Genomic DNA, 183,974 nt, shown 5'->3' with positions numbered 1-183,974 from the left:
GACGGCCAGTGCCGGAGGTGCCTTCATTGCCGATCGACTCGTCGCCGGTGTACACGCCGTTTTCCGCCCGGTAGGGGTCGTCTTCGAATCGAAGCGGGGACTCTTCAGAGGTACCTGATGGCAGGGTGGTGGTGGACACCGGGGCACCACCTACGGTTGGCTCAGCAAAGAGGTCATCGGTTCCGGCGGCGTAGACGGTCTCCTGGTGCAGCGGCGCTACCGGCGGTGACTGCACGGCGCGGTGCTGGCCGGAACCCTGCTGGCCCGAGGCCGCGATCTGGCCCTGCGATTCGGGGGCGCCTGCGGTGAGGCCGCGGGTGAGGCGGCCGGCCAGGACGCCGGCGCCGGCGGCGAGGAGCAGGAACGTTCCGGGGCGGTTGCGGGCGAACCGCTGAACCTCGGTCAGGAGGTCACCCGGCTCCCGGTTCTCCAGCCAGGACGCCACTGAGGACGTCCGCTCGGCTGCCTGCCGGATCAGGTCGCTGGCCACACCCTGCTGGTCCGGCGCGCTGGCCATGCTGTGCAGCTGGCTGGAAATGGTCCGGATGCCTTCGGCGGCCTTCTGCTGCTGCGTTCCGGCCTGGCTGGTCAGGCCCGACTTCGCCTGGTGCAGCAGGTCCTGGGCATTCGCCTTGGCCTCCTGGGCCACGTTCGCGGCCTCGCTCTTGGCCGTCTGGGCCACATTCTGCGCGGCAGACGCAGCTTCACCGGCAACGTTGGAAGCTTCCTCCTTGGCCGCCTGGGTCTTGGAGGTATCGGCTGAATCCCCGGCGTAGGAGGCCTGGCCGGGGACCACCTCGGTTGCGCCGTACGGATCGACGACAGCCGGGTCGGCTGTGGTGCGCGGGGTTTGGGGCCATTGGTTCTCTGTCATCATCACTCTCTTTCAGAAAGGGTTGGCTGGCGATCAAGAACCAGCAACGCTGGCAACTTAGTAAGCAGGGTTACTAATTAGATACTAAGCACACTTTCCATTTCGATTGCAAGAGCTGATGCTCTCCAGTTTGAAGCCGCGGCCGCCTGATGCATGGGCGGCCATGAAGGCGGATAGTAAGCCTACTTGCGAATAGGTTGCTAAGCATGCTTATTGTAGGGGTGTAGCGACGCAGGGTGACCAGCACTTCGCCACCTACAGGAAGGCCGCGGCCGATGACCAGCAATCTCGATCCGGACGCCCGGAGCAGCTACCGCCTCATCACTTTGGCGGCACGGCTGATCCAGCGGCGCCAGGACGATGCACTGGCCCCCCTTGGCCTCACCCGTGCCGCTGTTATTGCACTGGAAGGCCTGACGGGGGGCCCACTGAACCAGGAACAGCTCGCCGACGCCATCAGGGTCCAAAGCCAGACGCTGGGCCGCGTCCTGACGCGGCTTGAAGCTGCGGGACTCATTACCAGGATGCGCCACGCTTCGGACAGAAGGCAGCTGAAAGTGGAGCTGACCGATGCTGGCGTTGCCGCCCTCGAAGCTGCACGGCAGGCCGAGGTCAACGCCTATCCTGACGATCCGGATATCGCCTGGAAGGCGCTCCGCGAGGAGCTCACAAAGTTTGTCCGCGCAGTCCCGCCCGGCCGTGATTCCGGCGTTGTTCCGTTTGCCCCGCCCGAACACAGGGCGGGGCATGGGCACAGGCCGCCGGCCGGGCGGGCAGGCGGCCTGCGGGGATGGGACCAGCCCCGCCAGAACTGACAGCTTCGCCAAAACCGCCAGGACTGGGAAGAACAGTGGCCGGACCTTTCGGACCGGCCACTGTTCTGTTAACCCTTGTCTTCCTGTTCGTCCTCCAGCAGCCCCCGCTGGGCCAGGTCGGCTGCATCGGTTGCTTCCGGGGGCAGCGGGTCCGTCGCCGGGGGAACGTCGCTCGGAGCATAATCGGCGAGCCCCGCCGCAACACGCTCCTGTTCGACGGCCCGCTGGTAATCGTCGTCGTCAACATCCTCCGGCATCTTGCCGTGGCCGGTGCGGGTCGGGTTCGGCAGCGCATCCTCCTCCGGGACTATCACGGTGTCGAGGACGTTATCCTGGTTTTCATCTGCAGTGCTCATGGTCACCTTCCACTCGTTGGGTTCCTGTACGAACGGGGCTGTACGGCTTATGACGACGACGGGACATCCGGTCCCGAGGACCAGCGCAGCAGTGCCGCCACATCGACGCCCTCCGGCAGGACCGGCCCGGGAACCAGGAGGACACGGGCGTCCGTCAGGGCCGCCGCCCGCAGCAGGGCGGCAGGAGCCGGAACTTCGCCGAGGATTCCTGCCGCCAGGGCTTCCTCCTTGGCTGTCGCGATCCACGGCTCGGCATCCAGTGCAAGCATGGTCCGCTGGGACAAGGCCGCGTCATCAAGGATCAGGACGTCCACCTGTGCCTGCTGGAGTGCATGGACCACAGCTCCAACACCATGGGCCGCTTCCGGATTTGCCTGTCCCTCCTGGACCGCCAGCCTGTCCATGACCGCCTGCTGCTCCTCAGCCCACACCTCGGCCACCCGCTGGTTGACCTGGTCCTCCAGGTTGCTGCTGTCCGCCCCGGCGGTGTGCGTATGGGAATCGACGATTGACACCAGCGCCTGGGCGGCTTTGGAGAGCTGCTCCTGGACCAGTCCGCGGGCATGGATGTCGCCTGCGAGGACAATCAACCGGGCGCCGTTGTTGGCCACCAGCTTGTCGATTTCGCCTGCCACTTCATCTGCATTCCGGCGCCAGACGTCCTCGGTGTGGTGCTGGAACCGCAGGTGCGACCAGCCTCCGCCCTGGAACTTCTTTATGTGCTCGGACTCACCCTCCACCTCCTGAACGCTGGTGGGGGCACCGGCGCCGGCGCGGTACAACCGGATTTCGCCGTGCTCGCGGCTCACCTCAGCGACGATGTAGGGAAACTCCTCCGGCTGGTGTTTCAGCAGCGGGAGCAGATCCGGGACGGGTTCAACAGCCAGCCGTTCCGGCAGGACGAGTTCACCCGGGAGAACCTCGTTGAGTTCAGCTTTTCCGCCTTGGACCAGGACAAACCTGGACACGGGGGAGGGCACCCCCGTTGCCGGTTTGAGGGCCTGCTCCATGGCGTCGATGTCAGCCGGGGTTACGCCCTGCGCTTCGAGCTGGGCGCGTGTGTTTCCGGGCCGGACGTCGCCGGCTTCCAGGCTGTCCACCGTCCCGGTTCCGGCATCCACGTAGGCTGTGCACCAGGGGCCGGGGAGGCGGTACAGGTCTGCGTATTTTTGCAGGCTGGTCGTCACTGTTCCCCCTCCTCATCGTCGAGAGGTTCCGGTGCTGCCACAGGGTTCAAGGCTTCCTGCACCTCGACCGGGTCTGTTTCCTCGGGGAAGGGCTCTGTTTCGCGCCATTCCTCCGCATGGGGAGGTTGGTTTCCTTGCACCACCCCCTGGGTTTCATGCTTCATCTGGTCGTCCAGATTTTGGCCGTGGGTGGTGTTGCCGCGTTCTGCCATGACGATCTCCTTCGCGCGTGAATTAGTATCACAGGCTTACTAGTTCGTCACTTCACCGTAGCACCAAGACGGGGGCGGCTGAAGGGGTTGCGAAAGGCTTTCCCGTCAGTGTTGGCAGGCGTCCTTCAAGGCCCGGACGGAGTCTGTTGGCACCTGGTCTCCGGCCTCCGCAATCTGGCCCAACGGCGTCGTAATTTCCGCCGGAACCCCTGCCGTCCGTGCCGCTGAAACGAGCCCTGCCAGCGCCTGGCGGTCTTCCACGCTGACCAGGCCGTCCTGGACTACTGCGCAGATTTGCCGGTTGACTTCCTGGGCGGCGGCGGAGGCAACCTTGGAGGCGGCATCGCTGGCCGCGTTGCCGGCGGCCTCTTCCACGGCTCCACATCCGCTCAGCAGCAAGAGGGCGGTGGGCAGGGAAGCGGCGGTAACGACGGCGGCGCGAAAGGTCATGCCGCCAGCGTACCGGCGGTGCCTACCGGCGGGCCGGGACCCCCAGGATGCTGTCCAGGAGCCCGTTCCGGAACTTCCCTTCCGGATCGTGACCGGCGGCAAAGGAACGGAAGTCGGCGAAACGCGGGTACAGCTTCTCCCAGTCATGACCCTCCGGCGTGAACAGCTTGCCCCAGTGCGGGCGGGCCGCGAACGGCCGCAGGGCCTCTTCGAGGACCGGGAGGACGGCTTCGACTTCCGGCTGCAGCGGTTTCCAGGTGAAGTGCAGGGCGACACTCTGCTGACGGTAGAAGGGGCTGAGCCAGAACTCGTCGGCGGCGCCGGTGCGGATCTCCGAAACGAAGAGCAGGGGTGCCAGTTGTCCCGCCAGGCCCCGCACTGCCTGGAGGGCGGCGGGGGCGTGCTCCAGGGGAAGGATGAACTCACTTTGCAGTTCGTCCCCGTTGCTGGGCGTGAATTCGTGCCGGAAGTGCGGCAGCCGGTCCAGCCACAGCCCGGGTTCGTCCAGTTGTGCCGTGCAGTTCTCCGCGGACATGTCCGGCAGCGGGTGCCGGGGCTTGAGGGCGGCGGTGGCGCCGAACAGGTTGCTGAGTGGCTGCTCCCCATCCAGTGCCTTGAGCCAGACCTGGTTGATCCTGTCGCCGGCGTAGTCCGTAAACAGGCTCACGCTGTAGGCGCTGGAGACGATGGTGCTGAAATCCGCCAAGGCGTTGTCCCAGGGGAGATCCTCCAGGACGCGCTGGCGCATCCTGTAGCTGGGACGCACCGCAAGTTCCAGTCCGGTGACGATGCCCAGGGCCCCGATGCCCACCACGCTGGCCAGGAACTCGTCCCCGTCCGCCCGGGTCAGCGTGACCTGCTCTCCCGAGGCCCGGACCAGGTCAATGGATTCCACGGCGCCGGCGAGTGAAGGGTTGTCCACCCCGGAGCCATGCGTGCCGGTCTGCACCGCCCCGGCCACCGAGATGTGCGGCAGCGAGGCCAGGTTGTGGATGGCAACCCCGGACTCCTCCAACGTCCGGCACAGTGCCCCGTAGCTCACCCCGCCACTGACGCGCACGGTTCCGCGGCCGGCATCCAGTTCCACCTGCTGCGGCAGGGCGTCGAGGAGGACGTGCACACCGTCGGTGTCACCCACCCGGTTAAAGGAGTGCCGGGAGCCCAGTGCCTTGACCCGTGGCGAGGCCGCCACGACGTCTGCCAGCTCCGCTACGGATTCCGGCCGCCGGACATCCGCGGAGGAGTATTCGAGGTTTCCTGCCCAGTTCTTCATCGGGTGGCTTTCGCTTGGGGTCGGTTTCCTTCAACTGTCAGCGCTAACAATCTTCTCTGTCAAGGCGCTTCCAGGGGGCGGTCGGGTGTTGCAGGGCCGGCAGCCAGCCAGTGCCCGGGCCGGTCAAGACCGGCGGGGAGCCGCGTGGACGCGCTGCCCCGGGCGGCGGTAATTTGTGCCTGGGTGAGGAAGAGCGCACCGGTGAGGTCGGCGTCGTCGAACCTTGCATCCCGCAGGTCGGCGCCCAGGAGGTCCGCCGCCGTCAGGTCCGCGCCCCGGAGGTCAGCCGCGATCAGGCATGCGCCGCGAAGGTCGGCACCGCACAGCGGCAGGCCGCGCAGGTTCGCTCCGGCCAGGTCGGCACCGGGTGCCAGGCCGGCAAGGCGCTGGTCGTTGCCGAAGTAGCCCGCGCGGACCTCTTCGCTGACACTGCGGAGAGCATCGCCCACCTGAAGGTGCAGGGATCCGACGCCGGCCGCGAGGACCTCCTGAAGGGGACTCTCGGCAACTTCCCGGACCTTGGCCTGCAGGTGGCGAACATCCTCGGCGGTATCCGGGCCGTAGGCCCTTGCCTCGGCCTGGGCAAGGAGCCACAGCATTTCGTGCAGTTGGCGCAGGACTTTGAAGGCGGCGAACATATCCGGCGCCGATGCCGGGTCCTGCCGCCAGCTGATGCCCCCGAACAGCCGCTGGCTGACTGCCTGGCCTGCGCCGAAGCAGTCAAAAACGGTGCAGCCCGCAAAGCCGCGGGGCCGGAGCCGGTCATGGATGGTGCAGGAGAAGTCTCCGGCCAGGTTGGGACATGCGGTGGCCGGTGGCTTGTCGATGGCGAAGTCGGCCGAGCGGGTGAACCCGAAGGCCGTGCAGCACAGGGCAAAGCACTGCGAACAGTCAGGCCGCAGGGCGTCCGGGCCGGGGAAGGTGGCAGCGGAAGGAGGGGTGGTGGGTTTCATGATGGCTCCCGAGGATGGTTCCGGTATGGGTGCGGGAGGGAGGGGAACCCATGGCTGGGTTCCCCTCCGGGGCACGCGGAATCACCGTTCCTGATCGGAACGACGGGAAGTGCGGACGGCTGGACGTCAAAGGCAATGAAAGAGAGTCACTGCGTCCAGAATATCCGCTGCGGCCGGCACCGTCAGTCGCTTTTCGTATCTTCTGTGGGCGTGGTGCGCGGCGGCGGAACCCGCCGGCGGCCGGTGGCTTCAAAGGCCGCCGCCAACTGGAGCAGGTGCGTGTCACTGTAGGCCCTGCCGGCGATGGTGAGGCCAACAGGCATCCCGATATCGGAAGCGATGCCCATGGGAACCGTAACGGTGGGGATGCCGAGGTGGCGGGGGACCAGGTTCCCGTTGGCCACCCAGACACCGTTGCGCCAGGCGATGTCCGCCGAGCGCTCATTGGTATCCGCGTCTGCGGGTGCCACATCAGCGGCTGCCGGGAACACCACGGCATCCAGCCCCAGCCGGTCCATCCACTCCTCCAGGTCCACCCGGCGGGTTTCCTCGAGCCCCGCCAGGCCTTCGGGCAGGTGCGGAATATCGGACAGGACGGGAACCCCGTTTTCACGGATCCAGGCCGGGTAGTCCGCGATGTCGTCGTCGAATCCGTCGTAGCGGTCCGGCAGTGCACCCTTGGGGGCGGGGAAGATGGCGGAGCCGTCGACGTCGGCAAGGCGGTTCAGTCCCGGGTCGCCGTTGGCATCGAGGAAGTCATTCCACGCCCAGGCCGACAGGTCAACGATTTCCCGGCGCAGGTACTCCGGCGGCACCAGTCCGCGCGTGGCGATGGTAGGCGCACCGGGCCGGTCGCCCTCATAGTTGGACACCACCGGGAAGTCCACCTCGAGCACTTCCGCGCCGGCGGCTTCCAGGTCGCGGCGCGCCGCCTTCCACAGCTCCAGGATGGAAGCGCGCGTTTCGATCCGTTGCCCGGTGGGCCCGCCGATGCCAGGTGCCGCCGCCGTCCCGGCCTCCGGATCGGCGTTGATGTACATCCGGGGAATGCCGAACCGTTTTCCCGCAAGCACGCCGGCGGCCGCCGAAGCGTCCCGGACGGCGAGGCCGGCATACGAAGACGGGCGGACAGCGGATGCCTTGGGCACCGGGATCCAGGGCTGGACGCGCCAGAAATCCCCGCGCACCTCGGCGTCGTCCGCCACCACCACGTCCAGGACTTCAAGCAGGTCGGCCATGGTGCGGGTGTGCGGAACCACCACGTCCATGGTGGGAACCAGCGGCCAGTTGCCCCGCACAGAGATGACGCCGCGTGATGGGGTGTAGGCGCACAGGGCATTGTTCGACGCCGGCGCCCGCCCTGAAGACCAGGTTTCCTCGGCGAGGCCGAATGCAGCGAAGCTGGCGGCGGTGGCGGTACCGGAGCCATTGGAGGACCCGGAAGCGAAGGCGGCGGTGAGGTACCCGGCGTTGTAGGGACTTTCCGCCCTGCCATATACCCCGCGCTGCATACCTCCGTTGGCCATGGGCGGCATGTTGGTGAGCCCGATCAGGACCGCCCCGCCGGCCCGCAGCCGTTCGATGGTGAAGGCGTCCCGCTGCGCCACCAGGTCCTTGAAGGCCGGGGAACCGGCAGCCACCGTAAGCCCCTGTACCTGGTAGCTGTCCTTGGCCGTGTACGGAATGCCGTCGAGCGGGCCGAGCGTGAAGCCGGCAGCCCGGCGCCGGTCCGAGGCCTGCGCCTCCGCGATGGCTTCCGGGTTCATCACGACGAGCGCGTTGAGGCGTATGCCCGAAGAGTCATACTTCTCGATGCGCGCAAGGTAGAGACGGACCAGCTCTTCGCTGGTCACGTGGCCGGCTTCGAGGGCGGCACGCAGCTGCGCAATCCCGGCCTCCACCACGTCGAACGTTTCCGCGGGTGGCAGCGGAGCCTGCGTTTCGGCGAGCTTCACAGTGCGCCTCCGACCTTGGCGGCCGGCTGCTGCTGGGTGATGCAGTGGATGCCGCCGCCAAAGGCGAAGATGTCCCTGGCATCCACCAGTTCTACGGTCCTGCCCGGATAGGCACGTTCCAGGATTCCTGCCGCGATGGCGTCGTTGGGGTCGTTGAAGCTGCAAAGCGCCACCACATCGTTGCCGACGTAGTGGTTGATGTAGGACCAGTCCACCCAGCCGTCGGCATCCTGCAGCACTGTGGGTGCTGGAACGTCGATGATCCGCAGCGGGCGGCCCTGGGCGTCCAGTTGGCCGGCGAGGACTGTTTTGAGCTGCAGGTAGACGGCGTGGTCGGGGTGGGCGGGATCGTCCTGGCGGTGCAGCAGGATGGTGCCGGCGCCGGCGAAGGTTGCCACGATGTCCACGTGGCCGCGGGTGCCGAACTCGTCGTAGTCCCGGGTCAGGCCGCGCGGAAGCCAGATGGCTTTGGTGGTGCCCAGGGCGGCGTGCACTTCTGCTTCAACTGATTCCTTGGTGGCGCCGGGATTGCGGGCCGGATCCAGCTGGACTGTCTCGGTCAACAGGACGGTGCCTTGACCGTCCACATGGAACCCGCCGCCCTCGTTCACCAGTGTGCTTGGCCGGACGGGGATCCCGGTGCCTTGTGCCACGTTCCGGGCCACGTCCTGGTCCTTGGCCCAGGCCGCCCACTCCTGCGCGCCCCAGCCGTTGAAGGTCCAGTCGACGGCGGCCAGTGAGCCGTCCGGCTGGTGCACGAAGGTGGGGCCACTGTCCCGCAGCCAGGCGTCGTCGAGCGGGACCTCCATGACGTCGATGCCACCACCGAGCCATTCCCTTGCAGCGGTCGCGTCCCTGGGGTCGGCCACCACTGTGACGGGCTCGTACCGGGCAATGGTTTGGGCCACCCTGGTCCAGGCAGCCCGTGCGCGGTCCAGCGTGGGGCTTCCCACGGAACCGAAAGTGTCGTTGGGCGGAGGAAACGCCATCCAGGTCCGCTGGTGCGCCTCCCACTCTGCGGGCATGTGGACGGCGGTGCCTGTGGGAACGTCGGCAGGGGCCTCGCTGCCCCGGACGGAGGAATAAATGAATGCCATTCATTTATTATGGGTACCGTAGTGCCCGGGCGCAAGAGTATTTCGTTTTAGTCCTTGCCCGTGCGGTCCACTGCTGCCAGGATGGCGCGGGCCAGTTGGTCCGGCTTGGTGAACTGCGGCCAGTGCCCCGTGGGCAGGTCAACATATTCCACGTCCCGCACCTTTGCCAGTTCTGCCACGAAGGGATGTCCGGCGGCGATCCACTCCCGAAGCGTGGCGGACGGAAATTCGCACGCGATCACGGTGGCCGGTACGTCGTAGCGGTGTTCGTCATGCAAGTGCTGCCTGCCGTAGGCCACACCGCGGGGCTCAGGAACCGCGCGGGCCCGGAATGTCCGGCGGAGCCTGTCGTTAAGGTCCGCCAGGTCGGCGTCGTCAAAATGTTCCCAGGCCGGCAGCGGCACATCGTCCCCCTCGGCAGGCAACTCGTCGTTGATGACGCCGCCTTCCCCCAGCGGCCCGCTGTCCACATAGACGGCGCGTTCCACCCTGTCCGGCCGCGCGTCCACTACACCGTGAATAATTGCCCCGCCGCCGGAATGGCCCACCAGGACCGCCTTGCCCGGCATCCCATCCAGGACCTCCACCACCGCATCGATGTGGTCCTGCAGGCTGATGCCCGCACGGCTGGCATCCACCGACTCCTTGCCGGGAAGTGTTAGGGGGTGGGGGCGGTGTCCGGCTGCTTCCAGGCCGGGTGTCACCTCCTCCCATGACGAGGCGTCCAACCAGAAACCGGGTACCAGGATGATGTCCATGACCGAACCCTACTCCCCACCCCCGAGACGGAAGACGGGTTCTCCTACCGCTTCCGCTTCCGGTCCTTGCCTCCGGTCCGGCTGCCGCGTTCGGAGGCCTCGCGCTCCGCCCAGCGCTGCGATTTTCCCGCCGAGACCACCTTTTGGTGCCACTCCCGGTGATACGCGCGCTCGGCAGCGATATCGGAGCGGCGCGCCAGCGCCGCCAGTTCCCGCTGCATCTTGAGGTAAGAGGTCCAGCGGCGCTCGGGCAGGGCACCGTTGTCGATGGCTTCACGGACCGCGCAGCCTGGCTCACTGCCGTGGGTGCAGTCAGCGAACCGGCAGCCGGCGGCCAGTTCCTCGACGTCGCCGAACATCCCGTCCAACCCTTCGCCGGCGTCGAACAGCCCAAACCCACGCACGCCAGGCGTGTCCATCAGAACCGTCCCGTTGGACAGCGGCACCAGCTCCCGGGCGGTGGTGGTGTGCTTGCCTTTGAAGTCGCTGGACCGGACCTCCCCGGTCTGCTGGACGTCACGGCCCGCCAGGGCGTTGATCAATGTGGATTTGCCGGCACCGGACGGGCCCAGGAGCACGATGGTTCCGCCCGGTGGAATCCGCGCCATCAGTTCGTTGATGCCGTCGCCGTTTTCGGCGGATGTGGTGACCACCTCCACGCCTGCCGCCTGCCGGATGACTTTTCCGACGACGTCGTCCGCTATTTCTGCCAGGTCCGCCTTGGTGATGATCACCAGCGGGGTGGCGCCGGAATCCCATGCGGCGACGAGGGTGCGTTCCAGCCGGTTGTGCGTGAGGGGCCGGTCCACGGGCACCACCACGCCCACCGTGTCCATGTTTGCGGCCAGGATCTGTGCGGCGGAGGAGTCCTCAAAGGCCCGTTTGCGGCTGAGCTCGGAGCGGCGGGGGAGGACGGACACGATCTGCCGCTCGCCCGCCCGGTTGGGACCAATCCAGACCCAGTCACCGGTGACGGCCGGACCGCCGGACAGCGGATACGGCAGGTGCAGGAGCCCATCGTCCACGGCAACCAGCAGCAGGCTTCGGTCCACCCGGACCACCCGGCCAGGTGCAGTTGCCCCGGGGCAGGGGTGCTGATCGAAATAGTGGGCGACGGCGGGCGTATAGCCGTAAGCGGACGGGCCCCTGCCCGGCAAGGGATGGGTTCCCGGGGTGCTGTCTGTGTCCTTGTTGTTGGTGGTGTCCTGGGCGCTGCCTGAAGAAGTATGCACTGTGGTTTCCTTGGAAAGTCCCCGGTGCACTGGCAGGTGAACCCGCCGCGTCAGGAAACGCGCATGCAGCCGGGAGGGATGGTTGATGTGGTGGATGCGGGGCGCCCAGGGCGCACGGCAACTGCTGTCATCAAAACCACCTCCATTCCCTCGTCCGGTTCCCGTCCTCTGCCGGGAGCGGCAGGGCTGGACCGCGTCCCACTTTAGCGGCCGTCGGCGTGGGGATCCAGGGGCTAGCCCCGAAGTTCCAGCGCGCGCTTCTGCCGTCCGGTGATGGAGGAGACATAGCCGCAGTTGGTGCATGTGATCCGGAACTTCCGCGACACCGTGAGCACGGGGATGAAGAACAGCGTGAATTTGGTGCTCTGCTCATCCAGTCGGTGGTGGACGAAGGCGCCGCAGTGCTGGCAGGTTCCCGCCCGCCCCGGGAGGGCCTTGTAGACGGTCCTGAAACCGAAGAGAAGGAGCATGGCGTGCCTTTCGTGGTCCCGATGGTTACTTGCCACCCTAGGCGAGTTTGAAGTATCCCGGCGGGGGTAGGGATCCTTCTGCACCGTGTGGGTGGATGTAATACTTGCGTGAGCAAAATCGGGGCTTCTGGGGGGACTACTGGCACATGGTTCTGGACACGGTGACCCTCCGCATTGCATTTGGCCTCATGGCCCTCGTCCTGGTGGTTCTCTTCTACTTTTCCGCCTACCGGTTGACGCGCTCGCCCTACAGCGCCTGGTGGTGCGGCGCCCTGCTGTTCTTCCTCTCCGGGTCAGGCTCCTTCCTCCTGGACGGCACAGTCCATCAGGTGTGGGCCAACCCGGTGGGGAACACCCTGCTGGTACACGGCGGCGTGGCAGTGTGGGCGGGAGCGCGCTCGCTGCGGACCGTGCGGCCGCCCAAGTGGGCCTTTACCGGGATTCCGCTGGTCACCCTGGTGGCCTCCCTGCTGGACCATCCGGCCACCAACACCTGGTCGGGCGGGCCCGTGTTCCTTGCCGCCATGAGCCTGACCGTTGGGTTGGCGTCCCGTGAGCTCTGGCGCCTTGAGCCGGGCTATTCACGGGTCCGGATCCCCATGGCGGTGGCTGCCGGAGGGCTCAGTGTTTTCTACTTCTTCCGCTGGGTGGCATTCCTGGTGGAGGGCCCCAACGGTCCGGTTTTCGTCACCGTCTTTGGATCCGCCGTAACCACCCTGGTGACCATGGTGCTGCTGGTAGTGGTGTCCTTCAGCATGGCGGCGTTGAGCACCGAACAGCAGACCCGTGCGCTGCGCGTGGTGGCCAGCCGTGACGACCTCACGGGGCTCCTGAACCGCAAGGCCTTCCTGGACCTGGCCGCGGAGCAACTGGCCGACCGCACCATTACCGGCGGCTCCGGAGCCCTGATCCTGGCTGATCTTGACCACTTCAAGGCCGTCAACGATACCTACGGCCATGCCGCGGGCGACCAGGCGCTGCAGGCCTTCGCTGACGCCTGCACTGCCACCGTGCGCTCCACCGACCTGACCGGGAGGTACGGCGGGGAGGAGTTCGTCATCCTGGTGCCGGGGGCAAGTGCAGAACGCGCCGAGACGATTGCCGAGGAGATCAGCAGGCGCATGGCCGGGGCGGATGCGCCCGCGGGCATGGAGATGCCCACCGCGAGTTACGGCATTTCCACCTATGACGGCGGGTCCTCTGATGTTGATGGGCTCATTGCCGCGGCGGACGCAGCCCTGTACAGGGCGAAGTCCTTGGGCAGGAACCGCGCCGCCCGCAGCGATGGAGTGCATTAGCTCCACTGCGACGGGCGGCGCGGTTCCGGATGGCTAGTTGGCCTGCAGGGCGTCTGCCTGTTCGGCCAGGACGGTCAGCGCCACGCTTTCCGGCCGCTCAACGGTGCTCTGGATGCTCACCATCATGCCGCTGTGCGCGGCCTTCAGGACAGATTCCATGACCTCCAGGACATGGTAGGCAAGGGCGCCGCCCGCGCGGGGTTCCTTGCCCTGCGGGGTTGCGGCCAGGTCCGCGATGCCGAACCCCCGGCCGGAGTCGACGTACCCGGCGGACGTGGGAAGGGTTTCCCAGTCCTCCGCGCCCAGGGAGAACAGCTGGACGTCGCCGTCAAAGTGGTTGGGATCCGGCACCACCAGGGATCCGCGCTCGCCGTGGATCTCGATGTTGGGTGACTTGGACTTCACGGCGTCGAAGCTCATGAACAGGGTGGAGAGCGCGCCGGAGGCGTGGACCAGGACACCCGTGACGTGGGAGTCGATGGTGACAGGTACCTTCTCACCCTGCCTCGGCCCGGATCCGATGGTCCGCTCGTTGCGGGTATGGCTTGCTGCGCCCAGCACCGACACAACGGGACCCAGCAGCGTCACCAGGGCGGTGACGTAGTAAGGCCCCATGTCCAAAAGGGGACCGCCGCCGGGCTGGTAGTAGAAGTCCGGGTTCGGGTGCCAGCGCTCGTGGCCTGGAGTCACCATGGTGGCCGATGCGGAGATGGGGGCGCCGATGAGGCCATCGTCAATGGCTTTGCGGGCGGTCTGGATGCCGGTGCCCAGCACGGTGTCAGGGGCACAGCCGACGACGACGCCTGCCTGGCGTGCCGCGTCCAGCACCTGGCGTGCCTCCGCGGTTGTGGCGGCGAGGGGCTTCTCGCCGTAGACGCTTTTGCCCGCGGCGATGGCCTTCAGCGCCACGTCCGCGTGTGCGGCGGGGATGGTGAGGTTCAGGACCAGGTCGACGTCGTCCGCCGTGAGGAGTTCATCCACGGAGACCGCGCGGACGCCCTCGTACTGCTCGGCCACCGCTTTTGCGCGTACGGGATCAAGGTCCGCGACCGCTACAAGTTCGAGGTCCTGGAGCTTGCGGAAGTTGGCGAGGTACTGCGCGATGATGGCACCGCAGCCAATGATTCCGACTTTCAACGGCTTGCCCACAGCAGGCCCCTTTCGATGATGGTGCGGACGTTGGTGTCCTGGAGGATTTCGACGCGGTGGCCGGGGGTGGCGACGAAGATGCGGCCTTTGCCCCATTGGCGGGTCCAGATGGCGGGGGAGGTCACTTCACGGTTCCAGGGGTCCCATTCGCGGACTTTTTGGGTGGTGGTGGCCAGGACGTCGATGTAGTCGTCGGAGAGGACCCAGTACTGCTCGGTGACGAGGTCGAAGTCCTTGATGCCTTGGGTGATGGGGTGTTCGGCGGCCGCGGGCAGCATGGTGACGGTGTAGGGGACGTAGTTGTCGGACTGCTCGCCGATGCACTCGTCCGGGTGTTTGCCGGGGTGGCAGGCGAACTGGCCGCCGATCAGGTGCAGGTAGTCGGAGGTGTTGCGGTAGGAATCGGCGATTCCGCCGTGCCAGCCGGCCAGGCCGGTGCCGTTTTCCACGGCTGTCCGGAGTCCGGCGAACTCGTCTTTTTCGATGGTGGTCATGGTCATGCACTGCATGATCAGGTCCACGCCGGCCATGTAGGCGGTGTCGGCGTAGACCTTGGGGGATTCCTCTACCCGGACGTCGTAGCCGTTGTTTTTGAGGTAGGGGATGAAGAGTTCGGTGGCCTCGTAGGGCTGGTGGCCGTCCCAGCCGCCCCGGACCACCAGGGCGTTCTTGCGTTCGGTCATTTGAAGTTTCCTTTGGTTGGCTGCCGGCCTGCTGGCCGGAAAGAGCAGGGGGTCAGTGGCTGGCGAAGGCGGCGTCGAAGGCGGCTGCGGGCGGGGCGATCCGGGCGAGTTCCTGGACCATGGCCAGCGCCTGCGGGGCGCCGGTGAGGCGGTCCATGCCGGCGTCCTCCCATTCGATGCTGGTGGGGCCGTCGTAGCCGATGGCGTTCAGGGTCCGGAAGATCCGGTTCCACTGCACGTCCCCGTGTCCTGCGGTGACGAAGTCCCAGCCCCGGCGTGGATCTGCCCAGGGGAGGTGGGAGCCCAGGCGGCCGTTGCGGCCATCGAGTTGGCGGACGGATTCCTTGACATGGACGTGGAAGATTTTGTCCGCGAAGTCCTGCAGGAACATCACGGGGTCCAGGTCCTGCCAGATGAAGTGGGAGGGGTCGAAGTTCAGCCCGAAGCTTTCCCGGTGTCCGATGGCTTCCAGGGTGCGTTTGGTGGTCCAGTAGTCGTAGGCGATTTCGGAGGGGTGGACCTCGAGGGCGAACCGGACATCCTCCTGTTCGAAGACGTCGAGGATGGGGTTCCAGCGGTCCGCGAAGTCCTGGTAGCCGGCGTCGATCATTGCCTGGGAGGCCGGGGGGAACATGGCGACGGCCTTCCAGATGGAGGACCCGGTGAACCCGGTGACGGTCTTGACGCCAAGCCGGGCGGCGGCCCGTGCGGTGTCTTTCATCGATTCCGCGGCGCGGCGGCGTACGCCTTCAGGTTCGCCGTTGCCCCAGATTTCTGCGGACAGGATGCCCTGGTGGCGTTCGTCGATGGGGTCGTCGCAGACGGCCTGGCCGGTGAGGTGGTTGGCGATGGCGTACACCTGCAGGTTGTTCTTCTCCAGGATGTCCAGCCGGCCCTGGAGGTAGTTGTCGTCCTCCGCGGCGCGGCGCGGGTCCAGGTGGTCGCCCCAGCAGGCGATCTCCAGCCCGTCAAAGCCCCACTCGCCGGCAAGCCGCGCCACTTCCTCAAAGGGCAGGTCGGCCCACTGGCCCGTGAACAGCGTAATTGGTCGTGTCATGTGTGTTCCTTAATTGCTTGAAGCTTGATGCCGCTCAGACTTTTTGCCATTGGCTGGCATTTGCGGCGCTGGATTCCACTGCTGCGAGGACCCGCTGCACCTGCAGGGCGTCGGCGAAGGAGGGTTTCGGCTGACGGCCTTCCCCGATGGCCGTGACGAGGTCCACCACCTGGTGGGTGAAACCGTGCTCGTACCCGAGCCCGTGGCCTGTGGGCCACCAGTTTCCGACGTACGGGTGCCCAGGCTCGGTGACGAAGATGCGGCGGAAGCCGGCGTCAGGCTCTTCGGCGGCGTCGTAGAAGGACAGGACGTTCATGTCCTCGAAGTCAAAGGCCAGGGAGCCTTTGGTGCCGTTGACCTCCAGCCGCATGGCGTTCTTCCTGCCCAGGGCGTACCGCGTTGCCTCGAAGACGCCGATGGCTCCTGCGGAGGCGCCGCCGTCGAACGTTGTGTCTTCAAAGCGGGCGCTGAAGATGGCAGCATCATCAACGGTGACCGTTCCGCGCGGGGCGTCCTTGCTGAGGTCGCCGTGGCCGCCGAGGCCCACCAGGTCGCCGGCCAGCGGCCGCTCCCGGACGAATGTTTCCAGCATGGCCGAGACACCGGTGATGTTCTGGCCAATGACCCACTGGGCGGCGTCGATGCTGTGGGCTCCGATGTCACCAAGGGACCCGGAGCCGGACTTGCTCTTGTCCAGCCGCCAGGTCATGGGGGCGTTGGCGTCCGAGAGCCAGTCCTGCAGGTACTGGGCCCGGACGTGCCGGATCTCGCCGAGCCTGCCCTGGTCCACGAACCGCTTGGCCAGCGCCAGGGCCGGGGTGCGGCGGTAGCTGAAACCGCACATCGAGAAGATGCCGTTCTTCATGGCGGTCTCCGCCGCCAGTGTCATCTGCTCGGCTTCCTCCACGGAGTTGGCCAGCGGCTTTTCGCACAGGACGTGCTTGCCGGCTTCAAGGGCGGCCATGGCAATTTCGGCATGGGTGTTGCCGGGCGTGCAGATATCGATGAGGTCGATGTCGTCGCGCTCGATCAGGCGGCGCCAGTCAGTCTCGACAGACTCCCAGCCCAGCTTGTCCGCAGCGGCACGGACGCTGTCGGAGTTTCTGCCGGCAACCGCGGTGAGCTGTGGCTGCAGTGGCAGGTTGAAGAACCGGGGCGCGGTGCGCCAGGCGTGGGAGTGGGCGGCACCCATGAAGGCGTAGCCCACCATGCCGACCCGCAGGGGTTTGGCGGTGGTCATGTGAAGGTCCTTTCTACTTGCTGAAGCCGGCCGTCAGGCCTGCCAGCAGCTGGCGCCGGCCGATGACATAAAGCACCAGGATGGGCAGGGTGCTGAGCACCACCGAGGCGAGCACGGCCGGGATGTTGACGCTGAACTCACCCTGGAAGGTCCACAGGCCCAGGGGCAGGACCCGAAGGCCGGGGCTCTGGGTGAGGACCAGCGGAAGCAGGAACCCGTTCCAGACATGCAGGCCGTTGTAGATGGCGACGGTCACGATGGCGGGGCGGGTTAGGGGCAGGGCGAGCCGCCACATGGTCTGCCATTCGCTGCAGCCGTCCAGCCGCATGGACTCGAACAGTTCGTTCGGGACATCACGGATGAAGTTGGACAGGATCAGCACTGTCAGAGGGATGGCAAAGGCGATGGACGGCAGCATCAGCGCCAGCAGGCTGTCGTAAAGGTTGAGCCGGATGATCATCAGGTAGATCGGGATGATCGTCGCCTGCAGCGGGATGGCCAGGCCCATGAGGAACACGCCGTTGACCAGTTTCAGGAACCTGCCGCTGCCGCGGACGATCGCGAACGAGGCCATGAACGAAACCAGCACGGTGGGAATCACGGAGCCGAGCGTGACGATGGCGCTGTTCATGAAATACGTGGCGAAATCGGCCGCGAGAACCAGCTGGTAATTCTCCAGGGTGGGCGAGGTGGGAAGGGCCAGGGGATTCTGGCCGAAGTATCCCGCCTGCGTCTTTAGGCTGGTGATTACCACGTAGTAGATGGGCAGGATAATGATCGCCAGCCAGATCCATCCGCCGAGGCCGCCGGGGATGTTCAGCCGCCTCAAACGGGGACCGAGTCCCCGCTTGGCGGCTTCTGAACCGCCGATGGTTCCGGTCCGGGCCTCCTGCGCATTGCTTTTCAGGACGGTACTCACCCTACAAACCTTCCAATTGGCTGCCCTGCTTGTCCTTGCCGCCAAGACGCTGGAGGAACAAGGCAAGACCGAGGCCGATGATGACGAGAATGACGGCGATGACGCTGGCCGGGCCCATGAGGTTGGCCCGGAAGCCCCGCAGGTACATGTCCAGCGCCAGGATCCGGGTGGAGTTTCCGGGGCCGCCGCCGGTGAGGACGAAGATCAGGTCGAAGTAGGTCAGTGAACCCACCACCATCAGCGTGGACGAGGTGATGATGGTGTACTTCAACTGGGGCAGGGTGATGTGGAAGAACTGCTTAATGGTCCCCGCGCCATCGATCTGGGCTGCCTCGTAGAGGGACTTCGGGATCTGCCGCACCCCGCCTTGGTAGATAAGGGTGTGGAACGGCACGAACTGCCAGGCGATGACGAAGATCACCAGGCCGAGGGCCAGTTGCGGGACCCCCAGCCAGTCCTGCGCCAGGAACGGCAGTCCCAGGCCGGTTGCCAGGCCGAAGTTGGGATCCAGCAGGGCCTTGAAGGCAATGGCGACGGCGGCGGAGGACAGGAGCAGGGGCAGGAAGTACAGTACGGCCAGTGCGGCACGGTACCGCTGGCTTCCCGCCGTGAAGACTCCCAGCAGGAGGCTGATGGGGGTCTGGACCAGCCACGAGACGATCATGATCAGGAAGGTCAGGCCCAGGGCGTTGTACAGTCCCGGGTCCGCGAGTACGGAGAACCAGTTGTCCAGGCCCGCCGCTCCGATGGCACCGATTCCGTCCCAGCTGGCGAAGCTCAGGATGAGCACACCGGCCAGCGGGATGACGGCGAACACCAGGAAGAAGAACAGTGCCGGCAGTGTCAGCCACGCGAGGGCGGCCTTGCGCTTTTCGGTTTGCCTGGAATCCTTGATGCCGACGGCGGTCCCCGGGGCGGTGGAAATAGCGTTACTCATTTGCCCAGGGTGGCGTTCATGTTCTCGGCGAACTGCTGCGGGGTGATCGACTTCAGGAACAGCTGGTCGATGTTGTTCAGCAGGGCCTCGGCTGCGGTGGGGCTCAGCGCCTGGTCCCAGGACTGCTGGAAGTTGGGCGCATTCTTGGCCATGCCGTAGACGTAGTTGAGGAACTCCTTGTCAGGGGAAGTGTTCAGCTTGTCCTCAATGCCATTGACAATGGGAACCGAGCCGGAGTTGATGTAGGCCTCGATCACCGTGTCGGTGAGGATGCCGTCCTTAAAGAACTTCTTGGCGGATTCCTTTTCCTTGTCGCTGGCCTTGGACGAAATGGACATGTACTGGGCCGGGTTTCCGACACCGTTCTTCGGATCACCCTTGCCGCCGGCAACAGTTGGGAACGGGACAAATCCGAGCTTTCCGTCCTGGACGAAGTTCTGGCCCGCCTTCTTCATGGCGCCGTAGGTCCAGGAACCGTGCAGCATCATGGCTGCCTTGCCGGAGAACAGGAGGGCCTGGTCTGCCTGGGAGTCCGCGGTGATGGAGGAGAAGCCCTTGATGAAGCCTTCGGCAGAGACCAGTTCCTGGATCTTGGTGCCGGTCTCGATCACTGCGGGGTCCATCCAGGCGTTGGGCTTGCCTTCAAAGATCGCCTTGAAGACGTCGGGGCCGCCAATGCGGTCCAGCAGATATTCGAGCCACATCATGGAGGTCCAGCGCGACTGGCCGCCCAGGGAGAACGGGGCCACGCCCATGCCATTAAAGGTCTTGACCAAGGACATGATGTCGTCCCAGGTCTTGGGCGGCTGGACGCCAGCCTTTTGGAAGAGTTCCTTGTTGTAGAACAGCACGATCGGGGCGACGTACTGGTTGGGCAGGGCATAGATCTTGCCGTTGACGGTAGCTGCACCGAATACGGACGGGAAGAACTTCTTCTTCAAGTCCGGGTTCTGCTCGAACCAGCTGGTCAGATCCTCCACCTGGTTGGCCTCGGCGTAGGTCTTCAGGCCGCCGCCGCCCCACCCGTAGATGATGGTGGGTGCCTGGTTGGCGCCGATTGCGGTCTTGATCTTGGTCTTGTACGCGTCGTTCTGGAAATAGGTGACCGTGATCTTGTCGGCGGAGTTTGCCGAATTGAAGGCATCCACGGCCTTCTGCATGGTGGTCTGGTTTGGCTCGCCGGTCAGGTACCACATGCTGGCGCCCCCGCCGCCGCTGGAGGCGCCCGGGCCGGACGTTCCGCAGGCGCTGGTTGCGGCAACGGCAAAGGGAGTAAGGGCAGCGAGGGCGAGGAAAGAGCGCCGGGAGGTCTGGGGTTGCTTCATTGCTTCTCCATTGTGAATTTGCTGTCGAGGTGCGGGGCGTCAGCTCCGACGATTGTTCGAAACATTTCGAACCGTGATATAAGTCACGGTCTAAACTAAAGCGGGAAAAAGTCGCGGGGTCAAGGGGATCGTAGAGGATCTTTTTCGATGAAGACGGAGTTGCTGCTGCATCTTGACGGGGGAAACTTCCAGTCTGTAGCTTGAAAACGTTTCCCCACCTTCGAAAGATTGCGAACCGATGACGACTAAATTGCCGGAGCGGACCAAACCCACGCTCGCTACCGTCGCCAGGCAGGCAGGGGTTTCGGCGCCGACCGTTTCCAAGGTGGTGAACGGGCGTGACGATGTGGCCCCCGAAACCAGGGCCCGGATTCTTGCCGCACTGGAGCAGGCGGGGTACCAGTCTCCGGTACAGCGGCGGGCGGCCGCGGACAGCGGGACCGTGGTGGAAGTAGTGATCGACGTCCTCGATTCCGCCTACACCATCGAGGTCCTGAACGGCATCCTGCAGTTCGCTGCCGCTGCCGACGTCGAGATCCTGGTCAGCGTAACCGGCCAGTCCACCCCCGGCCGCCACACGCCCGAGCGCCGGGCGCAGCGGATGCTGGAAGAAGGCAGGTTGGGGATGATCGTGGTGACCTCGGCCTTCAGTGAAGCGCAACTGCATGCGTTCAGGCGCAGGCAAATTCCCGTCGTCGTCATCGACCCGCTCAACCCGCCCTCAGCCGACGTTGTTAGCGTGGGGGCCACCAACTGGGCCGGCGGTAAAGCGGCTACCGAGCACCTGCTGGAACTGGGACACCGCCGCATCGCCTACATTGGCGGCATAGAGGGCGCGGAATGCAATCAGGCGCGGCTGCACGGATACATGGCCGCCCTCATGGCTCAGGGCATCAAGGTTGACCCCAGCTACATTGTTTCCGGCGGCCGGTTCCGGACCGAGAGCGGGGTCAGCGGGTTTAAGGAGCTGCTGAAGCTCGACTCCCTCCCCACGGCCATCTTTGCCGCCAGCGACGCCATTGCCTTGGGTGTCCTGAGCGAAGCGCGGCACCATGGGATCAGGGTTCCCGAAGACATCAGCCTCATCGGTTTCGACGGCACCAACCAGGGTGAGCAGTCCGTGCCATCGTTGAGCTCCGTGGCCCAGCCCCTGGAGGAGATGGGACGGGCGGCCCTGAGGTCACTCCTGCGCCAGGTGCACGGCGAGGTCCTGGATTCCCACCGCGTGGAGCTGGCCACCCAGGTAATCGTGCGTGAATCCACTGCCCCTCCCGCGTGCTGAAAGGCATCCCATGAAAATCACCAACCTCGACACCGTGGTCGTGGACTTCTACCGAACGAATCTCATCTTCGTCCGGCTCGCTACTGATGAGGGTCTCACCGGCGTCGCCGAGGCAACCCTTGAGGGGCAGGAGCACGCGGTCCGCGGCGCTGTGGCAGTCCTTGCTGAAGCCGTCCGGGGCAAGGACCCCACGCGGATCAGCCAGACCATTTATGAACTCAACCGGGATGCTTATTGGCGTGGCGGCCCGGTGTCCATGACGGCCCTGAGCGCGCTTGAGATGGCGGTGTGGGATGTTTCGGCGCGCGCACTGGGTGTCCCGGTCCACCGGATGCTGGGCGGCCAGGTCCGCGACCGGGTCCGTGCGTACGCCAACGGCTGGTTTTCCGGCGCCACAACTCCAGAGGACTTCGCAGCTGCCGCTGTCCGGACAGTTGGCCAGGGCTTCCGCGGCCTGAAATGGGACCCGTTCGAGGCTGCGGATCTCTCCCTCCAACCGCGGGACCTGCGGCGCATGCTTGAGTCCGTTGCCGCTGTCCGCGAGGCCGTCGGTGATGATGTTGAGCTCTTCATCGAAGGGCACGGCCGGTTCGACGTCCCGACGGCCATCAGGGTGGCCCGCGAAATCGAGCAGTTCCAGCCGGTGTTTTTCGAGGAACCCTGCCCGCCGGACGGAATCGATGCGCTCATCGAGGTGCGTACCAAGTCCCCCGTCCCCATCGCGGCAGGGGAGCGGTGGATGGGACGGAACACCTTCATCCCCGCCCTGGCACGCCACGCCGTGGATTTCATCCAGCCGGACGCCACCCACGCCGGCGGCCTGCTGGAACTCTCATTCATCTCCACGCTCGCCGCAGCTCACTACATTCCCTTCGCACCCCACAACCCCAGCGGTCCGCTCAGTACCGCGGCAACCTTGCAGCTCGGTGCAGCGCTGCCGAATTTCCGGTATCTGGAGATCATGGCCACGGATGTGCCGTGGCGCAGTGACATCTCCAATGAGCGCCTCCAGCTGACGGCCGAGGGCGACGTCATGATCCCCGAAGGCGTTGGCCTGGGCATCGACCTCGACTTCGAGGCCATCGCAGAGCACCCGTACACGCCGCATCCCATGCGGATCTTCAGCGACGCCGTCGCCGATATCCGGCCGCCGGACGCCCGCTCCTACTTCAACCTGCAAGGGGCAGGCGTCAGCTGACGCGTGGTTAACGCCAAAGCGGCGGCGTCCGCCCGGTCCACCTGACCGGACAGACGCCGCCGCTGCTGCAGGCTCTAGCGCTTGACGGCCTCGAGCTTGAGCATCTTGGCGATGACGCCGTCGAGTTCGGAGTCGTCGAAGATCTTCTTCCAGTCGTCCTTGATGATGGTGTCCCTGCCGTACTGAATCGCGATTTCGCAGGCTTCGGAGAACGGGTTGGAACCGCGCAGGGCGTTGGTCAGTGCGATCTGGACGTGGCCGAACAGCATGGCTTTCGCGGCTTCTTCGGGGACGCCGGCGGTGTGCACGGTCTCGTGCAGCGCTTCGTTCAGCAGGGTGCCGATCATGCAGGCAACTGTTTCCACCAGGGTGGGCTCGAGGACGGCGAGCTGCTTGACCGTGACCCAATGGACGTCGATGACCGGGGCGTAAATGGTGCGGATCACGGCTTCAGCCGAATCGCGGGTGCCCGCCGGGGCGTCGTCGTCGATGGCGGCAACAACGTTCTGCGGGGCACCTTCGCCGCCGAAGGTGTCGGCCCATTCTTCCTTCGTGGTGCGCTCCAGGAACACCGACGGGTGGCAGGGGTGTGCGACTGCCTGGACAACGTCGTCGCGCTTTGCCAGCAGGCCGGCGTAGGCTGCGGCGGGGTCCAGGGTGAGGAGGATGGCGCCGGACTTCATCTGCGGCACCACGCCTTCGGAGACGACGCCCAGGACGGTGTCCGGGACGGCCAGGATCACCACGTCGGCGCCCTTGACCGCGTCATCGGTGGCGGTGATGTCGCGGCCTTCAGCGCGGACGCGTTCCTGGCCCGCGGGGGAGTTCTCGCTGTAGAAGACGGTGTGGGCGGACTTCTGGAGGTTGCGCGAAACGCGCATCCCCATCTTGCCTCCGGCTCCGATGACGGCGACGGTCAAAGTTTCTGCTGACATTTCACTTGCTCCTTAGGAATTCGATGCTTTGCCGGGTCCACTGGTTTTCGAGCCGGATGGTTTCCGCCTCGGAGTCCTGCCAGGGCAGCCAGTGTTCGACGATCTGGTTGATGTTTCTTTCATGCGGCCGGATTTTTCCGGCCATGTACCCGTAGTCGAGCAGGCCTTCGCCGAGCGGGGCGCCGGAGTAGGTGAAGCCCACCCACCCGTCCTCGCGGCTGAAGGCAAAGTCCTTGATGTGCATGTTCAGGACATAGGGCGCGACGGCGTCAATCACCTCACGCGGCATCTCCAGCGCCGCGACGGTGTTGGCAGGATCGCTGCAGATCCCCAGGTACGGGCTGTCCACGCCGCGGACCACGTCCAGGATGCGGGAGGTGGGGACCTGTTCGTAGGTTTCCACCGCGATCTTCACCCCTGCTGCCTCGAACTCGGGCAGCAGCTCCTTGAAGATGGCCACCGCTTCCTCGGTGGTGGGAGTGTGCCCGGGAACGTTGAACATGGTCCGCAGCAGCGGCGAGCCAAGGATTCCGGCGATGTGCAGGAACCTGCGAAGGTGCTCCGGGCGGATGCCCTTGGTACCCAGCTCAAGGGAGATTCCCAGCCTGTCCGCCGTGTCCCGCACGGCCTGCAGTTCCGCGTCCGGCATGGCCTCCAGCGGGGCGTAGTCGCAGACCTGGAACAGGTCCACGCCCAGTTCCGCCGTCCGCTGGAGCGCATCGTGGATGCTCAGGGGCTGGGAGACCTTGTCCGAGAGCTGCCAGAAGAACGCGTAACTGCTGAGGCCTATCCGTGAGCTCATGCTGCCACCGCCGCGGATTCCAGCCGGGCTGCCGTCTCGTCCAGGATGGTTGCCAGCGCCTTCGGGTCATGCGCGAAGCGGCCCAGGAACAGGCCGGCGACGGCGGGACCGAGCTGTGTGATCAGGCCCGGCCCGGCGCTGCCGCCATAGATCACGCGGCTGTCTTCCTGTCCGGGCAGGCTGCGCAGGTGCGCATCCAGCCCGGTGATGACGGCGCTGATGTAGCCGGGGGTGGCCGGTTCCGGCGCTCCGATGGCCCACTGGGGTTCGTACGCCACGATGGTCCGGGCGGCCGGTGCCAGGGACGAAGCCCGGTTGAGGGCGGCGTCGATCTCCGCCGAACACCGGGCAACGGCTTCCTCCACGGAACCGGGCTGCAGTTCGCCGACGCACAGCACGGGGGTCAGGCCGTTGCGGTAGGCGGCTGCGGTCTTCAGGCCAATGATGCGGTCATCTTCGCCGAAGATGCGGCGGCGTTCTGCGTGCCCGATTTCTGAATAGCGGCCGCCGAGTTCTGCGATGGCCTTTCCGCCCACCTCGCCGGTGTACGCGCCCTCGTCCTCCCAGAAGATGTCCTGCGCTCCGGTGGCGGCGCCGGCGGGGCCCAGGATCCGGGCGGCCTCCGGCAGTGCCGGGAGCATGGGCAGGACGAACAGCTCGATGTCGCCGCTTTGCACGGCCGGGTGGGCGAACGCGATTGAGGCCACGTCGCGGCAGTAGTCCACGGACCGGGCGTAGCCAAAGTACATCTTCAGGCTGACGCCGATGACGGCTTTGGGTTTCTTAGCAGGAAGTGACACCCTCGTAGTCCTTAATCAGGGCGACCTTATCCGCGGAGGCGGAGGTTTCGTCGAAGGTGTAGGTGAGCCATTCCCGGGCCAGGCGGCGGGCAAGTTCCAGGCCGATGACGCGCTGGCCGAAGGTGAGGACCTGGGCGTTGTTGCTCAGGATGGCGCGCTCCACCGAGAAACTGTCGTGGGCGGTGACGGCGCGCACCCCGGGTACCTTGTTCGCGGCGATGGCCACGCCGAGGCCGGTGCCGCAGACCAGCAGGGCGCGGTCGGCCTTGCCTTCCGCGATCAGTTCGGCGGCGGCGATGGCCACCGACGGGTACGGGGTGTGGCTGGTGGCGTCCACCCCCACGTCCGTGACGGATTCGACCAGGGGGGAGGCTTCCAGGTCGGCCTTGAGGGCTTCTTTGTAGTCGAAACCGGCGTCGTCGGCTCCGATGACCAGGCGCAGCTTGGTGCTCATGCGTTCTCCTTGATGGTGTTGTACGCGGCGTTGTTGTCTTGGCTGAGGGTGTTGTGGATGGCCCGCACGATCAGGGCCATGGAGACAGCGCCGGCGTCGGGGGTGCCCAGGCTCTTCTCGGCGTGTGGACGGGCGCGGCCCATGAGCGGCAGCAGGTTGGCGGTGTCCTCGGCTGCCTGCTGGGCGGCGGTGGCGGCAGCGTCCCAGGCAGCTGCCAGGGACTTTCCGCCGTCCACCCCGGCACGAAGCGCGTCCCGGAACGGGACCAGGACGTCCACCAGCGTCTTGTCGCCCACCTTGGCTTTGCCGAACTCCATGATCGCGGCGGCGGCACCGGCCACTCCGGTGGCGACAGCACCGGCGTCGGGCGCTGTGCTGTCCCCAACAGCGTCACCGACCGCGCGCAGGGCCATGCCCCACAGGGCGCCGGACGTGCCGCCGGCCTTGTCCGCCCAGGCGTCCGCTGCAAAGTACAGGGTGGTGGCGGCGCCGGCCCCACGGGCGACGGCGTCTGCCGCGGCTTCCACGGCGGCGCGGACACCGCGCTCCATGCCGATGCCGTGGTCGCCGTCGCCGGCAATCGCATCGATCCTGCCAAGCTCCGCGGCGTTGGCGTCCACCACGTCCTTTGCGGCGCCGAGGGCTGCGAGGACGCGGACGGCACCGGCGCGGGACTCCGCGGTTGCGTCCGGGATGGAAAGTTCGACGGCGGCCGGCTCGCCCGCGGTCTCCTCCAGCGCTTGGGCGCTGACGGCGCCGCGGCGGAAGGCGGGTGCGTCGGCGGGTGCGTTCCAGAGGGTTTCAAGTTCATCGTCGAGCCAGAAGAGGGTCAGGGAAGTGCCGGCCATGTCGAAGCTGGTGACCAGTTCGCCGACCTGCGGGTCCACTGCCTGGAGTCCTGCTTCGGCCAGGAGTTGGGCCACGCGGCGGTAGACCACGAAGAGCTCCTCGTACTTCACGCTGCCCAGGCCGTTGAGGATGGGGACCACCCGTGCACCCCTGGCTTCCAGGCCCTCCGGCACCTCGGTGAGGAGCTTGGCCACGAGCAGTTCGGCGAGGCCATCCGCCGTCGGAATGTCCGTTTCCCCGATGCCCGGCTCGCCGTGGATGCCCATGCCCACGGCCATGCGGCCCTCGGGGACGGAGAACAGCGGCTGGTCGGCTCCCGGGAGGGTGCAGCCGGTGAAGGCGACGCTGAACGAACGGGTGCGGTGGTTGGCACGTTCGGCGATCTCCACCACCTGGTGCATGCCGTAGCCTGCCTCGGCAGCCGCGGCCGCAACCTTGAACACCGTCAGGTCCCCGGCGATGCCGCGGCGCTTGGTGTGCTCTTCGACCGGGGCCGAGGAGACGTCATCCGTGACCGCGATGCTGCGGCAGTCGATGCCTTCCCGGCGCAGCTTTTCCTGGGCCTGGGTGAAGTGCAGGACGTCGCCGGCATAGTTGCCGTAGCCCAGCAGCACGCCGGCGCCGTTGTGGGCGGCCTTGGCCACGTTGTAGACCTGCTGCGCCGACGGGGACGCAAACAGGTTGCCCATCGCCGCGCCGTGCGCCAGGCCCTGGCCCACCAGGCCGGCGAAGGCAGGATAGTGGCCGGAGCCGCCACCGATCACCAGTGCCACCGTGTCCGGGGTGCTCCTGGTGCTGCGGACAACACCGCCGGAAACGCGTTTGACCCAGCGTCCATGGGAGGCGGCGAAGCCTTCGATCATTTCGTCAGCGAAGGCTGCGGGTTCATTGAACAGGCGGGTCATGGGAAAAGCTCCTGGGCCTAGCTGGGGGAGGGTCTGGGGCGGCGGTTGGTGCGGGGCTTGGTGCGGGGCCTGGTGCGGGGACGCCCACGGATGAGGAGGGCGTCCCGGGTCTTGGTGGCCCGCCGGCGTTAAGGCTCGGCGTGCTGCCCGGCGCCCGCCGGGTCCAGCGCCTCGGCGCGGATTCCCTCGGAGACGCGCCCGGAGCGGCTAAGGACAACCATCAGGACGGCGGACAGGAGCATGAAGCCGCCCACCACGAACATCGGCACGTTGTAATCGCCGGTCCAGTCCTTGAGCCAGCCGGTGATGTAGCCCGCACTGAAGCCTGCCAGGTTGCCCACAGTGTTGATCAAGGCGATGCCCGCTGCTGCTGCCGCACCCGTCAGGAACTGCGTGGGGACCGTCCAGAAGTTGGGCAGCGCCGCGAAGATTGCCATTGCCGTGATGGTGATGACGGCGATCGTGGCAGCGGGGCTTCCAGCGAAAAGTGCCAGCGGGATGCTCAGGCCGCCCACCAGGGCGGGAACGGCGATGTGCCAGGTCTTGACGCCGCGCTTGGTGGCGTCCTTGGACCAGAAGTACAGGGCGACTGCCGCCGGCAGGTACGGAATGGCGGTGATCAGGCCCTTCTGGAAGACGTCGAACTTGGTGCCGTAAATGCCTTCGAAGCCGGAGATGATGGTCGGCAGGAAGAAGCCGAGCGCGTACAGGCCATAAATGAAGCCGAAGTAGATCAGGGAGAGCATCCAGACGCGGCCGTTGCCGAACACGGTGCGGACGCTGGCGTGCTTGTTGCCGGCCGTGGTTTCCTTCTTTTCCTTTTCCAGGGCGCCGGTCAGCCAGGATTTCTCCTCGGCCGTGAGCCACTTGGCCTTGGCAGGGGAGTCAGCCAGGTAGAACCAGGAAATAATGCCGATGATGATGGCGGGGACAGCAACGCCGAGGAACATGACGCGCCAGCCTTCGAGTCCGAAGAGGCCGTGCTGCTGGATCAGGATGCCGGCCAGGGGCGCACCGATGACGGTGGTCAGCGGCTGGGCCAGGTAGAACAGGGCCAAAATCTTGCTGCGGTGCCGGGCGGGAACCCAGAGGCTCAGGAAGAGGATGGCGCCGGGGAAGAAGCCGGCCTCGGCCACGCCCAGGATAAAGCGCAGGATGTACAGCTGCTCCACGTTGGCCACCCAGGTGAACAGCAGCGAGACGATGCCCCAGCTGACCATGATGCGGGCCAGCCACCGGCGGGCACCGAACTTGTGCAGCGCCAGGTTGGAGGGGATCTCAAGCAGGATGTAGCCGATGAAGAAAACGCCGGACGCGAAGCCGAACTGGGCGGCGTTCAGGGCCAGGTCCTTGTTCATGCCATTGGGGCCGGCAAAAGAGATGGCGGTGCGGTCGAGGTAGTTGATGAAGAACATCAGCGCGACGAACGGGACAAGCCGGACCGCCACTTTCCTGATTGCGGATTTTTCGACCACCGATTGTGTGGTGTCCACATTGACTCCTTGATGTTTATGTCCCGGTCGCGTCCGTCGCTGGAGGCGGGTGGGGCTGTCTCATATGCACGCGGCTTGGGGTACCGCGGGATGAAGCTGTGAGTTCCACCATAGGGCCGAACAGTAAATTGGTCAACCGGTTGACTTGTTGTTTCGTTTCCCTGTTTTCGTGGCCGGGTTCCGGGGGCGGCAGGAGGTGGTCCGCCAGTTGTTACGCTTGGGAGGTGTCCGTAGAATCCGCCGCCTCGACGGCCAAGATCAGTGCCGCCCTGGGTTCCGTGGGGCAGGGGTCGGTGGTGTCGGAAGTGGCAGAGCGGCTGCTCGCCTTCTTCACCAGCGGGGATATCGCGCCGGGCACCCGGCTCCCCGCCGAGCGGACGCTCGCCGCCTCCCTGGGGGTTGGCCGCTCAGCGGTGCGTGAGGCTCTTGCGGCGCTGGAAATCCTGGGCATCGTGGTGGTCCGTCCCGGATCCGGGACATACCTCCGGGACGGCATCTCGGAGCTCCTGCCCCGGACCCTCAGCTGGGGCCTGATGCTGGGTGCGCCGCGCACGCGTGAACTCGTAGAGCTCCGCAGCGGCCTGGAAGTCCAGGCGGTGCAGCTGGCAGCCGAACGCATCACGGGGGAGGCGCTCGACCGGATGCGAGGGAACCTGGACACAATGGCCGGCACGCTGGATGATCTGGTGGCCTTCGTCGAGGCCGATGCGGCTTTCCACCGCGAGATCGCGGCAGCTTCCGGAAACCAGGTCCTGCAGGAACTCCTGCAGAGTATCCGCTCGCTCCTCCGGATCTGGGTGGACCGTGCCCTGACCGACGAAGGGCACGCCGCAGCTGCGCTGAAGGAGCACACGAGGATTTATGAGGCGTTGGTTGCCCGCGACGGGGAGGCTGTCACGGCAACCATGCGCTCGCACATGCACACCGCGTCCCGGCGCCTGTTGGCAGGCTTCGACGCTTCGCAATAAGTTCGACGCGTATCAGTTGAGCGTGGCCGCCAGCTCGTCCTGCCGCGGATCCTCTTCCGCCCGGCGCGGACCCACCGAGCCGCGGCGCACCAGGGTGGCCGTGAACTGTGCCGGAGCGGCAGGGGGCAGCCCTTCCATCTGCCGGATGAGGGCTTTGGCTGCCGCCACGCCCATGTTGTAGACCGGCTGGGCGATGACCGTCAGGGGCGGCGTGGTGAGCCGGGTCCAGGCGAAGTCGTCGTACATCAGGAATGAAACGTCGGCCGGAATGGACAGGCCCAGTTCCTGGATCGCTTCCACCACGCCCAGGGCAATCAGGCCGTCCGAAGCAACCACGGCGGTGGCCTGGTCCGGGCCCCGGAGCACCTCGCGCGTGACGCTGCGGATCGAGTCGGCATCGCCGGCATTCAACCTGACCAGGTCCTCCGGAAAGGGCAGCTCCGCTTCAAGGAAGGCCTGTCGCATCCCTTCGATGCGGTCCGCGATCTGGGAGGAGTCCAAGGTCATGCCCGGGCTGTAGGGGGCGTCCGTGCGCAAGGTGGAAATGAAGGCAATGCGGCGGTGCCCGGCCCCGAGCAGATACTGCGTGGCCTCCCGGGAAATCCTTGCCATGTCCACGGCCATGGTCTCCACCTTGAGGTCCCCGGCGGTGCGGTCGATGAAGACCAGGGGGCGTCCGGACTGGTGCACTTCCTGCAAGTGTTCAGTGTCCACCGATGATGCCGGGGCGACGATCAGTCCGTCCACCCGCTTGTCCAGCAGGACCCGCACCGCATCCACCTCCGCCGCCCGGTCCTCGTCTGTGTTCACCAGGATGACGTTGTAGCCGGCTTTCTTGGCAGTGTCCGTGATGCCGCGCGTGGCAAGGCCGAAATGCGGGTTTTCGATGTCACCCACCACCACCCCGATAGTGTGCGACTTCCCGGTATTCATGCTGCGGGCCAGCTCATTGGGCCGGTAGGAAAGTGCTTCCGCAGCAGCGAGGACGCGCTCGCGGACGTCATCACTGACGGCGCCGTAGTTGCCCAGCGCACGGGCGGCCTGCGCCTTGGAAACCTGGGCAGCCTTTGCGACGTCGGCAACGGTTACGTCCCGCCGTCGTGCTCCATCACCGTTCATCTTCACCTTTCGACGGGGTTGTTGACGCCCCGTGTGACTTCGGCTACATTTCTATCCATCGATGTGAGTCCGGTCTCAATCCTAGGGTGTGAGACCGGACTCAACAAGAGCATCGACGATTTTCTTCGGCGGCCCTGACAGCACCGCCTCCCCACCAACGATTGGACAACGCTGTGAAGAAAAAGAATTTCCGACCTGCCGGCATTGCCGCGGCAGCCCTGGCCGCGGTCCTGGCCCTCTCCGGCTGCAGCTCCACCTCCGCCGCCTCCACCACCGAAAACAACCCTTATGGCCTGATCCAGCCCGGCACCATCCGGGTGGCAAGCCTGGGTGACTCCAAGCCGTACACCTTCGCCGACGCCTCCGGAAACTTCACCGGCTTCGACGTTGAACTCTTCAAGGACGTGGCCCACCGGGCCGGTGTGGACAATGTGGTCTTCACCGGGCAGGACTTCTCGGGCCTCCTTGCCGCAGTTGCCAACGGGCAGTTCGACGCCGGTGTTGCAGCGATCGGCATCACGGACAAGCGCAAGGAAACGGTGGACTTCTCCGACGGCTACCTGGCCGGCTACCTGACGGTCATCACCACCAAGGGCTCCGGCATCACTGGCGCGGATGGGCTGGCAGGCAAACGCCTGGGCGTGGTCCAGGGAACGCTGCAGGAAGCCTACGCGGTCAAGAACTTCACCTCGGCCAACCTGGTGCGCTTCCCGGACAACAACACCGCCATCGCCGCGGTGAACAGCGGAACCGTGGACGCCCACTTCCTGGATTACGAGGCCGCCAAGGCCTACGAGGAGCAGCACGGACTGGTCAGTGCAGCAGACATTCCCTCCTTCGACGCACCGGCAGGTTTCGCGGTGGCAAAGGGCAAGACCGCCTTCAAGGAAGCCCTGAACAAGGGCCTGGCTGCAGCCATGGAGGACGGCACCTGGAAGAAGCTCTACCAGAAGTGGTTCCCGGGCTCGCCGATGCCCGAGCAGTACCTGCCCAAGGCCGAGCAGACCGCCTCGCCCGCGCCCAGCAAATAGTCGCCGGGCACGCAAGCGCCGGGCCAACAGGCCTTCTGGCCACCTGACCGGGCGGGCCGCCGTAACGCGGCCTGCCCGGCACCTCCCCATCATCTACGTCTGAGAGCAACCATGGACTGGCTCAACACCATCATCCGTACCTTCTTCGACTTCGGCGCTATGGCCGAGGTCCTGCCCCAACTCCTGGCGGTCGGCCTGCTGAATACGCTGATCATTTCCATTGCCGCCACCGTCCTTGGCACGGTGCTGGGAATGGTGGTGGCCGTCATGGGCATCTCACCGTCCAAGTGGCTGCGGGTTCCGGCCAGGATCTACACGGACCTTTTCCGGGGCCTGCCCGCCATCCTCACCATCCTGCTGATCGGCCAGGGTTTTGCCCGGCTGAGCCAATCGATCTTCGGCCCGTCGCCCTACCCGCTGGGCATCATCGCGCTGAGCCTGATCGCCAGCGCCTACATCGGGGAGATCTTCCGCGCCGGGATCCTCAGCGTGGACAAGGGCCAGGGCGAGGCCTGCCGTGCCCTCGGCATGAGCTACGCCAAGTCCATGGCGCTGGTGGTGGTGCCCCAGGGCGTCCGCCGCGTCCTGCCGGCCCTGGTGAACCAGTTCATCGCCATCGTCAAGGACTCCTCGCTGGTCTACTTCCTGGGCCTGCTGGTCACCGAACGCGAACTCTTCCGCGTGGGCCAGGACGCCGCCGTTCTGTCCGGGAATCTTTCACCCCTGGTGGCCGCCGGCCTCCTCTACCTGGTAATCACCGTCCCGCTGACGCACCTGGTGAATTACTTCGACAACAAGTTCCGCACCGGCCGCCGTCGCGCCGCACCGCCCACCAGCGGCCTGAAGGAAGTCAAGGAACTCGATGCGGCCTCGCCGCTCACAGCCGGGAGCAACACATGAACACCCCAACCCCCACCACCCTGAACACCGCCGCCCCTGAAGCCAAGTCCTTCCACGGTTCAAGCCTGGAACTGCGCAACCTCACCATGGCCTACGGCGACATCGAGGTCCTGCGCAACGTCAGCCTCACCGTGGCCCCGGGCACCACCACCTGCATCATCGGCCCTTCCGGATCCGGCAAATCCACGCTGCTGCGCGGCGTCAACCGCCTCCACGAACCCAAGAGCGGGAACGTGCTGCTCGCCGGCGACAGTACCCTGAAGGTGAACCCGGACACCCTGCGCACCCGCATCGGCATGGTCTTCCAGCACTTCAACCTCTTCCCGGACCACACCGCCGAAGAAAATGTGGCCCTTGCCCTCTGGAGCGTCAAGGGCATGCCCAAGGCCCAGGCCATGGATCTTGCCCGCCAACGGCTCGCCGAGGTTGGACTCGCCGAGCGCGCGGACCACCGGCCCCGCGACCTCTCCGGCGGCCAGCAGCAGCGCGTCGCCATCGCCCGCGCCCTGGCCATGGAACCCGAAGTCATGCTTTTCGACGAGGCCACCAGCGCCCTGGACCCTGAACTCGTCAAGGGCGTCCTGAACCTCATGGCCGGCCTGGGCCGGCGCGGCATGACCATGCTGGTGGTCACCCACGAAATGGGCTTCGCCCGCAAGGTCGCCGACCAGGTGGTCTTCATGGACGAAGGTGAAGTTGTCGAGGCAGGCACCCCCGGCCAACTCTTCGACAACCCCCGCAGCGAACGGCTCCAGCGCTTCCTCTCGGAGGTGCTCTAAATGGGCAGGAATGCCGCGGGGCCCATCCGGACCGCCGTTGTCGGCTTTGGCATCTCCGGCAAGGTCTTCCACGCGCCGCTGATCGCAGCCGACCCCAACTTTTCACTGGACGTGATCGTCACGGCCCAGCCTGAACGCGCCGCGGGGGCGGCGCGCCTCTACCCCCGGGCACGGATCGTTGGGACGCCGGAGGAGCTTTTCGCCCTGTCCTCGGACCTGGATTTGGTCATCCTGGGCACTCCGCCGCACACACACTTCGGGCTGGCCGCCACGGCCATCGCCCACGGCCTGCACGTGGTGGTGGACAAGCCTTTCGTGCCCACGTCCGCCCAGGGTGAGGAACTGATCAGCAGGGCAGCCGACGGCGGGGTGCAGCTGACGGTGTTCCAGAACCGCCGGTGGGATGCCGACTTCCTGACGCTCAAGAAGGTGCTGGCTTCCGGAGCGCTGGGCGAGGTCAGCAGCTTCGAATCACGCTTTGAATGGTGGCGTCCCGAAGGCTTCGGGAACTGGCGGGACACGGTGTCGCTGGCTGAGGGCGGCGGCATCCTGCACGACCTCGGTGCACACCTGATCGACCAGGCCATCCAGCTGTTCGGCCCGGTGGAAAGGAGCCACGGCGAGACGGCCAACCGTGGCCACCACCCGGACGCGGCCGATACCGAGGCTTTCGTGTCGCTGTTGCATACGTCCGGGGTCCGCACACGGCTTTGGATGAACGGGATGGCGGCACAGGCCGGCGCCCGCTTCCATGTCCTGGGCTCCCGGGCCGGCTACACCAAGTGGGGCCTTGACGGCCAGGAACCTGCCCTCGCGGCCGGGATGCCGCCGTTGGACCCTGCTTACGGCGTGGACCCCCAGGAGCGTTGCGGGCTCCTGGGGGTGGACGGGGCAACCACTCCCGTCCCTGCCGAGCGCGGCGCGTACCCGCAGTTCTATGCCCAGCTGGCCGCCGCCCTGCGCGGGAACGGGCCGCTGCCCGTCGATCCCGCCGAACCGCTTGAGGTGCTGAAGGTCATCGAAGGCATCCACGCCCTGGCCTGACGCCTCAAATCCCAAAGCCTTTCCCTTCGACGCACCGACCGCGTCCGCCACAACTACGAATTCCACAGAAAGGGACACCAATGTCCTCTGTTGCAGCCACCAAGCGCGTCGCCATCATCGGCGGCGGCATCCTGGGCGTCTCCACCGCCGTGCACCTGCTCCGCGAAGGAGCTTCCGTCATCCTGCTGACCGAGCGCGGCCTGGCCAGCGAAGCCAGCGGCCGCTCGCTGTCCTGGCTCAACTCCGCCGGCGAACGGTCCACCCCGTACCACCAGTTGCGCGTGGCCGGCGTGGACCGCTACCGCACCCTCTTCGCCTCGGACCCCAGCCGGGAATGGCTGCAGTTCGGCGGCGGCCTGATGTGGAATGTCGCGGGGCAGCGGAAGGCGACCGAGGACCGGCACGCCTACGAAAAGTCCATTGGCTACGACTCCAAGCTGGTTGCCCCGGAAGATATTGCGTCCGTTACCCCGGGAATCGATGCGGACGCCGTGCCGGAGACTGCCATCTTCAACCCTGGCGAAGGCTGGGTCAGCCTGCCTGACCTGATCGACTTCCTGATGGAGGAATTCCACTCCCGCGGCGGCGAACTGGTCCTCAACGCCGGCAAGGCCTCCGTTATGGTGGAGGGCGGCCGGACCACGGGCGTGGAGACCGCGGCGGGTGGGACCTACCCGGCCGACGCCGTCCTGGTGGCGTGCGGCGCCGCCACGCCCGCCGTCGTCGAACCCCTCGGTGTGCACATCCCCAACGGCTCTCCTGTCTCCATGCTGGTGGTGACCAAGCAGGTCCAGCACGACGTGGCCGCGGTGATGAACACCCCGCGCGCAGCCCTGCGGCCCAACCCGGGCGGCACGTTCGCCCTGGACCACGACTGGTACGAAGAACACATCACCGAACACGCCGATGGATCATTCAGCATCCCCGATGAGGTGGTTCAGGAACTGGCCGACGAGGCGTCCAAGCTGGTCGCAGGCAACCCGGAACTCAAGCCCGCCTCCTGGAAGATGGGCTACAAGCCGATTCCCGGTGACGGCGAACCGGTGCTGGGCGAACTCGGCCAGGTGCCCGGATGCTTCGTTGCCTTCACGCACTCCGGCGCAACCCTGGGACTGATCGCCGGTGAACTCCTTGCCGGCGAGATCATGAGCGGCAGGAAGCACCCCATGCTGGCCACCTTCCGGCCGGGGCGTTTCTCCTAGCCTGCAGCGGACGGGGCGGGGCCGCACTGTTGCGCGTCCCCGCCCCTTCGCCTGGTGGCCTATGGCCCGTCAGGCGCCCAAATGCCCGGTGAGCCTGCGGTGGAATCCGGTGCTGCGCTCATCGAGGCCTTCGATGGCTACGCTGGCCCCATGGCCGGCGTATTTCGTTTCGATGGAGTCGAGGGCGGCGACAGTCGAAGCGTCCCAGATCTGGGCACGGCTAAGGTCGATGATCACCTGCCCGGGATCGTCGGCGTAGGCGAACTGCTCCACGAGGTCATTGCTGCTGCCGAAGAACAGCGGCCCCACCACGTCGTAGCGCACGCTCTGCCCGTCGCCGGCCAGGGTCCGCTTAACGGTGATGACGTGGGCCACCCGGCGGGCGAACAGCACCATCGCCAGGACGACACCGACCAGGACGCCGTAGGCCAGGTTGCCCGACAGGACCACGACGGCGACCGTGACGGCCATGACCAGCGTCTCCGGGACGGGCATCCTCTTGAGGGTGGACGGTTTAACGCTGTGCCAGTCGACCGTGGTGACAGCGACGACCATCATGACCGCGGCAAGGGCCACCATGGGGATCTGCCCCATGATCGTGCTCAGGCCGGTCACCAGCGCCAGCAGGAACAGCCCGGCCACGAACGTCGAAATGCGGGTGCGGGCCTGGCCGGTCTTCACGTTGAGGACGGTCTGGCCGATCATGGCGCAGCCCGCGATGCCGCCGTAGAAACCGGCGAGGATGTTCGACACGCCCAGGCCCCAGGACTCGCGGCCCTTGTGTGAGGGAGTGTCCGTGATGTCATCGACCAGTTTTGCCGTGAGGAGCGTTTCCATGAGGCCGACGAACGCCACGCTCAGCGCAGTGGGCAGAACCAGCTGGAACGTCTCCAGGTTCACCGGGACAAGGAACGGGGTGATCCCCGGGAGCTTGCCCGTGAGGGGACCTTCGCCAGAGACGTTCGGCACGGCGAGGCCGGCGATGATGACGATCGCCGTGACGACGACGATGGCAACCAGCGGCGACGGGACCACCTTGGTGAAGCGCGGGAGGATGAAGATGATCGCGAACGTCAGGGCGAACAGGACGTAGGCGGGCCAGGGGACATTGAGCACGTGGGGTACCTGCGCCATGAAGATCAGCACGCCCAGGGCATTGACGAAGCCGATCATCACCGACCGCGGGATGAACCGCATCAGCCGCGCAAGGCCGGCCAGGCCAAAGACCACCTGGATCACACCGGCGAGGAGCACGGCGGGCAGGACGTACTGGACGCCGTGTTCGTGCACGAGCGGGGCGATCACCAGGGCGACGGAACCGGCTGCGGCGGTAACGACGCCGGGCCGGCCGCCAAGGACCGACATCGACAGGGCCAGCACGATGGAGGCGACAAGGCTCACCATCGGATCCACCCCGGCCACGATCGAGAACGAGATGACTTCCGGGACCAGGGCCAGGGTGGTGACCATGCCGGCCAGGACCTCGCGGGACAGCTGCCGCGGAGAGCGCAGCGCGGTGAGGACGGTGATCGGTTGCCGGAGAGGGCGGGTGCTGTGGGCGACGGCCAAGGAACGGCTCCAGGGGACTCGGCTCTCCTGCGAGAGCGGGTGTACAACGTTTCTGCGCGCCACAATGCGCACGGCTCCAGCCCAGCGATGGAAGACAATGGGGTGGGAAGGGAATGCACCGGTGACTTTCGGCTGCGCATGCAACACTACCGTCAAACCGTCCGGCCGCACCGGCGGCGGATTTCGCCTGTACCAAACTGTGGGGTTTCCGTCAGGGCGGTGCCCGGGGCGGCAATAAGCATGGCTGATAAAATGGCCGGGTTGCAGGGCGGCCTTTTTGAAGCTGGGGCGAGCAGTGCCGTAACAAGGTAGGGGACCACGATCATGACGGCAGGCGGGCCACACCTCAGGACGCCGGAGAGCAGGCCGGGCACACCGGCCGGGGATTCCGCGCCCGCCAAGGGCCGTGCCTACCTGGCAACCCTCGAGGGTTTCATCGGCGCCCTCATGATGTTCGTCGGCTCCATCGGGACTGGTTGGATCGCCAATGGTTCGCCCATGATCCGCCAGCCCGTGGTTATCGCACTCCGCACCGAAGGGTGGGGCGTGGCGGTGTCCACCGTGCTGCTGACAGCCGGTGCCATGCTCCTGATGCGCTCGTGGCTCCGCCTGGGGCAGCGGCTGGGGGACTGGGGACAGTCGTCGCTGCGGTCCGTGGTGGTGGCCATTTCCGCCTGGTCCCTGCCGCTGCTGTTCTGCGTCCCGGTCTTCTCCCGTGACGTCTACGCCTACACCGGCCAGGGCCGCCTGGTCCAGGAGGGCCAAAACCCCTATGAGGTGGGCATTTCCACCCTCAACAACTGGTTCTCCCTGGGCGCCGACCCTGCCTGGGCGGAAAACCGCACCCCCTACGGCCCGTATTTCCTGTGGCTGGCGCGCGCGGTGGTGGGGCTGACCGGAGCCCAGCCGGACGCGTCCGTCCTGCTTTTCCGCCTCCTGGCAGGCGTCGGCGTGCTGCTCTGCGTCATCTACGTGCCCAGGCTCGCCGAACTGCACGGCATCAACGGTGCGCGCGCACTGTGGATCTCGGTGGCCAACCCGCTGTTCCTCATCAGCTTCATCGCCAGCGCCCACAACGACGCCCTGATGGTGGGGCTCGCCGTCGCCGGTGTCTACCTGGCCGCCACCCGCCGCTACCTCCTGGGTGTCCTCCTGGTCACCGCCTCGATCGGCATCAAGCCCATCACGGTGCTGCTGCTGCCGTTCATTGGCGTCATGTGGGCCGGTCCAGGGGCCTCCTGGCCGCGCAAATTCCTGATGTGGGGCGCGACGGCAGGCATCAGCTTCGGCGTCCTCGCCCTCAGCGGCATCCCCTACAACCTCGGGATCGGCTGGACCTGGGCCATCATGGACCCCACGCCCGGCTATACGGGCTACTCGCCGTCGGGCTTCCTTGGCCAGCAGGTGGAGATGCTCGCCAATGCCCTGGGACTGCCCGGCGGAACGCTGGCCACCTGGCTGCGGACCGGCATGAAGTGGGCGGCGATCGGACTGGTCCTGCTGCTGATGTTCCGGGGCGACTACTCGCGGGCGGTGCGCCGGATGGCCCTGGCGTTCACCGCCGTCGTAATGCTCTCACCCATCATCCAGCCCTGGTACATCCTGTGGTTCCTGCCGTTCCTGGCCGTCACCGGGATCCGGGACGACTGGCAGATCCGGTCACTGTACGTGGGGGTGACGTTCTTTGTGGTGTTCGGCGCCCAGGACCAGCTCTCGGTCTGGTCCTTCGTGGAACTGCCCATCGACGCCTCGTCCCTGGCGTTCTTCACGGCCCTGGCGTTCACGTTCTACCTGCTGGTCCTGGACGTCCACACGCGCAAACTGCTCATCGAGGGCAAGCCGCTGGACCTTGCCCGGCGGGGCTGGCGGTGGGCGGTGGAGCGCCGCGCCGCTCGCCGCGCTGATGACCGGGCCGCCGTCGAACGCCGCGAAACCCCCTAGGCTCCCGCCGGCACCTGCGCCGGCGTCTTCCGGCCCAACTCCGCCGTGCGCTTCACCGACCACCACAACAGGACCACCAGGAGCACGTTACGGGTGGTGAGGATGGCTGCCATGACCGGGTGGGCGTGGATGAGCGGGGTGTAAAAGAGCGGGTAGATCACGAACGTCGTCACCGCAATGCCCATCAGCAGGGCCGCCGGGACCTTCCAGCGCTCCCAGTCGTGCGCCAGGCCGGCGATGATCACCGGCGCCAGCCAGATGATGAACTGCGGCGAGCCCACCTTGTTGAAGACGATGAACGCGGTGACCATCATGAGCGCGCCTTCGAGGAACAGTTCCTCGCGTTCGGCGCCGCGCCGCAGCGCCCGGACCAGCAGGATGGCAGCGGTGAGGGCCGCCAGGACAAGCAGCGGCTGCATCAGGAACGCGGCGGTGCCGGCGCCAGGGCCGTAGACCTCAGTGGAGTTGATGGCGGTGTTGTCCGCCATCTTCGACCCGGCGATCTGGAACACGCTCAGCCACACCCAGGGCGTGGAGAAGGTGGCCTCAAGCTGCATGCCTCGCTCGCCCTGGTTCAGGAGGAAGTCCATGATGTGCGGCAGGCCGCCGGTCAGCCAGGTGCCCAGGCCCACCACCGCGGTGACGGCGGCGCCGGCGAGGACCACCTGGATCCGCTTATGGCTGGCAATCACGATGGGAACCAGGACGGCGGCGGGCCAGACCTTGATCCAGGTGGCGATGCTGAGCATGATCCCTGCCACCACGGGCCGTTCGGCGGCGTACAGCAGTGCGATCAGTACGATCGGCGCCGTGATGCCCTCCACGCGGGCGAAGCTCAGGTAGCCCATGAAGACGGTGAAGAACAGCCACCACCAGGCCGCGGCAATGCCGGTAACCTTCCGCCGGCCGCGGGTGAGGTAGGCCAGGCCGACGGCGTTGAGCGCCGTGATGATCAGGAACCAGACCAGCAGGTAGAGGCTGGGCCCGGCGATGTTGGCCAGGAAGATGGGGATCTGCGCAAGCACCGGGTAGACCCAGGGGCTGATCTTGCCGCTCAGGTCCGGCGGGTTGTAGCCGTCCATGGCCCACTGCCGGTACTGCTCGGTGTCACTGAACGTATCGCCGTTCAGGAAAAAGGATGCCATCCAGCCCAGGAAGTACAGATGGACGACGGCGAAGCCCCACCAGACGCTGGAGGGGCGGGCAAACCAGTCCACTACTTTTGCCGGGAGCAGTTTGGTGCGGACGGTCACCAGGCGGTCAAAGAACCTCGTGGAAATCTTAGGTCTCCTTGAGCGCGGGGGCGGGTGCGGCGGTCTTTTTGCCCAGCGTGTAGAGGCGCCGGACGCTCCACAGGAACAGGACCACCAGCAGGACGTTGCGGATGGTCAGGACCAGGGCCATCCAGGGGTTGTTGTGGCTGAGGGCGTCGTAGAAGAGGGGGTAGATGAAGTAGGTTGCCACGGCAATGGCGATCAGCATTGCTGCCGGAACCCGCCATTCGCGCCAGCTGTGCGCCAGGCCGACCGCCACGGCGGGGCCCAGCCACACCATGAACTGCGGCGAACCCACTTTGTTGAAGACCACGAACGCGGTGGCCAGGGTCAGGGCGCCGGCCAGGAGCAGTTCAGTTCGGTCCACGCCGCCGGCCACCTTGTGCTGCTTTCCGTTGTGGAGCGCCCAGAACGTCAGCCCGGCGACCAGCAGGGCGGCCAGGACCAGGAGGGGCTGCATCAGCACGGACATGGCGGCGGTGCCCGGGCCGTCCACCTGCATGGAGTTGATGTCCGTGTTCATGTACATCCGGGAGCCGCCGATGTTCAGGACGGAGAGCCAGAGCCAGGGAGTGGTGAAGGTGGCCTCGAGCTGCATGCCGCGGTCGCCCTGCTGCGTGAGGAAGTTCAGGAGCTTGGGGACGCTGCCCAGGGCTGCTGCCAGCGCAACTACCCCGGCCGTCGTCGCGATTCCTGCCAGGACCACCAACAGGCGGTTCTTCACGACGGCGAAGAGGGCCAGCATGATGGCCGCGGGCCAGACCTTCGCCCAGGTGCCGATGGCCAGAAGGATCGACGCGATGAACGGGCGCTTGACGCCGTAGGCCAGGGCCACGAGGACCAGCGGGGCGGTGAGGCCGTCCACGCGGGCGAAGCCCAGCCAGCCCATCAGGAACGTGAAGGCCAGCCACCACCAGCCGGCGGGGATGGCACTGGTGTTGCGGCCCCGCTCTGTCAGTTTCAGCAGCGCCCAGCCGTTCAGGAGCGTGGTCATGAGGACCCATAGGAAGAAGAACGGTCCGGGTCCTGCCAGGCCTGCGATGGCCATGGGGATGAGCGCCAGGATGGGGTACACCCATGGGCTGGGACCGCCCCGAAGGTTCGCGTCGTTGAATCCGGCCATGGCCCAGTCACGGTAGATGAAGGTATCGCTGAACGCCTCGCCGCGAAGGGAGAGGGAGGCGGCGAAGACCAGGAAGACAAGGTGCACCACGATGAAACCGCCCAGGAGGCCGCGCCCGGTGTTCAACGGGTTCCGCACCGGGGTGGGAAGGATGACGTTGCGGATCCTGGTCAGATTGCCGAAGAGAGCGTCGGTGGAAATGGCGGATCCTTGTCAGGTCGTGGCACACGTGTGGTGTGGTGCTGGTGGCTGGGTTCTGCCGCAGGGCTGGTTCAGGGGCATCGAAGCCGTCCGGAAACAGCTTCCACTCCTGTCCAACTCTAATTCACGGTGCTTTGGCGCCCGTAATTGCTGAGTTGGGCCCGCACCGTCACGCTTTTGACCTGCGGCGACTTATTACTTGATTTTTCAAGTTGCTGGTGATCCATTACTCGGGCATCATGAACTGGGCACAAAGGTGCCCAACTTCGTCTGCAGCCTTGGGGAGCGCAGGTGTTGGACATGACCCCCTACCCCCAACCCACTAAGGCTAGACCCATGAACTTCCCGCTGACCCTCACCGTGTCCGACCGCCAGAGCATGGACAGCGAGCTCGACGCCGCCGTCGCAGCCGCCAAGGCCCACGCACTGGACGGCAAGAGCCACGGCATCCTGGTTACCCGGCACGGCGTGGACACGTTCACCGTTGCCCTCAGCGACACGGTTCCCTTCGGCCTCACCCGCGAACACCAGGCCTGGTAGGTCCTCTGCGACGCCGGCTTAGCTGCCGGCGCTGTTGTCCCCTTCTCCGGAAACACGGTTGCTGCGCTGCTGCAGCCGGTCGATGTGGTTTGACGCCTCCGCCTTGCTCAGGTCTGCGGGAAGTTCTTCCCCCGCCTCGCGTGCCAGAGTATCGAGGTAGCTGCGCTGCGCCGCGGTCATGGGTTCATCCCCGGTTACCCAGTCCTCCGGGTCCCTGTTGAGGCCTGCGTTGGGCTCCGGTTCCGGGCTGCCGATTGTTTCCTGGTTGCTGTCGCTCATGGTTACGAGTCTAGGGCGGCGCGCCGACATTCGGCACGGACTGATCCGTTTCGCCGTACTGTCCTGGTGGCACCCGCATCGCCTGGTTTGGTTCCCGCCGGGCCTGGGTACCTGCCGTTCACGTCTGCACTGAAACAGACTGGATCAGGAGATCGACACAGATGGGTACCAAGCTCAATGTGGCTGTGCTGGGGACGGGAATCATGGGAGCGGCCATGGCGCGGAACCTCCTGCGGGCCGGCCATGAGGTTTCAGTGTGGAACCGGGACGCGGCCAAAACGGAACCGCTGGCCGCCGAAGGTGCCCGGAGCGCCGGTACCCCTGCCGGCGCTGTCGAGGCAGCCGATGTGGTCCTGACCATGCTCTACGACGCTGCCGCGGTGGAACAGGTCATCCGGAGCGCAGCGCCCGGTGTCCGGCCCGGCACAGCCTGGGTCCAGTCCACCACCGTGGGGGTGCAGGACGTCCCCGCTTTGGCCGCCCTGGCCGCCGAGCTTGGCCTGGACCTGGTGGAGGCGCCTGTTTCGGGAACGCGCGCCCCGGCCGAAGCCGGCCAGCTGCTGGTTCTTGCCGCCGGTCCCGAGTCGGTGCGGCAACGCGTGGCACCGGTCCTCGATGCAGTTGGTGCCCGGACCATCTGGACGGGCGACGACCCGTCCACAGGCTCGGCCGCCCGCCTGAAGCTCGTGGTCAACAGCTGGGTCATCGCAGCCTCCAACGCCGCCGGTGAAGTGGTTGCCCTTGCCCAGGCGCTGGGCGTGGATCCCCAGCAGTTCCTCGGCGTGCTCGACGGCGGCCCGCTTGACCTGCCGTACCTGCGGATGAAGATCGACCTCATCCTGAACGACCACCTCGAGCCTGCCTCCTTCGCCGTGGACACCGCGCGCAAGGACGCCCACCTCATCGTCGAGGCCGCCGCCGGGCACAGCCTGTTGCTCGACGGCGCTGCGGCGTACGCCGCCCGGCTTGACCGCGTGGCCGGCCAGGGCCGCACCAAGCAGGACATGGCGGCAGCCTTTTACGCCAGCCGGCAGTAGCGCCTGGCCCACCCTGCCCCGGCCTCCACGCCCGCCGGGATAGCGCTTGCCGTTGACGTAATACACGTCACCTTCTATAGTTGGTGAATCGATTCAATGAGCTGACGCCCAGTTCCGGTAAGGCTTCCGCCGGCACGGACTGTTCCGGGCGCAGACACACCAGCGAACGACGGCTGAATCCCGGCGGTTCCGGTTCCTTGCCAATGAAGACGAAGGACATAAGCACATGAGCACCACCCCAACCCGCGTGGCCCTCCCCAGCCAAGGTGCTGGAACAGGCTCGCGGGACCCGAGGAAAGCGGCGCTGAGCGGCTGGATCGGAAGCGCCCTGGAGTACTACGACTTCGCGCTGTACTCGCTGGCTGCAACCCTGATCTTCCCCACCATCTTCTTCCCGTCGGAGAACCCCACCGTCGGGATCATCGCCTCCCTGGCGACGTATGCCGTGGGCTACGTCTCCCGTCCGGTAGGCGCCGTCGTCCTTGGGGCGTACGGTGACCGGCACGGACGCAAGAAGGTCCTCGTCTTCGCGATGCTGCTCATGGGCTTTGCCACCTTCGCTGTCGGGCTCCTGCCCACCTACGGGCAGGTGGGCCTCCTCGCCCCCGCCCTCCTGGTGCTCCTCCGCCTGATCCAGGGCTTTGCCGTGGCCGGCGAGCTCGGCGGTGCCAGCGCGATGATCGTTGAACACTCACCCGACGCCAAGCGCGGATTCTTTGCAAGCTTCAGCCTCCAGGGCACCCAGGTGGGCTCGATCCTGGCCACCGCCGTCCTGCTCCCGCTCGCGGCCGTCCTCCCGGCTGACCAGTTCGGCTCCTGGGGCTGGCGCATCCCGTTCCTGCTCAGCGCCGTCGTGATCCTGGCCGGCTACTTCATCCGCCGCCGGGTGCAGGAACCGCCCGCGTACGCCGCGCAGTCCGGCACGCCTGAAACCAGGCGCTTCCCGCTCGTTGAACTCCTGCGCACCCGGCCGGGCGCCCTGGTCCGCTGCATCGCGATGACCTTCAGCAATGTCATCGGCATGGCCACCCTCATTTTCGGCGTCTCGTACGCCACCCAGAAGGGCTACGGCAACGGCTTCTCCAGCAGCGAGTTCCTGTGGGTGACCCTCGTGGCCAACATCGCAGCCGTCGCCACCATCCCGCTGTTCGGCGCACTGTCCGACAGGATTGGCCGGCGGAGCCTCATGGCCGCCGGCGGCGTGGTTGGCGGCCTCCTCGTGGGCGGATACCTCTGGGCGATCGAACAGGGAAGCCTGCCGCTGGTTTTCGTGTGCGTCGTCATTGTGCAGGGCATCTTCTTCCAGATGTGGAATGCCACCTTTGCCACGTTCTTCCAGGAGCAGTTCCCCATGCGGATCCGCGTGACCGGGTTCGCCGTCTCGCAGAACATCGGACTCATGATCGCGTCGTTCTTCCCGAGCATCTTCACCGCGATTGCACCTCCGGGCTCCACCAATGTCCCGTTCACCATCGGATTGACCACGCTGGGCATCTGCCTCGTCTCCGCCGTGGCCACCCTGATGTCCCAGGACACCAAGGGCAAGTCACTCGAGGACCTTGAGGTGCAGAAAGTCCACCCTGCCGCGAACGCTGGCGCATAGCCGAGCGAACGCATACGACTGCTGCAAAGGAGGGGGCAGCGGACGCTGCCCCCTCCTTTGTGCTTCCCCGGCACGGCATTGCTCCTCTGGCAAGGCGATCTGTATAGATGTATACAAGTATGATTTCCGGTGGAGGTACGCCATGCCAGATTCACCTGCCCGGAACACCGGCGCCCACTTTGTCTACGCCGAGCTGAAGCGGCGGATCCTGAACCTCGAGCTGAAGCCGGGGGAACGCATCTACGAGCCGGCGATGGCGTCGGCCCTGCAGGTGAGCCGCACGCCGCTCCGCGAGGCCATCAGGCGGCTCATTTCGGAGAGCCTGCTGGAACAGCAGCCCACCGGGGGAGTCCTGGTGCCCACGCTGGACGAAGCCGCCATTTCGGAACTGTACGAGGTCCGCGCGGCCATGGAATCCCTCATGGCACGCAATGCCTGCCTGAAGGCGACACCTGCGGACATCGAGGCCCTCCAGGGCATCCTTGAACGTAATGCGGCCTTGGTGAAGTTCGCCGATGACGCGATGCAGCAGGGCATGGCCCTGCACGCAAGGATCGCGGGCATCGCCGGGAACTCCTGGGCCCGTCGTTTCCACAACCAGATTTCCAGCCAGATGGAACGGTACCGGCATTTCACCAACAGCACGCAGGACCGCCGGGACCAGGCGCTGGCCCAGCACCGCGCCCTGGTCGAGGCCTTGGCCGGCGGGGACCCGGAGAAGGCGGCCAAGGTCGCGTTCGACCACGTCATGGGCGCCCGTGACGCCGCGGTCCGCGCCATGTCCGGCAACAGTGCCCCCGGCTCATGATCGGTGAGCTGGGACGCCGTTCGGCCATCGCCCTCCTGGTCCACTCGGCGCTGATCCAGGCCGTCACCTTCCTGGTCCGGCCGGCAGCCACCTACCGCGCACTGGAACTCGACGTCCCGGACTTCGCCCTGGGCCTGCTCGCGGCCAGTTACGCGGTCTTTCCCTTGATGCTCGCCGTCCCCACGGGCAGCCTGGTGGACCGCCTTGGTGAGCGGCGGCTCATGGCGATCGGGTCCGGCGTCGTCCTTTCCTGCTCTGCCTTTTTGCTGCTGTGGGGCTCGTCGATCGTGGCCCTCGTGGCCGGAACCGCGCTGCTTGGCGCCGGGCAGCTGGCCTGCGTGGTGGGGCAACAGGCCGTGGTGGCCAACAATGCTGCCTCGTCGCGGATGGACTCCGCGTTCGGATACCTGACGTTCGCCGCATCCCTGGGGCAGGCCCTCGGTCCGCTGGCGATTTCGCTGGTGGGCGGCGCCTCGGTCCGGCCCGACACCCAGGCGATCTTCCTGCTCTCGGTCGTCATGAGCCTGGTGCTGTTTCTGACGACCTTCGCCGTCCCGGCGCACGTCAGCATCCGGAGGAAAAAGGGGGTGTCGGCCGGCAGCAACGGCAGTGCGGTCGCACTGCTGAAGACCCCCGGCGTCGCCCGGGCGCTGGCAACCAGCGCCACCGTCCTTGCCGTGGTGGACCTGACCATGGTGTACCTGCCCGCGCTCGGCTCCGACCGCGGACTCACCGCGGCAACCGTGGGTGCCATGCTGACCGTGCGGGCCGCGTTCTCCATGGTTTCCCGGCTCCTGCTGGGCCGGGTGTCCCGGCGGATCGGGCGCATGCGGCTGCTGGTGGTGAGCCTGGCCCTGTCCACGTTTGCTTTGGCCGTAGTGGCAATCCCCATGCCCGTGTGGCTGCTGTTTGCCGTCATGTCAGTGCTCGGCCTGGGGCTCGGCATCGGCCAGCCCCTGACCATGTCCTGGCTCTCCGCGCAGGCCCCCGAAGGGCAGCGTGGCAGGGCGCTGGCGCTGCGGCTCGCCGGAAATCGGGTGGGCCAGGTGGTCCTGCCGAGTGCCATTGGCGGCGTCGCGGCCGGGCTTGGCGCGGGCGGGGTCTTCCTTGCCTCGGCCGTTGTGGTGGGCGGGACGCTTCTGCTGTTGAGGGGCGTGGAGCTGGACTGACCGGGGCAGCCCGCGTCACGGGGGGCATGCTTTCGGGGAACACCCGACGGCGCCGCCCCGGCTTTCCGGGGCACGGCCAGCTCCGGCGGGCCGAAAGCGTGCCGTGCGTGACGCCGTCGTACGTCTTCCGCCGCTGTTCCCCGGGCGGGTCTGTCAGTAGACGGAGCCCTCAAGCAGTTCCGCCAACCTGGCAGCTGCCCGCTTCAGCTCCGGAACCGCCACCCTCAGGGTGTCCTCGCCGGCGGCCTCCACGGGGCTGGTCAGGGAAATTGATTCGGTGGGCTGCCCGGACCTGTGCGGTATGGCGACGGCCACGGACAGCACGCCCGTGGCCCGCTCGTCGGCTGAATAAGCGTGATCGGCGTCCGCCGCGGGCAACCGTGACCGCAGCTCCTCGAGCGTGAAAGTCTTGCCTTCATGGCCTGCTCCGATCGCGGCCTCTACAGCCTCCTGCAGTTCCTCCGGAGAGGCCGGGGCAAGCAGGATCTTGCCGGCGGCGCCGGACGTCAGGGGCAGCCGTTTGCCCAGCGGGAGGTCATACCGGAGCGGTGCGTCACCATCCACCCGGGCTACCAGGATTCTTTCGTAGCCCAGGCGCGTGTAGAGCGACGCGGTGAGGCCGGTTTGCGTAGCCAGTTGCTGGAGGATGGGCCGGGAAGACACCACCAGGGGGTCGTTCTCGAGATAGCTCCTGGCGGCAGGGAGGACGGCAGGACCAATCCGGTAGGACTTGTCCGTCTGGCTCACCATTCCGAAATCCTGCAGGACGCGAAGGATCCTCAGCGTGGTGGGCAGGCTCATGCCGCATGCCCTGGCCAGGTCGCTGAGCCGCTGGGGGCGCTCCGCCCGCTGGAGCTCAGCAAAAACCTCCAGGGCCCGCGAAAGGGACCTCATGTTGGACGCCTTGGGCGCCTCTTCGCTTGCTGCCGCTCTCCCCGCAGGGCCCGTCATGGTCATTCTTTCATTCTATGTAACTCACTTGCGGTTGACAGCGTGCTGTGTCTCCTGTCACTATTTCTCTGCACGTAATGTTCTTTCATCTTATGGAAGACAATAACAACAGAGGAAACCGATGACAACGGAGTCACTCATCACGAAATCCCGGAATGCCAGCCGGATTGCTCCATCCGTCCTGACCGGTATCGGCGCGTTTGCCGCAGTGGGGATTTATGTCCTGGTCAGCTCCCTGGAACTGGGGCTTTGGACGTCACTCGGCCCCAGCGCAGGGCTTTTTCCCTTCGCCATGGGAGCTGTGCTGGTCGCCATGTCCATCATCTGGCTCCTGCAGGAACTGCGGCGGCCAAGCGCAAAGGCAGAAGGGATCGACAGGGGAGTCGTCATCTCCGTCGTGGTCAGCCTGATGGTCCTGGCCTCAGCGATGGACCTGCTGGGCTTTCAGCTGAGCATGTTCCTGTTCCTGCTGTACCACCTGAAAATACGGGGCAGCAGGACCTGGGCATCCTCGCTGGTCATTGCCCTGCTCGGCAGCGTCGGCGCGTTCTACGCCTTCAACTACGGCCTGAACGTCGCGCTTCCCGTCTCGGCGCTTGCTCCGCTAAACCTGATCGGATTCTGAAAATGGAGACCATTAACGAACTCCTGGGCGGCTTTGCCACCGCCATGACCTGGCAAAATCTGATCTTTGCCTTCCTCGGGTGCCTCCTGGGCACCATCATCGGCGTGCTGCCGGGCGTCGGACCCGTGGCGGGCGTGGCCCTGCTGATCCCGATCACACTCAATCTCGACCCGGCCGGATCGATCATCATGCTGTGCGCGATCTTCTACGGCACCCAATACGGCGGCACCATCACCAGTGTCCTCTTGAACACCCCGGGCGAAGCATCGTCGGCCATCACCACCATCGACGGCTACGCCATGACAAAGCTCGGCAGGGCCGGGGCCGCGCTGACGCTCGCCGCCGTAGGGTCCTTCATCGGCGGGACCATCGCCACCATCGGCTTGGTCGCGGCCGCCAAGCCGCTGGGGGAACTCGGCCTGCTGGTGGGTCCGCCGGAATTCTTCGCCTTGATGGTGGTGGGCATCTCCCTCCTCGTAGCACTCGCCGGAAAATCCATGGTCAAAGCCCTGATCTCCGGCGCCCTGGGACTACTGATCTCCATGGTCGGCATCGACCCGGTCGCCGGCGCACCGCGCTTCACCTTCGGCATGGACCGCCTCCTGGACGGGGTGAGCTTCGTGGCCGTCATCGTCGGCGTCTTCGGGCTCTCCGAAATCCTCTCTTACCGCAAAACCGACGAGGCCACACAGGTCCACGCCCCCGGCTTCCGTTCGCTGTTTCCCTCACGCAGTGAATGGCGCCGGAGCGCCCCCGCCATGGCAAGGGGCACGGGCGTCGGCTTCGGGCTGGGCCTCATCCCCGGCATGACCGGATCCGTGTCATCCCTGCTGTCCTACGCGGCCGAGAAGAAGTTCTCCCGCTTCCGGCACGAGCTCGGCAAGGGCGCCGTCGAAGGTGTTGCCGGCCCCGAGACGGCAAACAATGCCCACGCGAACGCGGCGCTCATCCCGCTGTTTACCCTCGGCATCCCGGCGTCACCAACCATCGCCGTCCTGATGGGTGCCTTCCTCCAGCAGGGCCTGACACCCGGACCCAGCCTGTTCACTGAACACTCCGACATCGCCTGGGCCATCATCGCGAGCCTCTTCATCGGGAACATCCTGCTCCTGCTGCTCAACGTCCCCCTGGTCGGGCTCTGGACCTCGATCCTTCGGGTCCCCACCCCTATCCTTACCGCACTGATTCTGCTGTTCATGGTCATCGGCGCCTACACCATCAACTTCAGCGTCTTCGATGTCTTCGTCATGATCGGCTTCGGGCTCCTCGGCCTGGCACTGAGGAACCTGGACATCCCCCTGGCACCGATGGTCCTCACGCTCGTATTGGGCCCGCTGATGGAACGCTCGCTGCGCGAATCGCTGGAGATCTCCCAGGGCGACTTCACGGTCTTCCTGAACCGGCCCATCTCAGCAGTCCTGATTGTCCTGGGCGTGCTGATCATCTGCAGTCCACTGCTGAAATTCCGCAAGCCCAAGGCCCTCACCGAAGACCCCGAAGCATAAACCTGCAACCCAAGTTCCACCCATCACTTCAAAGGAGAAGACCCTTGTCACGCAAAAAGATCATCGCAGCCTTCGCTGCTGCATCCCTGATCGCACTCACCGGCTGCAGCGCCAGCGCAGGAGCCACGAACTCTGCCGCCGGCGACTTCCCGAAGAAGGGCAAATCCATCGACCTCATCGTCGCCTTCGGTTCAGGCGGGGCCGTTGATACCGCCGCACGGTTGATCCAGCCGGTCCTGGAAAAGGAACTAGGAACCAACATCGAGGTCATCAACAAGCCCGGCGCTGGGGGCCAGATCGGCTACACCGCCCTGACCAGTGCCAAGCCGGACGGCTACACCATTGGCGCCACCGGCTCCCCGTCCGTCGTCGTATCCCCGCTGGATCCTTCCCGCGGAGCCAAATACGCCCGCGAAAGCTTCCAGCCCCTCGGCCGCCAGGTCATCGACCCCACCGTCATCGCCGTCCAGCCGGACAGCCCCTACCAAACGCTGAAGGACCTCCTGGACGCGGTAAAAGCGGCGCCGAAATCATTGACGGCAAGCACCACCGGCATCCAGACCGGCGAACACTTCGCCCTGGCTCAAATCCAGCAGTCCACCGGTTCCGAGTTCGCACCTGTCCATTTCTCAGAGGGCGCATCGCAGGCAACCACCGCCTTCCTGGGCAAGCACGTGGACGTCCTGGTGGCCAACGTCAGCGACGTCAACGACCTCACCAAGCAGAACAAGGCACGCGTCCTGGGCGTCATGTCCTCCGAACGCGCACCTTCACTGCCTGACGTCCCCACGTTCAAGGAATCCGGGTACGACCTGACCGCGGGAACCGCACGGGGCTACTCCGCCCCGGCGGGACTTCCCGCGGACGTGGCCAAGAAGCTCGAAGCCGCCCTCGAAAAGGCCATCGAAGACCCCACCGTCGTGCAGAAGATGAAGGACCTGGGCCTGGAAACCAGCTACCTCAACGGCGGCGACTACCAGAAGTTCTGGGCCGGACAGGAAGACGACTTCAAAAAGGCGCTTCCGCTGGTCCAGAAAAAAGACTGACCCCCTCACCCTAAGGAAAGATCCATCATGACAACCCCAGCCCTTGACACTGCCGACGCCGACTTCGCCCGCCCGGACCGGGACGTCGTCGAACGCCTCGCCAAGCTGCCCGCCGCGAACATCGGCGACGCCATGGACCGGCTCGGCGTTGCAGACTCCGCCATCCAGGCCGTCTGGCCGGGTGCAAAGCTCGCCGGCCCGGCGTTTACGGTGTGGACCCGTCCCGGAGACAACAAGGGCATTCACGCCGCGCTGCAGCTGGCCCGTCCAGGCGATGTCATTGTCGTGGCGGGCGGCGGCGATGAATCCCGCGCACTCCTGGGCGAACTGATCGGGGAGCGGGCCATCAACCTCGGCGTCGCGGGATTCGCGCTGGACGGAGCAGCCCGCGACGCCGAGGCGCTCGGTGAGATCGGGATGCCCGTCTTTGCGAGGGCTACTTCGCCGGCCGGTCCCTACAAGGACGGCCCCTTCCGGCTGGGAACCGCGCTCGCCTTCGGCGGCGTCCCCGTCCTGCCGGGCGACGTCATCATCGGTGACTCCGACGGCGTGGTGGTCATCCCCCGCGAACAGGCAACCGCGGTAGCCCAGGCAGCGGAGGCCGTCTTCGCCGACGAAACCGACCGCCGGCAGGCCATCGTCGCCGCTCGCCACTAAGCCAGAAAGGCACAAAACCCCATGACAGCATGCACCGTCATAGGCCTCGGCGAAGCCGGAGCCACCTACGCCGCAGCACTCACCGCTGCCGGCCACAAGGTCACCGGCTTTGATCCGGTAGCACCCGCCACACCCGCCGGTGTCACCAGGGCGGCAACCGCGGCAGAGGCGTGCGAAGCCGCAGACATGGTCCTGGTCATGACCGGGGCCGCGGCAGCGCGAAGCGTGGCGCAGGAATGCCTGCCAGTCCTCCCGGCCGGCAGCACCTACGCAGACTTCACCTCTTCGTCCCCGGGGGTGATGCGCGAACTGGGCCGGCTTCCCAGCAACGCCAGTTTCGCAGACGTCGCCATACTCGGACCGGTGTCGGCACTGGGCGAAAAGACGCCGCTGATGGTCAGCGGCCCCGGCGCGCAGGCGGTCGCAGACCTGCTGCGCCCGCTCGGCGTCGACGTTGAAATCGCCGAAGGTGAGCCAGGTGCTGCGATGGCGCACAAGCTGCTCCGCAGCGTCCTCATGAAGGGACTGGCAGCCGTCGTTGTCGAAGCCGTGAACGCCGGAAGGGCCGCCGGGCTCGAGGAATGGATCCGGGGGCAGATCGCGAACCAGCTCGCCGGGGACGGCCAGGCCGTGATCGACCGGTTCCTGGCCGGTACCGTCAAGCATGCCCTGCGCCGGTCGAAGGAAATGCAGGACACGGCCAGCTACCTCACCGAGCTCGGGGTGCCGGCGGAAATGACGGCAGCTTCTGCTGCTGCACATGCCCGCCTGGCTGCGCTTAACGCCGCACCTGTGTTGCGCTGAGATTGTGGTCGGACAGAATCAATGAAGAGGACTGTTTTGGCTAACCCCGCCAAGCGCAGCATTGCAACGTCAGGAGCAGGGAAATGATCGGCATCTGGGCCCTGGGTGCCTACCTGGCCGTCATCCTGCTGTGGACCACCCTGGTCAAGCGCAGCGTGGGGGAAGCCATGATCCTGGGATTCCTGGTGGTACTGCCGTTCACCGGTGCCCTTGCGGTTCAGGTGGGCTGGTCGGCACTCTATTCGGCTGCGACAGACGAGATTGTCTACGCCACCATGGCGTTCGTTTTCATGGGGTACCTCTTGGACAAGGGCGGCGTCCTGGACCGCCTGATCGACCTCCTCAATTCCCTGATCGGCGGCGTCAAGGGCGGCCCGGCCTGGGTGTCGACGGTGGCCTCGGCAGGCCTGGGTGGAGTGGTCCACAACCAGGCCGCCATCGCCGCAACCGTTGGCTCGGTCACCATTCCCTGGATGGAAAAATCCCGGCTCGACAAGCCTGCCGCCGCCACTCTCGTGGCAGGCAATGCCGGAATGGGCATCACGTTTCCCTTCAGTGCCTCCATGTTCGTCCTGGTCGGGTCAGCCACAGTCGGGCCCCTTCTGAACGTCAACGCCCTCGTCCTGCCGCTGCTGTTCGGAGGCCTCTGGTGTTTCCTGCACCGGCTCATCGTCACGTGGCTGCTGATCAGGAAGAGTGGGATGTCCCCGCTCGATGCGGCCCACCGCCTGTCCGTCCGGGCCGCGTTTCACCAGGGCTGGGCCACGCTGCTCCTGTTCGTCGTCGTCGCCATCCCGCTCATCATCACCTCCGGATTCATCGCCACGGTCCTCTCGGACTGGACGGGCGGGGATGTCAGCAAATCGGTCAGCGTGATCGTCTGGATCCCGGTGGTCCTGCTCATCACGGGTGCACTGCTGGGGCGGAAGCAGCTGCCGCGGAGCACCCGCGCATGGGCCGAACTGCTGCACAGCTCGGCCCCGCGTTTCGGAATCGTTGGGGTGACGGTGCTCTTCGCCTTCGCCGGAGCCAACGCCCTCGCAGCCACCGGCCTTCCCAAGCAGATGACGGCACTGCTGAACGGCATGAACCTTCCACTCTGGCTGCTCGCCATCCTGATCGGGCTGATCGTCATTGCCGTTGCTGCCCCGCTCTCCGCCACCGCCACGATGGCCGCAGTCGGGACCGTTGGCGTCGCGGCCCTCGTCGCGGCCGGCGTGCCCGCCACCACCGCGGCCGTGGCCGTCCTGGTCTTCTCCTCCTGCGAGGCCGCGGTCCCACCCGGCGGTGCGCCGCTCTATGTCGCCTGCGGCATCGCGGACGTCAATCCCATCAAGACCTTCGCCCGCCTGCTCACCCACTACGCCCTGCCCCTGCTGGTCATCGGCGTGCTGATCATTCTCGGCGTCCTGCCGGTCTAAGGAACCACCATGGATACATCCCGCAGATTCATTGGAACCGTCTTCGTGCTTACCCTCGGAGCGCTTCTCCTCGGTGGCGTCCTGTTTGTCGCCGGACAAGCCGTCGGACTGGTGGGTGGGCACAACGAATGGCTCGAGTTCTTCAATGCCTACGTCAAGCCCGCCATCTGCGTTGCCGCCTCCGTGTGCGCCGTGGCCGGGTTCCTGCTCAGCTATCAGCGCCCGCAAAAGCAGGCACAGCAGCAACAGGAAGCAACTACCCGATGACTGACGCCGGAACGTTTCCCTGCTTCGCCGATCTCCTCGAAAGGGAGGGCGTACTGTCGGGTACCTCCTGGGGACTGTTTCCGGAACCGGAGCGGGGAACGCCATCCTTCATCACCCCGGACACTGTCCTCGAAGCCAAGGACAGCATCCGTACCGGGACTGTCTTCGGTTTGGACTACCCGGCTGACGCGTTCGACCCCGGCATGTCGCTCAAACGCAGCGCGCCCCGGCATACGATCTACTCCTCGCACCCGGCACACCGGGACGACTTCCTTGACGGGTATTACCTGCAGGGATCTTCCCAGATTGACGGTCTGAGGCACCGCCGGGCCGACGATGCCGGTTTCTACAACGGCACAGCGGATGACCGGATCGCTGAGGGCACCCCGGACCTTGGCATCCAGGGATGGGCCGAACACCCGATCACCGGCAGGGGCGTGCTGGTGGACCTGGAGGGATACCGGGCCGAAGCGGGGGAGCCCATTGACCATGCGGGCGGCGAACCCCTGACCCTTGGCCTGGTCCGGGCGGCCATGGCGGCCCAGTCACTGCGTACCCGCCCCGGTGACGTCCTCATGCTCCACACCGGATGGTGCGAGTGGTTTCTTGCCCTGTCCCCGGAGGAGAAGCAACGCGTCCGCGACAGCCGCAAGGCATCAGGCGTGGCCCAGTCCCAGGAGTTCGTCGCATGGGCGTGGGACAGCCGGTTGGCGGTTGTAGCCGCCGACAACTTTGCCTTTGAATGCCTGCCCGCCCTCCCCACAAGTCCCTACCGGCAATCGGCCGCGAACGACGACGGCATGATGCACCAGCAGCTCCTGGCCAAACTCGGCCTGCCACTCGGGGAACTCTGGAAACTCGGACCGCTTGCCCGGCATATGCGGGCCACCGGCAGATGGGATGCCTTCATCACCATCAAGCCGCTGAACATCACCGGGGGTACGGGCTCGCCAGCGAACGCCACCGCCATCACGTGACCTGATGAGGGGCCGTCGTACCTTGCTAGGGCAGCCGCGACGGCCGCAGCAGGCTTGCCTCCCCGGCCCGTGCCCGCTCCAGCGGCACCGGGCTGACCAGTACGGCCGGGCCCCGGCGCAGGACTCCGTTGGAAAGGGCCCGGCAGCGGATGCCGCCGCGGCCCCGCATGGCCGGGTGCGCGCCCGGGGCCAGCACCTCGTTCATCCACGCACACGGCTGGGCGTGCCGGCCGCCATGCAGCGAAACCGGGGATCCTGCCGACTCCAGCGTGAAGTCGTGCCCCAGCAGTGGCGCCAGCTGCGCGCCGCGGAGCACCACGTTCCGCCGGGTCAGCAGGGGATCGAACGGCCCGGCGTCCAGCTCCGCGGCGATGGCCTCAAGTGACTCGACGGCGAACAGGGTCACCGCGGCGTCCATGTGGGCGGCCTTGCCGAAGAACCGGTCGCCCACGATGCCCTTGCCGGCCACCACCTCCGCCCGGTCGGCATCAATGGTGGGAACGGCCGCGGCCCCGTCCCGGGCACGTCCGAAATAGGCGTGCGCGGGGGACACCAGCAGGTGCAGGATCTCGACGTCGTACTGGAAGTTTTCGGCCATACAGCCAGCGTACGCGCGGGCTCAGGCCCCCACGTACGCCGCCAGGTGCTTCGCGGTGAGCGTCGCCCGCCCGGCCACCAGCTCAGCCGGGGTGCCCTCGAAAACAATACTGCCGCCGTCGTGCCCTGCTCCCGGACCGATGTCGATGATCCAGTCCGCGTGCGCCATCACCGCCTGGTGGTGCTCGATCACGATGACCGATTTCCCGGAATCCACCAGCCGGTCCAGCAGGCCCAGCAGCTGTTGGACGTCGGCCAGGTGCAGGCCCACGGTTGGCTCATCCAGGATGTAGACGTCCCCGGACTCCGCCATCTGCGTGGCCAGCTTGAGCCGCTGGCGCTCGCCGCCGGACAGGGTGGTCAGCGGCTGGCCGAGCGTGATGTAGCCCAGGCCGACGTCCGCCAGGCGTTCAAGGACTTTGTGCGCGGCAGGGGTTTTGGCCTCGCCGCCGGCAAAATAGGCCAACGCCGCGTCCACGGACATGGCCAGCACGTCGGCGATGTTCTGCCCGCCCAGCGTGTACTCCAAAACGGCGGGCTGGAAGCGGCGCCCCTCGCAGTCCTCGCAGGTGGACTCGACGGTGGCCATGACGCCGAGTTCGGTGAAGATCACGCCCGCGCCGTTGCAGGTGGGGCAGGCGCCCTCGGAGTTGGAGCTGAAGAGCGCCGGCTTCACGCCGTTGGCCTTGGCGAAGGCCTTGCGGACGGGCTCCAGCAGGCCGGTATAGGTGGCCGGGTTGCTGCGCCGGGACCCCTTGATGGCACCCTGGTCAATCACCACCACACCCTCGCGCATGGCGAGTGAGCCGTGGATCAGCGAACTCTTGCCGGACCCGGCCACCCCTGTCACCACGCACAGCATGCCGAGGGGGACGTCCACGTCCACGTTTCGCAGGTTATTGGTCGAGGCGCCACGGACCTCCAGGGCACCCGTCCGCTGCCGGAAAGACTCCTTCAGCCGGGCCCGGTCGTCCAGGTGCCGTCCGGTGATGGTGCCGCTGGAACGCAGCCCGTCGACGTCGCCCTCGTAGACAATCTCGCCGCCGCCGGTGCCGGCCTTGGGGCCGAGGTCGACGACGTGATCGGCGATGGCGATCATCTCCGGCTTGTGCTCCACCACCAGGACGGTGTTGCCTTTGTCCCGCAGTTGCAGCAGGAGGGTGTTCATCCGTTCGATGTCGTGCGGATGGAGCCCGATGCTGGGTTCGTCGAAGACATAGGTGACGTCGGTCAGGGAGGAGCCCAGGTGGCGGATCATCTTGGTGCGCTGCGCCTCGCCGCCGGAGAGGGTGCCGGCCGGGCGGTCCAGTGAGAGGTAGCCCAGGCCGATTTCGGTGAAGGAATCGAGGAGGTCCCGCAGCCCGACGAGCAGGGGACGGACGGCGGGCTCGTCCAGGTCGCGGATCCATTGCGCCAGGTCGCTGATCTGCATGGTGCAGAGGTCGGCGATGTTCTTGCCGTTGATGCGAGCGTTCAACACCTCGGGTGTGAGCCGCGTTCCGCCGCAGTCGGGGCAGGTGGCGAACGTGACGGCGCGTTCCACGAACCGCTTCACGTGTGGCTGCATGGCCTCCACGTCCTTGGAGAGCATGGACTTCTGGATTTTGGGGATGATGCCCTCGAACGTGAGGTTGACGCCCTCCACCTTGATCTTGGTGGGCTCGGCGTACAGCATGGTGTCCAGCTGCTTCTTCGTGAACGTGGCGATGGGCTTGTCCATGGGCAGGCCCATGCCTTCGAACAGCCGGCCGTACCAGCCGTCCATGGAGTAGCCGGGGACGGTGAGCGCGCCTTCGGCGAGGGACTTCGACTCGTCGTAGAGGGCGGTCCGGTCAATGTCGCTGATGTTGCCCATGCCCTCGCAGCGCGGGCACATGCCGCCGAGGTAGGTGACCTGGCGGACCACGTTCTTTTCCACCCGGCCGCCCTTTTCGGTGCTCATGATGCCGCTGGCCTTGCGGGTGGGCACGTTGAAGGAGAAGGCCGTGGGCGGACCCACATAGGGCTTGCCGAGGCGGCTGAACAGGATCCGCAGCATGGCGTTGGCGTCGGTTGCGGTGCCGACGGTGGAGCGCGGGTTGGCGCCCATCCGTTCCTGGTCCACGATGATCGCGGTGGTCAGGCCTTCCAGCCGGTCCACGTCGGGGCGGGCCAGGTTGGGCATGAAGCCCTGCACGAACGCACTGTAGGTCTCGTTGATCATCCGCTGCGACTCGGCGGCAATGGTGGCGAACACCAGGGAGCTCTTGCCCGAGCCGGACACGCCCGTGAACGCGGTGAGCCGCCGCTTGGGCAGCTCAAGGCTGATGTCCTTGAGGTTGTTCTCGCGTGCTCCCTGGACACGGATGAGGTCGTGGGTGTCGGCGGTATGGGTTCCGGTCTGACCGGCTTCCACGCCCGCGTCCGTGGTGATGTCCGTGCTCAAGGTGTCCCCCTCTTCCTGGAGCGGCGCTGAGGGAGGCTGCGCTGGCAGCCTCCCGGTCGGCGTCGTCCGTTATATACGTGACTGGTTATATGCCTACGGGTTGATCGGCTGCTGGTTGATCCTGACCGTGTTTCCGGCGGGGTCGCGGAAGGCACAGTCGCGGATTCCGTACGGCTGGTCGATGGGTTCCTGGACGACGTCGGCGCCGCTCGCCTCCACCTTGGCGAACGCGGCGTCCACGTCTGGAGAGGAGAGGACGATGGTGGCGTAGGTGCCTTTGGCCATCATCTCGGCGATGGTGCGGCGTTCGTCGTCGGTGATTCCGGGATCCACCGCCGGCGGGTGCAGGACGATGGAGACGTCCTTTTGGCCTGCGGGGCCAACGGTGATCCAGCGCATGGTGCCACGGCCCACGTCGTTGCGGATTTCGAAGCCCAGGGCGTCGCGGTAGAACGCCAGGGAGGCGTCCGGATCGGTAGCGGGAAGGAAGGTTGAGGAAATGTTGATGTCCATGGCAGTCATGCTAGTAACGGTTCGGGGAGGGGCGCTTCTCGATTCCTGACCGGTCTGGTGACCTGCTTGGCCACGCAGGCGGGAATTCCCGACGTCGCGCTTTGGGCCTCCTGTTTGAACACGCTGGGCGGCATGCCCACCAGCTCGCTGAAGCGGGTGCTGAAGGTCCCCAGCGAGGAACAACCGACGGCGAAGCACACGTCCGTGACGCTGAGGTCACCGATGCGGAGCAGCGCCATGGCCCGTTCGATGCGGCGGGTCATGAGGTAGCTGTAGGGGGATTCGCCGTAGGCCAGCTTGAAGCGGCGGCTGAAATGGCCGGCGGACATATGGACGTCCCTGGCGAGTGATTCGACATCGAGCGGCTGCGCATACTCCCGGTCCATCCGGTCCTTGACGCGCCTCAGCTGGGTGAGTTCGCGGAGATAGGGATCGGAAGCGGGGCTGGTGGTCACAGCTCTGATCGTGCTACGCGGCAGGGGTCTTGTCCACCCTTCGGGCGGTGGGGAATTGTGCGTCAAACGCGCTGTCCGATGCGGGGTATGATTGTGCCGCCGCCAGCGTATGAGGTCCTCGCCCGAACAGGGCTCGAGGCAACGCAGAGCTGGGTGGTGCAGGTTCTTCCAGGACGGCATCCGGCGAAACCAAATCCAGAATCACTATCTTCAGTCCTGCCCGGATACTGCGCAGGCACCACCTTGGAAGGACGCCATGGAACTGCTGTGGGAAATTGCCGGCTGGGCAGGCGCGGTGGCGATATTGAGTGCGTATCTGGCCGTCTCCATGGGTTGGCTGAAAGCCGGCAAGGGTTTCCAGACGGCGAATCTGTTCGGCTCTGTCGCCTTCATCATCAACGGCACCCTGCATGGGGCATGGCCCTCTGTGGTCACCAACGTGGCCTGGTTCCTGATCTCGGCTGTTGCGCTGGTCCGCATGCGTTCCGAAAGCCCCGCTGCTGCTGCGGAGCCGGCGGAGGTCCAGTATCCCGGGATTCCTGACACCACCGGTCAGATGGCTGTTGTGGAGGCGCTGACCGGTTCCATTCCCGTTGTGGCTTCCAGGCCTGCTGTAAGCACCGGGCCTGTTGGTGCAGACGGGCCGCGCCTGGCGATGTAGGGTTCGACGGGCGGTCCACGCCTGGGTGCGCGGGCCTGGGTGCGCGACGGCTACAGCAAGGGCTGGTCCTTCGTGTCGCCGTCTTGAGCGGTTGCCCGCTCCACGATTTCCTGGGCAATGGCGTGGACTTTGCGGTTCGTATCCTGGCTCAGTTGGCTGATGAGTTCAAAGGCCTGCTCAGCGTTGACTCCCGTGCGCCCCATCAGGATGCCCTTTGCCTGTTCGATGACGGCCCGGTTGACGGCTGAGGCGGCGACGGCCTCGGTGGCGAGTTGGTGGCGGTCAGTATGGATTGACTGCGTCAGGTCCACCACCACGCCCCAGACGCCAACAGCAGTGTCCCCCTCAAGGATGAAGTCCGCAGAGTACAGCAGTTTGTGCTGTCGGTCCTTGCGGTCCCGGATGGACACGTAGATGGACGACGGCCCGCCGGCTGATGAGACGCGCTCCCAATAGGCCTGGACCCTGGGCCGGTCTGCTGGCTCGATGTGGGCCATGGCCATGTCCATGGAGGGGACAACCTCGCCGCGCTCATACCCGTACATACGGTACAAGCTGTCCGACCAGCGGAAGATGCCGTCCGCGAAGTAGTATTCCACGAGCCCCGTGGGACACTCGAGAAAATCGTCGTGCGGGATATTGGCTGACACAAATCCGGGAAGTTCGCTGCTGGAAATCATTGGAGGGCCGTTCGACGGGCTGTGTCCTGGCCACCTCCTGGACCGGGATTCAAAGGAACAGAATATCGCAGGGACGTGCATCTTGTGGGGCCGCGTTAGGTGCTCCGGCTTAGTGGTGCCCGGCCCAATGGATCCCGCACGCATGAGTGCGGGATCCATTGGGGCGTGAGCGCGGTGGAGTGTTGTTTACCTTGCGTCCTCTACGACCACCAGGTCGCGGCCATTCGTTTCCGGGGTGAAGAACGTGGTGACGAACGAGATTGCTGCCAGGACCAGCGAGTAGAGCGCCGGGACCAGCCAGGAGTGGTTGGTCACCGCCAGCAGTGCCACGCCGATCATCGGGGCGAAGCCTCCGGCAAGGACGGCGGACAGTTCACGGCTGAGTGCCACGCCGGTGAAGCGGTGCTGGGAGCCGAAGAGCTCTGGCAGCAGGGCGCACTGCGGGCCAAGCATGGCCTGCACGCCCAGGGCGATGCCCATCACCATCACGATCCACACCAGGGTGACATTGCCCAGCGTGACCAGGTAAAAGGCCGGCAGGGCGATGACGGCCTGGAAAAGTGCGCCGTAGCGGTAGACGGGAACCCTGCCGAAACGGTCGGACAAGGCGCCGAAGGCAACAACCATCACCGCCGCGAAGCCCGCGGCGATCAGCAGGCCCGTGGGGCCGATGAACTTGTCGCCAGCGAAGACACCTGCCGGCATGCTGATGAAGGACACCAGGAGTGCCGAGTAGATGGACGAGTTTCCGTTTTCCCCCATCCGCAGGCCAATGCCTATCAGCACGTTTTTCTTGGAGTGCTTCCAGATCTGGGTAACGGGGTTTTTGGCTACGGCCTTGTGCTTCTCGAGTTCCTGGAAGACCGGGGTCTCTTTGAGCCGGAGCCTGATGAAGACGGCAATCGCGATCAGGATGACGCTTGCCAGGAACGGTATGCGCCACAGCCAGGCGTGCAGGAGTTGCTTGTCGGCCAGCGCCATCAGGGCAAAGGTCCCCGCACCCAGGAGGGTGCCCAGCTGGATGCCGACGAACGGCAGGGAGGCGAAGAACCCACGACGACGGCGCGGGGCCACCTCTGAGATGAGGGTGGTGGCGCCTGCCTGCTCGGCACCGGCGCCAAGGCCCTGCAGGATGCGCAGGGTCACCAGGAGCACCGCACCCAGCATTCCCGCCTGTTCAAAGGTGGGCAGGAGGCCAATGGCGCAGCTGGACAGGCCCATCAGGCCGATGGTCAGGATCAGCACCATCTTCCGGCCGAAGCGGTCGCCAATGTAGCCGAACACTACGCCGCCGAAGGGCCGGGCGGCGAAGCCGACGCCGTAGGTGGCGAAGGAGGCAATGACTGCTCCGCTCTCACCCAGCGGCGCGAAGAAGAGCGGGCCGAAGATCAGGGCTGAGGCAAGGCCGTAGATGTAGAAGTCGTAGTACTCCAGGGCGGAGCCCACGGAGCTGGCAAGAGTTGCCCTTCGCAGCTGGTCCGGATCGACGACGGCGCCGTCCGCGGTGGCCTGCGGTGTTTTAGTACGAGTTGTCACGAGAACTCCCTCTAATGCACTCCAGGCCCCCGTTGGCCTGGTGGGATAGCGGCAACACCCATCGTGTCGGTCACTATGCTGAACACAATACAGCATCCTGAACAACTGGCAACAGTTTCTGGCTGTTTCTACCCGGGAAGGCACGGGGCCCCTTCACGCCTACCCCATCGGGTTGCCCAGCGAGTGGGCCAGTTCCTGCAGTTCCTTGACCATCTGGGAGCCCTGTTCCGGCGTGTAGGTGGCTTTGAGGGCCGTTACGGACAGGCCCAGGCTGGGACCGTGCGCCCCACGCGTGGGGACGGCAACGGCCAGGCAGACCACGCCGGTGGTGGATTCTTCATCCTCGAAGGCAAAGCCCTGCTCGCGGATTTCCCGCAGCTGGACCTTCAGCTCCGCGCCCGTCCGCAGGGATTTTGGTGTGAGGACGGGCAATTCTGCGTCATCGGGGAACATCTCCTCAATGTCGTGCACGTTCAGCCGGGCGATCAGCGCCTTCCCCACTGCGCAGAGGGAGACGGGCATCTTGTCTCCGATGTTGGAGGTGAGCCGGACTGCGGGGTGGCCCTCGTACCGGGCAAGGTAAATGACGTTGGTTCCGTCCAGCATGGCGATCCGGACGGTCTCGCGGGAAAGGACGGAGGCCTGTTCGCAGTAACGGTAGAACTCCTGGACCTCATCCATGCGGCCCAGGTAGGCGGCACCCAGTTCCACCAGCTTGCGGCCAAGGGTGAACTCCGCGCCCTGCCTGCTGATCAGGCGCGACTCCTCCAGGGCCAGCAGGAGGTTGGAGGTGGATGACTTGGGGATTCCCACTTCACGCGAGAGGTCGCTCAGCGTCAGCCGCCCGGTTGCCGAGGCGGCCAGGGCATCCAGGACGGCGGCGGCCCGTGTGACCGCGGGTGCGGGAGAAGCGGCTCCCGATTTCTCAGATGAAGCGGGAGTGCGGGAATCGGCCATGATTCTCCTTAGGTTGCCGGGGCGGGCTTCGCTCTTGTTCAGCCAACTGAACGTTATCCATCTTAAGGTGCCGCGGCGCCCCTAATACTCGCTGCTCAGGCCACCGCGTTGCTCAGCGTTCCGATTCCCTCCACTACAACGTCCACCCGGTCACCGGGCTTCACGGGTACGGCGGTGCCGGGAGCACCAGTCATCACCAGGTCTCCCGGTTCAAGGGTCAGCCAGGATGTGACGTACACGAGGCATTCGGCCACGCTGGATGGCAGGTTGAACGTGCCGGAGTTGGCCATGGATGTTCCGTTCACATAGACGTCGATGCCCGTACGCTCCGGGTCGGGGAGTTCGGTCTCGATCCAAGGGCCCAGTGGCGTGTAGTTGACGCCGGCCTTACCTTGGAAGTTCCTTTCGTCCACGGCGTTTTGGTCGACGTTGGTGACGTCGTTGACGCAGGTGTAGCCCAGGACGTGGTCCAGGGCCTCTTCTGCCGTCAGGTTTGCGGCTGTCTTGCCAATCACCACGGCGAGTTCACCTTCGGCATTGACATTGCCGCGGTTGCGGGCGGCCGTTACCGTGTCCCCGGGGTTGGCGATGGTGTGAACGGATTTGTGCCAGGCCTGGATTGGCAGCGGATGGTCATTCAGGGTCAGGTTGTGGCCAATGCCGAGCACCACCTTGGGTGCGGCGGGAGCGAGGAATACCGCGTCCCTATGGGTGGTGGTGCCGCCCGTGTAGCGGAGTGTTGTCTCAAACGGGTCCATGACGTGGTCCCAAGTTCCGTCGCGTTCAACTGCGTACTGGGGACCTGCGGGTGTGTTGAGTCTGGCGATGCGCATGGATTCTCCCTGCCCCCGGCCTAGTAGAAATGCACCGTGTCTACGAGGTGGGGGAGATCCCCGCCGTCGAGGAAGGTGCGCAGGTTGCTGCAGAAGCGCTCGGTGATGAGCCGGTTCTCGGCCACGCTGAGGGCCGAGGTGTGGGGCGAGACCATGACCCGGGGATGGTTCCACAACGGGCTGTCCTGCGGCAGGGGCTCCACGGCGAAGACGTCCAGGGACGCGTAGCCCACCTGCCCGTTGTCCAGTGCCTCCAGCAGGGCGTCCTCGTCCACGACAGTGCCGCGGCCAACGTTGACGAACGTTGTGCCGGGTTTCATGGCGGCGAACAGTTCGCGGTTGAACAGCTTCTCCGTGTACTCGGTGCCGGGCAGGGTGTTGACGACGGCGTCTGCCGTGGCCAGGAGGGCAGGGAGGCCCGCGTTGTCCACAACCTGGTCAATTCCATCAATGGGTTCCACGGACCGTTTGGTGCCGCTGACGTTCATGCCGAGCGCGCGGGCGATCCGGGCCGTTTCCAGGCCGATTTCCCCCAGGCCGCTGACTACCAGGTTGGACCCGTTGACGAGTCGCGTGGGGACCCGAAGGGTGGGCCAGACCTTTGCCGCCTGGTCCTGGGCAAGGTCAGAAGTCCGCTTGAAGCCGTTCAGGATCCCCAGCGCAGCGAACTCCGCAAGGGGCAGGGCGTGTACTCCGGCGGAGGTGGTGATCTTGAATTTCTGCAGGACGGCCTGGCTAAGGCCGGACGCCTTCACCGCTCCGCCCGCTCCCGCCGCCATGGCATGGACCCATTGCAGTCCGGGGTTTTCGCGGGCGATTCGGGCAAGCCCGGCAGGGCTTTCGTTGGGGAATCCGTAGAGCACCTCGGCGCTTTTGAGCATTGCCCAGTAGCGTTCCTCCTGCTCATCGGTGCGCTTGAAAGCGGGATCGCCGGCATGGTCGGCCCGATAGCGTTCCGGCGGCAGGAGGTCAGGCTGGTAAAGGACCGTGACTGATGGATCAACGGCACGGATCTTGTCCACAAGTTCGGCTTCGAGCGGGACGGCGATGGCTACGGTCTTACGGGAAGTCATCTGTTCATCATAGTGGATCATGTGCCATATGCTGAACGACTATTTTATGAGAAGCGTGAGTCTCATGTTGGGCGAAACGTCGGGAAGAGAAAATTAAAGTTTGACCCAGCGCCTCTTGGGCGCGAAGTTGAAGTTATGGCTAATTCGTCGACCGGGGAGTCTGTAATCGCGAGGATTGCCCGAATCCTGGAAGCTTTTGATGATGAGCACCCGTCATTATCCCTAACTTCGTTGGCAGGGCGGGCAGGTCTTCCGTTATCGACTGCACAGCGCCTGGTGGCGGACTTGCTTACGAACCGTTTTCTTGAAAAGGACGCAAAGGGTTGCCTCCGCATCGGGCTGTTGATCCTCAACGCCGGCGGCTCGAATGCACCCGCCGATATGTTCCTCCGTTTGCGAAACGCCGCTGTGCCTCTCATGGAGTCAGTACACGCGGTGCTGAAGCAGCAAATTACACTTGCCGTTTTGGATAAAGATGAGGTGCTCTACCTTGAACGGGTGTCACCAGGGTCCACGGCTGTAAACGTCACGCAGAAGTTCGCCCGCCTTCCCGTCTTGAAAACTCCCTCCGGTCTTGTCTTGCTTGCCCACCATCCAGTCAGCTTCCAGGACAAGGTTCTCGCGTCGGCCTCTGACCCTGAGGGACTGCGGGCTACTTTGGCTGGAGCCCGCAGGGAGGGCTACGTGACCCGGCCGAGCATTATGACGAAGGCGAGCATCGCGGTATCGGTTCCCGTCGTGGGTGACGGCGCTGGGCTTCCCGCGGCCCTTACCGCCGTGATCCCTCGTGCTGATGCACAGATTAATCTAACGGTGGCTGTGCTTCGAGCAGCCTCGTTTGCAATCTCGAAGGCTCTCGCAGCCGACCAACCGTACGGCCTGGAATCCCGCCGTCTCTGACTGATCTCCCGTTGAACGGGAAAGGTCGTTCTCGCCGTCCCGACATCTGGGCAAGATATTCCTGCAGCGATTGCCGCCGTACCGGATCAACCCCCCAAGGACCCGGCACGGAGTCGGCGGGCCCCCAGAGTTAGGCAGACAGCTAGGGGCCCGCTGACTCGCACGCAACGGTATGCAGTGTTACACCCGGAGTCGGCCCCTGTCAGGCGCGGTTACCCGAGCCGTCCGTTGACCGCATCCGGGGACAACACTTGATTCACTAAGAGCGGGGACATTCCACGGATGCCATCGTGTTTCCGGCTTACTCGGCCCAGGATGTGGTCATTCCAGCAGTAAACCTCCGGAGCGGGGTGCCAGGACGTGGTCAAGGACGATGCAGGCGGCTCCCACTGCGGTGATGTCCTCGCCGAGAACGGATCCCAGGAGTTCGACTTGGTGGATCATGCCGATGGCCAGGCGATTGGCAAGTGCGGTGTGGAGGACCTCAAGGTAGCGGGTTCCGACGGGGGGCCAGGACGGTCCCCCGAAAACGATGCCATCGACGTCGAGCAGGTTTGCGATGTCCTCTACGGCGCGGGCAAGGCGGGCTGCTGCTTCCTCGAGGAGGGCAGATGCACTTTCGTCTCCGGCATCCGCCAAAGCTGCCAACTTGTGGAAGTGGTCGGTGACTTGGCGCAGATCTGAATTGTCGACAGGGCCGGGCAGGATTCCCTGGCTGACGCCGTCATTGACCAGCTCGACCGGCATGATCGATATGCCCAAGCAGCCCTTGCGTCCGCAGCCGCACAGCCGGCCTCCCTCGCCCGTGGAAAAATGCCCTATTTCGCCCACATTGTTCGAGGATCCCCTCACTACTTCGCCATTCATGACCACTGCTGCGCCGACGCCGCTGCCGAGGTAGACAAAGGCAAAATTCTGGTCTGATCTCTTGTCCCGCACCCACAGCTCCGCGTGTGCTGCCGCGGCTGAATCCTTGTCGAGGAAGACGGGAAGTCCCGTGGCTTTCCCGAGCGATTCCCGCAATTCCACGCGTTCCCACCCGGTAAGCATTGGCGGCCCAACCACGGCGCCCTGATCGAATTCGATGGGTCCCGGTGCGGCGATGCCTACTCCCAGGACGCGTGATCGCTCTATATCCGTTTCGCTGATCAGATCTTCGATGGCGTCCGCAATTCGCGCCACTGTTTCATTCGGTCCGGCAACAGCCACTACGGCGAGGTGTTTGCGGTGCACAACCGTACCTGCCAGGTCCAGCAGTACAAAGGTGAGCATGGACGGATCCAAGTGCGCCCCCACAGCATATTTGCTCTTGGGATCGATGATAAGCGTCGTTCGAGGTTTGCCTTGGGGAACGTGAACTTTTCCGCTCTCCAGGATCAGTCCCAGGTCCAGCAGTCGGCGTGCGATGTTGGACACCGTCTGCGTGGATAACCCCGTCGCGCCGATGAGTTCCACCCTGCTCATTCCGGATTCGGACCGGCGGACGAGGTCCAGTACAACGGCCTGGTTGAAGGCGCTGACGCGCTCCAAATTCGATCCGCGCGGCATCCAAACTCCCTAACTCAATTTATTTGACTAAGCCCGATCCTAGACTATAGTGGCCTGTATCACAGGCTGTCTGTTAGTTCGGACACTCCAATCATTAGCTTCGCAGAGGCGGAGCTCTGTCTCCCAAAGGGATCCCCTGATATGACTAGGACGAGATTTTTTGCGGCTGCAGCAGGTCTGCTCGCGGGCACTGTTGCCCTGAGCGCCTGCGGCAGCTCATCTGCGCCATCCCAGGCAACCAACCAGAATGCGGACGCCAAAGAGGTGACGCTGACCATCACTGCCAACGCTGTCTCGGGCGGGAAGAACGCCGTCGGTGCTGACTGGATCACCAACTACGTGATCCCAAAGTTTGAGGAGGCGCAAAAGGCGAAAGGCGTCACCGCCAAGGTGAATTTCCAGCCCAACGGGGTGGATGACCAGGCCTATAAGACCAAAATCTCCCTTGACCTCTCCACGGGCCAAGGAGCGGACGTCGCGTCCATTGACGGCATTTGGCTCGGGGAGTTCGCGGACGCCGGATACATCAGTCCGCTTGAGGACGTGGTCGGCAAGGACAAGGTCCAGGCCTGGGACGGCTGGAAGCAGATCAAGCCCGCCGTTCAGCAGCTCACCACTTATGAGGGCAAGCTGTACGGTGTTCCGGACGGGACGGATGGCCGCGTCATCTACTTCAACAAGACCCTGTTCTCCCAGGCTGGCCTGCCGGCTGACTGGCAGCCCAAGAGTTGGGACGACATCCTGGATGCCGCGCGCAAGCTCAAGAAGCTTCCGGACGTGACTCCGCTGCAGATTAATGCGGGCAAGGCGATGGGTGAGGCAGCAACGATGCAGGGGTTCCTGCCGTTGCTCCAGGGTACCGGCCAGCCGATCAACAAGGACGGCAAGTGGCAGGGCAACAGCCAGGGCGTCCAGGACGTGCTGAACTTCTACTCGACGGTTTATGGAACGGAGAAGCTGGGCGACCCCTTGCTCCAGCAGGATGCCAAGGGCCGTGACAAGTCCTTCCAGGAATTCTCGCAGAACAAGTTGGGCATCCTGATCGAAAGTGACTACCTTTGGCGCTCGGTGATCAACCCTGCAAAAGGTGTTTCCCCGATGGCGAACCGGGACAGCGCAGTGGGATGGGCGAAAATCCCCGCGCAGAAAGCCGGCAAGGGCCCTAACGGCTCGGATTTCGTCAGCATGTCCGGCGGTTCCGGCGAAGTGATCAACCCCAAAACGAAGTACCCGCAGCAGGCGTGGGAACTGCTCCAGTTCATGTCCTCGGCCGACGCGATCAAGGCCCGCATCGGGTCAACTCCCCAGATCTCAGCCCGGGACGACGTCAATGGAGCGATCCTCAAAGCTGACCCGTTGCTGAACTTCATCTCTTCCGAGGTCCTGCCGGTTACGGCGTACCGTCCCGGACTTGCGGACTACACGCAGGTTTCGGCTGCACTGCAGGACGCCAGCGGGATGGTGGCCTCGGGCAAGTCCGCCGCGGACGCAGGCAGCGCGTACCAGAAGGCGTTGGAGGGAATCGTCGGTGGTAACGACAAAACCTTCAAGTAACCCAAAAGTGGAGGCACCGGTGGCCGCTCCAGCAGCGGCCGCCGGGCCCTCCCGGGCAGTCGCAGACGACGGTGACGTAGCCGGCCTGGGCAAGGCGAGGGCCATGGCCTTCCTGGCACCGGCCCTGCTCCTGATCTCGCTGTTCCTCGTCTTCCCTGCACTGTGGACGCTTTACCTGGGCCTGACGAACTACCGCCTCAGTGGTTCAGCTGCCAAGAACCCGCAGTTCGTCGGCGTGGACAACTACATCAATGCGCTGACCGACGACAGGTTCTTCAATTCCCTGGGGCTCACGCTTATTTTCGTGTTCGGGTCCGCCGTCATAGGGCAGTCCGCACTGGGGTTCGCCATTGCCTGGACCATGACCAGGGTCAGGAAATCGGTGCGGGCCGTCGTCGAATTCTTCGTGCTGCTGGCCTGGATTATTCCCAGTTCCGTCACCACCTTCCTTTGGTACGCACTGCTGGACCGAAGCGATGGAACGCTGAACGCGATGCTCTCCACGGGCAATACTGCCTGGCTCCTTGATTACCCCCTGCAGAGCATCATTGTTTTCAACACCTGGGTGGGCACAGCCTTCTCGATGCTCCTGTTCAGTTCCGCCCTCGCCTCCGTGCCGCCGTCTCAGCTGGAGAGCGCCCGCATGGTGGGCGCCGGGGCATGGGCACAGTTCCGCGACGTGGTGTTCCCGCACATTCGTGGACATGTACTGACCAATACGCTGCTCATCACGCTCTGGACTTTCAACACCTTCACTCCCTACCTGCTAACGGCGGGCGGACCCGACGACCGCTCCAACATCCTGCCGATCTTCATTTACCGGTTGGCCTTGAACGACGGCGCACTCGGGCAGGGCTCGGCGATCTCACTGATCATGATCATCATCAACCTGGTCATCGCCACCGTTTACCTGCGTCTGCTGAAGGAGAGAAAATCATGACCGCCGTGACTGGCTCCAAGGGAACCGCCCAAGGTGAGAGCCGCCAGATGCTCGGGCACTTCCTTGGGCTGATGGGCAAGAGCGTCTTCACCGCTTTGGTCCTGGCGTTCTTCGTCATACCCGTGCTGTGGCTTGTCTTCGCACCGTTTGACGCTCACCCCGGTTTGAACGTGAAGCTGCCGGAGTTTACCTTCAACAATTTCAAGATCCTGTTCGAAAATCCGACCGCCATCGCTTCCCTTGGCAATTCCCTGATCCTGGCCCTCGGTTCGATGGTGGTGGTGCTGGTCCTCGGGTCGCTGGCGTCGTACTCGCTGTCACGGGTGAAGATACCCGGCCGTGACCTGCTGCTCTACACGCTGCTGCTGCTCTCGTCCATCATTACGGGCACAGCGGCGATGGTGCCCACGTTCCTGTTGATGGTGAAATTGGGGCTCATTGACTCCCAGTTCGGCGTCATCCTTGTCCTCAGCGGCGGGATCCTCCCAACAGTGATCTTCATCCTCAAGGACTTCATGGACTCGACCCCCAAGTCTTACGAGGAATCGGCCCGCCTTTACGGCGCCAAGCCTTTGCGGATCCTCTGGGACGTCGTCATTCCGCTGGCCCGGCCCGGGCTCGCCACCATAGCCGTGTGGGCTGTTGTGCAGGTTTGGGGCAACTTCCTGGTCCCGTACATCCTGCTGCGGTCACCATCCAAGTCGCCCGCGTCCGTGGTCATGTACACCTTCTACACCGAAGGCGGCCAACCAAATCTCGCCCTGATTTCCGCCTTCTCACTGCTCTTCTCAATCCCCGTCGTCGCAATGTACTTCTTCGTCAACCGGCGTTACGGGTTCCGCTTCCATGGAGGTATCAAAAGCTAATGGCCAGCATCACTACCCGCTCCCTGATCAAGGAGTATCCCGGCGGTGTCCGCGGCGTGGACGAAATGGACGTCACGATCCACGACGGCGAGTTCTTCGCCCTGCTGGGTCCCTCCGGCTGCGGCAAGACCACTTTGCTTCGCACTATCGCAGGTCTGGAAAAATCCACGTCCGGCAGCATCAAAATCGGTGATCGGGAAGTCACCAACATGGAACCGGGACAGCGCCGCGTAGCCATGGTGTTTCAGGACTACGCGCTGTTTCCGCACATGTCCATTGCCGACAACATCGCCTACCCGCTGAAGATCCAGAAGGTCGCCAAGACCGAACGCCACTCCAGGGCCGAAGAAGTAGGTGACAAACTGTCCCTCCAAGGCTTGCTGGAGCGCCGGCCCGGGCAGCTTTCGGGCGGGCAGCAGCAACGCGTCGCCCTGGCCAGGGCAGTGACCAGCCGGCCCGACGTCTTCCTGTTTGACGAACCCCTGTCCAACCTGGACGCCCGCCTCCGCCTTGAGGCCCGTACATTCCTGAAAAAGCTCCAGCTGGACCTCGGCGTCACCACTGTCTTCGTCACGCACGACCAGGCAGAAGCCCTCGCCCTCGCCGACAGGATCGCGATCATGCGCTCCGGCAAGATGCAGCAGCTCGGAACCCCCCGGGAAGTGTTCCAGCGCCCGGCCAACACATTCGTCGCTTCGTTCGTTGGTTCCACCTCCATGAACCTGCTCAAGGGCACCGTTAACCACGACACGGTGATGATCGGCCGTCAGCGCGTGCCCCTGCCCACAGATGCCGTTGGCAGGGTGGCCGATGGCCAGGAAGTCACATGGGGAGCCCGGCCGGAATATCTGGGCATATCCCTGGATGCAGCCCCCGGCAGCCTCGAAGGAGCGGTCACCGTATCTGAGAACCTGGGCGCTTCCGCCCTGATAACGGTGGAACTGGCGGAGAGCGGGGAACCGGTCCAGGTTGTGGTCAGCGAGGACCATGAGCCCGGAATCGGAACACGCGTATGGGTCACGTTTGAGCCCCGGCGGACTCTGTTGTTCGACGCTGAAGGTCTGCGGATCGGAGACTGACGGTGCGAATCAGCCGGACACTGACCCCGGAAGACCGGGTAGCGAGCCTCTACTTCGACGTTCCTTTCGAGATAGGGCGCTGCGAATCCTTGGAAGTGCTCCTGGGCTACGACAGGTCCCGGGCGGTCATTGATCTGGGCTGTATGGGTCCTGACGGATGGCGGGGTTGGTCGGGCGGAGCCAAAAAGCGCTTTGTGATCAGCAGGACTGCGGCGTCCACGGGATATTGCCCGGGTGAACTTGAAGCCGGCGTGTGGAGCGTGGTGCTGGGCCTTCACCAGATTCCGGCTGAGGGTGTCACGGTCGAGCTGACCATCAATACTCCGGCAACAGGGGGCGTGGAAGGCGAGCCTTCCGCCCCCGCACCGGTCAGCACTGTCCCGGCCAGCCGCCGTCGTAATCTGCCTGCTGCGGCCGGGATGCGGTGGCTTGCCGGGGATTGCCATGCACACAGCCTCCACTCCGACGGCAGCCTTTCCCTCCGGCAATTGGCGGGAGAGGCTGCACGGAACGGGCTGGACTTCCTGGCCGTAACGGACCACAACACGGTCAGCCATCATCCGCACCTGCAGGGCGTGGGCCGGGAATATGGCATCGCGCTGCTGCCCGGACAGGAAGTCACCACCGTCCGCGGGCATGCAAACGCCTACGGCCGCATCAATTGGGTGGATTTCCGGCGCCACCCGGATGCTTGGCTTGAGCAGGTTGAAGGAGAAGGCGGATTTCTGTCCATCAACCACCCGGTAGCAACCGATTGCTCGTGGCAGTGGCAACTGTCCCGGAAGCCTTCCCACGCCGAGATCATGCATGAAACCTGGCTGCCGAACCGGCGCGATACCAGCATCTGGGCTTGGTTGAGTGCTTGGGGCGTGCCCGTCATTCCGCTCGGAGGCGGGGATTTCCACCGCTTGGAGGACGGGCATCCCACCGGCTTGCCCACCACGTGGGTGCAGTCCGCGGACCCTGGCGAAGAGGCACTCCTGGCTGCGCTCAAGTCCGGGCCGACGGCCCTCAGCATGGGGATCGACGCACCGCTGCTGCTGCGCGTCGACGGCGAACTGGTCGCCATCGATGCTGAAGGGACCATCCTGGTGGACTTCGAAGGCCGCCGGCAACTCATCCGCGACCCCTATGCAGCCATCGATGCCCAAGGGGCCGGACCATACCGGCTCGAAACGTCGGATCGCCGGATCCTCGCCCTCACCACGTAGGCATCCGGCGTGTGGGGCGCAGGACGTCCCCACTCCTGGATGCAGATACGCCCCGCTTCTGGTGAAGCGGGGCGTATCTGCATTGTGATCACTTGCGGGGAGTGAGGCGCAGTGTTCGTATTTCCCATGGCGCAAGCTCGAACTTGTACTCACCGTCAGCCTGTTCCGATGCCAGGGTCCTGCCCGTCAGGTCAACAGTGGACACTTCGCTGAAGGAGCCGGTGATGACGCCGCCGGTGGTCTGTTCGGCCAGCAGCACAACACGGATTTCGACGTCGTTGCCTACCTGGCGCATGCTGCTCATCCGGATGCCCTCACCCCTGAGCCGCAGTCCTTCCGAGGGTTCCGGAACCGACGGGGCTTGGATGCCCCGGCCGCGTACGGCCAGGCCGGGAGCGTTGAAGTGGTCCGCGAGCCGGACCGCGTCCGTGTCGCGGTAACCCTGGGCGGAGGCCATGACCGCGTATTCCACGTCCACCAGGGTTCCTGCTTCTTCGGCGCCCGGGATGGGGATCTCTGAGGCAGCCGGTTCATCACGCAGCGGGTGCACGTTGACGCTGATCGATCCCACGGCGCGCAGCAGCGTGAGCGCCAGTTCCTTTCCATCCACCACCTCATACTCGGTGGCGTCGTGCAGGAGCACGGTGGCGGGCCCTGCGGACACGAAGGTGTAGGCGGGGAACGTCGGAAGCGGGAATTCGCCGCCGCCCCCCTCAGCGGTGAGTGAGCGGTTGGTGATGGAGAACTGTCCTTCCGACGCGGAAGACTCGACGGCGCGCGGGAGCGGGATGTGCAGCCGCAGGCGGTGGTCTGCCGCTTCGTTTGTGAACTGGATGCGAAGACGGATAAACGGTTCACCGCGGCGCAGCTCCACGAACATGTGCACGGGAACGTCCACGTGGACGCCGTCCCGGCTCCCCGTGCTGCGGTCGAGGGAACGCGGCCACGAATAGTCCCTGGTCACCTTGACTACTGCGCGGACCGGTCCGCGCTCAACAACCTCCACTTCCACGCGGGAAGGTTCCGTGATGATGTTGTCCATGGCTGGAGGGCCGTAGTTGTAGCTGTCACCGCAGTCCCCGCCGTCAACCAGCCTGCCGATGCCGTGGAGGATGGTGCCGTCCACCCCGGTCAGAGTGATTTCTCCATCCGGGCCGATGCCCGCCGAGATGAGTCCGTTGTCCAAGATGCCGTCATCGCACGTGATGTGATCCGCTTCAGGAGCTTCTGCTTGGAAAACCTTGAAAGGGGTGACACCCATGGCCGCGACCGGGACATCGACCAGTACCCGGCGCCTGGGTTGGGCGACGATGCGAACCTTCCAGTCGCCCGGGTGTGCCTCGACGGCAGCTGCCAGTTCGGCCTTGAACGCGACGATGTCGAACACCGGGGATGAGGGCACCTCCGCCACATCGAACTCGAGTGCGTACGGTGCCACCCGGTACTGCTCAATGAGCTGGCCGAACAATTCGCGTCCGTGGATGCGGTTCATCATGCGCTCGACCAGGAGGGAGGCGTCCATGGTTTCATCACCAAGCATGGTGGGTGCGTGGCCTGTTTCCTGCACCGGCAGCAAGGTGCCACCACCGGTCATGGCGGCCACGGGCATTCCCTCTGCCGGGGCAGGAACGTCTAGTTCGACCACGACGCTGCGGTCCGAGGGCAACGTGTTGAGCGCGACGAACGCATCGCTGGGAATGCTTCCGGCAACCGAAAGGGCCACTTCGTCGCGGGCGGCGCGGGCAATCTGGGCTGCTTCATGCAGCCGGGCCTCTACCTGGTCAACGGTTTCATCGGTGCCGGAGCCCACCACGGAGTCGTGCGCGGTGGATTCGATAATGCGACGCCAGGACATGCTGATGAATGGTTCAAAGTCGACTCCCATGTGGGCTGCTGCCAGCCGTTCGGCGTCCAGGACCATGCGCTCGGCAGCGGCCATGGCGATCTTAAGGTTGCGGCGGATCGAGAAGACGCCTGGAAGGATGTTGCCCCGGGCGTGGGAGCGAAGTTCCCCGCGCACCGCCTCGAGGCGTTCGTCCGCCGGGTCGAAGGCCGACACATACTCTTCCAGCGTGCCGACCCGTATGGGGAAAGCGGGCGAATCGTAGGTGTCCACGTGGCGCATCAGTGCCGTGTCGGGTGGCATATGGTCGGTGCCAACCATTCCGAGGATGGCGTCTCCACGGTACCGATCTGCGGTTTGTTGCCTGTATTCCCTCAATGCGTGCGGGATATGTTCGGGGATGGCGAGGAGGTCCAGGGCGCTGCCGTATCCGTCGAAGAGGTATTCCACCCGGACGGATGATCCGTCCGGTGCTTCCCACCTGAACGAATGCCCGGAAACTTTGGCGGGCACCCCGCGCCAGAGACAGGCGTGTCCGATGCCGGCCAGGCTCAGGATTTGCGGCATTTGGGCGACGTGGCCGAACATGTCGGGAAGGTAGCCGACGTTCATGTACCCGCCCAGCCGTTGGGCGCCCGCCATGCCCATTTGAAGGTTGCGGATGATCGTCTCGCCCGAGCACAGGAATTCGTCGAGCAGGATCTGCCACGGACCCAGCGCCAGTTGGCCGCTGGCCACTACTGCGCGGACCCGCTCTTCGTTTTCCGGCCGGATCTCCAGGTAGTCCTCGATTGCTGCCGTCTGGCCGTCAAGGGTGAACCGGAACCTCGGGTCTTCCTCAGCCATGTCCAGGACGGTGTCGAACATCTGGACAAGCTTGAAGCGAAACACCTGGAAGGGTTCGTACCACTCCCTGTCCCAGTGTGTGTGGGGCACCAGGACGATCCCGGTCTCCTCCCCCCGGGTCATGCTGAGGCCGCCTCTCCGCCAATGGAGACCTGCAGGGAATCGGCCAGGGCTACGGCGATCATCTGGGCAACCTGGACATCCGCCTCGCCTTCGGCGATCCCGGTGGGAGGTTTCTCCTGACCGTCCACCATGCGGTGGAACGCGACGAGTTCCTGCTCGAATGCTTCGGTCACGTCCTGGAACAGGCAGTCGGATACCCCGGTGCCGGTCTTTTCCGTGAGCTGCAGCTTAGTGGGAGCGTTGAGGAGATAGGGGACGGTGAATTCCAGTTTTCCGCTGCCCGTGGTGTGGTGGACGGTCACGGTTTCGCGGTACACGGGGTAGTCGGCCAGGAAATGCCAGTTGAAGTGCACGCGGACCCCGTCGGCGGCTGTTGCAGCTATTTCGATGGACCCCGGGTCATCCTGTTCTGCCCAGTAATGGACTGCATCAACGGCCTGCAACGGGCCAACGAGCGCCCGGACCAAAGCGATGTCGTGAATCAGGCTGCCGAGGATGACGCTGGAGTAGAGCCGCCGCAGCAGGCCGGGGCTGTCTTTGCCCAAGGCTGCATCCAGCTTTTGTTCATCGGCTTCCACCAGCCCTAGCAGCACGTCTGCGGGAACGTCCCGGGCGCCCGGATGGAGGTTCGCGAAGGCCAGTTGCGCGGACCCGGCGGGGTGGAGCACCTCCACGTTGACGAACCGCGTGTCTTTCAGGGCGGGCAACCGCTCTTTCAGGGTTAGAACGGCGGGGTCGTACTCCTTCATGTAGCCGAGCAGGAGCATCGGCCTGCCCTGGCCCTGCTCCGCTTTGCGCAGGAGTTCGATCTCCCCGAGGGAGAACGCCAGCGGCTTCTCGCAGAGCACCGCGACCCCTGCTTCAATGCACTGCAGCGCCGGCTGGCCGTGGGATCCGGAGGTCAACAACACGACGGCGTCCAGGTCCTCACCGTCCAGCATGTCGGTCAGGTTTTGGTATCGGTGCTCAGCGGGGATACCGTACTGGGCGCCTACCCGGCCAAGCAGAGCGGGGGAGAGGTCTGCCACGGCTCCAAGGTCGAACAGATCCCATCGCCTTGTAATCAGGGGCAGGTGCACGGACTGGGCAACGGCGCCCAGTCCCACAACTCCGATTCGAAGCAAAGTCATTAGGGGATCCACTTTCTGAGTACGTTCCGGTTGATGGCATGGTGTTTGTCTGCAAGATCGGGATCGTCGTCAGGCTGGGGTATGGAGTCCTGTTCCACCACTAGCCATCCGTCGTAGCCTGTCCGCACGAGGCCGTCCATGAACCCCTCCACATCCAGGTCGCCGTCGCCCAAGGGCACGAATGCCTTCCCGGCCCAGACGTCTCGCATGTCGCCTTTGTCCCTGACCACGGAGCGAAGGACGTCTGCCCGGGCGTCCTTGATATGGACGTGGTTGACCCGTTTACTCCACAGTCCGAGGCTCTCCACCGGATCCCCGCCGCCAAGAATTAGGTGGCCGGTGTCCAGCGTGAGGCCGACGTCCGTAAGATCAAGGAATCTTTCGATCTCCTCCGGCGTCTCCACGTGGGTGCAGGCGTGGTGGTGGAACGTTGGTTCAAAGCCGCGGTCCCTGGCAAGGCGAGCCGCGGTGGCGACGTTCCGGGCCAACGTGGCCCAACCGTCGGCGTCGAGGGCCACGTCCGCGCCTCCTCCCGGGTTTGCCCGCCGGCGGTCGGAACCGCTGTCCGCCAGCGTCGGCAGCGGCGGGTGTTTCTGCGTCCCATCAGAGACTTCTGCAAAGACGTCGAGGGTTGCCGAAAGGGAGGGGATGGCTGCAGCGAAGGCGTCGTCGTCAGTGAACGGAAGATCGATCCAGCCGCCGGCAAGGGATAGGCCGTGCTGCTTCAACCGGCCGCGGAGTTCGCCTTCCCGTCCCAGAAACCCGACCGGTCCCAAATCGATCCCCGTATACCGGTGCTTACTCAAAACCGCACACACCTCGTCCGGCCCGGGCAAACGGCCTCCTGCTGTTGCGCCTAAGTCAAAGACGCCAAAACTCACGGGTGCACCCGCAACTCCGATCAAGGGAAACTCCTCGCAACGCAAAAGGGAAAGTCGTGCGGTCCCGGTGAGCCGGCAGCTTGGGCGGCCAGGAGGGACCAAGCCTGGACAAAAGTAATCTAGCCCACACCGGGCACTAAATCAATTTAGTTGAGTAAGATGTGGAGAGTGCCCTCACACTGGGGGGCCTAGGGTGCAGGCGCGACAGGCTAAGCCCCGCCAGGGCGCAAATGACTATCTTTTTCTCCCCCCGCACGCCTGCCCGACGCATCGCATCCGGGGCTCAGCCCCGCCGAGCAACAGAACGGATACGGATTGAAACCCGAGTACCACTACCTCCTGAACGTCGCGGTGGCGCTCGTGCTTTCGATGGTGATTGGCCTTGAGCGCGAGTTTCATCAGAAGTCTGCAGGACTACGTACCCACACGCTGGTGGGGCTGGGCGCTGCTCTCTTCATGGTTGTCTCCAAATATGGTTTCGCCGATCTTGCCGCGGAGCCAGGGTTCTCCTTGGACGGCTCAAGAGTGGCAGCCCAGGTGGCATCCGGAGTAGGTTTCCTGGGGGCAGGCCTAATATTCGTTCGTCGCGACACCGTACGTGGATTGACCACGGCGGCAAGCATCTGGCTCGTGGCCGCGGTTGGCATAGCGGCTGGCGCCGGGATGTTCGTGGTTGCTCCGGGTGTCGTGTTTGCTTACCTGCTCGTAGCCGCTGGAATTGCGCCGTTGTCCCGGCATATGCCGCACTCCAAAGCGACTCGTCGTGCATTGAGGATCCGTTACGTTGACGGAAAAGGAGTGCTGCGCCACATCATCATGACGGTCGCGGAACACGGGCTGAAAGTCAGCGACCTGGACATGCACGCGGATCTGTTTGGCCCCTCAAACAACACGGGAATCAATGACGGCGGATCGCTGCCGAGGCATCAGGACATTCTGCTCAAGCTGACAGGGTCTGCACGCGCCGTCGAAAACTCGGTCGTATCCCTGAACGCAGTGGAGGGAGTTGAAAGGATCAGCCTTACCAGCATCGACGACCCCGGGAGATGACAGCAGGTTCGCGAGATATCCCTTCATGTTCTCGTCGTGATGGGCCGATCAAGGAAATGGCGGGTGGGGGTTGCTTGGCCAGGGCAATCCCCTTCTTCTGGCGTTCCCGTCACGAACGGGTGCCGAGGTAGTGCAGAATCGCCCGGGCCGTTTCCTCCGGAGCGCTGAGGTGGGGGCAGTGCCCGGTGGCCTGAAGCCTCACCAGGGTGCTGTGCTCCAGATTCCTGTGCAGGTAGGCGCCCACTTCCGGCGGTGCAAGCCGATCGTCGGAGCACTGCAGAATCAGGCAGTTGGTGTGCAACTTTTTCAGTTGTGGACGGGTGTCGGAGAAAAAGGTAACCCCGGCGAAGTGCCGTGCGATGGCCGGATTTGTTCTGCAGAAGCTGACCCGCAGGTCCTCCGCTAATTCCGGGTCCTGCGGGTTGCCCATTATCATCGGCGCCAATGCCGCGGCCCAGGCGAAATAGTTGCTGTCCAGGGATGCCAACAGACCCTCAATGTCTTCCCGCGAAAACCCGCCCACGTAGCCGTCGTACGGGTCATCCGTATGACGGGGTGAAGGAGCAAGCAGGACAAGGTGGGAGAAACGGTTGGGGTCCTGCACTGCGGCGATCACGGCGATCATCGTGCTGACGCTGTGGCCCACCAGGATGACGTCCTCAAGTTCAAGGGCGGCGCAAATCTCCAGCAGGTCCGCCGCGTACCCGTCCAGGGACCCGTACTTCTCCCAGTCATAGGCGCTGATGTCGGAGTGTCCTGCGCCAACATGATCAAAAAGCACCAGCCGGTAATCATCAACGAAATAGGGCAGCAGCTTCCGCCACATCGCCTGGTCGCAGCCAAAACCGTGGGCAAACATCATGACAGGCCCATCATCCCGGCCGAATACGGTGACATTGTTCCGGCCGATTACTGCAGCAGCTGCTTCGATCACTTTCTCACTGCCCTCGCATTGGGTGTGTCCTGCCCAAGACTATCCACTGGAAATGGAGCATCCCAGGGATCCTCCCACTATGACCTTCCCGGTGGCGTCGATCCAGCCCAGTACTGCCGAAGATTCCGTCAACCTGATTGGGCTCGGACAAGCTGGCGGTGGTGACTCTATACCGTCCACAGTTGGGGTCAATTAGGGTTATCCACAGCTGGAAGAGGGCCCCGTCAGTTGGTGGTGCCGCGCAGTACCAGGGAACCTTCAAGCTCGAACCGCTGGTCGGTGCTCGCGCCAGGCCTTCCGGCTGATCGGAGGATGGTGACCGCGCTGCGGGCGGCGGATGCCAGATCCAGGGAGATACTCGAAAGCGGGGGATGGGTTGTTATGGCCAGCGTGTCATCGCAGCCGAGAACGTTGATATCCTCCGGGACGCGCAGGCCGTGTGCCCGGAATCCGGACATAAGCCCGTGGGCGACGACGTCATCGAAGGCGATTACCGCCGTCGCTCCTGCGGCTTCCACTTCGCCGCTGACTTCCAGGGCATCGGCGTAGTTTCCGGACTTGGCCTGGAAGAAATATGGTTCCAGGCCGAGGTTTTCCAGCGTTGACTGCACGCAGCCATGACGCTGGGCATCGGACCAGGATCTCGCCGGCCCGCCGACGTAGGCAATGCGGGTGTGGCCGGTTTCGACCAGGTGATGGAGCCCCTCCGCCAGGGCCTTGGAAGTGCTGATCAGGACACGCGGGACGCCCGCCACGTCACGGTTGATCAACACGGTTGGTTGGCGGTCCGCAATGGTCTGAAGCACCCGGTCCGAAAGCCGCGAGGACGCAATGATCAGTCCCTCCACCTGCGGCGAAAGCCGCTCGATCATCTGCAGTTCCCGCTTAGTGTCCTCAGCAGTGTCGGCAACGAAGACGGCGAGACCGTAATCCTCTGCCGCCAGCTGCGCGTAACGGATCAGCGGCGGAAAGAACGGGTTGGCAACGTCAGGCAGCACCAGCCCAATGGCGCCGGAGCGGCCGGTGATCAGAGCACGGGCGTGATGGTTGGGGACATAACCGATTTCTGCGGCCGCATCCATAACGCGCTGGACGGTCTCCGGCTTCAGCTTCCCCGGATCCGTGAATGCACGGGAAACAGTGGAGGGCGCCACGCCAATACGCTTCGCGACTTGGACAATAGTGGACTTGCTCTTCACAACAAGCCCCGCCCCAGTTCAACCGCAGTGTCCACCAGTTGCTCGGCGCTGCCCCGCTTAAACGGGGCTGGCATGCCGTAGTAGCGGTGGGCATCAATTACCTCGTATCCGCCGTGGTCGTACTCATCAGCGGTCGGAAAGTACCCAGGGCACCCGTTGCTGTAAGCGGCTACGAGAACGGGACAGTCGAAGGCTTCCTGGATGCGCTCGGCGCACTCGAGGAAGGGTTCTCCCGGCAGTGCCACCACCAGCAAACTGCCCAGCCGCAGAACCGTCACCGTCCCTCTCCATTTCATGTCCCTCAGCAGTTGGTCCCGGGCTGCCCAGTCAATCCAGGTCTTTAGCAACGCGCGCTGACCGGGTGCAGCGCCCGCCATGAGCTTAGTCCAGTGCGCCATTGACTCGGCAGGGCTTCGGGCGTCAAGTACCTCAAAGCAAAGCTCCACGGGAGCCGAGGCGGCCCGGGTGAGGGTGCCCAGCCATTGCGCTGATGTCCGTGCCTGGGCAGCAGCATTGCCCAGAAGCTCTCCTATCCGTTCGGCCTCAGCGAACGTTCGGCGCTGGGCGGATGACTGGGAATAGGAACTTTCAGCAGAATGTCCCGTGTTCACGTCACCGGCGGCCCCCGTCAGGAAGACTGCAGTGGATCCAGGGGCCTCGCGCTCGAGGTGGCTGCGGACGAAGGCCGGGTAGTCTCCAGAGATCAGCCGGTTGTCAGCGCCAAGCACCACTGGATGGCACGGATATTGCACCAGCCAGGCCCTGACGGTCCCGTCGTCCCGCTTGAAGACCACAACCTGCAGTGATGGATCTGTTGCCCGCTCAGGGTGCCGCCGGTTCTTGGCGATGCCAAGGCCTTGGAAGGATTCGTAATAAACCCGGCACGGTTCCCTGGAGTTGGAAGCATCCTTGACGGCAACTGCTGCAGCTTCGCTGATGGCTTCGATGATTCCCGGGTCGCATTCCCCTAGGCCGCCAGGAGTTGCACAGGGGCCCGCGTGGGTGTGGGTGGCGCTGATCACCGAGTGGCCGCCCCGGAACGGGATCCGGTCCGCTATGGTCCGGCAAGTGGGACCGCCAAGGCCGCACACATCCACCGTCACCCAGCAGAAGTTTCCGATAACAAGTGCACGCACAGTCAGGGGGTCATGGACCCCGGCGCTCGGCTCCACGCGGGCAGCAAATCCGGACATGCCGGTGCCTGGCGGTACGGGGACCTCCACGGCGGCGGCGCCCACCCACAGGTGGTTACTGCCGCCGTCGTCAGTCGTCATGGGTGGGACGCTCATGGGCGTATGTTCTCCATCCCCGCCGAGGACCTGATGACTTCCAGCACGGCTCCGGAATCGGAGACGAGGACCATGTCCGCAGGCGCCCCGGGCTGCAGCGTTCCCAGCCCCGGACGGGCTCCCGGGAGTGTCCGTGCTGGATTTTCCGTGACGAGTTTTAGCGCCTGCCCGAGGCTCACGCTGGTTGACCTCACCACGTTGCGCAGACCGTCGGGAAGGCTGGCCGCGGCACCGGCCAGCAGCTCCGTCCCCACATAGGAGAGCCGTCCGTGCTCATCGAGGTCCACACTTCCACCGACGGGAGTCTGGTACCGCCCAGGCGGGTTGCCGGCAATCGCCGTCGTATCGGAAACGAGGAATGCTCCCCGGGGTCCTTTCGCCCGGAGCATGACCTCGATGGTTTCCGGGGGCAAATGATGGCCGTCCGCTATAAGGCCGCAAGTCAGGCGGTCGTCGGCCAGCTGTGTCCAGAGGGCGTTTGGATGGCGCGGGATCATCGCGGCAATGCCGTTGCCCAGGTGGGTGGACAGGGTTGCTCCGGCGTCGATGGCACTGAGTACCTCGGCCGGGCCTGCATGGGTGTGCCCGATGGAAACCCGGATTCCCATTGAACAGATCTCTTTGATTGCCCTCGGTGTATCGGGCCAGTGCGGGGACACAGTCACCACGCCTATCCGGGTGATCGCGGCCCAGCGGCGCACCTCCTCGGGATCGATGGCCCGGACCTGGCTGGCGTCGTGGACTCCACGTGCTCCGTCCTGGTCCGAAATAAAAGGGCCTTCAACGTGGACGCAGGGGATGGCGTCCCGCACCCGGGCATCTGCGTTCCGGGCCCTTTCCACACACATGAGCGCGTGGCTGATCGCTTCTTCGCTGGCGGTGATGACAGTCGGCACCCAAGTGGTGACTCCGATTCGCGCCAGCTCCTCGGTGATTCCCTGGATAACTGTACTGTCGGCGTCGGGCGCATTGACGTCCATGCCCATGTAGCCGTTAACCTGGGCATCGATGAAACCGGGTGCAAGCAGCGGCAAGTCCGAGGCGTTCGCATCATGCCGGCGTTCAACGGCGACGATATAGCCACTGTCGTAATGGACAGTGAGAACGTCCCCGCGGCCGGCATCACGGCCCACGATGGACTGCGTTGTCATAGGGAATGCACCCTGCCCTTGAACCGGTCCAGGAACTTCCTGTTTGCTTCGTCGCCGCCGGGGGCGTTGCCGGACCGCCAGATCGGCGGCTCGATGTTTCGCTCCCGCAGTTCCCTGATGGTGCACTGCACGAGCCAATTCAGGGAGTAGGCGTTGGCGAAGGTGGACACGGCGCCGACTTTTTCACTGACGCCGGGCAGTTCCACGACAGCGTCGCCGATCGGTACTTTCGAGTCAATGTGAAGGTCGACGACGTCGTGCAGGTTGGAGCCCGAAGGGTGCCTCGCGGGATGGTCGGCCGACGTCCTTTCGGCGTGCTCCCTTGAGGAAATGCCGATAGTTCTGACATCCAGCGTGCTGGCCGTCAGCGCGGCGTCGATCAGGGCGGTATTGATCCCGTACGCGTTCACCAGGATCAGCACGTCACCCGGCACAAGGCCCGCGTTTTCGATCACGATGCGACCATAGCCGGGCGTCCGTTCCATTGCCATTGAGCGAAGTGCCCCGCCGGCGAGCATGGTCCCCTCATCGAGGATCGCCGAGATGTGCATTAGGCCTCCCGCGCGGAAGAACACTTCCTGGCTGGCGAGGTTGGAATGGCCGCCGGGTCCGTAGATGTGGATGAGTCGGTCCGCGGCTATCTGTTCGGCAAGGACCGACGCCGCCTTGGCGATGGAAGCCTGCTCCTCGGCCTGGATGCGTTCCAGGAGCGAAGTGATGCGGGCCAGGTAGCCGGCACCCAGATCTGCTGCGTCAGTCATCGCGGGTCAGACTCCTTGTCAAGGTAGAGGGACGCAGCGGGGTGGGTGCGAAGGATGGTGCCGGGGTGTTCTCCGGTGATGGGCTTGCCGAGGGTATCCGCGACTGCCTGCCTTTTGGCCTGCCCCGGCACGGAGGCAATGATCACTGCCGCGTTGAGCAAACGTGGGATGGTCACGGTGACGGCCCGCGTGGGCACGTCTTCCAGCCCTTCGAAATGGCCCTCGTCCACCTGCTGCTGCCGTGAGACGTCATCCAACGCAATCACGCGGGCTGCTTTCCGGTCATGGAAGTCCGCCGGCGGGTCGTTGAAGGCCAGATGGCCGTTGACCCCGAGGCCACACAGCACAAGATCGAACGGCGCGGAGCCCATGATGCGCTCGTAGTCCTCCGCTCCCTGGGCTGCGTCGCCCGCTGTATTGATGCGGTGGAAGTCTTTGGGACTGACCGAATCAAAGACCAACCGCTGCAGCCAGTTGCCGAAGCCCTGGGGTGCGTCGGGGTGAAGCCCCACGTAGTCGTCCATGTGGAAGCACTCCACGCGTGACCAGTCGATGCCGGGTTCGGCGATGAGCGTGGCCAGGGTGGCCTCCTGGCTGGGCGCGGCGGCGAACATGACCCTGGCCGCGCCGTTGACGGCTATGGCGTCAGCGATGACGTGAGCGGCGTGTTCCCCGGCCGCTTTGCCGAGTTCTTCTTTTGTTGCGTAGGCGCGGACCGCGAGTGTCCCGTGTTGTGCCGGACTGACGTCGAGGTCACTGTGCTGCATGTGGATCATCCTTTTCGAGTCGATTGAGAAATACCAGTGTCCGTGCGATGTGGAACGGATCCTTGACCGGGAGTGCCACAACCTTGTCGAGCGGCGCTCCCTGCCGGTCCCGGATCTGTGTCCATTCATTCCCGTCCGGATCCGGGAAGGTTGCAAGGGTGTAGTCGGTGAGCTTCGAATTCCAGTCTTCGAAGCCGTAACTGCCGTAGTGCCGGGCGAGCAGTTTCGTGGCATACATGGCCTCCGCATGGACCCACCACAGCTTGGTGTCCCAGGTGGATTGAACGAGGTCCTCATAGGGGTCGCCGCCGAAAAGGGACCCCGATGGCACACCGCCGTCTCTGTCTACGTATCGGAACAGCCCTCCGTAATCTTGATCCCAGCCGAGTTCCAGGGCTCGCAGGGCAAGCCCTGGAAGCGACTTGGGCAGGGCTGACAGGGATCCGCCCATCACCTCCTGGCTATGGATCAGCATCCACAGGCACTCCAAGAGGTGTCCCGGCGTCCGGTGCCTGGCCAGCAGAGAGTCGGTGTCCCGAGGGGAGTCCGGCCTGAACTCCCACCACTGGGTTTCCTGCAGCATCGGTTCCCTGCCCTGCCCCTCCAGCAACTGGCCGAGCGCGTAGGACACCGCGCTGCGCGCGGCTGCCGATCCTGTTGACCGGAAGAGTTCGGACCCGGCGTGGAGCAGGGTCATGGGAGCGGCGAGGTCGCTGAAGCCTGAACGGACAGGATAGGGGGCAGTCATGGCCTTCCGTGACTTTATTCTGGCCAGCGCGCTGGCCAGAATTTTGTCAGCGGCGGCAGCTGTCTCTGACTTTTCCGCCTCCGGATATCCGGGGACTTTCACTGCGCCTGCAAACCCAAGGACTGCGAACAGGTCGGCAAAGACGCTTGTTGCGGCTTCCCCGTTGGGCCCCGATGGCAGGGCGATGCCGGACCGGTCTGTGCGGAAGGCGGTGAGCCCGCCCTCCAGCACAGCGTGGGTCCGGACAAACTCGGCGGTCCGGACCGCCCGCCTGGACCACTTGTCGCCGTCGACCTCCAGGATGCCCTGGTGCCCATCGGCGGCGATTTGCGCGCACAGCCACGCCCACCGTCCTTGGGACCACGTGTACTTATCAGTGGACTGCAGGACACCGGCGTTGGAAAAGCAGGTCAGGACGCCGCCGTGCAGATCGTCTGCACCGTTGCTGTCCCACCAGGGAAGGACGGCATTCTGCAGGTGCTCGCGGGGAGAGAAGCCTGATGACGTTATGCCGTGCACTCTGCCGGCAGGGCCAGGCCTCGTTGCTGTCATGCCCGGACACCTGCCGTGATTGTCGCCTGGTCCACATCCTCCGGAACGTCAACGTTGAGGGAATCCACCAGGGCATCCGATTCCTCGTTGCGCCAAGGCCGAATGAGGCCCATGAGGCAGTAGACCAGAATGGAGGCGAGAATCGGAGCAGCGACAGAAACGGCCTGGGAGAGGTCACCCAGTGAGGCCATTTGTGCTGTGAGCACGTACTTGTTGACAGCGAACACGACCAAGCCGGCGGCCCACGAGAACAGTGCAGCTGACGGTCCGCACCGCTTGAACGGCGGAAGCATGCCCAGCAGCATCGGAATGGCGATTGGTCCCACCAAGGCGCCGAACCACAGGATCAGAAGGCCCAGGACGCCGCCGAAGGAATCCGCGGACAGGGCGATCACCATCGAGAGTCCGATGAACAGGAACGTGGAGAGACGGCCTGCCGCCAATTCGGTCTTCGAGGCCAGCGGCTGCCTTGATCGCCGCAGCGCCGGAATGATGTCACGGGTGATCACTGCCGAGATCGCATTGGCGTCCGATGATGTCATGGCCATGGTGTGCGAGAACATACCGGCAAGAACCAGCCCGACCAGACCCGCAGGCAGCAACATCTGGGCCACCAGCGCGTAGGACTGCTCCGGCTGCGCCAGGTTGGGCACAAGCAGCGGGGCTGCCCACATGGGGAAGAACAGGACCAGGGGCCACACGAGGTAGAGGCCGCCCGAGAGGAGGATCGACTTCCGGGCCGAAGATCCGGTGGGTGCGGCGATGAACCGCTGGGCCAGGTTCCAGGTACCCCCGTTGTAGGAAACCGTGCTGATGACGATGTACGCCAGGAAGAATCCCATGGTCAGGGTTCCGCCGAACGGTGCGGAATGGGAGGGGGGCAGCTGCTCCCACATGCCGAAGATTGAGGAGATGCCGCCGAGCTTCGCCATGGTGGCAACCAGCAGGGCGATGGCTGCCACGAGCTGGATGACAAACTGGCCAAAGTCGGTCAGAGCGTCTGCCCAGAGGCCGCCAATGGTGGAGTAAACCATGGTCACCCCGCCCACCAGGACGATCCCGACAGGCAGAGGCACTCCGGCGAATGTCTCGAGCAGGATGGCACTGGCTGCCCATTTCGCGGCGACGTCAAAGACCTTCAATGCGGTGCCGGACCATGCCAGAACCTGCTGGGCCGGAAGGTTGTAGCGGGTGGTGAGATACTCCAGCGGCGAGATGATGCCCAATCGCTGACGCAACCGTGGCCACCGGGGCGCGAACAGGAATGACCCCACTACACAGGCGACGGTGATGCTCAGGGCCCACCATACATAGACGGCAAATCCCGTTGTGTAGGCGAGCGCTGCGTACCCGACGAAGACGGCTGCGGAGTAGCCCGACATGTGGTGTGAGATGCCGGCAAGCCACCATGGCATCTTGCCGCCGGCGGTAAAGAAATCGGCGGCGTTGTGGACCCTCCGCCGGGACCACCAGCCGATCCCTACCATCACAAGGAAGTATCCAGACAAAACGATCCAGTCCAGTGCGTGCATAGCTCTCTCCTTTGAAAGCGCGGTTGGGAGGTGATGCAGACCACTCTCGCATGCAAACGTTTGCACGACAAGGCCCCTTAGAGGGCTACTTCATTGGCCGTTCTGATCTCGGTGCTGGGCAGCGCCGCTCAGCCCAAGCTGCAAGCGTTTGCGTTGCTGGCCCACGATTGTTCCCCAACGGTTGCCCAGCCGGTAAGCGTTGCGCGGCGGCCTGATGTTTAGCCGATCGCGTGGGTCATGACCTGACTTGTTCCCATACCCTTGGAATTGACGACCAAATTAGCTCATCATGTCGCTTCACGGTGAACGGGCGAGCGACCGATGAGCGGGCAAAGTGAGGAAACCGGTGAAGCAGAGTCCTATCCCCGATGACGGCGCCTCAACCAGCCAGCGCAGTTCAGTTCCGGGTGATTCCCCCGGAACTCTCACGATCGACCAATTACTACTTGAGAGCCGCGCCGGGCTCGAGCGCGTTCACGCGTCGGATCTTGAACGGGAAATGGCAGCGGGCGCCCTTGTTGTCGACACACGCCCGGCCGATCAGCGGGACCGCGACGGTGATCTTCCGGGAGCGGTTGTCATTGACCGCAACGTTCTCGAGTGGCGGCTCGATCCTTCCAGCCCCCACCGGCTCCCGATGGCTGACGACCCCGTCCGGCGGATCGTGATCGTCTGCAATGAGGGCTACAGCTCCAGCCTCGCCGCACACACCCTGCAGCGGCTGGGACTGACCCACGCAACCGACCTTATCGGCGGTTTCCAGGCCTGGGCAGCACTCCGCCGGCCGTGATCTCCGCCCGATTCATCTCCGGGCCGGAACAGATTTATCCCTAGCTGTTCTGCGCCAAGGCCAGCGACAGAACAGTGAACAGTTCGTCATCAACTTGTTCCGGCGAAGTTAGGCGGACGCGAAGGGTGAAGGGGTCATCAGCGCGTGTTTTGACCCTTTCAATCCGTCCGTTCATCGCCTGGGCCTCGAGCCGGAGGGTTACATCGACGGCTTGATTGGTTGCCCGCGTGACCTGCGCGAATTTTCGCCGCGGGCTGTGGAGTGAAATGAAACCCTTCCGCATTTGGATATGGACGCCCGCGGTGGTTGAGGCCCAGGCGAGAATTTCGTCCGTGATGGGACGCAGGTGCGGGTGGTGCTCGTATTGTCCGTCAATGAGTTGATCTGCGTCCTTGAGCATGAAGTCCGGGTAGCCGAACATTTCCCAGGACACCGCGTACTGCGCGTAGCCCGTGATTCCGAAATCTTCCCGCATCCAGTCGCGAAGTTCTCGGTCGTTGCTGACTCCTGCTTCCGAGGCCCGTTGCACCCAGTAGTCAGTGTCATGACCGGTCTTCCGGCGAAGCAACTCCTTGTTACTGTCCACCATGTGTTGCCAGCTCCCGGCCTTTGCGCCGCCGGAAGCCAGCCCTTCGGAAGTTATCGGTTCAAGGGGACGGGGTTCAGCGGAGTCAGGCATTCATCGATCGTAATGCAGGCCTTTTGCCGCCAGCCGTCGACGGAGGCCAGCTAGGCAAGCCGCGACAAGTAGTCGGCGAAGTCGCGCTTCCGTAGGTCCAGGGGGCCAGGTCTTCGGTTTTTCCTGTTGTGTTGATGAGTGATCCGAGGTGCCTGCTTTGGATGGTCACCGTGTCCGCGTGTTTGTGCGTGAAACCCTGGCCGGGGTTTTCGCGGTCCTGGGTGGGTGCGAAGAGTGTCCCGGTGAACAGGGCGAAGCCGTCCGGGTATTGGTGGTGTTCGCCGAAGGCCGCACCGATGAGTTCCTCGAAGGGCCTGCTGATCCGGGAGAGGCTGTTTTGCCCTTCGAGCCGGTAGCCGTCCTCTCCTTCGACTGTGAGCGTGATGTCTTCAGTCCGCAGTGTTTCGACGGTGAAGTCTTTGTAGAAGAGGCGTATGAACGGACCGATGGCGCAGGAGGCGTTGTTGTCCTTGGCCATGCCGAGGAGCAGTGCGCTGCGGCCCTCAACGTCGCGCAGGTTCACATCATTGCCCAGTGTTGCCCCGCGGGCCCGTCCTCGCGAATCGACGATGAGCACAAGTTCGGGTTCGGGGTTGTTCCAGGAGGAGAATGAAGGAATTCCGATGCTCGCGCCGACACCGACGCTGGAGAGGACGGGAGCTTTGGTGAAGACTTCGGGGTCGGGGCCGAGGCCGACTTCGAGATATTGGGACCACATTCCCTGTGCGGTGAGCACCTCTTTGACCTGTCGTGCCTGGTCCGAGCCGGGGCGTACGGAGGCAATGTCGGCACCGAGGACGGCGAGGACGGACCCGCGCACGGCCGCGGCCTGCTGGACGTCACCCCCGCAGCGTTCCTCGATGACGCGCTCGATCATGCTGTCCACGAACGTAACGCCGCAGGCCTTGATGACCTGGAGGTCGATCGGGGCCAGGAAGTGGGCTCGGTCCTGTGTCTGGGTGAGGGATGCTTCAACGAGGGTGGCGAGGTCCCAGGCAGGGGTTTCCTGGGTTGCTGCGATGAGTTCCGCGGGGTCCTCGAGCTCGAGAAGTTCTGAGACGCAGCGGATCTCAGGAGTGTGGTCAAAGACCTCGTGCCCGCGGATGGAGACGACGCGGGGACCGGCCGATTCAGGGTCCCACACGCGGCCTGCCAGCAGTGCATCATCGGCGTCGGCGGGAAGGATCTGGTGTGCGGTGCGGCTCACAGGTTTTCTGCTTTCTGTCCGGCGGGTTCGTGGATTCCATCGACCCGGCGGGTGATTTTCCAGGGGTTGTTGTCCAGCAGTGCAGGCGGGAGTTGCTGTGGGGCGAAGGAGTCGTAGGCCACAGGGCGCATGAACCGTCCGATGGCTGCCGTGCCGACGGAGGTGGTGGAGGAGGCGGTGGTGGCCGGGTAGGGGCCGCCATGCTGCTGAGCATAGGTGACGCTGACTCCGGTCGGCCAGGCGTTCCAGACCAGGCGGCCGGCCCGTTCCCGGAGCACGGTCATCAGTTCGTGGAGGTCCTCGTCCGGTTCTCCATGCACTGTTGCGGTGAGCTGTCCTTCCAGCAGCGACGCCAGTTGCGCGAGGTTGGTGCCCGGGCGGTACTGGATGACAAGGGTGGCCGGACCGAACATTTCCTGTTCCAGGATCTCCGGTGCTGCCATGACGGCGTCCGCAGTGGTGGCGAGCACCGTCGGGCGGGGCGCCTCCGCCTCGTCACCCTGGACCAGGACCTCCACACCTGGCAAAGACCGCACATTCTTCAGGGATGCGTCGAATCCTTCCCGCAGCTTAGGGCTCAGGAGCGGCGCAACCGCCACGGACTGGAGTTCCTGTGCGAGCAGGGCTCCTACGTCTTCGGCGTCCTGTACCGGTGCGAAGAAGAGTCCAGGTTTGGTGCAGAACTGGCCCATACCGGCGGTGAAGGAGCTGGCGTAGCCGGAAAGGATGGCGTTGCGGCGGGAGTCCCACGCCTCTTCAGTGACGAACACGGGGTTGATGCTGCCGAGCTCTCCGTAAAAGGGGATGGGAGTTTCGCGTTGTGATGCGCGGTCAAACAGCGCCCGGCCGCCAGAGGTGGAACCAGTGAAACCAATGGCCTGGGTCAGCGGGTGATCCACCAGTGCTTCCGCCGCCTGCCTTCCCACCACCGTGGAGAACAGCCCGTGCGGAGCTCCTGCTTCGGCCAATGCCTCCTGGACCACTGCGCTGGTCCGCAGCGCCAGCTGGAGGTGGCCTTCGTGAATTTTATGGACGACGGCGCACCCGGACGCTAGTGCCGAGGCACTGTCTCCTCCCATGACGCTGAAGGCGAACGGGAAGTTGGAGGCGCCGAAGACGCCCACCACGCCCAGCGGGATGTTCATGCGGCGGATATCGGGCCTTGGCCCCATGCCCCATTGCGGGTCCGCATGGTCTATGACGGCGCCCAGATGCTCACCGGCGATGATTTCGCTGCTGAACAGCTGAAGCTGGAAGACGGAGCGGTGCAATTCAAAGCGCAGCCGCCCTTCGTCCAGGTTCGTCTCCCGGCGCCCCAGGCCGACCAGTTCGTCAGCCGCGCCCGCCAGGGCGGACGCGACCGCTTCCAGCCACGATGCACGGATCACCGGTTCAACATCCCGTGCTTGCTCGTAGGCGGCCTGGGCGGCCAGAATCTGCTGGTGAACCTGCTCTGCAGAGGTGTTCATGGGTTCTCCTGAAAAGTTTTGATTGTTCTTCTTGAGGGAAAGTGGTGGGTGCCCTATATATCGTCGAACAATGTGCGATATTTCGAACGGCGGCTTAGGCTTAAGGCGTAGCTGCAGCTCTGGCGGCTTTTACGGAAAGGACATCTGATGCCCCGTTTGACCCCCGCTGTTGTCAGGAGCCTGGATGTGCTGGAGTTGTTCATGGACGCCCGGCACGGTCTGTCCGCGCCGGAGGTGGTGCTGAGAACGGGGCTTCCGCGTACGACCGTCCATGAACTCCTGACCACCCTTACGGAGCGAAAGTACCTGCGCCGGGACGACCAGACGGCCACGTACCACCTCGGCTTGAGCGTTTTCCGGCTGGGCAACGCCTTCGCCGAGCGGCTGGACCTGCACGCGGTGGGTCTGCGCATCGCCCAATCGGTCGCCCGGGAGTGTGACGAAACGGTCCACGTCGGCATCCTGGACGGGGCCGACGTCGTGTACATCTGCAAGGTGGACAGCACGCAGTCCGTGCGCATGGTTTCCCGCATGGGCGGCCGGGTCCCTGCGAGTTGCACCGCGGTGGGCAAGGCCCTGCTGGCCCATCTCCCCGATGCCGAGCAGAAACGGCTGTTCAAGAAGGGACTTGCGAAGCTGACGCCGAAGAGCATCACAGAACCCCACGTCCTGGCGAACGTGCTGGACGACATCCGGGCGTCCGGTTTGGCCTTCGAGTCCGGTGAGTCGAACCCGGATGTATCCTGCGTCGCGGCACCGGTGCGGGACCACAGCGGCGCGGTTGTGGCCGCGATGAGCATTTCCGTTCCCGACATGCGCTGGAACCAGCGCCCGGTGGAGGAATGGGCGGAGCTGGCTGCGGAGGGGGCCGCCCGCTTCAGCACCGAGCTCGGCTACCGCTGAGGAAGGCAGGCGGCGTGCGGTCCCCATGTCCTCACCCTGCGAAAGCCACATGATCACTTGAAATGCCGGCTGTGGACTTAACTCCCAGCAACTGCATCGACCGGACGTACTGCGACCGCAGGATTTTGACGGCGTGGGCCGCGCCGCGTTCGCCGCCGGCCATCAGGCCATACAGGTAGGCGCGCCCCACCATCGCCGCGTCGGCCCCCAGGCCGACCGCGGCGAGAATATCGCTGCCGGACATGATTCCGCTGTCGATCAGTACCGTGGCCTCATTACCCAAGGCTTCGCGGACCTGGGGGAGGATCCGCAGGATAGTAGGCGAGCGGTCCAGCTGCCGTCCGCCATGGTTGGACAGCACCACTCCGTCACAACCCAGCTCGATCACCCGCTGGGCGTCGCGAACGGTTTGGATGCCCTTGACCAGAAGCTTGTGCGGCCACACCCGGCGCAGCCATGCGATGTCCTCGAACGTCAGGCCGGGGTCGAAAATCTGGTCCGCGACCTCAGCCGAATTTCCGCCGAAGCCGCGCAGGGAGGCGAACTCAATCGGCGGGGTGGTGAGCTTGTCGAACCACCACGCAGGATGCAGTGCCATATCAGCGAAGGTCTTCGGCGACAGGGCCGGCGGAATGGTCAGCCCGTCCCGGAGCTCCCTGACCCGGGCTCCACCCACCTGCGTATCGACGGTGACCATCAGCACCCGGTACCCGCTGGCCAGCACCCGCTCCAGCAGGCCCTCGGTTTTGCTCCTGTCCCGGGCTATGTAGAGCTGGAACCAGTTATTCCCCTCGGGTACGGCCCCGGCCAGGTCTTCCACAGTGGTGGTACCGACGGTGGATAGGGTGTAGGGGATGTTGTTGCGTGCAGCCACCCGGGCCACGGCCTTCTCACCGTCGTTGTGCATCATGCGGGTGTAGCCAGTGGGCGCAAGGACCAACGGAAAATCAATGGCCTGACCCAGGAGCGTGGTGGAGGGGTCGGGGTCCGACACGTCCCGCAGCACTGCCGGGGAGAATTCGACGTCCCGGTATGCCTGCCGGCACCGGGCAATGGTGATTTCCTCCTCGGCGGCGCCGTCCGTGTAGTTGAAGACCGCCTTCGGTGTGGTCTTTTTTGCCATCTCCCTCAAGTCGGAAATCGTGAAGGCCCTTGCCAATCTTCGCTGCACCGGATCCTTGTCAAAGCTCCTGAACTGAACGAGCTCGCGGACCTCGGACCATTTTGGCAGCTGGCGTTCAGTCATGACGCACGATTCCTTTCGCGTTCGAAATTTAGTACAGGCTTCGGTCCTTTGGGTTGAAAACCCGGACCGAACATCGGAGGTGGAGCCGCTCGATCGGGAAAATTTTGGCTCCCCACGCTGTCGCTCCGGTGTCAGAAGGCGCTGGACGCTTGACGTAGCCAACCGTCCTACCTAGACTCCTTTGTGTTCCCGATCACCCTACCTCAGCAACTGCGTGATCGCTACTTCGACCATTGTTCGAAATATCGAACTGCAAGTCCGCCGCACAAAGCAGTGCGGCTTCCGAAAGGACCACCAATGTCATCTGTTCCACAGTCCGCTGCGCAACCAGCGAGGCGGATCGTTTTGCGCTCGGCGCAGGATGTGACCAATTTGATCAACAGCGGGGGGCTGCAGAAGGGCAAATCCTTCGCGATCACCCTCATCGCCCTGGGCGGGATCTTCCTGGACGCCTACGACTTCACCTCCCTGGCGTTCGGCATGCCTTACATCGCTAAGGACTTCGGCCTGACGCCCGGTATGCTCGCTGTGGTCTCAGCCTCGATCATGGTGGGCGCCCTCGTCGGCTCGGTGTTCGGCGGATATTTCGTTGACAAGCTGGGACGCTTCAAGGTCTTCATGGCTGACATGGTGTTCTTCGTCGTTGCCGCCATCGCCTGCGCCTTCGCCCCGGACGTCTGGACCCTCATCATTGCCCGCTTCATCATGGGCGTGGGCATTGGCGTGGACTTCCCTGTGGCCTTCAGCTTCCTTGCGGAGTACGCCTCCCGGAAGAAGAAGGGCGGCACCGTGTCGCTCTGGCAGCCGATGTGGTACGTGGCCGTCGCCTCGACCTTCGCGCTTCTGATCCCCGTCTACTTCCTGTTCCAGAACATGCACTGGGGAGAAAACCACATGTGGCGCATCGTGGTCGGATTCGGGGCAGTCCCGGCCATCCTCATCATGATCTTCCGCCAGAAGTACATGGCGGAGTCACCCTCGTGGGCAGCCCAGAACCTGGGCCTTCATGAAGCAGCCAAGATCCTCAAGCAGACCTACGGCGTGGACGCCGAAGTGGCCGCCGACGCCGTGGACCCGAAGGCCGAACGCAAGCAGTTCCAGATGACCCTTACCCAGGCCTGGGGCAAACTGGTCAGCAAAAAATACCGCGGCCGCACCGTCCTGTCCGCTGTGATCAACGCCGGCCAGTCCATGGAGTACTACGCCGTCGGGTTCTTCGTCGGCCAGATCGTGCTCGCCATGCTGCACACCCAGAACGTCATGACCAACATCGTCTCCTCACTGATCCTGAACCTCTGCTTCGGCGTCACTGGTGGATTCATCGGGGCCCGCCTCTCAGGCAAAATCGGCCCCCGGAAACTGGCACTGTTTGGTTTCTGCGGAACCTTCATCTGCATGCTGATCGCCGGCAGCCTCAGCAACGTCGAAGGTGCCTGGTCCTTCGTGGGCGCCCTCGTCATCGGCCTTCTGATCTTCTGCCACGCCGCAGGACCGGGCGCCCAGGGCATGACCATGGCCACCATGTCCTACCCCACGTCCCTGCGCGGCGCCGGGACCGGCTTCACGCAGATCGGCGTCCGCCTCGGAGCCATCGCCGGCCTGGTGTTCTGGCCCCTGGCCACAGCGGCCCTGGGAACCAAGGCCCTGCTCGTTCTCGCCGCTGTTCCCGCCATCGCCATCGTCGTGATCCTGGTGAACAAGTGGGATCCGCACGGCCGCGACATTGACGCCGAAGACTACGAGGCCGAAGCCGCCCCCGTTCTGGCCCGAAACCAGTAAACGTCTCCACCACTGCACAACAGCAACCACCAAAGGACAACAACATGAGTGCCATCACTGGCGTGATGCCGGTAGCGCCCACCATCTTCACCGACGACGAAGGACTGGACCTCAACGGCCAGCGCCGCGTCCTGGACTTCCTCATCGATGGGAAGGCCGACGCCGTCTGCATCCTGGCGAACTACTCCGAGCAGTTCTCGCTCACCGATGAAGAGCGCGAAGCAGTGCTGCGCACCACCATGGAGCACCTGTCCGGGCGGTTGCCGGTATGCGTGACCACCAGCCACTTCAGCTCCCGCATAGCCCGCGAGCGAAGCCTTCACGCCCAGGAACTGGGGGCGGACATGGTCATGCTCATGCCCCCGTTCTACGGCGCCACGATGAAGGTCGACGACGACGGGGTGGTTGAGTACTTCAAGCGTGTTGCGGAGGGCCTGGAGATCGACATCATGATCCAGGATGCGCCGATGAGCACCACCCCGCTGTCAACGGCACTGCTGGCCCGCATCGCCCGGGAAGTGCCCCAGGTGAACTACGCAAAAATCGAAATGCCGCAGGCTGCGGACAAACTCCGCAGCCTGGCAGCGGCAGCGGGCCCCGCCCTGCCGGGCCTCTTTGACGGTGAAGAAGCCATTACCCTCATTCCGGACCTTGAAGCCGGCGCCCAAGGCACCATGAGCAGCTGCATGGTGCCCGACCAGCTTGGCCAGATTGTGCGGGACTTCCACGCAGGGGAACGGGACAAAGCCATCACCGCCTGGGAAGACCTGCTTCCATTCATCCATTTCGAGAACCGGCAGTGCGGGCTGCGGGCAACAAAGGTACTCATGAAGGAAGGCAACATCATCGCCAGCGACAGGACCCGCCGGCCGGTGGGCGAGCTGCACCCCGACACCCGGGCGCAGCTGGTGGAAATGGCCAAACGCAAAGACCCGCTGATCCTCCGCTGGGCCTAGGACAAGGACGACCATGCACCGCATCCTCATCACCGACTACGAATTCGAGTCAATCGACCAGGAACAGGCTGTGGCGGACGCCAACGGCGTTGAACTGGTCCGCGCGCACTGCAGGACCGAGGACGAGGTCCTGCAGTACGCCGCGGAAGCAGACGCTCTCATCGTCCAGTACGCACCCATCAGCGAACGCGTCATCAACAACCTGCCCCGCCTCAAAGCCATCAGCCGCTACGGCGTCGGGGTGGACAACGTTGATGTCGCAGCGGCAACCCGGCGCGGTGTCGCCGTCTCCAACGTGCCCGACTACGGTGTGGAGGACGTCAGCGACCACGCCATCGCCCTGGCGTTGACGCTCGCCCGGGGCATCCCGGACCTGGACCGCGGCGTCCGTTCCGGACGCAACCCCCTTCCCTCGGTCCAGCCGCTCCACCGCTTCTCCGCACAGACATTCGGCGTCATTGGGCTCGGCCTGATCGGTGCCGCAACGGCCGCCAAGGCCAAAGCCCTCGGCTTTCGAACCCTCGGATACGACCCCCTCCACCTCCCCGGTACCACGACCGGGGAGGGCGTGCAGGTGGTCTCCTTTGAGGAGCTCCTGGCGGAATCCGACGTCGTATCCCTCCACGTTCCCTTGAACAAGCACACCCACCACCTGATCGACGCGGCCGCCCTGGAACAGTTCAAGGAAGGCGCCACCCTGGTCAACACGTGCCGCGGGGCTGTTGTGGATACCGAAGCCCTTGTCGACGCCCTCAAAAACGGGCCGATCAAGGGCGCAGGGCTGGATGTCTTCGAAGAAGAGCCCCTCCCGCTGGACAGTGCACTGCTGGCCCTGGACGGCGTCGTACTCACCCCCCATACCGCCTGGTACACCGAGGAATCCAACCATGAACTGAAGCGGCGCACCGCCCAGAACGCCGTGGACGTATGCCTCAACCGCCAGCCCCGCAACATCCTCAACCCGGAAGTCCTCCCCATAAGTGCCGGGTAGAGGAATCCGGCACTTATGGGGAAGGGGAGCCGAAGCCGTGTGTCACGGCATTAGCCCCTACTTCTTCGTCATCCTGTACCGCTCGATCTGCCGCAGCCGCCGCAGGAGGCTGTCGCGCCGGGGGTGCGGGACGGCGTCGGGCTCTTCCGCGGTGAGGTCGATGTGTTTGGTGCCGTACTGCCAGAGGAGGAGGTCGTCCAGGAGCCGGTCCGGGCCGGGGGAGTAGCGGTGGTCCAGGGCCTTGCGGACCTCCGTGATGCGGTTGGCACTGAGCAGACCGGCCAGCTGCATGGTCTGGTTCATCCCGTGCGCTGCGAGGAGTTCGGCGGCCCATCCCCAGTCGTCGTCCACCTTGCGGTCCACGTGCGGGAGGAGCGTGCGCCACACGTCCCGGATCCGGTTGGGCGTGAGCGGCGCGGCCCCTTCGCCGTCCACGTCCCAGAAGCTCCGGACTTCCTCGTACCGTTCGTGCAGGTCAGCGAAAGCCGTCTCCACGGTTTCCAGCATGGCCGCGGTGGCCGTGAACTGCCGGTCGAAGTGCGGCGTCCAGGCCCGCGGGTCCTCGGCCTTGAACCGGATGTCGTGCTCAATCTCGCTCCACGCGTGGGCGAAGATGGTGCGGATCTGGCACTCGAAAAAATAGCTGCCGTTCGGCTGCACGTCCGGGTTGAAGACCTGCTGGTACTCCTTGACGGCCTCGTTCTGGATGGTGCGCAGGATCAGGTGCCGGCTCGAATACCCATACGTGCCGGACTCGATGGACCCGATGTCCTTCTCCCGGTCGCCGCGGCAGTCAAAAAGCTGGCGCTGGCGTTTGATGATGTTGGCAACAGCGGCATTCTCGGCCGGCAGCTTGGTGATCACCCGGATGCCCACCATGTCATTGAGGGTGCGGAACGGGTCCGGGAACTTCAGGAGCCGCCGGCCGCCGGGCTCCAGCGGCTCCTCCGTGCGGGAAATCTTTTCCTTGAACGATTCCACCGTCTTGGTGCGGCCCGTGACAAACAGTGGCGTGACCTCGCTGTCCTTGAGCATGTCCCGCAGAACCAGCAAAACGTCCCGGGTAACCAGCTTCAGGGCAGGCCGGACGCGCTCATAGATCTCCACGTTGTGCTGCACCGACTCACGCAGCGGCTGGTCCAGGCTTTCCCAGTTACTCGGCATGGTCCCAGCTTACGGCGGGGGTCCGACAGCCGGCCGCTTTGCTGCCCCTACGCTGAGGCGGCGGACGTGGACCCGCGCACCACCAGGGAGCTTTCCAAAATGAGTTCCTCCTGCTCCAGCGGCTGCCCTTCCATCAGGCGGCGGAGCTGCTCCCCGGCCTTGAGGCCCAGCAGCGCCGCCGGCAGGTGCACACTGGTCAGGCCCGGGCTGCTGGTGGCGGAGTACGGCAGGTCGTCGAAGCCGGCAACTGCCAGCTCCGCCGGAATCCGGACCCCTTCCACGCGGGCTTCCTGCAGCACGCCGTACGCATGGGTGTCCGTGGCGCAGACGACGGCGGTCACCCCCTCGCGCTGCCAGTCCGGCCAGGCTGCGGCAAAGGCCGCCGCCGCGTCGCCGACGTCGATGGTGGTGGCGGGGATATGGTCCGGATCCACTGCCATGCCCCTGGCCGCCGCTTCGGCCAGGAACGCCTCGCGGCGGATGGCGAAGGTTGCGGTTCCGGTCACGCTGTCCAGGTAGGCCACGCGCCGGTGGCCGGCGCCGGCCAGGTGTGCGGCCAACGCCCGGGCACCCTGCGCGACGTCAAGGTTCACAGCCGGAGCGGCCGATTCCAGGCCGGGGGCGTCCAGCAGGACCAGTGGGCCGGCCACGGAAAGATCGGCCAGGAAGCTTGCGTTCGGTGCGTCAACCAAAAGCCCTGCCGGCCGCAGGGACATCAGCTTCCGCACGTCGTCGGCCTTGGGGAACTCGCCCGAATCGGTGACGGAAAGCAGCAGCTGGTAGCTGGGCCCCAGGGCCTCCCGCACCCCACCGATGACCTTGGCGAAGAACGGGTTGGAAATGTCCGGCGCCACCAGGATCACGATGGAGCTGACTCCCTTGGCCAGCGAGCTGCCGATTCCATCCACCACGTACCCCAGCTCGGCGATGGCCTCCCGCACCCGGGAAATGTTGTCCTCGGACACCCGGCCGGCCGTCTTGCCGTTGGCCACCAGCGACACCGTGGCCACGGAGACGCCGGCGCGCGCCGCGACCATGGCCGCCGTCACCCGCCGGGGGCGCCCCCGCTGCTGCACCTGTTCCCCGGAATCCATACTTCGATCCTAGCCGCCGTGGGGAATGCCAGAGGCAGCAGTACATCAAGCGTTTGACGTGCGGCAACGCCCGGCGAACGTTAAGCGTTTGACGCAGGCCACGAAAGCCTGCCATGATCACTCCCGGAATACTGACACCCTGCCCCCGGCAGGCCCCAATGACGTGGAGACCCATCGTGGAACCGAATCCCCGGCACAGCAGAAGCCAGCCCCGGAAGAATCAGACAGAGCCCAGGAAGATCATCTTGGACTGCGACCCCGGACACGATGACGCCGTGGCCCTGCTGCTGGCGCACGGCAACCCGGACATCGAACTGCTGGCCGTCACCACAGTGGTGGGCAACCAGACGCTCGAAAAAGTCACCCGGAACGCCCTGGCCGTGGGCACCATCGCCGGCATCACCGGCGTTCCCTTCGCCGCCGGCTGCCCGCGCCCCCTGGTCCGCAGCATCGAAACCGCGCCGGACATCCACGGCGAGTCCGGCATGGACGGCCCCGCCCTGCCCCAGTCCACCATCGAGCTGGACCCGCGCCACGCCGTCGACCTCATTATCGACACCGTCATGGCCCACGAACCCGGCACCGTCACCCTGGTCCCCACCGCCGGCCTGACCAACATCGCCATGGCCGCCCGCAAGGAACCCCGCATCGTGGAACGCGTCAGGGAAGTTGTCCTCATGGGCGGCGGCTACCACGTGGGCAACTGGAGCGCCGTGGCGGAGTTCAACATCATCATCGACCCCGAGGCCGCGCACATCGTCTTCAACGAAAAATGGCCCGTGGTGATGGTGGGCCTGGACCTCACCCACCAGGCGCTCGCCACGCCGGACGTCGTGGAAAAGATCGCCGCCATCGGCACCACCCCGGCGAAGTTCGTCACGGAACTGATGGACTTCTTCGCCCACACCTACAAGGACGCGCAGGGCTTCGACTACCCGCCGGTCCATGACCCCTGCGCCGTGGCCTACGTCATCGATCCCAGCATCGTCAGCACGCGCAAGGTGCCTGTCAACATCGAACTGCAGGGCACCCTCACGCTCGGCATGACCGTGGCGGACTTCCGCGCCCCCGCCCCGGCCGACTGCCACACCAGCGTCGCCGTGGAGCTGGACCACAAACGGTTCTGGGACCTGGTCACCGACGCGCTGGAACGCATCGGCGAGCCGGGCAGGGGTGACACCAACAGCCAGGGCAACGCGTCCGACGTCGAACCCGGTCCAGGTGCCCACCTCACCGCCGGAGGGGTCAAGTAAATGACCACCACAACCATGACCGAAACCAAGACCGGCCGCGGCAACATCGCCGCCCTGATGACCGCCCTGCTGGCAGCCTGTGTGGCCTTCCAGCTCAATGCCTCCATGCTCAGCCCCGCCCTGGTGACCATGGGCGAGGAGCTCCACACCGACCAGGCCGTGATCGGCCTCTCCCAGACCTGGTTCTTCACCGCCGCCGCCCTCTTCTCCCTCTTCCTGCCCCGGCTCAGCGACATCATCGGCCGCAAGAAGGTCCTGGTGGGCATGATGGTGCTCATGGCTGCGGGCTCCGTGATCGCGGCCCTCGCCCCGGACGTCACCTGGCTGTTCGTGGGCCGCATCATCCAGGGCATCAGCGGACCCACCGTGCCGCTCTGCCTGATCATGCTGCGCTCGGCCGTCAGCAACCCGCGTAAATACGGGACGCTGATGGGCCTGATCACGGCGGTTAACGGCGGCGTGGCCGGCGTGGACTCCTTCGTGGGCGGGTACTTCGCCGAGCACTTCGGCTTCCGCAGCATCTTCTGGCTGATGGTGGTCCTGGCCGTCGCCGCCACCGCCCTCATCATGTTCCTCGCGTCCGAAAGCAAGCCCGCCGCCGGCACCCGGATGGACTGGCTGGGCGTGTCCTTCATCGTGGTGGCCGTCGGCGCCCTGCTGACCGCGCTCAACGAAGCCGCCAAACTGGTGGGCGGCTTCTCCTCCACAACCCTGATGCTGAGCCTGGCGCTGGTCCTGGTGGCCGCCGTCGCGTTCTTTGCCTTCTGGCGCACCGAACAGCGCGCCGCGCAGCCGATGGTGGAAACCGTGCACCTGCGCCAGCGCTCCACCTGGGCTCCCCTGCTGACCACTACCCTGACCATGACCGGTATCTTCGCCGTCATCAACGGGATCGTCCCCGCCTACGTCCAGGCCGCCGACCCCGGGTTCGGTTTGGGCCCCACCGAGATGTCCCTGATCATCCTCACCCCGTACGCGCTGCTGGGCTGGCTGGTGGGGCCGCTGAGCGGAAAGCTGGCGCCGGTCCTCGGCTACACCAAGGTGCTTCGTATAGGCCTCCTGGGCAGCATCGCGGCGCTCGCCGTCATTGCGTTCCTTGGCCTGAACAGCCTGCCCCTGGTGATCGCCGGCACGGTCTTGCTGGGCATCATGTACGCCGGTACGGTCAACATCATGCTCAACGGACTCGGCGTTGTCCTCTCGCCCACCGGCAACCCCGGCTTCCTGCCCGGCATGAACGCCGGCGCGTTCAACCTGGGCGCGGGCCTCAGCTTCCTGGTCCTGCCCGCGGTGCTGGTTGCGACGTCGGCACTGGGCGACGCGAAGGCCTCCTACCTGACCGTCGTGGTCGTCGGCCTGGCACTGACCGTGGCCGCGTTCGCAGCGTCGCTGCTGATCCCCAAGCCTGTTGAGGCTGAGGTGGCCCCGGCTGAGGTGGCACCGTGAGCGCCGCGGCCGAAAGCACCGGCCGGATCGTCGTCGTCGGCTCCCTCAACGCCGACCTCACCATCTACTGCGAACGGCTCCCGCAGCCGGGCGAAACCGTCCAGGGCAACGGGTTCGCCGTGAACCCGGGCGGCAAGAGCGCCAACCAGGCCGTCGCCGCCGGCCGGCTGGGCGGTCATGTCAGCCTGGTGGGTGCCGTGGGGAAGGACGCCAACGGAGCCATGCTCGAGGCCTCGGTGGCCGGGGCCGGCGTGGATGTGGGGCATGTGCGCACATCCGGCGAACCCACCGGTGTGGCCGTCATCGCCGTGGACGCCCACGGCGAGAACAACATCATCATCTCCGCCGGCGCCAACGGCACCCTGTCCCCGGACGACGTTTCGGACGCCGCGGACGTGCTGGCCGGGGCCGCCGTCGTGAGCCTCTGCCTCGAGGTGGCCATGGACACGGTGCTGGCCGCCGCTCAGGCAGGGCACGACGCCGGCGCAACAGTCCTGCTGAATCTCTCGCCGTACGCGGAGGTCCCGTCAGCCCTGGCCGGGCTGGCCGATGTGCTGCTGGTCAACGCCCACGAGGCCGCGCTGTTCCTTGGGGTTGCCGTGCCGGGGGCCGGCGCGCCAGCCGGCGAATGGGAAGCGGTGCGGGAACGGTTTGCCGCCCGCGGGATCCTGCAGGCCCTGGTGACGCTGGGTTCGCAGGGTTCCGTGGTGCTGGACTCGCTGGCGCCTCCCGGCTCCCGCGTGACGATCGTCCCACCCACCCAGGTACACGCCGTGGATACGACCGGCGCCGGGGATGCGTTCACGGGAGCCGTTGCCGTGCGGCTGGCCGCGGGCGATGCGCTTGCCGATGCCGCCGCCTTCGCCTCCGTTGCCGCGGCCCTGGCAACCACCCGCAAAGGCACGCAGGCAGCGTACCCGGACGCGGCCGACGTCGAACGCCGCCTCCGGGCCTCCTAGGGCCATCGACTGCTCCGTACTTGTCGTTCTCACGCGCGAAAACGACAAGTATGGAGCACCCTATGCGATTTACAGGGCGTCCAGCGTGACGCCGGTATGCTCCGCGAGCCGGGCCAGGAGGGCGTCCTGGAACGTGGAATCGCTGGCCGCCGAATGGGGAGTCTGCCGGTGCTGGTGGTACCAGTAGCCGCCGCTGGCTGTGGCCTCGGGATCGTCACTGGTGGCCAGCCACTCCTGGGTCCGGTGTCCCAGTTCCAGGTCATCCGGAGCTGACCGGCCGCCCATCCTCGTGGGCACCCAGCCGGGATCCACGGCGTTGCTGGCGACGCTCGGCACAAGCCGGGCCACCGCTGCCGACAACGCAGTGACCTGCAGCTTGGTCGTGGAGTAGGAGGCCGTCGTCGTCCGCCCTGCCCAATCCAAACCAGCCAAGCCGGTGTCGCCGCCGCGGTGCATGCCGCTGCTGAGGTAGATGAGCCGGCGCGGGCCGGGCATGAGGGCGGTCAGCAGGTACGGGGCCACCACGTTCACCGGGAGCAACGCTGCTCCACTCAGTACTCCGGCGTTGTGGATGACCGCATCGATACCGCCGATGGTGTTGGCATCCTCCGCGATCTGCCGGACCTCCGCTTCAATGCCGAGATCGCCGGTGACCAACTGTGCCCCTCGGTCGAGCAGGTGCTGGACCGCGGGGATGCGGCGCGAGGACCGGGCGTGAACGATCACCTCGTGGCCGTCGCGCAGCAGCGTCTCCGCCGTCGCCAGGCCAAGCCCGTCGGTGGATCCGGTGATGAAAACGCGTGCCATGCAGACCCCTCTTTCGCTCGTGGTGTCCTAACGCTACCCGGAGCCCCTGCGGTCCAGTCCATGCCCGGTGGTTCCGGGTCAGCTGCGCTTCCTGCCAAGGATCAGCGCCAGCAGCCCTCCGAAGGCCAGGAGCAGCACTCCCACTACCAGCAGGCCATTGTTGACGCCCGCGTTGACGGCCGTAATTACGGCGGAGGGCTGGGCCGCGGGGAGCTCCGAACCCGCGCGGGCAACCACCTGAGTGGTCGCGGCGGCCGGGTTTGCAACCGGCTGGGTGACTATCGGGGGAGTGGGCCCGGGCTCGAAGGGGACGTTGACGGGGGCTGCCGCTCGGGTGACGGCCAGCAGCCCGTCAGTTGCGGTGGCAGTGTCAGCGGCGTCGGCGGGGACGCCTCCCGAAGCCAAAAGACCGGCTGTGATTACGGTGCCGAGCAGGGAGCCACGGATAGTGCGGTGCATCATGAAGTTCTCCTGGAAGTTGAAATGGGCCTGTCACTTAGCCCTGAAATGGCTTATTTCCGCGCTGGGACGACGGAAGGGCCTCAACTAGTCAGGAGATGAACCGGGGTCGAAGGACCCCGGTGCGGGGACAGTGGGCGAGCCGTCCTGGACGGCAGCCGCGCCGGCCGCAGGGATCCGGAGGTTATGGGAAGTCAGCCATGCGGGCATGGTGGGACCATTGCCGCCGGACGGGCTGCTTCCGCCCGTGGCGGAGTCCACCATTGCGGGCAGTGGATCCGAAGGCGCGTGGGGCGGTGCGTCGACCGGGTCTTCAGGGCCTGCCGTGGGCAACAGTGGGGTTACAGCTGTGGGCTTCACGCTCGGGTCGCGGGGCGGGCTGTCGCTGAGCAACGTGTCATGGCGGACGGACCGGGCGGAACCGGGCACAGCACCCGCGCTCTCCGCTCCCGATTCGGCCTGGTGGGCCGCCGTCTCGTCGCCCACCACCGGCCCTTCGGTAACCGGGAGTGGATTGCCCTCGGGCTCACCTTCAGGCGCAGCCACGGGTAAGGGAGCAGCGCTGACGACCGGTTCAAGGACGGGGTCAAGTGGCTCGAGGACCGCGCCGGCCAGGGGAACAAGGGTCCCCACCGCCCCGTCGAAGACTCCGTCCACGATGCCCGCGGCGGGATCCACCGCCGCCGCCACCGCGCCTTCCGGTACAAGCTCCTCGACCAACGGAGCAGTCACCACCTGATTAACCAGGCCGGTGACGTCCTCCACGGTGGCGGGGGCTGAGATCAAGGTAGTCGTGCCGGCACCGAGCAGGGAGTCGCTGGAAGCGGAAGAATCGGCGGATGCACCCGCGGCTGACAAGGCAATCCATGATGCAGCCGCCGCCAGGGCGAGCAGAAGGGGGCGGAGAAACGCCCAAGCATTACGTTCTGGCTTCACGTCGTACCCCTCCCCCCGAGATCACTTCCACAAGCAACGCTGCCCACCGTAACCGCAGGTCAAACGACAAGTCCAATGAATAGAGGACCTAACCAGTACGGACCTTTATCAAGCGTTCAGGCGGCGTCAGTGGGGGCGGCGCGGTGGTCAATCGCCGCTGACAGTTCGTCGATGCGGTCCATGGCGCCGTTGAGTTTCTCGACGGCGGCCCACAGCTCCGGATGTTGTTCCCGGACCTGGTCCAGGGTGGCGCCCGCGGACCGCAGGGAGCCGAGGTCGAAGCTGACGTTGGTGCGCGCCCCCGCCACAGCGGCCCGAAGGGCACCAAACGCGACGACGACATCCGCCACCAGCGACCGGTTGCCGTTGGTTGCCAGCCAGGCGAGGTCTTCAATGGCTGCAATGGCTCGCTCGCCCAGCACCGCGGAGGATGCGGCGGCATCCACGGAGGCGCGGCGGATCGCTTCGTCCCGCTCCTCGCCCGGCTCCAACCGGAAAGCGGCGCCAAATGCCTTGGAGGCGGATGCATCGTCATCTGCCAGGCGCAGGGCTTCCTGGCGCAGTGCGCGTGCCCGCGTCCTTATCCCTGCCGGCTCCCCGCCGTCGTCACCGCTGTAGCCGGCCACCATGGACGTCAGCGACGCGGCGACGGCGAGCATCAGTCCTGTCCCAGCTCCTCCGCCGGGTGAGCCCGTGGATTCTGCCAGCGCGTGCGTCCACTCTTCCACCGTCGACCCCTGGGTGGTTACAACAGGTTCATCCATGCCAGGAACCGTGCCCAGAAACGCGCCCGGCTAAACGGGTGTGAGCGACGGCACGGCGCCCTTCTGGCCCACTTTTCCCGGGCGTAGCCCCGAAAACGCGCGGTACTGCCGGGGATTCGGACAGCTAAAGTGGGCCAGTGTGACGCAACGCTACCGCTATGAGTACGGCCAGGACCCCAGCCAGTGGGGAGAGCTTTTCCTCCCCGACCTTCCGGCCGGCGGGACGCACCAGGGCGTAGTGATCGTGATCCACGGCGGGTACTGGCGCTCCACCTACGGGGCCGAGCTGGGGGAGCCGCTGGCGAAGGACCTGGCGGAGCACGGCATGGCGGCCTGGAACCTCGAGTACAGGCGTGCCGGTAACGGCGGTGGCTGGCCGGGCACATTCGAGGACATCCTGGCGGGCATCGACAAGCTGGCTGACCTGGCGGAACCGCATGCGCTGGACCTGGGAAAAGTGGTGGCGCTGGGACATTCCGCAGGCGGGCACCTGGCCGTCTGGGCGGCGGGAAGAGCCAAGCTGGATGGGCTTGTGCCGGAGGAAGGCGGCCGGGTCAAGAACAGTAACGACGGTGTCCGGCTCACCGGCGTGGTGAGCCAGTCGGGCGTCCTCAACCTGGCCGAGGCCGAGCGGCTCAACCTCAGCGACGGTGCCGTGGCAAACATGCTGGGCGGGCCGTCGTCGGAATTTCCCGGCCGCCATCGCATGGCCGCCCCCCTGGCTGCGCTGCCGCTGGACATTCCTGTTTATGCCGTCCACGGCATGGAGGACGACGACGTCCCACTCAGCATGTCCACCACCTATGTGGACGCGAGCAAGGCCGGACCCGTGCCGGCGCAGCTGGTTATGGTGCCTGGGGACCACTTCGCCCTGATCGACGTCACGGCGCAGGCGTATCTCACGTGCCGGGACCTGGTGGGCCGGCTGCTCCGCTGACACGGGCTGCTGGCGTGGGCCTGTTTCTGGCAGAGTATGACCATGCTCACAGTTATCGGCGAAGGCCTTGTTGACGTTGTCCAGCGCGCCTCGGGAATCGAGGCCCACGTGGGCGGCAGCCCGCTCAACGTCGCGGTGGGCCTGGCCCGGCTGGACCATCCGGTGCAGTTCATCGGCCGGTATGGCCGGGATGCGTATGGCGATTCGGTGGCGGCGCACCTGCGCGCCAGTTCAGTGATGCTGCCGGTGCCCCCGGACGGGTTGCCCACCAGCGTGGCCACCGCGTTGATTGACGACGACGGCGCCGCCACCTACACGTTCGACCTCACCTGGGAGCTCCCGGGCATCGCGGACCGGCTCGGCTTCATGCTGCAGGGCACCACGCTGCTGCACACCGGTTCCATCGCCACGATGCTGGCGCCGGGCGCCACCGAGGTGCTGGCCGCCGTCGAATACGCCCACCCTTCCGCCACCATCAGCTTCGATCCCAACTGCCGGCCCAGCATCATCAGCGACGTGGACTTCGCCCGCAGGCAGGCTGAAAAGTTCGTGGCGCTCGCCGACGTGGTCAAGGCCTCCGATGAGGACCTGGCCTGGCTGTACCCCGGGCAGGACGTACAGGATTCGGCCCGCAAATGGCTGGAGCTGGGGGGAGAGGAAGGCCCTGCGATGGTGGTGGTCACCCGCGGCGCGGAAGGACCCTGGGGTGTGTGCCGGGCCGGCGAGGCATCTGTGCCCGCGCCCAGGGTGGAGGTGGCGGACACTGTGGGGGCAGGGGATTCCTTCATGGCGGCGCTGTTGTCCGGTCTGGTGGATCGGGAGCTGGACGGCGCCCAGAACCGGCAGGAGCTGCGGGAACTACCGGCCGAGGGGCTGGCCGAACTCCTGGAGCATGCTGCCAAGGCCGCTGCCGTCACGGTTTCCCGCCCCGGCGCCAATCCGCCGACGAGGGCGGAGCTGAACGCGGTGGGCGGGTAGCTGGGCCGGCAGCATCCGCCCATCCGTTCCTTCCAGCCCGCGCCTGGCCGGCAAGACGGCCGTCATTACTGGAACGGCCAGCGGCCAGGGCAGGGCGGCCGCGCTCGCCTTCGCCGCGGAAGGGGCCTTAGTGGGCGCCAACCTGATTGTCGACGGCGGCTGGTCGGCGGTGCTGCCGGGCTGAGCGTTTGGTTACCGCAGGGCGTCGGAGACCGACTTGGCACCGCCGTGGGAGGCCTGGCCGCCGTCCACCGGGATCTCGGCGCCTGTCACGAACGAGGAGAGCGGGCTGAGCAGGAAAAGCACGACGGCGGCCACCTCCTCCACACTTCCGGTGCGGCCCAGCGGGGTTTCGGCCAGGGTGGCCTGCCGGAACTCGGGCTTGGCGCCCGCCGTCATGGGCGTTTCGATGAAGCCCGCATGGACCGTGTTTACCCGGACCCCCCGCGGGCCAAGTTCCATGGCTGCCACCTGGGACAACCCGCGCAGCGCCCACTTGCTCGCGGTGTACGCCACCGGATAGTGCGCCGTCAGGCCAGCAACAGAGCCAACATTAACAATGGAAGCGCCGCTGCCCATCAAGGGCGAGAGCGAATGGATTCACAGCAGGCTGCCGGCAACATTCACCTCGTAAACCTTCTGCAGGTCGGCCACTGATGCCTCCAGCAACCGGCTTCGCTGGGTGATGCCGGCATTGTTGACCAGCCCGTCCACCTGCCAGCCCTGGGACCGGATCCAGGAAGCGAGCCCGGACCAGCCGGAGGCATCGCTCACATCCAGCTGCCGGTACACCACGGCACCGGCCGAAGCCGGAGACTCCGCGCCCAGCCCGGCGGGCATTCCCGCCGCCAGGTCGGTTGCGATCACCCGCGCCCCGGCGTCCGCCAGCAGGCGTGCGTGCCTCCGCGGCACCCTGGCCCTGGCCTGCGCCGGTAACCACCACCGTCCGGCCCTCCAGCTGGAGGGAAACCACCCTAGGTTCCGGAAAGAGCAGCAGCGGCAACCCGGTTGCGCGGACGGGTCCGGGCGGGAACACGGGTAACGGCCTCGCGCCGGGCGCCTACGGTGTTCTCGATGGTTCCGATACCTTCCACCGTCATCCGGACCACGTCGCCGGTTTTAAGCGGCGGGGGAGTCTGGGCGCCATTGCGTCCCCAGAGTTCGGCCAGGCAGCCGCTGCCGCATGTGCCGGAGCCCAGCACATCGCCGGGCCGCACCACCGAGTCCTGCGAGGCATAGGCCACCAGCTCCCCGAAGGACCAGCCCATGTTGGAGAGCAGGTCCTGGCCAATCACTTCGCCGTTGACTTCGACAGCCATGGAGATCGGCAGGAAGCCCTCGGCGTCATGCCGGTCCTCGAACTCGTCCGCCGTGACAATCCACGGACCGAGCGTGTTGGCGAAATCCTTGCCCTTGCACGGGCCCAGGCTGACCTTCATCTCGCGGCGCTGCAGATCCCGGGCCGACCAGTCGTTGAGCACGGTGTACCCGAAGATGTGCCGGTGGGCCTCCTCCGCGCCCAGGTTCCGGCCGTCGCTGCCTGGAACGCGTCCGACGACGGCGGCCACTTCCGTCTCAAAGTCCAGGTCCGTACAGCCAGCCGGAATACCGATGACCTCGCCGGTGCCCGTCACCGTGTGCGGGTTCGTGAAGTAGAAGGTGGGCGCCTCGTACCATTCGGGCACCACGCCGGCCACGCCGTCGATGCTCTTCCGCACGCCTTCGACGTGTTCCTCGAACGCCACGAAGTCGCGGATGGTGGCGGGCACCAGCGGTGCGAGCAGGCGAACCTCCGCCAGCGGAACGCCAACAGCGGAACCAACCACCTGGCCCGCAAGTGCCAGCGTCTCCTCGAGTCCGGCGTCAAGCAGCGTCTGGACGGACTGGCCTGCGGGCAGGGCATAGCAGTTTCCGCCGTCCACAAAGCCGGACTGCGTCCCGCCGTCGTGATCCCAACGGGCAATCTTGACCATGTGCGTGTTCCTTAAGCGTTGCGTCGAGCGGCCAGGACGGCCGCCGCAGTGATGCCCAGCGTGCGTGCGTTGCCGCCCAAAACCTGGGTTTCGTCGTCGGCAGGAAGTCCGGCGGCCTGCACCTCGTCCACCGGGAGGTCCGATCCCATGTCGAACGGGTAGTCCGAGCCAAGCAGCACCTGCTCCGGGCCGGCGGCGGCCACAAGAGCCCGCAGTTCAGCGGGGGTGTGGACGAGCGAGTCGAAGTACAGCTTTTTCAGGTAGGACGACGGCGGCGCGGCGCAGCCGTGTGCCTCCGGCCGGACCTTCCACGCATGGTCCGAGCGGCCCAACGTCGTGGGAAGGTAGCCGCCGCCGTGCGCGGCCACAACCTTGAGCTCCGGGTGCCGGTCCAGGACACCGCTGAAGATCAGGTGGGACAGCGCTACCGCATTCTCGGCAGGCTGGGAAACGGTATTGGCAAGGTAGAAGCGGTCCAGCCGCTCATCCAGCGAGCAGCCGAACGGGTGCAGGAACACCAGGGCGCCCAGCTCCTCCGCGCGGCTCCAGAACGGCTCCAGCCGGGGGTCCGACAGTTCCACGGTGCTGCGCTCAGGGTCCTCGGGGGTGGCGGCGAACGAACCGATCTCCACACCCAGCAGGCCGCATTCGAGCACCGCATGCTCCAGGGCCTCCACCATCAGGGCAGGGTGCTGGAGCGGGACCAGGCCCAGGCCGTTGAGCCGGTCCGGCGCGCGGTCCACGAACTCCCGCACCGCCTGGTTGGCAGCCTTCGCCAGTTTGAGGGCCAGTTCCTCGCCGGCGAAGTAATAGAAGTGCGACGGCGACGGCGAGACCAGCTGCACCTCCACGCCCTGGGCATCCATATCCGCGAGCCGGCGGTCCAGGTCGGTCAGCTGCGGCCAGCGCTCCTTGATCATCCTGCCCGACGCGGCCATGGACTCCGGCCCGTTGCGCCGCACTTCCAGCGCCTGCTGGGCGCCGAAGCCCTCAGGATCCGCCTCGGCCACGAGCTGTTGCAGAGCCGGAAGCAGGATATGCGCGTGCACGTCTATAACGGGAGGGGTGCCGGCGACAGTCATGTGTGTTTTTCCTTTGGCGATCAGGCAGGTGGGTAGGGGTTATCGCAGGGCGATCGGGTTGACGGGTGATCCGACTGCCCCGGTGATGGGGAGCGGGGCTGCGGTGAGGAGGAAGTCGTACCTGCCGTCCGCCGCGCACGCTTCGGCCAGCCCGTCCGGGTCCCACATCTCGCCCAGGAACAGGCCCAGGTTGGGGATGACGATCTGGTGCAGGGGCTGGAAGGCGGCGTCGAACTCATTGGGACGGACCTCGAAGCCCCAGGTGTCGGTGGCGATCCCGGCGATTTCGCTGCGGTGCAGCCAGGGCGCGGTGGTGAAGGACAGCCCCGGGGCTGACCCGCCGGCGTAGTCTCCCCAGCCGTCGCGGCGGACCCGCGTGTACTGTCCGGTACGGATTATCACGATGTCGCCCCGGCCCACGGTTGAGCTTGGGCCCTGGAGGTCGATGGTCCGCTGGAGGTGTTCGGGGGTGATCGCGAACCCGTCCGGCAGCTCGCCGTCGTTCCGTCCCAGCTCGGGGCCGAGCGCCCGGCCGACGTCGAGCAGCACGCCCCGGGTGACGATCTTGGCGGCGGCAGTCTCGATGCCGGTCACCAGGTCGCCCTCGGAGGTGACCACGTCCCCGGCGGCGCGGCCGTTCCAGGCCTTGCCCTGATCAAAGATGTGGCCCAGGCCGTCCCACTGCGTGGAGCACTGCAGCGGCATGGCGATCACGTCGTCCGCTCCGCCAAAGCCGTGCGGGAAGCCCTGGTTGCCGCGTTCGGCGTCCACCCCCGTGTCCGTCATGGTGTGGACGGGGTTGGTGCGGCGGCGCCAGCCCTTTTGCGGGCCGTTGGTGTCGAACGGCTGGGACAGCGAGAACGCCTCGCCGGTCTTGACCAGTGCTGCGGCCTCGACGCGCTTGGCGGCGTCGATGAAGTTCAGTGTGCCCAGGACGTCGTCCTGGCCCCAGCGGCCCCAGTTGTTGTGGGCCGCGGCCATGTCCCGGATGCTGCCGAGCGGATCCTCACGCCGGATAACCGGGGAATCAGTTGATTCCCCGGTGCCGGTGGTCAATGCAGTGTCCTGGGTGGTCACTGGACACCTTCACTTGTGGCTTCGTCCTTGCAGTGGATGAGCTGGGTGCCAAGGCCCGTGATGGTGCCCTCCATAACGTCCCCGTCCTGGAGCAAGCGGCCCCAGTGCTGGCCGTTGCCTGCGGGGCTGCCGGTGAGCACCAGGTCGCCCGGGCGCAGCGGCATGATCTGTGACGCTTCGCTGACCAGCTTGGCCACACCGAAAATCATGTCCTGGGTGGACTCGTCCTGCATGGCTTTGCCGTTGAGCTTGAGTGTGACCTGGACGTCCTGCGGGTCGCCGAAGAACTTGGCCGGGACCAGCAGCGGCCCGGTGGGCAGGAAGCCCGGGGCGTTCTTGGCGCGGTACCAGTCCGAACCGATGGCAGGCATGTCCTTGCGGAAGACGTACTCGCGGGTGGTGATGTCGTTGACCATGGTGTAGCCGAAAACATACTCCAGGGCTTCCTCGGGGGTGACCCGGAATGCCGTCTTTCCGATGACCGCCGCCAGTTCCAGCTCCCAGTCGTGGGACCTGGAATAGGACGGCAGGGTGAGGTCGTCCGTGGCGGACGCGATCGCCGTCGGGAGCCCGATGAAGAAGTACGGCGTGCCCTGGCCTGCGCGCTTGTCCATCATGGCGGCGGTCTTGGCGCGCACTTCCTCCTCGTCCTCGCCGGGTTCGCGGTGGGCTGCGGCGAGGTCGATCACGTGCTTGCGGTAGTTCGCGCCGGTCTGCAGGACCTGCACGGGCTCCACCGGAGCAAGGATTTCGACGTCGGCCAGCGCCAGGCCGGTGTCCTTGCCCGCCGAGGCGGCCAGGCTGTCCAGCTGGGGATCCGTGGTGTCCCAGTGCTCGATCAGGGAGTTGATGTCCCCGTCCAGCGGCAGGACCCGGTCTTCAACCAGCAGGCCGGCGCGCGCCTTGGCGTCGCCGGCTTCCTGGAACCGGATGAGTGCATAGGTTTCAGCCATGGTGTCTTAGCCCCGGCCCTGCTTGGCGTACGGGTTCAGGAGGGCTTCCTTCATTTCCGGCGAAGCGCCTTCCTCGGTGGCGGTGAAGCCTTCGGCCGGCGGGAAGGATTCGGTCATGGAGTGCGGCATGGCGCCGTTCTTGTAGAAGTTGTTGGAACCGAGCGAGGGCTTCCAGGTGTTGGCTTCCCAGTCCGGGACGTAGTTGCGGTAGCCGCCGGAGTTGAGCTCCACGCGCAGGCCGGAGGGGTCGCGGAAGTAGAGGAAGTTCTGCTCGCCCACGCCGTGGATGGAGGGGCCGTATTCCATCGGGGTCCCGTTTTCCATCATGACGTCAGCGGTGCGGAGCAGGTCCTCGGTGGCGTCAACCCAGAAAGCGATGTGGTTGACGCGGCCGGCGCGGCTGGAGGTGTCCAGGACAACGCCGAGGTCGTGGGACTTTTCGTTGGTGGTCAGGACGGAGAACACGGTGATGGGTGCTTCGTCCAGGTCCACGAAGGCCATGACGCGGAAGCCGAGGGCCTCGTTGTACCACTTGGCGAAGCCGCGGACGTCGGAGGACGCGACGGTGACGTGGTCCAGGAAACGGGGGGCGGCGGCGTGGCTGCTGCGGCGCTCCGGGCGGTCCGGGTAGGTGGACTCGAAGCCGGGCTCGGCCACAAACTTTTCCACGTCGTAGAACAGGCGCATGTCGTGGCCGTAGGGGCCGGTGAACTCGTACGCCTTGCCGTAGCCGTGGCCGCCGGCGGACCAGGTGCCCTGCACGCCGGTCGCTTCGACGCGCTGGGCTGCTGCTTCAAGGGCTGCCTGGGAGTTGGTCCGCCAGGCCATCCGGCCCAGGGACGCTTCGGGGCCTTCGGTGATCACCAGGCTGTAGCGGTAGTAGTCGCCCCAGCAGCGCAGGTAGACGTTGCCGTCCACACGGTCGATGATGCGCATGCCGAACTTTTCCTCGTAGAACCGTGCCGAGGCTTCGACGTTCGGAGTGGTGATCTCGAGGTGGGCAAGATGGGAGAGGGGAGTTTCCACGTTGATTTCCTTCTTCTGTGCTCTGGCTGCTATCGGTTTGCTGCAGGTCCTGTAACCACTCTGAAGCAGCCGATGTATCCGGGGAAGCGCAGTTTCGCTATGACAACCATCCACCTCACAAATAGTGGAAGCGGACCGTCCTGGCGCTCCAGCGCTGCTCATGGTGCCGCGCCCAGAGAGGCGTAAGCCATAGCAAATGGGCATGCCCCTAATCGGAGATTGCTATTTCCGCGGCTCGTTTCTGCTGGCTACTTTGATGCTGTGACTCCGCGACTCAACACCCCTGTCCCCGCACAATCCCGGCAAAAGCCTGAGGACTTACGCGTCGCTCCGCGCTACCCCGGCATGCTTGAAGTGACGGCCACCGAAGCAGCCCACCTGTCCGACGCCCTGGGGAACGCCGTCGAAGTCGTCTCCCGGGCCGCCGCTGAACATGGCATTGGCATCCTGATCTCCCGTGTCGGGACGGACAGCTACATTGTGCGTGCGCATCCAGGGGTCCCTTATGGCTTCATCCGGCAGTCCTACCCATAAAAGAAGGGCCCCGGTGCAAAATGCACCGCGGCCCTATCCCCACAGGAGAAACTAGTAGGTTTCGACGTGTGCCCTGACGTGGCTGCCGTCGTCACTCAGCCAGCCTTTGCCGGCGGCATAAACCAGCATGTTGGCAAAGCGGTAGTTCCAGCCCATCCCGATGCGTCCGGCGCATTCGCCTTTGATCCAGGCTACCGAGACCAGCACGTCCTGGTCGTCCAGCTTGCCTGCGGCCGTCGACTCGAGCAGGTTCGGCAGGGCGTCTTCTGCCTCCTCCGACAGCAACACCTTAAAAGTGGTGCAATCATCCGGTTCATCCAGCGCTACGGATCCTGGGCTGACGCGCACATGCACGGGAACTCCTCTTCATCAACAAACGTGGTTAATTTCCACTATGCCGATCGGCAGGCGGGGTCCGGAAGGCGAGCTTTTGGATAGCTGGTATCGCAAAAAGATATGCCGGGAGGGTCAGGCGTCCGCCGGCCCTTGCAGGCCAGCCAAAAGGTAGGAAGCAACCATTCCAGTGAGCTTCTCCGCGATTTCCCGCCATTCGAAGGTTCCGCTGCCTTCAACGGTGCTGCCGAGACCAAGTCGGCGCGCCACAACGCTGTAGACGACGTTGAAGCACCAGTCGATATCAGTTTGGCTCAGGAATCCGTCGGGCCACTTGCGCAGGACGTCGGCAAAGTGAGCGGCCATGGCTGCATGCGAGGCGGCGCCCCGCTGTGAAATTGTTGAATCCTGGGTGGCGCGCAGCATGAAGGGACGGAGGATATCGGCGTATCGGCGGAGGACCTCGATGATCCGGTCCACGGCTTCCCGCGCGACGGACTCGAGTCCGGCTTCCGGATGGGTGGGCAGGGATTCAAAGAGGTGGTGTGAGATGGCATCAATATCGTCCATTTTCCGGCCGTGGGCGACGCGGACCAGATCGTCCTTGCCCTCGAACCGTGCGTAGATGGAGCCGATGGATACGCCGGATCGCGAGCTGACATCAGCCAGCGTGAATTCGTCGTTGCCCCGCTCCTGAAGCAGGGCCAGGGCCGCCTCGATCGTCTTTTCGAACGATTGGCGGCTCCTGGCCTGCTTGGGCTCACGGGACTTGGTGTCCGGAACCGTCACACCGTGATCCTACAGAGGATTCCTTCATCGGCAGCGTTCCGGGCTACCCGAAGTTCCCAATCCCCGGACGGGACCACCCATTGAGATGCCGAAGCGTCCCAGCGGCGGAAGCCGAGCGGATCGACGTCAATCCGGGCCGCCGAGGTCGCCCCTGCGGTCACATCAACAGCAGTGAAGCCCATGAGCCGGAACCCGGTTTCACCGGGGGCCGTGCCGTAAATCTGGACCACGTCACGGCCCGTGAAGGGACCTGTATTGCCTATGGTCACCTGGACGCTAACGCCTTCGACGCCGTCTTCCGGGTTGACCTGCCGCACTCCGGCAGGTGCCGCCGCCAAGGCATCCACTAACGCGAACTCTGTGTACCCCAGTCCGAAACCAAAGGGGTAGCGCGGTGGGCGGCCCGTCGCTTCGAAATGTTTATACCCCATGGGCTCGCTGGCTGCGTAATCCAGGGTCAATTCCGCGTCCAGCCCGTGTCCCCAACCCGGGATGTCCTCATTCTGTGCAGGGAAGGACACGGGAAGCCGGCCCGACGGCGCGGTGCTGCCGGTAAGGACAGACGCGAGTGCACGGCCGAATTCCTGGCCCGGGAACCACGTCATCAGGAGGGCCTTCACCTTGTCCGCCCACGGCAACAGCACTGCGCGGGACGCGTTCACCACCACTACCGTTTCCCTGTTGACCGCAGCCACGGCTTCTACCAGCCGGTCACACACGGGGTCGAGGGCAGCCGTCGTACGGTCCGCACTTTCCCGAGAGGATGCCTGCTCGTCGCCGACCACAACGATCACGGTTTCCACGCCTGCTGCGACGGCCACCGCATCGGTCAATGGATCTGAGGTTCGCTCCGGTGCGGCAACTGCCGTGATGGCCTGGACCCTGCCGGGCTGGAACGCCATCTCAACCACCACTTCCACCTCGCCGGCTGGCAAGTCGAGGGTGATCTGCTGCGTTTCAGCTCGTGCCACAACACCCATCACGTCGTCGGGGGCCGGCGGGGGAACCTCCAGCAGGCGTTTGCCGTCAACACTCAGCGAGCTGATACCCGTTCCGCCTGCGCCCAGAGCCCAGCGCGCCGCAGATTCCAGCCTCAGGCGTGCGGTGATGCGCGCACGGCCGGGAATACCGGCACCAAGGCCGGGAACCGGGCCGAACCACACGAACGATGACGTCTGCCTGACTTCGCAGTAAACGACTTCGTCGGCGTCAGGGGCGAGAATTTCCAGCAGCACTCCAGAAGTGCCGTCCGGCGCGGTGCTGCCGAGCTCAGTCAGCGGAAGGGCCGACGACGGCACCGTCCCCGGCTCATACAGGACTGCCACATCCGGACCGTAGGCCTCGCGGATGGCTTCCAGCGGCGTCACCAGTTCGCCTTCCGGCCGCACAGTGGCGAAAGTGCCGCCTTGGAAACACGGCTTCACTGCGTTCGGGCCGACGACCGCCAGCGTCCGAATCCGGGACTTATCCAGCGGCAGCATGCCGTCCCTGTTTTCCAACAGGACGAACGATGCTGCGGCAGCCCGCGTAAGGACGTCGCGCTGCTCCTCTTGCGTGCGGAGGCGGGCCGGTAAGGGAGCTGTTCCGCCGGACCGCTGTCCGCTCCTGTCAGCCAGCCGGATAACGCGTTCGACCGAGTCACGCAACCGCGGTTCGGGAACGACACCGGCAGCCACGGCGTCAGCAAAATGCGCACCCAGATACCTGGCGGGACCCGGCATCTCCAGGTCCAGCCCCGCGGTGGCGGCGCCAACCGTGTCGTCGACACCAAACCAGTCCGAAACCACAACACCGTCGTACTGCCAGTCATTCTTGAGGATGCCGATCAGCCCGGAGTGCTGTGAGCAATGGGTGCCGTTGACCCGGTTGTACGCCATCATCAACATCCACGGATTGGCAGACCGCACCGCTGTTTCGAAGGGCCTCAGGTACGTCTCGCGCAAGGTGACGGGATCCACCAGGGAGTTCATCCGGCGTCGTTCTGTTTCCGTGTCATTGGCTACCACGTGCTTGGTGCAGGAACCCACGCCCTGCGACTGCAAGCCCTGCACCCAGGCGGCACCAAGTACACCCGTCAGGAAAGGGTCTTCGGAGAACATCTCGAAGGCCCTGCCCGAAAGCGGGGAACGGGGAAGGTTCAAGTTTGGCCCCAGGACCACATTCACGCCCCGTTCACGGCCCTGCTGGCCGATCAGCTGGCCTACCTCGGAAACCAGTTCCGGATTCCAGGTGGCTGCCAGAGCGGTTCCGGAAGGCATGATGAGCGAGGTGTCCCGTTCATCCATGGCCTTGCTGACGATTCCGACCGGACCGTCCAGCAGCACCATCTCTTCGACACCGTACTCTGTGCTTGCCGTGGTGCTCCAGCCGTTGAGGCCTCCCGTGAGTTCGGCGCCCGTCAGGTCAGGACGGGCTTGGGCAGTGTCTCCGACCGCGATGCCGGTCCCGGAGCCAACGGTCACTGGGCTGCGACCTTCTCAGCCTCGCCGGCAGTTTCCAATGAGCGGAGCAGCGGCAGGACGCGTTCGGAGAAGAGGCTCATGGATTGCTCAGTGAAGCGGCGGCGTTCCTCGGTGAGCGGGCCGCCCATGAGTGCCAGGAGGACGTTGCCGATGCCGAGGTCAGCGTATTTCTGCAGTTCCGCGGCCACAGTCTCCGGGCTGCCATAGAGGCACCAGGTTCCCTTGTAGCCCTCGGTCCGGGCATCCGGTGCCGGGCGGAGGTTCACACCGCTGATGGCTTCGGCGGCCTTGTTGGCGGCATGCTCGCGCTCCACAGCCTCCTGGTACTGCTCCAGGATGATCTCCATTTCGGCGGCCGCCTGTTCGTCAGTTTCTGCGATGTGCACGTGCTGGTAGGAGTGCGTGGTCCATTCCAGGGCCGCCTTGACCGCTTCTTCTGAGTGGCCCGCCACTTCCAGGGCAGTCCGGTAGTTCGTGAAGTTTTTCTTGACTTCCTCGTAGGCGTTTCCGCTGTCGATGACCGGCGGCGTGAATGCAAGGATGAAAGCGGGCTGGGCCTTCTTGGCGGCGCGCTCCACACTTGAGGGCCGGGAGGCGACCGACATGACCCGGGGCTCCGGCTTCGTGTAGGGTGCCGGAACGATCCGGGACACGACGGAGCCGCGATAGTGACCGTTATCGAACGTTACGGGTTCGTCGCCCGGCTTCTTCGCCCACAGCCTTTCCGCGATCTCGAGGTTCTCGTTGGCGAGGCGCGAACTGTCCTGGAAGTTCACGCCAAAGCCGATCATCTCCTCCGGTGTGGTTCCGCTGCCAACGCCCACCAGCAGCTTGCCGTCCGTCAGTTGGTCCAGCAGTGCCAGCCGCTCCGCAAAGCGGACGGGGTGGTGCAGTGCGAGTGTCTGTACGGAGAAACCGAAGTGCATCCGCTCGAGTTTGCCTGCAAGGTAGGCGGCAAACACAAAGGGGTCACTCGCGGGGGGAGCATAGCCGGTGAAGTGGTGGTCCGGCAGGAAAACGGCGTCAAAGCCCTTCTGCTCTGCGTCCACGGCGTGCTCCACCATGGCCTTCATGACCGGACGGTCTTCTTCGGGGCTGCTGGAACGGGAGGTGAGGAACAGTGAAAAATGCATGGGAACTCCAGAAAGTGGTTGGTAAAAAGTTGATAGGGCGGTGAGCGCTAAGCCACTTGCGGGTTGGCAGCGGTATCGCCGCCCTGGGGGCTTGTGGATGTGAGCCCACTGGGCGAAACGGGTTCGAGTTGGGCAGCTGCTTTGGCGACGAGGCGCCGGAACCACTGGTGTCCCGGATCTTCAGACTTCGACGGATGCCACCAGGCGCACTCCACGAGCGTGGGGAGGTTGATGGGCAGCTGCATGATTCGCACGCCCGCCACTGCGGCGAGCATGCGGGCCAGACGTTCCTGTACCAGGGCCAGCCTGTCCGTCCCCGCCACAGCAAAAGGAAGCATCAGGAAGGTATCGACGATCACGTCGGTTTTTTCGCCGAGTTGGAGGTCGTAAACCCTGCGGTCAGCGAGAGTGGAGGCCACCTCGGCCCCGAACAGCCTGGCCCACCGGGCGTCCCGCATCTCTTCAATGGTCAGCGTGCGCTCGGCTGAACCGGCGCCCGTGACACACACCCAGTTGTCCGTGAAAAGTTCAGTGTGCGGGAACCCGGAGAAGTGTCCCTTGGGGATCAGCATCAGGTCTGCGTTCTGCAGCGTCTCCTTGATCCGGTCTACCGCCAAGGGCGTGACGGCATCAAAATGCACCTGAACCCCGGGCGCCTCCTCCTGGAGCATGGCCATCAGCTTTCCGGACATCGCGGTCAGACAGTAGTCGGATGTGACGACACGGAAGCTCCTGGTTGAGGATGCCGGATCAAAGACTGCCTGGGCGTCAAACGTGCGTTCGACAAGGCGCAGGATGTCGGAAACATCCTCCTTGAGGACTTGGGCCAGCGGGGTGAGCTCGTAAGCAGAACCAACCCGGGTCAGCAACTCATCGTCGAACTGCCTGCGCAACCTCTGCAGGGACGAGCTCATGGCCGGCTGGCTGATGCCAATCCGTGCACCGGCACGCGTGACGTTTCGCTCGATGAGCAAAGCGTCCAGCGCCACGAGCAAGTTGAGGTCGGCTGTCAGCAGGTTGACCATGTTCGTCTCCACGTTGAGGGGGATGCAGCCGCCGACATCCGTCGATGGTCACAAATGCGAATTAGAATACTGATACTAATCATGGCCCAGCTCACATGCCGGGTCAAGGTTCGCGTGAGCAGCCCGTCCTGGTTACTGCGGAGGCCGGCCTCCAATCCCCTCGGTGATGGCACGGGCGGCCGCCAGCAGTCGGTCGCGGCACTCTGCCAGACGCGATGCGGATTCCGTACCGGAAAAGCCATTGAGGGTCAACGTGACGGCCACCTGGCCGTTTGCATCGAAGACCGGGGCATGGAGGGATGTGACGCCTGCGGGGTCATCGATCGACGCCGGGCCTGAAGATGCCGTGCGTTCCAGCAGTTTGGGGAGGACTCCGCTGAGATCCGGGGCAGCGGTATCGCTGGGCACCACAACTATCCGTTCAAACTCCGCCGCAGCTGCCGCGCCGGCCGAAACCGCGTATCCGGTTTCACGGACCTGCTGCAGTTCGGCATGGGCAACCTCTGGATCAACATGGCCGACAACGTTGCGTGCGTTGGCGATCCAGCGGGACTCTGCGGCCTCGTCCGCCCATGCGACGTGCAGGGGAGCCAAGGGCGCCGCCAGGCCAAAGGAGACACCCACGCGGGAAGGCGAACCACCGGGGGAACTCGCCACGCCCGCTGCGGTCAGGACCACCACGGAATCGTCCACCACGCCGCTCACCAGGACTTCCAGCTCGAGCTGGTCGGCCAGGGCCTCGATATGGGGACGCGCCGCGTCCGCTGCCTTGACGTGCCGCGTGAGGGCTGTCGCGGGGGAGATGATCGATGGAATGCTGAAGGAGCCGTATCCGCCCCGGAGGAAGAGCAGCGGAAGCTCCTTTGACGCGCCAACGCCCAACGCCTTCACCCGGCCGATGACAATGTCGTGGTCTCCGGCGCGGATAACCTCTTCGATATCGCAGTCGATCCAGGCTGCTGCACCCTCAAGCCTGGGGCTGCCGGACGGAGTGTCGCCCCATGCGTTGGTGCTGAAACGGTCTTCGGCCTTGCGCGAGAATGCCCGGCAGACATCCTGCTGGCCGGCGGTGAGCACGTTCGCGCAAAAGGATCCGGCCGCCTGGATCTTTGGCCAGCTGGTGGAACGCACATCGGGCATAAACGCCACCAGCGGCGGGTCAAGGGAAACCGAGCTGAAGGTGCCCACCACCATGCCGGCAGGCTCGCCGCCGTCGGGCGCGGCGGTGATGAGTGTGACGCCGGTGGGGTACTGGCCCAGGACGTACCGGAACCAAGCCGCGTTGTCCGGACTTGTCTCTTGGGATTCAGCAGTGGAAGCGGGGATGATCTGTGCCATCGGGGGCTCTCCTCTTCGTTGAGTTTTCATCAAGTAAACGCGCCGGAACGGGAGCCGCGGAAATCGTTCCGAGGTATGCGCGCTATCGAAGATTCGGATGCCGCATTGCCGCCGTGCGCGCGGTCATGGGTGATAGGTTCGACGGGACGCTGGGGCCTCGCAGGGGCCCGTCGGCCGGGGTGGACATTCCTCCGGACGCGCACCTGGCTGGCGTCGAGCCAGTCACGCTGGCTAACCAGAACGAGGTTGCGGTGCGCCGTTCAAACTTGTCCCAAACCACGAATGCCCACGTTCAAGCAGCTGATCCACCTGCTGAGGCGGCCTCTTCCAAGTCAGTCGGCAGGACGCCCGCCGCCGGACTCCATATCGCCCGGGTCTATGCCGCACTGCTCATCATCGTCCTGCTGGGCGCCTTGGACCACACAATCGTGGCAACAGCATTGCCAACAATTGTTGGGGAGCTGGACGGCGCCCGCCACATGGCTTGGGTCATTACGTCCTACACCCTGGCCATGACCGTGGCGATGCCCGTCTACGGCCGCCTGGGCGACAGGTTCGGCCGGCCCGCCCTGATGATGATCGCACTTGCGATCTTCCTCGGAGCCTCTGTCCTGTGCGGGTTCGCCCAGGACATGTTCCAGCTCTCGCTGTTCCGCGGGATCCAAGGATTGGGCGGGGCCGGAATGGCGGTCCTCCCGGGCGCCATCATCGCCGATCTGGTACCGCCGCGGCAGCGCCCCAAGTACCTCGGACCGCTGGGCTCCGTCTTCGGTATTGCCACAGTGATCAGCCCGTTGGTGGGCGGCGCCATTACGGACACGGTTGGCTGGCGCTGGGTGTTCTGGATCAATTTGCCCGTCGGCTTGCTGGCACTGGCCATGGCATTCTCGCTGCGCCGGGTGAAGTCCGTCCGGGGTTCGGGCGGTGTTGATTGGCCCGGTTTGGTCCTAATGGTCATTTTCACGTGCGCCCTGGTGGGCTTTGTTGCCCTCTCCACCGAACCGGGTATCCCGGGTGAAATACTGCTGGGACTGGGCGTGGCAGCGGCGGTATTCGGCGTGCTCTTTGTGCTGGTTGAGATCCGCTCGAAGAATGCCCTGATACCGATGAGCATGTTCCGGAGCTGGCCTGTCGTCAACGCGGCAGGCCTGGGACTGGTCATCGGAGCGGGCCTTTTCAGCGTGGTGGCCTACTTGCCGAGCTATGTCCAGATGGTCTATTCGACGTCAGCTTCTGTCGCGGGGCTCATTCTGCTGCCTATGGTCCTCGGCATGATGGTGTCTACCAACCTCAGTGGCTGGATCGTCAGCCGCACGGGAAAGTACAAGATTTTTCCGCTTGCCGGTTCAGCCTTGGCCGCTGCCGTGGCAATCTGCCTTCGCTTCCTCCAGCCCGGCACACCATTGCCAGTGGTGGCTATTTTGATTGCCCTTCTGGGCTTGGCGGTAGGCAGCTTTATGCAGCTCACCGTGGTGGTTGCCCAGAACGCAATGCCGCATTCGGTGGTGGGCGGCGTGACAGCTTCGCTGGGCTACCTGAGGGAACTCGGGGTCACTGTCGGAACTGCCGTTTTCGGTGGCCTCTTCGCCACCCTGCTGGCGCAGGCAGCGGCCAACAATAGCCTGGGCCTACCCGCGTCTACCATCACGGATCCCCATGCTGCCCAACAGCTTTCGGCTGTGCTACAGTCCGGGGTGGCGGAGATCTACGCGGGCGCGTTCCTGCCCATCTTCGCCTTGCTTGCAGGCATTTTCGGTGTTGGGGTGCTCCTGTCGTTGTTCATGCCAGAGCAGCGCCTGTCTGAGACATCCCCGGGCGAAGAGTAAAAACCAGTGAGACTGCGGAGCCGGGCACGCACCCGGCTCCGCAACCTTGCCGACATCTGGAAATCACCCCGGATAGACGGTCAGCCGCACGGGGCCCTGGATACCTGCGGGGAGGACCCCGGCATCCGCCTCAAAAATTGCACTTCCCGGACGCTTGTGGTCGCCGGCGGCGGCGTCACCGGCCATCCGGTTCCACCACGCATTGGTCACCGCGATCTCCAACGCGTTAGCACCGGCACGGACTGCGCCGGTGATGTCCATCCGGAAAGGGTGCGTCCACAACGTGCCCACGTCCGTGCCATTCAGCCGGACCTCGGCCAGGTCGCTGACGTCTCCCAGGTCCAGGACCAGGCGTCGATCGGTCTTGAGCAGCAGGGCATCGACGGTGAACGTGTGCCGGTACGTCGCCGTTCCCGAAAAGTACTCCACATCTGGCTCGTGGCGTCCTGCCCCGGGACCGCTCCACAGCGCCGCGGCGCTCAACGTCAGCGCCGACGGCGACTGGCCGTCGCCGTCGAATGTGACCTCCCACGGTCCTTCCAACGCGAGTTCCGTCGTGGCAGGCTGCTGCACGCCGTCCAAAGGACCGGCCGCGGCGTCCTCTATTCCTTCGCCTGCATGGCGCAGGAGGATGAATGCTGATCCGAAGGGTTCCAGTAGAAGATCGACGGCGGTCCGGCCGGCTTCAGTTCGCATGCCGACCGCGGAACGGGAAACCTGGACGGGATCCCACAGTTCCGCAGAAGCTGCCTCGCCCCTGAATGTCGCCGAGATTTTCTCTGGCCGTTCCAGCTGGTTGCTGACGAAGTACAAGTCCGCGCCATCGAGGTGGCGGTGGATGACCGGCAGCTTGGCGCCGTCGGAGGCCAGCACAGTCCAGTCAGGTTCCACTCCCATGCTGGCGAGAGCGGCCGCCACGCCATCGGGCACCGGTACCCCGGCAAGGTCCAGCAGGCCGGTGCGGCCATTCCACAAGCTGTCGACGGCGGCGGACCACTCTGCGGGGTCGTCACTGCGGCTGGGCGAGCACTCGGGCCGCCATCCCGCAACGCTGGCTCCGGCGTCGAGCAAGTCCGTGATGCGTTGGACGGCCGCAAGCGTCATGCGGCGGCTGGAGCCTCCGAGGTACAACAGCCGGTACCGGGTGCCGCCAGTGGTGAGAAGGTCGCCGTCGGGAGTGACGGTGACGTGGTTGAGCAGGCCGTCCAGGTTGATGAAGTCAAAGCCGTGAGCGTCCGGGACCTCTGGTGCAGCGTCACCGAACACTCCGGTTACGGGTGCCTCTTCGCCGTAGAAGTACGCAACATCTGCAGCGTGGGTTCCCTGCTGCAGCAGGTGGCTGCAGCATGCAAGGTAGTCGAGCCATGGTTTGGCGGCGTGCGCCCAGGTTTCGTTCCTGGTGAAGGACTGGCCGAGGTACGGCGACAGGGTGATGCCGGGCTTGGGAGCGGCGTCCGGCTGGTGTGGGGAAGTGTGGATGTTGATCAGGTTGACGCCCAGAACAAACTCCATGTCCACAATCGGCTTGAGCTTGCGGGGGGTGTAGACGAAGGGCTTTCCGAAGGCGCTCATGGACTCTGCCCCGGTGGCTGACTTGCCGTAGACGTGGGCCACCGAGGCGGCGCCACGGAGATCAGCAATGTAGGTCGCCTGAGGGCCTGCCTCGGGTTCGAAGCACCACATGGCACCCATGGGTACATCGGCGTGCGACCGCATTTCAAGGTCGTCGCCCAGCTGCGGCCGGTGGTCCTCCAGCGCCTCCGCGTAATAGGTCATGCCCCGTTCCCGGGCAATGCCGGCAATGGTCCCGTAGTGGTTCTCGGCGAGGAGTTCGGAGATGGTCTTGCGGAGGTCCCAGAGAAAGGCTTCACTCTGTTGGGTATCCCCCACAATGATGCCGGTAACAGCAGGGAGCCACGGCAGCAGATCGTAGCCCCGGCGCCTTGTGAACTCCGCCCGCATAGAGGCCGTCCAGTTCTGAGGCCCGGATTCGATGCTGTCGCTGAGCAGTGCCGAGACACCCTTGGTGCCGAGGAGTTCCGCGCCCAGGGCGTCCTCGAAAAAGCCCAGGTAGTGCTCGAAGTATTCGGTGACCAGGCCGGCGTCGAGCTTGTCCACTTCCAAGCCGGTGGCATCAACGGGGGCGGGAGCGTTGAGGTGACCCGTCAGCGAATGTCCGAACCTGAGGACCGTCCACTCGCCCTCCTCTGGCATCCAGTTCAGGGTTCCGTCCGGGCGGAGATGGGCCGTGACGTCAATGACGTCCTGGGGTCGGACAGCGTCGGACGCGGGGGAGGGGCCGCCGTCGAGCGCGTAGAAGTCAGGCACTGGTGCAAAGCCGGCCTTTTCCTCCGCCCGGTTGATTCGTGCTCCGGAGTAGAGCTGCAGCGCGGAAACTGTGAACGTTGGCATGCGTTCTTTGGGCGCAGGGAGGGCGAGTGGCCTGATGCCGTGTGCAATCGGGAAGGTGCCCGCCGTTCCAGCTTCGAGGACCAGGCGGAAGCATCGTGCTGTCACAGCCGGGAAGCTCGCCGACCGGACAGGCGAGGCCGACGCCGGGAGATCGACGACGGTCCGGAAAGTCACGCCGTCGCTGCTGGCTTCCAGCCGCGCCCTGGGAGCAGGAGGTGCGCCAAAACCGTGCTGCGAGGGGAGCCCAACGCGGACTGCCGCCACAGGTGTTGGTTCGTCGAACTCCGCGACAAGCCAGCCGGTGTGCTCCTCGGCCTGCAGTTGGGCCGGAGGCCAGAAGCGGCCGTCCGTGAGCGACTCCAGCGGCCGCTCTCCGGAGACCGGTCCGCTGGCGCTTAATCTCGACGGGGCAAGGGGAACGTGGCCGTTCCGTCGCGGAAACGCCAAAACGGCGACGTCCTCATAATGATTCGGCACGCCGACCGGGTCCTTCCGGATGGCGGCGAACGGCACGTCTTGGTAGGGCCCTGACGACGACGGCGGTGGGGGCACGGCGGTGCGGCCCGGCTGGCCGGCCGTCACCCGGGCGGCACTCCAGACAAGCTTCTTCATCCCGGCGGAAGGGCGCACCCACGGCCCGCCGGTGGCACTCCATCCTGCAGACGTGGCTATGGCCAGCTCCAGACCCAGGCTGTCCGCCGTGGTGACCGCATGTTTTATGGCTGATTGCCACGCGGCGGAACGGAAAGCGACCTTGTCCTGCGTGTACTGCGGGAGGCCCATCGACCCCGTAAACGCCTGCACGCCGCCCGCCCCCGACGCTGCCAGCCAACGGAGGTCTTTTTCGATGCCGGCCTCATCAACGTTGCCATCCATCCAGTGCCACCAGGCCCTGGGCCTGGAGGACATCGGCGGATTCACAAACCCGCTGAACAGCGGATCCTCATCCTGGTAATGGGTGGTGGCGTCATCGGGCACGGGATCATCCTTGGGATTAGGAGACGGCAGGCGCCGCCAAAGCTAAATTCACCTTAGGACGTGCATAAAACACATTGGGGGGAAACAGCCATGCGGAGAAATGATGGTGGGCATAGGCGATAGCTATTTCCATGGCCGCTGTGACCTGACCTACCTTGGGTGAGGCAGCTTGTGATCCATGTCCACCGACGGCAAAAGACGGGCTTCTGATTGAACACACCACGTGAGGAGCAGTACTTGGCGACCCGTACAGCCGGAAATGACCAGGGGAGTGAGACCGCCGAGGCATTCATCGAAGGGCTCCTCGCCGCGATGACCTTGGAGCAGAAACTCTCCCAGCTCCAGATCGCCTTCCGCCCGCGGCTCGAGGATGCCAAGGACCTCGCCAGGGGTGGAATCGGGGCAGTCTTTTGGCCGCGCAGCGCCGAAGCCGCCAACGAACTCCAGCGGACAGCCCGGGAGGAGACCCCGCACGGGATCCCGCTGCTTGTCGGGCTGGACGTGGTGCACGGCCAACGGACCACTTTCCCTGTGCCCCTCGCGCAGGCGGCAAGCTTCGATCCCGCCGTGGCTGAAACCGATGCCCGCATTTCAGCAAAAGAGGCCGCGTCCGGGGGCGTGAACTGGACGTTCTCGCCGATGGTCGATGTCTCACGGGATCCCAGATGGGGTCGTGTTGTGGAGGGCTTCGGCGAGGACACCCACGTCAACAGCGTCTTCGGCGCCGCGAAGATCCGTGGATACCAGGGCGAATCCCTGGCCCACGAGGACTCCATTTTGGCCTGCGCCAAGCACTTTGTGGCGTATGGCCAGGCCGAAGGTGGCCGTGACTACAACACCGTTGATGTGTCCGTCCAGCGCCTTCGCAACGTCTACCTCGAACCCTTTCGCACCGCCGTTGAGGCTGGTGCCGCCACGGTCATGGCAGCCTTCAACACGGTCTCCGGCCGGCCCGCCCACGCAAACGGGCCTCTCCTGACCGGGCTCCTGAAAGAGGAGTGGGGATTCGAAGGTGTGGTGGTCGGTGACGCGGACGGAGTCGTCAACCTGGTCGACCACGGTGTGGCCGCAGATCTGGGGGATGCGCTCCAGCAGTCATACGCAGCGGGCCTGGATGTTGAAATGGGCGGCAACGCCGTGAGCGCCGACGGCACAGCGTTGCTCGCTCCGGGCGACGTTTCTTCCGACCGGGTGGACGATGCAGTCCGCAGGGTCCTGAGGCTGAAGCACGGGCTCGGACTGTTTGATAGTCCGTACAGGGACGCGGTGCGTGAGATCATCGCTCCGACCCAAGAAACTCGGCTGGCTGCCAGGGAGGCAGCCGAAAAGAGTCTGGTCCTTCTCAAGAACGACGGCGGCGTCCTTCCCTTGGGTAGATCGCATCGCCGGGTCCTGCTCGTCGGGCCATATGCGGAGAGCACCGACCACCTCGGCGCATGGGTACAGTCGTTTGCCGAGCCCGCCGGAACGCTCGCAGACGCCATCCGTGAAGAATGCCCGGACTGGTCGCTGACGGTTAAGGAGGGCAGCGGATTCTTTGGCGAGGACCGGGCGCTTTTGGCTGACGCGGTCGAAGCGGCGCAGTTGCATGATGTCGTCCTGCTCGCTGTCGGTGAGCCTTCGTCCCTGACCGGGGAGGCCAGTTCCCGCAGCGACCTCAGGTTGCCGGGTGGTCAGGAAGATCTCATCAGGGCAATTGCCGGAACCCGCAAGCCGTTCGCGGTGGTCATGTTCAACGGCCGTCCGCTGGTGACCGGCGGCTGGATTGATTCCGCTCCCGCTGTCCTGGAAGCTTGGCATCTGGGGCTGGAAGGACCTGCCGCTGTTGCCCGGGCATTGAGCGGGCAAGTAAATCCCGGCGGCCGGCTGCCCATGACCTTTCCCCGGTCCTCCAGCCAGGTGCCCATCCATTACGACCACGAGAACACAGGCCGACCAGCCACCGTCTCTGCACGGGTAGACGAAGCAGACGTGGACGTTGCCCTCATGGGGCCCGGCAACACGGACGACCGCTACACCTCAAAATACCGCGACCTTCCGCTAGGACCGCAGTTCGCCTTCGGCCATGGGTTGAGCTATACGTCTTTCAGCTACGGGCAGCTCCGGGTTGAGACAGGGGAGTTGGCGCTGGACGACCTGCGAGACGGACAGTCTTTCCGCTTCGGGATTCCGCTGTCCAATATCGGGGACCGATCCGGCGACGAGGTGACGCTTGTTTTCATCCGTGACCGCGTGGCATCGCTGGCCCAGCCGGTGCGGAGACTCCGTGCTTTTGCCAGGACGTCCCTGGCCGCCGGCCAGACGGAGTTGCTGACTTTCGATTTGGGCTGGAGCGATCTCGGTTTCTGGGACAACGATGGATGCTACGTCGTTGAACCCGGGGAATTTGAAGTCCATATCGGCGGCGGCCTCGAAGGCAACGTGCAGACAGTGCTTCGGCTGACCTGATCCCGGCTCCCGGCTCCCGGCCACAACAACATTCTTGAACACCGAGGAAAGAGCTCCACATGAACAACATTCCCCGTCTCGAACGCCAGGACGGTCACGCCCGGTTCCTGGTTGACGGCCGGCCGTATCTTTGCCTAGGCGGGGAACTGCACAACTCAAGCTCATCCGACCGGCAGTACATGGCCAAGGTATGGGACAAAGTCTCCACATCAGGTGCCAACACTGTGATCGCCACTGTCGCATGGGACCAGGTGGAGCCGGTCGAAGGGGCCTTCGACTTCTCCATCGTTGACGGACTCTTGGAAGATGCCCGCTTGGCGGGCATGCGGCTGGTACTGATCTGGTTTGGCGCCTTCAAGAATGCTTCCTCCACGTACGCGCCGACGTGGGTCCGGGCAGACCGGGATCGCTTTCCCCGCGCGGACCGGGGACCGGAGCCCATGGAAACGCCGTTTTCCTACAAAGGATCAATGCCACGGCCCACGCTTTCTGTCTTTTCCCCGGAGCTTTTCGAAGCGGACAAGGCGGCCTACAGCGCCTTCATGCGCCACCTCGCCGAAAGCGACCGGGAGCACACCGTGATCCTGGTCCAGGTTGAAAATGAAGTCGGACTGCTCGGTGCCGGACGGGATCGCAGCCCCTTGGCCGAGGCGGCATGGCATTCCCCCCTTCCGCAGGAACTGCGCAAGTCCTTGGCAAACAATCCCGAGGCTTTTGGCCCATCCGTGTCCGGGGTCCTCCTTTCGGCCCTCGATGAGGACAAGAGTTGGGCCGAGCACTTCGGCGACGGCAACGCGGTGGCTGACGAGGTCTTCATGGCGTGGGCTTTCGCCTCGTACGTCGGCGGGCTGGCCACAGCCGGGAAGGACATTCTTGACCTCCCTGCTTTCGCCAACGCGTGGCTTGGTCCGCAGGCGGGTCAGGATGCGCCAGGCATGTACCCGAGCGGGGGGCCGACGGCGAAGATGCTGCCGGTCTGGCGGGCCGCGGCGCCTTCCCTCGACTTCCTGGCACCGGACATCTACGTCCCCAACACTGCCGAGGTGATGGCACAGTACGCTTCGCCGCACAACCCGCTCTTTATCCCGGAAGCCAAGTTCCGCGCTGGCGACGCCTTCCTGGCTGTAGGCCGCTTCAACGGGTTTGGCTATCACGTCTTCGGTCTGGAGGACGGCCGGGAAGGCAACCAGTACGGCGAGGCCTGCAAAGCCATGCTGGCCCTCACCGACGACATCGTCGACGCCCAGCGTGACGGGCGGATTTTTGGCTTCGCACTGGAGCAGGATGAAGACGCCGTCACCGCTGACTTGGCTGGCACTTCCATCACCATCCGTAACGCTGCCAAGCTGTACACCGCCATGCTCCTCGACGCCGGGGTGGTCCTTCCACCGCCCCCGGAATTGCCGGGCGAAACAGTTGGGGCGGCGCACGGGCACACCCCCGGAGACGGCCGCCCGTTCGGACTCATCATCGCAGCGGGCCCCTTGGAATACATCGTCGTGGGCCAGGGTGCATTGCTCGACTTCCACAAGGAAAAATCCGAGCTCGAAGTCGACTCGGTCCGTGAGTTGCGCCTGAAGGACGAGGGCTGGCAAGAGGGCCGTCTCCTGAACGGTGACGAGAGGCTTCAAATTTTGCAGGGAGACAAAATTAGCGCGTCCCGGATCCGGCTCCTGGAAGCTGTCAGGAACTAACAAAGGAATTTTCTGTGCCTTTTCATTCTCAAATTGCCTCTCGGCTAGCACTGCTGGAGGGTGTGCCTTCCTTGGAAGAGGCTCTTTCGAACCCGGCTATGCTTCGCCGCCTGGAAGCCTTCGATGCCTATCCCAACGCCGTACAACCCCCCGACGTCGTGACCGAAGAACGCAATATACCCGGCCCACACGGCCCGGTCCCAGTACGGATCTACTTTCCTGACGCGACTGCCTGGGAAGGCAGACCAGGATTCCTGTGGATGCACGGCGGCGCTTTCCGGTTCGGCGATCTTGACATGAAGGAAGCCGATTGGACGGCCAGGCAACTCGTCCACAAGGCGGGTGCCGTGGTGGTGAGCGTTGACTACAGGCTTGCCGTAGAAGGCATCACTTATCCGGTCCCCTTGGACGACGTTGTGGCCGCGGTTCAGTGGGTACGGGAAAACACTGCAGACCTGGGCATGTCGTCGATTTCCATGGGCGGGGCGAGTGCAGGCGCGAACCTTGCGGCCGGTGCAGCCCTGCGCCTCCGCGACGAGGACAACTGGAAGGCCGAGCACCTGGTTCTGGTGTATCCCTCCATGCACCTTGATCTCCCGAAACCTTCGAAGTCCCTAGAGCTCGCACTGGCTGAGATGCTGCCCGCCATGCGGCTGCCGCCCGAGATGTTCCGCTCCATGAGGCAGCACTATCTGGGCGTGCTGAGTTCCAATCCACCTGGGTACGCAATGCCAGCCCTGGCTGACCTGCGCGGACTCCCGCCGACGTTGGTTCTGAACGCTGAATACGACGATCTCCGGGCGTCCGGCGAGGCGTTCAGCGCCGCCTTGGCAGCAGCCGGCGTGGATATCGAGCAGGTCTTGGTGAGCGGGGTGCTCCACGGATTCCTGAACCTGCCGACGTCGTTCGAGCCGGTGGACGATGCACTCAATCGCATTGCCGGCCGCCTTCGGGCCACGAGCCACACGCGATAGTCACTGACACACCAAAAACGGGGTGGTGCCGCAGCAACGGCATCCGCCCCGTTTTTGTCTCTCTTAGAGATCCAGTACAAGGCTCCGGCCGCGGCACCGCGAGACACACGTCATCATGGTCTGGTTGGCCAGCCGTTCCTCAAGGCTGAGTACGGAGTCGCGGTGCTCAGGAGTGCCATCGAGGACACGCACCTCGCAGGTTCCGCAGGTGCCTTCCCTGCAGGTTGAGAGTACGTTGGCGCCCTCCCTGTTGAGGACATCCAGCACGGTCTCGTTTTCACCCACCGTCACGGTTTTCCCGCTCCGGCCGAGTTTTACGTCGATGCGGCGATTCGGCTGGTGTTCCACCTTCCTGGCGACGAAGCGTTCCACAACGAGCTTGAAGTCTGCCTCATGCCTGTTGGCGGAGTCTTCCAGGCCTGCCAGGAGGTCATCTGGACCGCACGCGTACACATAGGCGCCCTCGGCCGGCAGCTTCTGCCAGATCTCGTCAAGGTTATAGCGCCCGCGTTCAGTGCTAGGCCAGACATAGACGTTCGATGGGTGGCTCCGGACTAGGTCCTCCAAGTACGGCATACGCTTCCGGTCGCGGCCCAGGAAGAGCAATCGCCACGGAGTGCCACTCCGTTCAGCTGCGTCAGTCATCGGCAGCAAGGGGGTGATTCCGATTCCTCCGGCGATGAATAACAGGAACTGTGCCGGTTTTAGCCGGAAGTGGTTGCGCGGTCCGCGGATATTTAGCCGGTCGCCCACGGTCACCTGATCATGGATCAGCTTGGAGCCTCCGCGGCCGTTGTCCTCCTTCAAAACGGCAATGCGCAGCTCAGATTCCCCGGCCCGTCCGCACAGTGAATACTGCCGCAAGGAGCCGTCAGGGAGTTCCAGGTCCACATGTGCCCCAGGCTCCCAGTCCAGTGGCCCGGGAGCCTGCGTCTCCAGCGTCAGTTCGACAACGTCTTCCGTCACGAGCCGGCGGGCCTTGACGGTGACGGGGATCCCCGCAGCCGAAACGTGATCGACGACGGCGGTCCGGGCCCGTTCCGTGACGGGAACCGGCGTCCATTCGAGCGGCAGGTCCACCATGCCCCGGCCCTCAGACACGACCGTGTACTCGAGTTCCTCGTAGGGGGCACCGAGACGAAGGTCCGGGAGCCGCTCGTGAAGGACAGCCAGTTCGATCCTGAGGAGCAGCCGGGCCAAGGGAGCGCCGAGGCACGCGTGGATTCCCTGCCCGAAGCCCAGGTGCGGCACAGCCCAGTTACGGTCAAAATCAATGTCATCCGGGTGGCCGAACTTGGTCGCGTCACGCGATCCCGCTGCATAGGCGAGGAAGACCGTTTCCCCCGCCTTCAGCTCTGTTCCACCAAGGGTTACATCCCGGGTAACCAGCCTTTTCATGCCCGTAATCGCGGACTCGTACCGGAAGAGCTCCTCAAGCGCCTCAGCTCTCGAATCATCGTCCTTCTGCGCGGTTGCATAACGTTCCGGATTAGCCAGGAGATGCGACAGGCCCATGCAGACCAGGTTTGACGATGTCTCGTGCCCGGCAAGCATAAGGCCCGGAAACATTGACAACATCTCAAAGTCCGTCATCTCAACAGCGCCGGAATCGCGCTCATTCCAGATGTGGCTGATTAGGTCATCTCTTCGGTCATGCCTGCGTTCTTCCATGACTTCGAGGATGTAGGTGTGCAAATCGAGGAGAAGCTTTGCCTTTTCGTCGGGTGTGCCGGGGTGGTAGATGTCGCGGGGACCCATAAAGAAGCCAAGGGCCGCGCCAATCCATTCGGACCGGTCGGAGTCGAGCCCAACCAAGTGGGCAATCACTTTCAGCGGCAGGGGCAGCGCGAAGGAAAGCTTCAGTTTTGTGTGGCCGTCCTCGACAAAGTTGTCAACCAAGAGGTTGGCCTGCTCCCGGATCCAACCCTCATACCTGGCCAGCTTCCTCGGCATAAAAAATGTGTTGACGCTTGAGCGCAGGCGGTCATGGTCTGGGTTGTCCAAACCCAGCAGCGTTCCCCTGCTGGGAACCTTGCCCTCGAGCTGTTCGCGCCATGGGGAGGGCACGGTCCCAACAGTGGGCTGTGAGGAGAACGTTTCAGGGTCGTGCAGGGCCTGGACGATATCGTCGTAGCGCGTGATGACGCGGCTTTCGAACGTGTCTGAAAAGGGAGCTTCTTCGAGGGTCCGCGCTTCTGCGAGGTCTTGGAAGAGCCGCTGGGGGTTGAGGAAGGGACAACCGCTCTGCAGTGGCTTGGAAACAGTCATTGGATCTCCAACAGGAAAGAGGTCCCGCCGGAAAGCGCACAGGCGGGACGAAACAGTGGTGCGTTTTCGTCTGCTTGCCCGGTACTCGTTGGCACCGAGGGGGATTATTCACATGACCTGCGTGCCACGCGCCCTCACCCCACCTGAATGACATCAAGCATATGTGCCCAGCGGCCGCGGACGGCAGTCACCGGTATCGAAAAGGCTGATGCGGGTCATAACCCAGATGCGTCCCGGCTTCCTTGTTTCCCTGCCCGAAACGCACCATCGGTTCCGTGGATGGGCGCCATAAGCAAAGTCGCGTGGACGGGGCGAACGAACTTCGGTCTACTGGAATCTATAAGAGGCGTACGGTCTTGAAGCCGATCGCCGAAGCCACGAGGGCTTTGCGTTTCCATAAGGTCGCCCCTCGACAAAGATGTCTGAAAGGTCACCCGTGTCACATTTTTTTAGTTCCCGCAGGGGATGGTTCACAGTTGCAGCCACTGCAGTTGTAGGTTCGGTGGCTCTGTCCGGATGCGGCGGTTCGACTTCAACCGCGCCGACGGGAAGTGAGCCGCAGACGATCAAGTTTTCGTTTTCGACCGCGAATCCAACTGACACGTTCCTTCAGGACACGGCAGCTGCCTTTGAGAAGGCCAATCCCGGTACCAAGATTGAGTTGGTCAAGCTCCCGGCTGAGACCGAACCACAGACCGTCACCACACAGTTGCAGGGCGGGAACGCCGCCGATGTCATGAACATCCATTCCGGTCAGGGCCAGGTTGGATCCATGGCCGGATTCGCCAAAGCAGGCCTGCTTCTTGAACTCAACGACACGGAATTCAGTGAACAGTTGCCGCAGAGCATCAAAAACCTCTTCACGTACCAGGACAAGGTCTACGCCGTACCGCTGTCATCCATGCCGACCGGCCTCATCTTCAATCAGGCCAAGGCCCAGGAGCTGGGCGTGACGCTAAACGCTGGCTCCACGTTCGACGACTTCCTTGGCCAGTGCAAGGTTGCCCGCGATAAGGGCGTCTCACTGACCGCCATTGCAGGTACCGTGCCCGGCAACCCGGGCATCATGACCATGACGTTGGCAGCTTCCACGGTTTACGGACCCAACCCGAACTGGAACGCTGACCGTGCCGGGGGGAAGACCACGTTCTCCGACACAAAGGGTTGGCAGCAGGCCCTAGAGGGCGTAAAGCAGATGTTCGACGCCGGATGCTTCCAGGATGGCGCCGCTGGCGCAGGTTTCGACACTCTCATTGGCTCAATGGGTCAGGGCAAGGCCCTGGGCTTCTTCGCTCCCGGCGGCGCTGCGAAGAGTATTGCCGACGGTTCCAAGGGCGCTGTAAACCCCGTTGTCCTTCCCATGCCCGCTCCGGGTGTCTCCGATGAGTATCTGGGGACGACCGCTGAGCTTGCCCTCGCGGGAAATGCCAAGACCAAGAGCCCTACGCTGGTGAAAAAATTCCTGAAGTTCTTCTCGGAGAAGGAAGGAGCCGAAACGGTCGCGAAGGGCCAGGGCACACTTCCGGTGAATCTCGGTAATTATCCTCTGCCTGCAACCTACGAACCGATTGCTGATCTGTACAAGGCAGACAAGGTGCGCCCGCTGGGACAGACTGACTGGCCCAATGCCAAGGTTTACGACAGCCTAGGTAAAGGCGTAACGGCAATTATCACGGGACAGAAATCAGCGGCAGACGTCCTCAAAGACATGGACACTGCCTGGGGCAAATAACGGACCGGGTGCCGGCCGGCCAACCGGCGGGCCGGCACCCTTCCTTCCCTCCAGCAACAATCAAGGAACGCAACAGTGACTATTACCAATGGACGAACCGTCCCGCCGAGGACTGACAAAGACCAACAAAATCCGGTAGCGGCCCGGCGGCCCTCCGGCGTCGGCTTTGGCCGTTGGTGGTGGGCGCTCCCTGCCGTAGCCCTAACCCTCGTAGTCACCTATATGGCGACAGCGTTCGGGGCATTCTTCGCCTTCACTGACTGGACGGGGCTGGGAAATTTCAACTTTGTCGGCTTCGACAATTTCATCCAGGTGTTTCAGGATCCAGCCCTGCTGGGTTCCGTTCGCAACACGTTGATACTGGCAGGAGGGTTCGTTGTTTTCACGAACATTCTGGGTCTCCTGTTCGCCCTGGCGCTGAACCGGACGCTCAAGACACGCTATCTGCTCCGGGCCCTGGTTTTCATGCCCGTCGTGCTCAGCTCGGTGGCTGTCTCCTTTATCTGGAAGTTCATCTTCGCCTTCGATGGCCCGCTCAACCAGTCACTGGAAGCTGTTGGGCTGGGGCAATTCAAACAGGACTGGCTGGCCAATCCAGCGCTGGCACTCTGGTGCATATTGGCCGTCATGGTGTGGCAGAGCATCGGGTTCGTCATGGTGATCTACCTTGCGGGCCTGGCCACAGTCCCTGTCGAGATGGAAGAGGCGGCCGCCCTGGACGGGGCCGGTCTCTGGCAAATTTTCCGGAGCATCACGCTGCCCACGATTCAGCCATCGGTGGCCATAGCGACTGTACTCACACTGATTCAGGGGCTTTCTGTTTTCGACCAGGTCCTCACCCTCACCGGAGGCGGCCCAGGGGATGCAACCCAGACGTTGGCCACACAGATTTACACGCAGACGTTCCTGTATGGCGCGTTCGGATTGGGGGCTGCCGCGGCGCTCGTCCTCACGGTCTTCATCCTGATCCTCGCGCTCATCCAGCAATTCATCGTGCGCGATCGCGCCGACATTGGAGATTAGAAAATGCATCGCTACACAAAGTGGTCGCTGGTCAGGGAGATCCTGGTGATCATCGCCAGCATCATCATCCTGCTTCCGTTCTGGATCCTGATCAGTACATCGTTGAAAACCACCGAGCAGGTGCTGACAACGTCTGCCTTTGCCCCGCCTCCGACGCCGACATTGGATAATTTCATCCAACTGCTTTCGCCTGCAGGCAGCCAGTCCGGCAACGTTTATCAAGGTCTGTTCAGCAGCCTGCTGATCACTATTTCCACGGTTCTCGTGTTGATCGCCCTGTCATCGGCCGCGGCGTACGTTTTCGCACGAAGCACACGGAACCTCTCCACCAGGGTTTTTCGGATCTTTTTGATCGCCATTGTCCTGCCGACTCAGCTGGGGGTCCTTCCCTTATACATTGGCGCCCGCAGTCTGGGATTGGTGGGAACCCCCTGGGGCATGGTCATTATCTACACGGCCATGACCATGCCATTTGCTGTATTCCTTTACTCAGGTTTCTTCCGCCGTCTGCCGAGGGACTATGAGGAGGCTGCCACGCTGGACGGAGCCAGCCGCTTCCAAATTTTCTCGCGTGTGATTTTCCCGCTTATGGGTCCAGCCACTGGAACCGTCGCCATCCTATCGGGACTCCTGGTGTGGAACGACTTCTTCACAGCCGTGATCTTCCTGAACGGTTCGCCGTACATGACGCTGCCTGTTGTGGTCTATAACTACGTGGGCAGCCTGGTGTCGCAGTGGAACCTGAGCTTCGCGGTTGTCCTCATCGCCATGGCACCGGTGCTTGTCTTCTACATCTTCGCCCAAAAGAAGCTTATGCAGGGTTATGCCGGCGGCATCAAGAGCTGACCTGGACAAATGAAAAATACCTCGGCCCTGCCCGTGCCAACAAGAACCTCCCCGGGGCAGTCCCATGGAAGTCTGCGATGGGGCATCGCCGGGACGGGAGGGATCTCCCGGCAGATCACCGCAGACTTCACCCTCGTGGACAACGCGGACATCGTCGCAGTCTCCAGCCGCCACGCGTCATCGGCAAAGAAGTTCGCCGAAAACTTCGGGATCCCCACAAGCTTCGACGACTACAGCAGCATGCTCGACGCCGACATCGACGCCGTCTATATCGGGACGCCTCATGTGACACACTTCGAGCTCGCCCGGGAGGCGCTTGAGCGTGGCCGCCACGTCCTTTGCGAAAAACCGATCGGTCTGAACGCTGCCGAAGTGCGGGAACTCGCAGCCATCGCCTCCGAATACGGGGCTTTCCTGATGGAGGCGATGTGGATGAAGTTCAACCCGCTCTACCTCCGGCTGTGCGAGATCGTCGACGCCGGAGTCATCGGTGAGCTTCGCAGCGTTCGATCCTCCTTCGGCGCACCTTTCCCACGGGATGACTCAAGCCGCTGGAAGCCCGGCGGCAGCGCGCTGCTCGACCAAGGCATCTACCCGGTGACGCTCAGTCACATGTTCCTGGGCGAGCCCTTGAGCATCACTGCGGCCGGGGTCGCTCAAGAAGACGGCATAGATCTGAGCCAGAATTACACCCTCAATTATTCCGACGGGTGCTTCGCCCAGGGCGCCAGCTCGATGGTCAACTTCCTGGACCAGTCTGCATCACTCTGCGGAACAGGGGGCTGGATCACCATCGACACCGGATTCTGGTTTGCCTCGCGCTTCACGGTGCACCGGTTCAGCATCGAAAAGGGCGAAACAACCGAGACGTATGAGATGCCGCGAGAGGGTAACGGCTACGTGCCCATGCTCCGGGCCGTTACCGACGCGATCTTGAACGGGGACATTGAGCATTCGCTTCACACCATGGATCAGGCCGCTCGTGTCTTCGACACGCTGGACAAAATCCGTCAACAGAGCACCACTTCGGAAAGGCCACAATGACCACCACATCAAGTCCGGATAGCTTCATCAGCCTGCCTAGAGGCGTCGAAGGCCAGCGCAGAGCCGACCTCGGGAACGGGACTTACCTCAACCCCGTCTTTGCCGGAGACCATCCGGACCCGGCAGTCCTTCGCGATGGGGACGACTATTACCTGACGTTCTCCTCCTTCGAATCCACACCTGGCCTTATCATCTGGCATTCGCGGGACCTGCTCAACTGGAAACCGCTGGGTCCCGCCTTGCCAGAGCCGATAGGGAACGTCTTCGCAGTCGACATGTGCAAAGTGGACGGCCGATACTACATCTACATCCCGATCATCGCCACTGATGTTTCACCGGATCCTGCCGCTCCGCCGCAGATCTACGTCATCCATGCCGAAAACATGGAGGGCCCTTGGAGCGAGCCCATCAACCTCGGGATATCGGGGCATATCGATCCGGGTCACGTTGTGGGAGAGGACGGCAACCGCTACCTGTTCCTGAGCGGAGTAAGCCGGGTTCGACTCAGTGTCGACGGCCTTGCAACGGACGGTCCTGTAGAGCACGTGTACGACGGCTGGCGCTACCCCGACGACTGGATCACTGAGGCTTACGCTCTCGAAGGGCCGAAGCTCACTCGCCGCGGCGAGTGGTTCTACCTCACGACGGCCGTGGGGGGTACCGCGGGTCCGCCCACCGGGCACATGGTCACGGTCGCCCGTTCACGCTCGGTAAACGGCCCTTGGGAGGACTGTCCCCGGAACCCCATTATCAGGACGTGGGATGCAGACGAGCCATGGTGGAGCAAGGGCCACGCCACCTTGTTTGAAGGGCCAAACGGCCAGTGGTGGAGCATCTACCACGGATACGAAAACGGCTTCACGACCCTAGGCCGGCAGACACTCCTAGAGCCCATCGAATGGGACGACGACGGGTGGCCCCGGGCAGGCGGAGGTGACCTCTCGAAACCCTTGCGCGCGCCTACTGAACCGACCCTCGAGCGGTCCCACGGAATCCCACTCTCTGACGACTTCACCGAGGAGCGCTTCGGCATCCAGTGGTCCTTCCATGCACCATCAAAGGACGAGTACCTCCGCGCCTCGCTGGTCGATGGGCTCGTGCTCCAGGCTCGCGGAACCAGCCCATCGGACAGCTCACCTCTGACCTGCATCGTCGGCGACCGGCGCTATGAAATCAGCGTCGAAATGGAACTACTGGGCGACGTACAGGGCGGATTGCTGCTCTACTACAGCGACCGACTGTTCTGCGGCATGGGCCACGACAGTGACCGCATGACAAGCTACCGGGCAGGCCGGCCAATTCCCTATTGGCGCGAACCCGCACCATCCGCCAATGTCCTGCATCTCCGCATCGTGAACGACGAACACATCGTGACCCAGTACTACAGCCCCGACGGAACCACATGGACCAGACACGGTCTCCGTTACGACGTGACCGGGTTCAACACGAACACAGCCGACGAGCTCCTCAGCCTTCGGCCAGCCCTGTTCGCAACGGGTACCGGGAAGGTTCGCTTCCGCAACTTCCAGTACCACGCTCTCAACGACTGACGCCGTAATTCCAACGAGCGTAGCTATAGACACAAACCAGCCCCCTCGGGAACTGACTTCAATTCCCGAGGCGGCTGGTTTTTGTGTTGTGACAGTCGTTGAAATGCCTGAGCTTACTCCTTGCCGAGCCCGGCTGCTGAAGTCTTCTCGCCGGAGACGCTGTTGAGCGCCCGCAGGTCGAAGATGCCGTTGATGTCCGCCTGCTTGGTGGTGCCGGCAGTCACGCCGTCGGCCAGGAGCTTCTGGTAGGTTCCGGCCAGCGGGTCCACGGTGAAGACGATGTTCTTCAGGGACCGGTCAATGACGTCGGCCTTCAGTTCGGCGCCGGCGGCTTCCTTAAGCGCGGAGTTGATGGCCGTGGCCTTTTCGGCGGCGGGCGCAGTGTTCAGCCATTCAACCGACTTCACGTGGCCGTTCAGGAGCGCCTTGACGGTGTCGGGGTGGTCCGCAGCGAACTTCTGGTTCACGATCAGGATGGTGGTGGGGAATTCCCCCGGCTTCCCGGACAGCGAGCCGTCCCACAGGTCCTTCTCATCGACCAGGACCTTCGCTCCGGCCGTCAGCACCAGGCGTGACGCCCACGGCTCAGGCAACCACGCGCCGTCGAGCTTGCCGTCCTGGAACAGCTTCAGGGTCTGGGCGTTCTCGGTGGGGTTGATGGCGACGTCGCCGCTGCCGTCCACGTTGGTCTTGTAGCCCTGGGAGGTGAGCCACGCGCGGAGCGCCACGTCCTGCGTGCCGCCGAGCTGCGGCGAAGCCAGCGTCTTCCCCTTGAGGTCTGCGGCGGAGTTGATCTCCGGCTTCACCACCAGCTGCGCGCCGCCGGCTGCGGCCCCTGCGATGATGTTCACTGATTCGCCCTGGCTTTTGACGAAGGAGTTGATGGCCGGGTTCGGCCCGATGTAGGTGGCATCGATGGCACCCGCGTTCAACGCTTCGATGGCTGCGGGACCGGCGTTGAACACTTGGGTGCTGAGCTTGGTGCTGCCCAGTTCACCAGCGATGAAGCCCTTGCTGACGCCAACCAGGGCCGGGGCGTGCGTGACGTTGCCGAAGTAGCCAAGCTTCAGCTCGGCGGCGGGGTTGCCGGCGGGGGCTACGTCGGCTGCCGGTGCTGGAGCGCCGTTGTTGACGGCGGAGGCGACGGCGGCACCCCCTCCGATGAGGGCCAGGGCGGCTGCCGCGACGCCGATCTTCAGGCCGAGCGGCCGTTGGGGTTTGGCGGACTCGCCGGCGACGATGCGGGTGGAGGCCTGCTGGTTTTGCGGACTGGTGTCCTGTGGGTTTGCCATGGGGGAAATCCTTTGCTGGGGCGGATGCTGAGATGAGATTACGGAGCGCCCGGCGGCCCCACAATCATCCATGTCGCAGACGTTCACGAGGCGACGCGAAGGCTCAACGTGGCGTAGCGGGACGTCAAAATTCGTCGCGGAACGTCTTCTGTTTCAGGCCGCCTTCACCAAGGGCAGTTCGTCCCAGTGCGTGGTGTAGCGGGGCGAACGCATCTCCCGCTTCATGGTCCAGTCCAGGCCCGACCTGATGCCGGCATGCCCCAAGCCGATGGACCCACGCCCAAACCGGCGGCCCACGTCCTCAAGCAGCGGCCCGATCCCGCGTTCCTCGTGCCGGTTCTCGAACAGTTCAAGCGGCGGCTGGTTTCCGGTGGGCCGCAGGTCAGTGAGCATCATGCCCGCCTTGGCGTATTTCATGCCATCCCGGATGTTTGGCAACAGTGCGTGGGCGGCCTTGGTGAGGAGGAGCGGATCCGCCGTGGGCATCGGCAACGAGACGCAGACCGAAGGATATGCCTGTTCGTGATCCCTGAAGGGGGACGTGGCAGCGAACGCCGTCAGCACTTTCGCCTGCAGTCCGTGCTTGGAAAGCCTGGCGCTCGCCTGCTGCCCATAGATGCTGAGAACCTCGCGCAGGCCGGCGGCAGTAGTCACCGGCATGGCGAAGGAGCGGGAAAATATCAGCTGGTCGCGGCCGATGCGCTCCTCCTCCATGGGAATGCAGGGGGTGCCGCGCAGCTCAAGGACGGTTCGCATCAGCACCACCGAGAACCTGTCCCTGATCATCACCGGATCCGCCCGGACCAGGTCCAGCACGGTAAAAATCCCTAAAGCGTTGAGCCGCTTCGTCAGTCGCCCGGCAATGCCCCAGACCTCGTCCACAGGCAACCGGCCCATCAGTGCCCCCCGCACATCATCGGGGACCGACTCCCAGAGGCAGACCCCGTCAAAAGCCGCGTTGTTCTTGGCCCACTTGTTGCACAGCTTCGCCAGGGTCTTGGTCGGTGCAATGCCCACGCAGACCGGCACTCCCACGTGCCGCCGAACTGCCTCTTTCATCCTGCGGCCCAAGGCCAGCAGCTCCTCCGGTCCGCCCTTCACCCCCAGGAACGCTTCGTCGATGCTGTACACCTCCAGCCAGGCCGAGTACCGGCCCAGCAGCTCCATCACCCGGGAGCTGATGTCCCCATAGAGCTCATAGTTGCTGGACTTCGCCACCAGGCCCCACTCTTTGGCCCGCGGCGCGAGCTTGAACCAGGGCTCGCCGGTGGAGATGCCAAGCGCCTTAGCCTCGGGGGAGCGGGTGACGGCACAGCCGTCATTGTTGGACAGCACCACCAGCGGGCGCCCCTCCAGCGAGGGGTCGAAGGCCCGCTCAGCCGAGGCGTAGAAGCAGTTGACGTCCACGTGGGCAATCTGGGGCATCCGCCGCATGAGCACAGGCTTAGGCATGCTCCGCCTCAGACATGCCGTATGTCAGACATGATGCAGGCACCTGGTGGCAACGCCCCAGATGGTCAGCTCGGCCAGTGCGGGGACGTGGATATCCGGGTATTTGGGGTTCTCGGCCTGCAGCACGACGCCGGTCCCGGTGATGCGGAGCCGCTTCACCGTCAGTTCCCCGTCAAGCACCGCAATGACCACGCATCCGTCCTTCGGCTCCAGCGCCCGGTTGACGATCAGTTCATCGCCGTCACTGATGCCGGCGCCCTCCATGGAGTCCCCGGTGACCCGGACCACGAACGTGCTGGTGATGTCCTTGATGAGGTGCGCGTTCAGGTCGATCCGGCCATCGAAGTAGTCCTGCGCCGGCGACGGAAACCCTGCCGACACCGCCACGGGTGAGATCAGCACCGAGAATAACGAGGCGCCCGCATCTATCACGCGGGGACCGATAACAACGCCCACAACACACCTTTATTCGAATACATGTTCGATAGGATCAGTGTAGCCCCGGGGGCCGACAACGGGCACCCTGCCGGACAGCCGGGGTGCTGCACTGCCCGCGCGCCGGCGGCCAACCGCCCACGTAGACTTGCAGGATGCGGCTGGTAGCAAGTGATATTGACGGAACGATCCTCGGGCACGACGGAAAAATCAGCCCCCGCACCATCCGCGCCTTCCACGCCTGCCGCGCTGCCGGCGTCGAGCTCGTGTTCGTTACGGGACGCCCGCCGCGGTGGCTGCACCCCCTTGAGGAACAGCTGGGCCACACCGGACGCGTGATCTGCTCCAACGGTGCGGTCGTCTGGGACCTGGAGGCGGACCGCCTGGTCTCAGCCCGCACCCTGGCCATCGACACCGTCCTGGAAGCCCGCCGCATCATCAAGTCGCTCCGCCCCGCCGCCCTGTTTGCCGCGGAAACGCTCACCGGCTTTCACCTCGAACCGGGCTTCATCGAAAACGAATCCAGCGAACTGCTCGCCGAATTCACCCCGGCGCCGCTGAAGGACACGCTCACCGACGACGACTCCGTGGTCAAATTCCTCGCCATCGTCCGCGACGGCACACCTGATGATTTCCTCGCCGAGGTGGCGCCCGCCGTCGAACACCTGGCCGCCACCACCCACTCCTCGCCCGGCGTCGCCATGCTCGAGCTGTCCCTGCCGGGGGTCAACAAAGCCGTTACCCTGGCGGAATACGCCGGGGCGCTGGGCATCGACGCCGCTGACGTGGTGGCCTTCGGCGACATGCCCAACGACATCGAGATGCTCCGCTGGGCCGGCCACGGCTATGCCATGGCCAGCGGCCATCCGGAAGCCATCCGGGCGGCGGGGCAGCAGGCGCCGCATTTTGACGACGACGGCGTGGCCCAGGTTTTGGAGGCCAGGCTCGCCTCCCTGGGCGTCAAGTTTCCCTGATCCCCGCGGCCCCCGTATTCACAGCTGCCGCTCACCTGGCGTTCACTTTCCCGCCGTAGCGTAAACCGTGGAAAGCAGGCACTCCCACGCCGGCTCATAGGGGGCAACCATGGCAAGGAACGTCAAGCAGCACATGGCCGACGGGCCGCTGCGCAAAGCGATGCCCGCTCTGCACTGGAAGCAGCTGCGCCAGGGCGACCGGGTTAAGGTTCTGCTCTCACCCGGTTTTGAGGCGGGCGGGGTGGTGGACACCGTCACTGCGGACCACACTGCAGTCTGGGTCCACCTGGACGGCGGCCGCGGCCGGACGCTGCTGCACTGCGGCGACGGGGTGGACATCGTTCCGTGCGGGGAGACTGACTGCCGGGACTGAGCGGGGCCGGGGTACGCTCGCACTGTGACCCTGCCCTTTTTCGAGCATAAGGACGACGCCGGGCGGCAGCTTCCCATCGCCATGGCCCACCGCGGCTTCTCGACCGAGGGGCTGGAAAATACCATGGCCGCGTTCCGCTCCGGCGTCGAACTCGGCTTCCGGTACCTCGAAACGGACGTGCACACCACGGCCGACGGCGTACTGCTGCTCTTCCACGATGAGACCCTGGACCGGGTGACAGACGTCAAGGGCCGCGTGGCGGACCTGCCCGCTGCGGACGTGGCCAAGGCCCGGATCAACGGCCGCGAACCCATCCCCACGTTCGATGAGCTGGTGACCCAACTGCCCCACGCCCGGCTGAACCTGGACGTCAAGGACTGGAACTCTGTCCACAGCACGGCCGCCGCCATCGAGCGGCACCAGGCGCACCAGCGCGTACTGGTGGCCAGCTTTTCGGATCGCCGACGGCGGGCGGTGCTGGAGCTGCTCAGCCGGCCGGTTGCCTCGTCCGCCGGCGTGGTCTCCAATGCCCTCTTCACCCTCCTGGGCCCGGTGCTTCCACGCCCGGTGTTCCACCGGCTCATGCGCCGGGTGCTTCGGGACGTGCACGCCCTGCAGGTCCCCGTCCGCTACGGACGGGTCCCTGTTGTCACCGCCGGCTTCATCCGCCGGGCCCACGCCCTGGACCTTGCGGTGCACGTGTGGACCATCAACGAGGCCGCCGAGATGCACCGCCTCCTCCGCCTGGGCGTGGACGGCATCGTCACGGACCGTGCGGACGTGCTCCGCGGCGTGCTCATCGAGCGCGGCGAGTGGCCGCAGGGCCACCCGCCCGAGCCCGGTTCCTAGCCCCGTCCCGTGCTGGTTGACGGGTCCTGGTCGCCCTCGGAGGGATCGGCCCGCAACTCATCAGGGTTGCTCTCGGGAAGTCCACCGGACCCCGAGACGCTGCCGCCGGATGTCCCCGCACCGCCGGGTGCTGTGGCGTTGCCGGCCAGTCCGTCGTCGTCCGCTTGGTCAGCGTCCGTCTCGTCGACGTCGCCGCCGAACGGGTTCTCGGAGACCGGGGCCGGGGCCGCTCCCGTCTTGAGGCCGGGCGCCTTCTGCTTCTCCGCCTCCATGGCATTTGAACCTTCGCTCAGGGACGAGTGGACTTCCACGTCGTCATTGGGGTCCGTGGGGTCGGGCACATCCGATTTCTCCGTCGGCTTGGATGTCCCGGCCAGGTCCTCCATGGCGTTTTCTGCTGCCTTGCCGATGCTGTCGCCGATTCCCATCTGACTGCTCCTTCCGACATTGCGTGCCGGCGCCCCAGCGGCATACCGGCCCTACTCCTCCAGAATTATCAGCATGCTTACAATTAGTCCAGTGCTGGGGAATCGGACCGCAGCCGGAGAGGAAGGAAGAGCAGCATGAGCACTTACCATCCGGAAAATGACCCCGCGAACCCGGACCGGCCGGGGAAGGAAGAGGTTGGCGCCGCCCAGCCCCACCTGGCGGAGCAGCGCAGTACGGAGTCGGCGGGTTCGCCGAACCCCGATCCGGCGGAGGGCAATGTCACCGGGCTGGAGCCGGGCGGGGGAGTGCCCCCGGGAGAGACGCCGCCGGCCGAGGACCAGATGAGCAGGGACCAGGGCCACTCCGAATAGCGCTTAAAGGGCCGGCGCGGCGGCGGAGTCAACGTCCGCCGCCGCGCTGATCTTGCCGCGCTGACCCCGCAGGCCGTCTTCACTTGCCGGGTATCAGGGCGAGTCTGATCGGGAAGTCTCTTTGCCGTGGCGGCCCCGCGACTCCCGTTGCCCCGCCAAATGGCGGTCCAGGCCGTCCGCGTCCAGCCGCGTGTTCCAGTTCGCCCAGTCCTGCGGCCGCACCGACGGCCGCCCCAGCAGGTAGCCTTGGCCCGCGGTGATGCCAAGTTCGGTGAGGACCTTGAGCTCGCCCACCGTTTCGATGCCCTCAGCGACCATAGTGGTGCCGATCTGGTCCGTGAAGTCCACCAGGCAGGCAGCCAGTGCCCGTTGGAGGCCGTCCGTGTCGACGTCGCCGATCACGTTGCGGCCCACTTTGAGGAAATCAGGCCGCAGGTGGATCATGCGGCTGAGGGCGCCGGCACCGGTGTGGGTGTCGTCGACGGCGATCCGCAGGCCTTTTTCCCGAAGCGGATTGATTGCGGAAATGAACTGCAGATATTCCTCTTCCGGAATGTCCTCCGTCAATTCCAGCACTACCCGGTTGATGGGGAGTTCAATGTGGTCGAACAATTCGGGCAGCCGCGGGTCCATGCAGGACGTGGGCGAAATGTTGAGGGACACATAAAGGTTTTCCGGCAGGTCCCTGGCCGCGACTGCCGCGGAACCCAAGGCGGAGAACTCAAGGTTTGCGCCCAGGCCCACGGCCGCTGCCTCAGCAAACCACAGCTCCGCGGCCGCACCGTCGTCGCTGACAAAGCGGGAGAGCGCTTCCGCGCCCACGACGGTTTTTCCTTCCAGCCCGTAGATGGGCTGGAAGGCGGTCATCAGCATCTGGTTCTCGAGCAGGGCGCTGATCCTCGAGATGCTGCGGATAGCATCCACCTGCTCTGCGAACTGCGGCGGCAGCGTGGGCGGCGTGAGGCGCATTTGCCGGGCCGTTTCCAGTGTTTCCACCGTGTTGGCGTCGCTGCGCCGGGTCTCGAGGAGATACTCCAGCAAAGCCCGTTCGGGCACGCCGGGATTCTCATCGAGGCTGTTGCTCAGCCGCTGCCGGACGGCGGCTCCCGCAGGATCCGTATCCGCCAGCACGGCGGCGATAATTCCCCAAGCCTGTACCCGAACCGACATTAGCGACGCCCCCAGTTGACGAAGTAATGACCCCATGGCCCAATAATGTTCAAATTTCCAAACGCCTTATAAAAGTACGGTGCTGCCAGACCTGAATTTCGCGGCGGCGAAAAACCTGACACCGCACGCTGATCGTATAACGGCAGCCGCAAAAGCGCAGTAGTTTTGCGCTATTGGTTAGCGCTTTCCTGCTGGTCAGCCAGCAGTTGCGGTATTTGGTCGGGCGGAACGGGGCGGCTGAAGTAGTAGCCTTGGGCGCTGCGGCAGCCCAATCCCCGCAGAATCCCAGCCTGTTCTGCCGTTTCGACGCCTTCCCACACGGCTTCCAGCCCGCACGCCCGCACCAATTGCAGCACCGCGGCCACCAAGGCAGGCTGGCTGGGGTCCGTCTCGAGCCCGGTGATCAGCGATCTGTCCACTTTGACCCGGTCCACGGGCAGCCGGCGGAGATAGCTGATGGAGGAGTAGCCGGTGCCAAAATCATCAATTTCGATGCCCACGCCCAGGCCGCGTAGGCCGCCCAGCGAATACCGGTCCAGCTCATTGCCTTTGACGATGGCCACTTCTGTCAGTTCCAGGACAACCTGGTCGGGCCTGACTCCGGTCTCCTGGAGCACATTGCGCACGTCCTCGATGAACTGCAGGCTCTGCAGGTCCGTCGCGGAGATGTTGATGCGCACGGAAAACGTGTCGTCCAGCAGGGAGGCGTCGATCCAGGCGCGAAGCTGCCTTACAGCAGTCCTGAGCACCCAGAGGCCAAGCTCCGAGATCAGTCCCGCCTCCTCGGCAAGGGGAATGAACTCGTCAGGCATGATGAAGCCGCGGCTGGGGTGGTTCCAGCGGACCAGTGCCTCCACGCCTTCGATCCGTCCGGTGGCGAGCTCCACCACCGGCTGGTAGTGAAGCGTCAGCGCATCATCCTTGATGGCGGCCCGCAGGTCATCCACCAGCTGGCTGCGGAGCCGCCGCACCAGCAGCATTGCCGGCTCGAACCGGTGCAGCTTGTTCTGCCCTTCGGCCTTGGAGGCATACATGGCGACGTCGGCCTCCATCAGCATGTCCTCCGGGCTTTGTCCTTCGCTGCCTACGCTGAGCCCGATGCTGGCTCCGCAACGCACGCTGCGGCTGGGAAGCTCGATGGGTTCACTAAGGGCAGCGAGGATGCGGTGCGCCACGATGGCCGCCTGGTCTGCCGACGCCGACGGCATGACGATCGCGAATTCGTCACCGCCCAGCCGGGCCACGACGTCGGACAGGCGGACAGCGGTGCGGAGCCTTTCGCCCACTGCCACCAGGACCTGGTCGCCGGCCGTGTGCCCCAGGCTGTCATTGATGGACTTGAACGCGTCAAGGTCCATCAGCAAAATGGCAGGCCCTTCCTCCGCCGTCCCGCCGTCCGCCGTGGTCCGTGCCTCCAGGGAGGTGCGAAGCGCCTCGATCAGGGCCGACCGGTTGGCCAGGCCGGTCAACGGGTCCTGCATGGCCATCTTCTGCATCTCAAGGTGTGCCTCGTGCAGGAGCTGCGTGCGGACCTGGACCCGCTGCTCAAGCTCCTCGTAAATGATCTGCAGGTCCTCGGCCAGGAGATTGGTGCCCATGATGATCGCGTCAAGTTCATCCCGGGCAGGCGAGACCTCTATCCGGGAGTTGAGGTCGCCGGAGGCCAACTTGACAATGCCTTCCAGCAACTGGGAAAGCCGGGGATCGTCGTTGGCAAACATGGCCGGTCCTCCTTCGACGCCTAGTTGGCCTGGACGCGGTCAGTGCCGAGGGGAAGGCTGACGGTGACGGTGGTCCCGGAGCCCAGGGTGGAGGCGACGTCGATCCGCCCCCCGTGGCGGTCCACGATGTCCTTGGAGATCGCGAGGCCCAGGCCTGTTCCCGGGATTGCGCCATTCATGGCATTGGAGGCCCGGTAGAACCTGGTGAATACGTGGTTGATTTCATCGCTCGAAATGCCGATGCCGGTATCGGCGATGCGCACGGTGGCCCACTTGGAGCCGTCCGCGGCGGCGTGGGATTCGCTGCCCACCTCGATCCGTCCGCCGCTGGGCGTGAACTTGATGGCGTTGGACACGAGGTTGGTGAAGACCTGTTGCAGCTGCACCTCATCGGCGAGTATTTCCGGGTCCTCCGGAACGGCGTCCACGTCGATGGTGACGTTCTGCAGCGTGGCCAGCGGGCGCAGCGCCGCGGCCACCAGGTCCAGGGTCTGCCCCAGCCGCACGGGGGCCAGCTGCATCGCCGCGTTGTCAAGGCCGCCGCGGGAGACGCTGAGCATGTCCTCGATGAGCGTGCGGAGCCGTTCGGTGTTGCGGACCACGATGTCCAGCATCTGGTGGACTTCCCGGGACACCGGATGCTCGGTGCTTTCCTGGATCATGTCCAGGTACGCCATGATCGAGGTCAGCGGCGTCCGCAGCTCGTGGTTCACCGTGGCCAGGAAGTCTGTCTTGGCCTTGTCGAGTTCCCGCAGCTGCTTCACCACCTGCTGCTGGCTGCTGATCAGGTGGCTTTGGATGAGGCCGTAGGCGGCGTTGCCGGCCACGTGCTGAATGAGCCCCAATTCAGCGCTGGACCAGGTCCGGGGCCGGTCCATCATTGCGATCCAGATGATGCCCAGGGAGGAATTTCCTTCACCGATGGGCACGGCCAGTGTTGAGGCGGCTCCGGCAATCGCGGGGCCGGGGCCCGGCTTCGCCTCGCTGCGGGTGACCGCTTCGCTTCCCTCGGAGGAGATCGGCTCCGTCCCGGCCCAGAGGGCGTCTGCCGCGGCGCGGGCCTCTTCCTCCCGGGGAAGGGCGTCAGCGGGCAGCTCCGGCAGGCCCCGCCTGTGCCAGCGGGCCGTGATGACGGGGACACGGTGGTCTTCGAAGGTTGCCAGGACGACGTGGTCGGCTTTGAAGGTGCGGCCGAATCCCGAGACAACGTGGTTGGCGATTTCCTGGGGATCGTTGGTGGCGCGCACAGCGGCAGAGACCTCACGCAGCTGCTCCCGGAGCCCTTCGGCTTCCTGCCTGGAGGCGCGGCGCCGGGACACCTGGTCGATGAGGACGGACGCGCGGTGCACCAGCTCCTGGGGTGCGGGCGGCTTGGTGATGCAGTCGTGGATGCCGGGGGGATTGGCGGCTGCGATCTCCGCGGGGTTGTCCAGGTCCACCATCACCAGGACCGGGGCCGCGGACGGGACGGTGGACAGGACGCCGGACAGGAAGGCATCGGCGACGACGACTGACGGTTCGGCGGCGTTCAGCAAGCCGGCGAGGCTGCCGGGGTCCGTCGCCTCAAGGACGGTGTATCCGGCGTCGCGCAGTGCCCGTGCATTAAGGGCCAGCCGGCCGGCGTCGGGATCGGCGACGACGGCGGTGCGGGGCGGGCGCAGGTCACCAGGGACAGCCGTCACAGTGCTCCCTTCCCTCCCAGTTGAGTACATTCTAGGGGGATGCGGGCGCGGCGGGTCCACGGAGTGCGGACGCTTACGGCCTCTTCCCGCCGCTGCAGGCAGCTGTGGCACGCCGTAATGTTGCCGGAGGTCCGCCGGCGCGGGCGGGCGGGACCATATATTTGAGCCGTGCCTCCAACAAAGTCGCCACGGTCCGCCTGGCAGAAGTACCTGATGATCCCCAAGCTCGTCAGGCTGTCGCGCAGCGCCCCCAAGGACCGGCATGCGGCGTGGGACCGGTACTGGGCGGGCATCACCGCCACTGGCCGCGGCGGCGAGGTCCTGTGGGACTCGGGCAGCAACCACGAGTTCCAGGGCTACCAGGACAGCCTCCTGCGCTACCTGGACCCCGCGCTTCCTGTAGTGGACACCGGCTGCGGGCACGGCAGCTTTACCCGCGCGCTCGCCGGGATCTTCCCCCGGGCGATCGGCGTGGATGTCTCGCCGCATGCTGTGGCCCGGGCGCGGGCAGAGTCCGCGGGAACCGGAAATACCGCCTTTGCAGCCCGGGACATGACGGCGGAAGGAGCTGCCGGGGAACTGGCGGAGTCCTTCCAGTTGGACCCCGACGGCGCCAACGTCTTCATTCGCGGCGTGCTGCATGTCCTTGACCCGGCGCACCAAACAGCGATGGTCGAGAACCTGCGGATCCTGGTGGGCCGCCGCGGCACGGTCTTCATGGCGGAAACCAACTTCCAGGGAAATCCGGTGGAGTACGTGACCCATCTCGGGGCAACTACGCGCAGCATTCCGGCGCCGTTGGAGCTGGCCATCCGCGGACTCCCCATGCCCGGGCACTTCGGGCCGGAAGAACGCGAACGTGCGTTTCCGGCGTCGGCCTGGGAACTCCTTGAGGACGGCCACGTGGCCATCGAAACGAACCCGGTGACCGGCGTGCCGGGCCAGGACAGGGTGCCCGGGTATTACGCGGTGGTCCGCCCCCGCCGGTAGCCCTGGCAGGCAGGACTTCGGACCGCCCCGCAGACTTCACGCATATCCCCGCAGCGCGCCCGCAGGGTATCCTCCATCCCCTTGACAGGGGGCCGGATCCGGAGGCTACATAGTAAGTAGACTTACTAGTTAGCCGGAGGGGAAAGGAAGACCGGCATGGCACAAGATAAAGGCAATAAGACCCGCCAAGCGGACGGCAACGAGGACGAAGATGACCTGGGTGCAGGGCCCGAGGGCGGGAAGATCCGCCACGGACCGGACTCCTCAAAATCCCTGAAGTACTCGCAGGAGGTCACCTCAACCGACGACGAGCCGGAACGCGAGGGCCGCAGCCTTGCCACCACCCACCATGAAGTCATCAGGCGGTGGGCGGAGGAGCGCGACGGCGTTCCCGCCACAGTGGAAGGCACGGAACACGGCGACCATCTCGGAGTGCTGCGAATCGACTTCGGTGGCAAGGACGACAAGCTCCGCCACATTAGCTGGGACGAATGGTTTGACACTTTCGACTCCCGGAAACTGAATTTCATCTACCAGGAACAGCGCAGCGACGGCACGCAATCCAACTTCTTCCGCTTGGAAAATCCCAACCGCGAAGACGCCTAAGCCGCACCCACGCCCCAGCGGCCGGCCGGCCCCGGATCATCCTCCGGTGCCGCTCCACCGGCCGCCGGCGCAAGACCTACAGGAACTGTCATGAGCAACCTCATCCCATCCGGCGCACTGCGCCGGATGCTCCTTCCCCCCACCTATGGGCGGCACGTCACCTCCGCCACGGAATTCACCATCCTGTCCGTGGAGGTATGGGCATCCGGGCTGGTGGTCAACGTCCACCTTCCCTCGGATGACGCGGCTGAACCCCGCCTTACAGTCGAGGACCACTTCGGGACGGAATACACCCTGCAGGAATCGGCCACGGTGGGTTCCCGCAACCTTCAGGTGTTTGCCCCGTCCGTGCCGCCCGGTACCAGGAGCCTGACCATCAGGTCGGCGGACGACGGCGATGCCCGGCCAGTGGTGACCTTCGCGGTTCCGCTGATGGCCGTGCCGGAAGCCCAGACGGATTTCAAGGCAGCCGGCCGCGGATCCGCCACCGCAGACGACGATGAGTCCTACCAGCCCGATCTCCGCCGCCCTGCCTGACGAGACTGCCTCAACCAGACCGCAAGGCCAGATTGCCTGACCAGAAAACCCGCCCACCCTACAGAAAGGGCCCTTCCATGCCGGACACCAGCAACTTCGCCCCCACTGCCGCCATCGTCACTGCCTCCGATTCGGGGATCGGCAAGGCCACCGCCGTGGCGCTCGCCCGCGCCGGGATGGACGTGGGCGTCACATGGCATACGGATAAGGCAGGGGCCGAGGGAACGGCGGAGGAAATCCGCGGACTGGGCCGCAAGGCAGTGGTCCGGCAGTTGGACACCACCCAACTGAGCGCCGCTGCCGGCGTCATCGATGAGCTTGCCGAGGAGCTGGGCGGGCTGGATGTCTTCGTGAACAATGCGGGAACCGGGGCCAGCACGAAGTTCCTGGACATGGGCATCGATGACTGGATGCAGATCCTGGACACAAACCTCAACGGGGCCTTCGTCTGCCTGCAGGCGGCAGCAAGGCGGATGGTCAAGGCAGGCCGGGGCGGCCGGCTTGTGGCGGTGTCCAGCGTGCACGAGTTCCAGCCCCGCGTCGGCTCGTCGGCCTACGACGCGTCCAAGCATGGCCTGGGTGGCCTTATGAAGACTCTCGCCCTGGAGCTGGGCCAGTACGGCATCACGGCCAACACGGTGGCCCCCGGCGAGATCGCCACACCGATGACGGGCCAGGAGGACCAGGATCCAACGACGACGGAGCGCCCGGGGGTGCCGCTGGGCCGGCCCGGGCACGCGCGGGAGATCGCCGACGTCATCGCCTTCCTCGCATCGCCTGCCTCCAGCTACGTGACCGGTGCGGCCTGGGTGGTTGACGGCGGCATGCTCCAGATGGGTCCGCAGGCGGGATCGCACATCACCAGCAACGACTGGCGCGAGGCGTAAGGCCGCTCCGCATCCCGGCAGCCCCGCAGACGGCCTGTCACAGAGGATATATAACAGGGCTGGCAAGCGCTTTCCGTGGCCTTGCTGGCATGATGGAGCGCATGCGCATTCTTATCGCTCCGGACAAGTTCAAGGGGTCCCTGACCGCAGCCGAGGCTGCCGCTGCCATCGCCGAAGGCGCCCTTCGGGTGTACCCGGAAGCCGTCGCCACCCAGTTCCCCATTGCCGACGGCGGGGAGGGCACCCTCGAGGCAGCCGTGGCCGCCGGCTACGAAGAGCGGCTGAACGCCGTGGTGGGTCCCATCCTCACCCCGCTCGGCGCCGCCTGGGCCGTCCATAAGGCCGCCGACGGCAAGGTTACGGCAGTGATCGAAACTGCCCAGGCCTCGGGTTTGGCGGACATGGAACCAACTCCGGCCAACGCCCTGCGCGCCCACAGCTACGGTTGCGGCCAGCTCATTGCGGCCGCCCTGGACGCTGGTGCCACCGAGATCGTCCTGGGCCTGGGGGGTTCGGCCATGACCGACGGCGGCAGCGGTGCCCTGCGTGCCCTGGGCCTGAAACCCCTGGACTCCGCCGGGAACGTGGTGCCCCTGGGCGGTGGTTCACTGGCTGACGTGGCGGCGCTGGACACGGGCGGACTGGACCCCAGGCTGTCCGCAACCACATTCCGCATCGCCGTCGACGTCCGCAACCCGCTGTACGGACCGTCCGGTGCCGCGCACGTTTTCGCCCCGCAAAAGGGTGCGGACCAGGACGCCGTGGAAATGCTCGACGCCGGGCTGCGCAACTGGGCGTCCATGCTGCGGGAAGCAACGGGCCGGGACGTGAACGTACCCGGTGCCGGCGCCGCCGGCGGCTTCCCGGCGTCGTTCCTTGCCTTCACCGACGCCACGCTGGAAGGCGGCTTCGCGCTGGTGGCCGGGCTGACCGGCCTGGCCGCGCAGCTGGAGCAGGCAGACCTGGTGATCACCGGTGAAGGATCCATGGATTCGCAGTCGCTCACCGGCAAGGCGCCCATCGCGCTCGCGGACGCCGCCCGGGAGCGCGGAATTCCCGTCATCGTGGTGGCCGGCAGGATCCTGGTGACCCTTGAGGACCTCGCCGGGCACGGTGTTGTCGCCGCCGCGCAGCTGCTGGATGTGGCGTCGAGCCCGGAAGACGCCGTGGCGAACGCCGGCAAGTACCTGGCCTGGGCAACAAGCCAGGTACTTGAGGGCGCTTAGCCTACTGAGGAGACCTAGCCCACGATCGTGGTGTTGCGGCGGCGCCGGAGGATCAGGACCGCAATCACCACCAGGACCGCTACTCCCGCGATGACCCACGGGAAGTAGTTTAGGCGCGTGGACTCGTTCTGGGCTGATTCCCCCGTTCCGGGATTGGCGGGGCCGGTGGACGCGGTATCACCGGGGGAAGGGGTGGGAGAAGTGCCTGCCGCCCACGCCCCGCCTGTTGATCCCGCGGCCACCTGTGCCGCCTCTGCCTGTGCCGTGTTTGCCTGTGCCGGGGCGGCCTGGCTGCTCGCCGATGTGGGCGCCGCTGCAACGGCGGCGCCGGCGGGAAGGGCCGGGGCGGCAAGGAGCAGCAGGGCCAGCAGGATGGTTCGCACGGAAGTTCGCATTCAGTCTCTCCTCTTTGGATGGGGCTGGGTGATGGGACAGCGTGGTTGGACGGGGCTGGTTGGATGGGGCTTGGACGGGCGCTCAGGCCCCGGTCTCGTAGTGTGGTTCAGCAACGGGCTTTGATTCCGGGGAACCCTTTTCCCGGAGGTAGACCGAGGCGCCCACCAGGACCGCGACGGCCAGGAACTCGCTTTGCCAGTTTTGGAAGGACTCGAACCAGAAGCGGCTGGTGCCCAGGTACTGCAGGAACGTGATGGTGGGCTGGCCATGGCTTTGCTGGTCCTGGTTGTACTCGTCCACGCCGCCGGCGGCATGCAGGAAGAACGATCCAAGGAACAGCGCGAACAGCAGGATCGACAGGGAATGCTCATACACCTTGAGCACCACCCCGCCGCGCCGTACCGGCCATGGCGTGGCTTTCCCGAGGGCAGCCTGGCGCGGGTCTTCATCCTGCGGCGCTTCCTTGCCCACTGGCTTGGATTCGGATGAACCTTTTTGGAAAAGGAACACCGTGAGGACCACGTACATGGCCATCTGCAGGAACTCCGATTCCCAGTTCTCGAACGTGGCCTCTACGAAGGCGCCCGTGCCCAGGAACTGCAGGACCGAGACGGCAGGCTCCCCGTGGGCCTGCTGATCCTCGCTGTAGGAAGCGGCCCCGGACAGGATCATGCCCACGAAGAACGCAAGGAAGCAGGCCACGTTGGCCAGTAACAGGCCGTGTTCTTTTGCCCATTTGCGCATGTCTTACTCCTTCTCCGATGCGGGCGGGATGGCTTTGCCTGAAGCCCGCTTGTTGAGGCGAAGCGGAACGAAAACCAGCATGACCACCATGACGCCCAGCAGCACAGCGCCGGCGGTGACCCCGGCCGACTGTCCGACGGCAACATCGAACACCAGCGCGGCCGTTCCGGCGCTCAGCAGGGCGATGCCGCCAAGGGCAATCTTGGTGATGGTGTCGGCGCTGGAAACCAGTGTTTCCTTGAGCCGTTTGCGGAAGAGCCGGCGGTGCACACTGACCGGGAGGAGGATGAAGGCGGTGGTCAAAGCGGCGATCACAACATTTGTGAGATAGAGGCCAACCTCCCAGTCATCCAGCTTTTCGAACCGCTGCTGGAACGGCAGCGTCAGCAGGAAGCCGGCCAGGATCTGTACCCCGGTCTGGAGCACGCGCAGCTCCTGCAGGAGTTCCGCCCAGTTGCGGTCAAGCTGCTCCTCGCGGGTCTCATTGCGTCCCGTCCGGCCCGTGTAGTCCTCAACTTCAGACATCGGCTCTCCTTTCCCTCCAACCGCCGCCCAAGCCATGCTTCTATTCCTCCCCTACCCAGAAACAAGGCCGGCCGTTGCGCGCCCTACAACATTTGATAAGTTTACTGATTATTACCCATCGGCGGTGGACTTGGTCCTCCGGCCGGGATAGCTTCGAAGGGCCGGAGCACGGCGGTGCTCTTCCCACCGACACAGGTCAACCACACAGGCAGGCGGACTATGAGCGAGACGGACAAGCAAACAGACCAGCCGAAGGATCCGCGCGGCGGCTACCACTCGGGCCCCTTTCCCGAGCAGGAACAGAAGCAGCCCGGACTGACCGCACCCATGGATCCCAAACCCGACCACGGGGAACAGAGCTATGAGGGGCACGGCAAACTCGAAGGCAAGGCGGCCCTCATCACCGGCGGAGACTCCGGCATCGGCAAGGCTGCCGCCATCGCCTTCGCCCGCGAGGGGGCCGATGTCGCCATCTCCTACCTGCCGGAGGAGGAAGACGACGCCCAGGACACCGCAGAGTGGATCCGGAAGGCCGGACGCCGCGTGCTCCTGCTTCCCGGTGACGGCCGCGAAGAGGAGTTCAGTACCCGCATCGTGGAGGAGACCGTCTCCGAATTCGGGCGCCTCGATGTCCTGGTCCTGAACGCGGCTTACCAGAAAAACCGGGAGAGCCTGGAGACGCTTCCCACAGAGGAGTTTGACCGCGTCTTCCGTACCAACCTCTACTCCCTGCTGTGGTCAGCGCGGGCGGCCGTGCCGCACTTGAAGGCCGGGGCCTCGATCATCACCACGGCCTCCATCCAGGCCTTCAACCCGTCACCCGGGCTCATCGACTACGCGATGACCAAAGCGGCGCAGGTGGCGTTCACCAAGGCCTTGGCACAGGAACTCGGCCCCAAGGGGATCCGCGTTAACGCTGTGGCTCCCGGCCCCATCTGGACGCCGCTCATCCCTGCGACGGAATGGCCGGACAAGCTTCCCTCCTTCGGGCAGGACACGCCGCTGGAACGCGCAGGGCAGCCGGCAGAGCTCGCCGCGGCCTATGTACTGCTCGCCTCCGAGGATGGTTCCTACATTTCCGGTGCAGTCCTGCCGGTCACCGGCGGCAAGGGCCTCTGAGCAGGATCACCGTCCAACCGGCGCACCCAGGCCGGCACCACCAGTCCAGCAATATCGGCAACGAACAACAGGAGGAACCATGACGCAGGAAAACCAGCAGGCTGAACCCGGGGCAGCCCCGGGCGGCTACGGCACTCCCACGGCTGAGCAGGAGGCCGCCGGTACGCAGGGCGGCCAGCAGTCCAGTGGTGGCGCCCAGCAGTCAGGTGGCGGTGCATCATCGGCCGGAGCGGACACCAATGAACCCCAGTCGGGCACGGGCCAGGACCCCGTCCCGCACGACATGGATCTTCCCTCCAGCGCAGCCGAGATCGATGAGTCCAATGACGATTCCCAGGGGTCGGCGCCGGTGTCCTCGGAGTCCGGCCAGGAGGCCACGGGGATTCCGGACGGCAGCGGGAATGACCTTCCGAAGGAGGAGTCGCCCAATGACGACGACGAAAGCTTCGACGCCGGATAAAGCGTCCTGACCCACGCAGGCCCCCGTTCCTGTTGCCCTTCCGGCGGCGGAAACGGGGGCCTTTGCGTCCCCGCGGACGTGCACCGGCGAATACATCCCGCCCGGCTGGGTACGGAACATGTGGAACCCCATTGGCCGGCAGCAGCAGGCATTCTGTGCCGCCGCGTCGACAATTTCAACGCCAGGAAGGTGGACTGTGGGCAGGAGATCTTCGGAGCAGTGGGCGCGGCCGCAGGACCGGCCGGACAAGGTGGCGGTGGACGTCCTGGTGCCCACCTGCAACCGGCCGGCGGAGCTCGCCGTCACCCTCGCGGGACTGGCCGCACAGACCGAACCCGCGTTCACCGTCGTCATCAGCGACCAGTCCGCGGGCCAGCCCGCCTGGGACCATCCCGCGGCCGCAGCGATGGTGCGCGTGCTGGAGGCGCAGGGCCGGCCCGTCACGCTGCTGCGGCACCTCCCGCGCCGCGGACTGGCCGAACACCGCCAGTTCCTGCTGGACCAGGCCACGGCGGATCAGTGCCTCTTCCTGGACGACGACGTCTGGCTGGAACCCGGTGCCCTGGAGCGGCTGAGCAAGGCACTGGACGAGCTCCAGTGCGGCTTTGTGGGAATGGCACCGCAGGGCCTGTCCTTCCTGGATGACCGCAGGCCGGAACAGACAGCCCCCTTCATGGCCTGGGACGGCCCGGTGACTCCGGAACGCATCCGTCCGGGTGCCCCTGGCTTCGAACGCTGGCCGCTGCACAGCGCCGCCAACCTCAGCCACCTCAGCGCGGAACTGTCACTGAACCCAGGCGAGTGGATGCCCTACCACGTGGCGTGGCTGGGCGGCTGCGTGCTCTACCGCAGGGAGGCGCTGAACGACGCCGGCGGCTTCCTTTTCTGGACCAGCCTCCCCGCCGACCATGCCGGAGAAGACGTCGTGGCGCAGTGGCAGGTGATGGAACGGTACGGCGGGGCGGGCATCCTGCCTTCCGGCGCGGTCCATCTGGAATCGCCCACGACCGTCACGGACCGGCGGGTGGAGGCGTACGACGTCGTCCTGAAAGAGGATGCTGTCTGATCAGGCCCTAATGGCCGGTGCCGCGTCCATCGGATAGGCCACGTACGCGAACCGTTTCGAATCCGGCGACCAGCTGTTGACGTTGAGGGTGCCCTGGCCGCCGAACACCGCCCAGGTGGAGAGCGGCGCGGTCCAGTCGCTGGTGGAAACAAGGACGACGTCGACCGGCAGGTCTGCGGGGTGGCCCCGGGTTCCAGCGGGAAAGCGGACATAGCTGGCCAGGCGCCCATCCGGGGACAGGTGCGGGAACCAGTCGACCGTTCCGCTGGCCAACAGCCGTTCGAACTGGCTGCCGTCCGGGCGGACCCGTGCAAGCTGGGCGTGGCCAGGTGCCGTGGTGAAAGCCTCCGTGTTCAGGTACAGCCATATTCCATCCGGAGAATATTCTGGCCCGTCGCAGTGGCCCTGGCCCACCTCCACGTTTTCGGGCGGGCCGCCCGCCGACGGCACCGTCCGCAGTCGGCCGGGCCGCGTGAAGTCTCCTGCGGCGATGTCCACGTAGGCCAGCCTGCGGCCATCAGGACTGACGCCGTGGAGGAAATGGAAGGACCCGTCGTCGTCCGTGATCCTGGTGGCGTGCCCGCCTGCCAATGGTGCGCGGTAAATGTGCCCGTCATCGCCGGACACGAAAATGCCGCTGCCGCCCGGGTCCAGGACATGGTCGTTGTTAAGGTCCGGGACGCCGGTAAGCGGAACCTCGCTGAGTGAGCCGGTCGCCAGGTCGAAGCGCCACAGCTTGCCGTCTCCGTTGAGGATCAGCGCCCGGCCGTCGAGCGTCCAGTTGGGCGCCTCGAGCAACATATCCGCTGTCCGAAAGACGCGCGAAGATTCTCCGGTGACCGACGCGGCCCATACCTCGCAGCATTGGCCTGGTTGAAGGGTGCGGACCACGTCGGTTGACCTTAGTCCTTGCTGCTGAAGGCGGCGTCGAAGCTGGTTTGGGAGGCGGGGAAGTCGTACTTCTTCAGGGCGGCGAGTGCTTCGGGGGCGCCGTGGAGGCGGTCCATGCCGGCGTCTTCCCATTCGACGGAGATGGGGCCGTCGTAGCCGATCGCGGCGAGGGCACGGAAGGAGGCTTCCCAGGGGACGTCGCCGCGTCCGGCGGAGACGAAGTCCCAGCCGCGGCGGGGGTCGCCCCAGGGCAGGTGGGAGCCGAGGACGGTGTTGCGGCCGGTCTGGCGGATCTTGGTGTCCTTGCAGTCGACGTGGTAGATCCGGTCCTTGAAGTCCCAGATGAAGGAGACGGGGTCGATGCCTTGCCACATCATGTGCGAGGGGTCCCAGTTCAGGCCGAACGCTTCGCGGTGGCCGATCGCGTCGAGGGTGCGGACGGTGGTCCAGTAGTCGTAGGCGATTTCGGAGGGGTGGACTTCGTGGGCGAAGCGGACCCCTTGTTCGTCGAAGACGTCCAGGATGGGGTTCCAGCGGTCGGCGAAGTCCTGGTAGCCGGCGTCGATGACTTTTTCGGGGACGGGCGGGAACATGGCGACGTATTGCCAGATGGCGGAGCCGGTGAACCCGACGACGGTGTCCACGCCGAGTGCTTTGGCGAGCCGGGCGGTGTGTTTCATTTCCTCGGCGGCGCGTTGGCGGACGCCTTCGGGGTCGCCGTCGCCCCAGACTTTGGATCCGACGATTCCCTGGTGGCGGAAGTCGATGGGGTCATCGCAGACGGCCTGGCCCTTGAGGTGGTTGGAGATGGCCCAGACTTTGAGGTTGTATTTGTCCAGGATTTCGAGTTTGGCGTCGATGTAGTCTGGTTCGTCCCAGCGCCAGGCGTCCAGGTGGTCGCCGGAGACGGCGATTTCCAGGCCGTCGTAGCCCCAGCCGGAGGCGAGGCGCGCGACTTCTTCGAAGGGCAGGTCGGCCCACTGGCCGGTGAACAGGGTAAACGGGCGGGGCATGCAGGGCTCCTTGGAGGCGGTGGGACGCTAGTGGCGGACGACGGTGAGGGTGCTCTTGTTGGCGGCGGATTCCTCCACCGCGTCCAGGACGTACTGGACGTTCAGTCCTTCTTCGAACGACGGCGAGGGCTGGCTTCCGTCCCGGATGGCCAGCAGGAAGTCGCGGACCTGGTGGGTGAAGGTGTGTTCCCAGCCGATGATGTGGCCCTGCGGCCACCACGCGTCCAGGTAGGGGTGGTCGGGTTCGTTGACCAGGATCCGGCGGAAGCCCTGTTCGCGGACGGGGAGGGTGGCGTCCAGGAAGCCGAGTTCGTTGAGGTTTTCCAGGTCGAACAGGAGGCTGCCCTTCTCGCCGTAGACCTCGATCTGGAGGGAGTTCTTCCTGCCGGTGGCCACCCGGGAGACCTCCACTGAGGCGACCGCCCCGGAGGTGAGGGACAGCGTGGCCCAGGCGGCGTCGTCGACCGTTACATCCTCCATGCCGTCCCCGCCGGGGCGGCGGTTCACGAAGGTGTTGAGCCGGCCGCTGACCTCGGTGACCTGGTCTCCCAGGAGGAAAAGGACCTGGTCGATGGCGTGGCTGGCAATGTCTCCCAGCGCGCCGGACCCGGCGGTCTCCTTCCGCAGCCGCCAGGTCATGGGGGCGTCGGCGTCGGCGAGCCAGTCCTGGAGGTAGGCGGCGCGGACGTGCCGGACCGTGCCCAGGCGGCCCTCAGCGATCAATTCCTTGGCCAGTGCCAGTGCCGGGACGCGCCGGTAGTTGAAGCCGATCATCGACTGCACGCCGTTGGCGCGGGCCTTGGCGGCGGCGGCGGTCATGAGTTCGGCCTCTGCCAGGGTGTTGGCCAGGGGTTTTTCCACCAGGACGTGCTTGCCTGCCTCGAGGGCTGCGATGGCGATCTCGGCGTGCATCCAGCCAGGGGCGCAGATGTCCACGATGTCGATGTCATCGCGGGTGATCACCGTGCGCCAGTCGGTGGCTGATTCGGCCCAGCCGTACTTTGCCGCGGCCTCTGCCACGGCGCCGGCGTCCCGGCCCACGAGGACCGTTTGTTCGAAGGCCGGGACGTCGAAGAAGCTGGCCACGTTCCGCCACGCATTGGAGTGGGCCTTGCCCATGAAGGCGTAACCGATGGCGGCCACGCCCAGCGGGCGGGAGGCCGGACGGGAGGCCGGGGGTTCGGACGGGTCTGGGGCTGTGGTCATGATGCGTTCCTGCGTGCTTCCTGCTGGCTGGACTACGTGCTGGATTACTTGCTGGATCAGAGGGTGGCGGTTTCCGGCGCCCAATCCTCGGGGAGGGCGGGGGATGCCGGGGCCGAGCTCTCGACGTCCACGAACGTGCCGGAGCCGATGGACTCGGAGATCGAGACCATGGTGTCCAGGACGTGGTAGGCCAAGTCGCCGGTGGCTCTGTGAGCCGTTCCTGCCCGCAGGGAGCGTGCCATGTCCAGCACACCCATGCCGCGGCCGTTGGCGGGGCCGGTGGCCGGAACGGTGGTCCAGTCCTCGTCGCCGGCGCGCCAGAGCTTGATGTCACCGGTGAAATAGTTGGGATCCGGCAGCGAGATGGTTGCTTCGGTGCCCGTGATTTCCACGAATCCCATGCGGGTCCGGGGGGACTCGAAGGAGAAGACGCTGTGCGAGGAGGCGCCGGATTCGAACTGCGCCATCGCGGAGACGTGGGTGGGCACCTCGACGGTGAACTCCTCGCCGGCCTTGGGTCCGGAACCGATGACGCGCACGTCCTTGGCCTTGGACCCGACGGCGGCCACTTTGCGGATGGAGCCGAACGCCTGGACCAGGGTGGTGAGGTAGTACGGGCCCATGTCGAACAGCGGACCGGCGCCGTGCTGGAAGAGGAACGCCGGGTTGGGGTGCCAGGCTTCCGGCCCGGGGGTCTGGAAGATGGTCATTGCGGTCAGGGGCGTGCCGATGTCGCCCCGCCGGATCAGCCGCAGCGCGGTCTGCAGGCCGGCGCCCAGGAAGGTGTCCGGCGCGCAGCCCAGGCGGATGCCGGCGGCGTCGGCGGTCTTGAGCAGGCCCAGCCCGGATTCGCGGTCCAGCGAGAACGGCTTTTCCGTCCAGACATGCTTGCCGGCGTTGACGGCGGCGGTGGCCACCTCCACATGCGCGGCGGGAATGGTGAGGTTGACGATGATTTCCACGTCCGGGTGGTTCAAAGCCTTGTCCACCCCGCCCCATTCGGGCACGCCGTATTCCTTGGCGCGCGCCTCCGCGGCTTCCTCGAAGAGGTCCGCGATGACATGGACCTTAAGGTCCGGGAAAGCGGTGAGGTTGTCCAGGTACTGCTTGCTGATCACGCCGGCGCCGATGACGCCGACGCCGACCGGGCCCTTGCGGGAAGCTGTGGTGGTCATGCTTTTACTCCTTCGCCTGCAGCATTAAGGAAGGACAGACTTTCGCTGATGCCCTCGAAGATGTCGCCGGCGTAGTCGTCGAACTCCACCACGCCCACCTCCAGCGACTTGGCGGCTGCGATGACGTCCATGACGGGGACCTTGCCCTGGCCTGCCGGCTGCTGGGCCTTGTTGTCCTTGTTCAGGGGGCCGTCCTTGATGTGGATGAATTTCACCCGGTCACCCAGCCTGGCCAGCAGCTCCACCGGGTCCTGGCCGCCGACGGCTGCCCAGTAGGTGTCCACCTCCAGGACCAGCTCCGGATCCAGCAGGCCCTCGAAGTACTCCAGGGCCGTGCGGCCCTCGATGGTGGACTCCAGTTCCCAGGCGTGGTTGTGGTAACCCACGCGGATGCCGTACTCCGCCCCCTTCCTGGCGGCCGCGTTAAGCTTTTCCGCCGTGGCCTGGATGTCTTCGGCCTTTTGCCAGTGCTCAGCGGGAAGGAACGGATCGATGACGGTGGTGATGCCCAGTTCCTTGGCCGCCGCGAAGATCTCGTCCTGGTCCTGGCTCATCAGGGGCGCATGGCCGGACGGTGCAGTGAGGCCGTTCTCCTTCAGGGCGGCGCCGAGTTCCTTGGCCGTGGCCACGAAGTTGTACGGCTCAACCTGGGTGAAGCCAATCTCCGCCACCTTCCTGATGGTCCCCGGAAGGTCCTCCGAGATCGCGTTGCGAAGAGTGTAAAGCTGCAGTGAGTAAGACATGGGGTTCCTTAGCTGTTCTGTAGGTGTGGGCTGGGGTCAGCGGCCGGCGAGCGAGCCGCCGATGCCGCCGACGCTGAAGTATTTGTTCAGGGTGGCGAAGACGATGACGGGCGGGAGCATCATGACCACGGCCAGGGCCATGACGGAGGTCCAGTCCGTTGCGTTCTGCTGGAAGAAGGACTGCACGCCCATGGGCAGGGTGAAGATTTCATTCGAGCGCAGGAACACGATGGCCACCAGGTAGTCGTTCCAGGCGAGGAGGAAGGCAAAGATCGCGGTCGAAAGAACGCCGGGAAGGGAGTTCCGGAGCACTACCTTGGTGAAGGATCCGAAAACGGAGCACCCGTCGATCCAGGATGCCTCCTCCAGGCTGATGGGGATGGAGTCGAAGTAGGCGGCCATCATCCAGGTGGCCACGGTCATGGTGGAGCCGACGTAGATGATGGTCAGGCCCAGGAGGTTGTCCACCAGGCCCATGCCGGCGAACAGGATGAACAGCGGCACCACCGAGGTGATGATGGGCAGCGACTGCATCACGAACAGCAGGAGGGAATATCCGGAAACCGCCTTGCTGCGGCCCCGGGAGAGGACGTAGCCCGCAGGTGCAGCCACGGCCACCGACACCACAACCGTGGAGAGGGTGGTGACCAGGCTGTTCTTGAGCCAGGTGGCGGCCAGTGTCTTGGAGAACACGTTGCTGAGGTTTTCGAACGTCAGGCCGGTCGCGGTGCTGTTGGGCCCGGGGGTGAACGCCAGCAGCACGGTGACCATGATGGGCACCAGCACGATTCCGGTGATGATGAGGATCGCGGCGAAGCGCCACCAGCGGCCGCGCTGGCCGACCTCGGAGAGGACCTTGCGGCGTTTGTCGGCCTCGACGCCGAGTGCGGGGCCGGATTCGGGATGGGCGTGAAGTACTGCACTCATTATTCGACGCTCGACTTTCGGATCTGGCGGTACAGGATGACCGAGATGACCACCAGGGTCATGGTCATGAGGAAGGCGATGGCCACGCCCGGGCCGGTGGCGAAGTCCTGGAACACGGTGCGGTAGGCCAGGACCACCAGGGAGGTGGTGGCGTTGACCGGGCCGCCGCCGGTGAGCAGGTAGATGGTGGGGAAGTCGTTGACGCAGAAGATGGTCATCAGGATCCAGCTGATGTAGGTGGAGCGGGCAATCAGCGGCAGAGTGATCTGCGTGAACTGCTGCCAGCGGCTGGCGCCGTCCATGCTGGCGGCCTCATAGACGGTGGTATCCACCGAGGCCAATGCTGCCGAGATCATCATCATCATGAACGGAAAGCTGACCCACACCTTGAACACCATCACCGTGATGGAAGCCAGGGAAGGGTCCGCCAGGAAGAGCGGTGTGCCCATGCCGAGGTTCCGGAACAGCGAAGGGATCAGGCTGTCAGGGGTGGCCACCAGCCAGTTCCATGCCGTGGAGGACACGACGATGGGCACCACCCAGGGCAGGAGCAGCAGGACCTTGAAGGTGCCGCCGGCCGGGATCCTGGTGCGCAGGAGCAGGGCCAGGCCCAGGCCCACCAGCCAGGACCCGAAGACGCCCACGATGGTGAACCACAGCGTGAACTGGGCCGCTTTCCAGAAGGCCGGCGAGGTCAGGACGGTGGCGAAGTTCTGCGCGCCCACGAAGTTGCCGGTCTGGAGCAGGTTGCCGTCGTGCGTGGCCTGGACGGCGGCGTAGATCAGCGGGTAGCCGTGGATCAGGACAAGGAGGACCACGGAGGGAAGCAGGAGCCAGAAGAAGGTCCTGGTTGCCTGGGCGGAGAGCTTGCTCTTGCGTTTGCCGGGGAGGGTCCCGGACCCGCCGGGGGCAACCCCGCGGCGGGCCCGGGCCAGGCCGGACTGGGTGGTGGCGCTGGACATGGGAGGCCCCGTCCTACTTCTTCAGGACGGATTCGAGGCCGGACTGGAAGGTCTGCAGGGCAGTCTTGGCGTCGGCCTTTCCGGTGATGATGGTCTGGCTGAACTGGTTCAGTGCCTGCCCGCCGTCGAGGGCGGCGAGGTTGGCATTGAGCTTGTTGCCCTGGGCGGCGAAGGTCTTGGCGATGGGCTGCCAGTCCTTCACGATCTTGACGTTGTTGGGGTCGTTGGCGAACTCGGGGATCTCCGTGATCGACTTGAAGACCGGCAGGGCGGACATCAGCTTCTTCTGCCACAGCTGCTTGAGCTGGCCCAGGCAGTACACCAGGAACTCCTCCGACGCCTCCTGGGACGGGGTGTTGGTGTACATCATGATGTTGTTCGGGAAGACGATCGTTGCCTTGTCCCCGTGCGGACCCTTGATCGGGTCAGCCACCAGAAGGTCGCCCGAGGTATCGCCCACCCGCTGCGGGACGTTCACCTGGAACAGGCCGTAGCCTGCCTTGCCGTCCTTCCACTGTGCAGACATGTTGTCCGTGGTGTAGCTGACCGCGGCGGGATCGACGATACCGTTGGACACGAGTTCCAGGACGAACTCCATGGCCTCGACGTTGCGGTCGTTCATCAGGTCCAGCTCGCCGTCCTTGTTGAAGACACCGCCGCCGTTGTTGACCATCATCATGATCATGGAGTGGTTGGCGTAGTTGTTGCCCGCGCCGGCGCCGGTGGTGAAGCCGAACGCGCCTACCTTCTTCAGGGCCTTGCCCGCTTCCAGCAGCGACGGCCAGTCCGTGGGGAGGGCAACGTTTGCCTTCTCGAACAGCGACTTGCGGTACCAGAAAACGCGCATGTCCAGCTGCCACGGGACCGCCACGTAGCCCTTGTCCGACTTGAACGGATCCAGTACACCGGGCAGGAAGTCGTCGAACTGGCCGCTGGCCTTCAGCTTCTCGATCACCTTGTCCGCGTACGCGATTTGGCCCTGCTGCTCGAACTGGAAGGCCTGGAAGCCGCCGCCCGTGGAGACGGCCGGACCCGTCTTTGAAGCGATCGCGGAGGAGAAGGTCTGGTAGAAGTTGTTCCACTGGATGATCTGGTAGCTCGCCTTGGCGCCGTTGGCACCTGAGAAACCTTCCGCGATGCCCTTGGCAGCGTCGTTGTAGGCAGGCGTGGCCCAGGGCATGTCCCAGAACTTGACCGTACCGCCCGCCCCGCCTCCGCCGCCCTGCGATGCCGACCCGCCGCCACAGGCAGCGAGAAGGGGTGCTGCGGCTGCGGCAGCCGTCAGGCCCAGGAAACCGCGCCGGGAGAAGGAGCGGCGCTGTTCGGAAGTTGCGTTCATGATGTGTCCTTTCGGGACCGGCGGGCGCGGTGCGCCGTTGGTGCGGTCCTGCTCATCGTTGAGAGTGGAGGTGGGACTGGACTGCTGTTGAGGTTGCGTATCGGCGGGACTGGTTACGTGGCAGCGAGGGTTGCGTAGAGGTCGGTCAGCCGGGCGAACCCGGCCAGATCGTCCGGCCGGGTGCCGGCGCCAAGATGGTTCTTCAGGCGCCGCCACGCTGACCGGTGGGCGGATTCGTAAAGCGTGGGAAGCAATAGTTCGCCGTGGACTCCGGTAACCCGGACTTCGGCCGGCCAGGCGGCGTCCGGATCCGGGACCTGGACGGTCACCCCGCCGTCGGCGGTGTAGAGGCGGATATCGACGCCGGCCGGGCCGGCTGCGCTCAGCACGCCCTGGGCGGCGAATGGTGCGCCGTTGGCCAGCCTGCCGGCCACCGTGTACCCCGCGGCGTCGCTGCGGAGGAGGCTCACGCCGTCGAGCGGCCCGCTGACGGCCAGCAGCACGGCGAGGTGCTCGCCCAGGAGCCGCCGCGGGTCGGTGCCGGGAGCCGCCGTCGCAACACTGTCCAGCAGTGACGCGGTGCCCAAGGCACTGCGCACCGCCTCCCGGGCGTCGGGCTCGCTGCCTTCTGCCACCAGTGCCGGGTTGGAGGCCCACCGGAGGTCCAGGACGACGGCGGTTCCCGCGTCGTCTGCCTCGGCGGCCAGTTCGCGGGTGTCCTCGGGCACCGGGTTGGCCACCACGATGCCGCGGGGACCTGCGGCGACGGCGCGGCGGGCTTCGTCGGTCCAGCCCGGTCCGCCGGCCACTACCAGCACGTCGGCGGTGCCCTGCTGGTTTTCCGGGGCGGGACCGAAGGTTTCGGGCAGGGAAGCTACCGTCTGGGTTACCGCTCCGGCTTCCCGGGCGGTGGGAGGTGCCGAGACCGTGTACTGGCCGCTCATGCCGTAACTCCTGCTTTTTCTGCCGCGCCGGCATGTCCTGCCCCAGCGCTTGCTGCCGTGGCGTCCGCGATGGCGAGGGCGAAGGTGAGGTCGTCGATCAAAGTCTGTGCGGAGGGCGCCCGGCGGGTTCCCCTCGCCAGCTCAGCCAGTTCACGCCATTCGCCTTCGTAGCCGTTGTGGCCGTACGGGCCGAACGTACTGGTTTCGCTGCCGTTGCGGCGCGAGAGGGTGGCGACGGCGGAGCCGGCCTGGACGTAGGACGGCGTGAAGTCGATGTGCAGCGCCGCATCGTCCGCGATGGCCTCGAAGGTCCATTCAGGCTTCCAGGTGCTGTTCATAACGGCGCGCAGTTCGATGGTCCGTGTGGGCGTGCGGAGCGAGACGGCGTAGCCGAACGGGCGGATGTGGAATACCTGGAGGACTTCGATCCCGGCGAAGTCCGGCGTGAACCGGCGGACCAGGGGCAGGTCGTGGATGGCCAGGCCCATGATCCCGCCCCGGAGTGCGTTTTTGATGACCTCGATGTCCGTGTAATCGGGCTGGCCGGCGGCGGGCCGTGTGACGATTTCGGTGGCGAAGTCCTCGAAGCGGGCGTTGGGCGGCAGGACGATGGAGGAGCGGATGGTGTGCACCTGTTCCGGGAGGTCGCCCCAGTTCTGTTCTGCCGCGAGCCAGCCAGGATCGAAGGTGTGCATGGCCCCCACGACGATTGGTACTCCGGTTTCTGCGCTGACCGCCGAGATGCGGGCGGCTTCTTCGGCATTCATTGCGAAGGGCTTTTCGCAGAGGACCGCTTTCTTGCCGGCCGTGCAGGCGGCGATTACCTGGTCGGCGTGGAACTGGTGGGGGCTGCAGATTGCCACCACGTCCACGGCGGGATCAGCCAGCAGCGCTTCAATGCTGGTGCTGGCGGTGGCGCCGACGCGGGCCGCCACGGAGGAGGCCACGGCGGGGTCTACGTCCATGATGTGCCGTACTTCCAGGATGTCCTGGAGGCGGGCCAGGGCCGGGAGGTGGATGGCCTGGGTGACAGGTCCGGCGCCAAGGATGCCGACGCCGAGGGGCCGGTCTGCGGGCGCTGCGTGCTGGGACAAGTTCAGTTACCTCTTTGTAAGCAGACTCTGGAATGGATTCTGATGTAGACGGCCTCTGGGGCCGGGATCACTGCGGCTGATGTCCGGCATCGGATCCGCGAATGTGCCTTGAATCACAACGTAGAACGACTTTTGACGCACGTCAAGCAAAAGTTGTTTGTTGCGCGCCCTTCTTCTGCTGTGATGACAGTAGTAAGTAAGAGTGTTATGACTTAGACATGACTTCAGTGACGGGTAGGCAGACCGGAAAAGACTCCGACGTCGGCAACCTGTCGCGGGCGGGAGACCTTTTCCAGCTGCTGCGTGACGGCAGGGCCCGCACCCGCGCCGAGCTTGCCCTCACTACCGGGCTGGCCCGTTCAACCGTCGCCTCGCGGATCGACGCGCTGATGCTGTCCGGCCTGGTGGGTCCTGCAGGTGAGGCACTCTCCAGCGGCGGCAGGCCGCCGTCGCGCTTTGCCTTCAACCCGGCCGCACGCCTGGTGCTGGCCGTGGACGTGGGTGCCACGCACGTCATTGTGGCGGTCACGGACCTTGGCGGGAACATCCTGGCCGAACACCGGCTGGCGCAGCAGGTGGCTGACGGGCCGGAAGCAGTGTTGGACCAGGTGGTGGCGCAGGGCCAGGAGCTGCTGGCGTCCACCGGACGAAGCGTCGCGGAACTGGCCGGGATCGGCATCGGACTGCCCGGGCCCGTGGAACATGACACCGGCCAGCCCGTGAAACCGCCCATCATGCCGGGCTGGGACGGGTTCGACGTGGTCAGCTACGTCCAGCGGTCCCTGCCGGTCCATGTGCTGGTGGACAACGACGTGAACATCATGGCGTTGGGGGAGCAGTCCGCCCACTGGCCCGAACACAACAACTTCTTTTTCGTGAAGGTGGCCACCGGCATCGGCTCCGGCATCATCAGCAACGGGGAACTGCAGCGCGGAGCCAACGGCACGGCAGGCGACCTGGGGCACGTCCAGGTGGCACGCGGCGCGGATGTCCTGTGTGCCTGCGGGAACTATGGGTGCCTGGAGGCACTGGCGTCCGGTCCCGCCGTCGTGCGTTCCCTTCGGGACCAGGGACTGGAGGTGGCCAAGGGCGCGGACGTGCTCCGGCTCGCCGCCGACGGCAACCTCCAGGCCATCCAGGCGCTGCGCCAGGCCGGCCGGGACATCGGCGAGGTGCTGGCCACCGTGGTCAACCTGCTCAATCCGTCCGTCATTGTGGTGGGCGGCAGCGTCGGCGAGACCGGGGAGCACCTGGTGGCCGGCATCCGCGAGGTGGTGTACCGGCGTTCCCCGCCGCTGGCCACCTCGCACCTGCGGATCAACGGCTCCCGGGCCGGCAGCCAGGCGGCAGTCCTGGGCGCAAGCAAACTGGTCACCCAACATGTCCTGTCGCCTGCCGTTATTGAAGCCACGCTGGCAGGCGCCATCGCCGGGTAGGGCGGAGATTCCCGGCCCTGCCCGGCGGCCTGCGTTAGGCTTCCGCGTCCGGCCTTAGGCTTCCGCCTCCGGCTCGGGCGCCTCGGTCAGGATCAGCGCGGTTCCGCCGTAAGCGGGCAGTTCCAGGAAGAAGCTGTGCAGGTCATCCACCTGCCCCACCGTCTCGCCGCTGAACAGGTCCTTGACGTTGGCCCCGGAGGGCAGCTCGTTGGACTGGATGCTGCCGGCGATGTCCTGCCCGGAGAAGTTGAGCGCGGTGACCTGCAGGGTCCCGTCCTTCAACCGGTTCACCAGCACCAGTGCGCCACGGTTGGAGACGTCCGGGACGTCGAGCAGGGTGCCGGTGGCGATCCCGTTTTCTTCCCGCACGGCAAGGATCCGCTGGAGGCGGCGCGCAAACGAGTCCGGGTCCTTCAACTGGTCCGGCAGCGGACCGTAGAGGCTGCGGGCCCGTGGCATCCCGGAGGATGAGGTGGTGGCGTCCGGGCTGGTTCCCATGAGGTCGTGGGCGCCGCGGTTGATCCAGCGGGTATCGCCCTGCGAGGTGAGTTCCCGGACACTGCTCCGGTCCAGCGCCAGAATACCGGTGAGGTCCCAGCCGGACAGGGCAAAGACGCCCGGCTGCAGGGCGTTGTACATGGCGAGGAGCAGGTGCACGTCCCGGATCTGGGCTTCCTGCTCCGGGGTGACGGCGGACGGGTCCTTGATGCCCAGGGCGGCCATGATGAAGCTTACCGAGGTGCAGGCAATGCCGTTGGTGGTGAAGACGGCGTTGTATGGCCCGTTTTCGCCGGTCAGCCGTTCCCGCAGGGTCTGCTGGATCTGTTCGGCCAGCTGCGCGCCGGTGAGTTCCTCGCCGTTGAGCTCGAACATCTCGTCCCGGTGCCCGGCAGCGAAGTGCAGGAGCTCGTAGGTGAGTTCGTCATGGTTCTGCAGGGCGTGCACCAGCGAGGCCTGGTCCACGCCGATTTCCAGGGACAGGCGGAGGGTCAGCCGCAGGAACTCGGTGTCGGCCGTGACCAAGGAGTAGTGGTACGCGGGCCGGGTGATGAAGTCGTAGGACAGGTCAGGGCCGGCGTCGGAGGTTGCCTTGATGTCGTCGATGGTCAGGTTCAGCTCCTGGAAGGAGAACCCGCCCACCTTGCGGATCATGGAACCGATGAGCTGGTTGGCGGCTTCTGACAGCGGGTGCCCCTCGGACCAGCCGGGCTGTTCTTCGGCGCTCTTCTCCACGCCCAGGAAGCCGTTGGCATCAAGGCGCAGCGCGCCCGTGCCGAGGTCCACGAGCGAATGCAGGGCATCGCCCACCACCAGGCGCATGCCCGCGAAGGTGGGGTCCAGCCAGTTGATGGAGGGCTGCCCGGCCTTGAAGTAGTGCAGGTAGACCCAGCGGCGGGTCTTGCCGGTGGTGTCCACGATGGGCCGGGTGGCGCTCCAGTTGGTCTCCTTCACCCCGGGCTCGTAGAAGATGACGCGCTGCAGCCTGCCGATGATGTAGCCGGCCTTCTGCAGTGCCTGCTCGGAGTCGGGGCTGAGGTTGACCGAGTCGGCCCCCTCAGGGACGTCCGGGAGCAGGTGCCAGTCCTCTTCGGGGATGTCCACCATGTGGTAGATCCCGGGGTAGTCCCGGAAGTTCATTTCGGCCAGGCGGAAGTCCGCGCCCTTGCCGGTGTGGCCGGGGACGATGTCATCGATGACGGTGCCGTCGTGCTCGGCGGCCACCTCGCACATCCGGCGGAACTCGTCCTCGGTGCCGAAGACCGGATCGATCGCCATGCTGATCCGGTCGAAGTGCCCGTCCACGCTGGGTGTGTGGGACCAGCCGCTGATGCCGCCGGCGAGTTTCACGGGGCCGGTGTGGATCCCGCGGATGCCGATTTCGCGGAACGCCTTCCACATGGCCGGGTCGCCAAGCGCGGAAAGGAACGACTGGCCGGTAGGGGTGATGAAGGACAGCGGGTAGGCGGTGAACCACACGGAGGCGCGTTCGACGGCGGCCCGCGGGTTGGGATGGGCATAGGAGTTTTGCCACATGCTGGCCTGGCCGGACAGCTGCCGTGCCAGGGTATTCGCGTCCCCGAGCATGGCCTGGTTGCGGAGCCAGTCCACGTAGGCCGCGTTCCGCCCGTCGAACTCGAAGGACGGCCTGCTGCCGACGAACTGGCGCCGCCGCGCAATGGGCCGCAGTGCCTTTGGCCTGGCTGCGAAGAACTGCTCGTCGAAATTAACGTCCAGTTCCGCTGACAGCTCCGCAGCGCCTGCTTCCACTTCCCCTATGCCCGCGGCTGCATCCGCTTCCGAAGTGTTCCCGCTGGTGCCCGGCTCCCGCATAAGCTCCTCTTTCCATTGCTCGTTTCCGTGCTGGCCTGGATGCTCAAAAGACCCCTTGCCCAAGGAAAGGTACCCAGGGCAACAGGGAGTATTCGGCGTTCCCTCTCCCGATGCTACTGCGCAGCGGGGCCGGCGGAAGGGACAAACGTGCCCGGGCTACTGGATGCTTTGTCCGATGTCACGGCCGATCTGCTGGAGGAGGGCGGCGGACAGCCGGGGGTCCGTGGCTGAATCCCGGCTGGTGTAGTCGGCCAGGGCGTAGACCCGGGTCAGGGACAGGTCTGCCCAGCGTTCGCGGGGAAGCAGGGAACGACCGGCGACCGCGATGATGGGCCGGGCACCGGAACGGCGTGCCACGGCGGCCGGCAGCTTGCCGGCAAGGGTCTGCAGGTCGATGCTGCCTTCCCCCGTGATGACCACATCGCAGGTGTCCCTGCGCGCATCGAAATCCAGCAGGTCCAGGAAGAAATCCGCCCCCGATACCTGCCGCGCGCCGAGCAGCAGGCAGGCATAACCTATTCCGCCGGCACTGCCCGCTCCTTCATGCCGTGCCAGCCCGGGGGCGGAGGCAAAACCTGCGCCTGCCATCCCTGCCACAAAGTGCACCAGTCCGGCGTCGAGGCTGGCCACGTCGGCAGGCCGGGCCCCCTTTTGCGGTCCGAACACGGCCGCGGCCCCGTCCGGACCGGTCAGGGGATTGGAGACATCGCTGGCCACGATCAGTTCAGCTGCCGACAGGCCGGGAAGGGGGGAGCCCTGGACGGAGTGGATCCGGGGCAGGGCATGCCCAGTACCCTCCAGGGGGCGGCCATCGGCGTCGGTGAAGGTATAGCCCAGTGCGGACAGCATCCCCATTCCCCCGTCGGTGCTGGCACTGCCGCCCAGCGCCAGCACGATCCGTGCCGGAGCCAGGCTAAGGGCGAAGCGGATGGCTTCGCCGAAACCGCGGCTGGAGGAGTTGAGTGCGTCAAGGCCGCCGGAGGGCAGGAGGGAGATTCCGCACGTGTTGGCAACTTCCACGACGGCGGTCACTCCGTCGAAGGCGACGGACGCCTGCACCTGCTGCCCTGTTGGTCCGGTGACCTGGCAGCTGTGCCGGGCGAAGCCTGCCGAGACCGCGGCGTCGACGCTGCCGTCTCCGCCGTCGGCCAGGGGGAGCAGGTCGCAATGGATGGGCCGACCGGCCCCGGCGGTGGACCGGAGTCCGGCCGCCAGGGCCTGTGCCACCTCGCCGGCGGTCAGGCTGCCCTTGAATTTGTCCGGTGCAATGAGGGCACGGACGGAGGGGGTGGAGGAGGACATATCAGACGGTCTCGGAGTAGGCGGGGCGGCGGTCGGCAGGGAGGGGACGTCCGACGCCCGCCGGATCCATCCCGGGGGCAGGCACTTGGTGGAGGCCGTCGTTGTTCAGGCCTGCCCCGGCACCCATGTCCACGGCCTGCGCGGGCATGGGTTCCACCGCTTCTCCGGCGAAGACGCGGCGGACCCGGTCGGCGTCGAGGGTGCGGTCCCACCAGGCGATGAACAGGGTGGCCACCGCGTTGCCGGTGAAGTTCACCAGGGCGCGGCATTCGGACATGAACTTGTCGATGCCGAAAATCAACATGATGCCGGCCGCCGGGATGGTGCCGATGGTGGCCAGGGTGGCCGTCAATGCGATGAAGCCGCCGCCTGCCACGCCCGCGGCCCCCTTGGAGGTCAGGAGCATGACGGCGAGCAGGCCCAGCTGCTGGCCGATGGTCAGGTGGGTGTTGGTGGCTTGGGCGATGTAGAGCGCCGCGAGGGACAGGTAGATGGCCGCACCGTCCAGGTTGAAGCTGTAGCCGGTGGGGACCACCAGGCCCACGGTTTCCTTCTTGACGCCGGCGTGCTCAAGCTTGCGCATCAGGCCGGGGAGGGCGGGTTCCGCGGTGGAGGTGCCCAGGATGAGCATGTACTCCTCTTTGAGGTGCCGGATCATGCTGAAGATGTTCAGCTTCAGGAAGGCCATGACCGAGCCGAGGACCACCACCACGAACAAGATGGAGGTTGCGTAGAAGAGCGCGATCAGTCCACCCATGCTGGTCAGGGACGAGACGCCGTACTTGCCGACGGCGAAGGCCATGGCACCGAACGCACCAAGCGGTGCTGCTTTCATGATGAAGCCCAGGATCTTGAACATGACCCCGGTGAGGCGCTGCACGCCGTCCAGGACCGGGGCGCCGACCTTGCCCATGGCGTTCAGGGCGATGCCGAAGACCACGGCGATGAAGATGATCTGCAGGATGTCACCCGCCACGAACGGTTGGACCACGCTGGTGGGGATGATGTGGGTGATAAATTCCCACCATTCCTGGTGCTGGCCAGCGTCGATCAGCTTCGCGGCCGCATCGGAGGTCTTGATGGCGCCGGGGTCGGCGTTCACGCCTTCGCCGAGGCGGAAGACGTTGATGGCCACCAGTCCGAAGGCCAGGGCGCAGATGGTGCCGACCTGGAAGTACGTCAGCGCCTTCAGCCCGGTCATGCCCACCTTCTTCAGGTCGGCGACGCTGGCGATGCCGCCCACGATCGTGAGGAACACGATGGGGCCGATGAGCATCTTCATCGCGTTCACGAACGTGGTGCCGATCGGTTCCATGGCTATGCCGGTGGCCGGGGCGAGCCAGCCCACCAGGATGCCGATGACGATAGCTGTCAGTACCCAGAAATACAGTTGCCGGTACCAACGGGTTTTAGGGGCCGCTGTTGCAGCTGCGGCCATGCTGTTGTGGTCCATGATTCCTACCTCATTGTTGGAATGTCGCTGGAGTATTGCTGAAGAAGTCTGTTTAGGGGGTGACGTACGACGGCGGCCCGCCAGTCGCCGTCGTACGTCACCGTTAGTGGGCCATTAGTTGGTGGGTGCCCTAGACGGCGGCCGGAGCCAGCGTCAGTGCCTTGATGATCGCCTCGGTGACGTCCTCCGTGGTGGCGTCGCCGCCCACGTCGCGGGACAGGTGCCCGGCGCCGGTGGCGGCTTCGATGGCGGCCTCCACCCGGCGTGCTTCGGCGTGCAGGCCGAAGTGGTCCAGCATCAGGGCGGCGGAAGCGATGGCGCCGATGGGGTTGCTGATGCCCTGGCCGGCGATGTCCGGCGCCGATCCGTGGACGGGTTCAAACATGGACGGGAAGCGGCGCTCCGGGTTCAGGTTGGCGCTGGCGGCCAGGCCCAGGCTGCCGGCCAGGGCGGAACCAAGGTCGGAGAGGATGTCCGCGTTCAGATTGGACGCCACCACCACGGACAGGTCCTCGGGCTTGAGGATGAACTTGGCGCTCATGGCATCCACCAGGACACTTTCGGTCTGGACGTCCGGGTAGTCCAGCGCCACGCGGTTGAAGACCTCGTCCCAGAGGACCATGCCGTACTGCTGGGCGTTGGACTTGGTCACCGAGGACACTTTCTTCACCGTGCGGGTCCGTGCCAGGTCGAACGCGAAGCGCATGATGCGCTCGCAGCCCTTTTCGGTGAACAGCGCTGTCTGCAGGGCCACCTCGTTGCCGGGGCCGCGGCCGCTCAGGTTGCGGCCACCCAGGCCGGCGTATTCGCCCTCGCTGTTTTCGCGGACCACAACCCAGTCCAGTTCCGTGTTGTCGGCTTTGCGCAGCGGGGACTGCACGCCCGGAAGGAACTTCACGGGGCGGATGTTGGCCCACTGGTCGAAGTTCTGGGTGATGTTCAGCCGCAGGCCCCAAAGGCTGACGTGGTCCGGGACGTTTTCCCAGCCCACTGCTCCGAAGTAGATGGCGTCGAAGTCCTTGAGGGCTTCCAGTCCCTTGGGGTCCATCATCTGCCCGGTCCTGGCGTAATACTCCGAGCCCCAGGGGAACTCGGTCCAGTCGAAGGCGAACTTGCCGTTGGAGTTCCCGGCCAGGGCGTCCAGGACGCGGCGGCCGGCGGCCACCACTTCCTTGCCCACCCCGTCCGCGGGGATCGAAGCGATGCTGAAAGTCTGGTTGGCGCCCATATGGCTACCTCCTCGTTGAGTGTGGGCAGTGTGTCCTGTTGCGGGGGTCACACTGTTTTCTTCCTCTTCAAGTAGACGGGGCGCGCCCCGGCAGCGTCCAAGACCAAGATTCGATCCGGCTGATAGGAAAGGCCTATCAATTTTGGAATCGATTGCTCCGACAACGCCCTTTTGAACCCCCAAACGGCGTTATCGGAGCAATCGGTGAGCAGGTGTGAGGGCTTATTCCGCGTGCTGCCGGGCGACAGCCAGGAAAGCCCGTGCCGCGGGAGTGAGATCATCCTTGCGGCTCAGGATGGCCACTTCGAGGTGCGAAACCGGTTCGATCAGGAGGGTCCGCAGGCCGGCTTTGTGTGCCGTGGGTGCCCACGAGGAGGGCATCACCGCGTGCCCCACGCCCGCCAGCACGAGGGGGAGGATGGAGGTGCGGTGCGCCACCTCCACCACAATCTCGGCTTCGACGCCGTGGGCCAGCGCATCATCCACGAGCCAGCGCATCAGGGAACCGCGCTGGCTGGCAATGATGCGGTGGCCGCCAAGGTCCTCCCGCACGACAGCGCCGCCGGCCCCAAAGGTATCCGCCTGCGGGTTGACGATGAGGATCAGGGGCTGGCGCTCCAGTTGCAGGACTTCGACGCCGGGAACGCGGATGGCTGTGGGGGAACCGGCCAATCCGATTTCCGTGCTGCCGCTGCGCACGGACTCGATCACTTCCTCCGGCGTGAAGGCGGCTCCCACGTTCAGCCGGACCGACGGGTAGGCCTGGGTGAAGGCGGCGATCATGGAGGTGAGGGGCTCGATTCCCGGTGACGGCATGGTGATGATGTCCAGCTGGCCGCTGCGGATGCCGCGAAGCGCCTGCACCACAGACTGTGCCGCTGCCAGGTCCCGCATCACCAGCCGTGCCGGACCCACCAGTTCCTTCCCGGCGTCGCTGAGGACAGCGCGGCGGCCGATCCTGTGGAACAGGGGGACGCCCAGCTCCTTCTCCAGCCCGGCGATGGTCTGTGACAGCGAGGGCTGGGCGATCAGCAGGTGTTCCGCCGCGCGGTTGAAGCCACCGTGGTCAACCACTGCCAGGAAATACTTCAGTTTCCGGGTGTCCAAAGCGGGCTCCTTCTGCGGCTGGCAGTTACTGCGATGCGCCTGAAGCCTACCTACGCGTGCCCCGTCCCGCGAATCCCCCTTTCCCCCTTGTTTTGCCGGCTTTGCCCACTAAGGCGGCTGCCGGTCGTATTCTTAGAGCAAGGGTTTTGCAGTGGGCCGGAGTGCTGATATCAGGACTGGAGCATGGCCGCTGAACCCATGGGGCAGGTTGGCTGGGGACCGCCTCCAGTTACCCCGGAGCCGGTTTTCGACAGCAAGGACGTCGAAGACTACCTCCGGGATGTCACCCGCGATTTCATGGCGGGTATAAAAGGTGAGTGCCGCAGCATCAGCTGGGCGGCCACCCTCTTCCGCCTGGGCAAGGCGCGCACGCTCGCGGCAAGCACTGAGCAGGCCCTTGAGGCCGACCGGGAACAATGCTCGTTTGCCGACGGGCCGGTCATGGAAGCCATGCGCACCGGCGAATTCGTCCTGGTGTCCGACCTGAGCCGGGACCGCCGCTGGCCCGGGTATTCCAGCGCTGCTGCCGGCCATGGCGTGCAGTCCCTGCTCTCTGTCCCGATCCTCACCGAAGGCGGGACCGGCGCCGCCATCAACCTTTACGCGCCGTACCCGCACGCCTTCACCAGCGATGACCTGATGCGCAGCCAAAGCTATGCCCGTGAGGTGGGGCGGGCACTGCATGTTGTGGTCCGGGTGGCCGAGCGTGCGGAAGCGACGGCGGGTATCGCCGTCGTCCAAAGCTCACTGGTCCTGGTGGACCTCGCGGTGCGCAGCCTCATGAATGAATACGGACTCACCCGGGAGGGCGCGCTGCGTTTCCTGCAGACGCAGGCGCTGCACCACGAAGTGGACCTCCGGGACGTGGCACTTAACGTCGTGGCCCCCGCTGGGATGGACCGCGGGGCAGGGCAGCCTTCGGGGCTGCGGCAGGAAACGTACGACGGCGTGGCGGAGCTCCCGCGGCCGTCGTCGGCGGGGCGGGACTTTCCGACCGGGACGTCGCCCCGCAAGGACGCTGCGGCGGGGACGGAACCCCCGCCTGCTGCGGAAGGGAGGACGGCATGACCATCGAGAAACAGGAACTGCACTCCATCGCGGAACGACGGGACAGGCACCCCTGGCACCGGTTCGTTGCCCTGGGAGACTCCTACACTGAAGGAATTGGCGACCCCGAACCACACAGCCTGGGCGGTCTCCGGGGCTGGGCTGACCGGGTGGCGGAGGAACTGGCCGACGGCCAACCGGACTTCGCCTATGCCAACCTCGCCATCCGCGGCATGCTGCTGGGGCAGATCCTCGACGGGCAACTGGCACCGGCACTGGCGCTGAAACCCGACCTGATCGCGATGTCCGGCGGTGGCAACGACATCGTGTTCCGCCACGGTGACCCGGACAAACTGGCGGAAAAGATCGACGAGGCCGTGGGTATCCTCACTGCCACGGGCGCCACCGTGCTGCTGTATGCCGGGCCGGACTGGGGGAACACGCCGGTGTTCGGCAAGATCCGCGGCCGCGTGGCGATCTACAACGAGCATCTCCACAGGATCGGAGCCCGGCACCACGCCATCATGGTTGACCTCTGGTGCCTGCCGGAGCTGCAGCATGCACTGATGTGGGATCCGGACCGGCTGCACCTGTCCCCGCTGGGGCACCACTCGGTGGCCGTGGCCACCCTTAACGCACTGGGTGTACCGCATACGCTCAAGCCGTCCCAGCCCCGGCCACTTCCCGCCCACGGCTGGACGCAGGCCCGGGCCGAAGACCTGGTTTGGGCGAAGCAGTACTTTGTGCCGTGGGTACTGAAACGGATGCGGCCCCACCAAGGCATTGGGTTGGCGGCCAAGCGGCCGCAGCCTGGCCCGGTGTTCGGCCTTGGCCGTCCCGGTCCCTTCCCGCCCGGACACCCGGCGGCCCGGACGTCCCTGCCCGGCGCCCCTCATGAGGTGCAGGCTGGACTGGACCCGGGGCTCGGAAGCGGCAGGGTGGCTTAGCGCTTCTTGGGGGAGCGCTTCGCCGCTGCCTTCATTGCAGCCTTGGCCGCGGGCGGCAGTACGCCCTGCTCGGTTTCGGGTTCAGCCACCGTTCCGCGTGCCTTCGCGATGGCCTTCATGCTGTGGTAGATCACCAGGGCGGCGGCGGAACCCAGGGCGATGCCGGTGAACTTCAGGTCACCGATCGTCCAGGTGTAGTCGGCGATGCCGATGATCAGGGCCACTGCGGCAGTGGTCAGGTTGACCGGGTTGGAGAAGTTCACCTTGTTCTGCACCCAGATCTTCACGCCCAGAATGCCGATCATGCCGTACAGCATGGTGGCGGCACCGCCCAGAACGCCTGCCGGGACGGTGGCAATCAGTTCGCCGAACTTCGGTGAGAAGCTGAGCAGGATGGCGAACATTCCCGCCACCCAATAGGCCGCCGTCGAATAGACCTTGGTGGCCGCCATGACGCCGATGTTCTCCGCGTAGGTGGTGGTGCCCGAGCCTCCGCCGAGGCCGGCCAGTACGGTGGCGGCACCATCGGCCATCAAGGCGCGTCCGGAGACGCCGTCGAGGTTCTGTCCTGTCATGGCGGCTACGGACTTTACGTGGCCGATGTTCTCGGCCACCAGGACCAGGACCACCGGGACGAACAGGCCCAGGACGCCGATGTGGAACTCGGGGGTCTGGAAGTGCGGCAGGCCCACCCAGGCTGCGGCGTCCATCTTGTCGTACTTCACTTCGCCCCGGAGCATGGCCGCCAGGTAGCCCACCACCACGCCCACCAGGATGCTGAGCCGGCCCAGGATCCCGCGGAACAGGACGCTGACCAGGATGATGGTGACCAGTGTGATCAGGGCGGTGATCGGCGCGGCGTCGAAATTCTGCTTGGCGGCGGGGGCAAGGTTCAGGCCGATCAGCGCCACGATGGCGCCGGTGACGATGGGCGGCATCAACCGGTTGATCCAGCCCGCACCGAACCTCTGCACGACGGCCCCCACCAGGGCCAGGGCGGCGCCCGCAAGGACTACGCCGCCCAGGGCGCCTGGGATGCCGAACTGCGCCTGCGAGGCGGTGATGGGTGCGATGAACGCAAAGCTGGAGCCGAGGTAGCTGGGCACCCGGCCCTTGGTAATTACCAGAAACAGCAGTGTGCCGATCCCCGAGAAGAAGAGCGTGGTGGCGGGCGGCATCCCGGTGATGATGGGAACCAGGAACGTGGCGCCGAACATGGCCACCACGTGCTGCATGCCCACGCCGATGGTCAGGGGCCACGCCAGACGCTCATCCGGGGCCACCACCTGGCCGGGCTTGATGGTTTTGCCGGTGCCGTGCAGCTTCCATTTGATTCCGAGCATGCTCATGGGAAGGAATGCCTTTCAGGGGGTGCCGCGAGGGGCGAAGATCAGCCCGCTCCAGAATACCGCCAAGTTTTGTGCCGGTCCGCTGTGGGCAAGGTCACCCGGCGTCACGGGAAGAGGAGGAAAGCAGTTGAAGTTGCAACTATGGAAAGCATCAGAGGCCACCCCGGCAGGCGGGCGGCGCAGCGAAAGGTAAGCCAATGACCATTGCCCACGAAGAAGCGGTTATCGATTCGGCAGCCGTGGACGCCATTTTTGCCCAGGCCCGCACCGCCAACTCCTTCACCGGCGAGGTGACCGAGGAGCAGGCCCAGGCCATCTACGAGCTCACCAAGTTCGGCCCCACCGCCTTCAACTCGCAGCCCCTGCGCGTCACCTATGTCCGCTCGCCCGAGGCCCGTGCCACCCTG

At 65.2% G+C, this 183,974-nt stretch carries 169 protein-coding genes and 1 pseudogene (1 of these 170 cut by a window edge); 68 read left to right on the top strand and 102 right to left on the bottom strand.

Going from position 1 to position 183,974, the window contains the following annotated elements:
• Positions 1-874 (bottom strand): hypothetical protein (locus tag Q9R31_RS09740; protein WP_311262517.1); only part of this gene is annotated, 874 nt, incomplete at its 3' end.
• 275 nt (positions 875-1,149) lie between these two features.
• Between Q9R31_RS09740 and Q9R31_RS09735 the strand changes: the two genes are divergently transcribed.
• Positions 1,150-1,689 carry a MarR family transcriptional regulator gene (locus Q9R31_RS09735; RefSeq protein ID WP_311262516.1) on the top strand — a complete coding sequence of 180 codons (540 nt, stop codon included), beginning with the start codon at positions 1,150-1,152 and terminating at the stop codon, positions 1,687-1,689.
• A gap of 68 nt (positions 1,690-1,757) precedes the next feature.
• Here the strand turns inward: Q9R31_RS09735 and Q9R31_RS09730 are convergent, their stop codons facing one another.
• The 11 genes from Q9R31_RS09730 to Q9R31_RS09680 form a co-directional block, all read right to left on the bottom strand.
• Positions 1,758-2,045: a hypothetical protein gene (locus tag Q9R31_RS09730; protein WP_311262515.1), complete on the bottom strand. Its 288-nt coding sequence runs from the start codon at positions 2,043-2,045 to the stop codon at positions 1,758-1,760.
• Positions 2,046-2,092: 47 nt separating this feature from the next.
• Positions 2,093-3,232: a Vms1/Ankzf1 family peptidyl-tRNA hydrolase gene (locus Q9R31_RS09725; protein ID WP_311262514.1), complete on the bottom strand. Its 1,140-nt coding sequence runs from the start codon at positions 3,230-3,232 to the stop codon at positions 2,093-2,095.
• A complete protein-coding gene (locus Q9R31_RS09720; protein WP_311262513.1) occupies positions 3,229-3,444 on the bottom strand; it encodes a hypothetical protein in 216 nt (71 codons plus the stop codon). The genes Q9R31_RS09725 and Q9R31_RS09720 overlap by 4 nt, the downstream gene beginning before the upstream one ends.
• A 105-nt stretch (positions 3,445-3,549) precedes the next feature.
• On the bottom strand, positions 3,550-3,894 hold the full coding sequence (locus Q9R31_RS09715) for a hypothetical protein (RefSeq protein WP_311262512.1): 345 nt from the start codon (positions 3,892-3,894) through the stop codon (positions 3,550-3,552).
• 22 nt (positions 3,895-3,916) lie between these two features.
• Entirely contained in the window at positions 3,917-5,167 is a 1,251-nt protein-coding gene (locus Q9R31_RS09710; protein ID WP_311262511.1) for a D-arabinono-1,4-lactone oxidase, read from the bottom strand.
• 59 nt (positions 5,168-5,226) lie between these two features.
• The gene (locus tag Q9R31_RS09705) at positions 5,227-6,120 is read right to left on the bottom strand and encodes a pentapeptide repeat-containing protein (RefSeq protein WP_311262510.1); all 894 of its coding nucleotides are present in this window, start codon (positions 6,118-6,120) and stop codon (positions 5,227-5,229) included.
• Positions 6,121-6,302: 182 nt separating this feature from the next.
• Positions 6,303-8,075: an amidase gene (locus Q9R31_RS09700; protein WP_311262509.1), complete on the bottom strand. Its 1,773-nt coding sequence runs from the start codon at positions 8,073-8,075 to the stop codon at positions 6,303-6,305.
• On the bottom strand, positions 8,072-9,172 hold the full coding sequence (locus Q9R31_RS09695; protein ID WP_311262508.1) for an agmatine deiminase family protein: 1,101 nt from the start codon (positions 9,170-9,172) through the stop codon (positions 8,072-8,074). Before Q9R31_RS09695 ends, Q9R31_RS09700 begins: the two co-directional genes overlap by 4 nt.
• A gap of 47 nt (positions 9,173-9,219) precedes the next feature.
• Positions 9,220-9,930, bottom strand: coding sequence for an alpha/beta hydrolase (locus Q9R31_RS09690; protein WP_311262507.1), 711 nt, complete (start codon positions 9,928-9,930; stop codon positions 9,220-9,222).
• Between the two features lie 44 nt (positions 9,931-9,974).
• Positions 9,975-11,162, bottom strand: coding sequence for a ribosome small subunit-dependent GTPase A (gene rsgA / locus Q9R31_RS09685; RefSeq protein ID WP_397428227.1), 1,188 nt, complete (start codon positions 11,160-11,162; stop codon positions 9,975-9,977).
• A 233-nt stretch (positions 11,163-11,395) separates the two neighbouring features.
• Positions 11,396-11,668 (bottom strand): zinc-ribbon domain-containing protein, encoded by a 273-nt coding sequence (locus Q9R31_RS09680; protein WP_311262506.1) that lies wholly within the window; start codon positions 11,666-11,668, stop codon positions 11,396-11,398.
• A 110-nt stretch (positions 11,669-11,778) separates the two neighbouring features.
• On the opposite strand from Q9R31_RS09680, the gene Q9R31_RS09675 reads away from it, so the two are divergent.
• Complete coding sequence (locus Q9R31_RS09675) at positions 11,779-12,930, top strand: GGDEF domain-containing protein (RefSeq protein ID WP_311262527.1); 1,152 nt, start codon at positions 11,779-11,781, stop codon at positions 12,928-12,930.
• 33 nt (positions 12,931-12,963) lie between these two features.
• Here the strand turns inward: Q9R31_RS09675 and Q9R31_RS09670 are convergent, their stop codons facing one another.
• The 7 genes from Q9R31_RS09670 to Q9R31_RS09640 are packed head-to-tail and all read right to left on the bottom strand — an operon-like array spanning position 12,964 to position 20,240.
• Positions 12,964-14,079, bottom strand: coding sequence for a Gfo/Idh/MocA family oxidoreductase (locus Q9R31_RS09670; protein WP_311262505.1), 1,116 nt, complete (start codon positions 14,077-14,079; stop codon positions 12,964-12,966).
• Positions 14,064-14,762 (bottom strand): ThuA domain-containing protein, encoded by a 699-nt coding sequence (locus Q9R31_RS09665; protein WP_311262504.1) that lies wholly within the window; start codon positions 14,760-14,762, stop codon positions 14,064-14,066. Before Q9R31_RS09665 ends, Q9R31_RS09670 begins: the two co-directional genes overlap by 16 nt.
• Positions 14,763-14,814: 52 nt before the next feature.
• On the bottom strand, positions 14,815-15,819 hold the full coding sequence (locus Q9R31_RS09660) for a sugar phosphate isomerase/epimerase family protein (RefSeq protein WP_311262503.1): 1,005 nt from the start codon (positions 15,817-15,819) through the stop codon (positions 14,815-14,817).
• Between the two features lie 34 nt (positions 15,820-15,853).
• Positions 15,854-17,059: a Gfo/Idh/MocA family oxidoreductase gene (locus Q9R31_RS09655; RefSeq protein WP_311262502.1), complete on the bottom strand. Its 1,206-nt coding sequence runs from the start codon at positions 17,057-17,059 to the stop codon at positions 15,854-15,856.
• Positions 17,060-17,072: 13 nt separating this feature from the next.
• Positions 17,073-17,978, bottom strand: coding sequence for a carbohydrate ABC transporter permease (locus Q9R31_RS09650; RefSeq protein WP_311262501.1), 906 nt, complete (start codon positions 17,976-17,978; stop codon positions 17,073-17,075).
• A gap of 1 nt (position 17,979) precedes the next feature.
• The gene (locus Q9R31_RS09645) at positions 17,980-18,915 is read right to left on the bottom strand and encodes a sugar ABC transporter permease (protein WP_311262500.1); all 936 of its coding nucleotides are present in this window, start codon (positions 18,913-18,915) and stop codon (positions 17,980-17,982) included.
• Positions 18,912-20,240, bottom strand: a complete 1,329-nt coding sequence (locus Q9R31_RS09640) for an extracellular solute-binding protein (RefSeq protein ID WP_311262499.1) — start codon at positions 20,238-20,240, stop codon at positions 18,912-18,914. The genes Q9R31_RS09645 and Q9R31_RS09640 overlap by 4 nt, the downstream gene beginning before the upstream one ends.
• A 238-nt stretch (positions 20,241-20,478) precedes the next feature.
• Here Q9R31_RS09640 and Q9R31_RS09635 point away from each other — a divergent pair, with 238 nt between their 5' ends.
• Positions 20,479-21,522 carry a LacI family DNA-binding transcriptional regulator gene (locus Q9R31_RS09635; protein ID WP_311262498.1) on the top strand — a complete coding sequence of 348 codons (1,044 nt, stop codon included), beginning with the start codon at positions 20,479-20,481 and terminating at the stop codon, positions 21,520-21,522.
• 10 nt (positions 21,523-21,532) lie between these two features.
• Positions 21,533-22,720 carry a mandelate racemase/muconate lactonizing enzyme family protein gene (locus Q9R31_RS09630; RefSeq protein WP_311262497.1) on the top strand — a complete coding sequence of 396 codons (1,188 nt, stop codon included), beginning with the start codon at positions 21,533-21,535 and terminating at the stop codon, positions 22,718-22,720.
• 74 nt (positions 22,721-22,794) lie between these two features.
• Here Q9R31_RS09630 and Q9R31_RS09625 read toward each other — a convergent pair whose 3' ends face one another.
• From Q9R31_RS09625 to Q9R31_RS09600, 6 genes are all read right to left on the bottom strand, one after another.
• On the bottom strand, positions 22,795-23,655 hold the full coding sequence (locus Q9R31_RS09625) for a phosphogluconate dehydrogenase C-terminal domain-containing protein (RefSeq protein WP_311262496.1): 861 nt from the start codon (positions 23,653-23,655) through the stop codon (positions 22,795-22,797).
• 1 nt (position 23,656) lies between these two features.
• A complete protein-coding gene (locus Q9R31_RS09620; protein ID WP_311262495.1) occupies positions 23,657-24,457 on the bottom strand; it encodes a sugar phosphate isomerase/epimerase family protein in 801 nt (266 codons plus the stop codon).
• The gene (locus Q9R31_RS09615; protein WP_311262494.1) at positions 24,454-25,257 is read right to left on the bottom strand and encodes a triose-phosphate isomerase family protein; all 804 of its coding nucleotides are present in this window, start codon (positions 25,255-25,257) and stop codon (positions 24,454-24,456) included. Before Q9R31_RS09615 ends, Q9R31_RS09620 begins: the two co-directional genes overlap by 4 nt.
• Positions 25,241-25,711, bottom strand: coding sequence for a ribose-5-phosphate isomerase (locus Q9R31_RS09610; protein ID WP_311262493.1), 471 nt, complete (start codon positions 25,709-25,711; stop codon positions 25,241-25,243). Before Q9R31_RS09610 ends, Q9R31_RS09615 begins: the two co-directional genes overlap by 17 nt.
• Positions 25,708-27,465 carry a dihydroxyacetone kinase family protein gene (locus tag Q9R31_RS09605; RefSeq protein WP_311262492.1) on the bottom strand — a complete coding sequence of 586 codons (1,758 nt, stop codon included), beginning with the start codon at positions 27,463-27,465 and terminating at the stop codon, positions 25,708-25,710. The genes Q9R31_RS09610 and Q9R31_RS09605 overlap by 4 nt, the downstream gene beginning before the upstream one ends.
• A 128-nt stretch (positions 27,466-27,593) precedes the next feature.
• On the bottom strand, positions 27,594-28,958 hold the full coding sequence (locus tag Q9R31_RS09600) for an MFS transporter (RefSeq protein WP_311262491.1): 1,365 nt from the start codon (positions 28,956-28,958) through the stop codon (positions 27,594-27,596).
• Between the two features lie 224 nt (positions 28,959-29,182).
• Between Q9R31_RS09600 and Q9R31_RS09595 the strand changes: the two genes are divergently transcribed.
• Positions 29,183-29,926: a FadR/GntR family transcriptional regulator gene (locus tag Q9R31_RS09595; RefSeq protein WP_311262490.1), complete on the top strand. Its 744-nt coding sequence runs from the start codon at positions 29,183-29,185 to the stop codon at positions 29,924-29,926.
• Between the two features lie 12 nt (positions 29,927-29,938).
• On the opposite strand, the gene Q9R31_RS09590 is transcribed toward Q9R31_RS09595, so the two are convergent.
• Entirely contained in the window at positions 29,939-31,045 is a 1,107-nt protein-coding gene (locus tag Q9R31_RS09590; protein WP_311262489.1) for a LacI family DNA-binding transcriptional regulator, read from the bottom strand.
• Between the two features lie 173 nt (positions 31,046-31,218).
• On the opposite strand from Q9R31_RS09590, the gene Q9R31_RS09585 reads away from it, so the two are divergent.
• The 5 genes from Q9R31_RS09585 to Q9R31_RS09565 all read left to right on the top strand — a co-directional run bounded on the left by Q9R31_RS09585 (position 31,219) and on the right by Q9R31_RS09565 (position 36,001).
• On the top strand, positions 31,219-32,076 hold the full coding sequence (locus tag Q9R31_RS09585; protein WP_311262488.1) for an ABC transporter substrate-binding protein: 858 nt from the start codon (positions 31,219-31,221) through the stop codon (positions 32,074-32,076).
• Positions 32,077-32,187: 111 nt separating this feature from the next.
• Complete coding sequence (locus tag Q9R31_RS09580; RefSeq protein WP_056338086.1) at positions 32,188-32,976, top strand: amino acid ABC transporter permease; 789 nt, start codon at positions 32,188-32,190, stop codon at positions 32,974-32,976.
• Positions 32,973-33,755, top strand: coding sequence for an amino acid ABC transporter ATP-binding protein (locus Q9R31_RS09575; protein ID WP_311262487.1), 783 nt, complete (start codon positions 32,973-32,975; stop codon positions 33,753-33,755). Before Q9R31_RS09580 ends, Q9R31_RS09575 begins: the two co-directional genes overlap by 4 nt.
• On the top strand, positions 33,756-34,799 hold the full coding sequence (locus tag Q9R31_RS09570) for a Gfo/Idh/MocA family oxidoreductase (protein WP_311262486.1): 1,044 nt from the start codon (positions 33,756-33,758) through the stop codon (positions 34,797-34,799).
• A gap of 80 nt (positions 34,800-34,879) precedes the next feature.
• Complete coding sequence (locus tag Q9R31_RS09565) at positions 34,880-36,001, top strand: FAD-binding oxidoreductase (protein WP_311262485.1); 1,122 nt, start codon at positions 34,880-34,882, stop codon at positions 35,999-36,001.
• Between the two features lie 69 nt (positions 36,002-36,070).
• On the opposite strand, the gene Q9R31_RS09560 is transcribed toward Q9R31_RS09565, so the two are convergent.
• Positions 36,071-37,570, bottom strand: a complete 1,500-nt coding sequence (locus tag Q9R31_RS09560) for a SulP family inorganic anion transporter (RefSeq protein ID WP_311262484.1) — start codon at positions 37,568-37,570, stop codon at positions 36,071-36,073.
• Between the two features lie 324 nt (positions 37,571-37,894).
• Between Q9R31_RS09560 and mptB the strand changes: the two genes are divergently transcribed.
• Complete coding sequence (gene mptB, locus Q9R31_RS09555; RefSeq protein WP_311262483.1) at positions 37,895-39,511, top strand: polyprenol phosphomannose-dependent alpha 1,6 mannosyltransferase MptB; 1,617 nt, start codon at positions 37,895-37,897, stop codon at positions 39,509-39,511.
• Here mptB and Q9R31_RS09550 read toward each other — a convergent pair.
• Entirely contained in the window at positions 39,508-40,764 is a 1,257-nt protein-coding gene (locus Q9R31_RS09550; protein ID WP_311262482.1) for a glycosyltransferase 87 family protein, read from the bottom strand. The genes mptB and Q9R31_RS09550 overlap by 4 nt on opposite strands.
• 28 nt (positions 40,765-40,792) lie before the next feature.
• Positions 40,793-42,046, bottom strand: coding sequence for a glycosyltransferase family 87 protein (locus Q9R31_RS09545; protein ID WP_311262481.1), 1,254 nt, complete (start codon positions 42,044-42,046; stop codon positions 40,793-40,795).
• 399 nt (positions 42,047-42,445) lie between these two features.
• Between Q9R31_RS09545 and Q9R31_RS09540 the strand changes: the two genes are divergently transcribed.
• On the top strand, positions 42,446-42,649 hold the full coding sequence (locus Q9R31_RS09540; protein ID WP_311262480.1) for a hypothetical protein: 204 nt from the start codon (positions 42,446-42,448) through the stop codon (positions 42,647-42,649).
• 18 nt (positions 42,650-42,667) lie between these two features.
• Here the strand turns inward: Q9R31_RS09540 and Q9R31_RS09535 are convergent, their stop codons facing one another.
• A complete protein-coding gene (locus tag Q9R31_RS09535; RefSeq protein WP_311262479.1) occupies positions 42,668-42,928 on the bottom strand; it encodes a DUF3072 domain-containing protein in 261 nt (86 codons plus the stop codon).
• 161 nt (positions 42,929-43,089) lie between these two features.
• Between Q9R31_RS09535 and Q9R31_RS09530 the strand changes: the two genes are divergently transcribed.
• The 4 genes from Q9R31_RS09530 to Q9R31_RS09515 all read left to right on the top strand — a co-directional run bounded on the left by Q9R31_RS09530 (position 43,090) and on the right by Q9R31_RS09515 (position 47,545).
• Positions 43,090-43,965 (top strand): NAD(P)-dependent oxidoreductase, encoded by an 876-nt coding sequence (locus Q9R31_RS09530; protein ID WP_311262478.1) that lies wholly within the window; start codon positions 43,090-43,092, stop codon positions 43,963-43,965.
• 226 nt (positions 43,966-44,191) lie between these two features.
• The gene (locus tag Q9R31_RS09525; protein ID WP_311262477.1) at positions 44,192-45,568 is read left to right on the top strand and encodes an MFS transporter; all 1,377 of its coding nucleotides are present in this window, start codon (positions 44,192-44,194) and stop codon (positions 45,566-45,568) included.
• A gap of 142 nt (positions 45,569-45,710) precedes the next feature.
• Positions 45,711-46,376, top strand: a complete 666-nt coding sequence (locus Q9R31_RS09520; protein WP_311262476.1) for a GntR family transcriptional regulator — start codon at positions 45,711-45,713, stop codon at positions 46,374-46,376.
• On the top strand, positions 46,373-47,545 hold the full coding sequence (locus Q9R31_RS09515; protein WP_311262475.1) for an MFS transporter: 1,173 nt from the start codon (positions 46,373-46,375) through the stop codon (positions 47,543-47,545). The genes Q9R31_RS09520 and Q9R31_RS09515 overlap by 4 nt, the downstream gene beginning before the upstream one ends.
• A 153-nt stretch (positions 47,546-47,698) precedes the next feature.
• Here the strand turns inward: Q9R31_RS09515 and Q9R31_RS09510 are convergent, their stop codons facing one another.
• Positions 47,699-48,439: an IclR family transcriptional regulator gene (locus Q9R31_RS09510; protein WP_311262474.1), complete on the bottom strand. Its 741-nt coding sequence runs from the start codon at positions 48,437-48,439 to the stop codon at positions 47,699-47,701.
• A 178-nt stretch (positions 48,440-48,617) separates the two neighbouring features.
• Between Q9R31_RS09510 and Q9R31_RS09505 the strand changes: the two genes are divergently transcribed.
• The 8 genes from Q9R31_RS09505 to Q9R31_RS09470 all read left to right on the top strand — a co-directional run bounded on the left by Q9R31_RS09505 (position 48,618) and on the right by Q9R31_RS09470 (position 55,798).
• Complete coding sequence (locus Q9R31_RS09505; RefSeq protein WP_311262473.1) at positions 48,618-49,121, top strand: tripartite tricarboxylate transporter TctB family protein; 504 nt, start codon at positions 48,618-48,620, stop codon at positions 49,119-49,121.
• A gap of 2 nt (positions 49,122-49,123) precedes the next feature.
• Complete coding sequence (locus tag Q9R31_RS09500) at positions 49,124-50,626, top strand: tripartite tricarboxylate transporter permease (RefSeq protein WP_311262472.1); 1,503 nt, start codon at positions 49,124-49,126, stop codon at positions 50,624-50,626.
• Between the two features lie 44 nt (positions 50,627-50,670).
• Positions 50,671-51,672 (top strand): tripartite tricarboxylate transporter substrate binding protein, encoded by a 1,002-nt coding sequence (locus tag Q9R31_RS09495; RefSeq protein WP_311262471.1) that lies wholly within the window; start codon positions 50,671-50,673, stop codon positions 51,670-51,672.
• 27 nt (positions 51,673-51,699) lie between these two features.
• Positions 51,700-52,329, top strand: a complete 630-nt coding sequence (locus Q9R31_RS09490) for a methyltransferase (RefSeq protein ID WP_311262470.1) — start codon at positions 51,700-51,702, stop codon at positions 52,327-52,329.
• A gap of 21 nt (positions 52,330-52,350) precedes the next feature.
• Positions 52,351-53,133: a DUF1932 domain-containing protein gene (locus Q9R31_RS09485; protein ID WP_311262469.1), complete on the top strand. Its 783-nt coding sequence runs from the start codon at positions 52,351-52,353 to the stop codon at positions 53,131-53,133.
• A gap of 83 nt (positions 53,134-53,216) precedes the next feature.
• Positions 53,217-54,554, top strand: a complete 1,338-nt coding sequence (locus tag Q9R31_RS09480) for a TRAP transporter large permease subunit (RefSeq protein ID WP_311262468.1) — start codon at positions 53,217-53,219, stop codon at positions 54,552-54,554.
• 9 nt (positions 54,555-54,563) lie between these two features.
• Positions 54,564-54,821: a hypothetical protein gene (locus Q9R31_RS09475; RefSeq protein WP_311262467.1), complete on the top strand. Its 258-nt coding sequence runs from the start codon at positions 54,564-54,566 to the stop codon at positions 54,819-54,821.
• The gene (locus Q9R31_RS09470) at positions 54,818-55,798 is read left to right on the top strand and encodes a cyclase family protein (protein ID WP_311262466.1); all 981 of its coding nucleotides are present in this window, start codon (positions 54,818-54,820) and stop codon (positions 55,796-55,798) included. The genes Q9R31_RS09475 and Q9R31_RS09470 overlap by 4 nt, the downstream gene beginning before the upstream one ends.
• A gap of 25 nt (positions 55,799-55,823) precedes the next feature.
• Here Q9R31_RS09470 and Q9R31_RS09465 read toward each other — a convergent pair whose 3' ends face one another.
• The 4 genes from Q9R31_RS09465 to Q9R31_RS09450 form a co-directional block, all read right to left on the bottom strand.
• Positions 55,824-56,396, bottom strand: coding sequence for an MOSC domain-containing protein (locus tag Q9R31_RS09465; protein ID WP_311262465.1), 573 nt, complete (start codon positions 56,394-56,396; stop codon positions 55,824-55,826).
• Between the two features lie 21 nt (positions 56,397-56,417).
• Positions 56,418-58,820: an excinuclease ABC subunit UvrA gene (locus Q9R31_RS09460; protein WP_311262464.1), complete on the bottom strand. Its 2,403-nt coding sequence runs from the start codon at positions 58,818-58,820 to the stop codon at positions 56,418-56,420.
• Positions 58,821-58,913: 93 nt separating this feature from the next.
• Complete coding sequence (locus tag Q9R31_RS09455; protein WP_311262463.1) at positions 58,914-59,342, bottom strand: VOC family protein; 429 nt, start codon at positions 59,340-59,342, stop codon at positions 58,914-58,916.
• A complete protein-coding gene (locus Q9R31_RS09450; RefSeq protein WP_311262462.1) occupies positions 59,339-59,788 on the bottom strand; it encodes a helix-turn-helix transcriptional regulator in 450 nt (149 codons plus the stop codon). The genes Q9R31_RS09455 and Q9R31_RS09450 overlap by 4 nt, the downstream gene beginning before the upstream one ends.
• A gap of 256 nt (positions 59,789-60,044) precedes the next feature.
• Between Q9R31_RS09450 and Q9R31_RS09445 the strand changes: the two genes are divergently transcribed.
• A complete protein-coding gene (locus Q9R31_RS09445) occupies positions 60,045-60,449 on the top strand; it encodes a hypothetical protein (protein ID WP_311262461.1) in 405 nt (134 codons plus the stop codon).
• A gap of 50 nt (positions 60,450-60,499) precedes the next feature.
• Here the strand turns inward: Q9R31_RS09445 and Q9R31_RS09440 are convergent, their stop codons facing one another.
• The 5 genes from Q9R31_RS09440 to Q9R31_RS09420 all read right to left on the bottom strand — a co-directional run bounded on the left by Q9R31_RS09440 (position 60,500) and on the right by Q9R31_RS09420 (position 65,528).
• Positions 60,500-61,129, bottom strand: a complete 630-nt coding sequence (locus tag Q9R31_RS09440; protein ID WP_311262460.1) for a PAS and ANTAR domain-containing protein — start codon at positions 61,127-61,129, stop codon at positions 60,500-60,502.
• Between the two features lie 186 nt (positions 61,130-61,315).
• Positions 61,316-62,665, bottom strand: coding sequence for an MFS transporter (locus tag Q9R31_RS09435; RefSeq protein WP_311262459.1), 1,350 nt, complete (start codon positions 62,663-62,665; stop codon positions 61,316-61,318).
• A 159-nt stretch (positions 62,666-62,824) separates the two neighbouring features.
• A complete protein-coding gene (locus Q9R31_RS09430) occupies positions 62,825-63,622 on the bottom strand; it encodes an IclR family transcriptional regulator (protein WP_311262458.1) in 798 nt (265 codons plus the stop codon).
• A 95-nt stretch (positions 63,623-63,717) separates the two neighbouring features.
• Positions 63,718-64,455, bottom strand: a complete 738-nt coding sequence (locus Q9R31_RS09425; RefSeq protein WP_311262457.1) for a fumarylacetoacetate hydrolase family protein — start codon at positions 64,453-64,455, stop codon at positions 63,718-63,720.
• Between the two features lie 20 nt (positions 64,456-64,475).
• The gene (locus Q9R31_RS09420) at positions 64,476-65,528 is read right to left on the bottom strand and encodes a D-2-hydroxyacid dehydrogenase (RefSeq protein ID WP_311262456.1); all 1,053 of its coding nucleotides are present in this window, start codon (positions 65,526-65,528) and stop codon (positions 64,476-64,478) included.
• 135 nt (positions 65,529-65,663) lie between these two features.
• On the opposite strand from Q9R31_RS09420, the gene Q9R31_RS09415 reads away from it, so the two are divergent.
• Positions 65,664-66,428, top strand: coding sequence for a helix-turn-helix domain-containing protein (locus Q9R31_RS09415; RefSeq protein WP_311262455.1), 765 nt, complete (start codon positions 65,664-65,666; stop codon positions 66,426-66,428).
• A gap of 321 nt (positions 66,429-66,749) precedes the next feature.
• Here the strand turns inward: Q9R31_RS09415 and Q9R31_RS09410 are convergent, their stop codons facing one another.
• Positions 66,750-67,976, bottom strand: coding sequence for an ROK family protein (locus Q9R31_RS09410; protein ID WP_311262454.1), 1,227 nt, complete (start codon positions 67,974-67,976; stop codon positions 66,750-66,752).
• Positions 67,977-68,117: 141 nt separating this feature from the next.
• Between Q9R31_RS09410 and Q9R31_RS09405 the strand changes: the two genes are divergently transcribed.
• From Q9R31_RS09405 to Q9R31_RS09385, 5 genes are all read left to right on the top strand, one after another.
• The gene (locus Q9R31_RS09405; RefSeq protein WP_311262453.1) at positions 68,118-69,530 is read left to right on the top strand and encodes an extracellular solute-binding protein; all 1,413 of its coding nucleotides are present in this window, start codon (positions 68,118-68,120) and stop codon (positions 69,528-69,530) included.
• A gap of 19 nt (positions 69,531-69,549) precedes the next feature.
• Positions 69,550-70,470 carry a sugar ABC transporter permease gene (locus Q9R31_RS09400; RefSeq protein ID WP_311262452.1) on the top strand — a complete coding sequence of 307 codons (921 nt, stop codon included), beginning with the start codon at positions 69,550-69,552 and terminating at the stop codon, positions 70,468-70,470.
• Positions 70,467-71,336, top strand: coding sequence for a carbohydrate ABC transporter permease (locus Q9R31_RS09395; RefSeq protein WP_311262451.1), 870 nt, complete (start codon positions 70,467-70,469; stop codon positions 71,334-71,336). The genes Q9R31_RS09400 and Q9R31_RS09395 overlap by 4 nt, the downstream gene beginning before the upstream one ends.
• Positions 71,336-72,415 (top strand): ABC transporter ATP-binding protein, encoded by a 1,080-nt coding sequence (locus Q9R31_RS09390; RefSeq protein WP_311262450.1) that lies wholly within the window; start codon positions 71,336-71,338, stop codon positions 72,413-72,415. The genes Q9R31_RS09395 and Q9R31_RS09390 overlap by 1 nt, the downstream gene beginning before the upstream one ends.
• 194 nt (positions 72,416-72,609) lie before the next feature.
• Positions 72,610-73,626: a CehA/McbA family metallohydrolase gene (locus Q9R31_RS09385; protein ID WP_311262449.1), complete on the top strand. Its 1,017-nt coding sequence runs from the start codon at positions 72,610-72,612 to the stop codon at positions 73,624-73,626.
• An 88-nt stretch (positions 73,627-73,714) separates the two neighbouring features.
• Here the strand turns inward: Q9R31_RS09385 and Q9R31_RS09380 are convergent, their stop codons facing one another.
• From Q9R31_RS09380 to Q9R31_RS09370, 3 genes are read right to left on the bottom strand one after another with little or no spacing between them, the layout of a single operon-like run.
• On the bottom strand, positions 73,715-76,438 hold the full coding sequence (locus Q9R31_RS09380) for a hypothetical protein (protein ID WP_311262448.1): 2,724 nt from the start codon (positions 76,436-76,438) through the stop codon (positions 73,715-73,717).
• Positions 76,435-77,568, bottom strand: coding sequence for a Gfo/Idh/MocA family oxidoreductase (locus Q9R31_RS09375; protein ID WP_311262447.1), 1,134 nt, complete (start codon positions 77,566-77,568; stop codon positions 76,435-76,437). Before Q9R31_RS09375 ends, Q9R31_RS09380 begins: the two co-directional genes overlap by 4 nt.
• The gene (locus Q9R31_RS09370) at positions 77,568-78,404 is read right to left on the bottom strand and encodes a TIM barrel protein (RefSeq protein ID WP_311262446.1); all 837 of its coding nucleotides are present in this window, start codon (positions 78,402-78,404) and stop codon (positions 77,568-77,570) included. The genes Q9R31_RS09375 and Q9R31_RS09370 overlap by 1 nt, the downstream gene beginning before the upstream one ends.
• Positions 78,405-78,764: 360 nt before the next feature.
• Here Q9R31_RS09370 and Q9R31_RS09365 point away from each other — a divergent pair, with 360 nt between their 5' ends.
• Positions 78,765-79,499, top strand: coding sequence for an MgtC/SapB family protein (locus tag Q9R31_RS09365; RefSeq protein ID WP_311262445.1), 735 nt, complete (start codon positions 78,765-78,767; stop codon positions 79,497-79,499).
• 109 nt (positions 79,500-79,608) lie between these two features.
• On the opposite strand, the gene Q9R31_RS09360 is transcribed toward Q9R31_RS09365, so the two are convergent.
• The 8 genes from Q9R31_RS09360 to Q9R31_RS09325 form a co-directional block, all read right to left on the bottom strand.
• Positions 79,609-80,433 (bottom strand): alpha/beta hydrolase, encoded by an 825-nt coding sequence (locus Q9R31_RS09360; protein WP_311262444.1) that lies wholly within the window; start codon positions 80,431-80,433, stop codon positions 79,609-79,611.
• Between the two features lie 224 nt (positions 80,434-80,657).
• Entirely contained in the window at positions 80,658-81,632 is a 975-nt protein-coding gene (locus Q9R31_RS09355; protein ID WP_311262443.1) for a LacI family DNA-binding transcriptional regulator, read from the bottom strand.
• Positions 81,629-82,921, bottom strand: a complete 1,293-nt coding sequence (locus Q9R31_RS09350; RefSeq protein WP_311262442.1) for a hypothetical protein — start codon at positions 82,919-82,921, stop codon at positions 81,629-81,631. The genes Q9R31_RS09355 and Q9R31_RS09350 overlap by 4 nt, the downstream gene beginning before the upstream one ends.
• Complete coding sequence (locus Q9R31_RS09345; RefSeq protein WP_311262441.1) at positions 82,918-84,072, bottom strand: amidohydrolase family protein; 1,155 nt, start codon at positions 84,070-84,072, stop codon at positions 82,918-82,920. Before Q9R31_RS09345 ends, Q9R31_RS09350 begins: the two co-directional genes overlap by 4 nt.
• The gene (locus Q9R31_RS09340) at positions 84,069-84,833 is read right to left on the bottom strand and encodes an SIS domain-containing protein (protein ID WP_311262440.1); all 765 of its coding nucleotides are present in this window, start codon (positions 84,831-84,833) and stop codon (positions 84,069-84,071) included. Before Q9R31_RS09340 ends, Q9R31_RS09345 begins: the two co-directional genes overlap by 4 nt.
• On the bottom strand, positions 84,830-85,600 hold the full coding sequence (locus Q9R31_RS09335) for a 6-phosphogluconolactonase (protein ID WP_311262439.1): 771 nt from the start codon (positions 85,598-85,600) through the stop codon (positions 84,830-84,832). The genes Q9R31_RS09340 and Q9R31_RS09335 overlap by 4 nt, the downstream gene beginning before the upstream one ends.
• A complete protein-coding gene (locus tag Q9R31_RS09330; protein ID WP_311262438.1) occupies positions 85,587-86,900 on the bottom strand; it encodes an AGE family epimerase/isomerase in 1,314 nt (437 codons plus the stop codon). The genes Q9R31_RS09335 and Q9R31_RS09330 overlap by 14 nt, the downstream gene beginning before the upstream one ends.
• Positions 86,897-88,432: a sodium:solute symporter family protein gene (locus Q9R31_RS09325; protein WP_311262437.1), complete on the bottom strand. Its 1,536-nt coding sequence runs from the start codon at positions 88,430-88,432 to the stop codon at positions 86,897-86,899. Before Q9R31_RS09325 ends, Q9R31_RS09330 begins: the two co-directional genes overlap by 4 nt.
• Positions 88,433-88,778: 346 nt before the next feature.
• Between Q9R31_RS09325 and Q9R31_RS09320 the strand changes: the two genes are divergently transcribed.
• Positions 88,779-89,222: a rhodanese-like domain-containing protein gene (locus Q9R31_RS09320; RefSeq protein ID WP_311262436.1), complete on the top strand. Its 444-nt coding sequence runs from the start codon at positions 88,779-88,781 to the stop codon at positions 89,220-89,222.
• Positions 89,223-89,262: 40 nt separating this feature from the next.
• Here Q9R31_RS09320 and Q9R31_RS09315 read toward each other — a convergent pair whose 3' ends face one another.
• From Q9R31_RS09315 to Q9R31_RS09305, 3 genes are read right to left on the bottom strand one after another with little or no spacing between them, the layout of a single operon-like run.
• The gene (locus tag Q9R31_RS09315) at positions 89,263-89,901 is read right to left on the bottom strand and encodes a DUF5655 domain-containing protein (RefSeq protein ID WP_311262435.1); all 639 of its coding nucleotides are present in this window, start codon (positions 89,899-89,901) and stop codon (positions 89,263-89,265) included.
• The gene (locus Q9R31_RS09310) at positions 89,894-91,108 is read right to left on the bottom strand and encodes a fumarylacetoacetate hydrolase family protein (RefSeq protein WP_311262434.1); all 1,215 of its coding nucleotides are present in this window, start codon (positions 91,106-91,108) and stop codon (positions 89,894-89,896) included. Before Q9R31_RS09310 ends, Q9R31_RS09315 begins: the two co-directional genes overlap by 8 nt.
• Entirely contained in the window at positions 91,105-92,577 is a 1,473-nt protein-coding gene (locus Q9R31_RS09305) for an aldehyde dehydrogenase (NADP(+)) (protein WP_311262433.1), read from the bottom strand. Before Q9R31_RS09305 ends, Q9R31_RS09310 begins: the two co-directional genes overlap by 4 nt.
• A gap of 147 nt (positions 92,578-92,724) precedes the next feature.
• Between Q9R31_RS09305 and Q9R31_RS09300 the strand changes: the two genes are divergently transcribed.
• The gene (locus tag Q9R31_RS09300) at positions 92,725-93,480 is read left to right on the top strand and encodes an IclR family transcriptional regulator (RefSeq protein ID WP_311262432.1); all 756 of its coding nucleotides are present in this window, start codon (positions 92,725-92,727) and stop codon (positions 93,478-93,480) included.
• A 31-nt stretch (positions 93,481-93,511) separates the two neighbouring features.
• On the opposite strand, the gene Q9R31_RS09295 is transcribed toward Q9R31_RS09300, so the two are convergent.
• Positions 93,512-94,726: an alpha-hydroxy acid oxidase gene (locus Q9R31_RS09295; protein ID WP_311262431.1), complete on the bottom strand. Its 1,215-nt coding sequence runs from the start codon at positions 94,724-94,726 to the stop codon at positions 93,512-93,514.
• Between the two features lie 363 nt (positions 94,727-95,089).
• On the opposite strand from Q9R31_RS09295, the gene Q9R31_RS09290 reads away from it, so the two are divergent.
• Genes Q9R31_RS09290 through Q9R31_RS09280 form a run of 3 tightly spaced genes read left to right on the top strand, consistent with a single transcriptional unit; the run spans position 95,090 to position 98,452 of the window.
• Positions 95,090-96,505, top strand: a complete 1,416-nt coding sequence (locus Q9R31_RS09290) for an MFS transporter (RefSeq protein WP_311262430.1) — start codon at positions 95,090-95,092, stop codon at positions 96,503-96,505.
• 44 nt (positions 96,506-96,549) lie between these two features.
• On the top strand, positions 96,550-97,461 hold the full coding sequence (locus Q9R31_RS09285; protein ID WP_311262429.1) for a dihydrodipicolinate synthase family protein: 912 nt from the start codon (positions 96,550-96,552) through the stop codon (positions 97,459-97,461).
• A 13-nt stretch (positions 97,462-97,474) separates the two neighbouring features.
• Positions 97,475-98,452: a C-terminal binding protein gene (locus Q9R31_RS09280; RefSeq protein ID WP_311262428.1), complete on the top strand. Its 978-nt coding sequence runs from the start codon at positions 97,475-97,477 to the stop codon at positions 98,450-98,452.
• 57 nt (positions 98,453-98,509) lie between these two features.
• On the opposite strand, the gene Q9R31_RS09275 is transcribed toward Q9R31_RS09280, so the two are convergent.
• Complete coding sequence (locus Q9R31_RS09275; RefSeq protein ID WP_311262427.1) at positions 98,510-99,616, bottom strand: RelA/SpoT domain-containing protein; 1,107 nt, start codon at positions 99,614-99,616, stop codon at positions 98,510-98,512.
• A 47-nt stretch (positions 99,617-99,663) separates the two neighbouring features.
• Positions 99,664-100,653, bottom strand: coding sequence for a LacI family DNA-binding transcriptional regulator (locus Q9R31_RS09270; protein WP_311262526.1), 990 nt, complete (start codon positions 100,651-100,653; stop codon positions 99,664-99,666).
• 215 nt (positions 100,654-100,868) lie between these two features.
• On the opposite strand from Q9R31_RS09270, the gene Q9R31_RS09265 reads away from it, so the two are divergent.
• From Q9R31_RS09265 to Q9R31_RS09255, 3 genes are read left to right on the top strand one after another with little or no spacing between them, the layout of a single operon-like run.
• A complete protein-coding gene (locus tag Q9R31_RS09265; protein ID WP_311262426.1) occupies positions 100,869-101,963 on the top strand; it encodes a nucleoside hydrolase in 1,095 nt (364 codons plus the stop codon).
• Positions 101,964-103,409 (top strand): MFS transporter, encoded by a 1,446-nt coding sequence (locus Q9R31_RS09260; RefSeq protein WP_311262425.1) that lies wholly within the window; start codon positions 101,964-101,966, stop codon positions 103,407-103,409.
• On the top strand, positions 103,406-104,368 hold the full coding sequence (locus tag Q9R31_RS09255) for a ribokinase (protein WP_311262424.1): 963 nt from the start codon (positions 103,406-103,408) through the stop codon (positions 104,366-104,368). Before Q9R31_RS09260 ends, Q9R31_RS09255 begins: the two co-directional genes overlap by 4 nt.
• Positions 104,369-104,437: 69 nt before the next feature.
• Here the strand turns inward: Q9R31_RS09255 and Q9R31_RS09250 are convergent, their stop codons facing one another.
• From Q9R31_RS09250 to Q9R31_RS09235, 4 genes are all read right to left on the bottom strand, one after another.
• A complete protein-coding gene (locus tag Q9R31_RS09250) occupies positions 104,438-105,175 on the bottom strand; it encodes an SDR family NAD(P)-dependent oxidoreductase (protein ID WP_311262423.1) in 738 nt (245 codons plus the stop codon).
• 78 nt (positions 105,176-105,253) lie between these two features.
• On the bottom strand, positions 105,254-105,637 hold the full coding sequence (locus Q9R31_RS09245) for a hypothetical protein (protein WP_311262422.1): 384 nt from the start codon (positions 105,635-105,637) through the stop codon (positions 105,254-105,256).
• Between the two features lie 84 nt (positions 105,638-105,721).
• Positions 105,722-106,570, bottom strand: a complete 849-nt coding sequence (locus Q9R31_RS09240; protein ID WP_311262421.1) for a hypothetical protein — start codon at positions 106,568-106,570, stop codon at positions 105,722-105,724.
• Positions 106,571-106,686: 116 nt separating this feature from the next.
• Entirely contained in the window at positions 106,687-107,334 is a 648-nt protein-coding gene (locus Q9R31_RS09235) for a cyclodeaminase/cyclohydrolase family protein (RefSeq protein WP_311262420.1), read from the bottom strand.
• A 139-nt stretch (positions 107,335-107,473) separates the two neighbouring features.
• On the opposite strand from Q9R31_RS09235, the gene Q9R31_RS09230 reads away from it, so the two are divergent.
• Positions 107,474-108,271, top strand: coding sequence for an alpha/beta hydrolase (locus Q9R31_RS09230; RefSeq protein WP_311262419.1), 798 nt, complete (start codon positions 107,474-107,476; stop codon positions 108,269-108,271).
• A 42-nt stretch (positions 108,272-108,313) separates the two neighbouring features.
• Entirely contained in the window at positions 108,314-109,249 is a 936-nt protein-coding gene (locus tag Q9R31_RS09225; protein WP_397428225.1) for a carbohydrate kinase, read from the top strand.
• A 192-nt stretch (positions 109,250-109,441) separates the two neighbouring features.
• Here Q9R31_RS09225 and Q9R31_RS09220 read toward each other — a convergent pair.
• The 6 genes and pseudogenes from Q9R31_RS09220 to Q9R31_RS09195 all read right to left on the bottom strand — a co-directional run bounded on the left by Q9R31_RS09220 (position 109,442) and on the right by Q9R31_RS09195 (position 115,360).
• Positions 109,442-110,116: pseudogene (locus tag Q9R31_RS09220) on the bottom strand (SDR family NAD(P)-dependent oxidoreductase).
• Positions 110,117-110,223: 107 nt separating this feature from the next.
• A complete protein-coding gene (locus Q9R31_RS09215; RefSeq protein ID WP_311262418.1) occupies positions 110,224-111,222 on the bottom strand; it encodes a fumarylacetoacetate hydrolase family protein in 999 nt (332 codons plus the stop codon).
• A gap of 11 nt (positions 111,223-111,233) precedes the next feature.
• On the bottom strand, positions 111,234-112,304 hold the full coding sequence (locus Q9R31_RS09210; RefSeq protein ID WP_311262417.1) for an amidohydrolase family protein: 1,071 nt from the start codon (positions 112,302-112,304) through the stop codon (positions 111,234-111,236).
• A gap of 39 nt (positions 112,305-112,343) precedes the next feature.
• A complete protein-coding gene (locus tag Q9R31_RS09205) occupies positions 112,344-113,381 on the bottom strand; it encodes a cyclase family protein (protein ID WP_311262416.1) in 1,038 nt (345 codons plus the stop codon).
• Complete coding sequence (locus tag Q9R31_RS09200; protein ID WP_311262415.1) at positions 113,378-114,334, bottom strand: fumarylacetoacetate hydrolase family protein; 957 nt, start codon at positions 114,332-114,334, stop codon at positions 113,378-113,380. The genes Q9R31_RS09205 and Q9R31_RS09200 overlap by 4 nt, the downstream gene beginning before the upstream one ends.
• Before the next feature lie 6 nt (positions 114,335-114,340).
• Complete coding sequence (locus Q9R31_RS09195; protein WP_311262414.1) at positions 114,341-115,360, bottom strand: VOC family protein; 1,020 nt, start codon at positions 115,358-115,360, stop codon at positions 114,341-114,343.
• A 354-nt stretch (positions 115,361-115,714) separates the two neighbouring features.
• Between Q9R31_RS09195 and Q9R31_RS09190 the strand changes: the two genes are divergently transcribed.
• Positions 115,715-115,894, top strand: a complete 180-nt coding sequence (locus Q9R31_RS09190; RefSeq protein ID WP_311262413.1) for a hypothetical protein — start codon at positions 115,715-115,717, stop codon at positions 115,892-115,894.
• 51 nt (positions 115,895-115,945) lie between these two features.
• Here the strand turns inward: Q9R31_RS09190 and Q9R31_RS09185 are convergent, their stop codons facing one another.
• The 6 genes from Q9R31_RS09185 to Q9R31_RS09160 form a co-directional block, all read right to left on the bottom strand.
• Entirely contained in the window at positions 115,946-116,248 is a 303-nt protein-coding gene (locus Q9R31_RS09185; protein ID WP_311262412.1) for a hypothetical protein, read from the bottom strand.
• A 114-nt stretch (positions 116,249-116,362) separates the two neighbouring features.
• Positions 116,363-117,016 carry a helix-turn-helix domain-containing protein gene (locus Q9R31_RS09180; protein WP_311262411.1) on the bottom strand — a complete coding sequence of 218 codons (654 nt, stop codon included), beginning with the start codon at positions 117,014-117,016 and terminating at the stop codon, positions 116,363-116,365.
• Positions 117,013-119,478 (bottom strand): glycoside hydrolase family 3 C-terminal domain-containing protein, encoded by a 2,466-nt coding sequence (locus Q9R31_RS09175; protein WP_311262410.1) that lies wholly within the window; start codon positions 119,476-119,478, stop codon positions 117,013-117,015. The genes Q9R31_RS09180 and Q9R31_RS09175 overlap by 4 nt, the downstream gene beginning before the upstream one ends.
• Positions 119,475-120,611, bottom strand: coding sequence for an LLM class flavin-dependent oxidoreductase (locus Q9R31_RS09170; protein ID WP_311262409.1), 1,137 nt, complete (start codon positions 120,609-120,611; stop codon positions 119,475-119,477). The genes Q9R31_RS09175 and Q9R31_RS09170 overlap by 4 nt, the downstream gene beginning before the upstream one ends.
• Positions 120,612-120,658: 47 nt before the next feature.
• Complete coding sequence (locus tag Q9R31_RS09165; protein WP_311262408.1) at positions 120,659-121,636, bottom strand: LysR family transcriptional regulator; 978 nt, start codon at positions 121,634-121,636, stop codon at positions 120,659-120,661.
• A 132-nt stretch (positions 121,637-121,768) separates the two neighbouring features.
• The gene (locus Q9R31_RS09160; protein WP_311262407.1) at positions 121,769-122,974 is read right to left on the bottom strand and encodes a flavin reductase; all 1,206 of its coding nucleotides are present in this window, start codon (positions 122,972-122,974) and stop codon (positions 121,769-121,771) included.
• A gap of 266 nt (positions 122,975-123,240) precedes the next feature.
• Here Q9R31_RS09160 and Q9R31_RS09155 point away from each other — a divergent pair, with 266 nt between their 5' ends.
• Positions 123,241-124,800, top strand: coding sequence for an MDR family MFS transporter (locus Q9R31_RS09155; RefSeq protein WP_311262406.1), 1,560 nt, complete (start codon positions 123,241-123,243; stop codon positions 124,798-124,800).
• Between the two features lie 63 nt (positions 124,801-124,863).
• Here the strand turns inward: Q9R31_RS09155 and Q9R31_RS09150 are convergent, their stop codons facing one another.
• Positions 124,864-128,190 carry a glycosyl hydrolase gene (locus Q9R31_RS09150; RefSeq protein ID WP_311262405.1) on the bottom strand — a complete coding sequence of 1,109 codons (3,327 nt, stop codon included), beginning with the start codon at positions 128,188-128,190 and terminating at the stop codon, positions 124,864-124,866.
• 237 nt (positions 128,191-128,427) lie between these two features.
• Between Q9R31_RS09150 and Q9R31_RS09145 the strand changes: the two genes are divergently transcribed.
• The 3 genes from Q9R31_RS09145 to Q9R31_RS09135 are packed head-to-tail and all read left to right on the top strand — an operon-like array spanning position 128,428 to position 133,306.
• Positions 128,428-130,638, top strand: coding sequence for a glycoside hydrolase family 3 N-terminal domain-containing protein (locus tag Q9R31_RS09145; protein ID WP_311262404.1), 2,211 nt, complete (start codon positions 128,428-128,430; stop codon positions 130,636-130,638).
• Between the two features lie 59 nt (positions 130,639-130,697).
• A complete protein-coding gene (locus tag Q9R31_RS09140) occupies positions 130,698-132,332 on the top strand; it encodes a DUF5597 domain-containing protein (RefSeq protein ID WP_311262403.1) in 1,635 nt (544 codons plus the stop codon).
• A 14-nt stretch (positions 132,333-132,346) separates the two neighbouring features.
• A complete protein-coding gene (locus Q9R31_RS09135; protein ID WP_311262402.1) occupies positions 132,347-133,306 on the top strand; it encodes an alpha/beta hydrolase in 960 nt (319 codons plus the stop codon).
• Between the two features lie 63 nt (positions 133,307-133,369).
• Here the strand turns inward: Q9R31_RS09135 and Q9R31_RS09130 are convergent, their stop codons facing one another.
• A complete protein-coding gene (locus Q9R31_RS09130) occupies positions 133,370-135,574 on the bottom strand; it encodes a cytochrome P450 (RefSeq protein WP_311262401.1) in 2,205 nt (734 codons plus the stop codon).
• A 502-nt stretch (positions 135,575-136,076) separates the two neighbouring features.
• Between Q9R31_RS09130 and Q9R31_RS09125 the strand changes: the two genes are divergently transcribed.
• The 5 genes from Q9R31_RS09125 (at position 136,077) to Q9R31_RS09105 (ending at position 141,769) form a co-directional block, all read left to right on the top strand.
• Complete coding sequence (locus Q9R31_RS09125; RefSeq protein ID WP_311262400.1) at positions 136,077-137,306, top strand: ABC transporter substrate-binding protein; 1,230 nt, start codon at positions 136,077-136,079, stop codon at positions 137,304-137,306.
• A 75-nt stretch (positions 137,307-137,381) separates the two neighbouring features.
• Positions 137,382-138,329, top strand: a complete 948-nt coding sequence (locus Q9R31_RS09120; RefSeq protein ID WP_311262399.1) for a sugar ABC transporter permease — start codon at positions 137,382-137,384, stop codon at positions 138,327-138,329.
• A 45-nt stretch (positions 138,330-138,374) separates the two neighbouring features.
• Positions 138,375-139,175, top strand: a complete 801-nt coding sequence (locus Q9R31_RS09115) for a carbohydrate ABC transporter permease (protein WP_311262398.1) — start codon at positions 138,375-138,377, stop codon at positions 139,173-139,175.
• A gap of 9 nt (positions 139,176-139,184) precedes the next feature.
• Positions 139,185-140,219: a Gfo/Idh/MocA family oxidoreductase gene (locus Q9R31_RS09110; protein WP_311262397.1), complete on the top strand. Its 1,035-nt coding sequence runs from the start codon at positions 139,185-139,187 to the stop codon at positions 140,217-140,219.
• Positions 140,216-141,769, top strand: a complete 1,554-nt coding sequence (locus tag Q9R31_RS09105) for a family 43 glycosylhydrolase (protein WP_311262396.1) — start codon at positions 140,216-140,218, stop codon at positions 141,767-141,769. Before Q9R31_RS09110 ends, Q9R31_RS09105 begins: the two co-directional genes overlap by 4 nt.
• A gap of 113 nt (positions 141,770-141,882) precedes the next feature.
• Here Q9R31_RS09105 and Q9R31_RS09100 read toward each other — a convergent pair whose 3' ends face one another.
• From Q9R31_RS09100 to Q9R31_RS09090, 3 genes are all read right to left on the bottom strand, one after another.
• Positions 141,883-143,061, bottom strand: a complete 1,179-nt coding sequence (locus tag Q9R31_RS09100; protein ID WP_311262395.1) for an ABC transporter substrate-binding protein — start codon at positions 143,059-143,061, stop codon at positions 141,883-141,885.
• 153 nt (positions 143,062-143,214) lie between these two features.
• Entirely contained in the window at positions 143,215-144,513 is a 1,299-nt protein-coding gene (locus Q9R31_RS09095) for a Y-family DNA polymerase (protein ID WP_311262394.1), read from the bottom strand.
• A 24-nt stretch (positions 144,514-144,537) separates the two neighbouring features.
• On the bottom strand, positions 144,538-144,969 hold the full coding sequence (locus tag Q9R31_RS09090) for a translesion error-prone DNA polymerase V autoproteolytic subunit (RefSeq protein ID WP_311262393.1): 432 nt from the start codon (positions 144,967-144,969) through the stop codon (positions 144,538-144,540).
• A 134-nt stretch (positions 144,970-145,103) separates the two neighbouring features.
• Here Q9R31_RS09090 and Q9R31_RS09085 point away from each other — a divergent pair, with 134 nt between their 5' ends.
• The 3 genes from Q9R31_RS09085 to Q9R31_RS09075 all read left to right on the top strand — a co-directional run bounded on the left by Q9R31_RS09085 (position 145,104) and on the right by Q9R31_RS09075 (position 147,144).
• Positions 145,104-145,922: an HAD family hydrolase gene (locus Q9R31_RS09085; RefSeq protein ID WP_311262392.1), complete on the top strand. Its 819-nt coding sequence runs from the start codon at positions 145,104-145,106 to the stop codon at positions 145,920-145,922.
• A gap of 109 nt (positions 145,923-146,031) precedes the next feature.
• Positions 146,032-146,295, top strand: a complete 264-nt coding sequence (locus tag Q9R31_RS09080; RefSeq protein WP_311262391.1) for a hypothetical protein — start codon at positions 146,032-146,034, stop codon at positions 146,293-146,295.
• Positions 146,296-146,319: 24 nt separating this feature from the next.
• Entirely contained in the window at positions 146,320-147,144 is an 825-nt protein-coding gene (locus tag Q9R31_RS09075) for a glycerophosphodiester phosphodiesterase (protein ID WP_311262390.1), read from the top strand.
• Here the strand turns inward: Q9R31_RS09075 and Q9R31_RS09070 are convergent.
• A complete protein-coding gene (locus Q9R31_RS09070; RefSeq protein WP_311262389.1) occupies positions 147,141-147,572 on the bottom strand; it encodes a hypothetical protein in 432 nt (143 codons plus the stop codon). The genes Q9R31_RS09075 and Q9R31_RS09070 overlap by 4 nt on opposite strands.
• 135 nt (positions 147,573-147,707) lie before the next feature.
• Between Q9R31_RS09070 and Q9R31_RS09065 the strand changes: the two genes are divergently transcribed.
• On the top strand, positions 147,708-147,944 hold the full coding sequence (locus Q9R31_RS09065) for a DUF6480 family protein (RefSeq protein ID WP_311262388.1): 237 nt from the start codon (positions 147,708-147,710) through the stop codon (positions 147,942-147,944).
• 93 nt (positions 147,945-148,037) lie between these two features.
• On the opposite strand, the gene Q9R31_RS09060 is transcribed toward Q9R31_RS09065, so the two are convergent.
• The 3 genes from Q9R31_RS09060 to Q9R31_RS09050 form a co-directional block, all read right to left on the bottom strand.
• A complete protein-coding gene (locus Q9R31_RS09060) occupies positions 148,038-149,114 on the bottom strand; it encodes an EAL domain-containing protein (protein ID WP_311262387.1) in 1,077 nt (358 codons plus the stop codon).
• A 170-nt stretch (positions 149,115-149,284) separates the two neighbouring features.
• A complete protein-coding gene (locus tag Q9R31_RS09055; RefSeq protein WP_311262386.1) occupies positions 149,285-150,835 on the bottom strand; it encodes an EAL domain-containing protein in 1,551 nt (516 codons plus the stop codon).
• A gap of 20 nt (positions 150,836-150,855) precedes the next feature.
• Entirely contained in the window at positions 150,856-152,547 is a 1,692-nt protein-coding gene (locus Q9R31_RS09050; RefSeq protein WP_311262385.1) for an ATP-binding protein, read from the bottom strand.
• 183 nt (positions 152,548-152,730) lie between these two features.
• On the opposite strand from Q9R31_RS09050, the gene Q9R31_RS09045 reads away from it, so the two are divergent.
• The 5 genes from Q9R31_RS09045 (at position 152,731) to Q9R31_RS09025 (ending at position 156,763) form a co-directional block, all read left to right on the top strand.
• Complete coding sequence (locus tag Q9R31_RS09045; RefSeq protein ID WP_311262524.1) at positions 152,731-153,507, top strand: class I SAM-dependent methyltransferase; 777 nt, start codon at positions 152,731-152,733, stop codon at positions 153,505-153,507.
• Between the two features lie 156 nt (positions 153,508-153,663).
• Positions 153,664-154,113: a hypothetical protein gene (locus tag Q9R31_RS09040; RefSeq protein ID WP_311262384.1), complete on the top strand. Its 450-nt coding sequence runs from the start codon at positions 153,664-153,666 to the stop codon at positions 154,111-154,113.
• 90 nt (positions 154,114-154,203) lie between these two features.
• Positions 154,204-154,650 carry a hypothetical protein gene (locus Q9R31_RS09035; RefSeq protein WP_311262383.1) on the top strand — a complete coding sequence of 149 codons (447 nt, stop codon included), beginning with the start codon at positions 154,204-154,206 and terminating at the stop codon, positions 154,648-154,650.
• Positions 154,651-154,727: 77 nt separating this feature from the next.
• Positions 154,728-155,537, top strand: coding sequence for an SDR family oxidoreductase (locus tag Q9R31_RS09030; protein ID WP_311262382.1), 810 nt, complete (start codon positions 154,728-154,730; stop codon positions 155,535-155,537).
• Positions 155,538-155,638: 101 nt separating this feature from the next.
• A complete protein-coding gene (locus tag Q9R31_RS09025) occupies positions 155,639-156,763 on the top strand; it encodes a glycerate kinase (protein ID WP_311262381.1) in 1,125 nt (374 codons plus the stop codon).
• Between the two features lie 14 nt (positions 156,764-156,777).
• Here Q9R31_RS09025 and Q9R31_RS09020 read toward each other — a convergent pair whose 3' ends face one another.
• From Q9R31_RS09020 to Q9R31_RS09010, 3 genes are all read right to left on the bottom strand, one after another.
• Entirely contained in the window at positions 156,778-157,158 is a 381-nt protein-coding gene (locus Q9R31_RS09020) for a LuxR family transcriptional regulator (protein WP_311262380.1), read from the bottom strand.
• 82 nt (positions 157,159-157,240) lie between these two features.
• On the bottom strand, positions 157,241-157,903 hold the full coding sequence (locus Q9R31_RS09015) for a DUF6766 family protein (protein WP_311262379.1): 663 nt from the start codon (positions 157,901-157,903) through the stop codon (positions 157,241-157,243).
• A gap of 3 nt (positions 157,904-157,906) precedes the next feature.
• Positions 157,907-158,428 (bottom strand): DUF6328 family protein, encoded by a 522-nt coding sequence (locus tag Q9R31_RS09010; RefSeq protein ID WP_311262378.1) that lies wholly within the window; start codon positions 158,426-158,428, stop codon positions 157,907-157,909.
• A gap of 219 nt (positions 158,429-158,647) precedes the next feature.
• Between Q9R31_RS09010 and Q9R31_RS09005 the strand changes: the two genes are divergently transcribed.
• From Q9R31_RS09005 to Q9R31_RS08995, 3 genes are all read left to right on the top strand, one after another.
• Positions 158,648-159,547 carry an SDR family oxidoreductase gene (locus tag Q9R31_RS09005; RefSeq protein ID WP_311262377.1) on the top strand — a complete coding sequence of 300 codons (900 nt, stop codon included), beginning with the start codon at positions 158,648-158,650 and terminating at the stop codon, positions 159,545-159,547.
• A 79-nt stretch (positions 159,548-159,626) separates the two neighbouring features.
• Positions 159,627-160,007, top strand: a complete 381-nt coding sequence (locus tag Q9R31_RS09000) for a hypothetical protein (RefSeq protein ID WP_311262376.1) — start codon at positions 159,627-159,629, stop codon at positions 160,005-160,007.
• Positions 160,008-160,203: 196 nt separating this feature from the next.
• On the top strand, positions 160,204-161,073 hold the full coding sequence (locus tag Q9R31_RS08995; protein WP_311262375.1) for a glycosyltransferase: 870 nt from the start codon (positions 160,204-160,206) through the stop codon (positions 161,071-161,073).
• Here Q9R31_RS08995 and Q9R31_RS08990 read toward each other — a convergent pair whose 3' ends face one another.
• From Q9R31_RS08990 to Q9R31_RS08945, 10 genes are all read right to left on the bottom strand, one after another.
• Positions 161,074-161,964 carry a TolB family protein gene (locus Q9R31_RS08990; protein ID WP_397428224.1) on the bottom strand — a complete coding sequence of 297 codons (891 nt, stop codon included), beginning with the start codon at positions 161,962-161,964 and terminating at the stop codon, positions 161,074-161,076.
• An 11-nt stretch (positions 161,965-161,975) separates the two neighbouring features.
• Complete coding sequence (locus Q9R31_RS08985) at positions 161,976-162,977, bottom strand: sugar phosphate isomerase/epimerase family protein (RefSeq protein WP_311262373.1); 1,002 nt, start codon at positions 162,975-162,977, stop codon at positions 161,976-161,978.
• 27 nt (positions 162,978-163,004) lie between these two features.
• Positions 163,005-164,183 (bottom strand): Gfo/Idh/MocA family oxidoreductase, encoded by a 1,179-nt coding sequence (locus Q9R31_RS08980; RefSeq protein WP_311262372.1) that lies wholly within the window; start codon positions 164,181-164,183, stop codon positions 163,005-163,007.
• 56 nt (positions 164,184-164,239) lie between these two features.
• A complete protein-coding gene (locus Q9R31_RS08975) occupies positions 164,240-165,358 on the bottom strand; it encodes a Gfo/Idh/MocA family oxidoreductase (RefSeq protein WP_311262371.1) in 1,119 nt (372 codons plus the stop codon).
• On the bottom strand, positions 165,355-166,101 hold the full coding sequence (locus Q9R31_RS08970; protein WP_311262370.1) for a sugar phosphate isomerase/epimerase: 747 nt from the start codon (positions 166,099-166,101) through the stop codon (positions 165,355-165,357). Before Q9R31_RS08970 ends, Q9R31_RS08975 begins: the two co-directional genes overlap by 4 nt.
• Before the next feature lie 36 nt (positions 166,102-166,137).
• Complete coding sequence (locus Q9R31_RS08965; protein WP_311262369.1) at positions 166,138-167,028, bottom strand: carbohydrate ABC transporter permease; 891 nt, start codon at positions 167,026-167,028, stop codon at positions 166,138-166,140.
• On the bottom strand, positions 167,028-167,990 hold the full coding sequence (locus Q9R31_RS08960) for a sugar ABC transporter permease (RefSeq protein WP_311262368.1): 963 nt from the start codon (positions 167,988-167,990) through the stop codon (positions 167,028-167,030). The genes Q9R31_RS08965 and Q9R31_RS08960 overlap by 1 nt, the downstream gene beginning before the upstream one ends.
• A gap of 13 nt (positions 167,991-168,003) precedes the next feature.
• Entirely contained in the window at positions 168,004-169,329 is a 1,326-nt protein-coding gene (locus Q9R31_RS08955) for an extracellular solute-binding protein (RefSeq protein ID WP_311262367.1), read from the bottom strand.
• 113 nt (positions 169,330-169,442) lie between these two features.
• Complete coding sequence (locus tag Q9R31_RS08950; RefSeq protein WP_311262366.1) at positions 169,443-170,273, bottom strand: hypothetical protein; 831 nt, start codon at positions 170,271-170,273, stop codon at positions 169,443-169,445.
• Positions 170,270-171,367, bottom strand: coding sequence for a Gfo/Idh/MocA family oxidoreductase (locus tag Q9R31_RS08945; RefSeq protein ID WP_311262365.1), 1,098 nt, complete (start codon positions 171,365-171,367; stop codon positions 170,270-170,272). The genes Q9R31_RS08950 and Q9R31_RS08945 overlap by 4 nt, the downstream gene beginning before the upstream one ends.
• A gap of 218 nt (positions 171,368-171,585) precedes the next feature.
• Here Q9R31_RS08945 and Q9R31_RS08940 point away from each other — a divergent pair, with 218 nt between their 5' ends.
• Positions 171,586-172,803 carry an ROK family transcriptional regulator gene (locus Q9R31_RS08940; RefSeq protein WP_311262364.1) on the top strand — a complete coding sequence of 406 codons (1,218 nt, stop codon included), beginning with the start codon at positions 171,586-171,588 and terminating at the stop codon, positions 172,801-172,803.
• Between the two features lie 54 nt (positions 172,804-172,857).
• Here the strand turns inward: Q9R31_RS08940 and treS are convergent, their stop codons facing one another.
• The 5 genes from treS to Q9R31_RS08915 all read right to left on the bottom strand — a co-directional run bounded on the left by treS (position 172,858) and on the right by Q9R31_RS08915 (position 180,224).
• Positions 172,858-175,134, bottom strand: coding sequence for a maltose alpha-D-glucosyltransferase (gene treS / locus Q9R31_RS08935; protein ID WP_311262363.1), 2,277 nt, complete (start codon positions 175,132-175,134; stop codon positions 172,858-172,860).
• A 156-nt stretch (positions 175,135-175,290) separates the two neighbouring features.
• Positions 175,291-176,436 (bottom strand): glycerate kinase, encoded by a 1,146-nt coding sequence (locus Q9R31_RS08930; protein WP_311262362.1) that lies wholly within the window; start codon positions 176,434-176,436, stop codon positions 175,291-175,293.
• Between the two features lies 1 nt (position 176,437).
• Positions 176,438-177,889, bottom strand: coding sequence for a C4-dicarboxylate transporter DctA (gene dctA / locus Q9R31_RS08925; RefSeq protein WP_311262361.1), 1,452 nt, complete (start codon positions 177,887-177,889; stop codon positions 176,438-176,440).
• A gap of 130 nt (positions 177,890-178,019) precedes the next feature.
• Positions 178,020-179,117: a tartrate dehydrogenase gene (locus Q9R31_RS08920; RefSeq protein WP_311262360.1), complete on the bottom strand. Its 1,098-nt coding sequence runs from the start codon at positions 179,115-179,117 to the stop codon at positions 178,020-178,022.
• Positions 179,118-179,339: 222 nt separating this feature from the next.
• Positions 179,340-180,224 (bottom strand): LysR family transcriptional regulator, encoded by an 885-nt coding sequence (locus Q9R31_RS08915; protein WP_311262359.1) that lies wholly within the window; start codon positions 180,222-180,224, stop codon positions 179,340-179,342.
• Between the two features lie 183 nt (positions 180,225-180,407).
• Here Q9R31_RS08915 and Q9R31_RS08910 point away from each other — a divergent pair, with 183 nt between their 5' ends.
• Complete coding sequence (locus Q9R31_RS08910; protein WP_311262358.1) at positions 180,408-181,292, top strand: GAF domain-containing protein; 885 nt, start codon at positions 180,408-180,410, stop codon at positions 181,290-181,292.
• A complete protein-coding gene (locus Q9R31_RS08905; RefSeq protein WP_311262357.1) occupies positions 181,289-182,218 on the top strand; it encodes an SGNH/GDSL hydrolase family protein in 930 nt (309 codons plus the stop codon). Before Q9R31_RS08910 ends, Q9R31_RS08905 begins: the two co-directional genes overlap by 4 nt.
• Here Q9R31_RS08905 and Q9R31_RS08900 read toward each other — a convergent pair.
• Complete coding sequence (locus Q9R31_RS08900; protein WP_311262356.1) at positions 182,215-183,567, bottom strand: solute carrier family 23 protein; 1,353 nt, start codon at positions 183,565-183,567, stop codon at positions 182,215-182,217. The two genes, Q9R31_RS08905 and Q9R31_RS08900, sit on opposite strands and share 4 nt — an antisense overlap.
• A gap of 197 nt (positions 183,568-183,764) precedes the next feature.
• Between Q9R31_RS08900 and Q9R31_RS08895 the strand changes: the two genes are divergently transcribed.
• On the top strand, positions 183,765-183,974 hold the 5' end (the start) of the coding sequence (locus Q9R31_RS08895; RefSeq protein WP_311262355.1) for a malonic semialdehyde reductase. Its footprint extends 396 nt past the window's final position; 210 of the gene's 606 nt are visible here — the first part of the coding sequence; it begins with the start codon at positions 183,765-183,767; its stop codon lies beyond the right edge, outside the window.

Origin of the sequence: Pseudarthrobacter sp. BRE9 (assembly GCF_031844305.1) — a bacterium.
Taxonomy (GTDB): domain Bacteria; phylum Actinomycetota; class Actinomycetes; order Actinomycetales; family Micrococcaceae; genus Arthrobacter.
This window is presented reverse-complemented; position numbering and strand designations above follow the sequence as displayed.

Coding starts and splice junctions, on each gene's coding strand:
- Q9R31_RS09735 (WP_311262516.1), top strand. CDS start 1,150: ATGACCAGCAATCTCGATCCGGACGCCCGGAGCAGCTACCGCCTCATC.
- Q9R31_RS09730 (WP_311262515.1), bottom strand. CDS start 2,045: ATGAGCACTGCAGATGAAAACCAGGATAACGTCCTCGACACCGTGATA.
- Q9R31_RS09720 (WP_311262513.1), bottom strand. CDS start 3,444: ATGGCAGAACGCGGCAACACCACCCACGGCCAAAATCTGGACGACCAG.
- Q9R31_RS09715 (WP_311262512.1), bottom strand. CDS start 3,894: ATGACCTTTCGCGCCGCCGTCGTTACCGCCGCTTCCCTGCCCACCGCC.
- Q9R31_RS09710 (WP_311262511.1), bottom strand. CDS start 5,167: ATGAAGAACTGGGCAGGAAACCTCGAATACTCCTCCGCGGATGTCCGG.
- Q9R31_RS09705 (WP_311262510.1), bottom strand. CDS start 6,120: ATGAAACCCACCACCCCTCCTTCCGCTGCCACCTTCCCCGGCCCGGAC.
- Q9R31_RS09695 (WP_311262508.1), bottom strand. CDS start 9,172: ATGGCATTCATTTATTCCTCCGTCCGGGGCAGCGAGGCCCCTGCCGAC.
- Q9R31_RS09690 (WP_311262507.1), bottom strand. CDS start 9,930: ATGGACATCATCCTGGTACCCGGTTTCTGGTTGGACGCCTCGTCATGG.
- Q9R31_RS09675 (WP_311262527.1), top strand. CDS start 11,779: ATGGTTCTGGACACGGTGACCCTCCGCATTGCATTTGGCCTCATGGCC.
- Q9R31_RS09665 (WP_311262504.1), bottom strand. CDS start 14,762: ATGACCGAACGCAAGAACGCCCTGGTGGTCCGGGGCGGCTGGGACGGC.
- Q9R31_RS09660 (WP_311262503.1), bottom strand. CDS start 15,819: ATGACACGACCAATTACGCTGTTCACGGGCCAGTGGGCCGACCTGCCC.
- Q9R31_RS09655 (WP_311262502.1), bottom strand. CDS start 17,059: ATGACCACCGCCAAACCCCTGCGGGTCGGCATGGTGGGCTACGCCTTC.
- Q9R31_RS09645 (WP_311262500.1), bottom strand. CDS start 18,915: ATGAGTAACGCTATTTCCACCGCCCCGGGGACCGCCGTCGGCATCAAG.
- Q9R31_RS09640 (WP_311262499.1), bottom strand. CDS start 20,240: ATGAAGCAACCCCAGACCTCCCGGCGCTCTTTCCTCGCCCTCGCTGCC.
- Q9R31_RS09635 (WP_311262498.1), top strand. CDS start 20,479: ATGACGACTAAATTGCCGGAGCGGACCAAACCCACGCTCGCTACCGTC.
- Q9R31_RS09630 (WP_311262497.1), top strand. CDS start 21,533: ATGAAAATCACCAACCTCGACACCGTGGTCGTGGACTTCTACCGAACG.
- Q9R31_RS09625 (WP_311262496.1), bottom strand. CDS start 23,655: ATGTCAGCAGAAACTTTGACCGTCGCCGTCATCGGAGCCGGAGGCAAG.
- Q9R31_RS09620 (WP_311262495.1), bottom strand. CDS start 24,457: ATGAGCTCACGGATAGGCCTCAGCAGTTACGCGTTCTTCTGGCAGCTC.
- Q9R31_RS09610 (WP_311262493.1), bottom strand. CDS start 25,711: ATGAGCACCAAGCTGCGCCTGGTCATCGGAGCCGACGACGCCGGTTTC.
- Q9R31_RS09605 (WP_311262492.1), bottom strand. CDS start 27,465: ATGACCCGCCTGTTCAATGAACCCGCAGCCTTCGCTGACGAAATGATC.
- Q9R31_RS09590 (WP_311262489.1), bottom strand. CDS start 31,045: ATGAACGGTGATGGAGCACGACGGCGGGACGTAACCGTTGCCGACGTC.
- Q9R31_RS09580 (WP_056338086.1), top strand. CDS start 32,188: ATGGACTGGCTCAACACCATCATCCGTACCTTCTTCGACTTCGGCGCT.
- Q9R31_RS09575 (WP_311262487.1), top strand. CDS start 32,973: ATGAACACCCCAACCCCCACCACCCTGAACACCGCCGCCCCTGAAGCC.
- Q9R31_RS09570 (WP_311262486.1), top strand. CDS start 33,756: ATGGGCAGGAATGCCGCGGGGCCCATCCGGACCGCCGTTGTCGGCTTT.
- Q9R31_RS09565 (WP_311262485.1), top strand. CDS start 34,880: ATGTCCTCTGTTGCAGCCACCAAGCGCGTCGCCATCATCGGCGGCGGC.
- mptB (WP_311262483.1), top strand. CDS start 37,895: ATGACGGCAGGCGGGCCACACCTCAGGACGCCGGAGAGCAGGCCGGGC.
- Q9R31_RS09540 (WP_311262480.1), top strand. CDS start 42,446: ATGAACTTCCCGCTGACCCTCACCGTGTCCGACCGCCAGAGCATGGAC.
- Q9R31_RS09535 (WP_311262479.1), bottom strand. CDS start 42,928: ATGAGCGACAGCAACCAGGAAACAATCGGCAGCCCGGAACCGGAGCCC.
- Q9R31_RS09530 (WP_311262478.1), top strand. CDS start 43,090: ATGGGTACCAAGCTCAATGTGGCTGTGCTGGGGACGGGAATCATGGGA.
- Q9R31_RS09525 (WP_311262477.1), top strand. CDS start 44,192: ATGAGCACCACCCCAACCCGCGTGGCCCTCCCCAGCCAAGGTGCTGGA.
- Q9R31_RS09520 (WP_311262476.1), top strand. CDS start 45,711: ATGCCAGATTCACCTGCCCGGAACACCGGCGCCCACTTTGTCTACGCC.
- Q9R31_RS09515 (WP_311262475.1), top strand. CDS start 46,373: ATGATCGGTGAGCTGGGACGCCGTTCGGCCATCGCCCTCCTGGTCCAC.
- Q9R31_RS09510 (WP_311262474.1), bottom strand. CDS start 48,439: ATGAGGTCCCTTTCGCGGGCCCTGGAGGTTTTTGCTGAGCTCCAGCGG.
- Q9R31_RS09505 (WP_311262473.1), top strand. CDS start 48,618: ATGACAACGGAGTCACTCATCACGAAATCCCGGAATGCCAGCCGGATT.
- Q9R31_RS09500 (WP_311262472.1), top strand. CDS start 49,124: ATGGAGACCATTAACGAACTCCTGGGCGGCTTTGCCACCGCCATGACC.
- Q9R31_RS09490 (WP_311262470.1), top strand. CDS start 51,700: ATGACAACCCCAGCCCTTGACACTGCCGACGCCGACTTCGCCCGCCCG.
- Q9R31_RS09485 (WP_311262469.1), top strand. CDS start 52,351: ATGACAGCATGCACCGTCATAGGCCTCGGCGAAGCCGGAGCCACCTAC.
- Q9R31_RS09480 (WP_311262468.1), top strand. CDS start 53,217: ATGATCGGCATCTGGGCCCTGGGTGCCTACCTGGCCGTCATCCTGCTG.
- Q9R31_RS09475 (WP_311262467.1), top strand. CDS start 54,564: ATGGATACATCCCGCAGATTCATTGGAACCGTCTTCGTGCTTACCCTC.
- Q9R31_RS09470 (WP_311262466.1), top strand. CDS start 54,818: ATGACTGACGCCGGAACGTTTCCCTGCTTCGCCGATCTCCTCGAAAGG.
- Q9R31_RS09465 (WP_311262465.1), bottom strand. CDS start 56,396: ATGGCCGAAAACTTCCAGTACGACGTCGAGATCCTGCACCTGCTGGTG.
- Q9R31_RS09455 (WP_311262463.1), bottom strand. CDS start 59,342: ATGACTGCCATGGACATCAACATTTCCTCAACCTTCCTTCCCGCTACC.
- Q9R31_RS09445 (WP_311262461.1), top strand. CDS start 60,045: ATGGAACTGCTGTGGGAAATTGCCGGCTGGGCAGGCGCGGTGGCGATA.
- Q9R31_RS09440 (WP_311262460.1), bottom strand. CDS start 61,129: ATGATTTCCAGCAGCGAACTTCCCGGATTTGTGTCAGCCAATATCCCG.
- Q9R31_RS09430 (WP_311262458.1), bottom strand. CDS start 63,622: ATGGCCGATTCCCGCACTCCCGCTTCATCTGAGAAATCGGGAGCCGCT.
- Q9R31_RS09425 (WP_311262457.1), bottom strand. CDS start 64,455: ATGCGCATCGCCAGACTCAACACACCCGCAGGTCCCCAGTACGCAGTT.
- Q9R31_RS09420 (WP_311262456.1), bottom strand. CDS start 65,528: ATGACTTCCCGTAAGACCGTAGCCATCGCCGTCCCGCTCGAAGCCGAA.
- Q9R31_RS09415 (WP_311262455.1), top strand. CDS start 65,664: ATGGCTAATTCGTCGACCGGGGAGTCTGTAATCGCGAGGATTGCCCGA.
- Q9R31_RS09410 (WP_311262454.1), bottom strand. CDS start 67,976: ATGCCGCGCGGATCGAATTTGGAGCGCGTCAGCGCCTTCAACCAGGCC.
- Q9R31_RS09405 (WP_311262453.1), top strand. CDS start 68,118: ATGACTAGGACGAGATTTTTTGCGGCTGCAGCAGGTCTGCTCGCGGGC.
- Q9R31_RS09395 (WP_311262451.1), top strand. CDS start 70,467: ATGACCGCCGTGACTGGCTCCAAGGGAACCGCCCAAGGTGAGAGCCGC.
- Q9R31_RS09390 (WP_311262450.1), top strand. CDS start 71,336: ATGGCCAGCATCACTACCCGCTCCCTGATCAAGGAGTATCCCGGCGGT.
- Q9R31_RS09380 (WP_311262448.1), bottom strand. CDS start 76,438: ATGACCCGGGGGGAGGAGACCGGGATCGTCCTGGTGCCCCACACACAC.
- Q9R31_RS09375 (WP_311262447.1), bottom strand. CDS start 77,568: ATGACTTTGCTTCGAATCGGAGTTGTGGGACTGGGCGCCGTTGCCCAG.
- Q9R31_RS09350 (WP_311262442.1), bottom strand. CDS start 82,921: ATGAGCGTCCCACCCATGACGACTGACGACGGCGGCAGTAACCACCTG.
- Q9R31_RS09345 (WP_311262441.1), bottom strand. CDS start 84,072: ATGACAACGCAGTCCATCGTGGGCCGTGATGCCGGCCGCGGGGACGTT.
- Q9R31_RS09340 (WP_311262440.1), bottom strand. CDS start 84,833: ATGACTGACGCAGCAGATCTGGGTGCCGGCTACCTGGCCCGCATCACT.
- Q9R31_RS09335 (WP_311262439.1), bottom strand. CDS start 85,600: ATGCAGCACAGTGACCTCGACGTCAGTCCGGCACAACACGGGACACTC.
- Q9R31_RS09330 (WP_311262438.1), bottom strand. CDS start 86,900: ATGACAGCAACGAGGCCTGGCCCTGCCGGCAGAGTGCACGGCATAACG.
- Q9R31_RS09325 (WP_311262437.1), bottom strand. CDS start 88,432: ATGCACGCACTGGACTGGATCGTTTTGTCTGGATACTTCCTTGTGATG.
- Q9R31_RS09315 (WP_311262435.1), bottom strand. CDS start 89,901: ATGCCTGACTCCGCTGAACCCCGTCCCCTTGAACCGATAACTTCCGAA.
- Q9R31_RS09305 (WP_311262433.1), bottom strand. CDS start 92,577: ATGAACACCTCTGCAGAGCAGGTTCACCAGCAGATTCTGGCCGCCCAG.
- Q9R31_RS09300 (WP_311262432.1), top strand. CDS start 92,725: ATGCCCCGTTTGACCCCCGCTGTTGTCAGGAGCCTGGATGTGCTGGAG.
- Q9R31_RS09295 (WP_311262431.1), bottom strand. CDS start 94,726: ATGACTGAACGCCAGCTGCCAAAATGGTCCGAGGTCCGCGAGCTCGTT.
- Q9R31_RS09285 (WP_311262429.1), top strand. CDS start 96,550: ATGAGTGCCATCACTGGCGTGATGCCGGTAGCGCCCACCATCTTCACC.
- Q9R31_RS09280 (WP_311262428.1), top strand. CDS start 97,475: ATGCACCGCATCCTCATCACCGACTACGAATTCGAGTCAATCGACCAG.
- Q9R31_RS09275 (WP_311262427.1), bottom strand. CDS start 99,616: ATGCCGAGTAACTGGGAAAGCCTGGACCAGCCGCTGCGTGAGTCGGTG.
- Q9R31_RS09270 (WP_311262526.1), bottom strand. CDS start 100,653: ATGGTCGCGGCGCGCGCCGGCGTCTCCGTGGCCACGGTGTCGCTGGTG.
- Q9R31_RS09265 (WP_311262426.1), top strand. CDS start 100,869: ATGACGTGGAGACCCATCGTGGAACCGAATCCCCGGCACAGCAGAAGC.
- Q9R31_RS09260 (WP_311262425.1), top strand. CDS start 101,964: ATGACCACCACAACCATGACCGAAACCAAGACCGGCCGCGGCAACATC.
- Q9R31_RS09250 (WP_311262423.1), bottom strand. CDS start 105,175: ATGGCACGCGTTTTCATCACCGGATCCACCGACGGGCTTGGCCTGGCG.
- Q9R31_RS09245 (WP_311262422.1), bottom strand. CDS start 105,637: ATGATGCACCGCACTATCCGTGGCTCCCTGCTCGGCACCGTAATCACA.
- Q9R31_RS09235 (WP_311262420.1), bottom strand. CDS start 107,334: ATGGATGAACCTGTTGTAACCACCCAGGGGTCGACGGTGGAAGAGTGG.
- Q9R31_RS09225 (WP_397428225.1), top strand. CDS start 108,314: ATGCTCACAGTTATCGGCGAAGGCCTTGTTGACGTTGTCCAGCGCGCC.
- Q9R31_RS09215 (WP_311262418.1), bottom strand. CDS start 111,222: ATGGTCAAGATTGCCCGTTGGGATCACGACGGCGGGACGCAGTCCGGC.
- Q9R31_RS09210 (WP_311262417.1), bottom strand. CDS start 112,304: ATGACTGTCGCCGGCACCCCTCCCGTTATAGACGTGCACGCGCATATC.
- Q9R31_RS09200 (WP_311262415.1), bottom strand. CDS start 114,334: ATGGCTGAAACCTATGCACTCATCCGGTTCCAGGAAGCCGGCGACGCC.
- Q9R31_RS09170 (WP_311262409.1), bottom strand. CDS start 120,611: ATGCATTTTTCACTGTTCCTCACCTCCCGTTCCAGCAGCCCCGAAGAA.
- Q9R31_RS09165 (WP_311262408.1), bottom strand. CDS start 121,636: ATGGTCAACCTGCTGACAGCCGACCTCAACTTGCTCGTGGCGCTGGAC.
- Q9R31_RS09160 (WP_311262407.1), bottom strand. CDS start 122,974: ATGGCACAGATCATCCCCGCTTCCACTGCTGAATCCCAAGAGACAAGT.
- Q9R31_RS09140 (WP_311262403.1), top strand. CDS start 130,698: ATGAACAACATTCCCCGTCTCGAACGCCAGGACGGTCACGCCCGGTTC.
- Q9R31_RS09130 (WP_311262401.1), bottom strand. CDS start 135,574: ATGACTGTTTCCAAGCCACTGCAGAGCGGTTGTCCCTTCCTCAACCCC.
- Q9R31_RS09110 (WP_311262397.1), top strand. CDS start 139,185: ATGAAAAATACCTCGGCCCTGCCCGTGCCAACAAGAACCTCCCCGGGG.
- Q9R31_RS09105 (WP_311262396.1), top strand. CDS start 140,216: ATGACCACCACATCAAGTCCGGATAGCTTCATCAGCCTGCCTAGAGGC.
- Q9R31_RS09100 (WP_311262395.1), bottom strand. CDS start 143,061: ATGGCAAACCCACAGGACACCAGTCCGCAAAACCAGCAGGCCTCCACC.
- Q9R31_RS09095 (WP_311262394.1), bottom strand. CDS start 144,513: ATGCCTAAGCCTGTGCTCATGCGGCGGATGCCCCAGATTGCCCACGTG.
- Q9R31_RS09085 (WP_311262392.1), top strand. CDS start 145,104: ATGCGGCTGGTAGCAAGTGATATTGACGGAACGATCCTCGGGCACGAC.
- Q9R31_RS09080 (WP_311262391.1), top strand. CDS start 146,032: ATGGCAAGGAACGTCAAGCAGCACATGGCCGACGGGCCGCTGCGCAAA.
- Q9R31_RS09070 (WP_311262389.1), bottom strand. CDS start 147,572: ATGGGAATCGGCGACAGCATCGGCAAGGCAGCAGAAAACGCCATGGAG.
- Q9R31_RS09065 (WP_311262388.1), top strand. CDS start 147,708: ATGAGCACTTACCATCCGGAAAATGACCCCGCGAACCCGGACCGGCCG.
- Q9R31_RS09060 (WP_311262387.1), bottom strand. CDS start 149,114: ATGTCGGTTCGGGTACAGGCTTGGGGAATTATCGCCGCCGTGCTGGCG.
- Q9R31_RS09055 (WP_311262386.1), bottom strand. CDS start 150,835: ATGTTTGCCAACGACGATCCCCGGCTTTCCCAGTTGCTGGAAGGCATT.
- Q9R31_RS09050 (WP_311262385.1), bottom strand. CDS start 152,547: ATGTACTCAACTGGGAGGGAAGGGAGCACTGTGACGGCTGTCCCTGGT.
- Q9R31_RS09045 (WP_311262524.1), top strand. CDS start 152,731: ATGATCCCCAAGCTCGTCAGGCTGTCGCGCAGCGCCCCCAAGGACCGG.
- Q9R31_RS09040 (WP_311262384.1), top strand. CDS start 153,664: ATGGCACAAGATAAAGGCAATAAGACCCGCCAAGCGGACGGCAACGAG.
- Q9R31_RS09035 (WP_311262383.1), top strand. CDS start 154,204: ATGAGCAACCTCATCCCATCCGGCGCACTGCGCCGGATGCTCCTTCCC.
- Q9R31_RS09030 (WP_311262382.1), top strand. CDS start 154,728: ATGCCGGACACCAGCAACTTCGCCCCCACTGCCGCCATCGTCACTGCC.
- Q9R31_RS09025 (WP_311262381.1), top strand. CDS start 155,639: ATGCGCATTCTTATCGCTCCGGACAAGTTCAAGGGGTCCCTGACCGCA.
- Q9R31_RS09020 (WP_311262380.1), bottom strand. CDS start 157,158: ATGCGAACTTCCGTGCGAACCATCCTGCTGGCCCTGCTGCTCCTTGCC.
- Q9R31_RS09015 (WP_311262379.1), bottom strand. CDS start 157,903: ATGCGCAAATGGGCAAAAGAACACGGCCTGTTACTGGCCAACGTGGCC.
- Q9R31_RS09010 (WP_311262378.1), bottom strand. CDS start 158,428: ATGTCTGAAGTTGAGGACTACACGGGCCGGACGGGACGCAATGAGACC.
- Q9R31_RS09005 (WP_311262377.1), top strand. CDS start 158,648: ATGAGCGAGACGGACAAGCAAACAGACCAGCCGAAGGATCCGCGCGGC.
- Q9R31_RS09000 (WP_311262376.1), top strand. CDS start 159,627: ATGACGCAGGAAAACCAGCAGGCTGAACCCGGGGCAGCCCCGGGCGGC.
- Q9R31_RS08985 (WP_311262373.1), bottom strand. CDS start 162,977: ATGCCCCGCCCGTTTACCCTGTTCACCGGCCAGTGGGCCGACCTGCCC.
- Q9R31_RS08980 (WP_311262372.1), bottom strand. CDS start 164,183: ATGACCACAGCCCCAGACCCGTCCGAACCCCCGGCCTCCCGTCCGGCC.
- Q9R31_RS08975 (WP_311262371.1), bottom strand. CDS start 165,358: ATGACCACCACAGCTTCCCGCAAGGGCCCGGTCGGCGTCGGCGTCATC.
- Q9R31_RS08970 (WP_311262370.1), bottom strand. CDS start 166,101: ATGTCTTACTCACTGCAGCTTTACACTCTTCGCAACGCGATCTCGGAG.
- Q9R31_RS08965 (WP_311262369.1), bottom strand. CDS start 167,028: ATGAGTGCAGTACTTCACGCCCATCCCGAATCCGGCCCCGCACTCGGC.
- Q9R31_RS08960 (WP_311262368.1), bottom strand. CDS start 167,990: ATGTCCAGCGCCACCACCCAGTCCGGCCTGGCCCGGGCCCGCCGCGGG.
- Q9R31_RS08955 (WP_311262367.1), bottom strand. CDS start 169,329: ATGAACGCAACTTCCGAACAGCGCCGCTCCTTCTCCCGGCGCGGTTTC.
- Q9R31_RS08950 (WP_311262366.1), bottom strand. CDS start 170,273: ATGAGCGGCCAGTACACGGTCTCGGCACCTCCCACCGCCCGGGAAGCC.
- Q9R31_RS08940 (WP_311262364.1), top strand. CDS start 171,586: ATGACTTCAGTGACGGGTAGGCAGACCGGAAAAGACTCCGACGTCGGC.
- treS (WP_311262363.1), bottom strand. CDS start 175,134: ATGCGGGAGCCGGGCACCAGCGGGAACACTTCGGAAGCGGATGCAGCC.
- Q9R31_RS08930 (WP_311262362.1), bottom strand. CDS start 176,436: ATGTCCTCCTCCACCCCCTCCGTCCGTGCCCTCATTGCACCGGACAAA.
- dctA (WP_311262361.1), bottom strand. CDS start 177,889: ATGGACCACAACAGCATGGCCGCAGCTGCAACAGCGGCCCCTAAAACC.
- Q9R31_RS08920 (WP_311262360.1), bottom strand. CDS start 179,117: ATGGGCGCCAACCAGACTTTCAGCATCGCTTCGATCCCCGCGGACGGG.
- Q9R31_RS08910 (WP_311262358.1), top strand. CDS start 180,408: ATGGCCGCTGAACCCATGGGGCAGGTTGGCTGGGGACCGCCTCCAGTT.
- Q9R31_RS08905 (WP_311262357.1), top strand. CDS start 181,289: ATGACCATCGAGAAACAGGAACTGCACTCCATCGCGGAACGACGGGAC.
- Q9R31_RS08900 (WP_311262356.1), bottom strand. CDS start 183,567: ATGAGCATGCTCGGAATCAAATGGAAGCTGCACGGCACCGGCAAAACC.